227 protein-coding genes, 2 pseudogenes and 1 riboswitch (1 of these 230 only partly in view) are annotated in these 223,180 nt (G+C 58.0%); of the genes and pseudogenes, 105 read left to right on the top strand and 124 right to left on the bottom strand.

The genetic code is table 11. From position 1 onward, the window contains the following. Positions 1-254: 254 nt before the first annotated feature. A complete protein-coding gene (locus KOL70_RS17975; protein WP_104093361.1) occupies positions 255-833 on the bottom strand; it encodes a YceI family protein in 579 nt (192 codons plus the stop codon). A 281-nt stretch (positions 834-1,114) separates the two neighbouring features. Continuing rightward, on the bottom strand, positions 1,115-1,492 hold the full coding sequence (locus tag KOL70_RS17970; RefSeq protein ID WP_215481246.1) for a helix-turn-helix domain-containing protein: 378 nt from the start codon (positions 1,490-1,492) through the stop codon (positions 1,115-1,117). 101 nt (positions 1,493-1,593) lie between these two features. Here KOL70_RS17970 and KOL70_RS17965 point away from each other — a divergent pair, with 101 nt between their 5' ends. After that, positions 1,594-2,322: an SDR family NAD(P)-dependent oxidoreductase gene (locus KOL70_RS17965; RefSeq protein ID WP_031279994.1), complete on the top strand. Its 729-nt coding sequence runs from the start codon at positions 1,594-1,596 to the stop codon at positions 2,320-2,322. Positions 2,323-2,380: 58 nt separating this feature from the next. Here the strand turns inward: KOL70_RS17965 and KOL70_RS17960 are convergent, their stop codons facing one another. Further along, entirely contained in the window at positions 2,381-3,160 is a 780-nt protein-coding gene (locus KOL70_RS17960; protein WP_215481245.1) for a MipA/OmpV family protein, read from the bottom strand. Between the two features lie 125 nt (positions 3,161-3,285). On the opposite strand from KOL70_RS17960, the gene KOL70_RS17955 reads away from it, so the two are divergent. The 4 genes from KOL70_RS17955 (at position 3,286) to KOL70_RS17940 (ending at position 9,481) form a co-directional block, all read left to right on the top strand. After that, positions 3,286-3,981, top strand: coding sequence for a response regulator transcription factor (locus KOL70_RS17955; protein WP_215481244.1), 696 nt, complete (start codon positions 3,286-3,288; stop codon positions 3,979-3,981). Next, the gene (locus KOL70_RS17950; protein WP_211726858.1) at positions 3,978-5,150 is read left to right on the top strand and encodes a cell wall metabolism sensor histidine kinase WalK; all 1,173 of its coding nucleotides are present in this window, start codon (positions 3,978-3,980) and stop codon (positions 5,148-5,150) included. Before KOL70_RS17955 ends, KOL70_RS17950 begins: the two co-directional genes overlap by 4 nt. A 97-nt stretch (positions 5,151-5,247) precedes the next feature. Beyond that, on the top strand, positions 5,248-6,417 hold the full coding sequence (locus KOL70_RS17945) for an efflux RND transporter periplasmic adaptor subunit (RefSeq protein ID WP_215481243.1): 1,170 nt from the start codon (positions 5,248-5,250) through the stop codon (positions 6,415-6,417). Continuing rightward, positions 6,401-9,481 (top strand): efflux RND transporter permease subunit, encoded by a 3,081-nt coding sequence (locus tag KOL70_RS17940; protein ID WP_215481242.1) that lies wholly within the window; start codon positions 6,401-6,403, stop codon positions 9,479-9,481. Before KOL70_RS17945 ends, KOL70_RS17940 begins: the two co-directional genes overlap by 17 nt. Positions 9,482-9,612: 131 nt before the next feature. On the opposite strand, the gene KOL70_RS17935 is transcribed toward KOL70_RS17940, so the two are convergent. From KOL70_RS17935 to KOL70_RS17925, 3 genes are all read right to left on the bottom strand, one after another. Beyond that, positions 9,613-10,809, bottom strand: a complete 1,197-nt coding sequence (locus tag KOL70_RS17935) for a cupin domain-containing protein (protein WP_215481241.1) — start codon at positions 10,807-10,809, stop codon at positions 9,613-9,615. A gap of 344 nt (positions 10,810-11,153) precedes the next feature. Beyond that, positions 11,154-12,353, bottom strand: coding sequence for an FAD-dependent oxidoreductase (locus tag KOL70_RS17930; protein WP_215481240.1), 1,200 nt, complete (start codon positions 12,351-12,353; stop codon positions 11,154-11,156). Between the two features lie 90 nt (positions 12,354-12,443). Next, entirely contained in the window at positions 12,444-13,478 is a 1,035-nt protein-coding gene (locus KOL70_RS17925; protein ID WP_215481239.1) for an aldehyde reductase, read from the bottom strand. A 108-nt stretch (positions 13,479-13,586) separates the two neighbouring features. Between KOL70_RS17925 and KOL70_RS17920 the strand changes: the two genes are divergently transcribed. Then, complete coding sequence (locus KOL70_RS17920) at positions 13,587-14,519, top strand: AraC family transcriptional regulator (protein ID WP_254185878.1); 933 nt, start codon at positions 13,587-13,589, stop codon at positions 14,517-14,519. A 28-nt stretch (positions 14,520-14,547) separates the two neighbouring features. On the opposite strand, the gene mgrA is transcribed toward KOL70_RS17920, so the two are convergent. Continuing rightward, on the bottom strand, positions 14,548-15,582 hold the full coding sequence (mgrA, locus tag KOL70_RS17915; protein WP_215481237.1) for an L-glyceraldehyde 3-phosphate reductase: 1,035 nt from the start codon (positions 15,580-15,582) through the stop codon (positions 14,548-14,550). A gap of 169 nt (positions 15,583-15,751) precedes the next feature. Here mgrA and KOL70_RS17910 point away from each other — a divergent pair, with 169 nt between their 5' ends. Next, complete coding sequence (locus tag KOL70_RS17910) at positions 15,752-16,651, top strand: LysR family transcriptional regulator (protein WP_141495895.1); 900 nt, start codon at positions 15,752-15,754, stop codon at positions 16,649-16,651. 164 nt (positions 16,652-16,815) lie between these two features. Here the strand turns inward: KOL70_RS17910 and KOL70_RS17905 are convergent, their stop codons facing one another. Continuing rightward, positions 16,816-17,142, bottom strand: a complete 327-nt coding sequence (locus KOL70_RS17905) for a DNA-binding transcriptional regulator (protein WP_021508992.1) — start codon at positions 17,140-17,142, stop codon at positions 16,816-16,818. Then, positions 17,135-17,518 carry a type II toxin-antitoxin system RelE/ParE family toxin gene (locus KOL70_RS17900; RefSeq protein ID WP_021508991.1) on the bottom strand — a complete coding sequence of 128 codons (384 nt, stop codon included), beginning with the start codon at positions 17,516-17,518 and terminating at the stop codon, positions 17,135-17,137. The genes KOL70_RS17905 and KOL70_RS17900 overlap by 8 nt, the downstream gene beginning before the upstream one ends. A 305-nt stretch (positions 17,519-17,823) precedes the next feature. On the opposite strand from KOL70_RS17900, the gene KOL70_RS17895 reads away from it, so the two are divergent. Further along, a complete protein-coding gene (locus tag KOL70_RS17895; protein WP_215481236.1) occupies positions 17,824-18,114 on the top strand; it encodes a hypothetical protein in 291 nt (96 codons plus the stop codon). Positions 18,115-18,139: 25 nt separating this feature from the next. Here the strand turns inward: KOL70_RS17895 and KOL70_RS17890 are convergent. Beyond that, positions 18,140-19,565 (bottom strand): annotated as a pseudogene (locus tag KOL70_RS17890) (trehalose-6-phosphate synthase). 171 nt (positions 19,566-19,736) lie between these two features. Then, positions 19,737-20,600 carry a substrate-binding domain-containing protein gene (locus KOL70_RS17885; RefSeq protein ID WP_215481235.1) on the bottom strand — a complete coding sequence of 288 codons (864 nt, stop codon included), beginning with the start codon at positions 20,598-20,600 and terminating at the stop codon, positions 19,737-19,739. Positions 20,601-20,834: 234 nt separating this feature from the next. On the opposite strand from KOL70_RS17885, the gene KOL70_RS17880 reads away from it, so the two are divergent. Both KOL70_RS17880 and blc read left to right on the top strand, forming a co-directional pair. Continuing rightward, positions 20,835-21,530, top strand: a complete 696-nt coding sequence (locus KOL70_RS17880) for a hypothetical protein (protein ID WP_215481234.1) — start codon at positions 20,835-20,837, stop codon at positions 21,528-21,530. A gap of 98 nt (positions 21,531-21,628) precedes the next feature. Continuing rightward, positions 21,629-22,159: an outer membrane lipoprotein Blc gene (gene blc / locus KOL70_RS17875; RefSeq protein WP_132463167.1), complete on the top strand. Its 531-nt coding sequence runs from the start codon at positions 21,629-21,631 to the stop codon at positions 22,157-22,159. A gap of 862 nt (positions 22,160-23,021) precedes the next feature. Here blc and KOL70_RS17870 read toward each other — a convergent pair. Next, positions 23,022-24,242, bottom strand: a complete 1,221-nt coding sequence (locus KOL70_RS17870) for a Shedu immune nuclease family protein (RefSeq protein WP_215481233.1) — start codon at positions 24,240-24,242, stop codon at positions 23,022-23,024. A 207-nt stretch (positions 24,243-24,449) separates the two neighbouring features. After that, positions 24,450-25,376 carry a hypothetical protein gene (locus KOL70_RS17865; RefSeq protein WP_215481232.1) on the bottom strand — a complete coding sequence of 309 codons (927 nt, stop codon included), beginning with the start codon at positions 25,374-25,376 and terminating at the stop codon, positions 24,450-24,452. Between the two features lie 206 nt (positions 25,377-25,582). Between KOL70_RS17865 and KOL70_RS17860 the strand changes: the two are divergent. Then, positions 25,583-26,183: pseudogene (locus KOL70_RS17860) on the top strand (tyrosine-type recombinase/integrase). Between the two features lie 127 nt (positions 26,184-26,310). Continuing rightward, entirely contained in the window at positions 26,311-26,844 is a 534-nt protein-coding gene (locus KOL70_RS17855) for a GNAT family N-acetyltransferase (RefSeq protein ID WP_215481231.1), read from the top strand. Positions 26,845-26,961: 117 nt separating this feature from the next. On the opposite strand, the gene KOL70_RS17850 is transcribed toward KOL70_RS17855, so the two are convergent. Continuing rightward, positions 26,962-27,180, bottom strand: a complete 219-nt coding sequence (locus KOL70_RS17850; protein ID WP_058770285.1) for a hypothetical protein — start codon at positions 27,178-27,180, stop codon at positions 26,962-26,964. A gap of 331 nt (positions 27,181-27,511) precedes the next feature. Here KOL70_RS17850 and KOL70_RS17845 point away from each other — a divergent pair, with 331 nt between their 5' ends. From KOL70_RS17845 to KOL70_RS17830, 4 genes are all read left to right on the top strand, one after another. Further along, complete coding sequence (locus tag KOL70_RS17845; protein WP_215481230.1) at positions 27,512-29,224, top strand: ABC-F family ATP-binding cassette domain-containing protein; 1,713 nt, start codon at positions 27,512-27,514, stop codon at positions 29,222-29,224. A 143-nt stretch (positions 29,225-29,367) separates the two neighbouring features. Then, the gene (locus KOL70_RS17840; protein WP_141496116.1) at positions 29,368-30,543 is read left to right on the top strand and encodes an efflux RND transporter periplasmic adaptor subunit; all 1,176 of its coding nucleotides are present in this window, start codon (positions 29,368-29,370) and stop codon (positions 30,541-30,543) included. Further along, a complete protein-coding gene (locus KOL70_RS17835; protein ID WP_215481229.1) occupies positions 30,540-32,477 on the top strand; it encodes a MacB family efflux pump subunit in 1,938 nt (645 codons plus the stop codon). Before KOL70_RS17840 ends, KOL70_RS17835 begins: the two co-directional genes overlap by 4 nt. Positions 32,478-32,652: 175 nt before the next feature. Further along, positions 32,653-32,931 (top strand): hypothetical protein, encoded by a 279-nt coding sequence (locus tag KOL70_RS17830; RefSeq protein WP_021508976.1) that lies wholly within the window; start codon positions 32,653-32,655, stop codon positions 32,929-32,931. Positions 32,932-33,281: 350 nt separating this feature from the next. Here the strand turns inward: KOL70_RS17830 and KOL70_RS17825 are convergent, their stop codons facing one another. The 5 genes from KOL70_RS17825 to KOL70_RS17805 all read right to left on the bottom strand — a co-directional run bounded on the left by KOL70_RS17825 (position 33,282) and on the right by KOL70_RS17805 (position 36,776). Then, complete coding sequence (locus tag KOL70_RS17825) at positions 33,282-33,497, bottom strand: YdgH/BhsA/McbA-like domain containing protein (RefSeq protein WP_058759053.1); 216 nt, start codon at positions 33,495-33,497, stop codon at positions 33,282-33,284. A gap of 114 nt (positions 33,498-33,611) precedes the next feature. After that, complete coding sequence (locus tag KOL70_RS17820) at positions 33,612-33,770, bottom strand: hypothetical protein (protein ID WP_165899342.1); 159 nt, start codon at positions 33,768-33,770, stop codon at positions 33,612-33,614. A 141-nt stretch (positions 33,771-33,911) separates the two neighbouring features. Continuing rightward, positions 33,912-34,127 (bottom strand): YdgH/BhsA/McbA-like domain containing protein, encoded by a 216-nt coding sequence (locus tag KOL70_RS17815; RefSeq protein ID WP_059009207.1) that lies wholly within the window; start codon positions 34,125-34,127, stop codon positions 33,912-33,914. A 320-nt stretch (positions 34,128-34,447) separates the two neighbouring features. Beyond that, the gene (locus KOL70_RS17810) at positions 34,448-34,999 is read right to left on the bottom strand and encodes a C40 family peptidase (RefSeq protein ID WP_215481228.1); all 552 of its coding nucleotides are present in this window, start codon (positions 34,997-34,999) and stop codon (positions 34,448-34,450) included. 259 nt (positions 35,000-35,258) lie between these two features. Beyond that, positions 35,259-36,776 carry an MDR family MFS transporter gene (locus KOL70_RS17805; protein WP_215481227.1) on the bottom strand — a complete coding sequence of 506 codons (1,518 nt, stop codon included), beginning with the start codon at positions 36,774-36,776 and terminating at the stop codon, positions 35,259-35,261. A 78-nt stretch (positions 36,777-36,854) separates the two neighbouring features. Here KOL70_RS17805 and KOL70_RS17800 point away from each other — a divergent pair, with 78 nt between their 5' ends. Beyond that, positions 36,855-37,517, top strand: a complete 663-nt coding sequence (locus KOL70_RS17800; RefSeq protein ID WP_058770292.1) for a TetR/AcrR family transcriptional regulator — start codon at positions 36,855-36,857, stop codon at positions 37,515-37,517. A 1-nt stretch (position 37,518) separates the two neighbouring features. On the opposite strand, the gene KOL70_RS17795 is transcribed toward KOL70_RS17800, so the two are convergent. Beyond that, positions 37,519-37,674, bottom strand: coding sequence for a hypothetical protein (locus KOL70_RS17795; protein ID WP_021508969.1), 156 nt, complete (start codon positions 37,672-37,674; stop codon positions 37,519-37,521). Between the two features lie 183 nt (positions 37,675-37,857). On the opposite strand from KOL70_RS17795, the gene KOL70_RS17790 reads away from it, so the two are divergent. From KOL70_RS17790 to KOL70_RS17775, 4 genes are read left to right on the top strand one after another with little or no spacing between them, the layout of a single operon-like run. Next, entirely contained in the window at positions 37,858-38,424 is a 567-nt protein-coding gene (locus tag KOL70_RS17790; protein WP_215481226.1) for a peroxiredoxin, read from the top strand. Positions 38,425-38,438: 14 nt separating this feature from the next. Further along, the gene (locus KOL70_RS17785; RefSeq protein WP_104187502.1) at positions 38,439-39,668 is read left to right on the top strand and encodes a protein-disulfide reductase DsbD; all 1,230 of its coding nucleotides are present in this window, start codon (positions 38,439-38,441) and stop codon (positions 39,666-39,668) included. Positions 39,669-39,685: 17 nt separating this feature from the next. Then, positions 39,686-40,237, top strand: coding sequence for a sigma-70 family RNA polymerase sigma factor (locus KOL70_RS17780; RefSeq protein ID WP_215481225.1), 552 nt, complete (start codon positions 39,686-39,688; stop codon positions 40,235-40,237). Beyond that, on the top strand, positions 40,230-40,859 hold the full coding sequence (locus KOL70_RS17775) for an NrsF family protein (protein ID WP_104187505.1): 630 nt from the start codon (positions 40,230-40,232) through the stop codon (positions 40,857-40,859). The genes KOL70_RS17780 and KOL70_RS17775 overlap by 8 nt, the downstream gene beginning before the upstream one ends. A gap of 21 nt (positions 40,860-40,880) precedes the next feature. Here the strand turns inward: KOL70_RS17775 and KOL70_RS17770 are convergent, their stop codons facing one another. Then, positions 40,881-41,945 (bottom strand): SDR family oxidoreductase, encoded by a 1,065-nt coding sequence (locus KOL70_RS17770; protein WP_215481224.1) that lies wholly within the window; start codon positions 41,943-41,945, stop codon positions 40,881-40,883. 100 nt (positions 41,946-42,045) lie between these two features. On the opposite strand from KOL70_RS17770, the gene KOL70_RS17765 reads away from it, so the two are divergent. Beyond that, the gene (locus tag KOL70_RS17765; RefSeq protein WP_215481223.1) at positions 42,046-42,948 is read left to right on the top strand and encodes a LysR family transcriptional regulator; all 903 of its coding nucleotides are present in this window, start codon (positions 42,046-42,048) and stop codon (positions 42,946-42,948) included. A 7-nt stretch (positions 42,949-42,955) separates the two neighbouring features. On the opposite strand, the gene KOL70_RS17760 is transcribed toward KOL70_RS17765, so the two are convergent. The 7 genes from KOL70_RS17760 to KOL70_RS17730 all read right to left on the bottom strand — a co-directional run bounded on the left by KOL70_RS17760 (position 42,956) and on the right by KOL70_RS17730 (position 51,051). Next, positions 42,956-43,606 carry a methionine ABC transporter permease gene (locus KOL70_RS17760; RefSeq protein ID WP_021508962.1) on the bottom strand — a complete coding sequence of 217 codons (651 nt, stop codon included), beginning with the start codon at positions 43,604-43,606 and terminating at the stop codon, positions 42,956-42,958. Next, positions 43,590-44,687: a methionine ABC transporter ATP-binding protein gene (locus KOL70_RS17755; protein ID WP_215481222.1), complete on the bottom strand. Its 1,098-nt coding sequence runs from the start codon at positions 44,685-44,687 to the stop codon at positions 43,590-43,592. The genes KOL70_RS17760 and KOL70_RS17755 overlap by 17 nt, the downstream gene beginning before the upstream one ends. A gap of 2 nt (positions 44,688-44,689) precedes the next feature. Continuing rightward, positions 44,690-45,490, bottom strand: coding sequence for a MetQ/NlpA family ABC transporter substrate-binding protein (locus KOL70_RS17750; RefSeq protein WP_215481221.1), 801 nt, complete (start codon positions 45,488-45,490; stop codon positions 44,690-44,692). Between the two features lie 20 nt (positions 45,491-45,510). Continuing rightward, complete coding sequence (locus KOL70_RS17745) at positions 45,511-46,872, bottom strand: LLM class flavin-dependent oxidoreductase (RefSeq protein WP_215481220.1); 1,362 nt, start codon at positions 46,870-46,872, stop codon at positions 45,511-45,513. Then, complete coding sequence (locus KOL70_RS17740) at positions 46,869-48,071, bottom strand: SfnB family sulfur acquisition oxidoreductase (protein WP_215481416.1); 1,203 nt, start codon at positions 48,069-48,071, stop codon at positions 46,869-46,871. The genes KOL70_RS17745 and KOL70_RS17740 overlap by 4 nt, the downstream gene beginning before the upstream one ends. A gap of 9 nt (positions 48,072-48,080) precedes the next feature. Next, positions 48,081-49,286 carry an SfnB family sulfur acquisition oxidoreductase gene (locus KOL70_RS17735; RefSeq protein WP_215481219.1) on the bottom strand — a complete coding sequence of 402 codons (1,206 nt, stop codon included), beginning with the start codon at positions 49,284-49,286 and terminating at the stop codon, positions 48,081-48,083. 340 nt (positions 49,287-49,626) lie between these two features. Beyond that, positions 49,627-51,051, bottom strand: a complete 1,425-nt coding sequence (locus KOL70_RS17730) for a hypothetical protein (protein ID WP_215481218.1) — start codon at positions 51,049-51,051, stop codon at positions 49,627-49,629. Between the two features lie 184 nt (positions 51,052-51,235). On the opposite strand from KOL70_RS17730, the gene KOL70_RS17725 reads away from it, so the two are divergent. After that, complete coding sequence (locus KOL70_RS17725) at positions 51,236-52,123, top strand: alpha/beta hydrolase (protein ID WP_215481217.1); 888 nt, start codon at positions 51,236-51,238, stop codon at positions 52,121-52,123. An 8-nt stretch (positions 52,124-52,131) separates the two neighbouring features. Here the strand turns inward: KOL70_RS17725 and KOL70_RS17720 are convergent, their stop codons facing one another. Next, positions 52,132-53,241, bottom strand: coding sequence for a lactonase family protein (locus tag KOL70_RS17720; RefSeq protein ID WP_215481216.1), 1,110 nt, complete (start codon positions 53,239-53,241; stop codon positions 52,132-52,134). Positions 53,242-53,614: 373 nt separating this feature from the next. Here KOL70_RS17720 and KOL70_RS17715 point away from each other — a divergent pair, with 373 nt between their 5' ends. After that, positions 53,615-54,253: a LysE family translocator gene (locus KOL70_RS17715; protein WP_141495877.1), complete on the top strand. Its 639-nt coding sequence runs from the start codon at positions 53,615-53,617 to the stop codon at positions 54,251-54,253. Positions 54,254-54,366: 113 nt separating this feature from the next. Here the strand turns inward: KOL70_RS17715 and KOL70_RS17710 are convergent, their stop codons facing one another. The 4 genes from KOL70_RS17710 to KOL70_RS17695 all read right to left on the bottom strand — a co-directional run bounded on the left by KOL70_RS17710 (position 54,367) and on the right by KOL70_RS17695 (position 59,580). After that, positions 54,367-55,167 (bottom strand): inositol monophosphatase, encoded by an 801-nt coding sequence (locus KOL70_RS17710; RefSeq protein ID WP_021508951.1) that lies wholly within the window; start codon positions 55,165-55,167, stop codon positions 54,367-54,369. Positions 55,168-55,181: 14 nt separating this feature from the next. Beyond that, the gene (locus KOL70_RS17705) at positions 55,182-56,243 is read right to left on the bottom strand and encodes an ABC transporter ATP-binding protein (protein WP_021508950.1); all 1,062 of its coding nucleotides are present in this window, start codon (positions 56,241-56,243) and stop codon (positions 55,182-55,184) included. Continuing rightward, positions 56,240-58,462: an iron ABC transporter permease gene (locus KOL70_RS17700; RefSeq protein WP_215481215.1), complete on the bottom strand. Its 2,223-nt coding sequence runs from the start codon at positions 58,460-58,462 to the stop codon at positions 56,240-56,242. The genes KOL70_RS17705 and KOL70_RS17700 overlap by 4 nt, the downstream gene beginning before the upstream one ends. 89 nt (positions 58,463-58,551) lie before the next feature. After that, positions 58,552-59,580 (bottom strand): ABC transporter substrate-binding protein, encoded by a 1,029-nt coding sequence (locus KOL70_RS17695; RefSeq protein ID WP_021508948.1) that lies wholly within the window; start codon positions 59,578-59,580, stop codon positions 58,552-58,554. 217 nt (positions 59,581-59,797) lie between these two features. Between KOL70_RS17695 and KOL70_RS17690 the strand changes: the two genes are divergently transcribed. Beyond that, positions 59,798-60,832 carry a LacI family DNA-binding transcriptional regulator gene (locus KOL70_RS17690; protein WP_215481214.1) on the top strand — a complete coding sequence of 345 codons (1,035 nt, stop codon included), beginning with the start codon at positions 59,798-59,800 and terminating at the stop codon, positions 60,830-60,832. A 1-nt stretch (position 60,833) separates the two neighbouring features. On the opposite strand, the gene KOL70_RS17685 is transcribed toward KOL70_RS17690, so the two are convergent. Further along, positions 60,834-61,736, bottom strand: a complete 903-nt coding sequence (locus KOL70_RS17685) for a LysR family transcriptional regulator (RefSeq protein WP_215481213.1) — start codon at positions 61,734-61,736, stop codon at positions 60,834-60,836. 131 nt (positions 61,737-61,867) lie between these two features. Between KOL70_RS17685 and KOL70_RS17680 the strand changes: the two genes are divergently transcribed. Further along, positions 61,868-62,560, top strand: a complete 693-nt coding sequence (locus tag KOL70_RS17680; protein ID WP_058759032.1) for an SDR family NAD(P)-dependent oxidoreductase — start codon at positions 61,868-61,870, stop codon at positions 62,558-62,560. Between the two features lie 5 nt (positions 62,561-62,565). Here the strand turns inward: KOL70_RS17680 and KOL70_RS17675 are convergent, their stop codons facing one another. Beyond that, a complete protein-coding gene (locus KOL70_RS17675; protein WP_254185877.1) occupies positions 62,566-63,522 on the bottom strand; it encodes a LysR family transcriptional regulator in 957 nt (318 codons plus the stop codon). A 53-nt stretch (positions 63,523-63,575) separates the two neighbouring features. Between KOL70_RS17675 and KOL70_RS17670 the strand changes: the two genes are divergently transcribed. Further along, positions 63,576-64,397, top strand: coding sequence for an MBL fold metallo-hydrolase (locus tag KOL70_RS17670; protein WP_215481212.1), 822 nt, complete (start codon positions 63,576-63,578; stop codon positions 64,395-64,397). Positions 64,398-64,400: 3 nt separating this feature from the next. After that, positions 64,401-65,762 carry an amidase gene (locus tag KOL70_RS17665; protein WP_215481211.1) on the top strand — a complete coding sequence of 454 codons (1,362 nt, stop codon included), beginning with the start codon at positions 64,401-64,403 and terminating at the stop codon, positions 65,760-65,762. Here KOL70_RS17665 and KOL70_RS17660 read toward each other — a convergent pair. From KOL70_RS17660 to KOL70_RS17645, 4 genes are all read right to left on the bottom strand, one after another. Then, positions 65,737-66,144 (bottom strand): DUF2000 family protein, encoded by a 408-nt coding sequence (locus KOL70_RS17660; protein WP_215481210.1) that lies wholly within the window; start codon positions 66,142-66,144, stop codon positions 65,737-65,739. The two genes, KOL70_RS17665 and KOL70_RS17660, sit on opposite strands and share 26 nt — an antisense overlap. A gap of 35 nt (positions 66,145-66,179) precedes the next feature. After that, positions 66,180-67,037 (bottom strand): AraC family transcriptional regulator, encoded by an 858-nt coding sequence (locus KOL70_RS17655; protein ID WP_058759029.1) that lies wholly within the window; start codon positions 67,035-67,037, stop codon positions 66,180-66,182. Between the two features lie 27 nt (positions 67,038-67,064). Then, on the bottom strand, positions 67,065-68,360 hold the full coding sequence (locus KOL70_RS17650; RefSeq protein ID WP_215481209.1) for an SLC13 family permease: 1,296 nt from the start codon (positions 68,358-68,360) through the stop codon (positions 67,065-67,067). Between the two features lie 92 nt (positions 68,361-68,452). Continuing rightward, complete coding sequence (locus KOL70_RS17645; protein WP_215481208.1) at positions 68,453-69,352, bottom strand: LysR substrate-binding domain-containing protein; 900 nt, start codon at positions 69,350-69,352, stop codon at positions 68,453-68,455. 97 nt (positions 69,353-69,449) lie between these two features. Between KOL70_RS17645 and KOL70_RS17640 the strand changes: the two genes are divergently transcribed. Then, positions 69,450-70,220: a 2OG-Fe(II) oxygenase gene (locus tag KOL70_RS17640; RefSeq protein ID WP_058759026.1), complete on the top strand. Its 771-nt coding sequence runs from the start codon at positions 69,450-69,452 to the stop codon at positions 70,218-70,220. Here the strand turns inward: KOL70_RS17640 and KOL70_RS17635 are convergent. Further along, positions 70,205-71,287 carry a DUF2817 domain-containing protein gene (locus KOL70_RS17635; RefSeq protein ID WP_215481207.1) on the bottom strand — a complete coding sequence of 361 codons (1,083 nt, stop codon included), beginning with the start codon at positions 71,285-71,287 and terminating at the stop codon, positions 70,205-70,207. The two genes, KOL70_RS17640 and KOL70_RS17635, sit on opposite strands and share 16 nt — an antisense overlap. 38 nt (positions 71,288-71,325) lie before the next feature. Beyond that, on the bottom strand, positions 71,326-72,096 hold the full coding sequence (locus KOL70_RS17630; protein WP_215481206.1) for a transporter substrate-binding domain-containing protein: 771 nt from the start codon (positions 72,094-72,096) through the stop codon (positions 71,326-71,328). 267 nt (positions 72,097-72,363) lie between these two features. On the opposite strand from KOL70_RS17630, the gene KOL70_RS17625 reads away from it, so the two are divergent. Together KOL70_RS17625 and KOL70_RS17620 are read left to right on the top strand one after the other, a co-directional pair. After that, positions 72,364-73,038 carry a heavy metal response regulator transcription factor gene (locus KOL70_RS17625; protein WP_021508934.1) on the top strand — a complete coding sequence of 225 codons (675 nt, stop codon included), beginning with the start codon at positions 72,364-72,366 and terminating at the stop codon, positions 73,036-73,038. Beyond that, complete coding sequence (locus KOL70_RS17620; RefSeq protein WP_215481205.1) at positions 73,035-74,414, top strand: heavy metal sensor histidine kinase; 1,380 nt, start codon at positions 73,035-73,037, stop codon at positions 74,412-74,414. Before KOL70_RS17625 ends, KOL70_RS17620 begins: the two co-directional genes overlap by 4 nt. A 29-nt stretch (positions 74,415-74,443) precedes the next feature. Here KOL70_RS17620 and nfsB read toward each other — a convergent pair whose 3' ends face one another. Together nfsB and KOL70_RS17610 are read right to left on the bottom strand one after the other, a co-directional pair. Continuing rightward, entirely contained in the window at positions 74,444-75,097 is a 654-nt protein-coding gene (gene nfsB, locus KOL70_RS17615; RefSeq protein ID WP_058770319.1) for an oxygen-insensitive NAD(P)H nitroreductase, read from the bottom strand. Between the two features lie 104 nt (positions 75,098-75,201). Next, the gene (locus tag KOL70_RS17610; RefSeq protein WP_021508931.1) at positions 75,202-76,203 is read right to left on the bottom strand and encodes a zinc-binding alcohol dehydrogenase family protein; all 1,002 of its coding nucleotides are present in this window, start codon (positions 76,201-76,203) and stop codon (positions 75,202-75,204) included. A 136-nt stretch (positions 76,204-76,339) separates the two neighbouring features. Between KOL70_RS17610 and KOL70_RS17605 the strand changes: the two genes are divergently transcribed. The 3 genes from KOL70_RS17605 to KOL70_RS17595 all read left to right on the top strand — a co-directional run bounded on the left by KOL70_RS17605 (position 76,340) and on the right by KOL70_RS17595 (position 78,412). Further along, entirely contained in the window at positions 76,340-77,257 is a 918-nt protein-coding gene (locus KOL70_RS17605) for a LysR family transcriptional regulator (RefSeq protein WP_215481203.1), read from the top strand. Between the two features lie 500 nt (positions 77,258-77,757). Then, a complete protein-coding gene (locus tag KOL70_RS17600) occupies positions 77,758-78,129 on the top strand; it encodes a type II toxin-antitoxin system RelE/ParE family toxin (RefSeq protein WP_215481201.1) in 372 nt (123 codons plus the stop codon). Beyond that, entirely contained in the window at positions 78,113-78,412 is a 300-nt protein-coding gene (locus KOL70_RS17595; protein WP_021508926.1) for a helix-turn-helix domain-containing protein, read from the top strand. Before KOL70_RS17600 ends, KOL70_RS17595 begins: the two co-directional genes overlap by 17 nt. Before the next feature lie 77 nt (positions 78,413-78,489). Here the strand turns inward: KOL70_RS17595 and KOL70_RS17590 are convergent, their stop codons facing one another. The 8 genes from KOL70_RS17590 to KOL70_RS17555 form a co-directional block, all read right to left on the bottom strand. Beyond that, entirely contained in the window at positions 78,490-78,957 is a 468-nt protein-coding gene (locus KOL70_RS17590; protein WP_058759022.1) for a hypothetical protein, read from the bottom strand. A 185-nt stretch (positions 78,958-79,142) separates the two neighbouring features. Further along, positions 79,143-80,072, bottom strand: coding sequence for an ABC transporter substrate-binding protein (locus KOL70_RS17585; protein WP_215481199.1), 930 nt, complete (start codon positions 80,070-80,072; stop codon positions 79,143-79,145). A 9-nt stretch (positions 80,073-80,081) separates the two neighbouring features. Then, the gene (locus tag KOL70_RS17580; RefSeq protein WP_058776076.1) at positions 80,082-80,816 is read right to left on the bottom strand and encodes an ABC transporter permease; all 735 of its coding nucleotides are present in this window, start codon (positions 80,814-80,816) and stop codon (positions 80,082-80,084) included. Next, positions 80,800-81,516 (bottom strand): ABC transporter ATP-binding protein, encoded by a 717-nt coding sequence (locus tag KOL70_RS17575; protein WP_058776077.1) that lies wholly within the window; start codon positions 81,514-81,516, stop codon positions 80,800-80,802. The genes KOL70_RS17580 and KOL70_RS17575 overlap by 17 nt, the downstream gene beginning before the upstream one ends. After that, the gene (locus KOL70_RS17570) at positions 81,513-82,481 is read right to left on the bottom strand and encodes a HesA/MoeB/ThiF family protein (protein ID WP_215481197.1); all 969 of its coding nucleotides are present in this window, start codon (positions 82,479-82,481) and stop codon (positions 81,513-81,515) included. Before KOL70_RS17570 ends, KOL70_RS17575 begins: the two co-directional genes overlap by 4 nt. Positions 82,482-82,491: 10 nt before the next feature. Further along, positions 82,492-83,250: a thiazole synthase gene (locus KOL70_RS17565; RefSeq protein ID WP_215481195.1), complete on the bottom strand. Its 759-nt coding sequence runs from the start codon at positions 83,248-83,250 to the stop codon at positions 82,492-82,494. Between the two features lie 3 nt (positions 83,251-83,253). Further along, on the bottom strand, positions 83,254-83,451 hold the full coding sequence (thiS, locus tag KOL70_RS17560) for a sulfur carrier protein ThiS (protein WP_215481194.1): 198 nt from the start codon (positions 83,449-83,451) through the stop codon (positions 83,254-83,256). After that, positions 83,435-84,379 (bottom strand): FAD-dependent oxidoreductase, encoded by a 945-nt coding sequence (locus KOL70_RS17555; protein ID WP_021508919.1) that lies wholly within the window; start codon positions 84,377-84,379, stop codon positions 83,435-83,437. The genes thiS and KOL70_RS17555 overlap by 17 nt, the downstream gene beginning before the upstream one ends. Positions 84,380-84,506: 127 nt before the next feature. Beyond that, positions 84,507-84,626: riboswitch (TPP riboswitch) on the bottom strand. 165 nt (positions 84,627-84,791) lie between these two features. Here KOL70_RS17555 and KOL70_RS17550 point away from each other — a divergent pair. The 3 genes from KOL70_RS17550 (at position 84,792) to KOL70_RS17540 (ending at position 86,785) form a co-directional block, all read left to right on the top strand. Continuing rightward, positions 84,792-85,229, top strand: coding sequence for a 6,7-dimethyl-8-ribityllumazine synthase (locus KOL70_RS17550; protein ID WP_021508918.1), 438 nt, complete (start codon positions 84,792-84,794; stop codon positions 85,227-85,229). A gap of 178 nt (positions 85,230-85,407) precedes the next feature. Continuing rightward, positions 85,408-86,085 (top strand): hypothetical protein, encoded by a 678-nt coding sequence (locus KOL70_RS17545; protein ID WP_215481193.1) that lies wholly within the window; start codon positions 85,408-85,410, stop codon positions 86,083-86,085. Next, complete coding sequence (locus tag KOL70_RS17540; RefSeq protein ID WP_215481192.1) at positions 86,078-86,785, top strand: RES family NAD+ phosphorylase; 708 nt, start codon at positions 86,078-86,080, stop codon at positions 86,783-86,785. Before KOL70_RS17545 ends, KOL70_RS17540 begins: the two co-directional genes overlap by 8 nt. A gap of 119 nt (positions 86,786-86,904) precedes the next feature. Here the strand turns inward: KOL70_RS17540 and KOL70_RS17535 are convergent, their stop codons facing one another. After that, complete coding sequence (locus KOL70_RS17535) at positions 86,905-87,114, bottom strand: glycine zipper 2TM domain-containing protein (RefSeq protein ID WP_031279978.1); 210 nt, start codon at positions 87,112-87,114, stop codon at positions 86,905-86,907. Positions 87,115-87,367: 253 nt separating this feature from the next. After that, positions 87,368-88,093 carry a pirin family protein gene (locus KOL70_RS17530; RefSeq protein WP_215481191.1) on the bottom strand — a complete coding sequence of 242 codons (726 nt, stop codon included), beginning with the start codon at positions 88,091-88,093 and terminating at the stop codon, positions 87,368-87,370. A gap of 123 nt (positions 88,094-88,216) precedes the next feature. Here KOL70_RS17530 and KOL70_RS17525 point away from each other — a divergent pair, with 123 nt between their 5' ends. Then, the gene (locus tag KOL70_RS17525; protein WP_215481190.1) at positions 88,217-89,098 is read left to right on the top strand and encodes a LysR family transcriptional regulator; all 882 of its coding nucleotides are present in this window, start codon (positions 88,217-88,219) and stop codon (positions 89,096-89,098) included. A 1-nt stretch (position 89,099) separates the two neighbouring features. Here KOL70_RS17525 and KOL70_RS17520 read toward each other — a convergent pair whose 3' ends face one another. The 9 genes from KOL70_RS17520 to KOL70_RS17480 form a co-directional block, all read right to left on the bottom strand. Beyond that, positions 89,100-89,849: an anti-sigma factor gene (locus KOL70_RS17520; protein ID WP_021508915.1), complete on the bottom strand. Its 750-nt coding sequence runs from the start codon at positions 89,847-89,849 to the stop codon at positions 89,100-89,102. Next, complete coding sequence (locus KOL70_RS17515) at positions 89,846-90,349, bottom strand: sigma-70 family RNA polymerase sigma factor (protein ID WP_215481189.1); 504 nt, start codon at positions 90,347-90,349, stop codon at positions 89,846-89,848. The genes KOL70_RS17520 and KOL70_RS17515 overlap by 4 nt, the downstream gene beginning before the upstream one ends. Next, on the bottom strand, positions 90,349-90,903 hold the full coding sequence (locus tag KOL70_RS17510) for a cytochrome b (RefSeq protein ID WP_215481187.1): 555 nt from the start codon (positions 90,901-90,903) through the stop codon (positions 90,349-90,351). The genes KOL70_RS17515 and KOL70_RS17510 overlap by 1 nt, the downstream gene beginning before the upstream one ends. Next, entirely contained in the window at positions 90,900-91,949 is a 1,050-nt protein-coding gene (locus tag KOL70_RS17505; protein WP_215481185.1) for a catalase family peroxidase, read from the bottom strand. The genes KOL70_RS17510 and KOL70_RS17505 overlap by 4 nt, the downstream gene beginning before the upstream one ends. Before the next feature lie 71 nt (positions 91,950-92,020). After that, positions 92,021-93,244: an MFS transporter gene (locus KOL70_RS17500; RefSeq protein ID WP_215481183.1), complete on the bottom strand. Its 1,224-nt coding sequence runs from the start codon at positions 93,242-93,244 to the stop codon at positions 92,021-92,023. 186 nt (positions 93,245-93,430) lie between these two features. Continuing rightward, positions 93,431-94,378, bottom strand: coding sequence for an ROK family protein (locus KOL70_RS17495; RefSeq protein ID WP_088517400.1), 948 nt, complete (start codon positions 94,376-94,378; stop codon positions 93,431-93,433). Further along, on the bottom strand, positions 94,375-95,241 hold the full coding sequence (locus KOL70_RS17490) for an ABC transporter permease (protein WP_058776091.1): 867 nt from the start codon (positions 95,239-95,241) through the stop codon (positions 94,375-94,377). The genes KOL70_RS17495 and KOL70_RS17490 overlap by 4 nt, the downstream gene beginning before the upstream one ends. Continuing rightward, positions 95,241-96,161, bottom strand: a complete 921-nt coding sequence (locus tag KOL70_RS17485) for an ABC transporter permease (RefSeq protein ID WP_021508908.1) — start codon at positions 96,159-96,161, stop codon at positions 95,241-95,243. Before KOL70_RS17485 ends, KOL70_RS17490 begins: the two co-directional genes overlap by 1 nt. A gap of 18 nt (positions 96,162-96,179) precedes the next feature. Next, positions 96,180-97,715, bottom strand: a complete 1,536-nt coding sequence (locus tag KOL70_RS17480; protein WP_059009281.1) for an ABC transporter substrate-binding protein — start codon at positions 97,713-97,715, stop codon at positions 96,180-96,182. Positions 97,716-98,000: 285 nt separating this feature from the next. Here KOL70_RS17480 and KOL70_RS17475 point away from each other — a divergent pair, with 285 nt between their 5' ends. The 4 genes from KOL70_RS17475 (at position 98,001) to KOL70_RS17460 (ending at position 103,180) form a co-directional block, all read left to right on the top strand. Beyond that, complete coding sequence (locus KOL70_RS17475) at positions 98,001-99,134, top strand: ROK family transcriptional regulator (protein ID WP_215481181.1); 1,134 nt, start codon at positions 98,001-98,003, stop codon at positions 99,132-99,134. An 11-nt stretch (positions 99,135-99,145) separates the two neighbouring features. Beyond that, complete coding sequence (locus KOL70_RS17470) at positions 99,146-100,588, top strand: M81 family metallopeptidase (protein WP_215481180.1); 1,443 nt, start codon at positions 99,146-99,148, stop codon at positions 100,586-100,588. Next, positions 100,585-102,381: an ABC transporter ATP-binding protein gene (locus tag KOL70_RS17465; RefSeq protein ID WP_215481178.1), complete on the top strand. Its 1,797-nt coding sequence runs from the start codon at positions 100,585-100,587 to the stop codon at positions 102,379-102,381. Before KOL70_RS17470 ends, KOL70_RS17465 begins: the two co-directional genes overlap by 4 nt. Before the next feature lie 79 nt (positions 102,382-102,460). Beyond that, a complete protein-coding gene (locus KOL70_RS17460; RefSeq protein ID WP_215481176.1) occupies positions 102,461-103,180 on the top strand; it encodes a GNAT family N-acetyltransferase in 720 nt (239 codons plus the stop codon). On the opposite strand, the gene KOL70_RS17455 is transcribed toward KOL70_RS17460, so the two are convergent. Then, positions 103,149-104,318: an ROK family transcriptional regulator gene (locus KOL70_RS17455; RefSeq protein ID WP_215481174.1), complete on the bottom strand. Its 1,170-nt coding sequence runs from the start codon at positions 104,316-104,318 to the stop codon at positions 103,149-103,151. The genes KOL70_RS17460 and KOL70_RS17455 overlap by 32 nt on opposite strands. A 264-nt stretch (positions 104,319-104,582) precedes the next feature. Here KOL70_RS17455 and KOL70_RS17450 point away from each other — a divergent pair, with 264 nt between their 5' ends. From KOL70_RS17450 to KOL70_RS17430, 5 genes are read left to right on the top strand one after another with little or no spacing between them, the layout of a single operon-like run. After that, entirely contained in the window at positions 104,583-105,821 is a 1,239-nt protein-coding gene (locus KOL70_RS17450; RefSeq protein WP_058776097.1) for an extracellular solute-binding protein, read from the top strand. A gap of 9 nt (positions 105,822-105,830) precedes the next feature. Continuing rightward, the gene (locus KOL70_RS17445; RefSeq protein WP_058770340.1) at positions 105,831-106,742 is read left to right on the top strand and encodes a carbohydrate ABC transporter permease; all 912 of its coding nucleotides are present in this window, start codon (positions 105,831-105,833) and stop codon (positions 106,740-106,742) included. Continuing rightward, positions 106,732-107,571, top strand: coding sequence for a carbohydrate ABC transporter permease (locus KOL70_RS17440; RefSeq protein ID WP_021508900.1), 840 nt, complete (start codon positions 106,732-106,734; stop codon positions 107,569-107,571). Before KOL70_RS17445 ends, KOL70_RS17440 begins: the two co-directional genes overlap by 11 nt. Continuing rightward, on the top strand, positions 107,571-108,521 hold the full coding sequence (locus KOL70_RS17435; protein WP_058770386.1) for a carbohydrate kinase family protein: 951 nt from the start codon (positions 107,571-107,573) through the stop codon (positions 108,519-108,521). The genes KOL70_RS17440 and KOL70_RS17435 overlap by 1 nt, the downstream gene beginning before the upstream one ends. 3 nt (positions 108,522-108,524) lie before the next feature. Further along, a complete protein-coding gene (locus KOL70_RS17430; RefSeq protein ID WP_058770341.1) occupies positions 108,525-109,607 on the top strand; it encodes an ABC transporter ATP-binding protein in 1,083 nt (360 codons plus the stop codon). 119 nt (positions 109,608-109,726) lie between these two features. Here the strand turns inward: KOL70_RS17430 and KOL70_RS17425 are convergent, their stop codons facing one another. Then, entirely contained in the window at positions 109,727-111,136 is a 1,410-nt protein-coding gene (locus tag KOL70_RS17425) for an MFS transporter (protein ID WP_058781049.1), read from the bottom strand. Between the two features lie 115 nt (positions 111,137-111,251). Between KOL70_RS17425 and KOL70_RS17420 the strand changes: the two genes are divergently transcribed. From KOL70_RS17420 to KOL70_RS17400, 5 genes are all read left to right on the top strand, one after another. Continuing rightward, entirely contained in the window at positions 111,252-112,106 is an 855-nt protein-coding gene (locus KOL70_RS17420) for a helix-turn-helix transcriptional regulator (protein ID WP_058770343.1), read from the top strand. Between the two features lie 99 nt (positions 112,107-112,205). After that, entirely contained in the window at positions 112,206-112,451 is a 246-nt protein-coding gene (locus KOL70_RS17415) for an AbrB/MazE/SpoVT family DNA-binding domain-containing protein (protein ID WP_215481172.1), read from the top strand. Further along, positions 112,451-112,783, top strand: a complete 333-nt coding sequence (gene mazF / locus KOL70_RS17410; protein ID WP_215481170.1) for an endoribonuclease MazF — start codon at positions 112,451-112,453, stop codon at positions 112,781-112,783. Before KOL70_RS17415 ends, mazF begins: the two co-directional genes overlap by 1 nt. A 105-nt stretch (positions 112,784-112,888) precedes the next feature. Further along, complete coding sequence (locus KOL70_RS17405; protein ID WP_021508895.1) at positions 112,889-113,062, top strand: hypothetical protein; 174 nt, start codon at positions 112,889-112,891, stop codon at positions 113,060-113,062. A 29-nt stretch (positions 113,063-113,091) separates the two neighbouring features. Further along, positions 113,092-113,439 carry a hypothetical protein gene (locus KOL70_RS17400; protein ID WP_215481169.1) on the top strand — a complete coding sequence of 116 codons (348 nt, stop codon included), beginning with the start codon at positions 113,092-113,094 and terminating at the stop codon, positions 113,437-113,439. A 39-nt stretch (positions 113,440-113,478) separates the two neighbouring features. Here the strand turns inward: KOL70_RS17400 and KOL70_RS17395 are convergent, their stop codons facing one another. Then, positions 113,479-114,672 carry a zinc-dependent alcohol dehydrogenase gene (locus tag KOL70_RS17395; protein ID WP_021508893.1) on the bottom strand — a complete coding sequence of 398 codons (1,194 nt, stop codon included), beginning with the start codon at positions 114,670-114,672 and terminating at the stop codon, positions 113,479-113,481. A gap of 263 nt (positions 114,673-114,935) precedes the next feature. On the opposite strand from KOL70_RS17395, the gene KOL70_RS17390 reads away from it, so the two are divergent. Further along, positions 114,936-115,643 carry a phage antirepressor KilAC domain-containing protein gene (locus tag KOL70_RS17390; protein ID WP_021508892.1) on the top strand — a complete coding sequence of 236 codons (708 nt, stop codon included), beginning with the start codon at positions 114,936-114,938 and terminating at the stop codon, positions 115,641-115,643. Positions 115,644-115,677: 34 nt separating this feature from the next. On the opposite strand, the gene KOL70_RS17385 is transcribed toward KOL70_RS17390, so the two are convergent. Together KOL70_RS17385 and KOL70_RS17380 are read right to left on the bottom strand one after the other, a co-directional pair. Next, positions 115,678-115,893, bottom strand: coding sequence for a hypothetical protein (locus tag KOL70_RS17385; RefSeq protein WP_021508891.1), 216 nt, complete (start codon positions 115,891-115,893; stop codon positions 115,678-115,680). 141 nt (positions 115,894-116,034) lie between these two features. After that, a complete protein-coding gene (locus KOL70_RS17380) occupies positions 116,035-117,306 on the bottom strand; it encodes an NAD(P)/FAD-dependent oxidoreductase (protein ID WP_371824668.1) in 1,272 nt (423 codons plus the stop codon). Positions 117,307-117,423: 117 nt separating this feature from the next. Between KOL70_RS17380 and KOL70_RS17375 the strand changes: the two genes are divergently transcribed. Genes KOL70_RS17375 through crtB form a run of 5 tightly spaced genes read left to right on the top strand, consistent with a single transcriptional unit; the run spans position 117,424 to position 123,194 of the window. Beyond that, the gene (locus tag KOL70_RS17375; protein ID WP_215481165.1) at positions 117,424-118,329 is read left to right on the top strand and encodes a polyprenyl synthetase family protein; all 906 of its coding nucleotides are present in this window, start codon (positions 117,424-117,426) and stop codon (positions 118,327-118,329) included. A gap of 14 nt (positions 118,330-118,343) precedes the next feature. After that, positions 118,344-119,621 (top strand): glycosyltransferase, encoded by a 1,278-nt coding sequence (locus KOL70_RS17370; RefSeq protein WP_215481164.1) that lies wholly within the window; start codon positions 118,344-118,346, stop codon positions 119,619-119,621. Further along, a complete protein-coding gene (gene crtY, locus KOL70_RS17365) occupies positions 119,621-120,787 on the top strand; it encodes a lycopene beta-cyclase CrtY (protein ID WP_215481162.1) in 1,167 nt (388 codons plus the stop codon). The genes KOL70_RS17370 and crtY overlap by 1 nt, the downstream gene beginning before the upstream one ends. Next, on the top strand, positions 120,787-122,268 hold the full coding sequence (locus tag KOL70_RS17360) for a phytoene desaturase (protein WP_215481160.1): 1,482 nt from the start codon (positions 120,787-120,789) through the stop codon (positions 122,266-122,268). The genes crtY and KOL70_RS17360 overlap by 1 nt, the downstream gene beginning before the upstream one ends. After that, the gene (crtB, locus tag KOL70_RS17355) at positions 122,265-123,194 is read left to right on the top strand and encodes a 15-cis-phytoene synthase CrtB (RefSeq protein ID WP_125310190.1); all 930 of its coding nucleotides are present in this window, start codon (positions 122,265-122,267) and stop codon (positions 123,192-123,194) included. The genes KOL70_RS17360 and crtB overlap by 4 nt, the downstream gene beginning before the upstream one ends. Here the strand turns inward: crtB and KOL70_RS17350 are convergent. Then, positions 123,133-123,666 carry a sterol desaturase family protein gene (locus tag KOL70_RS17350; protein WP_022547228.1) on the bottom strand — a complete coding sequence of 178 codons (534 nt, stop codon included), beginning with the start codon at positions 123,664-123,666 and terminating at the stop codon, positions 123,133-123,135. The genes crtB and KOL70_RS17350 overlap by 62 nt on opposite strands. A gap of 308 nt (positions 123,667-123,974) precedes the next feature. Between KOL70_RS17350 and KOL70_RS17345 the strand changes: the two genes are divergently transcribed. After that, the gene (locus KOL70_RS17345; RefSeq protein WP_166710547.1) at positions 123,975-125,165 is read left to right on the top strand and encodes an MFS transporter; all 1,191 of its coding nucleotides are present in this window, start codon (positions 123,975-123,977) and stop codon (positions 125,163-125,165) included. Positions 125,166-125,167: 2 nt separating this feature from the next. Here KOL70_RS17345 and sfnG read toward each other — a convergent pair whose 3' ends face one another. Together sfnG and KOL70_RS17335 are read right to left on the bottom strand one after the other, a co-directional pair. Beyond that, complete coding sequence (gene sfnG / locus KOL70_RS17340; RefSeq protein WP_021508881.1) at positions 125,168-126,262, bottom strand: dimethylsulfone monooxygenase SfnG; 1,095 nt, start codon at positions 126,260-126,262, stop codon at positions 125,168-125,170. 220 nt (positions 126,263-126,482) lie between these two features. Further along, entirely contained in the window at positions 126,483-126,830 is a 348-nt protein-coding gene (locus KOL70_RS17335) for a helix-turn-helix transcriptional regulator (protein WP_104093428.1), read from the bottom strand. Positions 126,831-126,989: 159 nt separating this feature from the next. Between KOL70_RS17335 and KOL70_RS17330 the strand changes: the two genes are divergently transcribed. Beyond that, a complete protein-coding gene (locus tag KOL70_RS17330; protein WP_215481159.1) occupies positions 126,990-128,216 on the top strand; it encodes an MFS transporter in 1,227 nt (408 codons plus the stop codon). 209 nt (positions 128,217-128,425) lie between these two features. Then, entirely contained in the window at positions 128,426-128,704 is a 279-nt protein-coding gene (locus KOL70_RS17325; protein WP_088517418.1) for a helix-turn-helix transcriptional regulator, read from the top strand. Between the two features lie 73 nt (positions 128,705-128,777). On the opposite strand, the gene clcA is transcribed toward KOL70_RS17325, so the two are convergent. Further along, on the bottom strand, positions 128,778-130,181 hold the full coding sequence (gene clcA, locus KOL70_RS17320) for a H(+)/Cl(-) exchange transporter ClcA (RefSeq protein WP_215481157.1): 1,404 nt from the start codon (positions 130,179-130,181) through the stop codon (positions 128,778-128,780). Between the two features lie 297 nt (positions 130,182-130,478). On the opposite strand from clcA, the gene glsB reads away from it, so the two are divergent. From glsB to KOL70_RS17305, 3 genes are all read left to right on the top strand, one after another. Then, complete coding sequence (gene glsB / locus KOL70_RS17315) at positions 130,479-131,402, top strand: glutaminase B (RefSeq protein ID WP_058758986.1); 924 nt, start codon at positions 130,479-130,481, stop codon at positions 131,400-131,402. A gap of 578 nt (positions 131,403-131,980) precedes the next feature. Beyond that, positions 131,981-132,397: a DUF2946 domain-containing protein gene (locus KOL70_RS17310; protein ID WP_021508875.1), complete on the top strand. Its 417-nt coding sequence runs from the start codon at positions 131,981-131,983 to the stop codon at positions 132,395-132,397. Positions 132,398-132,462: 65 nt separating this feature from the next. Next, positions 132,463-134,202 carry a DUF2534 family protein gene (locus tag KOL70_RS17305; protein ID WP_215481155.1) on the top strand — a complete coding sequence of 580 codons (1,740 nt, stop codon included), beginning with the start codon at positions 132,463-132,465 and terminating at the stop codon, positions 134,200-134,202. A gap of 80 nt (positions 134,203-134,282) precedes the next feature. On the opposite strand, the gene KOL70_RS17300 is transcribed toward KOL70_RS17305, so the two are convergent. Together KOL70_RS17300 and KOL70_RS17295 are read right to left on the bottom strand one after the other, a co-directional pair. Further along, positions 134,283-135,299 carry an NAD(P)-dependent alcohol dehydrogenase gene (locus KOL70_RS17300; RefSeq protein WP_021508873.1) on the bottom strand — a complete coding sequence of 339 codons (1,017 nt, stop codon included), beginning with the start codon at positions 135,297-135,299 and terminating at the stop codon, positions 134,283-134,285. 123 nt (positions 135,300-135,422) lie between these two features. Continuing rightward, entirely contained in the window at positions 135,423-135,692 is a 270-nt protein-coding gene (locus KOL70_RS17295; protein WP_058776113.1) for a hypothetical protein, read from the bottom strand. A 330-nt stretch (positions 135,693-136,022) separates the two neighbouring features. On the opposite strand from KOL70_RS17295, the gene KOL70_RS17290 reads away from it, so the two are divergent. After that, the gene (locus tag KOL70_RS17290) at positions 136,023-136,919 is read left to right on the top strand and encodes an extracellular solute-binding protein (RefSeq protein ID WP_215481414.1); all 897 of its coding nucleotides are present in this window, start codon (positions 136,023-136,025) and stop codon (positions 136,917-136,919) included. Next, positions 136,916-137,695, top strand: a complete 780-nt coding sequence (locus KOL70_RS17285) for a molybdenum ABC transporter permease (RefSeq protein WP_215481153.1) — start codon at positions 136,916-136,918, stop codon at positions 137,693-137,695. The genes KOL70_RS17290 and KOL70_RS17285 overlap by 4 nt, the downstream gene beginning before the upstream one ends. Here the strand turns inward: KOL70_RS17285 and KOL70_RS17280 are convergent. The 7 genes from KOL70_RS17280 to KOL70_RS17250 form a co-directional block, all read right to left on the bottom strand. After that, positions 137,692-138,081, bottom strand: coding sequence for a response regulator transcription factor (locus KOL70_RS17280; RefSeq protein ID WP_215481151.1), 390 nt, complete (start codon positions 138,079-138,081; stop codon positions 137,692-137,694). The two genes, KOL70_RS17285 and KOL70_RS17280, sit on opposite strands and share 4 nt — an antisense overlap. A 208-nt stretch (positions 138,082-138,289) precedes the next feature. Beyond that, complete coding sequence (locus tag KOL70_RS17275) at positions 138,290-139,066, bottom strand: ABC transporter ATP-binding protein (RefSeq protein WP_215481150.1); 777 nt, start codon at positions 139,064-139,066, stop codon at positions 138,290-138,292. Further along, the gene (locus tag KOL70_RS17270) at positions 139,066-139,749 is read right to left on the bottom strand and encodes an ABC transporter permease (RefSeq protein WP_215481148.1); all 684 of its coding nucleotides are present in this window, start codon (positions 139,747-139,749) and stop codon (positions 139,066-139,068) included. The genes KOL70_RS17275 and KOL70_RS17270 overlap by 1 nt, the downstream gene beginning before the upstream one ends. Positions 139,750-139,758: 9 nt before the next feature. Next, a complete protein-coding gene (locus KOL70_RS17265; RefSeq protein WP_058758979.1) occupies positions 139,759-140,478 on the bottom strand; it encodes an ABC transporter permease in 720 nt (239 codons plus the stop codon). A gap of 12 nt (positions 140,479-140,490) precedes the next feature. Further along, positions 140,491-141,339, bottom strand: coding sequence for a transporter substrate-binding domain-containing protein (locus KOL70_RS17260; RefSeq protein WP_254185875.1), 849 nt, complete (start codon positions 141,337-141,339; stop codon positions 140,491-140,493). 15 nt (positions 141,340-141,354) lie between these two features. Next, positions 141,355-142,542 (bottom strand): M20 family metallopeptidase, encoded by a 1,188-nt coding sequence (locus KOL70_RS17255; protein ID WP_215481146.1) that lies wholly within the window; start codon positions 142,540-142,542, stop codon positions 141,355-141,357. Between the two features lie 271 nt (positions 142,543-142,813). Further along, positions 142,814-143,713, bottom strand: a complete 900-nt coding sequence (locus tag KOL70_RS17250; RefSeq protein ID WP_215481144.1) for a LysR substrate-binding domain-containing protein — start codon at positions 143,711-143,713, stop codon at positions 142,814-142,816. Positions 143,714-143,817: 104 nt separating this feature from the next. On the opposite strand from KOL70_RS17250, the gene KOL70_RS17245 reads away from it, so the two are divergent. The 3 genes from KOL70_RS17245 (at position 143,818) to KOL70_RS23755 (ending at position 145,023) form a co-directional block, all read left to right on the top strand. Beyond that, the gene (locus KOL70_RS17245) at positions 143,818-144,522 is read left to right on the top strand and encodes an SDR family oxidoreductase (protein ID WP_059009326.1); all 705 of its coding nucleotides are present in this window, start codon (positions 143,818-143,820) and stop codon (positions 144,520-144,522) included. A gap of 208 nt (positions 144,523-144,730) precedes the next feature. Continuing rightward, entirely contained in the window at positions 144,731-144,862 is a 132-nt protein-coding gene (locus tag KOL70_RS23760; protein ID WP_254919537.1) for a hypothetical protein, read from the top strand. Positions 144,863-144,891: 29 nt separating this feature from the next. Continuing rightward, positions 144,892-145,023, top strand: coding sequence for a hypothetical protein (locus KOL70_RS23755; RefSeq protein ID WP_255412114.1), 132 nt, complete (start codon positions 144,892-144,894; stop codon positions 145,021-145,023). 1 nt (position 145,024) lies between these two features. Here the strand turns inward: KOL70_RS23755 and KOL70_RS17240 are convergent, their stop codons facing one another. Next, a complete protein-coding gene (locus KOL70_RS17240) occupies positions 145,025-145,957 on the bottom strand; it encodes an AraC family transcriptional regulator (RefSeq protein WP_125311235.1) in 933 nt (310 codons plus the stop codon). Between the two features lie 160 nt (positions 145,958-146,117). Here KOL70_RS17240 and KOL70_RS17235 point away from each other — a divergent pair, with 160 nt between their 5' ends. Beyond that, the gene (locus KOL70_RS17235) at positions 146,118-146,852 is read left to right on the top strand and encodes an SDR family oxidoreductase (protein ID WP_058781030.1); all 735 of its coding nucleotides are present in this window, start codon (positions 146,118-146,120) and stop codon (positions 146,850-146,852) included. A 79-nt stretch (positions 146,853-146,931) separates the two neighbouring features. Here KOL70_RS17235 and corA read toward each other — a convergent pair whose 3' ends face one another. From corA to KOL70_RS17220, 3 genes are all read right to left on the bottom strand, one after another. Continuing rightward, complete coding sequence (gene corA, locus KOL70_RS17230) at positions 146,932-147,900, bottom strand: magnesium/cobalt transporter CorA (RefSeq protein WP_021508858.1); 969 nt, start codon at positions 147,898-147,900, stop codon at positions 146,932-146,934. A 96-nt stretch (positions 147,901-147,996) separates the two neighbouring features. After that, positions 147,997-148,317: an AzlD domain-containing protein gene (locus tag KOL70_RS17225; protein ID WP_215481142.1), complete on the bottom strand. Its 321-nt coding sequence runs from the start codon at positions 148,315-148,317 to the stop codon at positions 147,997-147,999. Further along, positions 148,307-148,981 carry an AzlC family ABC transporter permease gene (locus tag KOL70_RS17220; RefSeq protein WP_021508855.1) on the bottom strand — a complete coding sequence of 225 codons (675 nt, stop codon included), beginning with the start codon at positions 148,979-148,981 and terminating at the stop codon, positions 148,307-148,309. The genes KOL70_RS17225 and KOL70_RS17220 overlap by 11 nt, the downstream gene beginning before the upstream one ends. 102 nt (positions 148,982-149,083) lie before the next feature. Between KOL70_RS17220 and KOL70_RS17215 the strand changes: the two genes are divergently transcribed. Further along, entirely contained in the window at positions 149,084-149,632 is a 549-nt protein-coding gene (locus tag KOL70_RS17215; RefSeq protein ID WP_058758972.1) for a helix-turn-helix domain-containing protein, read from the top strand. A 128-nt stretch (positions 149,633-149,760) separates the two neighbouring features. Here the strand turns inward: KOL70_RS17215 and nadS are convergent, their stop codons facing one another. Together nadS and KOL70_RS17205 are read right to left on the bottom strand one after the other, a co-directional pair. Beyond that, positions 149,761-150,057, bottom strand: a complete 297-nt coding sequence (gene nadS / locus KOL70_RS17210; protein ID WP_104187608.1) for a NadS family protein — start codon at positions 150,055-150,057, stop codon at positions 149,761-149,763. A gap of 25 nt (positions 150,058-150,082) precedes the next feature. Next, complete coding sequence (locus tag KOL70_RS17205; protein WP_181444762.1) at positions 150,083-150,418, bottom strand: type II toxin-antitoxin system RelE/ParE family toxin; 336 nt, start codon at positions 150,416-150,418, stop codon at positions 150,083-150,085. A gap of 191 nt (positions 150,419-150,609) precedes the next feature. Between KOL70_RS17205 and KOL70_RS17200 the strand changes: the two genes are divergently transcribed. Further along, the gene (locus KOL70_RS17200) at positions 150,610-151,131 is read left to right on the top strand and encodes a GNAT family N-acetyltransferase (protein ID WP_058776198.1); all 522 of its coding nucleotides are present in this window, start codon (positions 150,610-150,612) and stop codon (positions 151,129-151,131) included. Here the strand turns inward: KOL70_RS17200 and KOL70_RS17195 are convergent. From KOL70_RS17195 to KOL70_RS17180, 4 genes are read right to left on the bottom strand one after another with little or no spacing between them, the layout of a single operon-like run. Continuing rightward, positions 151,128-152,528, bottom strand: a complete 1,401-nt coding sequence (locus tag KOL70_RS17195; protein ID WP_215481412.1) for an ABC transporter ATP-binding protein — start codon at positions 152,526-152,528, stop codon at positions 151,128-151,130. The two genes, KOL70_RS17200 and KOL70_RS17195, sit on opposite strands and share 4 nt — an antisense overlap. Then, on the bottom strand, positions 152,528-153,304 hold the full coding sequence (locus KOL70_RS17190) for an ABC transporter permease (RefSeq protein ID WP_215481411.1): 777 nt from the start codon (positions 153,302-153,304) through the stop codon (positions 152,528-152,530). The genes KOL70_RS17195 and KOL70_RS17190 overlap by 1 nt, the downstream gene beginning before the upstream one ends. 2 nt (positions 153,305-153,306) lie before the next feature. Then, positions 153,307-154,242: an ABC transporter permease gene (locus KOL70_RS17185; protein WP_058758969.1), complete on the bottom strand. Its 936-nt coding sequence runs from the start codon at positions 154,240-154,242 to the stop codon at positions 153,307-153,309. Beyond that, entirely contained in the window at positions 154,235-155,767 is a 1,533-nt protein-coding gene (locus KOL70_RS17180) for an ABC transporter substrate-binding protein (RefSeq protein WP_215481140.1), read from the bottom strand. Before KOL70_RS17180 ends, KOL70_RS17185 begins: the two co-directional genes overlap by 8 nt. Positions 155,768-155,967: 200 nt before the next feature. On the opposite strand from KOL70_RS17180, the gene KOL70_RS17175 reads away from it, so the two are divergent. Next, positions 155,968-156,153 carry a tautomerase family protein gene (locus KOL70_RS17175; protein WP_021508848.1) on the top strand — a complete coding sequence of 62 codons (186 nt, stop codon included), beginning with the start codon at positions 155,968-155,970 and terminating at the stop codon, positions 156,151-156,153. Positions 156,154-156,165: 12 nt separating this feature from the next. On the opposite strand, the gene KOL70_RS17170 is transcribed toward KOL70_RS17175, so the two are convergent. The 4 genes from KOL70_RS17170 to KOL70_RS17155 form a co-directional block, all read right to left on the bottom strand. Continuing rightward, entirely contained in the window at positions 156,166-156,924 is a 759-nt protein-coding gene (locus KOL70_RS17170; protein ID WP_215481138.1) for an ABC transporter ATP-binding protein, read from the bottom strand. Further along, positions 156,921-157,952 carry an iron ABC transporter permease gene (locus KOL70_RS17165; RefSeq protein WP_021508846.1) on the bottom strand — a complete coding sequence of 344 codons (1,032 nt, stop codon included), beginning with the start codon at positions 157,950-157,952 and terminating at the stop codon, positions 156,921-156,923. Before KOL70_RS17165 ends, KOL70_RS17170 begins: the two co-directional genes overlap by 4 nt. After that, the gene (locus KOL70_RS17160) at positions 157,949-158,965 is read right to left on the bottom strand and encodes an ABC transporter substrate-binding protein (RefSeq protein WP_031279962.1); all 1,017 of its coding nucleotides are present in this window, start codon (positions 158,963-158,965) and stop codon (positions 157,949-157,951) included. Before KOL70_RS17160 ends, KOL70_RS17165 begins: the two co-directional genes overlap by 4 nt. A gap of 242 nt (positions 158,966-159,207) precedes the next feature. Beyond that, the gene (locus KOL70_RS17155) at positions 159,208-160,017 is read right to left on the bottom strand and encodes an SDR family NAD(P)-dependent oxidoreductase (protein WP_215481137.1); all 810 of its coding nucleotides are present in this window, start codon (positions 160,015-160,017) and stop codon (positions 159,208-159,210) included. A 140-nt stretch (positions 160,018-160,157) separates the two neighbouring features. Between KOL70_RS17155 and KOL70_RS17150 the strand changes: the two genes are divergently transcribed. After that, on the top strand, positions 160,158-160,451 hold the full coding sequence (locus tag KOL70_RS17150) for a helix-turn-helix domain-containing protein (protein WP_215481135.1): 294 nt from the start codon (positions 160,158-160,160) through the stop codon (positions 160,449-160,451). 83 nt (positions 160,452-160,534) lie between these two features. On the opposite strand, the gene KOL70_RS17145 is transcribed toward KOL70_RS17150, so the two are convergent. Next, positions 160,535-160,942 (bottom strand): helix-turn-helix domain-containing protein, encoded by a 408-nt coding sequence (locus KOL70_RS17145; protein ID WP_021508842.1) that lies wholly within the window; start codon positions 160,940-160,942, stop codon positions 160,535-160,537. Between the two features lie 84 nt (positions 160,943-161,026). On the opposite strand from KOL70_RS17145, the gene KOL70_RS17140 reads away from it, so the two are divergent. Beyond that, positions 161,027-161,965, top strand: a complete 939-nt coding sequence (locus KOL70_RS17140; RefSeq protein ID WP_031279960.1) for an aromatic alcohol reductase — start codon at positions 161,027-161,029, stop codon at positions 161,963-161,965. A gap of 338 nt (positions 161,966-162,303) precedes the next feature. Then, positions 162,304-164,127, top strand: coding sequence for a methyl-accepting chemotaxis protein (locus KOL70_RS17135; protein ID WP_031279959.1), 1,824 nt, complete (start codon positions 162,304-162,306; stop codon positions 164,125-164,127). 75 nt (positions 164,128-164,202) lie between these two features. On the opposite strand, the gene KOL70_RS17130 is transcribed toward KOL70_RS17135, so the two are convergent. Further along, a complete protein-coding gene (locus KOL70_RS17130; RefSeq protein ID WP_021508839.1) occupies positions 164,203-165,093 on the bottom strand; it encodes an EamA family transporter in 891 nt (296 codons plus the stop codon). Beyond that, a complete protein-coding gene (locus KOL70_RS17125) occupies positions 165,090-166,301 on the bottom strand; it encodes an MFS transporter (protein WP_215481133.1) in 1,212 nt (403 codons plus the stop codon). The genes KOL70_RS17130 and KOL70_RS17125 overlap by 4 nt, the downstream gene beginning before the upstream one ends. A 127-nt stretch (positions 166,302-166,428) precedes the next feature. Between KOL70_RS17125 and KOL70_RS17120 the strand changes: the two genes are divergently transcribed. Then, positions 166,429-166,914, top strand: a complete 486-nt coding sequence (locus tag KOL70_RS17120; protein ID WP_215481131.1) for a helix-turn-helix domain-containing protein — start codon at positions 166,429-166,431, stop codon at positions 166,912-166,914. Between the two features lie 19 nt (positions 166,915-166,933). Here the strand turns inward: KOL70_RS17120 and KOL70_RS17115 are convergent, their stop codons facing one another. From KOL70_RS17115 to KOL70_RS17105, 3 genes are all read right to left on the bottom strand, one after another. Continuing rightward, on the bottom strand, positions 166,934-167,245 hold the full coding sequence (locus KOL70_RS17115; protein WP_058781017.1) for a hypothetical protein: 312 nt from the start codon (positions 167,243-167,245) through the stop codon (positions 166,934-166,936). A gap of 214 nt (positions 167,246-167,459) precedes the next feature. Then, on the bottom strand, positions 167,460-167,762 hold the full coding sequence (locus tag KOL70_RS17110) for an EthD family reductase (protein WP_021508836.1): 303 nt from the start codon (positions 167,760-167,762) through the stop codon (positions 167,460-167,462). Between the two features lie 12 nt (positions 167,763-167,774). Continuing rightward, positions 167,775-168,521, bottom strand: coding sequence for an SDR family NAD(P)-dependent oxidoreductase (locus KOL70_RS17105; protein ID WP_215481130.1), 747 nt, complete (start codon positions 168,519-168,521; stop codon positions 167,775-167,777). 118 nt (positions 168,522-168,639) lie between these two features. Between KOL70_RS17105 and KOL70_RS17100 the strand changes: the two genes are divergently transcribed. Next, positions 168,640-169,494, top strand: coding sequence for a LysR family transcriptional regulator (locus KOL70_RS17100; RefSeq protein ID WP_215481128.1), 855 nt, complete (start codon positions 168,640-168,642; stop codon positions 169,492-169,494). A gap of 25 nt (positions 169,495-169,519) precedes the next feature. On the opposite strand, the gene KOL70_RS17095 is transcribed toward KOL70_RS17100, so the two are convergent. Further along, positions 169,520-170,440 (bottom strand): LysR substrate-binding domain-containing protein, encoded by a 921-nt coding sequence (locus KOL70_RS17095; protein ID WP_371824675.1) that lies wholly within the window; start codon positions 170,438-170,440, stop codon positions 169,520-169,522. Between the two features lie 87 nt (positions 170,441-170,527). Between KOL70_RS17095 and KOL70_RS17090 the strand changes: the two genes are divergently transcribed. Together KOL70_RS17090 and KOL70_RS17085 are read left to right on the top strand one after the other, a co-directional pair. Then, complete coding sequence (locus KOL70_RS17090; protein ID WP_021508832.1) at positions 170,528-170,830, top strand: carboxymuconolactone decarboxylase family protein; 303 nt, start codon at positions 170,528-170,530, stop codon at positions 170,828-170,830. 5 nt (positions 170,831-170,835) lie between these two features. Beyond that, entirely contained in the window at positions 170,836-171,234 is a 399-nt protein-coding gene (locus tag KOL70_RS17085; RefSeq protein WP_021508831.1) for a tautomerase family protein, read from the top strand. A gap of 92 nt (positions 171,235-171,326) precedes the next feature. Here the strand turns inward: KOL70_RS17085 and KOL70_RS17080 are convergent, their stop codons facing one another. The 7 genes from KOL70_RS17080 to KOL70_RS17050 form a co-directional block, all read right to left on the bottom strand. Continuing rightward, complete coding sequence (locus tag KOL70_RS17080; RefSeq protein ID WP_215481124.1) at positions 171,327-172,349, bottom strand: C45 family peptidase; 1,023 nt, start codon at positions 172,347-172,349, stop codon at positions 171,327-171,329. A 19-nt stretch (positions 172,350-172,368) separates the two neighbouring features. Then, positions 172,369-173,091: a glutamine ABC transporter ATP-binding protein GlnQ gene (glnQ, locus tag KOL70_RS17075; RefSeq protein ID WP_058759243.1), complete on the bottom strand. Its 723-nt coding sequence runs from the start codon at positions 173,089-173,091 to the stop codon at positions 172,369-172,371. Positions 173,092-173,093: 2 nt separating this feature from the next. After that, the gene (gene glnP / locus KOL70_RS17070) at positions 173,094-173,750 is read right to left on the bottom strand and encodes a glutamine ABC transporter permease GlnP (protein ID WP_021508828.1); all 657 of its coding nucleotides are present in this window, start codon (positions 173,748-173,750) and stop codon (positions 173,094-173,096) included. Positions 173,751-173,801: 51 nt separating this feature from the next. Beyond that, positions 173,802-174,554 (bottom strand): glutamine ABC transporter substrate-binding protein GlnH, encoded by a 753-nt coding sequence (glnH, locus tag KOL70_RS17065; RefSeq protein WP_021508827.1) that lies wholly within the window; start codon positions 174,552-174,554, stop codon positions 173,802-173,804. A 127-nt stretch (positions 174,555-174,681) separates the two neighbouring features. Further along, positions 174,682-175,236 carry a carboxymuconolactone decarboxylase family protein gene (locus KOL70_RS17060; RefSeq protein WP_176428143.1) on the bottom strand — a complete coding sequence of 185 codons (555 nt, stop codon included), beginning with the start codon at positions 175,234-175,236 and terminating at the stop codon, positions 174,682-174,684. Next, positions 175,233-176,561 carry an aspartate aminotransferase family protein gene (locus KOL70_RS17055; protein ID WP_215481122.1) on the bottom strand — a complete coding sequence of 443 codons (1,329 nt, stop codon included), beginning with the start codon at positions 176,559-176,561 and terminating at the stop codon, positions 175,233-175,235. The genes KOL70_RS17060 and KOL70_RS17055 overlap by 4 nt, the downstream gene beginning before the upstream one ends. A gap of 127 nt (positions 176,562-176,688) precedes the next feature. Beyond that, complete coding sequence (locus tag KOL70_RS17050; protein WP_021508824.1) at positions 176,689-177,546, bottom strand: MurR/RpiR family transcriptional regulator; 858 nt, start codon at positions 177,544-177,546, stop codon at positions 176,689-176,691. Between the two features lie 212 nt (positions 177,547-177,758). Here KOL70_RS17050 and KOL70_RS23815 point away from each other — a divergent pair, with 212 nt between their 5' ends. Further along, positions 177,759-177,938, top strand: coding sequence for a transposase DNA-binding-containing protein (locus tag KOL70_RS23815; RefSeq protein WP_215481410.1), 180 nt, complete (start codon positions 177,759-177,761; stop codon positions 177,936-177,938). Here the strand turns inward: KOL70_RS23815 and KOL70_RS17040 are convergent. Beyond that, positions 177,925-178,869 carry an alpha/beta fold hydrolase gene (locus KOL70_RS17040; protein WP_254185873.1) on the bottom strand — a complete coding sequence of 315 codons (945 nt, stop codon included), beginning with the start codon at positions 178,867-178,869 and terminating at the stop codon, positions 177,925-177,927. The two genes, KOL70_RS23815 and KOL70_RS17040, sit on opposite strands and share 14 nt — an antisense overlap. Positions 178,870-178,933: 64 nt before the next feature. On the opposite strand from KOL70_RS17040, the gene KOL70_RS17035 reads away from it, so the two are divergent. Next, positions 178,934-179,848 (top strand): LysR substrate-binding domain-containing protein, encoded by a 915-nt coding sequence (locus KOL70_RS17035; RefSeq protein WP_215481120.1) that lies wholly within the window; start codon positions 178,934-178,936, stop codon positions 179,846-179,848. An 82-nt stretch (positions 179,849-179,930) separates the two neighbouring features. Here the strand turns inward: KOL70_RS17035 and gcvA are convergent, their stop codons facing one another. Further along, positions 179,931-180,815 (bottom strand): transcriptional regulator GcvA, encoded by an 885-nt coding sequence (gene gcvA, locus KOL70_RS17030; RefSeq protein WP_215481119.1) that lies wholly within the window; start codon positions 180,813-180,815, stop codon positions 179,931-179,933. 269 nt (positions 180,816-181,084) lie between these two features. On the opposite strand from gcvA, the gene KOL70_RS17025 reads away from it, so the two are divergent. The 4 genes from KOL70_RS17025 to KOL70_RS17010 are packed head-to-tail and all read left to right on the top strand — an operon-like array spanning position 181,085 to position 182,997. Further along, a complete protein-coding gene (locus tag KOL70_RS17025) occupies positions 181,085-181,525 on the top strand; it encodes a VOC family protein (protein ID WP_031279954.1) in 441 nt (146 codons plus the stop codon). A gap of 35 nt (positions 181,526-181,560) precedes the next feature. Beyond that, positions 181,561-182,091, top strand: coding sequence for a GNAT family N-acetyltransferase (locus KOL70_RS17020; RefSeq protein ID WP_215481408.1), 531 nt, complete (start codon positions 181,561-181,563; stop codon positions 182,089-182,091). A 47-nt stretch (positions 182,092-182,138) separates the two neighbouring features. Continuing rightward, the gene (locus KOL70_RS17015) at positions 182,139-182,576 is read left to right on the top strand and encodes an acetyltransferase (RefSeq protein ID WP_215481117.1); all 438 of its coding nucleotides are present in this window, start codon (positions 182,139-182,141) and stop codon (positions 182,574-182,576) included. A 25-nt stretch (positions 182,577-182,601) separates the two neighbouring features. Further along, positions 182,602-182,997 (top strand): GFA family protein, encoded by a 396-nt coding sequence (locus KOL70_RS17010; protein ID WP_215481116.1) that lies wholly within the window; start codon positions 182,602-182,604, stop codon positions 182,995-182,997. Here KOL70_RS17010 and KOL70_RS17005 read toward each other — a convergent pair. After that, positions 182,973-183,767: a metallophosphoesterase gene (locus KOL70_RS17005; RefSeq protein ID WP_371824667.1), complete on the bottom strand. Its 795-nt coding sequence runs from the start codon at positions 183,765-183,767 to the stop codon at positions 182,973-182,975. The two genes, KOL70_RS17010 and KOL70_RS17005, sit on opposite strands and share 25 nt — an antisense overlap. Before the next feature lie 97 nt (positions 183,768-183,864). Here KOL70_RS17005 and KOL70_RS17000 point away from each other — a divergent pair, with 97 nt between their 5' ends. Then, positions 183,865-184,605 carry a GntR family transcriptional regulator gene (locus tag KOL70_RS17000; protein WP_215481114.1) on the top strand — a complete coding sequence of 247 codons (741 nt, stop codon included), beginning with the start codon at positions 183,865-183,867 and terminating at the stop codon, positions 184,603-184,605. On the opposite strand, the gene KOL70_RS16995 is transcribed toward KOL70_RS17000, so the two are convergent. From KOL70_RS16995 to KOL70_RS16960, 8 genes are all read right to left on the bottom strand, one after another. Beyond that, positions 184,592-185,572, bottom strand: coding sequence for a PfkB family carbohydrate kinase (locus KOL70_RS16995; protein WP_166710594.1), 981 nt, complete (start codon positions 185,570-185,572; stop codon positions 184,592-184,594). The two genes, KOL70_RS17000 and KOL70_RS16995, sit on opposite strands and share 14 nt — an antisense overlap. Beyond that, the gene (locus KOL70_RS16990; protein ID WP_371824666.1) at positions 185,559-186,587 is read right to left on the bottom strand and encodes an ADP-ribosylglycohydrolase family protein; all 1,029 of its coding nucleotides are present in this window, start codon (positions 186,585-186,587) and stop codon (positions 185,559-185,561) included. The genes KOL70_RS16995 and KOL70_RS16990 overlap by 14 nt, the downstream gene beginning before the upstream one ends. 11 nt (positions 186,588-186,598) lie before the next feature. Next, positions 186,599-187,873, bottom strand: coding sequence for a nucleoside permease (locus tag KOL70_RS16985; protein WP_104093466.1), 1,275 nt, complete (start codon positions 187,871-187,873; stop codon positions 186,599-186,601). Positions 187,874-188,384: 511 nt separating this feature from the next. Continuing rightward, on the bottom strand, positions 188,385-189,695 hold the full coding sequence (locus tag KOL70_RS16980) for an MFS transporter (RefSeq protein ID WP_021508813.1): 1,311 nt from the start codon (positions 189,693-189,695) through the stop codon (positions 188,385-188,387). Positions 189,696-189,803: 108 nt separating this feature from the next. Beyond that, a complete protein-coding gene (locus tag KOL70_RS16975; RefSeq protein ID WP_215481112.1) occupies positions 189,804-190,442 on the bottom strand; it encodes an isochorismatase family protein in 639 nt (212 codons plus the stop codon). Between the two features lie 9 nt (positions 190,443-190,451). After that, entirely contained in the window at positions 190,452-191,153 is a 702-nt protein-coding gene (locus KOL70_RS16970) for an Asp/Glu racemase (protein ID WP_199188990.1), read from the bottom strand. Positions 191,154-191,200: 47 nt separating this feature from the next. After that, positions 191,201-192,022, bottom strand: coding sequence for an alpha/beta fold hydrolase (locus KOL70_RS16965; protein ID WP_215481111.1), 822 nt, complete (start codon positions 192,020-192,022; stop codon positions 191,201-191,203). Further along, entirely contained in the window at positions 192,019-193,167 is a 1,149-nt protein-coding gene (locus KOL70_RS16960) for an FAD-dependent monooxygenase (RefSeq protein WP_058780991.1), read from the bottom strand. The genes KOL70_RS16965 and KOL70_RS16960 overlap by 4 nt, the downstream gene beginning before the upstream one ends. Positions 193,168-193,489: 322 nt before the next feature. Here KOL70_RS16960 and KOL70_RS16955 point away from each other — a divergent pair, with 322 nt between their 5' ends. The 4 genes from KOL70_RS16955 to KOL70_RS16940 all read left to right on the top strand — a co-directional run bounded on the left by KOL70_RS16955 (position 193,490) and on the right by KOL70_RS16940 (position 199,216). Then, positions 193,490-194,542: a 2,5-dihydroxypyridine 5,6-dioxygenase gene (locus tag KOL70_RS16955; protein ID WP_215481109.1), complete on the top strand. Its 1,053-nt coding sequence runs from the start codon at positions 193,490-193,492 to the stop codon at positions 194,540-194,542. A gap of 78 nt (positions 194,543-194,620) precedes the next feature. Next, on the top strand, positions 194,621-195,082 hold the full coding sequence (locus KOL70_RS16950) for a MarR family winged helix-turn-helix transcriptional regulator (protein ID WP_021508807.1): 462 nt from the start codon (positions 194,621-194,623) through the stop codon (positions 195,080-195,082). 43 nt (positions 195,083-195,125) lie between these two features. Further along, a complete protein-coding gene (locus KOL70_RS16945; RefSeq protein ID WP_371824674.1) occupies positions 195,126-195,653 on the top strand; it encodes a (2Fe-2S)-binding protein in 528 nt (175 codons plus the stop codon). Continuing rightward, positions 195,650-199,216 (top strand): molybdopterin cofactor-binding domain-containing protein, encoded by a 3,567-nt coding sequence (locus KOL70_RS16940; RefSeq protein ID WP_215481107.1) that lies wholly within the window; start codon positions 195,650-195,652, stop codon positions 199,214-199,216. Before KOL70_RS16945 ends, KOL70_RS16940 begins: the two co-directional genes overlap by 4 nt. A 21-nt stretch (positions 199,217-199,237) precedes the next feature. Here KOL70_RS16940 and KOL70_RS16935 read toward each other — a convergent pair whose 3' ends face one another. Further along, positions 199,238-199,822 carry an NTP transferase domain-containing protein gene (locus KOL70_RS16935; protein WP_185749290.1) on the bottom strand — a complete coding sequence of 195 codons (585 nt, stop codon included), beginning with the start codon at positions 199,820-199,822 and terminating at the stop codon, positions 199,238-199,240. A gap of 53 nt (positions 199,823-199,875) precedes the next feature. Then, positions 199,876-201,252 carry an aldehyde dehydrogenase family protein gene (locus KOL70_RS16930; RefSeq protein ID WP_125311081.1) on the bottom strand — a complete coding sequence of 459 codons (1,377 nt, stop codon included), beginning with the start codon at positions 201,250-201,252 and terminating at the stop codon, positions 199,876-199,878. A gap of 480 nt (positions 201,253-201,732) precedes the next feature. On the opposite strand from KOL70_RS16930, the gene KOL70_RS16925 reads away from it, so the two are divergent. From KOL70_RS16925 to KOL70_RS16915, 3 genes are all read left to right on the top strand, one after another. Next, positions 201,733-202,662, top strand: coding sequence for a RepB family plasmid replication initiator protein (locus KOL70_RS16925; RefSeq protein ID WP_021508802.1), 930 nt, complete (start codon positions 201,733-201,735; stop codon positions 202,660-202,662). Between the two features lie 1,871 nt (positions 202,663-204,533). Beyond that, a complete protein-coding gene (locus tag KOL70_RS16920; protein ID WP_125311079.1) occupies positions 204,534-205,733 on the top strand; it encodes an AAA family ATPase in 1,200 nt (399 codons plus the stop codon). Between the two features lie 7 nt (positions 205,734-205,740). Next, on the top strand, positions 205,741-206,712 hold the full coding sequence (locus tag KOL70_RS16915; RefSeq protein WP_125311077.1) for a ParB family protein: 972 nt from the start codon (positions 205,741-205,743) through the stop codon (positions 206,710-206,712). 506 nt (positions 206,713-207,218) lie between these two features. On the opposite strand, the gene KOL70_RS16910 is transcribed toward KOL70_RS16915, so the two are convergent. Continuing rightward, positions 207,219-209,150, bottom strand: a complete 1,932-nt coding sequence (locus tag KOL70_RS16910; protein ID WP_125311075.1) for a sigma-54-dependent Fis family transcriptional regulator — start codon at positions 209,148-209,150, stop codon at positions 207,219-207,221. A gap of 272 nt (positions 209,151-209,422) precedes the next feature. Between KOL70_RS16910 and ssuD the strand changes: the two genes are divergently transcribed. The 8 genes from ssuD (at position 209,423) to KOL70_RS16870 (ending at position 218,897) form a co-directional block, all read left to right on the top strand. Further along, positions 209,423-210,598 carry an FMNH2-dependent alkanesulfonate monooxygenase gene (gene ssuD, locus KOL70_RS16905; protein ID WP_058758931.1) on the top strand — a complete coding sequence of 392 codons (1,176 nt, stop codon included), beginning with the start codon at positions 209,423-209,425 and terminating at the stop codon, positions 210,596-210,598. 14 nt (positions 210,599-210,612) lie between these two features. After that, positions 210,613-212,019: an FAD/NAD(P)-binding protein gene (locus tag KOL70_RS16900; protein ID WP_215481105.1), complete on the top strand. Its 1,407-nt coding sequence runs from the start codon at positions 210,613-210,615 to the stop codon at positions 212,017-212,019. A 74-nt stretch (positions 212,020-212,093) separates the two neighbouring features. Further along, a complete protein-coding gene (locus KOL70_RS16895) occupies positions 212,094-213,488 on the top strand; it encodes an LLM class flavin-dependent oxidoreductase (protein ID WP_058780980.1) in 1,395 nt (464 codons plus the stop codon). Continuing rightward, the gene (locus KOL70_RS16890) at positions 213,485-214,504 is read left to right on the top strand and encodes a methionine ABC transporter ATP-binding protein (protein WP_215481103.1); all 1,020 of its coding nucleotides are present in this window, start codon (positions 213,485-213,487) and stop codon (positions 214,502-214,504) included. The genes KOL70_RS16895 and KOL70_RS16890 overlap by 4 nt, the downstream gene beginning before the upstream one ends. Next, positions 214,501-215,199, top strand: a complete 699-nt coding sequence (locus KOL70_RS16885; protein ID WP_215481102.1) for a methionine ABC transporter permease — start codon at positions 214,501-214,503, stop codon at positions 215,197-215,199. The genes KOL70_RS16890 and KOL70_RS16885 overlap by 4 nt, the downstream gene beginning before the upstream one ends. Further along, complete coding sequence (locus KOL70_RS16880) at positions 215,196-216,071, top strand: MetQ/NlpA family ABC transporter substrate-binding protein (protein WP_215481100.1); 876 nt, start codon at positions 215,196-215,198, stop codon at positions 216,069-216,071. The genes KOL70_RS16885 and KOL70_RS16880 overlap by 4 nt, the downstream gene beginning before the upstream one ends. A gap of 174 nt (positions 216,072-216,245) precedes the next feature. After that, complete coding sequence (locus tag KOL70_RS16875) at positions 216,246-217,679, top strand: MFS transporter (protein WP_125311069.1); 1,434 nt, start codon at positions 216,246-216,248, stop codon at positions 217,677-217,679. Between the two features lie 3 nt (positions 217,680-217,682). Next, a complete protein-coding gene (locus KOL70_RS16870; protein ID WP_058776165.1) occupies positions 217,683-218,897 on the top strand; it encodes an acyl-CoA dehydrogenase family protein in 1,215 nt (404 codons plus the stop codon). An 89-nt stretch (positions 218,898-218,986) separates the two neighbouring features. Here KOL70_RS16870 and KOL70_RS16865 read toward each other — a convergent pair whose 3' ends face one another. Beyond that, positions 218,987-219,496, bottom strand: coding sequence for an ATP-binding protein (locus KOL70_RS16865; protein ID WP_215481098.1), 510 nt, complete (start codon positions 219,494-219,496; stop codon positions 218,987-218,989). 375 nt (positions 219,497-219,871) lie between these two features. On the opposite strand from KOL70_RS16865, the gene KOL70_RS16860 reads away from it, so the two are divergent. The 3 genes from KOL70_RS16860 to KOL70_RS16850 all read left to right on the top strand — a co-directional run bounded on the left by KOL70_RS16860 (position 219,872) and on the right by KOL70_RS16850 (position 222,650). Further along, entirely contained in the window at positions 219,872-220,405 is a 534-nt protein-coding gene (locus KOL70_RS16860) for a hypothetical protein (RefSeq protein WP_166710630.1), read from the top strand. A 372-nt stretch (positions 220,406-220,777) separates the two neighbouring features. Next, the gene (locus KOL70_RS16855; protein ID WP_215481096.1) at positions 220,778-221,911 is read left to right on the top strand and encodes a glutathione-independent formaldehyde dehydrogenase; all 1,134 of its coding nucleotides are present in this window, start codon (positions 220,778-220,780) and stop codon (positions 221,909-221,911) included. A 472-nt stretch (positions 221,912-222,383) separates the two neighbouring features. Beyond that, the gene (locus tag KOL70_RS16850; protein WP_072208583.1) at positions 222,384-222,650 is read left to right on the top strand and encodes a hypothetical protein; all 267 of its coding nucleotides are present in this window, start codon (positions 222,384-222,386) and stop codon (positions 222,648-222,650) included. 221 nt (positions 222,651-222,871) lie between these two features. Here the strand turns inward: KOL70_RS16850 and KOL70_RS16845 are convergent, their stop codons facing one another. After that, on the bottom strand, positions 222,872-223,180 hold the 3' portion of the coding sequence (locus KOL70_RS16845; protein ID WP_215481094.1) for an anti-virulence regulator CigR family protein. The gene runs 198 nt beyond the window's last position; 309 of the gene's 507 nt are visible here — the last part of the coding sequence; its start codon lies beyond the right edge, outside the window; its stop codon occupies positions 222,872-222,874.

Below are 223,180 nucleotides of genomic sequence, written 5' to 3'. Positions count from 1 at the left end.
TCAGGTGCAGTGCTGGCGGTCATCGCAAGGATTTGAATTGGTGGTTTTTTTCGGCTTTATTGCTAAAGGTCTGAAATTGCAGGCAGGTGATGAGGCGAGGCGTCAGAGGGTGCTGACGAGAAATGCGCTGACAGGCAGTGGTGCTGCACCCGGGGAAGAAGTACAGACAACCTGTTGCGCCAGCTCGCGCTGACCACGCGCATAGCGCAGCAGGTTGATGCAGAGAAAAAGCGCGCGATTAAGCGCGCAATGCATTATTTGGCATACGCCTCGGTAGAAAGCGTAATCGTCACTTCGTCGCCCACGGCCGGAACATATTTATCGATTTTAAAGTCCGAGCGTTTGATGACGCCGGTGGCATCAAAACCGATCGCCTGCTTTTTAACCATAGGATGCATATCCTGCTTGTTCAGCGTGGCATGCAGCACAACCGGCTTAGTGATACCTTTGATGGTTAAATTACCCTGCACATCATATTTATTATCGCCTTTGCTTTCCACATGGGTGCTGTGGAAGGTGGCCTGAGGATATTTTTTAACGTCAAAATACTCATTACCCAAAAACTCTTTGGTCAGCGCTGGCACATGCGTGTCAATCGTTTTTAACGGCAGGGTCACATTAACCTGTGACTTTTCCGGATTTTCTTTATCAAAAGCCAGCTGACCGGAAACATCAGAAATATCAGCAGTCGGATGAGAGAAACCAAAGTGATTCCATGCGATCACCACGGAAGTATGTTGCGGGTCAAGGTTATATTCCGTCGCCGCGGCATGTGACAGGGGAACATATAATGCCACCAGAGAAAGCAGCGCCGTTTTTTTCAATAATTTCATGGAAACATCCTCAAATAATCAAGTGCTAATACTGTAGCGCAAACCTGCTAAGGTGTTATTGAAATCATTTGCTTTACCCATTCAAAATTTTTAACCGTTTTCTACCGCAAGCAAATAATAACGCAGAGTGAATTTTACCGAAATGACGTAATTAAATTCCGGCGAGTAGAATTTAATAAGTTCATTTTTATGTGGGCTAATTTAGCGGCGAGGAGAAGAACGGCAAACCATGTTGAGCATGCGATTAACAGACCGCCTGAATAGCCGGCGGCCGCCACGCTTTAATCTTCACTGGCACGACGTTGATCATAGACAACCTGTGCCTTTTCAATCGCGTCGCCCTGCTCTCTGGCCCACTTCACCAGCGAAACAAACGGATCCTGCAACGTCTGGCCCAGCGGCGTAATGGCATATTCCACCGCCACCGGGGACGAGGCGATCACGCGGCGGCTGATCAGGCCGTTACGCTCCAGCCGGCGCAACGCCTCCGTCAGTGCCTTGTGGGTAATCGGATCAAGACGGCGCTTGATCGCGTTAAAGCGCGCGGGTTCAGTACACAGCACGGTCAGAATTAATACCGACCACTTATTGGCGACCTGTTCCAGGATTGGACGGGTGCTGTTGATCTCTGCCAGCAGCGCCGCGATATCAGTCGGCATAGGGTTTCCTTATGTATATCTAATGTAGATAAGGTGCGTAATTGACACTAAATATACGAAATGTATCATCAGCCGTCCACCCCTCTCATTCTGGAGCAGCCATAATGAAACTCGAAGGAAAAGTCGCGCTGGTGACCGGCGGCGGCAGTGGTATCGGCCTCGCCATCGCGCGCCGTTTTGTGCAGGAAGGTGCCCACGTTTTCATCACCGGGCGACGCGAAGCGCTGCTGGCCGAAGCCGTCACGCTGACTGGCGGCCGCATTGAGGCGATAGCAGGCGACCTCACCAGCGCAGACGATGTTGCCCGTCTGTTTGACACCGTGCAGGCCCGCGCCGGACGTCTCGATATTCTGGTGAACTCCTCTGGCGTGGCTGAACCCGCCAGCCTCGAAGAGACCAGCGCAGAGCACTTTGACCGCACGTTCGGCCTCAACGTGCGTGCCATGGTATTCACCGTACAGCATGCGGTGAAGCACATGACTGAAGGCGGTGCCATCGTGCTGGTGGGATCGATTGCGGGCAGCATGGCCAATCCTGGCTATGGCGCTTACTCGGCCAGCAAAGCCGCGGTGCGCGCCTATGCCCGCACCTGGAGCAGCGAACTGGCACCGCGCGGCATTCGCGTCAATACGCTCAGTCCCGGCCCGACGGACACGCCGATGTTTGACCAGGTCAGCGACGAGGTACGACAGACATTCAGCGCGCAGATACCGGCCAAACGCCTCGGCCATCCTGACGAAGTTGCGGCGGCCGCCCTGTTCCTCGCATCGGACGAAAGCGTTTATGTCACCGGCAGCGAACTGGTGATTGATGGCGGTATGTCCGCGTAATGGCTGTCGTGCTGCACAGCGCGCCGGCCGGGCGTTGTGCAGCCACCGAAAACGTTTCTCAGAAGGTATAGCTAAAGCCGACCGTGCCGGTGACCTGATCGCGCCGGGACACGATCGGGCTGTCCGCAGCGCGATCGCCCAGCCAGCTGTAACCCGCGCTGACCAGCGTGCCCCAGTGAGCATCAAACTGGTGGCTCCAGGTGAGCGTAGTCGCAACACCATAAAAGCCGCCGCCGGCATCGTAACGTGAAAACCGGCTGCGGCTGCTCTGGACATCGCTCACGCCATACCAGGTATTCATATAACGCGCATCGCCAAACAGCGCCGCCGTCTGCAGTGCAACGGTATCGCTGTCGCGCTGGAGAGGCACCAGCGTAACGGATGCCTGATAGTTCACGCCCTGATCATCGCTGAGCGGCAGCACCGCTTTGCCCTCTGCACTCAGCCACGGCGTAAGCTGCCAGCCCAGCGCCAGTGCAGTGTTCACCGTCGCATTGATGTTTCCCATGCCTTGCAGCCGGCTGGCGCCGTCCCGCCACGTCGAATCTTTATCGCTTCGACCAAGGCCATAACCCAGCGTGTGTTCCAGATAAACCCCGCTGTCGCTCTGCAGGTCGTACCCGATGCCTTTCTGGGCATCAGCAAAAAATGCGCCGTCTCTGGCCTGGAAAATCGGTACCGGCTGCACCCGTGTTTTATTCGATCCGCTGTAGCGTGGCGCGAATTGCGCCCCCGCGCCGAGCGTCAGGCTGGTCTGTGCGTCGCCATCCGCCCTGGCGGCAGCGGAAATCATGAGTAGCAGATGGGTCATGTACATCAGCGTTTTTCTGGTTATCATCGTGTCACCTCTTTATCGGTCCGTTTACCGCCCCTTGCCCGGGCAGCCGCAGCGCGAAGCCGAAGTATCCCGGGGCTGTGTCAACAAACACCCAGGGATTTATGAAGAAACTGTCAAGGTGAGTTATGCAGACCAAAAATATCCTGATTATTGAGGACGACGCTGACGCGGCTGAGGTGCTGGAGGCCTATCTGCTACGGGAAAATTATGCGGTGCGTGTTGCCGCGGATGGCCTGAGCGGACTTGAGCTGGCCCTGCGCTGGCAGCCCGATCTGATTTTGCTTGATGTGATGCTGCCCGGCCTGAACGGCACCGAGGTGCTGGCAAAACTCCGGCGCAGCAGCGAGGTGCCGGTGATTATGGTCACGGCCATGGGCGATACGCCCGATCGCATCGGTGCGCTGCGCTACGGCGCGGATGATTATGTGGTCAAGCCTTATCATCCCGGCGAAGTGGTGGCACGCGTGCAGGCAGTGCTGCGGCGCAGCGCAGTAAAAACGCCGCAGGAAGAGATCCTGCGCTGGCAGGGGCTGGAGGTGAACAGCGGCGCGATGACGGTTACCGTCACGCAGGCCTCCAGTAACGTGCTTTGCGTTGATACCACGCCAACCGAATTCACGCTGCTGGTCACGCTGATGCGCGCACCGGTGCGCGCGCTGAGCCGCCCGTTTTTGCTGGAGCAGTGTATGCCGGACAGCGACGCGCTGGAGCGGGTGATTGATACCCACGTATATAACCTGCGCAAAAAGCTGGAAGCGGCCGGTATGGCGGGCGTGCTGCTCAACGTGCGCGGCGTAGGCTACCGGTTCCGCCAGCCATGACAGAAAAATCCCCACAAACGCTCTGGCGCTGGCTTTGTCTGCGCATTCTGACGCTGGCTATCGGTACCGTGGTACTGATTGCTTTGTGCATGTGGCTGCGCTTCACGGTGCAGTACCTGTGGATCACGCACCATATGCCGCCGGCAGTTCTGCATGAATTTCTCGCCCTGCGTGCACATCCGGAACGCGATCCCGCGCGCTTTCACCAGATCATCGATAGCTGGTGGGGCATACGCTACTCCGACCCGTCCATTGCCTCCTCGGACTGGATCACTGTCGGCATCCTGGTGCTGGTGACCATTCCGTTTATTGCCTATTTCGGGCTGCGCCACGCGCGCCCGCTTTCTGCACAGTTCAGCCAGCTCAGACGAGCGGCAGACCAGGTGACCGCAGGCGATTTCGGTGCGCAGGCGGCGTTAACACCGGCAGCGCCCGCCGAACTGGCGCAGTTCGCGCACAACTTCAACGCGATGACGCGCCAGCTGGCGCGTTACGACAAAGAGCTGCGTACGTCGCATGTCGCCATGGCGCATGAGCTGCGGTCGCCGCTCAACGCCGCCATGGTGCGTCTGCAGGCGCTGCTTGATGGCGTGTTCAGCGCTGACTCACGTCAGCTCGCCCTGATCATGGCGCAGCTCAGTTGTCTGCACCGGCTGATCGATGAGCTGCATCTGCTGTCACTGGCGGATGCCGGCCAGCTCACGCTGGAGAAAGTCCGCTGCAACCCGGCCGATATCCTGCGCGAGCGCCTGCAGTGGATCAAACCGCAGCTGGATGAAGCGCGCATCAGCACCGGGGTAGCGCTGGCTGAGGAGACATTACTGCCGGTCGATCCGTTCCGTCTCGGGCAGGTTTTCACCATCCTGCTGGAAAACGCCCTGCGCTATGCCGGAAGCGGCAGCCAGCTGCAGCTGCGCACGCGCAACACCGTTGATCATTACGAAATCATCGTGCAGGACAACGGCCCGGGCGTTCCTGCGGCGTTTCTGGCGTTGATGTTTGAGCGCTTTGCGCGCGGTGAGGCGTCACGCGCCCGCCACTCGGGCGGCAGCGGGCTGGGTCTGTCGATTGCGCGGGCGATTTGCCAGGCGCACGGCGGCACGATTAATGCCACGCTGCCGGCAACGGGAGGCTTGCAGGTACAGATTTTGTTGCCGCGCAACGCCTGACGTTGTTGCCCTTCTTGACACGCTCTTGATGGAACATCGCCGGATTCTTGATAATCGCACGGTGTAATGGCGCAAATACTGATAAAGGAATTGCGCCATGACCGACGAGCTTCCCTGCCTGATCAAACAGGGTGTGCGCCACCTGCTTAATCCGCGCCACCTGGTTTCCCTGCTGCCGCTGTTGCCCTGTCTGTTGCTGACAGCCATGGTGCTGACCGGCTGTGACCGCAAGCGAACGCCCACGCCACCGCCACCGCGTCCGGTAAAGTTCATCACGGTTGGCCCGCCCACGCCCGCCGGGCAGCAAACCCTGACCGGCGAGATCCGCGCGCACGATGAAACCTCGCTCAGTTTCAGGCTGGAGGGGCGGATTCTGACGCGCAGCGCCGATGTCGGCAGCCGCTTCAGGCAGGGAGAGACGCTCGCCGTGCTCGACAGCCCCGGCGCGCTGAATCAGCTGGCGAGCGCACAGGCGGAGCTGAACAGCAGCCGCGCGGCCGAAAAGGTGGCGGCCCTCAATCTGCACCGCATGCGCCTGCTGATGCCGTCCGGGGCAATTGCCCGTGCTCAGCTCGATAGCGCCAGCGCCGACTGGCAGGCTGCGCTGGCGCGGCGGCAGAGCAGTGAAGCGGCATTGAAAAATGCGCAGGATAGCCTGCGCTGGACCCACCTTACCGCGCCTGAGGATGGCGTGGTGACGGGCGTCAGCGCCGCAGCCGGTCAGGTGGTCAGCGCCGGTCAGACGGTGTTTACCGTTGCGACCGGCACAGGCCGTGACGTGGTATTTGACGTTGCCACGCCTGAAACCCTCGATCGCCGGGCCAGTGCCCGTTTCCGCGTTGCGCTATTGCAGAATCCGTCCGTGATAGCCGAAGCGCACCTGCGTGACGTCAGTCCGCAGGCCGACGCCCAGACACGCAGCTGGCGGGTTCGCATCACACTGGACAATCCTCCTGCGGAGATGGTGCTGGGCGCCAGCGTCGCCGTCACCCTGCCGCTGGCCGACACAACGGCGGATGCGGTGATGGCGATTCCGGCCACCGCGCTTACCCGCCACGCAGGCCAGCCGGCGGTGTTTATTCTTGACCCGGTGAAAAACTGCGTTATCCGGCGCACGGTGGCGATTGCCGGCTACACGGCAGATGCGGTATGGATTCGCGCCGGCATCATGCCGGGCGATCGGGTGATCACGGCGGGCGTCAGAAGCCTGCGTGACGGTGAACGCGTTGCCGGCAGCCAGGAGGATCAGCATGAAACCGGCGTTTAATCTTTCTGCCTGGGCGCTGAAACAGCAGCAGCTGATGGCTTTTCTTATGCTGCTGATTGTGGCAGCAGGCATCGTCAGCTATGAAAAACTCTCGCGCAACGAAGATCCGGCGTTCACCATCAAAACTGCGGTGGTGTCTGCGCAGTGGCCAGGCGCCGACATCAACGATACGGTCAGACTGGTCACCGATCCGCTGGAAAAAAAGCTGCAGGAAATTCCCTGGCTGGATTATGTGCAGAGTGAAACGCACGCTGGCCGCACGGTCATTTTCGTCAATCTGCGTGACGACACCCCACCCGCGCAGGTGGCCGGCATCTGGTACCAGGTGCGTAAAAAAATGCAGGATGTGACCCCGGCTTTGCCGCAGGGCGTGCAGGGCCCGGCGGTCAACGATGAGTTTGACGATACCTTTGGCACGATTTACGGCTTCACCGCTGACGGTTTTTCTACGCGCGAGCTGCGGGACCGGGTGGACGACATTCGCCGCGATCTGATGAGTCTGCCAGATGTGGGTAAGATCCAGCTACTGGGCGAGCAGGAAGAGCAACTGGTGGTGGCCTTTTCCCCGCGCCAGCTGTCCGCCATGGGGCTGGATTTGCAGCAGGTAGCAGAGGCGCTACGGGCGCAGAACGTCGTCGAGCCGGCAGGCAGCGTGCGCACCGCCACCGATAACATCGCCCTGCGCGTGAGCGGCGCGTTCAACAGCGAGGCGAGCCTGCGGGCGGTTACGCTGCGCGTTAACGATCGCTATGTTCCGCTGACGGCGATCGCCACCATCACGCGCCGCCCCGCCGAGCCGCCTGCCCCGCTTTTTCGCGTTAACGGCCAGCCGGCCATCGGACTGGCCGTGTCGATGGCCGCCACCGGTAACATGCTGGATTTTGGCCAGGCACTGCGGGCGCGCATGGAGAGCGAAGCCAGCCAGCTGCCGCACGGCATTGAGATGACGCGCATCGCCGATCAGTCAGCGGTAGTACAACAGGCGGTCAGCGGATTTGTCGATGTGCTGGACGAGGCGGTTATCATCGTACTGGCGGTTTCGTTTGTCTCGCTGGGACTGCGCGCCGGCCTGGTGGTCGCGGCGGCGATCCCGCTGGTGCTCGCCATGACGTTTATCGGCATGCATCTGGCCGGTATCGGCCTGCAGCGCATCTCGCTGGGCGCACTGATCGTGGCGCTGGGCCTGCTGGTGGACGATGCAATGATCACGGTGGAAACCATGGTGGCGCGGCTGGAGGCCGGCGATTCCCGCACCGGCGCAGCGACCTGGGCGTTCAGTACCACCGCCTTTCCGATGCTGACCGGTACGCTGGTGATGATTGCCGGTTTTATTCCGGTCGGCTTTGCCGCATCCAGCGCGGGCGAATATTGCTATACCCTGTTTGCGGTGGTGCTGATGGCGCTCATCAGCTCATGGCTGGTGGCGGTGCTGTTTTCACCGCTGACCGGCAGCTGGCTGTTGCCGGCCACGCTAAAGCAGCACCGCGCCGGAAACGGGCGCCTCAGCCAGTTCTATCGCCGCCTGCTGAGCAGCGTGCTGCGCCACCGCATGCTGACACTGGCGATGGCGTTGCTGGCACTGTTGCTGGCCGGCGTCGGCACCACGTATATGCAGGGCGAGTTTTTCCCGGCCTCCGATCGGCCTGAGCTGCTGGTGAGTCTGGCGCTGCCGGCCAGTGCGTCGCAGCAGGCCACCCTGCGTCAGGTGCAACGCCTTGAGCGGATTGTCTCCGCCAGCCGGGATGTTGACCACTATTCGTCTTACGTCGGCACCGGTGCGATACGCTTCTACCTGCCCATGGATGTGCTGCTGGACGATGAAAACAGCGCTCAGCTGGTGGTCGTGGCCAAAAGCCTGGCCGCCCGTGAACGACTGCAGCGCTCGCTGGATGCGGTGCTTGCCCGGGATTTCAGCGACATCACCACGCGCGTCGCGCCGCTCGAGCTCGGTCCGCCGGTAGGCTGGCCGATTCGTTATCGCATCAGCGGTCCGGATTATCGCCAGGTGCAGCAGCTGGCAGAGCAGCTGGCCGCCGCACTCGGCAGCTCAGCGCTGACGCGTGACGTCAATCAAACCGCCGGTGAGCCCGAACGCGTTATCACCTTGCAGGTGAATCAGACGGCAGCGCGCGCAGCCGGCCTCTCTTCTGACCTGATTGCTCAGTATCTGCATACGCTCTGGTCAGGAACGCTGATCACCACGGTACGCGATCGCAACCGGCTGATTGATGTGGTGCTACAGGGCAACGCTGCGGCGCGCCATGACCTGAGCAGCCTGTCCGGATTGCTGCTAACCGCGCCGTCGGGCGCAAAAATTCCGCTGACGCAGGTCGCAACACCGCAGTGGGGGCTGGAGGATCCCGTTATCTGGCGACGCCAGCGCCTGCCGTTTATCACCGTTCAGACCGATACGGCGCCGGGTTTGCGCGCGGAAGCCGTCTCCGCCGCCCTCACGCCGCTGATTGCCGCATTCAGGGCCAGTTTGCCGGCCGGTTACCGCCTGAGCGAGGACGGGGCGGTAGCGGAGTCTGACAAGGGCAACCAGTCGGTGATCGCCATCCTGCCGGTCACGCTGCTGTGCATGCTGGTGCTGCTGATGTTACAACTGCGGCGGATTTCCCGCATGCTGCTGGCCCTGCTGATGGCGCCCTTTGGTCTGCCGGGCATTGTGCTGGCCATGCTGCCGACCGGCACACCGATGGGCTTTGTGGCGCTGCTGGGTGTTATTGCTCTGGCTGGCATGATCATCCGCAACGCGGTGATCCTGATCAGCGAGGCGGATAACAATGTTGATGCAGGTATGCCGCCGGACGCTGCCATTGCGGCTGCGGCAGAACACCGCGCACGGCCGATCGTGCTCACCGCCAGCGCCGCGATTCTCGGTATGATCCCCATCTCGCGTCAGGTTTTCTGGGGACCGATGGCGCTGGCGATTATCGGTGGGCTGTTAGTGGCGACGCTGGTGACGCTCACGGTTTTACCCGCGGCGATGAGTCTGGTGATGCAGGCAGCAGCCCGTCGTGACAAACTGAAATCGCTGCGCTGGCGGCCGTTCAGAAAATAACCGCCTGCTGGTCAGCCCTGCTGGCACGGGGCAACGAAAGGTTTATCCACAGGGTTCCGGGCGGGATATGCACGCCAGATGTGGACAGTATCAGGAGAGAACGCGCAGCACCGGCTGCGCGTGGCCACGGGCTATTTCACTACCGGATGCTTCTCCTGCTGTAGCGCATTCATAAAGGTGTCGCTGAGATGCAGATGCTGACGCACCAGCGCCGGTGGCGTGCTGGCCAGCCACTGGTTAAGCGAAATATCCGCGTAATAATCGCTTTTAAACAGTTCCAGAAAGCGCAGCGGCTTGTCACCCGTGTTTTCGATATAGTGACCCATGGCAAAGGGCACATAGCCGACATCACCGGCGCGGAAGTCAAACGTACGCGCCTGACCTGAGGAGGCAAACACGCCCATCCGCCCCTGACCTTCCAGATAGTATTGCCATTCGTCGTTATTGGGATGCCAGTGCAGTTCGCGCATCGCGCCGGGAGCCAGTTCCACCAGCGCGGCGGCGATGGTTTTCGATACCGTAAAATTACTGGAATCAGTAATGCGTACCGTGCCGCCCGGCAGCATCAACGGCTTCTGCGCCAGCATTTTATGCGAGAAGACCTGCTTCGATTTCACCCCGCCGCTCACCGCCGAAGCCGGCGCGCCGTCCGGTGCCTGTCCGGCAAAGATATACTCCTCTTCCGGCGAAGGCAGCGTGTTAAACACCTCAGCCGGCACGCCAAAGTTTTTTGCCAGCACTTCTGGCGGGATATGTTTGAACCAGTCGCTGAGCAGAAAGGTACTGTCTTCATCGAAATTGCCATTGTCGAAGGCCAGCAGGAATTCGCAGCCGTCCGGCCCGAGGCCCTGAATTGAGTGCGGCACGCCCGGCGGGAAATACCATAAATCGCCCACGCCGACGTCATCGACAAACCAGCCACCTGCGGTATCCAGCGCGGTGATGCGCGCATTGCCGTACAGCATGTAGGCCCACTCGCCCTCTTTATGCCAGTGCAGTTCGCGGATGCCCCCCTTATCCAGCCGCATATCGACGCCAGCAATGGTGGTGGAAATGCCCAGTTCGCGCTGCGTCACCTGGCGCGTCCAGCCGCCGCTGCCCTTGCGCACATGCGCATCGCTAAACGAAAAACGCAGGTTGGGTAATGTGCCGCTGTCGGTTGCTGGCGGATCGACCAGATCCGGATTCAGCGCTTCGCGCACCGGATCGTGCGGGCCAGGGTCGCGCGGATGGTTGGGATCATTCGCCGGATAAGTCGCCACCTTGCCGTCGTGGGCATGGACCTTGCCGGCGGCCAGCGCCACGGTGCCACCAGCCGCGAAGGCCATAAAGCTTCTGCGAGATAAGTTTTCCAGTTTCATACCTGCTGTCTTCCTCAGTTTCTTATGGTTTGTGTCATGCCCCTTAACCATAATCAAACTGTGGCTTTCGCCAACCTTGTGTCACCGCTGAAATCAATAGAAAACCTTTATCATCGCGTAATCCCGCTCTTCACCCGCCTCACGCCATTTGCGCTTCGTTGAGATCGCGTTGACGTTCAGGTTATATCAGCCGACAAATAAGGCACAAAGTGATTAAATCTCGCCTCCGATTAAGCAATTTTTTTAATGATAGCTCGCCGCAAAAGTTAATTTAATGTTACAAAAGCATCGCAATTGCAATAATTACCCGGCTACGTTTTTTCTCCGGCGAGACGTGGCCGTTCCGGGCGGAAGCCCATGCCAATCAATCGGCCAAACAGATGGCGTAAAAACGGATAGCGGCTGATGAGCTGCGGAACCTTACTGGGCGTGGTGCGCGGGCGCTTGCCGCTGCTCATTTTGATCTGCAGGAATTGCGTCGCCACCGTCGGAAACTGTCGCCGCCGCTGCACGTTCTCCAAATCGCGCAGCGTGAGCGTGCCGTTTTGCAACGGCCGCGTCAGATAATTGGCGCTGGCCACCGCGTCCTGAATCGCCAGGTTCACACCCACGCCGCCAATCGGTGACATCGCATGTGCGGCATCGCCAATGCACAGCACGCCGGGCTTCATCCATTTGTCCAGCCGATCGATACGGATGGATAACAGACTCAGCTGCTGCCAATCCTGCAGCTGCGCCATGCGCGCCACGCTGAACGGCGCAACCTCTGCCATGCGGTTTTTCAGCGCGTCGAGCCCGGCCTGCTTCAGCGCCTCGAATTCGCCTTTCTGAATGGTGAATCCACACTGCCAGTATTCGCCGCGGTCAATGACAATGAAGTTTTGCTTCGGCCCCTTGTGGCCCATCCCCAGCTCAGGGTCGTCCGGCTGTTTATCCAGCCGGAACCACACCACATCGCGTGGAGCACCGAAGCTTTTACCCACCAGCCCGGCTTTCTGCCGCACCGCCGAGCGACGGCCATCAGCGCCTATTACCAGCGGCGCGTGAATTTCGTGACCTTGTAACGTTTTCACGCCTGCGATTACGCCATCCTGATGAAGAAAATCGTCAAAACCGGTGGATTGCAGCAGCGTGAAACCGGGATAGTGCGCCGCCTGGGCGGCGAGGAACGTGAGGAAGTCCCACTGCGGCATGAAGGCAATAAAACGGCAGCGCAACGGCAGACGGGAGAAATCGGCCATGGTGATCTCCTGCCCGCCTACTTCCGCCTGTAACTTCTCCGCGCGCTGATGCGGCAGCGCCAGCAGCGCGTCGAGCAGACCCAGCTGGTGCATGATCTCCAGGGTTGAGGGATGAATGGTGTCGCCGCGAAAATCGCGCAGAAAATCGGCGTGCTTCTCAATCACGACCGCGCGCAGGCCGGCGCGCGTCAGTAAATAGGCCAGCATTAAGCCGGCCGGACCGCCGCCGACGATACAGCAGTCGGCGTTTATCACCTGTGGAGACGGCATGATGTCCTCATCAATCGCTATATATGATAATTGTTATCATTTATATAGCATCTGCGCGTCACCAGGGTGATGATAAATGCCGCAGTCAGACTAGTGGTTTGCTACCAGCCCCAGCGCAATCAGGCTGCGCGCGGTGGCAAGAATGGCCTCCTGCGGACTGCGCGGATGCCAGTTCAGCAGCCAGCCAGCTTTAGCGGCGCTGACGTTCATATCAACGCCCAGCAGTTTTACCATTCCCGTCATCAGCGGATTTTGCGCTGCCGCCGCCCGCACCATGGCGTCACTCATTGGCTGCAGCGAAACCTTCTCTGCTTCTGCTGCCAGATGGGTTTTGAGCGTGCGCGCCACCTCAATAAGCGGCAGGCTGTGCCCCGAACTGGCAAGGAAGCGCTGCCCCTGCGCGGCGGCGTGGGTCATCGCCAGCACGTGCAGACTGGCCACGTCACGCACATCAACAAAACATGAGTTGATGTCAGGACAGCCTGGCTGCCCCTCCAGTAGCTCCTTCACAATGCGAATCGAATGTGAATAGTCGGCACCCAGCACCGGTCCCAGCACCGACACCGGGTTCACCGTGGCCAGTTCCAGACCGTTACCCTGCTCAGCGATAAACTGCCAGGCGGCGCGTTCCGCCAGGGTTTTCGATTTCTGATACGGCCACACATCGCCGCTGACATCGCTCCAGTCGCGCTCGGTAAAGGGGCGCGGATAGTCCGCTGGATGTCCGATACCGACCGCGCCAAACGCCGAGGTCAGCACCACACGTTTAACGCCTGCATCGCGCGCGGCGCGCAATACGCGCAGATTTCCTTCAATCGCCGGATTCACCCAGTCAGCTTCGCTTACCTGGCTGCCGGTCGGGGTGGGTGAAGCGCCATGCAGCACGAAGCGACAGCCCGCCACCGCGTCTTCCCAGCCCGCGTCTGCCGTTAAATCGGCAACGACAAATTGCAGCGCCTCGCCTGCGGCCACCCCGGCCTGCAACAGATGCGCCCTGACTTCAGCTTCACGTTCGGCATCACGTAAGGTGGTTCGCACCTGATAGCCCTGCTGCAGCAGCGCAATAATGCAGTACTGAGCGATAAACCCGCTGCCGCCGGTAACCAGAACCTTTTCATTACTCATTTTTCTTCCTCATCACAATCATCGTTCATTCGACGCGCTCTACGTTAAGCGGCGGATGGCGGATTTTGAATGCTTGTAAATGCACTTTACTTGCGTGATAGTACAGAAATGAGCCTTGATCCCTTTTCCGACATTCTGCGATTCGTTCGCGCTGAATCACTGCTGACCGGTGGTTTTACCGCGGGCGGACGCTGGGCGATGCGTTTCCCAGCGCCAGACAAAATTAAATTCTTCGCCATTATCAAAGGCAGTTGCTGGGTCATACTGGAGGGCGAACCTGAACCGTTCCACTTTGCCACCGGCGACGTCGGCTTGCTGAGCGCTAAACGCGCCTTCGTGCTGGCCAGCCATCCGGACGAGCCGCCGGTTGACGCCATGAGCGTGTTTTATGGCGCAGGAAAAGGCCATGCGCCGATTGGCAGCGGTGATGATTTTGTCCATATCGGTGGCCATGTACTGCTTGATCCTGCCAGTGGTCGTTTACTGACCCACGTATTACCTCCCTGGATTCAGGTGCCGGCAGCGTCACCGCAGGCGGCGTCATTCCGCTGGGTGCTGGATCAACTGGTGCAGGAAGGCCAGCATGTCCAGCCGGGATCGCAGCTGGCAACGGCCCAGCTGGCACAACTACTGTTCATCCAGATTCTGCGCGCGCATTTGCAAACCAGCAGCACACTGCCCGCCAGCTGGCTGCGGGCGCTGAGCGATGCGCGATTGGCACCGGCGTTACAGCGGCTGCATGGCGATCCGGCGCGCAACTGGCATCTGGACGAACTGGCGCGTGCCTGTGCCATGTCGCGCACCCGTTTTGCCCAGTATTTTCGCCAGGTGGTTGGCATTACGCCGATAGCCTATCTGACGGCGTGGCGCATGCGGCTGGCAGAGCGTGCGTTGCAGGAGGAAAATGAGGCGGTGGCCGTGGTAGCGCAGACGCTGGGTTACGCCTCAGAGAGCGCCTTCAGTCATGCTTTTAAGCGTGAAACGGGTCAGTCACCCAATGCATTTCGCCGCGCCGTGCGGTTACAGCAGGCGCAGCGATAAAGCGCGCCGCGTTGCGCGGCGCCGGGCATTATTTAAGTTGCGAAGAGACGCGCCACATATCCACCCCGCCTTCGGTGGCGTAGCGATCAATGTCCGCCAGTTCCTGTGCCGTAAAGGTCAGGTTGTCCAGCGCGCGCAGGGAATCGCTTAACTGATCAACCGTGCGAGCACCAATCAGCGCAGAAGTGACCCGCTCATCACGCAGCGCCCAGGCGATCGCCATCTGCGCCAGCGTCTGACCGCGCGCTTCAGCAATCGCATTGAGCGCGCGAATTTTTGCCAGGTTCTCTTCGCTGAGCATGGCAGAAAGACGCGAATCGCTGCCGCCGGCGCGCGCGCCCTGCGGTACGCCGTTGAGATATTTATTGGTCAGCATGCCCTGTGCCAGCGGTGAAAAGGCGATGCAACCGCTGCCGAGCTCCGCCAGCGTATCGAGCAGCCCGTGCTCAATAGTGCGGTTTAGCATCGAGTAATTGGGCTGATGAATAAACAGCGGCACTTTCTCATCGGCCAGAATCGCAGCGGCCTGACGCGTCAGCTCTGGCGAATGGGAAGAGATGCCGACGTACAGCGCCTTGCCCTGACGATGCAGCTGTACCAGCGCGCCCATGGTTTCTTCCAGCGGCGTATTCGGATCAACGCGATGGCTGTAGAAGATATCGACATAATCCAGCCCCATGCGGCGCAGGCTGTTATCACAGCTGGCAATCAGATGTTTGCGAGTGCCGGTCGGGCCACCATACGGACCCGGCCACATATCCCAGCCCGCTTTGCTGGAGATAATCAGTTCATCACGATATGGGGCAAAATCCTGCGCCAGCCAGCGGCCAAAGTTCTCTTCAGCCGATCCCGCTGGCGGACCGTAGTTATTAGCCAGGTCGAAATGGGTAATGCCGTTATCAAACGCGTGGCGCAGGATAGCTCTGCCGGTCTCAAACACGTCAACGCCGCCAAAATTCTGCCATAGCCCCAGCGAGATCAGCGGCAGCACCAGGCCACTTTTGCCGGTTTTACGGTACTGCATGTTGGTCTGATAACGCGCTGGCGATGCAACATAACTCATAACAGATTCCTCTCATTAAATGCCGCCGTACAGGTGCACAGAAGACATTGTTCTGCCTTCCTGCAAAACCGCGCGGCTAACAGGCGATTGCCGGACAAATTTTTACCGCGTATCGTTAATCTGTAAAATTCATTATTGTGATTAAATTCATCTTTTATGGAGATAACTGATGGAATTGCGCCAGATGCGGCACTTTATCGCCGTGGCGGAACATGAAAATTTCACCCGCGCCGCACAGAGTATGCATATTGTGCAATCGGCCTTGTCCACCTCGATCAAACAGCTGGAGGAGGAACTGGGCACGCCGCTTTTTATCCGCTCCACTCGCCAGGTGCGCCTGACCATGGCCGGGAAAGTGTTTCTTGATTACGCCAGAACCATCGGCGCCTTTGTCGAAAAAGCGTCGCAGGAAGTGGCGGCGATCGTGGCGCTTAAGACCGGAACCCTGTCGATTGGCACGGTGCAAAGCGTGCCGCCATTTATCGATCTGCCGCAATTACTGGAAACCTTTATTCGTCGCTTTCCGGATTTTGACGTCAAGCTGTGTCAGGGATCATCGGCGAAGCTCAACGCAAAAGTGCACGATCAGCAGATCGATCTGGCGATTATGCCGGTGGAGGAAGTCTCCGACCGGCTGTCGTCGCGCATCATCGCCTGCGATGAAATCGTGGTAGCGTTTGCCGCCGATTATGCCGGGTTCACCGCGATGCAGCCGGACGTCACCATGGCACACCTGGCGCAGCAGTCGTTTATCGATTTCGAAGCCGGCCAGGGCACGCGCAAGGTGAATGACAACAGTTTTGCCCTGCAGGGGCTGAGCCGCAAAGTGACGTTTGAAGTCAGCGATCTGGAAACCCTGCTGAGTCTGGTTGAGCGCAATATGGGCATTGCCCTGCTGCCCGAACAGGTAGTGAAAGCGCGCAGCACGACGCTGCATTATTGCCGCATCAGCGACGTTGATATGTGCTGGGAATTGGCTGTGGCCTGGCTCAGCGATCGTCCCGGCAGTATGAACGTCTACGACCGGCCAGTGCAGGAGTTTATGGATATTCTGGGCAGCAGCGATTAGCGCCGGGGCGGGTAACGGCGGGATAGATACTAACAGGCAAAGATCTATGCCTGTTTTTCATCACTTCAGCCCGGCGTCACAGCGTGATTTTGGCTGCGGCGTCACGACAAATTCGTTGTGTCACGCAATGTCAGGCCACGTTATGCTGTGGCCGCAAAAAATGATTAACGCAATACCTCAAGACCCTTTCTATCAATGAGGTTAAGCAGGCGCAGCGCAGCGCCATTTGGCTTTTTCTCCTCGCGCTCCCATTTCACCACGGTGGCCGGAGACAGGCCAATATAGGCGGCTAACATGGCCTGACTCAGACCATGACGCTCACGTAACTGACGGATAGCCTCGCCTGACATCAGTTGTAAAACCGGCAGAGAAGTACGCAGCTCACGTAATCTGACACGTGAATCGATTTTTTCGGTAAGCTCATCGCTAATCACCCCCAGCGGGTTAAAATCATGCGCGATTTCCTGCAGATCTTTTAGATGATCAACCATCGCATATTACCTCTCGCATTTTTCTCGCCTTTATCGCTGCTCTTTCCTGCTCAGTCGTCATGGCAAACAGTTGACTGGCTACCTGCCTATAGAGATTAAGCTCATCCTCTTTAATCTCACGAATGCCACTCTTCGTGGTCGATTTAGCGTAACCGTTCACAAAAAACAGGTGTTTTTGCGATTTGAACGCGACAATGGCTCTGGCTCCGCCGCTTTTGCCGGCGCCGAGCGGAATACGTTTTTTATAAACACCACCCCCCAGGCTGGCCTCATACTGTCCGGCAATCAATTCGCGGGCAGCCAGACAGAGCTTGATGTCCGCAATCATGTCACCTTTGAAATTTCGGTCGAAGGGCTTCAATACATAAATGGCCATGCTGTTTCCCTGCTTTATGAAGAAGAGGACTGTCCTTGTCCTTGCCTGAACCACCTATGCTACTAAGTACAATAGCAACCTGCAACGCCAGCGCGCATTAAAGCGCTAAATAGTGAAAGGGATGACACTCCCGCCTGTACAGAAGCGCTTTTGTTGTATAAGTTTAAGGGTGCTGTCGGGGAAACATTTCGCTCAGCAGGTCACACATTTCCGACAGAGGAAGAGCGACACTATCAGTCGTTGATTAGGCTTTGGTTTACCTGCACCAGGCAATGCTAAACGCAACGCGGATACTGAGAGCTTTTATGTATAGAAGTGAAGATGAAAAACTGGCCGACATTGTCATGGGCGATGCCGTGCTGCAATTGTTAAAACAAGCCGGACCCGTAACCACTCTCGAGCTGCTGGAAAAACTGCGCGCGATGGCGGCCTCAGAAACCGATCCGGCACGCCAGCGCGCGTTTCGCTATGCGATTGCTGAAGTGCAGAACAGCAAAAGTGCGCCACAGGGCGAAGCGGTGGCGTTAAAAGGTAGCGATAACGTGACCCATATTTTTCGCAACCGTGATAATACGGGTAAGAACACCCGACATTAGCCCCGCTCTGCCCCCTGTCTGCTTATCAATAACGTAACCGCCCGCTTATGCCTGCGCCCGACAGGTGACGGCTACACAGCTGCACACTCTCCGGCTGCGGCTCATCCATTAACAGGGCGAGGAAGCTGTCGGCCCACCAGTGACAATCGTAGCGGTGCAGGTTATTCAGCAATCGCGCATGACGGTTCTGACGGTCGCTGAGTGGCAGCCGCAATGCCGTATGGATGGCATCCGCCATTGCATCAGGATCGTAAGGATTAACGATCAGCGCGCCATCCATCTGTTCGGCCGCACCCGCGAACTGTGACAGAATCAGCACGCCGGGATTCGCCGGATCCTGCAGCGCAGCATACATTTTCGCCATCAGGCTCATGCCCGCCATCAATGGCGTCACCAGTGCCACCCGCGCCGCACGATACAGTCCGGCCAGCTCTTCACGTCGATAATCGTGGTTGAGATAGCTGACCGGATACCAGTTGAGCATACCGTGCACGCCATTGACCTCACCGCACAGATTTTCCAGATTGTGGCTGATCGCCTGCTGCCGGTGCGGGTGTCCGCTGGCAGCAGAAGCCAGCTGCAATAACATCATGTTGCCCGCATAGTCGGGATGATGGCGCAGCAGCACTTCCAGCGCGCTGATGCGATACGGCAGACCTGCGCTGTCGTCGAGATGACCGCCGCTCAGCACCGTGTTGGCCGGTAAATGTTCGCGGCTCTGCTGTTCCATGTACTGGCAGCTGTTGCTCTCAAGTAACGCCTGAACCTCAGCCAGATCGATCCCGACCGGAAACACGCCAGTGGTGATAATGTGACCGTGCACGCGCAGACGGTTCCTGCCTAAGCGTTCAGCGCGAAATTCGCTCTCCAGCCACAGCAGAAAGTTATTCATATCCTGCCCGGTCTGGAAGCCAATCAGGTCACAGCACAGCAGCGAGTCTGCCAGGCTGCGCCAGTCAGGGATCGCTTCAAACAGCTGACCGGACGGAAACGGCTGATGTAAAAACAAACCGATGCGGTTAGTTAAGCCGGTATCACGCAGCATTTTCACCGTTGGGATGAAGTGATAATCCTGCAGCCAGACAACATCGTCCGGCATGGCATATTCGGCGATGGCGTGGGCATAAGCCGCATTCAGCTGGCGATAGGCCTGGAAGCTGGCGCTGGTGAAACGTGCCAGGTCCGGACGCTGGTGAAACACCGGCCACAAGCCCTGATGGACGTAGCCGTGATAGCCCTCTTCGTATTCTGCGCGCGTCAGCGCAAACTGCAACCTGTCGTATTCATTACCCTGCTGAAAGCTAAGCGTGCGCCGCTTCCTGCGCAGCGACGGTACGTTGTCCATCCCAGCAGACCCAGAGGCCACCGCGTCGCGCCATCAGGCGATCGTAAATGGCTGCCAGCGTGGAAGACTGATGCTGATTATGTGTGACCAGAATAGTGCCGGGCATGATATTTCCCTTTGAGGTTAAGGCGCGCCACAGTGCCGCCTGCTGCGCTGATTTAACCGCCGGCAATATAAAAAAGGCGTAAAGAAAACCTGCGCGGATATAAAAATCCGGCAAAGATCAGCGCCAGTGTGTGGAAATCAGCCCGGCGCCCAGGGGGAAGGCTTGCAGCGATCAGTGACGGATGGCGCAGCCGCACTGCGACATTTCGCCAGGCACATATTTGCCGTGATGCGAATGGCGCACCTGCAACTCACCCTGCTGCCAGGCGCGGCTGTGGTCCGGACGCTGATCCAGCAGCCGGTTCAGGGCTTCCGTCACCAGTAAATCACGGCGCGGTGCCCAGCTGCTCAGGTGCCATGTGGAGCCGCGCGCCTCGTCAGCATCATCAAAGCCCACTACGGCGATATGCGCGCCCTGACCGAAGTCGCGCACGGCCTGCAGTGCGCCAAAGGCCAGCTCATCGTATTCGCACATCAATGCATTGATGCGTTCTGCCGCACGGGTTCTCTTCAGATAAGCCATCATCGCCTGATAAGCCTGCTCACGGTGAAGGGCACCGGCGTGCAGTGCTGCGTGCAGCGTCTTATCTTCCGCCTGCAGGCTGGCAATAAACCCCTGCACCTGGCGCGGCGGCGTGTCACTTGCCTGCACCTGCATAGCGCCCAAACGCTGGTGTCCCTGCGACAGCAGCAGTGCGCCAAGCTGCTGCCCGGCGTGATACGCATCGGCAACCACCACATCAGCGCCCGCGCTGTCGCTCGGGCACAGATGCACCGTGCGCAGCGATGGCAGCAGGTGCGCGGCGATCTCCTGCGCATCCCGACACGGCGAGCTCAGGAACAGCAGCCCACCCAGCGGCAGCGACGCCGCGTTGCGCAGCGCGGCCTGAAAATCCTCGCGCGTGGCGGCGCACAGCAGCACCGGCAGCCGATCACGCGCACTGAGCTGACGCGTGACTTCTTTGAGCATGTGCATACTGTGCGGATGACTGACATCATCGCTGACGATGCCGATGAGCGGCGAATGGACGGACATAACTGACCTCTCCTGTTACGTAGGGTACGGGAATAATTTTGACGTATTAGTATGAAATTCCACGTTACCCGAATAATCAGATATCGCCAATCGGTGGATGCGAAGGATTGCTGCTCTCCCCCTTCACCCGGTGCGTGTTGACGGCGGCAAAATGCGCAGCCGCTGCACCGGACGCCCGGTTAGCTTCGTTTTACGTTACACTGACGCCACGAATATTTTGCTAGCGGAAAACTTATGCGCATCACCCTCGATCAGGCCGATCAGCCTTTTATTCACCGCTTACTGGGCGAGGAGATCGCCAGTATTGATTCCACGTCTGACGAACAACTGCGCCTGCGACAGGCGTTGCAGGATGCGCGGTTACAGAAAAATCATGAAGCAGAGCTCGACTGGAAACGCAACGCGCTCTATCTGCTGCTGTTTGTGTTCCTGTATGGCGCACTGGGCTGCTCGCTGACGCTGGATTTGAGCGCGGTCGCGCAAGCGTCGAGCCATAAAAGCATTGCCTATGCGCTGGAAGCGGTACCGGTCCTGATCGCCTTTTCTGGTCTGTTCCTGTCGCTGCTGTTTCTGTTCGCCGCGCGCGGCAGCGCACGCCGCCTGCACAACTGGGATCACACTATCGCGCTGCTGGAAAAATACAGCGGCTGCAACCTGAGTCTGCAGATTAATGAGATGGGGGCACGCACCACGCACTACTCGCAGTCGGCGATTACCGTGGCGCTGGCGATGTTTATCTGCCTCACCTGGGTGGTGATGTATAACTACTTCACCTTTACCACCAGCGGCGTGATTGGCAGTGTCATCTCGCTGTTTATTACCACTATGACCTACGTGATTCTGGATATTCAGCTGCTGAAATCCGGCAAATCGATCGCTATCGATGAGCCGCTGATTCCGCCAGAAGATGAGGTTGAGAAACGCCGTTAATCGACAGACCGGTAGCGACGTAAGGTTTTGCGCCGCGCCGGTTTCGCTATCCTTATCTATACTTCAGACAGGATTTTGAGAGATATAAAGGAGTTGCGATGAAAATCTGGCCGTTAGTCGCCATTACGGCGCTGTCTGTTACTCTGGTCGCCTGTAAATCCCCGACGCCACCTAAAGGCGTGCAGCCCATCACCCACTTCAATGCCGATCGCTATCTCGGCACCTGGTATGAAATTGCCCGCCTCGATCACCGTTTCGAACGCGGTAAAGATCATGTGACCGCCACCTACGGCAAACGCAGCGACGGCGGTATCAGCGTGCTGAATCGCGGTTACGATCCTGAGAAAAAAGCGTGGAGCGAGAGCGAAGGCAAAGCTTACTTCACCGGCAAACCTGACGTCGCCGCGCTGAAGGTCTCGTTCTTCGGGCCTTTTTACGGCGGTTATAACGTGATTGCGCTGGATGAAGATTATCAGTATGCACTGGTCGCCGGGCCGAACCGGGGGTATCTGTGGATTCTGTCGCGCCAGCCCACCCTTCCGGCTGAAGTCAAACAACGCTATCTCGCCTATGCCCGGCAACTGGGCTTCGCAACCGATCAACTGATTTGGGTTAATCAGTCACGATAAGAGGGTGCAGCGCCACTGACGCCCGCGCGGGCGTCAGTTATTACCCTGGCAGTAATCAGAGTAAGGTCAGTAGCAGGCACTGCGTAAATTGACGGCCTTAGTTTTTACTAAAAAACGGGTGTTGATGATCTGTTAAGTCAGCAGAGATAAAACGGATGTTAGTGTATCTCTTCGTGAGTATAACCCGCCGCGGCAGCCTGAGCTGCCCGTTACGAATCGAGAGGCTAACCAATGAGTAAGTATTTTCTGGCCTGCTTTTTGGCACTGTTCGCATGCTCTGTCAGCGCTGGACAGGGAGGAGCCGGAGGTCAGGGAGGAAACGGCGGCTATGCGGGAGAATCCGGCGCTGACGGTGGAAACGGCTCAGATGGGGGTAATACTGATGGCTCTGCCGGCAGGCCGGGATGTCCCGGCGGCACCGATCCTGATGCGGACGGAAAATTTTATCTTCCTGGTACCACCCAGGAGTGCAATCCAGGCAAGCATGATTCGATGAAGGTACATCAGCCGACGGTAACCGGCGCTTAATTCGCTAGCGTGTTGCCAGGTTAAGTGCATGTTCGGGCCAGGGTGTCAGTTACTTCCCCGTCATGTACGGTTTAAGTCACTCTCTAAGCGTCAGCAGCAGGCTGGCGCCGCCAAAGGCCAGTAGCAAACCTATTCTCTAATGCGCCGCCGCCGGTAATTATGCTCAACCAGAGCGTTTCGATATGCGGAATACAGTGGACTGGCTGCGCTCTGCTCGTTAGTCTTAGCCTCTGGATATGTAGAGTTGCTGTAAATGCCTGCTTTGTGTCAGAAGCGGACGTTTATAATTCTACATTGACGTGCAGAAGCAGGGCATTCCTTTATAATAAGTTTATTAGTTTTTAAGTGCTGATATTGTGCGGTTAAGCCGCCTCAAGATATCATCGTAAGTAATGATATCCATCATATTGGTATACTTTCTCTTAATAATCTCGAAGTCAAGGTTTTGATTTGCTGTCATGTTACCATTGTCAATCTGGTCACGCCCAACAATGATAATAGCCTTGGGGTTCGAAATATGAATGCTCACCCCAGAAGGGAGTGTATGTTTATATGTTTTGGTAAGTTTATCCTCTCCTTTTATTCCCCATTTTGATAAATGGAAAAGATATTTTTCAGCTTGCATTATTCCACCACTTAGCTCTGATGTAGGTATGCTATTCCCTCTATACTCTGTCCTGCGCAAGATCTTATTATCAAATGGCTTTTTAACTTCAATAATGTCTAGATTTCCATTTGAATCAACTAATCCTATATCTATGAATCGAGACGTTTTCTTACCTGGGGTGCTGTAGTAATCAGGAATTGTTATATTTTCAATAACAAGAATATACTTTGGAAATAAAAGAAGCAGGAACTTCACCATCATTTGCTGCCAATCTTTTTCGGACCAATGCTGTTTATTATTTAAAGCTTTCTCAATGGCGCCTCTAATTAAAGTGTATTTTTCTATTTCTAACTCGTTGATAACGTTTAAATTGAAATCGTTTTTTATCTTTGGTGCTATTCTATTGAGATATGTTTCGTAGAGTCCTCTGGCATCCTTCATGCCCTCCAGATACTGCTCAAGAATAATATGCACTCTAGCATCAGCATATCTATCCACTTCGTATGAATTTGGGAACTTCCTTAACAATTCACTGAAAATATCTGAAGGTATTGCCTCCGAATTCTCCCCACCAATAAAAATTGGATTACTGTGATTCAATACACGCGAAAGTCGACCAAAAATAGAAATGTTACGCTCAGCGGCAAAGATACTCCTGCTAAGTGCTATGTCTTTACTTATATATAAATCATTTGTGATATTTAAAATATAACTTGGTATGACAACATAACCACCACTAAAACTTCCAAATTGAAACTCATAAATATAATTATCAAAATCTTGATTGGTAGTCGGAGGAGTGAGCAACATGCTAATGTCAAAATAAAAAACTTTAGAGATTATCACAGTTGAATAAGTTTGTAATTCGCTCCAGACCCAAGATCTATCTATTGCTTCTGGATCATATTTAAATACAACCCCTGTATTGGTGGTTATAAAATCAATCATTCCCCTCTCCATAACCGAAATAAAACATAATTCAAATTCATAATAAATATCAAGTAGTACTGGCTAAAGCCATTTTCTGTAATTTTCATCTCCATGTAAAGATTTCTTCCGCTTTTCGCTCACAGCGGACCTTAAACTTCATTATGTTAAGAAGGTGACTGAACTCACTCTGCCTCGTAAGGAGCATGAATAACGCCGTCGTAATTCCTATGTTTCTCGTTGCCGTTCCGCGAGTGCATGTTTTGCTGCGCGTGATGCCCATTCATCAGATTGGTCCAGGTGTTCAATCTCGGCTTCTGCTATCGGCGTGACACGGATCAGCGGAACTGAGCCAAAAGGTAAATTATCAATCCTGCGGTCATCAAGGCTGAGAATGATTCGGGTCAATGGGTGATATTCGTCTGTAAGCGTACAAAACAGGATTGCGCCATATTTTTCAACATCGTCAGTAACCTGATACCCATCTGTAACGAGATCGCCCAGACTAATCAAGAGAGAAGCCCAGCCATCCATCGGGTGGCTGATGGTAGTAGAATCGTCTAATTCCATGAAGAGTTCGCAGCCTACGCCATTTACCGGGTCAGCAATGCCGGCCCAGGGCGTCGAGAGGCCATCGGTGGCAAGCGTAAATGTCGTTTTGCTCTTAATGTTGAGCACTCGACGATGGGGCCCGAACCAGTTCGTCTGGTTGTGTACGCTTGCGTCATCTCGTTCAGCTATCAATTCATCTGAGACACTGCCATACCTTTCCCAAAAGGCTCGTCTTGCTATAGAGGCGGCCTCATAAATCGGGTCTTGGGGACCGCGCGGCACGATTGTCTTATCGAATAGTGTATCAACTGTAACGCGCCCGCTTATTAACGGTATTTTAGATCTTGTCCAGCGAACGATGACCTTATTAAAAGGCTGTAAATGTGATGCTTTAAGTTTCTCGACAACCTCCCGGACCGTTCGAAGGACGTGTTTCCCCTCTGCAATGTGACTCCCATCTGCATACATGTAGCCTCCAGTTAGTGAGGAGACGTCAGCCTGTTCGGTTATAAAGAACCATTCTCCATTCACAGCGCCAACGGGTGCCTTGTCTAAGGCCGAGCGTAAGTCTCTTGCCGCATCAGCGTTTGAATATGCTGTCATGTCTGTCCTTTAGCTTCACGTCTTAGCTATCTTTTGTAGTTTACATTCCAAGCCCTGAGTGCCAAAGTGGCGCGCAGGTAGTCGAGAACATGAATGAATGGCGACTGTTTATAAAAATACTCTCGTGGATGCAAAAGTACCCACGTCCGATTCTCGCTCATATGGGACAACCATAATCACATCTCCTAACCCTAAGGAGATTGAGCATGACAACATCCCCCTGGAACAAGGGCCGTATTATTGGCCAGAAACGGCCTCTTCAGATCTCTCATATCTGGGGAATCCGTATCAGACTTGAGCTGGAAGGAAAGTACGCGATTTAGCACTGTTTAACATGGCTCTGGTCAGTAAACTTCGGGGCTGTGATCTGGTTAAGCTAAAAGTTTCTGATGTGGCCTATGGGCACTCTGTTTCGGGCAGAGCGACAGTGCTGCAGCAAAAAACGGGAAGCCCCGTTCAGTTTGAACTGACTAAGGTAACCAGAGAGGCTGTAGCAGCGTGGATCAAAATGGCTCATCTACGTAGTAGCGACTATCTGTTCCAGTCCCGCGTCGGTTCTTCACGACATATTTCAACCAGGCAATATAACCGTATTTTTCATGGATGGATTGATAAGCTGGGTCTCGACGAGACTCTGTACAGTACGCATTCTATGCGAAGAACCAAGCCATATCTGATCTATAAAAAACGAAGAATCTTCGAGTGTTCCAGCTACTGTTAGGTCACAAATACCTCGAAAGTACAGTCCGTTATCTCGGTATTGAAGTGGAAGATGCTCTGGAGATAGCTGAGTCTATTGAAGTTTAATTTGTGAGGGCTGCAACAGCAACCCTGTGCCAGAAGTGGACGTTACGAATGTTGGTAAGGTTCTTGAAATCCAGCTCATGAAATCTTTAAATCTAACGGAACATAAAGAAAAATATGGAGAATGCCAATGCATTATGTTCCCTCTGCCGGACTTAATTATCGCTGTCTCAGCCACACTGACTGGCCATTTTATCTGGCATTAAATCAGGACCGCCATGTTATGCATTTCATTAGCGATTCACGAACGGAAGAGGAAATCAGAATCCACTCCTTTGAGAAGCGTTTGCAACCGTGGCAAAAAGGCAGTGAACACTGGCTGTGTCTCGTTATCAGTCAAAAGAATACACATTTACCCATTGGAGTAACTGGCTTTATTGAGCGTAGTGAGGGCATTGCGGAAGTAGGGTTCATACTTGCTTCGGAATTTCATGGCAAAGGTTTTGGCAGCGAGTCCTTAAAAGATATTGCTCGTTTTGCATTTAACACACATGGATATCACAAGCTAACAGCGACAGTTACCTCGGGTAATGAAGCCTCACGCAGGACATTGCTTAAGGTAGGATTTCAACATGAGGGCACATTAAGGCAAAACTATTTTCTTCAGGATCGCTGGCAGGATGACTGGGTTTTTGGATTGTTAAAAGACGAATTCAGTCATTAAGAATGCTTTAGCTGGGATAGACATCAATTATCGAAGTCAGCTACTCGCTCAAAGCGGACATACACTTGTTCACACTCCGCTTTAAGCCAAAGGCAAACATCTCAACATAACCAGGTTTTATTCGATGCGTTTCACATCGGGATGATGCTCAGTTGCAGCTTCATGAAAGATATCACCCAGCCAGCCTGCAATTTCGTCTTCTGGCATATCATCTGGAATAGCGATATCAAACATTCGCGAAAATTTTCTTTCTGTCACGTCGGCGCGAAATACCTGCCAGCCATCCTCCTTGCGCAGAACGCCAATGTGCCGGCCAAAAACGTCATAAATCAACATATTCACTCTCCTGTGACATCAATCAGACTCTGACGCCATACTATACCAACGCCGATACAAATCGCTGGAAAAAGCCGCACTCCGCCACTATTATCGGCTCACTTATTCACCCGCTGATAACTAAGGAGGATCTCTATGCCGTCGTGTGAACTGTTTGTTTACTCACACTTCTATGGTGACTGGACCCGCTCAGGTTTTACCGCACTCGTGCTGCGATAATCCGCCTGAGCGAAGTTCTGACAATCTAATCCCTTCTCTCCGGCTTACCGGGTTGTCGTCAGCGAAATTCTGACGTAAGGCTTTTTTGCGCCTGCAACTTGAGAGTAAGTAGATGAGCACACTCCTTTCCGCACATGCCGTCGGCTTCGACAATGCCTTTGGCCCGCTTTTCCATTCCCTGGATTTCAGCCTGAAAAAAGGCGACCGCATCGGCCTGATTGGCGACAACGGCAGCGGTAAAAGTACCCTGCTGAAAATTCTCAGCGGTGAACTGGCCGCCAGTCACGGCAGCGTTACACCAGCCAGCCACTGTCTGCTGGCGCGCATCGAACAACACCTGCCGGAAACGTTATTCGGGGCCTCATTGCTGGATGGCGTGATCGCCCGGCTGCCCGCAGCACAGCGCAACAGCGAGCGCTGGCGTGCCGAGGCGCTGCTGCATACGCTGGGTTTCAGCACAGCGCAGCAGTCACAAACCGCGGCGACGCTGAGCGGCGGACAGCATATGCGGCTGTTGCTGGCGCGCGCGCTGATTCTGCAGCCCGATTTACTGTTGCTGGACGAACCGGGTAACCATCTCGACCTGCCGACCCTACTGTGGCTGGAGAATTTTCTGATCGGCTGGCAGGGCAGCTTTGTGCTGGTGTCCCACGACAGCGCGCTGCTGGACCGCGTCACCAACTGCAGCGCAATCCTGCGCGATCGCACGCTGCATGTTTTCCGTCTGCCCTGCACGGCCGCCCGCGAGGCGCTGGCGCAGCAGGATGAAGCCGATGCGCAGCGCCACCAGGCACAGCAGCAGGAGATCGCCCGGGTTGAGAGCAGCGCAAAACGGCTGGCGATCTGGGGCCGGACCTATGACAACGAAGGTCTGGCGCGTAAAGCAAAACAGATGGAGAAGCGCATCGACTGGCTGAAAGCCGCGCAGACCACGCTCAGCGCCGGCAGTCCGTGGCAGCTGCAGTTACAGGGCGAAGCGCTGCAGGCGGATCGCGTGCTGGCGCTGTCGCCGATGTCGATTCAGCCTGCTGCCGGGGCGCCGACCCTTTTTTCCCTGCCCGCGCTGCAGGTGAAAAGTGGCGATCGCATCGCGATTGTCGGCCACAACGGCTGCGGCAAATCCTCACTGCTGCGCCAGCTGTGGCACAGCTGGCAGCAAGGCGACAGCCCGCTGTTTCATCCGCGCGCCCGCGTCGGCTATTACGATCAGAGCCTGCAACAGTTGCGTGACGACCAGACGTTAAGCGCGGCGCTACACGGTTTCGCTGCGCTGAGCGATGAGCAGTGCAAAATGGCGCTGATTAGCGCAGGCTTTCCCTGGCTGCGACATCAGCAGAAGGTTGCCTCACTCAGCGGTGGTGAGCGCTCGCGCCTGCTGTTTGTTGGCCTGACGCTGGCGCGCTACTCGCTACTACTGCTGGATGAACCGACCAACCATCTGGATATGGCAGGCAAAGAGGAGCTGGCGCAGGCGCTGCAGCAGTTCGCCGGCGCGGTGCTGCTGGTGTCTCACGACCGCAGCCTGATCGCCAGCAGCTGCAATCGCTTCTGGCTGATTGAACAGCAGCAGCTGAGCGAGTGGCACGACTGGCCGCAGGTGACCGCCAGGCTGGCCACCGCCCATGTGCCAGTCGATTACCCGCTTGCCGCTGCCGCCGTCGATGACCGCCCGGGCGATGAAGATGCGCTGTTGCAGGCGCTGCTGGTGCTGGAAGAAAAGCTGCAGCAGGACGAAGCGCGTAAGGCAAAGCATCAGAAACCGGCGCAGCAGCAGCAGTGGCGCAGGGAGATTGCGCAGCTGAAGCAACAGCTGAATCTGCTCTGAACGGATTGACTGACGGGGTATCGCTAACCCACAACCTGCGCCAGGGATGGCGCACTCCCCTGCGGCTGACAAAATTCCGCAGAATTTTTCTCCAGTTTGTCCCGCTTAGTGATTATTATTCTCGCTAAATTTAAGGGACGATGATGCACACAATGACGAAAAAATGGCTGTTTGCCGCGCTGACCGCGCTGGTGATGATTCTGGTTCTCTGGGCATATTCGGCGTCACGCAGTAAACCCAATCCGCTGATGACTGCCGCGGTGCGTCAGGGCGACATCGAAAACGTGATTGCCGCCACCGGCAAAATGGACGCGATTGAGCGCGTTAACGTCGGTGCGCAGGTCTCCGGTCAGGTGAAAAAGCTGTATATCAAAGCCGGCGACAACGTGCGTAAGGGCCAGCTGATCGCGGAGATCGATGATCAGCCGCAGCGCAGCGATTTGCGTAATGCGCAGGCGGCACTGAGCGTGGCGCAGGCGGATTTACAGACCCGTCAGGCTACGCTGGTACGCCAGCAGGCGCAGTTTCAGCGCCTGCAGCAGATGGTCAAAACCAACGCCGTTTCCCGCCAGGATTTTGATACCGCCGCCGAAGCGTGGCGCATCGCCCAGGCAGAGCTGACGGCGCAGCAGGCGCGGGTGATTCAGGCGCAGATCGAAGTGGATAAAAAGCAACTTGATCTCGGCTACACGCGCATCATGGCACCGATTGACGGCACGGTGGTGGCGATCGTCACGAAGCAGGGCCAGACCGTAAACGCCGTACAGAGCGCCCCGACCATCGCCAAACTGGCGCAGCTCGGCACCATGACCATCAAAGTGCAAATCTCCGAGGCGGACATTACCAATATTCAGCCCGGCCAGCAGGCGTGGTTTACCACCTTCGCCAATCCGGATAAACGTTATAACGCCACGCTGCGCAGCATCGAACTGGCTCCTGAGTCGGTGATGAAAGATGATGCGCTGATGGGCAACAGCGAAAGCAATACCGTGAGCAGCACGAACGCGGCGGTCTATTACAACGCCCTGCTTGATGTGCCGAACCCGGATAATGCGCTGCGCATCTCCATGACGGCGCAGGTTAATCTGCTGCGTGACCAGGCGAAAAACGCGCTGCTGGTGCCGGTGCAGGCCACGAAAAAGGCCAGCGATGGTCGTACTTACGTCGAAATCGCGGATCAAAATAATCAGCCTGAGAAGCGCTACATCACCACCGGCATCAGCGACAGCGTTGACATCCAGGTGCTAAGCGGGCTGCGCTTAGGGGAAAAAGTGATCCTTGCCACGCAGCAGCCGGGCGCGGACAAGGTGGTGATGTGAATATCATCGAACTGCACAACATTCAGCGCAGCTACGTCAATGGTTCGCAATCCCTGCAGGTGCTGAAAAACATTAATCTGCAAATTGCCAGCGGCGAAATGGTGGCGATCATCGGCCCCTCGGGCTCAGGCAAATCCACGTTGCTGAACATTCTTGGCTGCCTTGATGCGCCGGACAGCGGTGATTACCTGATTGGCGGCAAAAATACCGCCACGCTCTCGCCCGATGCGCTGGCGCAAGTGCGGCGCGAGCACATCGGCTTTATCTTTCAGCGCTATCACCTGATGCCTGATCTCAGCGCGCTGAGCAACGTTGAAATACCGGCGATTTACGCTAACTTATCCGGCAACGCACGCCGTCAGCGCGCCGCACAACTGCTGGCACGGCTCGGATTACAGGGGCGCGAACAGCATAAGCCGGGCGAGCTGTCAGGCGGCCAGCAGCAGCGTGTCAGTATTGCGCGTGCACTAATCAACGGTGCCGAAATTATCCTCGCCGATGAGCCCACCGGCGCGCTCGATTCGCACTCCGGTGAAGAAGTGCTGCGCATCCTCAGCGAACTGAACCGCGAAGGTCACACGGTGATTATCGTTACCCACGATATGAAAGTGGCGCAGCACGCGGAACGCATCATCGAAATTCAGGACGGCGAGATTTTTGCCGACAGCGGCAGCGCTGCCACGGCCGCAAAAACGCGCTTTACGCCAGCGCCACGCAAGCGGCAAAGCAGATTCCGCGGTCTGCTTGACCGGCTGCGCGAATCATTGCGCATGGCGCTGAATGCCATGAACGCCCACCGCCTGCGCACCGCACTGACTATGACCGGCATTATCTTTGGCATTGCCGCCGTTGTCACCGTGGTGGCGCTGGGCCAGGGCGCGCGGGAAAAAACGCTGGAGAGCATTTCCGGACTGGGTACCAATGTGGTTTCTATTTATGCCGGCGGCGATTATGTCGAGGATGAGGCGCATCCGGTACAAACCCTGGTGATGGCCGATGCCGATGTGATTGCGCGCCAGCAGTTTGTCGCCGCCGTCAGTCCGGAAATCATCGCCACGCAGCCCATTCGCTACCTGGCCAACGCCTCCAAAACTTCAGTTTCCGGCGTAGGCGTCGACTATTTTCGCATTCAGGGCATTAAGCTGGTGGAAGGCAGCAACTTCAGCGATGAGCGGCACGCGCGCCAGGAAGTCATTATTGATATCAACACACGCAATAAATTATTTGGCGAACAGGGCCCGAGCCCGATTGGCAAAATGATTGTGCTGGGATCGGTGCCGGTGCGGGTTATTGGCGTGGCCAACAATGAAGATGGGCTTTCGCCCAACCGTCTCAGCGTCTGGCTGCCGTGGAGCACGGTGATGTATCGCATCAGCGGTCAGACCGCGCTCACCAGCATAAGCATCAAACTTAAAGATGATGTGGTGAGCGGTGCGGCGGTGGAATCGCTCACCCAGCTGCTGACGGCGCGCCACGGCACCAAAGATTTCCTGATGTTCAACCGGGACAAGTATCGTAAAGCGATAGAAGGTGCGGCGGCCACGCTGACGCTGCTGATTTTACTGGTGGCTTCGATTGCGCTCATGATCGGCAGTATTGGCGTAATGAACATCATGCTGGTGTCGGTGACCGAACGCACCCATGAGATTGGTGTGCGCATGGCGGTGGGTGCGCGACGCGGCGACATTATGCAGCAATTTATGATTGAAGCCGTGCTGGTGTGCCTGGTGGGCGGATCGCTCGGTGTGGCGCTGTCTCTGGTGATAGGTCCGGTCATTTCACTGCTGGCTGGCGGCGTGCTGACCGCCATCTACTCATGGCAATCGGCTGGCGCAGCGTTTGCCTGCTCAACCATTATCGGCATGATATTTGGTTATCTGCCCGCGCGCAAAGCCGCACGAATGGATCCGGTCGCCGCGCTCGCCAGCGAATAAATCAACAACCGGACCGGCACATTATTCATGCTGGTCCGGCCATTTCAGGTCTAATCCGAAAGTCATTAAATCAATTAGCCCCGCAGGTCATCATCGGCGTAGACTGAACGCGTCTCTAATTTAGACACATCACCGATTATCTATTCGATGGCTATCACTCGCCCGAGAGTAAGTTATGTTAGAACCGCACTATTTTTATTTATGTCACGATCCGGACGCCGGCTGGGTATTGCATAAAAAAGGCTGTTACGTACTGGAATTTGAGGAAGAGAAGCGCTTTATCGGCTCTTTGTATACTGTGCATCAGGCGCTGACGGTAGCGCGTATCCACCATCCGCAAATAGCCTGTTGCCGCGACTGCCTGCTGGACAAAGGCCGGTCGAAAAGAACGCCGGTTAATAAAGAGAAAAATCTGATTCCCTCTCGCCATTTTGACGACGACCAGAAAAAATAACGGTGCAGATTACGCAAACGTAATGTGTTTTGAAATGGTGAAATAAAGTCACCCGCTTCGCGTTTATTTAGCCGCAACCGGATTCATTTCTGAAAAATAACCGACGGGTAAGTCGGGAAATCCACTCAGCGTTTGTCGCCTGACGGTTTGATATTAAAGCAGTTATCCACAACTGACGTGCAAAGAGGCTGGCTTATCCTGTGGATAAACGCCTGGGCTCCGCCTGTTGCGCCCGCTGAGCAGGATTGGTCAAATTTCGAACGCCAGCCTGCTGCTTTTGTTCGTTTCAAGCCTTCCGGAAACAGCAAAGCCGCCCGAGGGCGGCCTTAACGCAGTGAACCAGTCTGAACTTAGTTATACAGTTCAGCCGTCATGTGCACGCGGTTGTTGGTGTTGGCTTCAGTAATTTTATACTGAGCGCCCTGCTCTTGCGCCTGCGCGGCGATTTTAGCTTCTGCACCGTCCAGTGTAGAGGAAGTCACGGTTACGCTCTGGGCAAAGCTGGCAGCTGACATCAGTGAAAGAGCGGCAACAGCGGCGAGTGACATAGCTTTAATGGTTTTCATGGTCTTATTCCTTAATGGTTGTGGCTGAAGGCTGTGTGCCTTCGATGGAACTAATAATAACTCAGGTTACTATACTGCAATTGATAATTAGTGCGGTTATCGTGATCGTGCTAATTATTTCTGATCGCCCGGTTGCGCCAGCTCAGCGCGCACCGTCGCGATAAATTGCGGCCAGTGTGCAAAACGAATCACCGGAACGTGAGCATGGCGTTGCGTGCGTAATGCATCTGCAAAAGCCAGCGCCTGCCGGTTGATATCCACGTTGTTCAGCATATTGCGTTCTCCTGCCAGACAGTCTGCGCTGCAAATTCAGCAATATCGCCAGAATGATTGATACGCTGCGAGCCTGACTGCACGACAAAAAAGGCCGCCCGTCAGGCGACCCGTTCTGGCACATCCCTGTGCAACCATCCGTTATTTGTAGAGTTCAGCGGTCATGTGCACCAGGTTGTTGGTGCTGGCTTCCAGAATTTTATATTGCGCACCCTGCTGCTGAGCCTGAGCGGCAATTTTCGCTTCGGCACCATCCAGTGTGGTGGAGGTGGCTGAAACGGTTTGCGCGAAGCTGGCAGCAGACATCAGGGAAAGCGCGGCGGCGGCGGCAATGGTCAGTGTTTTGATAGCTTTCATGGTCATATTCCTTAGCGTTTGATGAGAAGGCGCTGCGCCTTCGATGGGGATAATAATAACCATGATTACTATTACAAAATTGATAATTAGTGCGAATACTATGATCGCACTAATTGTTAATGCATGATATTTAAATTATTTATTTATAATCAATAGTTTGATTAGATCTCAATGCCCATAAAGCGGCACAGAGCGTTAAAGCAGCCATCATGTTGAAGGCGAATTGCCACTGAAACAGGAGACGGATGGTTGACGGCAGGATGGGTCTGAGCACGGGCGCGAAAACGTCGCGCCGCGGCTTTGTGGAGGGGTGTCTGACCTCAGACTTTATTTTTATAATTGAAACTGATCTGCGAATTTTGCTCGCGCGGAAGTCGTCTGGCTTCTAAATATACCAATTTCCAGTACGGATTATTCAGTGACGAGCGCATCACGCCCTGGCTGACTGAGGCGTGCAGGAACTGGCGATCGGTGTCGTAAAAGCCGACGTGCAGCTCATGCTTAATGCGGAAGAACACTAAGTCGCCAGGCTGTAAATGCGCCTGATCAACCGGCTTACCCATGGCAATCAGTTCACGCGTTGTGACGCGATCCATGGGAATATTGAAACGATCTTTTAAGGTGCGCCAGACAAATCCGGAACAGTCAACGCCGGATAATTGCGTCCCGCCCCACTGATATTTGGTGCCTTCCCACGAATGCATTTGATCGTGCAAAGCGGCTATTACCGGAATTAAATCGGGCTGTTTACCACCGTCCTGCGAGGTATCAACACTTTCCTGCTCCGGTGCTGGCGAGGAGTGAGACGAGCAGCCAGCCAGGGTTAATAGCATCAGGCAGGCAATCAGGTTGCGGGCCGCAGTAGCAATCATAGGGTGACGTTTCACAGTGGATAACAGGGATAGCAGATTTATACCGTAAAGAAGTTGCAGAAATAAAGCGTCTCCGCCCGAATTCTCGCTGTCTTCACTATTTTTACCTAAGTTTACAGAAAGGTAACGCTATGTATTTAGGATAAAAATCTATATCTTTTGCTGCTTTGCGCCGACAGCGCATATTTATCCGGCAAATTGCGTTTAAATTTTATTCCGCAGCCTGACCGACGGACCTGCTGCGAAATAACCGGAAAGCTTATTTGCGCACGTTATCGCGCAGCGGCGACTCCGGCAGCAACAGCGAAAGTATAAACGCCAGCAGCATAACGCCGGCGGCCATCTGAAATGCGGCATGCACCGCATCACTGAACACCAGCAAATAAGCCTGACGCAGCGCTGCAGGCAAATGGTTCACGGCGACCGGATCCAGCGAGGGCGGCAGCACGTTACCCTGCTCTACCAATCGGGTCGCTCCGGATTTCAGTACGTGACTGAACACAGCGCCAAACAGCGCAACGCCGATCGAACCGCCCACCGAGCGAAACAGCGTAACCGATGAGGTCGCTACGCCGATGCGGCCGGGCGTCACCGCATTTTGCACCGCCAGCACCAGCACCTGCATAGTCATGCCCATTCCCATGCCGAGCACGCTGGAGAACAGATAAATGTGCCAGAGCGGCGCATCCAGCGTCAGCGTGGTCATCAGCGCCATCCCGGTTGTGGCCAGTAGCGTCCCGGCGATGGGGAACAAACGGTATTTCCCGCTGCGGCTAATCATGCGACCACTAATGATCGAGGTGACCAGCAGCCCGCCCATCAGCGGTAACAGCTGTAACCCGGCCTCGGTGGGCGTGGCGTTTTTTACCACCTGCAGATAAAGCGGCAAAAACGTCACGCTGCCAAACAGCGCCATGCCGATAATAAACGCCATCAGACTGGCAAGGGAAAAACTGCGATTGCGGAACAGATCCAGCGGAATGATCGGTTCCCACGCGCGTCGCTCCTCATAGATAAATCCCAATACGCCAACCAGCCCCATGGCCAGAATGCACCATAGCTGGGGATCTGACCATTCGCGCAGCGTGCCGCCTTCACTGGTAAACAGCGTCACGCCCACCAGCGCCAGGCTGAGAAACACCGCACCCGGATAATCGATTTCATGGGGTTTGCGTCGGCTATCCGCTTTAAACACTGCATTAATGATCAGCAGCGCCAGCAGGCCGAGCGGCAGGTTAATGTAGAAAATCCAGCGCCAGGACATGTGCTGCACGATAAAACCGCCCAGCAGCGGCCCAATCACCGTCGCCAGACCAAACACGCCGCCAAACAGGCCCTGGTACCGGCCGCGATCGGCGGGCGGAATGACATCCGCGACCGCCGCCATGCTCACCACCATCAATCCGCCGCCGCCCAGTCCCTGCAGCGCGCGGGTAAAAATCAGCTGCGGCATGTTTTGCGCCAGCCCGCACAGCGCCGAGCCCAGTAAAAACAGCACCACCGAGATTTGCAGCACCGTTCTGCGGCCAAACAGATCGCCAAATTTGCCGTACAGCGGCACAACCAGGGTTGAGGCCAGCATGTAAGCAGTGACGATCCACGACAGGCGATCCAGCCCGCCCAGTTCGCCGACGATAGTCGGCAGCGCGGTCGAGACGATGGTCTGATCAAGCGCGGACAGCAGCATCACCAGCATCAGCGCGCCCATCAGCAGGCGAATGGAAGGCGGGCTGGTTGCCCCGCTGTCGCGCTGCGATGTGATAGATTGAGGTTTCATAACGACACCGTTTGAAATTAATTAAATGCACAATTAATATTAACCGAATTCTGACACGAAACCCGTGAGTACGTAAAGATGACCGCACAAAAAGTGATGGAGAGCGAGACAGCGCCTTCTGATAAACCCCGCCGGCCGGGCCGTCCACGCGGCGGCGCAATCAATGCCCAGCAGCGCGAGCATCTGCTCGACATTACGCTCGCGCTGTATGCGCAAAACGGCATCGCGGAAACCTCGCTCAACGCCATAGCCCGTAAAGCCGGCGTCAGCCCGGCCATGCTGAATTACTATTTTCAGTCGCGCGAGTCACTGCTGGATACCGTAGTCGCAGAACGCTTTGTGCCTTTACGGCAACGGCTGGAAGCGCATTTTGTCGAAGAGAGTAGTGACCCTGTCGCTGCGATCAGCGGATTCATTAAAGAGTTTGCGGATATCGTGCTGAGTCATGACTGGTTCGCACCGCTGTGGCTGCAGGAAGTCGCCAGTGGTCAGGGGCTGGGCGGCACGCTGAAACAGCGTCACGGTCATGCCGGACGCGAACGGATTCGCGCGTTGCTGATTCAGTGGCAGCAGCAGGGATTACTGAATAACCAGCTGAATGTCGATGTGCTGATGACCTCAATTCTCAGCATGGTGCTGGTGCCCTTTACCCGCTTTGCCCACGAGCCGGGCTTTGATACCGAAATGATTCTGCAGCACACCCTCAGCATGGTGTGCCACGGTATACAGCCGCGCAACTGAGTCAGGCGTCGTCGCCGTGGGTCAGCGTCTCCAGCTGCTGCCAGAAATCTTCCGGCACCGGCTGCACGCGAGGTGGCGGCTCGGCAATGTGCTGTTCAAGGGAGGCCAGCAGCTGCTGGGTTTCACTGTTCTGTTTATCGCAAGACGTTGAAGACATATCTAAAACCTAAAAAAACATCAGGCGATTATTGTAAGGATTTCACGCAAAGAATAAATAAACGAGACGGGAAAAAGGGATCTGCCCTGCTTTTTTTTGCCCTCCGCGCAACTTTTTACCGACTGCGGCGAACTGTCTGGCTGAACACCCCTAACCGGACCTCTTTCACCGCAGGAGCAGATCATGACAACTATCAGGCATCTCATCGCTACCCTCACCCTCGGCACCACGCTGAGCCTCGCCGCCTTCGCTGCCAGCGCGGCACTGCCCGTCGGGGCCAAAGCACCTGACTTTGAACTTCAGGGCGCGCTGGCCGGTAAGCCGCTCACCTTCTCGCTGCAGCAGGCGCTGCAAAAAGGGCCGGTGGTGCTCTACTTCTTCCCGGCGGCCTTCAGCGCGGGTTGTACCATCGAGGCGCACGACTTCGCCGAAGCCACGGATGATTTCAAAAAAATGGGCGCCACGGTGATTGGCGTCACTGCCGGTAACACCGAGCAGATCAGCGATTTTTCTAAGCTGGAGTGTCGTGACAAATTCGCCGTGGCTGCCGATCCGGGTGCCAAAGTGGCCGCCGAATATAAAACGCTGATGCAGATAAAAGGCAAAACGCTGTCTGACCGCACCTCTTATGTGATTGCCCCCAACGGCAATATTCTGCTGAGCTATACCGACAGAAACCCGGACACCCATATCGAAAAAGCGCTGGCGACGGTGAAAGAGTATGACGCTGCGCATCCGCAAGCGCAGTAAGTGAGAGGCCAGACATGTTAACCGCGATGCTGGCCGCCTTTTTGGGCGGCATCATCCTCAACCTCATGCCGTGCGTCTTTCCGGTGATTTCGCTGAAAGCGCTTGGCCTGCTACGCCATCAAAGCCAGGCTGCCAGCGCGCGGCGGGAAGGCCTCGGTTTCCTGCTCGGCGTGCTGGTGACCATGATGGCGCTGGCTGGCATTCTGCTGGCCGCACGCGCGGGTGGCGCCGCGGTCGGCTGGGGCTTTCAGCTGCAGTCACCGCTGGTGATCGCCCTGCTGTCGCTGGTGATGCTGGCTGCCGCGCTTAACCTGCTTGGCGTCTTTGAGGTGGGACTAACGGTGCAGCGCGTCGGGGCCATCGACATTCAGCGCGGCGCTTTTTTGCGTTCCGCGCTGACCGGTGCACTGGCGATCATCGTAGCCACACCCTGCGCCGCGCCCTTTATGGCCAGCGCCATCGGCTACGCGCTGGTGCAGCCCCCTGCGGTTGCGCTGGTTATTTTCTTTGCGCTGGCGCTCGGCTTTGCCGCGCCGTTTACCCTGCTGTCGCTTTTCCCACCGCTGGCGCGATTTTTACCGCGCCCTGGCGTCTGGATGGATATCCTTAAGCGCGGGCTGGCCTTTCCCATGCTCGGTGCCTGGGCCTGGCTGGTGTGGATTCTGGCCCAGCAGGCGGGCAGCAGCGCGCTGGCTGTTGTGCTGGCCGCCTCGGTGGTGCTGGCGTTTGCCGGCTGGCTGTATGGCATGGCGCAGCAGCGCCGCTTTGCCGGAAAAGGGCACAAAGCGCTGTTCAGCGTCACGGCGATATTGCTGATTGCGGTGATCGCGCCGCTGCCGGGGCTGATCAAGCCAGGCGCGGCGCTGCAAGGCGATATACAGGCGCAAGTCAGCAAACAGACGTGGACGCCGCAGGCGGTGGCCGCTCAGCGCGGGCATGGCAAAGCAATTTTTGTCGATTTTACCGCATCATGGTGCATCACCTGTCAGGTGAACGAGAAGACCTCGCTGTCGACCCAGGCGGTGAAAACCGCACTGGCGAAAACCGGTACGCTGTACATGGTGGCAGACTCGACTAAATTTAACCCGGACGTTGATGACGTGATGAGTGAGTTTGGTCAGGGCGGTTTACCAATGTACCTGGTGTATCCGGCTGATGGCGGACCACCGAAAGTACTGCCGCAGGTGCTGACACCCGGCATCGTAGTGGATGCGTTAAACCAGGCGGCAGCGAAGAAGACGTAACGGCAACAAGGCAGCGTATGCACACAGGCGATAGCGCACGTGAAAACTGGCCCGGACTGATGGAACGCGCGCAGGCCGGGGATCAGTGTGCCTATACCCGGCTGCTGCGGGCGCTGGTGCCGGTGATACGCGCACAGGTGCGGCGCAGGCTGAGCGATGAAGCCTTAACGGAAGATGTGATTCAGGATGTGCTGCTCACGCTGCATCGCGTGCGCCATACCTACGATCCCGCTTACCCTTTTCTGCCCTGGCTGACGGCGATAGTCTCGGCGCGCGCGATTGATGCCCTGCGCCGCCGCGGCCGCCAGCAGCACTGTACGCTTGACGACGCTCAGGCCGCCGATCCCGCCAGCACGGCAGAACAGCAGCAGCTGGACACCCGGCAGGAGCTGGCGGGCTATCTCAGCCAGCTGCCGCTGCGTCAGCGTGAAATCGTTGAGCATGTTCATTTGCATGAAATGAGCCTGAACGAGGCGGCGGCACACCATAATCTGAGCGTATCGGCGGTGAAATCGCTGTTGCACCGCGCGCTCATCAATCTGCGCCGCTTTGGAGCAAACCATGACTGACCATCATTTGCTGATTGAAAAACTGGGGCGCGATCTGCGCCCGGTGAAACGCCCGCCGGCGACCGGAAAACGCGTGCTGGGCTGGCTGGCGCTGGCGCTACCGGCCGGCATCGCGGCCAGTTTGCTGGTGCCGCGCACCCTGACCGACTGGTCGCAGGCCGGCGCGATGCAGGCCGCGCTGCAACTGATGCTGGCTTTTATCCTCGGGCTGCTGGCGATGCGCAGCGCCTTTGAACTCAGCATTGCCGGCCGGCGCGGCATCAGCGCAAAGCTGCTGTTGCCGCCGGGCCTGCTGTGGCTGGGATTGAGCGCCAGCAGTCTGCTGCAGACGGCCGCGCCGCTGCAGCAGCACGACACGCTGCCGTGCTTTGTTTTCCTGCTGGTGGTGAGTCTGCCGATGCTGCTGCTGACCATCATCAGTCTGCGCCGGACGCGGACGCTCTATCCGTCCCGCAGTCTGGCCATGGCGGGCCTGGGCGTCGCCTGCATGGCGGTAAGCCTGCTGGCGTTCTGTCATCCGGTGCACCTGCATGCGCTGGATTTGCTGCAGCACCTGGCGGCCATCGTGAGCATCATCGTGCTGACCGTATTGCTTGGCCGGCGCTGGGTGCAGATCGCCTGACGACGCCGGCCAGTGACGCTATCAGGGAATGATGCGCTCCGCCCGCAGCCGGTCGAACAGCTGGGTGAAGGAATCCAGCGTGGCGCGATAGCCGGTAAAGCCGGCTTTACGGCTCTTGCTCATATCGGTAAACGCCTCCATCGGCCGTCCCAAATCCGCATCGGTGTGCCACCACGACGCCAGTTTATCGATGTCCGCTTCACGCAGCTGATAGCGCGCAGCGATTTCACGCCAGGCCGCTGCGGCTTCCTGCATGCGTCCTTCCAGCGGCATCATCTGCGCCGGATAGTCTGCAGCTTCAATACCGAAATAGTCTGCCAGACGCGGCCACAGCCAGTTCCAGCGAAACACATCGCCGTTCACCGCGTTGAAATCCTGATTGGCAGCCCCTTCAGCACGGGTCGCCCACAGCAGCTGTTCCGCCAGTAAACCGGCTTCGGTGACATCGGCCAGACCGTTCCACTGCTCCGGCGAGCCGGGAAAGATGAACGGCCAGCCTTTTTCACGGCACAGCGTGGCGTAAACGGCCAGCGTCTGCCCCATGTTCATAGCGTTACCCAATGCATAACCGATGATGGTGTGCGGACGGTGCACGCTCCAGCTGTAGCCATATTGCTCTGCGCCTGCAAACACTTCATCTTCCTGCGCATAGTAAAAGTTATCGACCGGCTGACGTCCCTGCTCTTCGCGGAACGGCGTCACCGGCACCGCGCCCTTGCCATACGCTTCGAATGGACCGAGGTAGTGCTTCAGCCCGGTCACCAGTGCCACATGCGCACCGTTCAGCCGCTCGCCGAGCGCGGCAATGACGTTATGCACCATGCCGCCGTTGACGCGAATGTTCTCTTTTTCATTCGCCTGGCGTGACCAGACGCTAAAGAACAGCGCATCCGGTTTTTCCTGCGCCAGCGCATTGCGCACCGCATCTGCATCGGTCAGATCGGCCGTCAGACTGCGGCAGCCCTCGGGAATGGCACCGCGTCCACGCGACAAACCGGTTACCTGCCAGCCCTCGCTTTGCAGCCTTTCCGCCAGCGCACGACCAATAACCCCGCTGATCCCCACGATTAACGCCTGTTTTTGCATGTCGAATCTCCTCTATTGCAGTTATCCTTAGCGTAATAGAGAATTAAATTCTTAGCCGTGGCATTAATTCACATCATTCCTGAACTGGATTCACCAATACATGCACGATCAGCGTCTGAAAGACATCGTTCCTTTTGTCGCCAGTGTTGAAAGCGGCAGTTTTGCCGCTGCTGCTGAGCGTCTGCACCTGACCGGTTCCGCCATCAGCAAAAGCGTGACGCGGCTGGAAGCGCGGCTCGGCTCTCGCCTGCTGGAGCGCACCACCCGCAGCCTGACGCTCACCGACGCCGGCAGCGCCTATTATCAGACCTGCCTGCGCATTATGGAGGAGCTGGCGGAAGCCGAAGCGGTACTGGCGGCGCAGCGCACCATTCCTTCCGGGCGATTGCGGCTGGCAGTGCCGAATACCTATGGCCGCCTCGGCGTGATGCCGCTGCTGATTCCGTTCTGTCAGCAGCATCCGGATGTGGAACTCAGCCTGACTTTCTCGGATCGCTTTATTGATCTGTTTGATGAGGGCATTGATGTCGCGGTGCGCATCGGCGGTTCGCCGGATCTGCCCGCCTCGCTCGGCTGCCGGGCGATGGGCCGCGAGCGTATGGTGTTTTGCGCCTCGCCGGACTATCTGGCGCGCGCAGGCAGACCGACCAGCGAGAGTGAGTTGCTGCAGCATCGGGCGATTCTGTACGAGCGCGTTGACGGCAGCACCAAGCCGTGGCTGTTCACCACGGCGGATGGACATCCGCACTGGCGTCAGGTGCCGTCTCGCATGGCGCTGGGCGACGTGGATGCCCAAATGCAGGCGCTGTGCGCTGGCCTTGGGGTGGCGCAGATGCCGTCATGGCTGGTGCGTGACGCGCTGGCGAGCGGCGCGCTGGAAGTGATTGTGCCGCAGCAGCAGCCGGACGGTCTGCCGCTGTCGGTGATTTGGCCGCGGCGCAAACAGCTGCTGCCGAAGGTCGACGCGTTGCTGGCGGCGCTTGACGGCCTGCAGATCAGGTGAAACGCCTTTAGCGATGGTTCAGCCGGCGCGACAGCCGGTCGCCACACAGCTGCAGCAGCGTGACCAGTGCCACCAGCACCACGATCACCGTGAGCATGACCTGCATATCGAAACGCTGGTAGCCGTAACGATAAGCCAGATCGCCCAGCCCGCCGGCGCCAATCGCACCGGCCATCGCCGAGGCATTAATCATCGTCACCAGCGTAATGGTAAAACCGCTAACGATGCCAGGCCGCGCTTCCGGTAGCAGCACGTGCCAGACAATATGCCAGCGCTGAAAGCCCATCGCCTGCGCCGCTTCCGTCAGCCCTTTATCCACTTCGCGCAGACTCACCTCCGCGATGCGAGCAAAAAACGGCGTCGCCGCCAGCGTCAGCGGCACCACGGCCGCCCAGACGCCGTAGGTAGTGCCGACAATCCAGCGGGTAAACGGGATCAGCGCCACCATCAGAATCAAAAACGGAATCGAGCGGAACAGGTTCACCAGCCAGCCCAGCAGCCGGTTGAGCAGCGGATTGGGGAATAGATCACCACGCCCGGTCACCACCAGAATCACCGCCATCGGTAACCCAATCAGCAGCGCCAGCAGCGATGACACGCCGACCATCAGCAGCGTATCCAGCAACCCCTGCCATAAACGATCAATAGCCAGTGACATAACCTGCAACCTCCAGTTGGTCCGCCAGCAGATGAAGCGCGGTAAGGGCTGCCGGCGCGTCGTGACGCGCATCCAGCAGCAGCAACAGCTGGCCGGTGGGTTTGCGATCCACCCACTCAACTGCGCTGTACAGCAGCGTCAGCTCGCCGCTGACCTGTGCGCTGATCGCCGCCAGATCCGGTTGCGCACCCTGCCCGCTGTAGCGCAGCCGCACCAGCAAACGCGAGTCCACGTCCTGACGTTGCGGCGTCAGCAGCGGCTGGATGGCCTCCGGCAGCGCGCCGAATTGCGGATTAAGCAACTGCCGCGTCGTCTCATGCTGCGGATCGCTGTACACCTGCCACACCGGACCGCGCTCAATGATTTCACCCTGATCGATCACCGCCACCTGGTGACACAGGTCGTGCACCACGTCCATCTCATGGGTGATCAGCACAATAGTGATATGACGCTGCTGATTGATTTTTTTCAGCAGCGCGAGGATGGCGCGCGTGGTTTCCGGATCCAGCGCCGAGGTTGCCTCGTCGCACAGCAGCAGTTCCGGATCGTGCACCAGCGCGCGCGCAATGCCGACGCGCTGCTTCTGCCCGCCAGAGAGTTGCGCCGGCCAGGCATGCTGGCGCGCCTCCAGCCCAACCAGCGCCAGCAGCTCATCCACTTTTTGCCGCCGTTGCGCCGCCGGTATGCCGGCCACCTTCATCGGCAGTTCAATGTTTTGCCGCACCGTTTTAGCGGACAGTAAATTGAAGTGCTGAAAAATCATGCCGGTGCGGCGCCGCCACTGCACCAGCTGGCTGGCGCTCAGTGAACTGAGATCGATACCGTCAATCACCACCGCACCCTGCGTCGGATTTTCCAGCCGGTTCAGACAGCGGATCAGCGTCGATTTGCCCGCGCCGCTGCGGCCAATGATGCCAAAAATTTCGCCGCGTTTAACCTGCAGGTCGATGTGCTTCAGCGCATCCTGCGACTGGCCGTCATAGCGTTTACTCAGCCCGCGGATCTGCACATGCGCACGGCCCGCGACCGGAGGCGTGGTGTGCAGCGCCGCCTGCTCGCCAGGAAGAGTCAGGCTGACCATGATTACTGGCTCCAGCCCGGCTGATACAGCTTGCCGTAGAACTCATCCAGCTTCGCACGCACCACCGGCGAGTGCTGATAGATATCTACAAACTTTTTGAGACGCGGATCGTCCTGATGTCCGTCACGAATCACGAACTGAATCACATATTCCGGATGCTCAAGGCCATCAAATAACAGGGCCTTGTTGGGGTCGATGGTCTTCGACAAACGCAGATAGTGCGGATATCCCTGCGCCAGGTCGACCTCATCCAGCGAGCGCGACAGCTGCACCGCCTCCACTTCGATGATTTTCAGGTGTTTTGGATTGCTGGCGATATCATCCACGGTGGATTTCAGCCCGCTGCCCGGTTTTAACGTAATCAGCTGCGCTTTTTGCAACAGCAGCAATCCGCGCGCACCGTTAATTGGGTCATTGGCAATCGCCACCGTGCCGCCATCCGGAATCTGTTCGATTGCCGTGTGCTTCTTCGAATAGAGCCCGATGTTATTGATGATGGCGGGCGCATACGGCACCAGATGGAAACCGCCCTCGCGGTTGGCATTGTCAAGAAACGGCTTGTGCTGGAACAGGTTGACGTCAATGTCGCCATTTTCCACGCTCACGTTCGGCGCAGTCCAGTCGGTGAACTCCACCAGCTCGACCTGCAGTCCCTGCTTTTTCGCTTCAGCCACGGCGGTTTCCAGCGGCGGCGCGAAAGCCGCCGTGGTACCGACTTTGAGGGCGCCGCTGTAGTCACCGGCGGCAAACGCGCTGGCGGTAAATATTGCGGCGCTCAGCGCCACTAATGAGGCAAATTTCATCCTGATTTCCTGAGGTTAAATTAACGAACGTCAGCCACAGGCCGCCAGCGCGCGGCCGGGTGGCGCGCGGGCAGACGATCCTGCTGCTGAAAAATTTTTTGCCGGAGCGATCCCGGCTGATAGGCGGTTTTGAAGCGGCCGCGCTGCTGAAGTTCCGGCACCACCAGCTCAATAAAATCGCGGTAGCTTTGCGGATTCAGGATGCGCGTCAGATTGAAGCCGTCGATGTCACCTTCATCAATCCAGCGGATCAACTGGTCGGCGACCTGAGACGGGTTGCCGACAATCACCGGGTAGCGGCTGCCAAGCGCGTGCTGCTCCAGCAGCTGGCGGCGCGTCCAGCCGTTATAGGCTTTGCTCACTGATTCAATGGCGCGCGTGTCGCCGCTGTGAATCGGTTCATCGAGGCCAAACGCGGCGAGATCGACGCCAATTGAGCTGGAGAAGTGCGCAATGCCGGCTTCAGCACTGGCGAATTCCAGATAGCTGCGGTGCTTCTCCTGCGCTTCGCGTTCGCTGGCAGCGACGATCACGCTGACGCCCATAAAGATGCGTAAGTCGTCCGCCTGACGACCCGCCGCCACCGCCGCGTGGCGCAGACGCTGCGCCTGCTCGCGCAGCGCCGCCGGCGAGCTGGCATTCACGAAACTGCATTCGGCGTGCCGCGCAGCAAACGCCACGCCGCGTGCGGATGAGCCTGCCTGGAACAGCAGCGGCGTGCGCTGCGGCGAAGGGCTGCTCAGGTGATAGCCCTGCACCTGATAAAATTCACCCTGATGATTGATCGCGTGAATCTTCTGCGCGTCGGCATACAGCCGGCGCTGTTTGTCGGCCAGCAACGCATCGTCCTGCCAGCTGCCTTCCCACAGCTGATAAGTGACATCGAGAAATTCATCGGCCTGGTCGTAGCGCCGATCGTGCGCCAGCAGTTGCTGCTGCCCCATGGCGCGCGCCGCGCTGTCGAGATAGCCGGTCACGATATTCCAGCCGATGCGGCCGTTGGTCAGATGGTCGAGCGTCGACAGGCGGCGGGCAAAAGGATAAGGGGCTTCGTAGCTGAGATTGGCGGTCACGCCAAAGCCCAGGTGCTGCGTCACGCTGGCCATGCCGGAAATCAGCATCAGCGGATCGTTCACCGGCAGCTGAATGGACTCGCGCGCCGTCAGGCCGATACCCTGCTGATACACATCGTAAACGCCGAGAATATCGGCAATGAACAGTCCGTCGAACAGGCCGCGCTCCAGCAGACGCGCTAAATCCAGCCAGTACGCCAGCGAATTGAACTCCACCGAGCGGTCCTGCGGATGGGTCCACATGCCATGGTGAATATGCCCCACGCAGTTCATGTTAAAAGCATTGAGCAGAATCTGTTTGCGGCTCATAGCGTTCCCCGTCGCGGTGGCAGCACGCCGTTAAGCAGATAGTTGCCGATGACCGGATATTTCCAGCGTACCGGGTCATGCAGCGTGTGGGTACGCGCGTTGCGCCAGTGGCGATCGAGGTTGTGCTCGCGCAGGCTGGCGCGCGATCCGCCCAGCTCAAACAGCAGGTTGCCGGCTTCCAGCGCCACCTCAGTGGTCCAGGCACGCGCTTTCGCCACTTCAACCGATGCCAGCGCGACGTGCTCAGCACTCGGGTTGCGTTGGGCGATATCGACCGCCTCCCCGGCGACATCCAGCAACGCATCACCGGCGCTGAGTCGTGCGGCGAGCCGCCCGGTGCGATCCAGCGTCAGCGGATCGTCACAGGCTCGCTCGACGCCGCTGTCCGGCCACGGCCGCGCGCGCTGCTGCACAAAAGCCAGCATGTCGTTGAAGGCCGCGCGGGCAATGCCCTGGTCGATGGCCGCATGCATAATCTGGGCAAACGGTCCGACGGTGGTCGGCCGCTCAAACGCGCTGTGAAACGGCACCACATCGTCCGGCGCGATCGCCACATCACGAAACTGCACGCTGCCGCTGCCGGTGGTGCGCTGGCCGAAACCGCTCCAGTCATCAATCACCGTCACGCCCGGCTGATGGCGCGGCACAAACACCAGCTGTTCTTTGCCGTCATCGGCGATGGCCAGCGTTGGGATGCGGTCGGCAAACAGCGCCCCGGTGCAGTAAAATTTGTCGCCGTTGAGGCGTAGCCCGCTGGCGGTCTGGCTGAAGGCGGTGGTGCGCTGATGCGCCGCCGCAGAGCCGAACTCCGCCAGCGCGTTGCCATAGTGAACGCCCGCCAGCACTTCGTTGTACAGCCGCTGCTGCTGGGCATCGCTGCCGTTAACGCGCAGCACTTCCAGCGCGTAGAAGTGGTTTTGTGGCACCTGACCGATCGATGCATCGGCAGCGCTGAGAATGACAAAAATCTGCGCCAGTTCTGCGCTGGAAATCTCAATGCCGCCCCACGCACGCGGCACGGTAATGGCGCCCAGGCCGGACTGGAAATAGTGCTGAAGTTCAGCTTGTGGCAGCTCACGCTGCCGATCGCGCTGCGCTGCGCCGCTGCGAAAGCGTTCAGCCAGCTCTTCTGCCACCTGCAGGGCCTGCTGCGCGCTGCGGATACGTGCTGCCGGCTGTTTAGCGAAAACCTGCGTCATCATCGCTCCTTAAATCCACGCATGACGCGCGGGCAGAACATCATTGAGGTAATAGTTGCCGATGGCGTGCGTTTTCCAGCGCACCGGATCGTGCAGCGTATGGGTGCGCGCGTTGCGCCAGTGGCGATCCAGCCCATGCTTCAGCAATGTGCCGCGGCTGCCGCTCCACTCCAGCAGCTTTTCGCTGGCTTTCAGTGCAATTTCGGTGGTCAGCACTTTGGCTTCTGCAACCACGATGGAGGCGCGCGCGCAGTGCGCAGCGGTAAGCGCGTGCGGGTCAATGCTGTCCAGTACGCGCGCCGCACGCACCAGCAGCGCGTTGGCGGCGCTCAGTTCGGTGCTGATACGCCCGACATCGGCGAGAATGTAAGGATCGTCTGCGTTGCGGCTCACGCCCGCGTCCACCCACGGACGCGAGCTGCTGTGAATAAACGCCAGCGCCTCATCCAGCGCGCCCTGGGCGATCCCGGCGTCAATCGCGGCCTGGATCAGCTGCGATACGGCACCGCGCAGCGTTGGCTTATCGGGGGACGGTAGCGCGATGGTCAAACCGGCATCGACCGCCACCTGCTGGAGCTTCACCGTGCCGCTGGCGGTGGTGCGCTGACCGATACCCGACCAGTCATCGATAATCTCCACCCCTGCCGCCGGCAGCGGAATGAACGCCATCACCGGCTGGCCCTCCTGCTGCGCGGTGGTCACCAGAATGTCGGCAAACAGTGCACCGGTTGAATAGAACTTTTCACCGCTGAGCCGTAACCCCTCCGGGCCTGACACCAGCTGCGCCTGCACATCACGCGTGTGCTTGCTGTTCTTTTCCGGACCGCCGTTGCCGAGCCGCTGGCCCTGTACCACCGCGCTGAGCAGGCGCTGCTGCTGTTGCGCGCTGCCTTCCCCCAGGATGAACTGAATCAGCCCGAAGTGGTTTTGCGGAATCTGGCCAAGCGACGGATCGCTGGCGGAGATCAGGCGGAACACCTCCGCCACGGTAGCAAAAGACAAACCGCCGCCGCCAAACTGGCGCGGCACGCTGATACTGCCCAGCCCCAGCTGGGTGAACTGATCGAGCAGTTCACGCGGATAGATACGCTGTTGGTCGCGTTCGGCTGCCCCGGCTTTCGCCTGTTCCGCCAGATGGCGGGCGGCATCGATTGCCGCCGCGTCAGACGTGATCACCGCCGCGCGCTGAAGTTGTTGAGCCCTGAATTGCGTCATCGCTGGATTCACTTTTTATTTTGCTGTGATTCACAGGCTCATTCTGCCAGGGCAGAGAGCCGTAATTTAATAACAGATTGGGCGCGATGATAATCAGCGGGAATAACAGCGGTAAAGAGCGCGGTTATGCTATATCCGGCAAACGGCATGCAGAAAGAGAATAAAGAATTTATCAGGGATAAGAAGGCGTTAGCAGGCGCGGAGATACAGGGTTATTACGCTGAGTGACACGGGCGAATTATCTTAAGTATTAATTCCGCTATCGATAGTGATAAATGACATTATGGTTTTATTGCGCCATGGGCTGGCGCAATAAAGTGGGCATTACGTTATCCTGGTATTACGCCTGCGCCAGATACATCGCCGGGGAATAGTGGCGCGTCGATTCACTCTTCTCACTGTGCGGTGTGCTGGTGCTGTCAATCAACTTCGCCAGCTGATAGGTCTTCACCGTTTCCTGCTGCGTCAGCTGCTGGGCAAAACGGGCGGTGAGATTACCCTGCGCATCCTGCGTCACCTCAGTGGTGCTGCGCGTTTCATCGTGAATCTGGTGGTAGTGATAGTTTTGTGACTCTTTGGTTTCATTGAGCGCCAGCGGCGAACTGGCGCTCAGCGCGGTATGAAAACTGGCGTTCAGCTTAAACAGGGTTTCCTGCGTCATGCGCTGCGTATCGCCGTTCTTCTGCTGGCTGCTGCGCTGCGCCACATCCAGAGCGAAAGTATCTTCTTCTTCCGGCTTCAGCGGATTGCTGGAGCGCGCCGTCTGGTGATAGCTGGCCGAGAAATCCGCCAGGCCGCTGATGGCACCGGCCTGCGCCGCATGCGCGCCTACGGTGATCGCCTGCGGGGTGCGCATCGCCACGCCGGCCGCCGCGCTGGTGCTGTTTAAGCTCTCGAAACCCTGCTTAAACAGTGCCAGCGCCGCGCGATCGCCGTGACCGCGCGAAGCGGCCTGATCAAATTTCGCGCTCCACTGCGCCAGGGCGCTCTGCTGCTGACCGGCGTTGCTGGCCTGCGCCAGGCTGCGCATGTCCGTCGTCAGTTTGAAACTGGCGTCAGCATTATGGAAACCCAGCCAGCGTGAACCCGGGTCGGCATGCAGATTCAGCGACTGCATCACTTCGCCGCTGCGACGCAGGTCGGTTTTCAGATCAACGCTGGCCAGCTGGTTACTGTCAAAACTGAGCAGGTCACCGACATCCAGTTTACCGTTGCCGTTATCCAGCCCGCTCAGGGTTTTCTCCAGCGCGCCGGAAAGTTTGGCAATTGCCGCAGCTTCGTCATCGTTCAGCTTACCGTGAGTGGTTTTCAGCGCCACCGCTACGCCATCCTGCTGCCGCGTCATCTGCAGGGTGAGGCTAACGCCGGACTGAGTGGTAATCTCCAGCGCCACCGCGCTCTGCGTGTCAGTTTGCGCGCCGCCGCTGGCCGGTACGCTGATGGTGACATCGTCACGCTGCTGCGTCAGTGCGCTCAGCAACGCGCTGCCAATGCCGTTCATGCTGACGCCCGAGCTTCGCACCGCCCCCATCGCCTGCGTCTGCATATCAGGCGAAAGAGGCGTGCTGGCGGTGACGCGCGCCGGCGTCATCTGGTACACCGCAGAGATGGCGTCGGTGGCTTCGCTAAAGGTGACTTTTGCTGAGGCGTCTGCCGTCAGACTATTTTGCCGGGTCGCATTGCTTGCCGTACTGCTGGTCACGCGTGCGCTGGCGCTGCTGAGATAGAGCTGTGAGAAACTACCCGGTCCGATACCGTTAATCATCCTGACTATCCTCGCTGGTATTATACCGCTACGTTATCGGCGATCCTGACGAAATCTTTACACTTCCGCACGGCGCATGACGGTGCAAAATGGTTGTTGAAATTAATAATCATTATCACTAATCTGTCTGGCGCTTTCGCTGTGACACGGAAGTAATTGACTCGCCAGCTAGTAAGGAAGCGCCATGATTTATCGCCTTATCATTCCGCTGTTCACCCTGCTGAGCCTGCTGCTCGGCCCCGCTGTCGGTTTCGCCCGGCCTGATATGACGCCGCTCGGACCCAACATTGCCGACAAAGGCTCTGCCTGGTATCGCTTCACTGTTAACACGTTTGATTCCGCTGACGGCCAGCGCCACTACAAAGTGTGGACGGCGGTGCCACGTAAACCCGCACCGGCCGCAGGTTACGCGGCGCTGTATATGCTGGATGGCAACGCCGTGATGAACCATCTCAGCGAAGCGCTGTTGCAGAAGCTGGCGGCAGGCAACCCGCCGGTGCTGGTGGCGGTAGGCTATCAGACCCCGCTGCCGTTCGATCTCGCTGCGCGCACGCTGGATTACACCCCGCCACAACAGGTGCAGGATCGTCGCGGCCGGCCAGCCGGCGGCAGCGCCGCATTCCGCCAGTTGCTGGAACAGACTATCGCGCCGCGTGCCGAACAGCATCTGCCGATCAATGCGCAGCAGCGTGCGCTGTGGGGCCACTCTTACGGTGGGCTGTTTGTGCTGGACAGCTATTTGACCTCCGGATTTTTCCAGCGCTATTTTGCCGCCAGTCCTTCCCTGCGCGGCGACGCAACGCTGTTGCAGCAGATGGCGGCGGTGACGCCCGCATCGTTTAAGCAGAAGCAGCTGGTGCTGATGGAAGGCAACGGCGAATCCCGTCCCGGCGTCAGCGATGTGCTGAGCCGGATTCGCACCACCCTCGACGGCATGCAGGAGAACGGCCTGGCGGCTCGCTTCCAGCTGTTTCCCGGGCTCAGTCACGGCCAGATGTTTCCGGCCTCGCTGGAAAGCGCGCTGTCGGCCATGGCGGAAGACGGTGCGCCGTCACGCGCACCGGATGAGTGAAAGGGCAGTTAGTTAAAGAATTTGATGTCGGTTGGCGTTGCCAGCTTCGCCGCCACACCGCGCGCGCTCAGCTTGCCGCTGTGCGCATCAAAATCAAACAGCGTAATGGTGTTGGTAAACACGTTGGTGACATAGAGATGTTTACCGCTGTTATCAAACGCCAGCGCGCGCGGCTCAATACCGTCGGCGGCATAGCGCTGTGGATCTATCAGGCTGCCATCGGCGGCAATCTTAAACACCAGCAGATGATTGTCAGATCCGCGGTTAGCGGCAATCAGGAATTTACCCTGCGGGCTGAGAATGATGCCGCCACCGCTTTTATAGGCGGCGCTGCTGTTTTGCGTATTCAGCGCCACCTGTGCCTGCCGTTCCAGCCGGTCATCAGTGACGCGGAACACCACGATTTCGCCCGCCATTTCAGTAATCACATAAGCATGTTTACCGTCGGCGGAGAACACCATGTGGCGCGGACCCGCACCTGGCGCAAAGCTTACATCACGGCTGGTATCCGCCTGCAGCGGCTCTCGCCGATCCGCGTGGTAGCGATAGGCGTGCAGTTTGTCGTCACCGAGATCGGCCGCATACAGATAGCGGCCATCATGGGTAAAGGTAGTGGAGTGCGCATGGCCGCCATCCTGCCGATCTTTTACCACGCCGCTGCCTTCGCTGAACGCGAAATGCTGGACCTGTTCGCCCAGCTTGCCGTCCGACGCAATCGGGAACACCGTCACCCCTGCTCCGCCTTTCGCCACCGAATAGTTGGCGACAAACAGGAATTTGCCGTCCGGGCTGAGAGTGGCGTGCGTCGGCTGCTCGCCGTGGCTGTCGACCTGATTCAGCACCTGCACTGCGCCCTGTTTATCGATCGCCAGCGCGGTAACGGCACCGGCATTTTCCTCATTGGTGGTATAAGCAAACCGCCCGTCGCGTGATTTAACGATCCACGACGGGCTTTTCATCCTGATCACCTCCAGCGGCTTGAGCGTCCCGTCGCTGTTGACCTGCATGCGATACAAACCTTCACTGGGTCGATCCGGCTTTTGTACCGCAGGGGCATCCGGAATACTGGTCCAGGTGCCGACTAATGCTGTTTGATGATGTTCCGTGTTCTGCGCCATAGCACTCCCCGCCAGCGTCAATAGAGCCAGTGATATTGCCACGGTTAAGTTTGTTGCTAAACCGCCAGTTGCCGGTTTTGGGTATCCACTCATTGTCTTTCCACCATAATCGGAATTTTCACGGGCCTGCGCCCAAACCAGGTTGATTTTTTTGTATTGAAACGGACGTTGTTAACGTCTCGTTAACGACTATAGTGGCATTCCCTGCGCGCAAAGCTGCGCAGGCCGATCGGCTTCACAAATCGGTTTATTTAATTGTGCCTTTGCTAATAGGTCATAGCGTTTGGTTATGGATGGCAGGAAGCAGTGTAAAAAGCCCCGGCACGCATGCTTTAATCTTTCCTTTACCGAACTCAGGGATGGTCACGACGTTATGCTGCCGTTTTCTAATGGTTTTTTATTGAGTTTATCGCTGTGTCTTGATATCGGACTCGCCAACATCGCCATGCTGACGCTGGCGATGCAGCGCGGTTATCTGCACGGTTTCTGGCTGGGCATGGGCACCTGCGTGGGCGATTTAATTTACGCCTTGCTGGCGATGGCTGGCATGGCGGTGGTACTGCAGTTTACGCCGGTGCGCTGGTTGCTATGGATTGGCGGCGGCATCTTGCTGCTGTGGTTTGCCGCTAAAATGCTTTACGCCGCGCTGGCCAAAAAAATCGATATTCCCACGGCTGAAACCCAGCCTTATCGTTCACTGCTGCGCGAATTTCGGCGCGGCATCGTGCTGGCGATGTCGTCACCGACGGCGATTCTGTGGTTCGCCAGCGTGGGCGGCGCGCTGATAGCCCGCATCGGCCACAGTGATGCCGCTGCAACCTCATGGTTTCTCAGCGGTTTTTTCCTCGCCGGGGTGGTGTGGACCTGTGTGATCTGCCTGATCGGCAGCATGGGCGGAAAGCTATTAGGCGAGCGCCTGCTGAAATATTCGTATCTCGCCTCAGCGCTGATTTTCTGTTATTTCGCGGTGTATGTGATTTGGTCGGGATACCGCGAGTTCGTGGCGGTTTAAGTCACCACGTAATCGTTAAAAATCAGCGATTATCCAGTTACGACAGCGCAAGCGTTGTAAGGTCGCCATGGATGGCGACCCGGAAAACGTCGCGCGGCAGCGAAATGCACCACTTAAACGCCGGCAATCCGCCTCAGCTCCGCCTGCGCGCCCGGCGCCACCGCCAGCACCTGCGCGCCTTTTAACAGCCGGTCGCCCTCGGTGTTAAACGGGTGATACCAGCCGCCGGCCTCTTTCACCAGACAGTAACCGGCCAGGCAATCCCACGCGTGCATGTAGGGTTCGAAATAGCCCACCACGCGTCCGGCTGCCACCCACGCCAGCATCAGCGCACCAGATCCGATACGGATAAAGTTGCCCCCCGCTGCCAGCAGCGACGCCAGCAGGCGGCCCACCTCTTCCGGGCTGACATAGCTATTAGCGCCAAAGCCGGTCACGTGATTTTGCAGCGTACGTGACGGATCTACCTGTAAACGGCGGCCATTCAGCGTTGCGCCCTGGCCGAGCGCGGCGACGTAGCACTCCTGATAGGTCGGCGCAAAGATCACGCCAATCACCGGTACGCCGTCATGCAGCACTGCAACGGAAACACACCAGTTTGGCATACCGTTGAGGAACGGGCTGGTGCCGTCAATCGGATCGACCACCCAGGTATAGCCTGACGTGCCCGGCTGCAGGCCGTACTCCTCGCCAAGAAAACCGTCGTCCGGGAAGCTGGCGCGAATCTGCTGGTCGATCATCTGCTCCACCTCGCGGTCAGCTCGTGATACCACATCCTGCAGGTCGTGCTTGGTTTCGACCACCAGCGTGTCACGCTGATTGAAGTAGGCCAGCGCCTTCTCCCCGCCCGCCCGCGCGACGCGTTCGGCCAGCAGCAGACGCGATTGCAGCGCGTCATTTTTCGTATCACTCATGCGTTATCCTTAAATTAACCGGCAATCAGGGCCAGACCCTGAGGTTTAAAATCAATCGCCACCCGTGCGGCCAGCGGCAGCTGCTGCTCCATCTGCGCATCGACGATAAACAGCGAGCCCAGTTCCGTGTTGACCTCGTATTCGATGTGATCGCCCAGCCAGGTGGCGTGTGTCACCTCGCCGCGCAGTGCGCCTTCAGCACCGCTGTGCAGGGTAATGAACTGCGGTCTGACCGACAGCTGCGCGGAGCCGGTCGCGACGCCGTTACCGCGCACGCGATAGCGCTGCCTGCCGAGTCGCACCAGCGCTTCGCTGCCTTCTACCTGTTCGACTTCGCACGGCAGAATATTGGCTTCGCCCATAAAGTCAGCGATGAACACCGAATTGGGCGCGTGATACAGGCTTTCCGGCGCGCCCTGCTGAGCAATATCGCCCTCTTTCATGACAATAATTTTATCCGACACCGCCAGCGCCTCTTCCTGGTCGTGCGTGACATACACCGCCGTGAAGCCCAGCCGCTGCTGCAAATCACGAATATCGGTGCGCACCCGGCGGCGCAGGCGCTCGTCGAGATTGGAGAGCGGCTCATCCAGCAGCAGTACCTGCGGCTCCAGCACCAGCGCGCGCGCCACCGCAATGCGCTGCTGCTGCCCACCGGAAAGTTCGGACGGCAGCCGCTGCCCCTGACTCTCCAGCCCGACCAGTTTCAGCCCTTCGCGCGCACGATCCTGCGCTTCCTTTTTGCTCATGCCGGACGATTGCAGGCCGTACATGATGTTGTCGAGCGCACTCATGTGCGGAAACAGCGCGTAGGATTGAAACACCATCGCCACGTCGCGCTCGTTGGCTGGCAGATGCGTCACGTCTTTACCACCAATCAAAATGCGCCCCGAAGTCGGATGCTCCAGGCCGGCCAGCAGGCGCAGCGTGGTGGTTTTGCCGCAGCCGGAAGGCCCCAGTAGTGTCACCAGCGTACCCGGCTCCACCGTCAGCGATAAATCCGGCAGCGCGGTAAAACCGGCAAAGCGTTTTTCGACGTGTTCAAACACCACGGAACCAGCAGTAATCGCGGTCATACGGCACTCTCCTGAGTTAACGAAGGGGAAGCAGGTGGCGCGGCGACGTCCACCGGGCGCGCCACGCGGCGCAGGCGACGTTCGCCCACCAGCCACTGGAACACGCCAATGATCAGCAGCATCACCACAATCAGTACTGTCGAATAAGCAATGGCGACGCCGTATTCGCCATTCTCTACCAGCCCGACGATGTAGGACGTCGCCATGTTGTACTGGGCGCTGACAAGGAAGATCACCGCGCTGATCGAGGTAATGGCGCGGACAAAGGCATACACCAGCGCCGCGCTGATCGCCGGTTTCAGCAGTGGCAGCACCACTTTGCGCAGCGTGCGGAAACTGCTGGCGCCCAGCGTCAGTGACGCTTCATCAAGGCTTTTATCCAGCTGGCTCATCGCCGCGATACCGCCGCGCACGCCGACTGGCATATTGCGGAACACAAAGCAGGCAATCAGGATCATTGCCGTGCCGGTAATCTCCAGCGGCGGCAGGTTATAGGCCATCACATAACTGACGCCGATCACCGTGCCGGGAATGGCAAAGCTCAGCATCAGCAGGAACTCAAACGTCTGACGACCGGCAAATTTCTGCCGCACGATGAGCCAGGCGGTCAGCAGGCCCACCACGGCGGTGAGCGGTGCGGCAATCAGGGCTATTTCCAGCGTGGTCCAGAACGAGTTCCACGCCACGCCGCTCCACAGCAGATGACCGTCACTGACGCTGACGCGGAAAGCGCGCACGTAGTGTTCGATGGTCAGCGCATCGTTCAGGCCCCACGACTGCACAAAGCCGCCCACCACAATCATGCCGTAGATCACCAGGGTAAACAGACCCCACGGAATCACCATGCCGTACACGCCGTAGCGCAGCAGACGCGGCAGCTGACCATGTTTGCCGCCGTCGCCCTTGCCGGTCACCGTGGCGAAGTTTTTGCCACCCAGCCACAGCCGCTGCAGCACAAAGGCGGCCAGCGTGAAGCACAGCAAAATCATCGCCAGCACCGCGGCGCGACTCGGATCGTTTTGCGCGCCTACCACCGAGAAGAAAATTTCGGTAGAGAGCACGCCGTGACTGCCGCCCAGCACCATCGGATTACCAAAATCGGCCATGCTTTCGATGAAGCTGATTAAAAAGGCATTAGCCAGACCTGGCGCCATCAGTGGCAGCGAAACGCGGCTGAAGGTGCGCCAGCGGTTAGCGCGCAGCGTTTGCGACGCCTCTTCCAGCGACGGACTGACGCCCTCCACCACGCCAATCAGCACCAGAAAGGCAATCGGCGTGAACGACAGCACCTGGGCAATCCAGATACCGGTCAGGCCATATAGCCAGCGGCCGGGCTCGATGCCAAACAGCGCCGCCAGATGCTCCGTCACTACGCCCGAGCGACCGAACAGCAAAATCAGCGCCAGACCAATCACGAACGGTGGCGTGATGATTGGCAGAATGGTCAGCATGCGCAGCGCTTTCTTGCAGGGCAGCGGCGTGCGCGTGGCCGCCAGGGCAAAGGCCAGACCCAGCAGCGTCGAACCACTGGCGGTCATCAGCGCCAGCCACAGCGTGCGCCACGCGGTGCCGCAGGTGCCGCCTTTCAGACAGGCAAGGCTCCAGATTGACGGATCCTGCAGATTGCTGATCAAACCGTCCGGTTTGAAACTGCCGTCAACGTCCTGCACCGACACCACAAACATGCTGAGCACCGGATAGAGTACGAAGATGCTGACCAGCGCAGTCAGCAGCACCAGCGACGCCACCACAAAGGCATCGCCTTTCAGCACGCCGCGTTCGGCCAGCGCAAACGAGAACAGCAGCAAAAACACGGTCAGCAGCAGAAGCGCGCCAGCGCCCATCGCTGGCTGTCCCTGCGGCAGCGCGCCGAAGCGATTTTCCAGCCACAGCCAGCTCCAGCCGCTGTAGCCAACCGCGTGCCCTTCCACAATCAGGAAGATCACGCCCAGCGCGCTGAACAGCAGCAGCAACCGGCTGCGCGCGCTGCCGGGCAGTAAACCGCAGGCGGCGCAAAGCGCCAGCAGCGCCACGGCGAGCGCCAGCCATGGATGGCTGCCGATCTGCCACAGCGCCGGCGCGCTGGCTTCATCACGCCACAGGTTAAGCAGCCAGCCGCTATCGAAAAAGCCTGCTTCCAGGCTGTACCACGGCAGCAGCAACAGCGCGACGGCGCCCAGCAGCAGCGCGCCTGTCAGACGGCGATTATTTGCGTTCATGTGTTACCTCAATGCGGGATCATCGCGCCATCCTTAGCGCTGTCGGAACCGGCAAGCCGCCGTCAGCGGCAGCGTCCGGCGATGCGGCATTACTGCGCGCTGGCGCCGATCTCTTTATCCCAGCGGCTCAGCAGCGCTTTACGTTTGGCGGAATCGCCGTAGGTTTTGAAGTCATAATCGATCAGTTTGATGTTCTCGAAGCGCGGCGCGTATTCGGAGATCTCTGCGTTGCGGTTTGACGGCAGCTGGAAGGATTTGGCCTCTTTCATGTGCGACTGCGCTTCGGCGCTAAGCGCCCAGTCGTACCACACTTTGGCATTGGCCAGATTGCGTGCCCCTTTGACGATCGACATTGAGCCAATCTCATAGCCAGTGCCTTCACAGGGCGCGACGGTTTTGATCGGGAAGCCGTCGACTTCCATCGCCACCGCGTCGTGCATAAACACGATGCCCACGGTGGTTTCGCCGCGCGCCGCCGCCTTCACCGGTGCCGAGCCGGATTTGGTGTACTGGGAAATGTTGGCGTTGAGCTTTTTCAGGTAATCGAACGCTTTGTCCTCGCCCATGATCTGCACCAGCGTCGCCAGGGTGTTATAGGCGGTGCCAGACGAGTTCGGATTGGCAATCTGAATTTCGCCTTTGAAGGCCGGATCGAGCAAATCAGCCCAGCAGGCTGGCGCTTTGAGCTTTTTATCCGCCAGCAGTTTGGTGTTGTAGCCCCAGCCGAGCGCACCGGCATAAATCCCTACCGTACGGTAACCTGAGTTTTCCGCCTGCTTCTGCGCCCAGTCCTGCTGCTGGTCGAGCAGCGGCGATTTATACGGCTGCGTCAGCCCCTCTTCCGCCGCCTGCATATGCGGATCGCCGGTGCCGGCCCACCAGATGTCGGTGCGCGGGTTACGCGCTTCGCTGCGCAGGCGGGCATAGGCTTCACCCGCTGACAGGCGCACCATGCTGACTTTAATATCCGGATGTGCCTGGCTGAAAATGCGCGTCATGTGTTCGCACACCACCACGTCCGCCGAGCAGACCATATTGAGATTGCCAGCGGCCGTCGCGGCAAACGGCAGCGCAGTACAACTGAGGGACAGCGCGATGGCCAGTGAGGTGTAGCGCATGATGTTCTCCTTGGTTGGCAGGGTTCCGTGCTTAACAGAGGTTTTTATTTGCACGTGTGTGCAAATTAGTAATGAACAGAAAATAGCCTGTCAAATAGCGCAATCTGCAATTGACAGGCTGTGTCACAAAAATGCAACAAATGTGATCGCAGACAAATTGCACAGCTTTGCAATTTACGGCAGACTGCTTTTCAGCCGTAATTGTGAGGAGTTGAAGATGCAGAATGACAAAGCCGGGGTGAGCGCACAGGATGTGGCCGATCGCGCGGGTGTGTCGCGTTCGGCGGTGTCGCGCGCCTTTACGCCCGGTGCCAGCGTTTCTGCAGCCACGCGTGCCCGGGTGATGAAAGCGGCGCAGGAGCTGGGCTATCACGTTAACCACCTGGCGCGCGGGCTGGTGCGCAACCGCAGCGGCATCGTCTGCCTGATTGTCTCTGAAATCGCCACGCCTTACCGCGCCACGCTGGTGCGCTGGCTGACCCAGTTTTTACAGGAAGCGGGCAAAGTGGCGATGCTGATTAATACCGATCGTTCCGACAACAGCGTCTCCGCCGCGCTGCTGCAGGCGATCAATTTTCGCGCCGACGCCTCCATCATCCTTTCCGGCATGCCGGATCGCACCATCACCCGCCAGTGCTATCAGCACGGTCAGCGCATCATCCTGATCAACCGCGACGAAGCGCTGCCGGGCTCGCTCAGCATCAACCTCGACGCGCAGGCGGCGGCCGAAACGGCGGTGATGGCGTTTCAGCGCGCCGGCTGCCGTCAGCTGGCGTTCGCCAATTCGCTGGCCGGTACGCCGAGCCTGATCAAACGCGAAGCGGCGTTTATCGCCGTGGCGGAGCGCGCCGGACTGACGGTCAGCGTGGAGCGGTTCGGCACCACCTCGTATGAGAGCGGTCAGATTCTGGCGCATCGCCTGCTAACATGCCATCAGCGCCCGGACGCAGTGTTCTGCGTCACCGACCTGATGGCCTGCGGTTTCATGGATGAAGCGCGCCACCGTTTCCAGCTGCGCGTACCGGAGGATTTGTGCCTGATTGGCTACGACAATATCGCGCAGGCTGGCTGGTCATCTTACAATCTCACCACCTTCGCCCAGCCGGTGGAGCGCTTTGCCCGCGACGCCATCGCCTGGCTGACGCAGACCGAGCAGGCGGAAAGTGGTTTTACGCCGCAGAGTGAGCAGCAGCACGACATGCTACTGTATCAGGCTGATGTGGTATGGCGCGGATCGGTGCGTGGCGGCTGATCTAAGCGCGGCATACCTGCCGTACCGTGTCACGCAACCAGCGGTGTGCGGCATCCTGCTCCAGCCGCGGATGCCATAGCTGTGACACCGTCACCTCTGGCGTGGCAAACGGTAATTCAAACATCGCAAACGCCGGATTATCTTTGATTAGCGGATGGTGCAGGCACAGCGTATGCGGCACCAGCGCCAGCCAGTCGCTGTGCAGCGTGAGCGCGACGGCAGTGGAAAAAGCGGGTACCACGGCCGCCACCTGGCGGGTAAAACCGGCGGCGAGCAGCGCCTCATGCACCGGCCCGCCCAGCTCACCGCGCCTTGACGCCACGATGTGACCATATGCGGCCAGCTGCGCCAACGTCACGTCCGCGAGTAACGGATGCCCGGCGCGCACCACGCCGACGAAGCGATCGCGAAACAGCGCCTGCAGCCGAATCTCCGGTCCCATATTGCCCAGTACGCCAATCTCCAGATCAACGTCGCCGCTGCGCAGCGGTCGATCATTTTTCTCTGCTTTCGGCATGAAGCGCAGCTGCACGCCGGGCGCCTGTGCGCGGACTGCGGCGATCAGCGCGCTGCCAAACGCTTCGACAAAACCTTCGTTGGTACGCAGCGTGAAGTGGCGCTGCAGCTCGGCGGCAGCAAAGCGTTGCGCGGGTGGACTCAGCAGCGCCTGCGTGTCCTGCAAAGTGGCATGCACCTGGCCGCGCAGCGCTTCGGCGTGTGGCGTCAGCACCATCACGCGCCCGGCGCGCACCAGCAGCGCATCGCCGGTGGCAGCACGCAGTCGCCCCAGCGTGCGGCTCATCGCTGACTCGCTCAGCCCCAGACGACGCGCAGCGCCCACTACGCTGCCTTCACTGAGCAGCGCGTCCAGCGCAGGGAGTAAATTCAAATCGACGCTATTCATCGCATTATCCTTATTGATTGAGCGCCATCTGGCAAGGCGTTTGCTGCAGGTTATCTATGCAGATGCTGCGCGTTCCGCCTGTTGTCATGCAAGGGTAGACTTTTCACTCACCCCAAAACCAGGAGAGGGTCATGAACAAGGCTTCCCGTGCTTTATTGATTGGTGCTTCACGCGGCATCGGCTTCGCGCTGGCGGAGAATATGCTGCAGCGTGGCTATCAGGTGGTGGCGACCGGCCGCCAGCACTCCCTTCACGCGCTGCAACAGCTGGCGCAGCGCTACCCGCAGCAGCTGACGGTGGAGAGCGTGGACATCACCGTGCCAGCAGAGGTCAACGCCCTGCATCTGCGGCTAAGCGGCCAGCAGTTCGATCTGCTGCTGGTCAACGCCGGCGTGAAAAATGACGATCGCGAAACCCTTGCCGATGTGTCGACGGAAGAGTTTATTCGCGTAATGGTAACCAACGCGCTGAGCCCGCTGCGCGTGCTGGAAACCTTCAGAAACAACGTCAGCGCGCATGGCACGCTGGCGGTGATGTCCTCCGGCCAGGGCAGTCTCACCAACAACACCCATGGCAACTACGAGGTGTATCGCGGCAGTAAAGCGGCGCTGAATATGTTTATGCGCAGCTTTGCCGCGCGTCACGACGATGCACGCACGCTACTGCTGCTGGCCCCAGGCTGGGTGCGCACCGACATGGGTGGCGCCGGGGCGCGACTGAGCATTGAGGAGAGCATCCCGAATCTGCTCAACACGGTGGAAAGCCAGACCGGACGCGGCGGCCTGCACTATCTCGATTACCTCGGCCGCGTAGTGCCGTGGTAAGCATTTCACGCCAGCTTGCGTTCGATCAGCTGACGCAGCGTGGCGCGCAGCCAGCGGTGCGCCGGGTCTTCGGCCCGGGCGTTATGCCACAGCAGCGAAAGCGCATAATCCGGCATGCCGATCGGCACCGCCGCCGTACTCAGCGCATAGCGCTGTTGCCATGCCTGCACCAGTCCCTGCGGAACGGTCGCGAACAGCGGCAGACGCTGCAACATTAGCGGTAACACCGAGAAGTGCGGCGTGACATAGCGCACGCGGCGCGTCAGCCCCTCGCGGGCTAACGCGGCGTCCAGCGCACTTTCACTCACGCCGCGATAGGAGACCAGCGCATGCTGATACTGCACGAACTGCGCCAGAGTCAGCGGTGGTGCAAGGTCAATTTGTCCGCGATGCCATACCGTGCGGAAGCCGGCGCGCGCAATGTGCTCCCGCGTGAGATCGCGGCTGGTTTCCTCTCCGACGGTCACCACCACGTCAGCCTGCTGCTGCTCCATCAGCGGAATGGCCTGCCACGGATCGGCAGCCACCACCCGGATATCAATATTCGGGGCCGAGTCGGCCAGCTGCAGCAGTAAATCGGGCATCAGCCAGTGCTCGAGCCAGTCGCTCATGCCGAGCGTAAAACTGCGGCTATCGTGCGCGGCATCAAAGCGATCGGCAGTGAAAATAACGCGATGGACGCTCTGCAGCAGCGGTGCGATCTGCCGCACCAGCTGATCTGCGCGCGGCGTGGGCGTCATGCCTTGCGAGGAACGCACGAACAGCGCATCGTCAAACATTGCCCGCAATCTTTTTAATGCCGCGCTGACCGCCGGCTGCCCCAGATAAAGCCGGTTTGCCGCCTGAGTTACGCTACGCACGTCATACATCACCAGCAGCACAATCAATAAGTTAAGATCGATTTTGCTGAAATCATTTTCATTGATGTTTTTCATGATTTTAATCGATTTAAATAATGACATAGCCCTCAGTATAGTGACCTGCAGTAACAGGCACCACGCTTTAAGGAGGCAATATGACCCTGCACATAGGTGAATGCAGCATTGATAAAGTGATCGAGCAGACCAGCTCACTCCCATTCGCTGCGCTGTTTCCGGCACACCGCGAGACGATGAGCGACACGCTGGCACAGCAGCCGGCAGAGATATCCATCCATAGCTGGCTGGTGCGCACCGCTCGCGACACCATCGTGATTGATACCGCAACGGGCAATGGCCGCAACCGCGATAACAAGCCGCTGTTTCACCAGCTGCAAACCGCGTGGCCGCAACGTCTGGCCGAAGCGGGCGTCGACCCTGATGAAGTGACGCTGGTGCTGATGACGCATATCCACACCGATCACGTCGGCTGGAATACCTGCTGGCGCGCTGGCCGCTGGCAGCCGATGTTTCGTCATGCGCGTTACATCTGTTCAGCGCGTGAACTGGCACAGTGCCGCAGCACGCCGTCAATGCAGGTGTTGTATCACGACAGCCTTGCGCCGCTGCTGGCGAGCGGCCAGCTGGAAACCATTGATGTGCAGCACTCCCCGCTGTTTGCCGGTGTGCTGCGCTATATGCCGACGCCGGGTCACAGCGTCGATCACGCTTCAATTGTGCTGCAAAGCGCCGGTGCCCACGCGGTATTTAGCGGTGATGTGATGCATCATCCAGTTCAGTTTGCACATCCGCAATGGAACTCAGTTTTTTGTGAGGATTTACCACGCGCCGTAACGTCACGTCAGTTACTGATAGACTGGTGCATCAGCCATCAGGCACTCTGGTGCAGCTCACACTTTGCCGGCAGTTCGTGCGGCCGGGTTTCGCCAGAGCGGCAATGGATTCCTGTGGAGGCCTGAACCATGCAATACGCTGATTACCTCACCGCGTCGCTGGGGGATATGCAACAGGCGCTGGCCCAGCGCCGGGTGAGCGCACGCCAGCTCACCACATTTGCGCTGCAGCGCATTGCTGACGTGGATCAGCCGCGCTACAACGCCATCAGCTGGCTGTCTGCCGATGACGCGCTGGCTGCGGCCGCTGCCAGCGATGCCGCACGGCAGCAGAATGCGCCAGTTGGCCCACTGGCCGGTATTCCGCTGCTGATTAAAGACAACATTGAAGTCAAAGGCTGGCCGACCAGTGCCGGTTCGGCGCTGCTCCGCGATGTGATTGCCAGCGAGGATGCACCGCTGGTTACTGTTCTGCGTCAGGCTGGCGCAATCCTCATCGGCAAAACCACCATGCATGAACTGGCGGCAGGCATCACCGGCGCGTCGTCGCTGAGCGGCTTCACCCATAATGCCTGGCAGCAAGGCCGTTCTCCGGGAGGTTCAAGCAGCGGTTCAGCCGTGGCGGTGGCCGCAGGCTTCGTGCCGCTGGCGATAGGCAGTGATACCGCTGGTTCGGTGCGCATTCCGGCCGCATTCAATGGCCTGTTCGGCTTACGTATGACGCGCGGTGCACTGAGCAGTGCTGGCATCGTGCCGCTGTCGCCTACCCAGGATATCCCAGGACCGCTGGTGCGCTACGCGGCCGATTTGCGGCTGATCAGTGAAATACTCACGGGCCAGCGTTTTTCCCGTCCCGACCGGCCGTTGCGCATCGGTATCTGGCAGGAAGGATTTGCCGCAGAGGAAACGGAGATCAACCAGGCGGTGCAGGATGCTGTGGCACCATTTCAGCCGCGCATGCTGAGCTGGCCGCAGCTGGAGACGCTGGCCACGGAAGCCAATATTATTGCCTATGAATTTGCCGACGCGCTGGCCGCCTGGCTGGCGGATAAACCGCAGGCACCGCTGCGCACGCTGGCGGCGATTGCCGCGTCAGGGCGTTATCATCCCCAGTTGGAGGCTACCGTCAAAACCCGCGCGCAGCATCCCGGCATGCAGAGTGACGGCTATCGCGAGGTGCAACTGCGCCAGCAGAGGCTGTATCAGCAACTGGCGCAGTTTTTTCAGCAGCAGCAGATCGACCTGCTCGCTTATCCGGTCGTCCGCCATCCCCCGGTGAAGCATGGCGAGTTGCAGCCTGGCAGCAACGCGCTGATCTCAGCCGTCACCGGCGCACCGGCAATCAGCATTCCGGTCGGCCTAAGTACGGAGGGGTTACCCATCGGCCTGGAGCTTCTGGCGCTGCGCGACCGGGAAGACGTGCTGTTAATGGCGGCAGAACAGATTGAACAGGCGACCCCGCCGTTCAACCGTGCAGCGCCAGCCCTTTGATGGCTTTATCCACCGCCTTTTTCGGGCCGCGCAGCGCGATGCCCACCAGGTTGAGATTATCGGCGTCTTCGGCCAGAAACACCGCGCGGTTGGCGGCATCGTGGCCGGTGGAAAACATCGCTTCGACGTAAGGAATCAGCGTTAACTCACGCTCTACGCCCTGGCGATGCGCCCGTTGCAGGCCGGCTAAATCGGCGGCAAACACCAGCATCGGCTGGCCGGCCATGTTGCCGTACTGACGACCGAGCGCGTCGACGTAAGGTCCACCCATCATCTCCGGCGCGGCCGCCGCAATGCCGGTCGCCAGAAAAGCCACCACATTCAGGCGCTGCCAGGTGGCTAAATCATCGCGTACGATCAGGGCAATTTTGGTATCAAACATCTGTCAGAACTCTCCGGTGAGGATTAAAAATCCCATCATCGGATAGCCGGCAGAGAGCGGTATAGAACGTTTGTGCACTGGCGCTGATAGGCGGCGGGTGTCAGACGATAAGCGCGCTGGAACCAGCGGCCAAGATGGCTTTGGTCGGCAAAGCCCACCTGCGCTGCAACCTGCACTGGCTCAACGCCCTGTGCCAGCAGCGCACGCGCGCTACGCAGCCGCAGCCGCACCAGATAAGCGTGCGGCGACTGACCAAACGCCTGCTTAAACTGGCGCGTCAGGCGGAAACGATCGATGCCGGACAGGCGCGACAGATCGTCCAGCCCGATATCCTGCGCCATAAAATCGTGCAGATAGTCACGCAGCAGATGCATCTGCCGCTGAGCGTCACTGAGCTGCACGCCGGGTTTATTTTCCAGATGCCGGGATAGCAGCGTGAGCAGATGATCCAGGCTCTGATCGCGCGCCAGCCGCCCTTCCCGCTGATGCACCGCAAACCATGCCTGCTGAATCGCACTGGCCAGCTGCGCATCATCGGTGAGCGTGGAGCGAAATGCCCCCTGAATATTCGCCACATCACCCAGCCCGCGGCGCTGCATCATCTCCGCCACCCAGGGTTGCGGCAGATAAAGCATCACATAGGTAAAACCGGCGGCATCGGGCGCGTGACCATCGTGTACCGCACCCGGCTCAATCAGAATAGCGCGGCCCGGCGTGCTGGTGTGCAGCGCGCGGTGGCAGTTAAAGCGCTGCAGCCCCTGCTGCGTCACGCCGACCAGCAATTCGTCGTGGTCGTGCGGATCGTAAGCGTGGCCGCAGAAGTGCGCGTTAACACTTTCGATGCCCGTCTCCTCATCACGACGGAAATCTACCCAATCGTTAGTAGCTGACATAGCGAATTCGTGACCTCTGACGGCGTATCAGGCATAGCCTAGCAGCCGGAACCACAGATAATCCAGCGGTAACAGCAGCAGCGCGCTCAGCACAAACACCAGCAGGCACAGCTGCAGACCGGCTCTGGCAGGCACATTCCCCAACCCCATTGCCACCACGATGGGCGACGCCTGATATGGCAGCAGCGGTGTGGCGTAGGCAAAAACCTGCAACATCACCACGCTCAGTAGCGGAAAGCCCGAAGCGGCAGCCAGCTCCTGCGCCATCGGCGTGACCATCGCCGGCACGCCGTTGGCGGTGAGCACAAAATTCAGCAGCGTCACCAGCGCATTGAGCACGGCAAAATTACTGAATGACGGCGAGTCATGCAGCGGCAGCAGGTGAAGCAGTGCATTGGCGATGAGCCGCCCCAGGCCAGAGTCCACCACCACCGTGGCGACGCCGAGAATGCCGGCGATATAGATGCAGGTGCGGAAATTGACGCCGCTGGCAAAATCGTCGCCCGAAAGAAAGCCCACGCGCGGTAACAAACACAGACACGCCGCGGCCAGCCCGACCCACGCAGCGGATAAGCCGTGCAGGCTGTCGGTCATCCACAACAGTAGAGTGACGGCCAGTAGAGCAATCAGCCGCCATTCGCGCCCGCTGAGCGCCGGCAATGCTTCCCGCGTTGCCACCGGCTGCGGCTGAGCGCGGAACAGCAGCGTAATGCAGGCAACCAGCAGAATACCTTTGCCCAGCCCCACCACCGGCATGTGCAGCAGCCACCACGGCAGCCATTGCAAATGCAGCTGGTACGCGCTTTCCGCCGCGCCGCTCAGCACCAGGTTTAATACGTTGGCGGGCAGAATACTGGCAGAGAGTTGAAAGGTGCCGAAGCCCACCGCCAGCGCCAGCCCAATGCTGCCGCGACTGCCCGGCCGGATACCGGCCCGCTCGCCCAGCGCCAGCACCACCGGCATCAGCAGCGCGATGCGTCCCATGTTCGACGGCATCACCAGCGCCAGCAGATAACTCAGCAGCACCGTGCCCGCCACCATCCGCGGCCAGCTCTGGCTGAACGGCACCACCAGCCAGTTGGCCCAGCGTTGGGCAAGGCCCACTTTGCGGATCGCCGCGCCCAGCACAAAACCGCTCAGCACCAGCCAGAACGCTGAGGAGGCAAAACCGCTGAATACGCTGCTGGCTGGCGCTATCGACAGCAGCATCGCCGCCGCAAAAAACAGCAGCGCGGTAAGGTATTCCGGCAACCGCGCCAGCGCCCACAGCAAAATTGTGATGCTGACCACCAGCGTGGTCAGCCAGAATGAGGACTCGATCATCGTGCCTGAACTCCCTTTCTTCGCAACTGCGCACAAAGCGCATCAGCATAGGGCAATTGCTGGCGCAGAACGCTGCGGCAGTTAACAGTTTGTTAACTCGCCAGCTGCGTCAGCCACTGTATCAGCGCCTCGCTGCCGGGCTGACTGCGGGAGCGCTGTGGCCAGGCGAGGAAATAGGGTTTGCTCAGCGGCAGGCTGAGCGGATCCACCACCCGTAGCGCGCCGCGCACCAGTTCGCCGGCAATCAGGCGACGCTGCCCCAGCAGCACACCGGCCCCGGCTACCGCCGCGTCGATGGCCAGGGAGGTGAGGTTAAAGCTGAATGCCGGCTGGGCCGCTGGCTCCATGCTGCCTTTGGCCTGAAACCAGCTGCGCCAGTCGGGCAGAAAGCGCCCTTCATTGCCCCAGTCCAGATGGATCAACGGCGCCTGGCTGAGCAACGACTCGCCCGGGTAACGCTGTATCAGCGCCGGGCTGGCGACCGGCAGCACCTCGTCACAGAACAGCCGTTGCTTGTCGAGTTGCGGGTAGCGATCCTCACCAAAGCAGATGACGAAATCTGCCGGTGTGGCGCTGAAATCCACCGGCGCATGAGTGCCGTGCAGGCTGAGATCGCAGCCCGTGCAGTGAGCCCGCCAGGCGGTGATATTCGGCAGCAGCCATTTCGATGCCAGCGCCGGCAGTGAATAGAGCGTCAGCTTTGGCATGCTGGCCGCATGGCGCAAATTTTGCTGCCCCAGATGCAGAATGTCGAACGCTTCACTGACGTAGCGCAGATACTCTTTGCCGGTTTCCGTCAGCATCACGCCGCTCTGGGTACGCACAAACAGTGCGCTGCCCAGCTGCGCTTCCAGCTGACGAATTTGCTGGCTGACGGCAGCCGGCGTCAGCGCCAGCTGTGCGGCGGCTTTCGCCAGGCTACCAAGTTCCGCCGCCACTTTGAACGACTGAATCACGCTGATTTTCGGCAAACGCGACGCGGGTGCAGGCATTAAGGTTTCCTTGGCAAGGCGTTAAATATTTATCGTTAGGCATCAACATATCAGGCCGTTACAGTCTCTACACCTGCCAACTCAGAGAACCACCGCGATGTCTGCTTTGATTCGATTTGATTTGCACCCACTGGCCGACGCCGACTGGCGTCGGCACTGTCGCCAGCAGCTGGAGCAACACGGCGCGCTGGTGCTGCGTCAGTTTTTGCAACCGGCTGCGCTGCAGGCGATCGTGGCTGACGGGCTGGCCCAGCGCCATCTGGCTTACCACACCGTCAGCAAGCACAACGTCTATCTGCTGAAGCCGGATGAGGCGTACCGTGCCGATCATCCGCGCAATCGTGACGTAATCAGCACCAAAGGCTGCATCACCGACGATGTGATTGCAGCGGAATCGCCGCTGCGTCAGCTGTACAATGACGAACTGTTTAAACGCTTTCTGTGTGATGTGCTGGACGAGGAGGCGCTATATCCGTATGCAGACCCGCTGTCGTCCATCAATCTGCATTACGCACCTGACGGCCAGGAACTCGGCTGGCATTTTGACAACTCCTCTTTCGCCATCACGCTGCTGGTGCAAAAACCGCGCGGCGGCGGTGTATTCGAGTATGTGAAAGATTTGCGCGATGCGGATGCCGGCGAGATGAACTACGACGGCGTCGCCGCCGTACTCGATCAGCGCCAGCCGGTCGAGGCGCTGGAGATTGATGCCGGTGACCTGGTGCTGTTTCGCGGGCGCAATTCGCTGCACCGCGTGACGCCCACCGAAGGCGATGTCACGCGTATGCTGGCGGTGCTGGCCTACAACACCCAGCCCGGTATCGCGCTGTCCGAAACCGCGCGCATGACCTTTTACGGCCGGTTGTAAGCCACCAGAGCGCGCCAGCCGCGCAGGAAAATCTGCCGGGTACGAAACGCAGTTAAGGCGCGCCAGTCTTCATCGGCGGGCCAGAACCCCTCCACCAGCTGCTGCTTCAGCGCGCGTCCGGCGTGGCTTGCCGGATCGCCCTGCAGATGCAGCCAGTGATCGTCGCGCACCCGGCGATGCATCTCTTCGCCCGGATAAGTGCCGCACTCCACCACCAATGGCAGCAGCTGCGTGTCAGGCAGCGACGTCAGCAGAAACTGCGAGACATAGCCCGTTGCCGTGGCGGTCACGCCGGTGTCGCTGTCGCGCCCGGCGCCGGTAAACAGCAGCGTCAGCCACTCATCGTATAACGTTTTGCCCCAGTCATGCGCCGGATAGCGCTGTTCAGCAATCGCCAGCAGCATCGGATGGCCCCACGCGCCGGCACCGGTGTGCAGGTCGAAACTCAGGATGACCTGCGCCTGACGCAGATGCTGTTCGACGATGGCGTGCAGCGTGCGGTGCGACCAGGCCGGCTGCTGCCCGCCATAAAACAGGCCATCTGCTGCCTGATATTGGCCCGCTTCCACTACCCGTTTTAGCGCCGGCCAGCCTGACTGCTGCAGTGTCTCCGCCAGCAGCCGATCGGCATGTGCGCGGTCGCCGTGGTACAGATCGTGCCATAGCGCATAGTGCGGATTAGCGGGTGCGGGCTGGCTGAAATCGATGAAATTCCGGTTGAGATCGATATTGTCTTCATTGACGCGCCGCAGATGCGCAGCGCCCCATGGATTTAGCAGATGGACCAGCACAAGGGCGCAGTCGGGCGGTAACGCGGCGACATCAAGGCTATCAAGCCAGGCGATCTGGCTGTCTGAACCGTAATAGCCCTCCACACCATGTGTGCCGGAGAGAATCAGCATGCGTTTGGGAGCCGCCGGATCGCCGATCACCGCGACGTCGGTGTACAGCGCGGCCCCGTCGGGCGCGGTCAGCGGATGGCGATAGGCAGTCAGCGCGCCGTGCTGGCGCGTGACGGCGGCCAGGAATCGCGCCCGCTGCTGGGTATAATCAGGGAGTAACGACATGATTTTCCTGTGCGTAATGAACGCAAATCGCCCTGCGATTAGGGATAAACCTTAACCTTAAAGTACTTCTGCGCCAGCCGGTCATAGGTGCCGTTGCTGTGCAGCGCGGCCAGCGCATTGTTTATTAAAGTAAGATTGGCCGTATCGCCTTTACGCAGCCCGATACCCACGCCGTTGCCCAATAATGCTTTATCCACCAGCGTGGCTTTATTGACATAGCCCTTGCCTTCCGGCGTGTTGAGAAAGCCCTGCTCGGCCGAAACCGCATTCGCCAGGCTGGCATCGAGTCGACCCGCTACCAGATCCGGGTAGATCTCCATCTGATTCGGATACGAGACCACGTTGACGCCCTGCGGTGCCCACTTCGTTTTGGCGTAGGTTTCCTGAATGGTGCCCTGCGCGACGCCGATATTCTTCCCGCGCAGCGTGCTGATGTCCCCCGTCAGCGTGCTATTGGCAGGTGTCAGCAGCGCGCTGGGCGTGATATACAGCATATCGCTGAACGCCACCTGCTCGCGGCGCTTCTCCGTCATCGACATCGCCGACAGAATGGCGTCAAATTTCTTCGCCTGCAGCGCCGGAATGCTGCCGTCAAAGCCAATCTGCACCCACTGACATTTCACTTTGGCCTGCGCACAGATGGCATTGCCCAGATCAATATCAAAACCCTGCAGCGAGCCATCGCTGGCTTTGGATTCGAACGGTGGAAAAGTGGGATCGACGCCAAAACGCAGCGTCTGCTGCGCCGCAGCCAGTTGGCTAAGGGCGCTGAGTGACAACAGTAAGGCATAAGACCAACGCTTTTTCATGATGCTCTCCGGCAGGCTATCTCACAGGTTTTAACCTTGTAATAACACGATGCCGCTGACGCCACCATCAAAAGCGCGCAAAAATGCAGAGCAAATTCTTATATATGTTAATGAGTTAGCGAAATTTGTCGCGCCATTAAGTTTTACTTAACGCTCTGTCATGATTTTGTCATCCGGGGCTCATGCCGCTGTCAGCCTCGGTTTTCTATGCTAACCCGCGTTATACTGCCCGCCATCAGCAAGCGGCCGCCACTGCCGGGAGATCGCATGAAAATATTGGTGATAGAAGATGAAGCCGGGGCGCGTGATTACATGCGCAAAGGATTGACCGAGGCCGGTTTTATCGTCGACGTGGCGGAAAACGGTCAGGATGGCCTGTTTTATGCGCAGGAGCACCATTACGATCTGATTCTGCTGGATGTGATGATGCCCGGCATCAATGGCTGGGAGGTGATGGCGCAGCTGGATAAGCAATTGCAAACGCCGGTGATTTTCCTCACCGCCAAAGGCACGGTGGAAGATCGCATCAAAGGGCTGGAACTGGGTGCCGATGACTATCTGGTCAAGCCCTTCTCCTTCGCCGAACTGCTGGCGCGCGTGCGCACTCAATTGCGGCGCGGTAGCCAGCAAAAGCTGCCAGACATCCTGACGCTGGCCGATCTGCAGCTGGATATTGCCCGTCGCCGGGTCGAGCGCGCCGGACAGCGCATCGACCTGACCAACAAAGAGTTCAATCTGCTGCATCTGTTTCTGCTGCATCCCGGCGAGGTACTGACGCGCACGGTGATTGCGTCGCGCGTCTGGGATATGAATTTTGACAGCGACACCAACGTGGTGGATGTGGCGGTAAAACGGCTGCGGCAGAAAATTGACGGCCCTTTTACCCGACCATTAATTCATACCGTGCACGGTGTCGGTTATCGCTGCGAAGCTGAAACATGAAACCCCGCTCGCTCGCCGTCCGCCTTTCGCTACTGCTCAGTGCAACGGTGGTGGTCATTTTTACACTTAGCGGCATGGCGCTGTATCACGCACTGGCGAAGCAGATCGGCGTGCGCGATGACGCAGCCCTGCTGACGCGCATCGATCAAATGCGCACGCTGCTGCGCGATGAAGATGCGCTGACGCTGATTCAGCAGAAGCCGCGGCTGTTCGCCAACATGCTGGGCAATACCGAATCGTTGCTGGTGCTGCGCTTTCCCGGCCAGCCGCCGCTGATCGTGATCAATCCCGGCGGGCGTCAGGTGCCAGCCATTACGCCGGTCGCCGCCGATCAGCCGTTAACCCTGCAATCGGTCCACCATCAGCAGGCGACGGACGGCACGCCGTTTATTGCCGCCGCCGCGTTAACACCAACGCGCGATGGCAGCGGCCAGATCGAAATCATCACCGGTCGCCTGATGAGCGACCGCACGCAGACCCTCACCGGCTATCGCCACCAGATTATCCTGTGCACCGCGCTGGCGGCGCTGCTGGTCGCCGCGATCAGTGTGCTGCTGGTGCGCCGCGGCCTGACGCCGCTGCGCCGGCTGGCAGCGGAAGCCGGGGTGATCGACGTGCGGCGGCTGTCGCATCGCATTGAACTGACCAGTGCGCCAGGCGAGCTGCAACCGCTGCTGGCGGCGCTCAACCAGATGCTGAGCCGGCTGGAGCAAGGTTATCAGCAACTTAGCCAGGTCTCAGCGGACATGGCACACGATCTGCGCACGCCGATTGGCACGCTGCTTGGCCAGACGGAAGTGGCGCTGAACCAGCCGCGCAGCGTCAGCGAGTATCAAACGCTGCTGGGTTCCAATTATGCGGAGCTGGAGCGGCTGGCGAAGATGATTGATAACATGCTGTTTCTCGCCAAAGCCGCAGACGCCAGCCAGGCGCTGGACAGGCAACGCATCGATCTGACACCGCTGGGTGAGCGGTTGAGTGACTATTTTGAGGGCATGGCGGAAGAGCATGGCATGCAGCTTGTCATCTCGCTTCACGGCGAGTTGCACGCCGATCCACAGTTGTTACAGCGCGCGCTGGCGAATCTGATCGCTAACGCGCTGCATTACGGCACGCGCGACGGCACCATTCACGTCTCCAGCATTCCGCAGCCAGACGCCATGCTTTTGGTGGTGGAGAATCAGGGGCCGACGCTAAGTCAGGCGCAGCAGGCACGCCTGTTTGACCGCTTCTGGCGCGCCGATGCGTCACGCCAGCAGGGCGGCAGCGGACTGGGTCTGTCGATCGTGCGCGGGATCATGCAACTGCATCAGGGCAGTTGCACGGTGAGCAGCGAACACGGCATCACCCGTTTCTGCCTGCGGTTCCCACGTTGAGCGCGCAGGTGCGCACCTGGTTAAGTCCCTTAGATAAAGGTGAAAATTTCGTCCTGCGGCAGACGCGATTTCGGCAGCGTAGCGTTGAAATCTTCCTCACTGCGATAGCCAAGCGAAACCAGCACCACGCTGGTAAAGCCCTGTTCACGCAGGCCCAGCGCCTGGTCAAGTGCGCGCGCATCAAAGCCTTCCATCGGGGTGGCATCAATGCCGAGCATCGCGGCACCCAGTAACAGTCCGCCCAGCGCCAGATAGACCTGTTTCTCCATCCACTGCGGCACGTCGCGCAGCTCATAACGGTGCATATCCACGTAGCTGCGGCGGCTTTTATCCTGCCCGGCTTTGGCTTCGGGTTTGGCAAAACGCCCGTCTTTCTCTTCCTGCGCCAGCACATTTTGCAGGTGCGCTTCATCCAGATCGGTGCGCATGCACAGCGCAATCACGTGTGAGGCGTTCAGCACCTTAGGGTTGTTGTAAATGAACGCGCCGCTGGTGGATTGCGCCATCTTTTCCCGCCCTTCCGCAGTCGACGCGACAACAAAGTGCCACGGCTGCGAGTTAACCGATGACGGGCTGTTGCGCAGCAGGTTAAGCAGCGTGTCGATCTCCTGCTGCGGCAGCGTTTTGCCCGCAGAGAAAGCTTTTACGGTGTGACGGCGGGCAACCGCATCATTAAGGGTCATGAGAGTCTCCTGATTGAAGATTGCGCCAGAGCGCAGATAAATAGCAAAGTCGCTACCATAACCGCCCGGGCTGACGGACGGTTAACCTTACGTGTTTTAATGACTTAAAAGCCGCTGAGGACAATCTTGCCGCGTGCGCGACCGCTTTCAATCAGCGCATGCGCTTTACGCAGGTTGGCCGCGCTGATGCTGCCGTGATGCTCGCCAGCGGTGGTCTGCAGGGTTTGATCGTCAATCAGCTGACTCACCTGCTGCAGAATCTGATGCTGGCGCTGCATATCGGCGGTATGGAACAGCGAGCGGGTAAACATCAGTTCCCAGTGCAACGAGATGGCTTTGCGCTTCAGCGGTACCGCATCCAGTGTTTCCGGATCGTCAATCAGCGCCAGTTTGCCCTGCGGAGCCAGCACATCGATCAACTGCGGATAGTAGCTGTCGGTATGGGTCAGTGAGGCCACGTAGCGCACCTCTTTATGGCCAATCGCTGCCAGCTGCTCACCCAGCGGACGCTGGTGATCGATAACATGATGGGCACCCAGCGAGCGCACCCAGTCGGCGGTTTCCGGGCGAGAGGCGGTACCAATGACCGTCAGTCGGGTCAGTTTGCGCGCCAGCTGCGTCAGCATCGAACCCACGCCGCCGCCCGCGCCGATGATCAGCAATGTGCCTTCGTCGGCAGCATCAATTTCCAGGCGATCAAACAGCAGTTCCCACGCGGTAAGTGACGTCAGCGGCAGCGCGGCGGCATCGGCGTCGCTCAGCGTGCGCGGCTTGAGTCCGGCGATGCGTTCATCCACCAGTCCGTACTCGGCATAGCTGCCAGCGCGTGTGATGTCGCCGGCATAGTAAACTTCATCGCCGGGCTGAAACAGTGTGACATCGCTGCCCACCGCCTCGACCACGCCCACCGCATCCCAGCCGAGAATGCGCGGCGTGTCTGTCGGGGCGCCAGCACGCACTTTGGTATCAACCGGGTTAACCGCAATCGCGCTGATTTTTACCAGCAGATCGCGTGCGCCTGGCTGCGGTTTCGCCACGTCCAGTTCATATAACGCATTTTCATCTGAAATCGGTAAACCGTTTTGGCTATAAACAATCGCTTTCATGCAACAGGCTCCAGGTGAGTGAATATTTTCAGGGTGTTGACAGCAGCATAGCCAGACATCGCGCCGGGAAAAATGCCTGTTGCAGGACAACACTTTCACTCGTAGAGTGAAAATCAAAATAATGGCGAGAACGTCGATGATTCGTTTAGAAGATGTCACCCTGTTTGTGCGCTCTGCCGCGCTGGGCAGCTTTTCCCGCGCAGCGCGCGAAGCCAACCTGCTGCCCGGTCAGGTCAGCGCCGCCATCCAGCGGCTGGAGCGCGATCTCGATCGCCGCCTGTTTGCGCGATCGACGCGCAGCCTGCGTTTAACGGCGGAAGGCGAAAAGTATCTGCCGTTCGCGCAAGAGATACTGGCATTGATGCACGCCGGTGCAGAAAGCCTGCAAAGCCACGACGATGCCCTGAGCGGAGAGCTGAAAATCGCTCTGCCGTCTGACATCGGCCGCCATATTATTCTGCCGCTGCTGACAGAATTTTGCCGGGCGCATCCGGCGCTCGGGCTGCGTCTCTCGTTTTCCGATCAGGTGAGTGACGTGTTCCGCGATCCGGTGGATATCGCCATTCGCTACGGTAAGCTGGAGGACAGCAGCTATGTCGCGCTACCGCTGGCGGAAGAAAACCGCCGTGTGATGGTCGCCGCACCCGATTATCTCGATCGACATGGCCGTCCGGAAAAACTCGAGGATCTGGCACAGCATCACTGTCTGCCGTTTGTCATGGGCGGTCACGTGTATGATAAATGGACTTTTCCGCAGGAAGGGATGCGGCGACAGATTACGGTGAAAAGCCGGCTGCTGTGCGACGACGCTGAAGTGGCGCGCCGCTGGGCGATTGCCGGGATGGGGATTGCTTATAAATCCTGGCTTGATGTCTGCGACGATATCAGACACGGCCGGCTGGAACGGGTGCTGCCGCAGCTGCCAGGCGAAAGCACGCCGCTGCATTTAATCTGCCCGCATCGCAAACAATTCTCGCCGGCGATTCGCGCTTTACATCAATTACTGCGTGAACATTTACGCACTCTGACGGCGCAAATCTTACCGGCGATTTAATCTCACCGCTGCGCCTCGACGCCATCAGCCACGCAATCCGGGCCAGCCATCAGGCGAATCCCTCTGCGATTTATCTTTAAAATTAAGGACGCACGACCGCAAGCGGATGAAATGCTGCGCCTTCTGAATCCGCGCATGAGAACGCAGCCGTCCGGCACCTCTGATAACCGTGGCACAGCATAGTAATCTTATTCTTAACAGGTAATATTTAACGTTACTTCACTGTATTCACGTTAATTATTCAGGACTGATGATGTCTCAACCCAAAGCGATGTCCGTTAATGCTCTCACCCACATTATCCTGTTCTTCCTGGTCATCAACGCCATTGATGTCGTGTATGCGTTGATGCACTGATGGCTTAATGCGCTGCGCTTTACCGCTGTTTTTTACGAGCCAGACTCGAAAGATGAGATAAATTCCCCGTCACGGATTTTTTAATCCGCGAGCCTTGATAGACTGCAGACGATAAAATAGACTACAGACTATCAAGGATGGTATCGTGTGGCAGGTTGAAGCAACAGATCGGTTTTGGAAATGGTTGCAGGCTCAGGATGAAGCGTTGCGTCTCGACGTGCTTGCCGCCCTGAAGCTTCTGGCGCAGGACGGTCCGCATCTTGGCCGCCCTTTCGTTGATACCCTGATGTTATCCCGGGTGCCCAATATGAAAGAGCTTCGCGTGCAAAGTAAAGGTCGTCCCATCCGTAGCTTTTTTGTTTTCGATCCGCGCCGCCATGCGATTGTGCTGTGTGCCGGCAACAAACAGGGTAAAAATCAAAAGCGTTTCTATCAGCGGATGCTTCGCATTGCCGAAACCGAATACCATCATCATCTGAAAGCAATCGGGGAAACACATAATGAAAACCTTGGATGAGATGCTGGCGGCGCTGACGCCCGAACAGCAACATCAGGTCGATGAACGCGTCAGCCAGATGCGTCTGGAATACCAGCTTTATCAATTACGTGAGCAGATGCAGCGGACTCAGCGTCAGCAAGCGCAGGCCATGCACATTGCCCAGTCATCTGTGGCGGCGATGGAAGCGCGTGGCGCAGAGTTAAAAATTTCCACGCTGAAGCGCTACATTGAGGCGCTGGGTGGAGAGCTGACGCTGGGTGTAAAGATGCCGGGTGGTCAGCATGTCGACTTAATTATCTGACCGTTCAGGCAGAGCGCATAACGCCCTGCCCCGGACTCCGATCAACGGTGCCGACATCTGGCCCGCACCACAGTCAATCAGGAGTTGTTTGGCGTGGCAGCGCTTTCGCTGAACTGCGGTTTTTGCCGCGTAACGGAATAGACCACGTTTTTCGGGCCATTGGTGTCTGTGGTGACATCGACCGCAGGAATGGTCACTTTGCCAAAACCAAACAGTGTTTGTACGTAGCCGCCAATCTGGTGTTTACCGGCCGGAACGCGGAGCTCTTTACTCTCGCCCTTTTGCAGCAGTCCGGCTTCCTGGCCATCCACCGTCACGTACACGGATGAGCCATCGTCGGTGCGCGTCACCAGATGGGAGACATTGATGACGGTCGGTCCGCTGGCAAACGGCGAAGCGCTATCGTTGTTTTCGACCGGAGCGGAAGCGGTAGCCGGGGCTTCTGCGGCGGCAGCATCAGCGCTGCTGTCGCTGGCAGCATGACGCGCGCAGCCGGTGAGCAGGAGTGTGGCCGTTAACGTGGCCAGTGTGAAACGCGAAAACATCGTGACGAAAAACCTTCTGCTAAATGAGAAGTATTTATTTTAGCGTTACCCGCGCAGTGATAACAGTCACTGAAATCCAGTATTTTCCGAAAACCGGGGATGCGGGTCTTCGTTTGTCCCCCGGCCGCACGCAATGTCAATGCGCGCCGTTCTCCCGGCCCGGGAAAACGGCGCAAGCGGATGGATTATAGTGAATAGCGCGCCAGCGGCGCCACGGTGGTGATCAGCCCGTTGGCTTTCATATATTCACCAAATGCCTGATAACGCGCCTGATTGAATTCCGCACTGTGCGTTGCAAAATAAGGCAGCGTCGCCTGCCAGGCCTGATGATTGAGCGGCGTATCCAGTTCAGGGTAACGCTTAATGAACGCCTGCCATGCCTGTTGCGGATGAGCGCGCAGCCAGGCGATGCCCGCATCCAGCCCACGCAGAAATGCCGGGATGCGAGGATCGTTTGCCGCTGTGTTGCTGTTGGCCAGAATGATCAACTCATCGTAGGCCGGCACGCCGTAATCTTCCGGTTTAAACGACACCGGCTTTGCGCCTTTGTCCTGCAAATCCAGCAGCTCGTAGTTACGGAAGATGGTCAGCGCGCCGTCAATTTTATGCGTCAGCAGCGCGGAGACGGCGTCCATATTCAGATTTACCAGCTTCACGCTGTTAACGTCGACGCCCTGCGATTTCAGCATGTTGCGGATAGCCACATCTTCCGCGCCGGGAATCGCATAGCCAATCGATTTACCGGCGAAGTCTTTAATACTGTGGATATCGCCCGATACGGCTGTCAGGGTGTTCAGCGGCTGGTTAATCAGCGTGCCAACCCGGATCACCGGCACTTGCTTGTCCACCAGCGTATAGAGTTGAGGCTGATAGCTAATCGCCAGATCCGCTTTGCCTGCCGCCAGCAACAGCGGTACCGACGCGGAATCCGCCGGTGCGATCATCTCGACATCCAGCCCCTGCTGTTTAAACGCCCCGCTGTACTGAGCGGCAAAGATCGCCGCGTGGTTAGGGTTAATGAACCAGTCGAGCAGCAGTCGCACCTTTTCGGCTGCCTGTGCGTTGATGGCGGCCAGCAGCAGTAACGAAGCGATGGCACGAAGAAGTCTTTTCACTCAAGTTCCTTAGTATGATTGCCAGAGAAATTTTTTACGCACCAGCGCCACGGCCGCTGAGAGCAGCAGCGCCAGGCTCATTAACAGCAGCAGTGCGGCAAAACTGGTGGCCGTTTCCAGCCGCGCGTTGGATTGCATCATCAGGTAGCCCAACCCTTCGCTGGCACCAACCCACTCGCCGATCACCACCCCAATGGGTGCCAGCACCACCGCCATCTGCAGGCCGGCGAAAAACTGCGGCAGCGCAGCAGGCCAGCGCACGCGCCAGAAAATTCGCCAGCGCGAGGGATACAGAGTTTGCGCCAGCTCCAGCCAGCCGGCAGGCGTACGACATAAACCGTCGAACAGCGACAGGCACAGCGGGAAAAACAAAATCAGCGCCGCCACCACCACTTTTGACGCGATGCCAAAACCCAGCCACAGCACCAGCAGCGGGGCCAGCGCAAATACCGGGATGGTCTGGCTGGCCGTCACCAACGGAAACAGCACCCGACGCAGTAGCGGGCTGGAGGCCATCAGCACCGCCAGCACCACGCCACCCCCGACGCCCAGCAGCAGCGCCAGCACAATTTCCGCCAGCGTGAACATTGCGTGATGCGCGAGCAGCTGCCGCTTTTGCCACAGAGCCTCCAGCACCGCCTGCGGTGCCGGCAGCAGAAATGCCGGTACGCCGTTGTGGCGCGCCAGCAGCCACACGCCCAGCACCACCGCGATCAGGTAGATACCACTACTCAGCTTTTTCATAGGAATTCAGTCGGGAAAAGAGTTCGGCCTGCGCCTGCAGCAGTCCGGCATCATTGAGCGCGCGCGGCACCGTACCTGCCGGCACAGCCCAGTGCGTCACCTGCAGCGGCTGGCCGTGCAACAGCAGAATGTCATCGGCCATACGACAGGCTTCCAGCGGATCGTGGGTCACCAGCAGCACCGTTTTGCCGCGCAGCAGCGTCGCGGTCAGCGTTTGCAGTTGGTGTTTAGTCATAACATCCAGCGTGGCGAACGGCTCATCCATCAGCACCAGCTCGCGCTGCGCATACAGCGTGCGCGCCAGCGCGACCCGCTGCCGCATACCACCTGAGAGCTGTGAGGGCGCGGCTTGTGCCTCGTCTTCCAGTCCCACCTGCGCCAGCAAATGGTGCGCCCGCACGCGGTCCGGCTTCGCACCGCTCAGACGCGCCGTCAGCATCACGTTTTCCAGCACCGTCAGCCACGGATAGAGCAGATCCTGCTGCCCCATCCATGCCACGTGCTGCGCAATACCGCTCAGGCTGCCCTGCTGCGGCTGCACCAGGCCGGCCACCAGACGCAGCAGCGTACTTTTACCAATGCCGCTACAGCCCAGCAGCACCGTGGTTTTGCCGCCGCGCAGTTGCAGATTGAGCCGATCGCACAGCTGTTTTTCGCCCCAGGCAAAGCTCACCTGGTCAAAGCGGATGTCCTGCGTCATGGCCGCCGCGCCGCCAGAATTGCCAGGTGGCTAAAGCCGCGCTGCGCCAGTGCGCTGGCCGCCTGCGCTGCCCGGATGCCGCTGGCGCAGACCAGTACGATGCGGCGATCCGCCGGTGGCTGCCAGGCGTCCAGTTCGTGCGGCAATACGCGCTCAACCCGATCGGCCACGCTGGCGGGCGCCTCTTCGCAGCTGCGCAGCTCCACAATACAGTCTCCGGGTTGTAACAGGTGAGCATCAATAAACGGCACGCCGGGCTGGGCCGGTTCCTGTGCCGCATCAAAGCGGAACGAACGAAAGTGCCAGCTGACGAAGTCACAGTTGACCATGCAGCCGAGCGGTGAGGGTTGCAGCCCGAGCAGTACGCTGAGCGCCATCTGCGCCTGCATCGCCCCCAGCGCCGCCACGGCCGGGCCCATCACGCCAGCGGTGTTGCAGTTAGCTGCGGAGGCAGGCAGCTGCGGAAACAGCGCACGATAACTCGGTGCGCCGCCGCAAAAACCGCCAGCATAGCCCTGACGACCCAGCACCGAGGCGCTGATCAGCGGTATGCCTGCCTGAAAGCAGGCATCAGACAGTTGGTAAGTCACCGCGAAGTTATCGGCGGCATCAATTACCAGATCGCACCCCGTCAGCGCCTGCACGATATTGCTGGCGCTCAGCGCCTCGGGCACCGCTTCGATTTGCACCTCAGGATTACGCTGCTGCAAAGCCTGCTGCGCCGCCACAGCTTTGCTGCGCCCCACATCCTGCAGGGTGAACAGCGTCTGGCGATGCAGGTTATGCAGCGCGACCTGATCGTCATCGTACAGACACAGCTGACCGACGCCCGCGCCCGTCAGTTGAGGCAGCAGCGTGGCGGCCAGCCCACCGGCACCGGCTACCAGTACGCGGGCGCGAGCCAGTTTCTGCTGCCCGACGACGCCAATTTCCGGCAGCATCATCTGGCGTTGGTAGCGTTCCATTGCGCGCTCCTTAGTTCAGGTTAGCGAGGCCGAAGATCGGCGTTGAGGCCACGGCCATATCACGCTTCTCCATCAGCCCGGCCTTTCGCGCGCCCTGCCCGGCAGCGATCGCCTGGCTGAACGCGCGCGCCATCGCCACCGGATCGCCCGCTTTCGCCACGGCGGTATTGAGCAGGATGGCATCGAAGCCCATCTCCATCGCCTGCGCTGCCTGTGACGGCGCGCCGATGCCGGCATCAATGATCAGTGGAATATCGCTGAACCAGGCTCGCATCGCCCGCAGCCCGTCAATATTTCGCAATCCCTGGCCGGAGCCGATGGGCGCGCCCCACGGCATCAGCAGTTCACAGCCGGCGGCCAGCAGTTTTTCACCGACAATCAGATCTTCCGTGGTGTAGGGAAACACCTGGAAGCCGTCGGCGCACAAAATGCGTGCCGCTTCGACCAGCGCGAACGGATCGGGCTGCAGCGTATCGGCATGACCAATCACTTCCAGCTTGATCCATGGCGTGTTAAACAACTCGCGCGCCATGTGCGCGGTGGTGACGGCCTCTTTGACCGTGTGGCAGCCAGCAGTATTGGGCAGCACGCGCACATTCAGGCCCGTCAGCAGCTCGCGAAAAGCCGCGCCCGCCGTGCCTTCGCGGCGCAGGCTGACAGTGATAATTTCACTGCCGGATGTGGCGATCGCCTGCTGCAAAATCGCCGGTGAAGGGTAGCCTGCGGTGCCGAGCAGCAAGCGTGACTGCGGCGTAAAATCGTAAAACATCGCTCAGCCTCCCTGCATCGGTGACAGGACTTCCAGCTGCCAGCCTTCCTGTAACTGCAGGCTGGCATACTGACCTTTCGGCACAAAATTGCCATTGCAGGCGGTGGCAACACAGGCCGCGTCGATTTGCTGTTCGATCAGCAATTCGCTGAGGCTGGTGGCCTCAGTGCTGATGATGCGGCCGTTAAGCTGAATATTCATGGCTAACCTCCCCGGACAGGCGCTGCATCAGCTGTTCTGCCATCATTGGTGCCAGCAGAAAACCATGACGATACATGCCGTTAAGATAAAAAATACCGTTGTGATAGTGGATTTCCGGCAGATTAGCCGGCCATGCCGGACGCAGACCGCTTCCGCTTTCGATGACGCGCGCTTCCGCCAGCGCCGGGTGCAGGGTGTAGGCCGCGCTGAGCAGTTCCATCATGGCGCGCGCGCTGATAGCGCTGGCATCGTCGCTTTCGATCATGGTGGCGCCGAGCATGAAGTGGCCGTCGCGACGCGGCACCAGATAACAGGGAAAACGCGGATGGAGCAGACGAATCGGCCGGGAAAATGTCACCTCATGACTCTGCAGGATCAGCATTTCCCCGCGCACCGCGCGCAGGCCGGAGAGTTGCGCTCTGGCATGGATACCGCGACAGTCGATGATCTGGCCCGATGGCTGGCGCGCATCAAAGCGGACGCCGCGCTGCAGCAGTTTGTCACGCAGCTCAGCCAGCGCGCGGCGCGGATCAAGATGTGCTTCGCGCGGGAAAAACAGTCCGCGCGCAAACCGGTTTTCCAGCGCCGGTTCGAGCGACGCCGGATCAACCCATTGATGCGCCGTCGTCATGCGCGCGAAGCGGTTTAACTCCGGGTTATCACGCGGCGGTGCCAGCACTAACGTGCCCTGATGCACCACGCTGCTGACGCGCGTTTGCCACCATGCCGCAGCATGCTGGCCGAGGGTAATTACGTCGGCTGGCGCGCTTTCTGCTTCACACCACGGCGCCAGCATGCCACCGGCAAACCACGAGGCAGGCTGACGTGCTTCATCGTCAATGACCTCGACGGTTTCGCCGCGCTCAGCCAGCAGCGTGGCGACACAAAGCCCGGACACGCCGCTACCGAGCACGCTCCAGCGGCTCATGAACAACGTTCCGGTAAATAATCTGGGGAATTCACATCGGCCTCTCAGTGATAACTGAGACCCGCAGATACAGGTGAAGGGAATCGACGCCAGCGATCGGGCTCGCCTTTGCGTCAGACGGCTTTGCACATCAAACCGTCAGTCTTCCTACGCCAGTATCAACTGGGTCAGGTTCAAAGGGTCGCTAAGCCGCGCAGTGCGCTATTAGCCTCTCAGTCTCTCAGGCGAGACTCCCCCGACGCGTCTATTTGTATTGCAGGCGCTGGCTGGCGTCAAGCAGCACGTTAACCGCACTGCCCGCGTTGTGGATCAAAATTGCAACATATGGTATACCAGACGGATAGCGGGCAGATGATAAAAAAGACTTTTTTATTATTCACTTATAAATTTTTCAGCTAATCATGGAAGCATTATGAATAAGTTTCGTGTGGCTTTTATCAAAGCAGGATGGCATCAGGCGATCGTGAACAACGCGCTGGTGGGATTTGAGCAGGAACTGACCGAACAAGGCGTCGAAAATACATTAAAAAGCTACGATGTACCCGGCGCGTTTGAAATGCCGCTGCTGGCCAAACGCCTGGCCGAAACCGGCAAATTTGATGCGATTGTCTGCGCCGCGCTGGTGGTCGACGGTGGCATCTATCGCCATGACTTTGTCGCGCAGGCCGTCGTCGATGGCCTGATGAATGTGCAGCTCACCACCAATGTTCCGGTGTTTTCGGTATCACTCACTCCGCACAATTTTCAGCCGGTCGATGCGATTGAAGCGTTTTATACCGAACATTTTATTAAAAAAGGCAAAGAAGCCGCCCGCGCCGCTCTGATGATTCATCAGCTACAGATCGACTGAACCTCAAACGGATTGTTAGCTTTTCCCACTTTTAACAATCCGTTTCCTGCAGTGTGCTCCCTCTTACCTCTCACCTCTCGCCTCTTGATTACTTAAAGCAGCACCATTGATGCCATTGCAAGTTATTCGGGATATCATTAAAATAAGATAACCTAAATAACCTTGCGGGAGTTAACTGATGGTTAGCGATAAAGATCACACCGGAGTTTCTGCACTGACAGGTACCCCGCAGGAGATTCAGGGTCGGCTGTCAAAATCACATGCCAGTCACGTTGTTGCCATTACTTTCGACCATCCAGGCGATGCGCTGACGCTGCGCAACCTGTCAGAAAATCTTTCCGCAATCGCTTCATCCATGTTTGCAATTTTTCAGCAGCGGCAGCGGCAGGAATCGCTGGAGCAACTTGCCAGTGCGATGTTACCGCGCGTGCCAGCTTCGCCTCATTTACTCAAAGAAGCGGCGATGTTACTAGAGGCGCGCAATGCCGTGCTGGAGAGCGGAAACTGGCTCAGCGCCGCAGAAGTGGCGCAACTGGCAGGGTTGAGTTCCACAAATCCGAGCGCTCAGCCGAATAAATGGAAAAAAAGCGGCCAGATATTTGCCATCAATCACAATGGGATAGATTATTTCCCCGATTATGGCCTGGATCGCGACACGCACTTTCGCCCGGTTAAACCACTGGCTCAAATACTCAGGATTTTTGCCGGACGCAAAGACAGTTGGGCTATTGCGTTGTGGTTTCTGTCTAATAACAGTTTCCTTGCGGGCAAACGACCACAGGATCTACTGCTAACCGAAGCGCAACGCGTCATCGACGCCGCTCTGGATGAAATGGAAGGAATAACGCATGGATAAGCGCAGCACTGCGGCGCAACCTGATGATTTATCAACTCTGCCTGTTATTACTGCCGAAGAAGGTGCGCCATTGCCAGGCGCTTTACTTCAGCTGTCATTTATTACGCTTTCAGCAGGAAGCATTCTGCACCGGGTCCATCTGTCGCATTATGCCGCCAACCAGTTTAATCCTGGAGTGAAAGGGAATGCCCGCTTCAGTCCGATAAAAACCAGACATGGGCAGCCAATACCGACTCTATACGGCGGTTCAACCAGAGATTGCGCATTAATGGAAACGGTATTTCATGACGTGCCTTTCGCACCCGGTCTTAAGACGCTGGATAAGAATAAATTACATTATCAACTTTACTCCTGTCTTAAAGTTAATGAAGATATGCTGCTGATCGACCTGAGCAGCATCGCATTGCGCAAGTTAGGTATCACGCGTAAGCAGCTTATCGATACAGAAAAACATCACTATCCCCTCACCCGACGCTGGGCAGCCGCTCTGCATCATCAGAGTGAATCAGCGCAGGGCCTTTCATGGATATCCCGTCAGGATGATTCAGCGCGGGCAGTGATGTTATTTGGCGATCGAATTTCACCTGGCATGCTGACGCCACTTAATAAATCATTAAGCCTGATTGATGATTCCGATACTTATGGCGAGGTTTTACATCTCGCATCGCGATTAGGTGTGTTTATCATTGCAGCCAAATAAAACACGATGCTATCCCGCAATGGATAAAAGAGAAAAGTGGGCGAATTAGGATTTAAAAAATGAAATGGTTTAAAATTTCGCCAGCATTCCTGCTGGCGAAATCCTGAGTACCGGTAAAATTAACGGCTGACTTCGTGACCAATCAGGCCGCCGATAGCCGCGCCGCCGAGGGTACCGAAGGTGCTGCCACCGGTCAGAACAGCGCCGCCCACCGCACCCACACCGGCGCCAATGGCGGTGTTGCGGCCACGATGAGACATGCCACAAGCCGTTACAGAAAAGGCTAGAACCAATACCACTGCGATATTAAAGCTGCGTTTTAAAACCATCAAAATCCTCATTACCATTAATTCTAATGGAATGTAATAGTGTTAACTTTGTTTGTTGTTTAGCCGCCAAATACCTGGCGTAGCGTGCTTATCCTGGAGGCAAATTTAAGGGGCTTTGCATTTTTGTGGAAGGTAAAAATTCCTATTTTATGCCGGACCTGTCAGGTGCTGGTTATTATTCGTACCTTAAGCCAAATAAAAAGGCATGGCGTGAAGGTTCACGCCATGCCTCGCTGACTTACCGCGCAATGAATTAACGCTGCGGATGATTAACTTCTACTGGTCGTAAATCAAACACCAGCACTTCAGCGTTGTTACCGTTAGCGAACTGCAGCGCCGTCTCATTGCGTACGCGCGCGCCATCGCCGGCTTTAAAGCTCACGCCATTCACTTCAATGCTGCCGCGCGCCACATGAATGTAAGCATAGCGATCGTTAGCCAGTTCCAGCGTCTGCTGCTCGGCACCGTCAAACAGTCCCGCGTAAATACGCATATCCTGACGTACGCGCAGCGAGCCGTTGTCGCCTTGTGGCGAAACAATCAGGCGCAGCTGACCGCGTTTGTCGGCCTCTGCCACTGACACCTGCTGGTAACCTGGCTCGGTACCGCGTTCTGCCGGCACAATCCAGATCTGCAGGAAGTGCACATTATCATGTTTCGAGTGGTTAAACTCGCTGTGCGTCACGCCGCTGCCAGCGCTCATCAGCTGCACGTCACCGGGCACGATAACCGAACCGGTACCCATGGAATCTTTATGCTCCAGCGCGCCTTCCAGCACGTAAGAGATAATCTCCATGTTGTTGTGCGGATGCGCACCGAAACCGCGACCCGGTGCTACCTGATCATCGTTAATCACCAGCAGATCGGAGAAACCGGTCTGTTGTGGGTCCCAGTAGCTGGCAAACGAAAAGGTATGGCGTGAATGCAGCCAGCCGTGATCGCCTAAGCCACGTTGTTCGGACAGTCGTTGTTCAATCATGGTCTGCTCCTTAAATTTTTAGCTGGAGGGCGAAGGCCCTTCCCGTTGCTGACCAGTATACGTAAACTGATTTGCCCAACAATGCGCCTTTATGACAATGACTGTCACAGATAAGTGGACAATATGCAGATTGAAGATCTCCGGATTTACGTCGCCGTAATCAAAGCGGGCAATTTTACCGCTGCGGCTGAACAGCTGATGCTCTCTAAGCAATACGTCAGCCGGCGCATCGCCGCGCTGGAAGAGTCGCTCGGGGCGCGTTTGCTGAATCGCAATACGCGCAAACTGTCTGTCACCGACAACGGCCAGCTGTTTGCCCAGCATGCGCAGCGCATTCTGGATGATGTGCAGGAAGCCGAACTTGCGGTGTCCGGTCGTCGTCAGGTGCTGCGCGGCAGTTTCCGTCTCAGCGTGCCGATGTCGTTCGGCATCAGCCATCTTTCCCCTTTTATCGCCGAATTCCTGAGCCAGCATCCCGGTATCCAGTTCCAGGTGGAACTGGCCGATCGGCATGTGGATATGGTGGGTGAAGGTTTTGATATGGCGATTCGCATCGGCACGCTGCCGGACTCCAGCCTGATCGCCAAACGGCTGGGGGAATTCCGCCGCGTGATCTGCGCCAGCCCGGCCTACCTGCAGGGCGCCGGCGCACCGCGTGAGCCGGAGGATCTGCTGCACCATCTCTGTCTGCGCTATGGACGTGAAAGCCAGACCGGCTGGGAGCTGTTTCAGGGCGACACGCGTAAAGTGCTGGCGGTCCAGGGACCGATGGTCAGCAATAACGGAGAAATGTTGCGTGATGCGGCCGTCGCCGGGCTGGGGATGATCCTGCTGCCGGAGTTTATCGTGGCTCCGGCGCTGGCGCGAGGTGAGCTGGTGACGGTACTGGATGACTGGCATCCGGCCTCGCTGCACCTGAATGCGCTGTATCCGCAGCATCGCCAGCGCAGCGAGATCAATCGGGTATTTATGACGTTCCTGCAGGCCAAGCTGGCAGGCAAATGAATTAGCCCACTTCGCTGCCTATCGCAGCACGCAGCGCCGGTGCGGCTTCGCCGCTCATCGGGCTCACCAGCGCATAGTTATAGTGGCGATCGCTCCAGTATTGCGCCACCAGGTTGTCCGCCTGGCGCGATCCCTTTTCCAGCCGCACGGTCTGCGGGCGGATGTACCAGCCAACGCGCGTGCCGCTGGCGGTCTGATACAGCACCAGCGCCGAGGCGCCATGCTCATTCGCCATCAGGCGCGCGCCGATGAGCTGATAGCCAAAGCGCTCCAGATTGGGCGGCAGCGTACCGTTGATAAAATAGCGGCCCAGCCAGCTGGCCAGCTGTGTTGTCTGGTGGGTGCTAATGTCCATCGTCGCCTGCTGCGCGCCATCGCCGAATAACCGGTAAGCCTGTACCGCATCCTCCATCGGTAACGGATGATTCTGTAAGCGTTCAGTCATCTGCCAGCCGGACAGGCTGCCGATCCCCAACGCCAGCACCAGCGAGCAGGCCAGCGCCAGCCGCTGATAACGCTGCCGCGCACGCCGCTGGCGCAGCTGTGCCGGCTGCAGTGGCGTAAAGGTGGTTCGCGCCATATTGCGCTGCAGGCTTTGTTGCAAGCGCAGCTTGTCCTGACGCCAGCCCTCAACCTGGGCGGCGATGTCAGGATGCTGCACCAACCAGTCGCTGACGGCCTGATGGCTGGCACTATCCAGTTCACCATCCAGCCAGGCGTGCAGCTGGTTCTCATCGGGCGGGATATTCATTTTAATCTCCTCAACGTCACCGGGGCCGGCAGGCCTTCGGTCATGTGCTGCAACTGTTTTCTCGCCCGCGACAACCGTGACATCACGGTGCCCAGCGGAATGTCCAGCGTGTCAGCTGCTTCCTGATAACGCATGCCTTCCACGTTAACCAGGAGCAGCAATGCGCGACTGTCAGCCGGCAGACGGGCGAACAGCGCCAGCATCTCATCGGCGATGGCGTGATGCTCAGCCGACTCGGCAAAGGGCTCGGCGCGGCTGAACAGCGTCATAATCGCCTGCCAACGCTTGCGGCGGCGTTCGCCATCAATAAACTGATGCCAGAGAATGGAAAACAGCCAGGCACGCAGACTGCGCGTGTCATCGCGCGCCGCGTCCAGTGCTTTGACCAGCGTGTTTTGTACCAAATCCTCAGCGGCCATGCGCTCACGCGTCAGCCCCAGCGCAAAACGCTGCAAATGCGGCAGTAATGTGCGGATTTCGTCATCGCTCAATGCAGACATTATTTTTGCTCTCGCACCCGGCGCAGGCCGGTCATGCTACTCAGCACGCCATCACGTAAAATCAGACCATGCAGCAGCGCGGCAGCCAGATGGGCCAGGATCAGCGCGAACAGACTAAACGCCAGCAGCGAGTGTAACGGGCGCAGCACGGCATAACTTTCCACGCTAACCGGCAGCAGCGGCGGCAGCACCAGACCTTCGCCAATCGTCACCGGAAACCCGCCTGCCGACAGCATCGCCCAGCCTACCAGCGGTTGCGCCAGCATCAGTAAATAGAGCGCCAGATGGGTCAAATGAGCCACCGTTTGCTGCCAGCCCGGCACCGACGCGGGCATGGCGGGCACACCATAGTAACGCCGCAGCCCGATACGCACGACCACCAGCAACGCGATCGCCACGCCGAGTGGTTTGTGTATCGCCAGCAGCAGTGAATGGGCAGCCGAGATATCCGCCACCATCGCCACACCGATAAATAGCATGGTCAGCACGGCCAGCGCCATCAACCAGTGTACGATGCGCAGCAGCGGATCAAACAGGGTTGTCGGGTGACTCATGATTTTTTCTCCTGCTGGCGCGCCTGTTCAGCCGTGCGCAGATTGAAAGATTTCGCGTAAGCGGCGGAGCGCGCGTTGAGCAGCGGATCGTCAGAACCGCTGATGCCCTGCGGCAGAATCAGCGGATCGTAATTGATGTCATTGCAGCTGCCGCCCTGTTGCGGGCTGCTGTCGCGCAGCGTCAGCGTACCGGCGACAACCTGCTGCCGATCGGCTGGCCACACCTTGCTGGCATCGTTCACCGCATCGCCGGGCTGGGCCACGCTGATCACCAGATCCCACTTCAGCGGTGCGGTCGCCAGGCGGTCGTGCAGGTCGCTCTGCAGATAATCCGGCTGCTGCTGCTGAGCGGCACTGATCGGCTGCCATGGCGTACGCGGCACCAGACTCCAGCGCACAAAGCGCGTTTCCCCCTGCGCATTGGTAAAGCGGAAGGCATTCAGGCTGTTGTACTGCTCCTGTGCCCAGCTGGCGGCCAGTACGTGGGTTTTTACCCAGGCAAAGAAAGGTTTAACTTCGGGATGGGCAACGGTAAACGCCATCAGCTTTTGCGCATCAGGTTTGCCGGTCTGCGGCAGCGGTCGACTGGCCTGCTGCTGATCGTAAAAAGCCTGCGGCGTACTGACCGGGAAAAACGGCAGTGCGTTCATGCCGGTACGCCACTGCTCGCCGTGCGCCAGCTGAAATTCCAGCGCCAGGCTGCGCACCGGCATGCCATAGTCCGGCGCGTGCGGATTACCGCCGGCAATGGCAAAGCGGCCAATCACCGGCACCGTACCCGGCTGGAAAACGCTGGCCCGTGACAGAAACGCCGCGTTGCCGCTGGAGGTAAAATCACCGGTAACGCACACGCCCTTGGCATGATTGCGCCGGTATCCCGGATGCACACCGCTGTTTTGCTGCAGCGACTGCACCAGACTTTGCGCACTGAGGCGCTGCGGCGTCAGCCAACCGCCTGCAGCAAGAAACAGCACCAGCAGTAATCCGGGAATAATGACCACCAGCAGTAACAACGGCAGATGTCTGACCGTAGGTTTAAAGTTCATCTTAGCCAACTCAGTAAGGGAAAGTGGGCATAAGACGAACCAGCGCGGCGTTTATTCCCGCGCGGTAAAAATTATTTTATGGCGAGCGCCGGCGTCCGGCGCGCATCGCGCACCGCAATGGCATGAATCATCAGCCCCAGCACGGACAGAATGGCCCCAACCCAGCCGGTGGACTGCCAGCCCAGCCCGGCGGAAATGGTGATGCCGCCGAGCCACGCCCCCAGCGCGTTGGCAATGTTAAACGCTGAGTGATTAAGCGCGGCCGCCAGGGTTTGTGCATCACCGGCCACGTCCATCAGGCGGATCTGTAGCACGCTTCCCAGCGCCACCATGGTACCGACCAGCATCACGTTAAGCGCGCCCGCCAGCGCATAATGCGCGGCAAAGACAAACGCGCTCAATACCAGCAGCGACCACACCAGTATAATGCGGATGGTTTTCTCCAGCCCGCGATCGGCCAGACGTCCCCCGACAAGGTTGCCGATAATCATGCCAAGACCAAACAGCGCCAGTATCGCCGGTACCAGATTCTCCGGCAGGTGGGCCAGTTCCATCATTGTGGGTTTAACGTAACTGAATACCGAGAACATGCCGCCGCTGCCAATCGCGCCAATAGCCAGCGTCAGCAGAACCTGCTTGCGCGTCAGCGCCGAGAGCTCGCGCAGTGGGCTGGCCTGCTTGTCACCGGCCACATTGGGAACCCAAAGCCACACCAGTAGCAGCGTCAGCAGCGCCAGTCCGCCGACGATGGCAAACGCATCACGCCAGCCAAACCACTGGCCGATGGCGGTAACGGCAGGTACGCCAATCAGGTTGGCGATGGTTAATCCCAGCAGCACCATCGACACCGCCTGCGCGCGCCGTGCGCGCTCCACCAGTCCTGCCGCCACCAGCGCCGCAACGCCAAAGAAAGTACCATGCGGAAAGCCCGCCAGAAAGCGGGCCACCAGCATCGCAGGGTAGCCCGGCACGACAGCGCTTAGCAGATTACCCAGCGCAAACAGGCCCATCAGCGTCATCAGGAAATTACGCCGTGAAGCCCGCGCGCCGAGAATAGCCAGCAGCGGCGCGCCAATCACTACGCCGAGGGCATAAATGCTGATGAGATGGCCGGCCTCAGGAATGGTGACGTTCAGGCCTTTCGCCGCATCGGGCAGCAGGCCCATGATGACAAATTCACCGGTGCCGATGGCAAATCCACCGGTGCCCAGCGCGAACAGCGCTTTTGGCACGCTGTGACGCGGCAGCGAGGCCTCGTCCGGAAGCTGAGAAAGTTGAGGTTGTACTGATGACATGTTTTTTTCCGTACCGCAGGTGAAAAAAACAGCAAAGAGGCTGGCGACAGTGTCTGTTCACCAGCCTCTTTGCTGCGGGTTTTAGCGCGTCAAGCTTAGCGCATTTAAGGTTGAATCGGGTTCAACGAAGTCTTGAGCGCAACACGGTAACCGAAAAGCACCAGCAACGGGCGAAAGGGCAAAAGCTCAGGACGCGCTGAGCGCCTGCCGCGCCAGCAGCGCCGCGCCCACCATGCCGCCCTGGTGGGCAAACTCGCCCGGCACCACCAGCGCATGCGCTGTGCTGCGCAACACGCAGCGCTGCACCGCATCATTAAGCGCAGCAATCAGCGGGGTGACCGAAGCCAGTCCGCCGCCTACCGCCACCCGTGACGCGCCGGTAATGTTAATGGTGTAGGCGAGCGGCTCACTCACCAGTTGCAGCCAGGCTTCTATCGTCTGCTGCGCCCGCGCTTCTGCCTGCTGCCAGCGGGCAATGATTTCCACGCTGCTGGCGCTTTCAGCGTGCAGCACCTGATGCAGCGTTTCCAGTCCGCGTGCGCCGCCGTAGGTGTCCAGACACCCTGTCTGGCCGCACGGACACGCCTGGCGCGGCACGCGCACGCGACCATGCGCCAGCGTCACTTCCGTGAGGGTGATCGGCCCGTGGCCCCATTCGCCGGTCAGGCCGTTTTGTCCGGTGATAATGCGACCGTCCGCCACCAGACCACCGCCCACGCCGGAACCGAGAATCGCGCCAAACACCACTTTGTGCCCTTTGCCGCTGCCGGCCAGCGCCTCGGCCAGGGCAAAGCAGTCGGCGTCGTTGTGCGCGATCACCGGCCGCTGCAGCACCTCACCCAGTTCCCGCGCCAGATTACGCCGGTGAAAAGCCGGGATGTTGCTGGCAAACATTTCGCCGGTTTGCGGTGCCACAATGCCCGCCGTAGAGATGGCGACAGCCGCCTGGCTGCTGAAATGGTTATGCTGCCCGGCGATCATCTCGCTGACTCTGGCGCAAAATGCCTGCCAGTCCGTCGCCGGGATTTTTTGCTGATCGAGCAGGGTTAGCCGATCCTGTGCATCCATCACGCCAAGCTTGATAAAGGAGCCGCCCAAATCGAGGCAGATCACGGTTGAGTGCGGGTGAGTCATAAACGTTTATCCATTACATCGCGCAGGCCGTCGCCCAGCACATTAAAACCGAGCACGGTAATCAAAATCGCCAGTCCGGGAAATAGGGAGACGTAAATATTTAGCCCGAGAAAGTTGCGGCCATCGCTCATCATGGTGCCCCACTCCGGCATCGGCGGCTGCACGCCGAGCCCGAGAAACGACAGACTGGCGGCAGAAAGCACCACCGCACCAGCCGTCAGCGTCGACTGTACAATCAGCGGGCCAATGGCGTTGCGCAGAATATAGTGCGTGATAATGCGCGGGTATCGCACGCCAAGCATATGCGCCGCTTCGATATACTCCATATTTTTCAGTCCCAGCGTCAGGTTGCGACTCAGACGTGCATACACCGGGATCGAGAACAACGAAATGGCGATCAGCATGTTTGTCAGCCCCTCGCCGAGCACGCTGACAATCAGAATCGCCAGTACGATGCCGGGAAAGGCGAAAATAATATCCATCAGCCACATGATCAGCGCATCAATTTTGCGTCCGGCCAGCCCCGAGATGATGCCCAGAGGAATGCCGATCGCCATCGAGATGGCTACGCTGAGGCTGACTTCAAACAGCGTGATGCGCGCGCCATAAATGACGCGGGCAAAAATATCGCGGCCGTAATCATCGGTGCCGAACCAGTGGGCAGCGGAAGGTGCCTGCAACGTGTTCAACAGATCCTGCTCGATGGGATCCCAGTGAGTGATCAGCGGTGCGAAAAGGGCAGCCAGCACCACCAGCAGCACCAGCCCGCCTCCGGTCGTGATTGAAGGGTTGCCAAGTAAAAACCTCACGATCTGGCGGCGGCGCGCGGGCGGCGGCTGGAGAGACGTGTCGAAACTGTTCATCAGTCGAACCTTATTTTCGGGTTGAGCAGGCCAATCACTATCTCACCGACCAGATTCATCAACACCACGCCGGTTACCGCCACTAACGTCACGCCCTGAATCACCGGATAATCGCGGTATTTCACCGAATCCACCAGCAGGCGGCCAATACCCGGCCAGTTAAACACCGACTCAGTGACCACTGCACCCCCGATCAGGCTGCCAAAATTCAGTGCGACGATGGTGACAATCGGTATCAACGCATTGCGCAGCGCGTGTTTCCAGTTAACGCTGGCCGATGATAACCCTTTGGCTCTGGCGGTACGGATGTAGTCCTGACTGAGCACATCCAGCATGCTGGAGCGCGTCATCCGCGCGATCATCGCCATCGGCAGAATCGCCAGCGTCACGGTCGGCATCACATAGTTGCGCCACGAATCAGCGCCGAGTAGCGGCAGCCAGCCGAGCTGTACCGCAAAGTAGTTCATCGCCAGCAACGCCAGCCAGAAGTTCGCAATCGAGGCACCGGCAATGGTCAGTACCATGACGATCTGATCGGGAATGCGCTGCCGGTAAATGGCCCCGGTCATGCCCGCCGGCACGCCGATGGCAATCGCCAGCAGGTACGCCAGCGCCGCCAGCGACAGCGTGTAGGGCAGGCGTTCGCTGATTTCGGTCATCACCGGACGCTGCGACTGCAGCGACAGCCCGAGATTGCCATGTAGCGCTTCACCGGCAAACCTGACGTATTGCAGCGGCAAAGGCTGATCCAGACCGAGCCGCACGCGCATACTGTCCACTGCTTCCTGCGGCGCTTCCGGGCCGGCCATCAAGCGTGCCGGATCGCCCGGCAGCGCGCGGATGGCGATAAACACGATGATCGACACACCGAAGATAATCAACGGCAGCGAGAGCACCTTTTTTGCGACATACGCTTTCATATCAATCAGCCATCAACACTATTTTTTCACGGCATCACGGACCACAATCTGGCCGCCCGGTTGCATCGTCACGCCACTGATATTTTTGCGCGTCGCATACAGATCGTCCTGATAGTAGAGCAGCACCTGCGGCGCGAGTCCGCTGATCCGCTGCTGTGCTTGGAAATAGAGCGCTTTGCGCTGGGCATCATCGAGCGTGGAGGCGGCGCTATCGATTAGCTCATCGGTACGTTTGTCGCTGAAGAAGCCGAGGTTAGCCCCGCCGGGCGCAAAGCTGCTGCTGTGATACAGCGGACGCAACTGCAGATCCGAGCCGTACAGCCCCGAAGACCAGGACGCCAGCACCGCGTCCGTACCCTGCGCGGCTTTCTCTTTGGCATCGGCAAACGCCGCTTTGGCCCACACGCCGCTCTCCATCTGGCGCACGCTGAGCTTGACGCCTATTTTGCTCCACATACCCTGCAGAACCTGCGCGGTACGTGCGTCGGGTGCCTGCACGGCAATCGACATGGCGAAGCCGTCGGCATAGCCCGCTGCCTTAAGCAGGTCTTTGGCTTTCTGCACATCGTACGGATAGTCATGCAACGCTTTGTCGTAGTTGGCATCGACCGGCGCCAGCGGGGAATTGGCTGGCTGCGCATAACCAAACATTACCGCTTTCACCAGTGCCTGCTGGTCGGTCGCGAAGTTCAGCGCCTGGCGTACTCTGACATCGCTGAGGGCTTTACTCTGCGTATTGAGATCGATCCAGAATACCGCCGCGCCCGGCGACTGTTTTAACTGCACGCCGGGATTATTTTTTAACATGCCGGCAAATTGCGGCGGCACCGGGTTAATAATATCGACCTGACCGGATTGCAGCGCCATATTCATGACTGACGGCTCACTGCTCCATGTCCATTTTATTTCGTCCGGCCCGGCAGACTTGCCCCAATAGTCCGGGTTCTTCTGCTCCAGGACAAATTCACCGGATTTATACTGCGCCAGTTTATAGGGTCCGGTACCGTCGGCTTTATTATTGATCGTGCCGGCTTTGTCAGCTTGTGGACTCACCATTAATCCCGGACCGGAGGCCAGCACGGTTAAAAACGCCGGATTAATTTTCTTCAGTGTAAAGGTGACGGTTAAGTCATCTTTTTTCTGCACGTCCTGAATAAAGGTGCGAATTTTCCCACTTCCGGCGAGACCGCGCTTCGTATCCAGATGACGCTGAAAGTTTTCAACGACCGCATCGGCATTAAATGGCGTGCCATCGTGGAATTTAACGTTGGGACGCAGCGTAAATTCCCAGTGCAGTCCGCTGTCGTCGGCATGCCAGGAGAGCGCAAGGGCCGGCATGATTTTGCCATCGTCACCGAGCCGCGTCAGGCCTTCATACATCGGGTCCAGCACCGTGCCAGTAAAGGTCGCGGTCTGATTGCCCGGGTCCATGCTGCGCGGCGGTTCGTTTTGCATAATGACCAGCTGAGCAGCCAAAACTGATGCGCTGGAAAACGACGCCAGAATACCCGCGGCAAGTGTCAGTACCCTGAAATGCTTGAGTGTGCTTTGCATGAAGGCCTCAGTGAATCAGTGACAAAGAGTGAAGAGTCATTGCCCGGCAGGCAGCTGACCGTCAATGCACGCCATCGCCTGCCATACGCTTTGGTCATGTTAACGGCAGCAGAAGAACGGGCTCGACGCTATATAAGGCACACTCTGCAAACAAAAGCCAAGATGTCAGTTCATATATTTTACTTATAATTCGATCTGCATTCAGAAAATAAACTAAATACGCTTGAATTTGTTTTCACTGCTGATTATTGTCGGCCAAATACAGCCTGTGCCGTGAGAACTCTGATGCTTAATGCTCATCAGCAACAAATTCTGCGTTTATTAATTGCTTCGCATGGCATGAGCCGCACGGCAATTGCGGAAAAAATGAAGCTGAGTAAAGCCGCAATCAGCACATTAATCAAAGAGATGCTTAGCGCAGGACTGCTTGAAGAGAGCATTCCGGAAAGTAACGGTCAGGGTCGGCCTTCGGTGTTATTAAAAATGCGTGCCGACAGTGCCTATTTTCTCGGTGCGTCGTTGCTCGGTGACGATGTGTATCTGGTGCTGACGGATATGCACGGCCGCATCCTGGCCAGTACCCACATGCCGCTGAATCCCGATCCTGCGCTGCTGGCTGGTGCGCTGGCCGCCGCCATCCCCGGCCTGCTTGCACAAAAAGGCATCTCCGCCGATCAGCTTATCGGGCTGGGCGTCACGCTTTCCGGCTTTGTGGATGAAAACCAGGCGGTGTGCGTCCAGTCTGCCCTGCTGGGCTGGAAAAACGTCCCGCTGGCGGCACTGCTTAACGCGCAAACCGGTCTGGAGGTGTCACTGGAAAACGATGCCAAAGCTCTGGCGGTCAGCGAAAAGATTTTCGGCGTGGCGAAAAAGGCACAGAATTTCACCCTGATTTCCCACGGCGACGGCATTGGCTCCGCGCACTTCTTTCAGGGGCAGCTGCACCGCGGCGCGCACGGTGGGGCCGGTGAAATTGCTCACTGTACCGTAGAGCCAGGCGGGCGTCCGTGCCGCTGCGGCAAACGCGGCTGCCTTGATACGCTGGCGTCGCTCACTGCAATGCGTGAAAGCATGCGTGACAAACAGCTGCCCTGCACCAGCGTTGCCGAACTGGAAGCGCTGGCGGTAAAAGGCAATAGCGCCGCGATCGCCATTCTGCACCAGGCAGGTGACGCACTTGGCCTCGCCATCGCCAATATCATTCAGATGAACGATCCGGAGATGATTGTCATCGCCCATCAGCCGGATGCGTTCGACGGCCTGCTCAGAACCGTGGTGATGCAGGCGGTAGATAGTCACGTGTTGCCTTCAATCATGGGCAAGACGCCCATCGCCAGCATGGCGATTGATCAGTTGAGCTGGGCCCGCGCCGCAGCCAGTGTGGCGGCTTACCGTTTTATCGTTCACTTACCCGACTAGCGGAGTCTGTTATGCGCATTGCCTATGGTGGAATTCATACTGAATGCAGTACCTGGAATCCGGTGCTCAATTACGCCGACGATTTCCGCATCGTGCGGGGTGAAGCGATGACGACCAATCCCTATTTCGCCTTTCTGCAGGATTACGCAGCTGAATTTCTGCCGACCTTTCACGCCCGCGCCATTGCCGGTGGGCCGGTGGCACGTGTGACCTATGATGCCTTCAAACAGGAGTTTCTCCGTCGGCTCGAAGCGTATTTGCCCGTGGATGGCGTTTACCTGGCGATGCACGGCGCGGTCTATGTCGAAGGAATGGAAGATGCGGAAGGCGACTGGATTAGCGCGACGCGCGAGCTGGTCGGGCCCGATTGTCCGATTAGCGTCAGCTACGATCTGCACGGCAATGTCTCGCAGCGCATCATCGACGCGATCGATATGTTTTCAACCTACCGCACGGCACCGCATATCGATGTGGAAGAGACCATGCGCCGATCCGTCTCAATGCTGGTCAATAGCCTGCAAAGCGGCATCCGACCGGGTGTGGTGTGGGCACCGATCCCTGTGGTGCTGCCAGGCGAGCGCACCAGCACGGAAGATGAACCGGCCAAAAGCCTTTACGCCAGCCTGCCCGGGATTAACGCACTTGAACATATCTGGGATGCTTCGCTGATGGTTGGCTATGTCTGGGCGGATGAGCCACGCGCCACGGCGGCCGCCATCATGACCGGTACCGATGCCGATGTGCTGTCTGAGCAGGCGGCCAAACTGGCGCTGGCTTACTGGCAGGCGCGTGAGCAATTTGTGTTTGGCTGCGTGACCGGCAGTACTGAAGAGTGCGTACGCATGGCGATTTCCAGCCCTGGCGGACCGGTGATTCTCGCCGACTCCGGTGATAACCCGACCGGCGGCGGCGTGGGCGATCGGGCCGATGTACTGGCCGAACTGCTGCGGCAAAATGCGCAGGATGTCATCGTTGCCGGCATTACCGATAAACCGGCCACGGAGGCGGCCTTCGCCGCGGGCGTCGGTGCCCGGCTCTCCCTGACTATCGGTGCCACGCTGGATCCTGCTGGCGGCAAAGTCAGTGGCGTGTTTGACGTGCTACTGCTGAGTGATGATGCCCGTTCGGTTGCCCGTCAGGCGCTGCTGAAGATTGCAGGCATTACCGTGGTGGTTGCCGATCGGCGTCGTCCTTATCACAACCTGGCGGATTTCGCCCTGCTTGGACTCGATCCGCGCCAGGCAAAAATTGTGGTGGTAAAGTCCGGTTACCTGTCGCCCGAGCTGGCGCCGATTGCCAATCCCAACCTGATGGCGCTGTCGGAAGGGGTGGTCGATCAGTATGTTGAACGGCTGGTGCGCAAGCGCAAGCTGCAGCCGGCTTATCCGTTCGATACCAATTTTACCTTTGTGCCGGTCAGCACCCGCTCGGCGCGCTTTGTGGCGGCACAATGAATCGCGCTGACCCGCCGGTGTTGAGCATCGAAAATCTCACCGTCGCGTTTCGCAGCGATGACCGCTGGCGTGAGGTGGTGAAAAACGTCTCTTTTACCCTCGGGGCCGGTGAAACGCTGGCGATCGTCGGTGAGTCGGGCTCAGGCAAAAGCGTTACCTCGATGGCGATCATGCGTCTGCTGAATAGCCGTCACGCACATATCAGCGGCAAAGTGCTGCTGAACGGCGTGGACTTGCTCACGCTGAGCGAACGTGCAATGCGCGACATCCGCGGCAATGCCATCGCGATGATATTCCAGGAGCCGATGACCAGCCTTAATCCGTCGTTCACTATCGGTCACCAGATTGCTGAGGCGCTGATCGCGCACCGCAAAATCAGCGCACGCGCCGCCCGCGAGGAGACCATCCGGCTGCTGGAGAAAGTGCGTATTCCCAACGCGGCCAAACGCTTCAGTGATTACCCGCACCACTTTTCCGGCGGCATGCGTCAGCGCGTGATGATCGCCATGGCGCTGGCGCTGCGTCCAAAATTGCTGATTGCCGACGAGCCAACCACGGCGCTCGACGTCACGATTCAGGGTCAAATCCTTGACCTGATCAAGACCCTGCAGGAGGAGGAAGGCACCGCCGTGCTGTTCATCACCCACGATATGGGCGTGGTGGCAGAAGTCGCCGACCGCACGCTGGTGATGAACCAGGGCGCGATGGTGGAAAGCGGCAGCACCGCCGCGATTTTTTCAGCCCCGGCAGCAGAGTATACCCGCACGCTGATTGCAACCGTGCCGCAGCTGGGTGCCATGCGCGGCATTGATGGACCGCGTAAGTTTGCGCTCAACGGCGAAGCGCCGATGGCGCAGGCGCGGCAGGCGCCGCAAGGGCAAACGCCGCTGCTGTCGGTGAAGAACCTCAGCACGCGCTTCAGCATTCATGAAGGGCTGTTCAGCCGTAAAACCGGTGCGGTGCACGCCGTGGAGAATATCTCGTTTGATCTGCTGCCGGGTGAAACCTTGTCGCTGGTCGGCGAATCCGGCTGTGGTAAATCCACCACCGGCCGCTCGCTGACGCGGCTGGTGCAGCCGACCTCCGGGCAGATTGCTTTTGATGGCAGCGACGTGCTGACCCTCTCCCGGCAAGAACTGCGCAAGCTGCGTTGCGCCATGCAGATGATTTTTCAGGATCCGTTTGCCAGCCTTAACCCGCGCATGTCGGTCCTTGAAGCCCTCACCGAACCTTTTTTACAGCATCGGCTGGGCAGTAAGGCCGCCGCACAGAACAAAGCGGCCGAACTGATGACGCGCGTTGGCCTGCCCGCAACCATGCTGAAACGCTATCCACACGAATTTTCCGGCGGCCAGCGTCAGCGCATCTGCATTGCCCGTGCGCTGATGCTCGATCCGAAAATGATCATTGCCGACGAGTCGGTGTCCGCCCTTGATGTCACCGTGAAAGCGCAGATCATCAATCTGCTGCTCGATCTGCAACACAGCCTGAATCTGTCGTATCTGTTTATCTCACACGATATGGCGGTAGTAGAGCGTATCAGCCATCGTGTGGCGGTGATGCTGCTGGGAGAGATTGTTGAGATTGGACCGCGCGCGGCTATTTTTGAGAATCCGCAGCACCCTTACACACAAAAACTGCTCGCGTCGGTGCCGGTGCCCGATCCGGCGCGCCGCCATTTAAAACGGCACGTGGACGTCAGCGAGCTGAAGAGCCCGGTGCGCGCCAATGGATTTGTGCCGGAAACACGGCATTATCAGGAAGTGAGCGCCGGACACTGGGTGATGCGGTAAAACGCTGGTATAAGTGCCGATGATATTCTGGTTTCATTTACCGGACATCATGCGCGACGCCACGGCTAAGGAAATCAACGTGACACGTCATAATCATTATGGTCAGCCCATCGGTTTTACCTTGCCGGACTGGCAACCTGCCAGCTATCCGCCAGCAGAAAATCTGTCAGGGCGCTTTTGTCAGCTTGCGCCATTGCAGTTGAGCCACAGCCAGGCGCTGTTTATGGCATTTTCACTCGCCCCAGACGATCGCGACTGGACCTGGCTGGGCGCCAGCCGGCCACAGTCATTGATGGAGATGGAGAGCTGGATTGAGCATAAAATCAGCGATCGCCAGCTGGTGTGTTATGCCGTCATGGACGGGCATCAGCGTGCCGTGGGCGTGGTTTGTTTTGCCAGTATTGATATGCAGAACGGCGCGATAGAAATCGGTCACGTCACCTGGTCACCGCTGATGCAGCGTAACGTCATGGGTACGGAAGCCTTGTTCCTGTTGCTGCGCCAGGCATTTGCGCTGGGCTATCGTCGCGTTGCATGGCGCTGTGATTCGTTAAACCTGGCTTCACGCCGGGCTGCCGAGCGCATTGGTTTTACCTTTGAAGGACGCTTTCGCCAGGCCATGACGCGTAAACAGCGCAATCGCGATACCGACTGGCTCTCAATGATTGATGGTGAATGGCCTATTGTTCAGCAGGCACTTACAGCCTGGCTGGCACCAGACAATATGGATGATAACGGGTGCCAGCGGCGGACGCTGGCCGCGTTTTTCACTTCATCAGCACCTGGAACTGCGGATTAAACTCATCAAAAATTGGCAAAGCCGCTGCGCCGAGGGCGGCGGTGTCACTGCCGGTCATGCCGGTCTTGAGTCGCGTGCCGGTCAGATAGCGGCCGCGCACCGATTGGTAGAGCGGCGGCAGGCGCTGGATAATTTTATCCAGCAACACCGCTGGCATCATGCCGCCGATAATCACGCTCTCGGCATCAAAGATACACTCCAGCATGTTTATACCCTGTCGCAGCGGCGTAAGCACGGTACCAATCCAGCGATCAAACAGCGCCGGATCAACCTGCAGTAAATCTTCCGGCAGCGCGCTCATCGGGTCGAGCCCGCAGAATTCGTAAGCGGCCTGCAGCGAAACATAACGCTCCAGGCAGCCATGATTGCCGCAGTAACACTCACGTCCACCGGGTTCAACCACTACATGCCCTACTTCACCGGCGTTGTGCGCATGGCCGCTGTACACATGGCCATCCATGATGATGCCCGCGCCCAGGCCCGTGCCAATGTACAGATAAATAAAGGAATTAAGATGACGCGCCACACCGTGAAAGCGTTCGCCAATCGCCGCGACTGTGGCATCATTCTCCAGCGTGACCGGCAGTCCGCTCATCTCAGCGAGACGCGCGGCGATATCGACATCCTCCCAGCCGTGCAGCGTGGTCGGCCCCATTGACGAGATACCCTCCACACCAAACGGCCCCGGCATCACCACGCCAATACCCAGCACTTTTTGCCAGCGCGGCCCGGTCTGCTGTTTGATCTCCGCCAGCACCCCGGCAATGCGCGCTAATGTGGCATCCGGCTGCGGTTTTTGCACCATAATAAGGCGGCGAAAATGGATTTCACCGGTCAGGTCCACCAGCACAATCAGTAGCGTCTGATGGTCGAGATGGATGCCGATGGAAAACGCACTGGCCGGATTCAGGGTGACCGGAATCGCCGGCTGACCGCGGCCCTGCTTACGCGGCTGACGGCTGGTGAGCAACTCCGCCTGCTCCAGTTCAGCGACGATATTCGAGACGGTTTGCGGCGTTAGCGCGGTCAGTCGCGCCAGCTCGGCACGGGTCAACTCACCGTGCAGGCGTATCGCTTCGATAATCACCCGGCGATTGTGCGCGCGCGCATGTTCCAGATTGGTTCCCGACGTTTTCATCCTGCTCGCTTCCCTCTTTTAACCACCGCTGCGGACCGCCGCCTCAATATCTATGATCGGCCACACATTTTACAACCTGTTTACCTGACAGCGGCAAAAATCTGTGCAAAGTAGTGTCGGATGGCAGCGTTGTTTTCTGCCCTGGCACGTCCCTTGCTTTAGCTCACTGCTGTCAGCCACTGCGCGCTGGCAATCTGTGCGCGATATTAAATCAATCAAATTGATTTAATTAAACACCCTCCACTGCATGAAGGCGAGAACGCAATGAAAAATCAGATGAAAGGTTGTTTTGCCGCCGTACTGTTCGCCTGCGCGGGCAGCGCGGCAGCGGCTACCACTACGCTTAACGCCCTGTTTATGACCCAGGCGGCCTACAGTGAAAACGATATCCGCGCCATGACGCAGGCGTTTCAGACAGCGCACCCGGACGTGCAGGTCAATCTCGAGTTTGTTCCTTACGAAGCGCTGCACGATAAGATCGTCGCGGCACGCGGCGCGGGCGGCAATGGTTACGATGTGGTGCTGTTTGATGCCATCTGGCCGGCGGAATTCAGCAAGTTCGACCTGTTGCAGGATGTCAGCAGCCGTATCAGCGCAGATGAAAAAGAGAAAATCTTCCCCGGCGCAATGAACACCGTGGTGTTCAAAGGCAAAACACTAGGCATGCCGTGGATCCTCGACACCAAATATCTCTACTACAACAAAGCGATGCTGGAAAAAGCCGGCATCAAAGATCTGCCGCAAACCTGGCAGCAGGTGCTGGATGATGCGCGCATCATTAAGCAGAAAAATATCGTTAAATATCCGCTGGTATGGAGCTGGTCACAGGCGGAAGCGCTGGTGTGTGACTACACCACGCTGGTCTCCGGCTTCGGCGGCAAATTCTATAACAACGGTAAGCTCGATTTCTCTACGCCAGCCTCGCTGCAGGCGGTGAAGCTGATGAAAAGCTCGCTTGATGAGGGCCTGACCAACCCGGCTTCGCGCGAATATCTGGAAGAGGACGTGCGCAAAGCCTTCTCCAACGGCGATGCGGCTTTCGCTCTCAACTGGACCTACATGTACAACATGGCCAACGATGCCAAACAGAGTAAAGTCGCCGGCCAGGTTGGCATCATGCCGGCACCTGGCGATGCGCCCAATCGTTTCGGCGCGGTCAACGGTTCGATGGGTCTGGGCATTGCCAAAGGCAGCAGCCATCCGGAGCAGGCGTGGCAGTACATCAGTTACATGACTTCGCAGCCGGTACAGAATAAATACGCCACGCTCAGTCTGCCGATCTGGAAAAGCTCCTACCAGGATCCCGCGGTCAGTAAGAATCAGGAGAGCCTGATCGCTGCTGCCGACAAATCGCTGAATGTCATGCTGTCGCGTCCGGAAACCGCTGATTACTCACGTCTCTCCAATACCCTGCAGCAGCAACTGCAACAGGTGCTGGTCGGCAGCGCGACACCGGAAGCAGCCATGCAGGCGGTAGACAAAAGTGCGGCGCGTCTGCGTTAAGGGGTCAGTATGCTGAGTTTGCGTCAACGCGAACAACGGCAGGCATGGGTGCTGCTGGCACCCATGCTACTGGTGATGCTGTTGCTCACCGCCTGGCCGCTGCTGCGCACTATCTGGCTGAGTTTTACCGATGCCGCGCTGATTGGCAGCGGCGGTGAAGCGCCGCAATGGATTGGCCTGGAGAACTATCTCTACGCCATTACCGATGCGGATTTTCAAACCTCGCTGTGGCGCACGCTCTACTTCACCGTGGTGTCGGTAGCGATTGAAGGCGTCATCGGCGTGCTGGTTGCGCTGCTGCTCAACCAGAAATTCGCCGGACGTAACGTGTTGCGCGTGCTGGTGATTCTGCCGTGGGCGCTGCCAACCATTGTGAACGCCATGATGTGGCGCCTCAATTTCAATCCGGACTACGGCAGTATCAACGCCCTGCTGACGCAACTCGGTTTCATTGATGGCTACCGCAGCTGGCTGGGGTCGCCGGCTTCCGCGCTCAACGCGGTAATGTTCGCCGACATCTGGAAAAACTATCCGCTGGTGACGCTGCTGGTGCTGGCAGCGCTGCAGTCGGTGCCGGAGGATCTCTACGAAGCGGCGCGGCTGGATGGCGCATCGGCATGGCGGCGTTTTCGTGCCATCACCTTTCCGGCGATTGTCGGTTCGCTCAGCGTGGCGCTGGTGTTACGCACCATCGACGCCTTTAAGATCTTCGACATCATCTATGTGATGACGCGCGGCGGTCCGGTCGACAGCACCAAAACGCTGAGCTTTTACGTCTATCAGGAATCCTTCAGCTACCTGCGCGCCGGCAGCGGTGCGGCTTATGCCATGTTAATGACGCTGCTGTGCGCAGTGCTGATCACCCTTTACATGCTATTACTGTGGCGGCAGCGCCGTCGGGGAAGTGCCTATGAAGGTTAAACTGCGTACCTGCGCTAAATACGCGGCGGCGCTGCTGGTGGCGCTCTCCGTCGTTGCACCGATGGGCTGGCTGTTTCTGATGAGCGTCAGCGCCACCAGCGATCTGACACGCGTGCCGCTGGAGTGGCTGCCACGCCAGTGGGATTTCAGCCGCTACGGCAGGCTGATCTCGCTGGAACCCGGCCAGCCCGGCGCGCTGTTTCTGCATGCGCTGGGTAATAGCCTGCTGGTGGCAACCGGCGCGACGCTGGTGTGCCTGCTGCTGGCGATTCCGGCGGCGTTCAGCTTCTCGCGCTATCGCGGCCGTGACGGTTGGCTGTTCGCGTCTCTGGCCATCTATATGGTGCCGCCGGTGGCGTTTGTGCTGCCGCTCTACTTTCTGCTGCAGCAGTTCGATCTGCTCAACACCCGACCCGGTTTGATCATCGTGTACTGCTCGCTGATTCTGCCGTTTCTCACCTGGATGCTGAAAAACCAGTTTGATGCCCTGCCACAGGATATCGAACAGGCCGCGCGTCTTGATGGGCTGCGCGTCTGGCAGGTGCTGCTGCGCATTACGCTGCCGCTGGCGAAACCGGTGCTGGGCGCGGCGGCGCTGTTTGGCTGGCTGCTGGCGTGGGATGAATTTTTCTATGCCCTGCTGTTCACCAGTAATATCGCCGCGCAAACCCTGCCGGTCACCATTGCCGGCTTTACCGCAGGCCGCGCCACAGACGATGGGCTGATTGCCGCCGTCGGTATTCTGGCGTCGGTTCCTCCTCTCTTTATCGCTATCTGGCTGCAAAAAACGCTGGTCAGCGGCCTTGCCAGTGGCGGGAGCAAAGGATGATGAGCAATAAGGAAGCCCGCGCCACGCTCTACGTGGTGGGCAATATCAATGTCGATGTCATCATGGGTACGCTGGACAGCTGGCCGCAGCGCGGCACCGAAGTGATGCTGCAGCACAGTGAGCTGCGTCCGGGCGGTTCGGCGGGCAACTGCGCGCTGGCGCTGGAAGCGATGCAGGTGCGCCATCGCGCCGTCGCTAATCAGGGTGATGACGGCCTCAGCGCATGGCTGGCGAGCCATTTTCCGCACAGCGCGGCGCACTGGACACGCTACCCCTGCGAAACCTCGCTCACCGTTGGCGTTACGCACTCCGATCACGAGCGATCGTTCCTCAGCAATCTCGGTCACATTGTGCGGCTCAGCGCGCAGGACGTGCTGAGCCAGCTCCCGGCGCAAGCCAGCAGCGGCGATATCGTGCTGTTGTGCGGCACGTTTCTCTGCCTGCAACTGTATGACGACTATCCGCAGTTGCTGGCCGAACTGCATCAGCGCGGGTTTATCACCGCCGTCGATACCGGCTGGCCGCCGCAGGGCTGGAGCGATGAGGTACGCGTGCAGATCGCCCGCTGGCTGCCGCAGTGCGACTGGCTGCTGCTCAATGAAGTCGAAACGCTCGGGCTGAGTGGCGCAGATGATCTGCACACCGGTGCGCACCAGCTGGCGCAACGGCTCAGCGGGCGCGGCGGCTGCGTGGTGAAATGCGGTGCGCAGGGCGCGGGCTGCTGGCAACGTCAGCACAGCCTGCAACAGCCTGGTCGCGCGGTCGCGGTGGTCGACACCATCGGTGCCGGCGACAGCTTTAACGCCGGCTTTCTCACCGCGCTGCTGCATCAGCAGGATCTTGCCACCGCGCTGCAATGGGGCATTGCGGTGGCCTCACTGGCAATCAGCACGCAGCCACGTCGCTATCCCGACTGGCAACAACTGCAACTATGCGCACAGGAGTTTTAAATTATGGCCGGTGTTGAACTCGTTAAAGTGGCCAAGCGCTACGGTAAACAGTCGGTGCTGCATCCGCTCGACCTGACCATTCCCGACGGCAGCTTTACCGTGCTGGTTGGCCCGTCCGGCTGCGGCAAGTCGACGCTGCTGCGCCTGCTCGCCGGACTGGAGAGCCTGTCCGACGGCGCGATTCTGATGGATAAGGTGCAGATTAACGATCGCGATCCCGCCGATCGCGACATTGCGATGGTGTTTCAGAGTTATGCGCTCTATCCGCATCTGACGGTGGCCGAAAACCTGGCGTTTCACATGCAGGTGAAGAAGGTACGCCGCGATGAGCAGCAGCAGAAAATCGCGCGCATCGCCGCGATTCTTGGCATTGATAAGCTGCTGCAACGCTACCCGCGCGCGCTATCGGGTGGGCAGCGTCAGCGCGTGGCGATGGGCCGCGCCATGGTGCGTAATCCGCAGGTGTTTCTGTTTGACGAACCGCTCTCTAACCTTGATGCCCAGCTGCGCATGGAGCTGCGCGCCGAGATCAAATCGCTGCATCAGCGTTTCAAAACCACCATGGTGTATGTCACGCACGATCAGGTAGAAGCGATGACGCTGGCCGATCAGATTGTGGTGATGAAAGAGGGACGCATCGTGCAACAGGGCGCACCGCTGGCGATCTACGATCGTCCGGCAGATACCTTTGTGGCGCGTTTTATTGGTTCGCCGCCCATGAACCTGTTACCGGCACAATTGCTGACGCACGATGGCGTGACGGGCGTGCAGTGTCAGGACTGGTGGCAACCGCTGCCCGCGCAGTGGCAGGCGGTGGCGCGGGAACGTGAAGGCGCTGCCGTGACGCTGGGGGTGCGCCCGCACGATCTGTGCGAAGTGCAGGACGGCGCGCCTGCGGGGGTGAATGTGGTGGAGATTACCGGGGAATCAACTCTGCTGCACCTTGACTGGCACGGTCATGCGCTGCATATGCAGATGGCCGGACGGCATGCGGCCAGCAGTGGCGCGACGCTGCGCATCGGTTTCAATCCGCAAAAAATTCATCTGTTCGATGCCGAAAGTGGTTTACGCCTGGCGGAAAAGTAAGCGCGGCGCGGTTTTCAGGTGCCGGGGCGCATCAATGCGCACCCGGCCCAAAAACCTGTTATTACCTTGCAGGGTCACGGTCTACGGTGACCAGACGGGCTGACTTTTTCCCTCCGGCGTCAGCCTTCAGCCGTCGCCGGCTGGAACGTCCGGCGGTTGACGCTGGTCAGCACCACCAGCAGTGCCATCATCAGCAACTCCACCGCCAGCGTACCGCTGATGGCTGCCAGATGATTACCATGCTGATTGATCTGGGTGAACACGCCGCCGAGCAGCATCGGTCCCAGTCCCAGCGCCGATTGCTGCACGGTAGACAGCACCGCACTGCCTGCGCCGGCCTGATGATGCGGCACCCCGCTCATGCCAATCCGGTAGAAGGTGCTGACAATAAACGACTGGCCAAAGCCAATCAGCGCGGTAGCCGGAATCAACGTAGCAATGCCCACCTGCGGCCACTTCAGCTGCAGCGTCGCGATCAGCGCCACCAGCCCGACCATCTGAATCGCACAGCCAGACAGTAACGTGGCACGTTTACCATAGCGCTCAACCATGCGGGTAGTACGCATTGAGCCGATAAAATAGGCCGCCCCCAGGGCAATAAACGCATTGCCGGACTGGAAAGCGGTCATGCCGATGCCGGATTGCAGCGTCAGCGCCACCGCGAACATAAAGCCGCTCCAGCAGGAGAAGAACAGCACCGCCAGCGTCAGACCAAAACGCACGCTGGAAAGACGCAGCAGCGAGGGCGGCAGCAGCGGCGATCCGCCAGCGGCTTCCAGTCGCAGCGCGCTGTGGCGCAGCCGATGCAGAAACAACGGAAACAGCGCCAGCAGTAACAGGCACGGCCACGACCAGTGCAGCAGCGGCCCCAGCGCGAGTGCCAGCATCAGACAGCCGATCGCGCCAGCCAGCAGCAGCGTACCGCTCACATCCACCGGCACCCGCTTGAGGTTATGCGTTTCCGGTACGAAGCGGCGCGCGGTCAGCAGGACGAACAGGCAGATCGGCAGGTTGATGAGAAACACGCTGCGCCAGCCGTAGCCGCCAATATCGGCTTTGATCAAAAAACCGCCCAGCACCTGGCCAACAATAAAAGCCAGCCCGCCGATACCGCCGTACAGGCCAATCGCCCGCGCATGCGCCCTGCCCTGCAGCGTAACGTGCAGCGTGGCGAGAATCTGCGGCACCATAAAAGCGGCACCGACGCCCTGCAGCGCGCGCGCAAACATCAGCATGCCGACGCTGTTAGCGATGCCGCACAATAATGACGCAATGCCAAAGATCCAGACGCCAGCCAGAAACACGCGACGGCGGCCAAAGTTATCACCCAGGCGTCCGCCCATCGCCAGACAAATAGCAAAAGCGATACCGTACACCGCCACGATCAGCGCCAGCGCGATCGGCGAGGCACGCAGCGATTGCGCCATCGCATCCAGCGCGACGTTGACTATGGAAAAGTCGATCATCGGCAATAGCTGCCCGGCCAGCAGGACCACCAGTCCTGCACGTTGAAGTTGCGATGTCTGCATAGCGTTAACCTTGTTTTTAGTTTCACTACGGCATAGCATCACCTAACCATTAAACGGGTACCAGTTCTTGATTATCATGGTATAAATTCTACCCGTCTCGTCTGGAGAGCTGCTGATGAGCACCGCGCAAACCCTTACCCCCGCTGAGCTGAACAACCGTAAATTACTCGGTACCTTTTTACGTACGCGCCGTGAGAGCCTGGATCCTAACCGCCTCGGTTTACCGCGCATGCGTCAGCGCCGCACGCCGGGTTTACGCCGTGAAGAGGTAGCGCAGCTGGCGGATGTCGGCGTCACCTGGTACACCTGGCTGGAACAGGGGCGCGATATCAAAGCCTCCACCAAAACGCTGACGGCCATCGCCAGCGCCCTGCAATGCAATGATGTTGAGACGCAGCATCTTTTCTCGCTGGCCGGACACACCCTGCCATCGACGCGCGTCGCCGCTGCCTGCTGCAAACTCGCCGGACATAATCAGCAAATGCTGGATGCCATTCAGCTACCGGCGATCATCGAAACGCCGCGCTTCGATATCCTCGGCTATAACCAGGCGTGGTGTGCACTGATGGGCGTCGATTTAGCCCAGATCGCGCCGGAAGATCGCAACTGTATCTGGCTGGCGTTCAACCATGCCGGCTGGCGCAACGTGATGACCGACTGGGACGAAGTAATGCCACAGATGGTGGCGATGTTTCGCGGTCAGATGGGCGAGCATCTGGGCGATCCGCACTGGGAGAGCTTCCTGGCGCGATTGCTGAACAGTTCCGATGAGTTCGCGCACACCTGGCAGCGCTACGAACTGGGCAAGGTAGAAAACCGCGTGAAACGCTTTTACCGTGCCGAAGTGGGCGAAATGACGCTACGCCAGAACAACTGGTGGTCGGCGTCACGCAACGGCGACCGCCTGCTGGTGTATGTGCCGGATGATGCCGCCAGCGCAGCGGCGCTGCAGCAGTTAACGGCGCGCTGAATCCTGCCGCTTTCTTAGCATGTCAGGCTGAAGGTGTTTATACGTTGTATCGACATCATCACGGCTATACAATGTATACACATCCTTCGGAGGCCTGTTATGACGACCGTCACCTTAAAGAAATGGGGCAACAGTCCCTCGATTCGCATCCCATCCAGCGTGATGCAATCCGCGTCGCTCAGCGTGAACGATAAACTGGAACTCAGCGTTGAAGATGGCAAGCTGATCCTTGTGCCGCTCAGGGAAAAGGTGTATTCACTGGACGCTCTGCTGGACGAGATCACCGACGATAACGTCCATGATAAAATTGATTTTGGACCTTCAGTGGGCAAGGAAAGAATCTGATGGTGTCACGTTTTGTTCCCGATGCAGGCGATCTCATCTGGCTGGATTTTGATCCCACCCTTGGCCATGAACAGGGCGGCCATCGTCCTGCGGTTGTGCTGAGTCCCTTTGCCTATAACAACAAGGTCGGCATGTTGTTGTGCGTCCCGTGTACCACCCAGGTCAAAGGCTATCCTTTCGAAGTTTCCCTTGTCGGTAGCCGTGAAAGTGTGGCGCTGGCCGATCAGGTCACCTCCATCGACTGGCGCGCCAGAAAAGTGGTGAAAAAAAGCCATGTGACCGCCGACGAACTGAGTGAGATTCGCGCTAAAGCTAAAGCGCTGATTGGCTGACGTCCGTTATCTTTGCCATCGCCACCGATAAGAATGTCCTGCGCTATCCCCAACCTTATTTATCCTGACTATGCTTATCAGACGATAATAAATTCAGGAGAGCGCATGAAACTACTTTATTTCGTTTCGCTTATTGCTGCAGCCGGTTATTTACTGGCTTTCTTACCTAAACTGCGCACCCGTCGCGAGCCTGTGGCTTATTGGGGGTGCTGGGCTTATTTAGGTCTGAACGCGGTATATTGGGCAGTATTTGCGTTTCGCTATTATTTTCTGCGCTAACCGTGGTAACGTCATGAAGGAGTTATGTTATGTCAGAAAACAATCGCGATCGGATGCCCTATTTACTCTATTTTTCCCGTCAGCGTTTACTGGTGGAAAATATCGACGGCCATATCGTTGATATTGGCGGTGCGGAAAGAGTGGGCGATCGTTATCGCTGGCAGCTGGACGGTAAAGATGCCGGGGGAGAAACGGAGCAGGAAGTGGACGAATTACTGGCCGAGGTGGAAAAACACCTGAGCTTTTTGTTCGTCGATGGCCAGTTTACCAGCCTGCCCGATGTCAGTGCTGATTATGGCGATCGGCTGGATAACGCGCCCTCACGGCAAATTGCACTACCCGAGTTCAACGACCGCGATGAAGATATCGTGCGTTAAGCCACAGAAGCAGGCTGCCGTCAGGCAGCCTGTCAGCACTCAGGCCGCCGGTGTGGTACTGGCCATACCGGGCACCAGAATCACTTTGCGGCAATCCTCTTTGCGTTTTTCAAAGATTTCATAGCCGCGCGCGGCCTCTTCCAGCGGCATATGGTGCGTCACAATCTCTTCCGGCGTCAGCAGCCCTTGTTCAATCAGCGACAGCAGGCGCGGTAAATAGGCCTGCACATGCGTCTGGCCCATTTTAAACGTCAGTCCTTTATCGAATGCATCGCCAAACAGGAAGCCGTGGATAAAGCCGGCATACACGCCCGGCACGCTGACCACACCGCCACGGCGCACTGCCGCAATACACTGCCGCAGGGCCTTCCCGCTGCTGCCCTCCAGCTTCAGATTACTCATCACTGTTTCCGTCAGGCTGCCCTTGGCTTCAAAACCTACCGCATCGATTACCGCATCAACGCCCCGGTGGCCCTGGGTATGATCAATGATCCAGCCAGCAGGATCGTCGATTTCGTCAAAATTGATCGGCGTAACTCCATAACGCTGGCGGGCAAATTCCAGTCGATAAGCGTTGTGGTCAATCATAAAGATCTCTTCCGCCCCTGCCAGGCGCGCGCAGGCGGCGCTCAGTAACCCGACCGGGCCGGCGCCAAAAATGGCGACGCTGGAGCCTTTATCCAGTCCGGCATTTTGCACTGCCTGCCAGGCGGTGGGCAGGATATCGGAGAGAAACAGTACTTTTTCATCCGGTAGCGCCAGCGGCACTTTAAACGGCCCGACATTGGCTTTTGGTACCCGCACATATTCCGCCTGGCCGCCCGGCACGCCGCCGTACAGTTTGCTGTAGCCAAATAACGCTGCAGGCGGGGTAATATTTTTCTTGTTTAAAATAGCACCGCGCCCGCTATTGGTATTTTCACAGGCCGCATACTGATGCAGATGACAAAAGAAACAGTCGCCACAGGCAATAACAAAGGGCACCACAACGCGATCGCCAATTTTCACATTGGTAACCTCACTCCCCGCTTCCACCACTTCACCCATAAATTCGTGACCAAATATATCACCGTGATCGGTACCGGGAATTTTCCCGCGATAAAGATGTAAGTCGGAGCCGCAAATTGCCGTCGCGGTGACGCGTAAAATAATGTCGTCCGGCTGCTCTAAAATCGGGTCAGGAACAGTTTCAACGCGCACCCGATGTGGGCCATGATAAGTTAACGCTTTCATAATCAGCTCCTCATAAATAAGCGTAACGAAAGGCTGTCTTTATTTAACCTGAATCGCTTAAGCCTGGTAGTAATAGTCGAATAGGCAAGCGTATCGGTATCGGGTGCAGAGCGGGGTCCGGCGCAGTTGCGCTTTGTGCGATATCTCGCAGAGAGGCATTTCTTACAGTAACGGCTAAAAATAATACTGGATATGCAAACAGTATATTGTATACTTATCCAGCAGTCTGATGGACTGTTCCACGTTTGTAAGAGGTGATACTGATGATGATCTCAACGGAAAGTCTTGCTGCTCTCAACGCAACTCTGCTGATGAGCAGCCGTGAAATTGCCAGAATAACCGGCATCACGCATGGCGAAGTGAAGCGCCTGATTAAAAGCCTGGAAACCGCGCAGCGCCTTTCCCAGCCTGTCACGGTGAATCATTACGAGCATGAAGGTGAGACACGTCAGGAGTTCCAGCTGAATAAACGTGACTCGCTGCTGGCGGTTGCTCGTCTTTCCCCTGGCTTTACCGCCGAACTGCTGGACCGCTGGCAGGAGCGGGAAAAATTCACCCATCTGCCCGACTTCACCAATCCGGCGGAAGCGGCACGTGCCTGGGCAGAACAGTTTGAGCAACGCCGTGCGGCGGAACAGCAACTGGCGCTGACGGCCCCAAAGGCAGAATTCTTTGATCGCTTTGTTGATGTGCATGAGTCGCTGGGTTTTCGCCAGTTGTGCAAAATGCTCAAGGTGAAAGAGCCAGAGTTTCGGCAGTTTCTGCTTGAGCGCAACATTATGTACCGTGACAAAGGTGCGCTGACGCCACAGCAGCACCATCTGCAGGCTGGCTATTTTGCACTGCGCAGCGGAATGGGTGAAAACCAGCATGCTTTTTCGCAGGCACGGTTTACCGCGAAAGGCGTGAAGTGGGTTGCCAGCCTGTGGGCCGGTCATGTCGCTGCACGGCCGAATGGTGTCGCTGCCTGATATTCAGCCGGTCAGGACGACCGGCTGGATTCGCTTAGCGCTGATGGCGGCGGCGCTGGAGCCGATGGCGAAACTGCCTGACCTCTTCGCGTGACCAGCAGCGAGAGGAGAGCGGCAGGCTGTCATCAACCGCCGCCGGCAGCGGCAATTTTTCCAGCGTGCCACGATTACACATAGCACGCGCCAGCGTGGTACAGGGGATATCAAGGTAATGCGCCATCTGCGGCAGCGTCATCAGAGTGGTACGCATACTCACCTCCATTTGGCTTATGTTTCGCCTTTCATGGTTGAGCAGCCCGGCAGATGTTTTTTTGATCGCGATCAGCCTACGCCTTAATTCAGGTTAAAAATTAATCAACCCGCTACCCTGTGGTCTGCGCCATCGCTTCGCTCACTGTGCCGCCGGAAAGTTTCGCTGAATCGGTGCAAACGCGCTGGCGGTTTTGCCGATCAGCCGTTGTGGCCGGAACTCTTTCAGCAGGTCGCTGGGACTGTCGCCGATCAGCTCTTGCGCCACCAGCCGGCCAATCAACGGTGACAGCGTGATGCCACTGTGCGTCACCGCGACATACACGCGCTGATGCGGGGTGACAAAGCCCAGCGCCGGCAAACCATCAGCCGGACGCGCCCGCTGCCCGACGACAATCTGCTCGATCTGCAACGCACCAGCCGTGGCAAACAGCGCACGGTAGCGCTCACGAAACTGATCGGCGATGGCACTATGAGTCGACGGCGGCGCGCCCGGATCGGCCAGGTGATCGAGATCCAGCGCCTGTAACAGTAACCGCCCGCCGCCGTCCGGGCGCACGTTCAGCTGCGGAGAAATCAGGTTGGTGCCAAGCGATAACGGCTGTGGTGCGGTGCGCGCCAGAAAGCTGCAGGCCACCGCATCAGGCTTGCTGGTGTCAATCAGCGCCAGTTCCAGACCAAGCGTATGCAGCAGCTGATTGGCCCAGCGTCCGGTCGCCAGCACCAGACGATCACCCTGCCACTGCTCACCCTGCTCCAGCTGCACCGTCACGCCTTCCGCATTTTCACTGATGTGCTGAATCGCCTGATGCTGATGCAGTACCGCGCCGTGCGCCTGCGCCTCTGACCACAGCCGTGCCAGATACAGCGCTGGATAGAGCACCGATTCCGTTGGAAAATGCCAGATGCTACCGTGCACCGCAGACGCACGCAGTTCAGGAATTTCCTGCTGCAGCTCGGCCAGCGTCCTTTGCCGTGCCGCATAGCCAGCGGCCTGCAAGGCGGTGGCACGCTGCTGCAGTTGCTGTTCGGCTTCACCCGCGCCGGCCCACTCCCAGGTGCCACAAGGTTCCAGCCAGCGCACGCCATTGGTCTGCGTCAGCTGCAGCCGGATATGCTCCTCCATCGCCAGCGCATTGAGGCGGTGGTAGCTGGCAGGCTGTTTGCCGTTGGAGTTCACCCAGGCAAATGTGGTGCTGCTGGTGCCCGCGCCCATGTGTTGCCGGTCAAAGAGGGTCACCTGCACGCCCTGCCGCGCCAGCGCCCACGCCACGGCGAGGCCGATCACACCCGCACCGATTACCGCCACTTTTTGCGTCGTCATAGCTGTCTCCTCTGATTGCCCGTCATCATAGCAGTCACCGCAGCGAAAACTGGCCTGAGGGTCATAGGAATTACTTCTCAGATTATTCAATAAATAAAAAAAGCGTGACGGTGCGTTAAAGTCGCTTCGCTCGCTGGCGCACTCCCCTTACCGGGTCTACGGTTAATTGAAAAAGCACAAGAATTTAACTAACCATGGAAAGCCGCTATGACCGCCCATGTCGATACCACAGCAAGCCAGGAAAGCGATCTCCTTCAGTTGCATCACGCATTGCTGGCTCATCTTGAACATTTATTGCCTGCCGGGCAGCAGGCCGATCGCGTTCGGGCCGCCATGCGTGCCGGCACGCTGGCACCGGGCAAACGTATTCGTCCGCTCTTGCTGCTGCTGGCAGCACGCGATATGGGCTGTGACGTGGCGCAGCAGGGCATCCTTGATCTTGCCTGTGCAGTCGAAATGGTGCACGCCGCCTCACTGATCCTTGACGACATTCCATCAATGGATAACGCCCGGATGCGACGTGGACGCCCGGCAATCCACTGTGAATATGGGGAAAACGTGGCGATCCTGGCGGCGGTCGCGCTACTCAGCCGCGCCTTTGAGGTGATTGCACTCGCGCCGGGTCTGCCGGCAACGCACAAAGCCGAAGCCATTGCCGAGCTCTCCTCTGCCGTGGGCCTGCAGGGACTGGTTCAGGGTCAATTCCAGGATCTGCATGACGGCGCGCACAGCCGCAGTCCGGAAGCCATTACCCTGACCAATGAACTGAAAACCAGCGTCCTGTTTCGCGCCACGCTGCAGATGGCGGCGATTGTGGCCGATGCGTCAGTGCAGGTGCGTCAGCGTTTAAGCTATTTTGCGCAGGATTTAGGTCAGGCATTCCAGTTACTGGACGACCTGGCAGATGGCTCTAAGCACACCGGCAAGGACTGTCATCAGGATCAGGGCAAATCCACTCTGGTGCAGATGCTGGGCCCGGAAGGGGCTGAACGTCGTCTGCGCGACCATCTAAGCAGCGCCGATGCACACCTTGCCTGCGCCTGCCATCGCGGTGTCGCCACCCGTCAATATATGCACGCCCTGTTTAATCAACAGCTGGCGATGTTTAACTGAAGCCGGTCATACCTATGGGGCATTTTGCCGTTATTGCGCCACCGCTCTACAGCCACTTTCACGCATTGCAGGCGCTGGCGCAAACGCTGCTGGCGCGCGGACACCGCATCACCTTTATTCAGCAAAGCGATGCACGCGCCTTGCTGAGCGACGAGCGTATTGCCTTTGTGGCCGTCGGCGAGCGCACGCATCCTGCCGGATCGCTCTCCAGCGAACTCAGGCGGCTGGCGGCACCGGGCGGGCTGTCGCTGTTTCGCGTGATTCACGATCTGGCCAGCACCACCGATATGCTGTGCCGCGAACTGCCCGCGGTGCTGAAACGGCTACAGGTCGATGGTGTGATTGCCGACCAAATGGAAGCGGCTGGCGGTCTGGTGGCAGAGGCGTTACAGCTGCCATTCGTGTCGGTGGCCTGCGCGCTGCCGGTCAATCGTGAAGCGGCCATTCCGCTGGCGGTAATGCCCTTTCGCTTTGCTCAGGATGAGAAAGCGCTGCAGCGCTATCAGGCCAGCAGCGACATCTACGACCGCATCATGCGTCGTCATGGCGCTGTCATCGCTCGTCATGCGCGCGCCTTCGGCCTGCCCGAACGCCATGGCTTACATCAGTGTCTGTCGCCGCTGGCGCAAATCAGTCAGCTGGTGCCCGCTTTTGATTTTCCGCGTCAGCAACTGCCAGCCTGCTATCACAGCGTGGGCCCGCTGCGGACTCCAGTCGCTAGCGGCGCGCTCGCCGCACCCTGGGCAGCGCTGCGCCAGCCGGTGGTGTATGCCTCGCTGGGCACGCTACAGGGACATCGCTTTCGCCTGTTTCTGCACCTGGCCCAGGCCTGCCGCAATCAGCAGCTGTCGCTGGTGGTGGCACACTGTGGCGGGTTGACCGCCAGCCAGGCACATCAGCTCAGACTGGCCGGTGCTGCGTGGGTGACCGATTTTGTGGATCAGCGGGCGGCGCTGCAGCATGCGCAACTGTTTATCACCCATGCCGGTCTGAACAGTGCGCTGGAAGCGCTGGAGTGTGGCACGCCGATGCTGGCGCTGCCGATCGCCTTCGATCAGCCCGGCGTGGCGGCACGTATTGAGTGGCACGGCGTCGGCCGGCGCGCCTCACGTTTCGGCCGCGTCGCGCAGCTGGAGCACCACCTGCAACAGTTGCTGAGTGACGATCGCTATCGTCTGCGCATGTCAGCCATTCAGGCGCAGCTGCAGCGGGCCGGTGGCTGTACGCGCGCGGCGGATATTGTCGAGCAGGCGCTGTGTCAGCAGCAAATCGTGCTGGCGGAGGCCACCTGATGCGCGCACCTTATGATGTCATTCTGGTCGGTGCCGGCCTGGCTAACGGGCTGATTGCGCTGCGTTTACGCCAGCTGCAGCCCGCACTTAAGGTTTTGCTGCTGGAGAGTCAGGCGCAGCCGGCCGGCAATCATACCTGGTCGTTCCATCGCGAAGACGTCAGCGAAGCGCAGTTCCGCTGGCTCGAGCCGCTGCTTTCGGCGCGCTGGCCCGGTTATCAGGTACGCTTCCCCACCCTGCGTCGCCAGCTGGATGGAGAATATTGCTCGATTGCCTCGGAGGATTTTGCCCGGCACTTACAGCAGGTGCTCGGTGCCGCGCTACGCACCGCAGCGCCGGTCAGCGAGGTCTCGCCCACCGGGGTCAGACTGGCGGATGGCGGGATGTTACAGGCGCAGGCGGTGATTGACGGACGCGGACTGCAGCCGACACCGCATCTGCAGCTCGGCTATCAGGCATTTGTCGGTCAGGAGTGGCAGCTGGCCGCGCCGCATGGCCTGCAGCAGCCAATATTGATGGACGCCAGCGTCGATCAACAGCAGGGTTATCGCTTTGTTTACACCCTGCCGCTCAGTGCCAGCCGTTTACTGATTGAAGATACCCACTACATCAACCATGCCACGCTCGATGCCGCACAGGCGCGCCGGCACATTGCGGACTATGCCCACCAGCGCGGCTGGAATCTGAGCCAGCTGCTGCGCGAGGAGCACGGCTCGCTGCCGATCACGCTCAGCGGCGATATCGATCAGTTCTGGCAACAACAGCACGGACAACCGTGCAGCGGGCTGCGCGCAGGACTGTTTCACGCCACCACCGGTTACTCGCTGCCCGCCGCAGTGGCGCTGGCGGAGAAGATTGCCAGCACGCTGCCCGCCGATGCCCATACGCTGAGCCACTGCATCGAATCCTTTGCCCGTCAGCACTGGCGCGAGCAGCGCTTTTTCCGTCTGTTGAATCGCATGTTGTTTCTTGCCGGACGGCCTGAACAGCGCTGGCGCGTGATGCAGCGTTTTTACCGGCTTGACGCCGGATTGATTAGCCGCTTTTACGCCGGGCAACTGCGCTTCGGCGATAAAGCACGCATTCTGTGCGGCAAACCGCCGGTCCCTCTCGGCGAAGCGCTGCGCGCATTGATGATGACCTCTCCGTTACCAGGGAAGAAATAATGAAACGCACCTATGTGATTGGCGCAGGCTTCGGTGGCCTGGCGCTGGCGATTCGTCTGCAAGCGGCCGGCGTGCCGGTCACGCTGCTGGAGCAGCGCGATAAGCCTGGCGGGCGCGCCTATGTTTATCAGGATCAGGGTTTTACCTTTGATGCCGGTCCGACGGTGATTACCGATCCCAGTGCTATCGAGGCGCTGTTTACGCTGGCAGGCAAGCAACTCAGTGATTATGTCGACCTGATGCCGGTGACGCCGTTTTATCGCCTGTGCTGGGAAGACGGCAGGCAGCTGGACTACGACAACAATCAGGCGCAGCTGGAGCAGCAGATTGCTACTTTTAACCCGCAGGATGTCGCCGGTTACCGCCAGTTTCTGGCCTATTCACAGGATGTGTTTCGTGAGGGCTATCTGAAACTGGGCACCGTGCCTTTTCTGCATTTCCGCGACATGCTGCGTGCCGGGCCACAGTTAGGTCGGCTGCAGGCCTGGCGCAGTGTCTACAGCATGGTGGCGAAATTTATTCAGGACGATCATCTGCGCCAGGCTTTTTCCTTTCACTCGTTGCTGGTCGGCGGTAATCCTTTTGCAACGTCTTCGATCTATACCTTAATTCACGCACTGGAGCGCGAATGGGGCGTGTGGTTTCCGCGCGGCGGTACCGGTGCGCTGGTTGATGGCATGGCGCGTCTGTTTCGCGATTTGGGCGGTGAACTGCTGCTCAACGCCGAAGTCAGCCAGCTGGAGACCGAGGGTAACCGCATCAGCGGTGTCCAGCTGAAGGATGGGCGCCGTTTTGCCGCCGCCGCCGTTGCGTCAAATGCTGACGTGGTGCATACCTACGATCGCCTGTTGAGCCAGCATCCTGCGGCGCGTAAACGCGCGGCGACGCTGAAGCGCAAGCGGATGAGTAACTCGCTGTTTGTGCTCTATTTTGGTCTTAATCATGCCCATCCGCAGCTGGCGCATCACACGGTGTGCTTTGGTCCGCGCTATCGTGAATTGATCGATGAGATCTTCAATAGCAGCCAGCTGGCGGAAGATTTCTCGCTGTATCTGCACGCGCCCTGCTCCAGCGATCCGTCGCTGGCACCGGCGAGCTGCGGCAGTTTTTACGTGCTGGCACCGGTGCCGCATCTCGGCACCGCCGCAATTGACTGGCAACAGGAAGGACCGCGCTTGCGCGATCGCATTTTTGCTTATCTGGAGGAGCACTATATGCCGGGTCTGCGACAGCAGTTAGTAACACACCGTATGTTTACGCCGTTTGATTTTCGCGACACGCTGCACGCGCATCAGGGCTCAGCGTTTTCGCTCGAACCCATTTTGACGCAAAGCGCCTGGTTCCGGCCGCATAACCGCGATGCCGACATTACTAACTTTTATCTGGTGGGGGCTGGCACGCATCCCGGTGCCGGTGTGCCAGGCGTGATCGGCTCCGCGAAAGCCACCGCCCAGCTGATGGTGGAGGATCTGACCGGATGAACCAACCGCCGCTGATTGAGCAGGTCACGCAAACCATGGCGCAGGGCTCCAAAAGTTTCGCCAGCGCTACCCGACTGTTTGATCCTCCAACGCGCCGCAGTACGCTGATGCTGTACGCCTGGTGTCGTCACTGTGACGATGTGATAGATGGTCAGACGCTGGGCGAAGGCGGCACGCAGCACGCGGTGGCAGATGCCCAGGCACGGATGCGCCACCTGCAAATCGAAACCCGCCGCGCCTACAGCGGTGCCCACATGGATGAACCGGCGTTTCGTGCCTTTCAGGAAGTGGCGCTGACGCATCAGCTTCCCCAGCAGCTGGCGTTTGATCATCTGGAAGGGTTTGCGATGGATGCGCGTGAAGAACGTTACGCGTGTTTCGGGGACACGATGCGTTACTGCTATCACGTGGCCGGCGTGGTGGGGTTAATGATGGCGCGCGTGATGGGCGTACGTGATGAGCGCGTACTCGATCACGCCTGTGATTTGGGTCTGGCGTTTCAGCTGACCAATATCGCACGGGATATCGTTGAGGACGCGGAGAATGGCCGTTGCTATCTGCCACAAAGCTGGCTGGATGAGGCCGGACTGAGCGCCGCCCAGCTCGCCGATCCGCAACATCGCGCAGCGCTGGCCCCGCTGGCGGCGCGTCTGGTGCGCGAGGCTGAACCTTACTATCAGTCAGCGCGCAGCGGGCTGCCCGGACTGCCGCTCCGTTCGGCATGGGCGATCGCCACCGCGCGCGGCGTTTACCGTGAAATTGGCGTAAAGGTGCAGCACGCCGGCGCCCGGGCGTGGGATGCGCGCCAGCGCACCAGTAAAGGCGAAAAGCTGGCGCTGCTGGTGAAAGGTGCCGGCGTCGCGCTTACTTCGCGCCTTGCTCATCCCCAGGCGCGTCCTGCCGGTCTGTGGCAGCGTCCGCGTTGACACGACGCCCATGGCGCTGGCGCAGCGTCGCCTGCAGCTTGTGCAGCGGCGGGGCGTAAAGAAAGCCAAAGGAAACGCAGCCCTCCCGTCCCCGCACCGCATGATGCATGCGGTGCGCCATATACAACCGCTTCAGATAGCCTTTGCGCGGAATGTAGCGGAACGGCCAGCGCTGATGGACCAGGCCGTCATGCACCATAAAATAGAGCGCGCCATAGGTCGTCATGCCAGCGCCAATCCATTGCAGCGGCCAGACACCGTTGACACCCAGCCAAATCAGGCCAATCGACAGCAGCGCAAACACCACGGCATACAGGTCGTTGAGCTCAAATTTGCTCTCATGCGGTTCATGATGCGACAAATGCCAGCCCCATCCCCAGCCATGCATAATGTATTTATGCGACAGCGCCGCGACGATCTCCATCAGTATCACGGTAGCCAGCAGGATAAGCGCATTCCATAACCAGAGCATCATTGGTCCATTTGCGAAGAGTGAGAGTATAAAGGTGGACGTGGATAGCGAAAGGCGCAAGTCCCCGGCAAAAAAACGCACCGGCAGCGTACATACCAGCCAGGTCACAGATGCGTGCTGTCACTGTCAGACAAGCAAAGCGGCAAGGAGGTTATCCTGAATGGCGGCCGGGTGGGTCTGCTTTACATCGATTTAACAGCTGGTTAGTATAGCCAGCGGTTCAGCGGTCCAGGCTGCTGCGTACGCGTTAACGTCAATCAACGCACCATATGCAGAGACTTTCTGCCTCATTTCTATGGTGCGCAAACATGTCCCATACCGCTTTATCTGCTGATTCTGCCCTGCGTCGTTCCGGCTTTTTCCTGCTGCTGCTGTTACTCACCGCCGCCAACTTACGCACGCCCATCACCGCCACCGGGCCGGTGCTGGAAAATATTCGCCTGACATTTGGCCTGAGCGCCAGCGCTGCCGGCGTGATTAACTTTTTACCGCTGCTGATGTTCGCCACGCTGGCTCCTCCAGCCGCCTGGTTTGGCAATCGCTTTGGCCTGGAGCGCAGTCTGTGGGGGGCGTTACTCCTGATCGTCCTGGGTTCACTGCTGCGAATCAGCGGCAGCGAAACGGCACTGTGGCTGGGTACGCTGATTCTCAGCAGCGGGATCGCGGCGGCCAACGTCCTGCTGCCGCCGCTGATTAAGCGGGATTACACCGCGCACACCGCGCGTTATATCGGGCTGTATGCCATGACCATGGGCATCACCGCCAGCATCGCTTCCGGCGTGGCCGTGCCGCTGGCCGAACTCAGCAGCGCCGGCTGGCGTCTGTCGCTGGCGGTCTGGCTGATTCCGGCGCTGGTCGCGCTGCTGGCGTGGCTGCCGCAGCTGAAAAATCCCGCGACGCGTGAGCAGCGCGCGACAGAGGTCACCGTAACGCGTTCGCCGTGGCGTTCCGCGATCGGCTGGCAGGTGTCGTTGTTCATGGCCAGCCAGTCGCTGCTGTTTTATACCCTGATTGGCTGGTTTACCCCGTTCGCACAGGATAATGGCATCAGTCAGCTGCAGGCGGGCGGCATGTTGTTCGTCTATCAAATTGTGGCGATCGCCTCCAATCTGGCCTGTATGCGGGCGCTGAAGCAGCTGCGCGATCAGCGTCTGATCGGGCTACTGGCCTCGCTGTCGATCTTCCTCGCGGTGACCGGCCTGCTACTGGCACCCGCATGGTCGCTATTGTGGCTGATTCTGGCAGGCCTCGGTGCGGGCGCCTCGCTGCTGATCAGCCTGTCACTGTTTAATTTACGCACCCGGGACCATCGCCAGGCCTCGAAACTCTCCGGCATGGCGCAGTGCGTGGGGTACGGGCTGGCGGCGCTGGGACCGCTGTGCTTCGGCATGCTGCATGATGTCAGCGGTAGCTGGCAGCTCCCGCTGCTGATGCTGTTGGCGGTAAGCGCGCTGCAAATGGCGATGGCGCTGCTGGCCGGACGCGACCGCGCTATCTGACCTCAGACCGTGACGGCGTTAAGCGCCTCCTGCCGTTCCAGTTCGCGCACGCGTGGGATCACTTCACGCCCAAAGAACTCCACCTCTTCATGGAAATGCAGAAACGCCAGCAGCAGTAAATCCACGCCAGCGCGTTTCTGCTCCATGATGCGCTCAGCAATTTGCTGCGGCGTGCCAATCAGATTGGTTTTGAAACCGTCGTTGTATTGCACCAGATCCTCGAAGGAGGATTTGGCCCAGTTGCCCTCGCCTTCCGGCGACGCGCTGCCGGCATTTTTCACCTCATGCTGGAAGCCTTTCACTGCATCCGGATTGGCTTTGGCGATGATCTCCTGCAGCACCGCCTGGGCTTCCTGTTCGCTCTCGCGGGCGATGACAAAACCATTCAGGCCGATTTTAACGGCGTGCTGATTGACGGCGGCTTTGGCGCGGATATCGTCTACCTGCTGGCGTACGCCCTGAGGCGTGTTGCCGTTGGTGAAGTACCAGTCAGACACCCGTGACGCCATGTCGCGCGCGGCGCGCGAGCTGCCGCCCTGAAAAATTTCCGGTAGAGGATCGAGTGGTTTAGGCTTGAGCGCGTAGTCGCGGAAGCGATAAAAATCCCCGGCGAAGCTGAAGCTGCTTTCACGCCAGATGCCGCGCAGGCAGCGAATGAACTCTTCCGAACGCAGATAGCGCTCTTCGTGATCGAGCCAGGGTTCACCAATCGCTTTGAACTCGCCGCGAAACCAGCCGCTGACAATGTTCACCGCGATGCGCGGACCGTACAGATGGCTGATGGTAGCGATCTGCTTCGCCGCCAGCGTCGGATTCCACGGCCCCGGCAGCAGCGCGGCAATCACTTTGAGTTTTGTGGTGTGGCTCAGCAGATCCTGAGAGAAGGTGACTGATTCGTGCTGATTATCCGCGCCATAGCCGGCGGTGAAACGAATCTGCGTCAGGGCATAATCGAAGCCGGCGCGTTCAGCGATTTTCGCCAGTTCACGGTTGTACTCCGCGTCCCAGCGCGTGCGCTGCTCGATCTGACTGATGACTAAACCCCCTGAAACATTAGGCACCCAGTAAGCAAACTGCAGCGGTTTTACCTGTGACATAGGTTTCTCCTGAGACTTCTTATAGCTGGATTAACGTAAAATTATCTTCATTAATGTTTTTGGCTATAAGAGGCTATGCAGTGAGCGTGCCAGTTCCTGGCAGAGATTAAACGCCTGATTTGCGGGCTAACTGAATGAGAGGATGAGGAATGTCTGTTGCGGATGCAGCAGCCGCTGTCGCCAGGCTGTTGCAATTGCAGCCGCTCCGGCGAAAAGGGCGCTACTCCGCGTGCTGAAAAGCCTGCAGCGCGCTTCGGGTGGCGGCATCGTCAACGGCGGCACTGAGCAGCGCATCAAGCAGACCAGGAAAGCGCGCGTCCAGATCGTCGCGCCGCAGTGACAGCAGATTCTCGCGGCCAGAGGGTTTTTGCCAGATTACGCCGCTGTCACGCAGTACCCGCCAGTGGTGGGTTAAGGTTGATTTGGATACGCCTTGCAGCAGCGAACCGCAGCTGCGCTCCTCCCCCTGTGCCAGCAGCGCGACGACCGCCATGCGCATCGGATTGCCCAGCGCGGCCAGCACATTCTCCAGCCTGATGGCGTCGCGCGACGGATGATTTTCCAGCATTGCTTATCTCTTTAAGGGCGTAAAATAGCAAATTATCCGTGAGTCGGCGGGCGATGTATAGCGCAGTACGAGCGGTGCGCCAATCGCGCTGCGCTAATTTACGATGTCACATTGCTGCTCTATGCTTGTCACCATCCTCCACTCTTTCTTCATCACAACATGAATGCAAATCCGATAGCGCATCCCGCTGCTTTGCGGTCTCTTCAGGCATTGTGCCTGGTCAATTTTTTCATGGCCGACGTGCGGGATGGACTCGGCCCTTTCCTGGGGATCTTTCTTACTGAACATGGCTGGAGAGCGGATGATATTGGCTGGGCGATGACTGCCGGCGGTTTAGCCGGTCTGCTGGCTACGCTGCCGGCGGGTCTGGCAACCGATGCCACGCACCATAAAAAAGGGCTGCTGATTCTGGCCTCACTGCTCATTACGCTGGCCACCCTGATGCTGTGGTGGTTTCCTTACGGTGGAGTGGTGGTTGGCTCGCAGGTGGTTACCGGTCTCGCGGCCGCGCTTATTGCCCCGTTACTGACCGGCGTCACCCTCGGCCTGACCGGCTCTCAGGGGTTCAGCCAGCAGATGGGTAGAAACGAGGCGTTCAATCATGGCGGCAATATGACTGCCGCGCTGTTTGCCGGGTTTGCCGTCTGGCTGTGGGGCACCGATGCGGTTTTTATCCTGATGACCGCGATGGCACTGTGCGCATGTTTTGCCGTGGCCGCCATTCAGCGTAACGCGATCGATGACCGCGCGGCGCGCGGCGGTGCCGGACAGCAGGCCGCAGAGCCTCCTGGTTTCTCTGCCCTGCTGCGCAATCCGGTGCTGCTGATTACCGGCCTGACGCTGCTGCTGTTTCACCTCGGCAACGCCGCGCTGTTGCCGATGCTGGGCATTCGCGCGGCGGCAACGCACAGCGGACAGCTCAGCCCCGGTGTTTATACCGCTGCAACCGTGGTGATTTCGCAATGCGTGATGATTCCCGTGGCGTTATTCGCCGCCCGAAACGCCAGCCGCCTCGGTTTTCCATTGCTGATTACCCTCGCGCTGGTGGTGCTGCCGGTGCGTGCCGGCATCGCCTCCCTGTTCGATGGCACCTATGCGATGGTACCGGTACAGATTCTTGATGGTCTGGCCGCCGGGTTGCTGGGCGTGGCAGTACCGGGCTACATCGTCAGCGTGCTTGACGGCAGCGGACACACCAATGCCGGCCAGAGTTTCGTCATGCTGATGCAGGGCGTGGGCGCGGCATGCAGCCCGGCACTGACCGGCAGCATCGCCGCCGCCTGGTCTTATCAGGTCGCTTTCGCCGTGCTCGGCAGCATTGCCCTCGCCGCACTGATGCTCTGGAGCCTCAGCCAGCGCATCCGATGGGTTAAAAGCCGGGCGTGAGGTGATATCAACACGCCCGATCGAATCAAAACTTTCATAGACCAGCGCCTGAAGCTTTGATCGCATCGGGCGTCTCAATCTCTCTGAGTTAATATACTCCTGCAGACCTGGCCCGCCACGATATATGTGGCAGCTTTTCATTTAGAAAAGTCAAAAAACCCCGGAAGCTGAGATTCAAAAAGCGTTACGTTGTCTGGAGGAGATGCTCAATGAAATATAAAACCCATAATCAGCTACATGAAGAAATGCTTCAGGATCCTGAATACCGCGCAGCCTGGGAAGCAGAGGAACGAAAAGACCGTATGCAAGCCTTGCTCAAAGCGTGGCGGCAGCATGCCGGATTGACCAGTGCACAAGTGGCTGAGCGGATGGGGGTAAAACCGCCCACGGTTTCGCGCATGGAAAAGAATATTACCTCTGCCAGCTTTGAAACCATTGCGCGTTACGCCAAAGCCTGCGGGATCGATTCTGCCACCGTTGAGTTTTAACAGCACGATAAGGACGGAGAGTGAAGCCGATAGTGTTAACCGGCTTCAACTGTCATGGCCGCCGGAAAAACGCCTAATCCGTCCGGGCGCTGGCGCGGTTAGTGAGCTGTGCTTTGGCCAGGGTGCGTGCCAGGATTGAGGAATAGAGCGGTTTGCCACCAAAGAACTGCGCTGCCAGCGTCGCGCCCAGGCAGGTGATGATCATCGGCAGAATCAGTTGATAGTTATTGGTCATCTCCAGCACCAGCACGATGCCGGTAAGCGGCGCGCGCACCGAGGCGGCGAACAGCGCGCCCATCCCGGCGACGGCAAAGGTGGCGGCTTCCAGCTGATAATGCGGGAACCAGTCGGCGCTCAGCTGACCAAAGCAGGTGCCCAGCAGCGTGCCCAGCGTCAGCATGGGCGCAAAAATGCCGCCCGGCGCGCCTGAAGAGAAGCAGCAAATGGTGACCAGCGTGCGCAGCGCGAAGAGAGCAAACAGCGCCAGCGCGCCATAGTGTCCGGTAGCGAAATCCGGAATCAGCGTCGTTCCGCCGCTCACCGCCTGCGGCAGCAGTAAACCCAGCACGCCGCACAGTCCGGCCAGCAGGCTACCGAACAGCACCCAGTGCCCGGTACGTCCGAGATGCAGGCGCTGAAACTGGTCCTGTGCGAGAAATATCAGCCGGTTGAACGCCACGCCGCAGCCGCCAAACAGCACACCCAGCACCAGATAGAGCCACAGCGTCTCGGTGGGCGCGTCACGCAGCTGACCGATATTAATGATGGCTTCATTACCGTTGAGCACGCGAAAGACAATGCTCGACATGATCACGCCAACAAACACCGCTTTTATCGATATCAGGCTATAGCGAAACTGCGGGCGCATCTCTTCGATAATGAACAAAATGCCGGCCAGCGGCGCGTTGAACGCCGCCGAAAGCCCCGCCGCGGCACCGGTCGCCAGCAGCGTATGACGCGATTCGGAATCGCGCACGCGAAACAGATCGAGGCACATACCGCCGATGTTGCCGCCAATCTGTACCGTGGGTCCTTCGCGCCCCAGCACCATGCCAGAACCCAGCGCACCCATGCCGCCGATAAATTTAACCGGCAGCACGCGCCACCAGCGCACCGGACGCAGCTCTTCCAGCGCGCCCTCGATTTCCGGAATGCCCGAGCCTCCCGCCTCTGGCGCGAAGCGGCGCACCAGAAAATAGCCGATGCCGCCCAGCAGCGCCGAAATAAAAAACGCGCTCAGCAACGCCATGGCCAGGTTATCCGCCCGCTCTGTCAGCCAGCCGATCCGCAGGTGGAGAATAAAATTGACCGCGCGATCGAAAGCCACCCCCACCAGCCCGGTGAGGATACCGACCAGCGCGGCCAGTAGCAGCAATGCCAGCGGGGTTTTATCGCGTCGCAGCAGTTTTTGCAGCAGCATAAAGCGCCCGGCGCGCATCGTATTGGCAGGTTCGGAGGCATCAGGTAAGGCAGACATCGTCATCCTCAATTACAACAGTTGAGCGCATTGGCAGCGCCGGAAAGAGTTTGGGCTTAGCATAACCAAAATTGCCTGATCGGTAACTCAATCATTCGCAACATAATTTTACCTCAGGCCGCGCAATGTGGCGTAGGCGCCAGGCTGGGTTGCGATCGGGCGCAACAAACCGGGCAGAAAATCCGCAATGCGGTGCAGGCTTGCTGCAGCATGCTCACAGAATTTTGCGCGGTGGATTGACGCGCCGACGGCAAATCACCATGATCGCGCCAGGATTAGTCACCCCGGAGCCACAAGGTGTCGGAACTCAGTAATGCATTGCTTGAAGAGATTATCACGGACGTACGCCCCCTCACCCGTCAGGGCAAAGTGGCAGATTATATCCCGGCGCTGGCCGGCGTGGATGCCGATCAACTGGGCATCGCCATTGCCACCGCCGATGGACGCAGCTACCAGGCCGGCGATGCGGGCACGCGCTTTTCAATCCAGTCCATCTCCAAAGTCCTGTCGCTTACCGTCGCGCTGACGCTGTACGAGGACGCCGAGATCTGGCAGCGCGTAGGCAAAGAGCCATCCGGCCAGGCATTCAATTCTCTGGTGCAGCTTGAACTGGAACAGGGAAAGCCGCGCAATCCATTCATTAACGCCGGCGCGCTGGTGATGTGCGATTTGCTGGAAAGCCGGCTCACCGCGCCACGCCAGCGCATGCTCGAGTTTGTGCGTCGTCTGGCACAGCAGCCGGACATTCAGTATGACCGTGTGGTCGCGCGTTCAGAGTATGAGCACTCGGCGCGTAACGCCGCCATTGCCTGGCTGATGAAGTCGTTTGGCAACTTTCATAATGACGTCAGTAAAGTAATGGAAACCTACTTTCACTACTGCTCGCTGGCGATGAGCTGCAGCGAACTGGCGCGCACGTTTCTCTATCTCGCCAATCACGGTCGCACGCTGGATGATGAGTGGGCGGTGATCTCTGCACGCCAGGCGCGGCAGGTGAACGCACTGATGATGACCAGCGGCATGTACGACGGCGCCGGAGAGTTTGCCTGGCGCGTGGGCATGCCGGCTAAATCCGGCGTCGGCGGCGGGATTGTCGCAGTGATTCCCGGTGAGATGAGTATTGCCGTCTGGTCGCCGGCGCTGGATCATTCCGGTAACTCGCTGGCCGGCACCGCCATGCTGGAGAAACTCACGGAGCGGCTGGGGCGATCGATATTTTAAGGCCCGGCTCATACTGAGAGGCTTCCGTGTAAATGAAAAGAATTAAACAATGAGCCGCCCGTTTATATCGGTGCGCATAAATGCGCACCCTACGAAAATCGTGTAATTCCTTGCTGATTGCGATCGATGCCGTTATGCCTTGCAATTAAGTTGAAAATGACCTGATTAGAACAGTGCGTATCAATGCGCCGTCATGTGTAAATCGTGCAACTGCCTACAGGCCGCAGTAAATGACGTGACACCTTGCAATAAAGTTGCAAGTGACTGTTTATATCGGTGCGGATCAATGCGCACCCTGTGCAAATAGTGCCAATACCTTGTAGGGTCGCCATTAATGGCGACCACAAATTCTGAGCGATGACAGGTTATGCCATCAGACACCGCTCATCCTTCAGCAATGAGAAATAGTGTTTCTCTAATGTACTCATCAGGTTGCAATTAAGTTAACAAACGCACCACGTTAAGTGACCCTTTTCAAAAGGTGCGAATTTTGTCGCTCCCAGCCTCACTTTTATTAACCCTTGTGCGGCAATCGCGTTACACTTCGGCCTCATTTGTTGAAGCACTCAGTATTTGCCATGACGTTTTCCTATCACTTTCGCCAGCGCCTGACCGCCTGCGTCGCCATTGTGGCGGTGCTGCTGCTGTTCGTCGCGCCGATTGTGTCGAAAACGCTGCTGGAGCGGCAAACGCGCATTGACCCCGTGGCGTCGCACAGCCCTTCATCTGCCATGCCAATGCACCATCACGATATGCCGATGGAGATGGCGATGCCGGGCATGATGCATCACAACATGGACGACGGCGAATTTGCCTGCGGCTATTGTGATTTGCTGGTGCATGTTCCGCTGATGATGTGGGTGTTTATCCCGTTCATCTGGCTGATGCTGGTGATCTCGCGCGCCCCACCTCTGCCGCCGCTGGTGGCACCCCGGCCGCGCCGCTTTAGCGGTACCCATCGTCCGCGCGCGCCACCGGTTTTTCTTTCCTGCTGAATCTCATTAATCGGTACAACGCCTGCGCTGTGCCCTGACATTCTCTTATCGGAAGGAAGACGGCTTTGTCTGCTGTTCACTCTGCAGCACCGCGCGGCGCGGTGCTTAATCTGCTACGTCGCTTACATTTTTACATTGGCCTGTTTGTCGCGCCGTTCATCTTCGTGGCGGCGCTCAGCGGCACGCTGTATGTGCTGACGCCGCAGCTGGAAAATCTGATCTACGCTGATGCGCTCACCGCGCAGCCGCAGGGCAATGCGCAACCGCTCTCGGCGCAGATCGCCGCGGCACGCGCCTATGCGGGTGAAAATCAGCACATTTATGCGGTTCGACCTGCCCCCGCCGCGCGCGATACCACGCGCGTACAGTTCAGCGATGCCACACTCGGTCCGTCGCAGTCGCGCGCGGTGTTTATCGATCCCTACAGCCTCAAAGTAACCGGCGACATGACGGTGTACGGCACCAGTGGCGTGTTGCCGCTGCGCACCACGCTCGATCTGCTGCACAGCAGCCTGTTACTCGGTGACTTTGGTCGCAACTACAGCGAACTGGCGGCGAGCTGGCTGTGGGTGGCCGCGCTCGGCGGCGTGCTGCTGTGGCTGGGCACGCGACCAAAACGCCGGCTGAAAACCGTGCGAAAGGGGTTTGCCTTCACCCGGCACTGGCACATCACGCTGGGGCTGACGCTGCTTCTCGGGCTGCTGTTCTTCTCCGTTACCGGCCTCACCTGGTCACAATGGGCAGGTAGCAATATCGATAAGATGCGCACCGAGCTTAACTGGCTGACGCCACAGGTGAATACGTCGCTCAGCGGTGATGCGCCCGCCGCGCCGGCGGATCCTCACGCCGATCACCGCAGTATGCCGGACATGGACATGACCAGCATGCCGATGTCGTCGATGGCGAAACCGGCGACGCAGCCAGCGAAGTCACTGCCGGCAAATGCCGCCGACGCTGACTGGGATCGCGTGCTGGCGGCGGCGCGTCAGGATGGCATCCGCGCGGCTAAAGTGGAGTTGCGCCAGCCGAAAAGCGAGGGCAAAGCCTGGACGGTGAGTGAGATTGATCGCAGCTGGCCCACACAGGTGGATGCAGTGTCCGTGAATCCGCAAAGCTTCGCGATTGTCGATCACGTCTGGTTTGATCGCTTCCCGCTGGTGGCAAAACTGACGCGCTGGGGCGTCGATGCGCACATGGGCGTGCTGTTTGGCTGGCCTAATCAGCTGTTGCTGGCGCTGTTTGGCCTGGGTTTGTGCAGCATGATTGTGCTGGGTTATCGTATGTGGTGGCTGCGCCGCCCGGCGCTGGATCAGGCCAGCCCGGCGCAAACCCTGAGCGCAAGCTGGCTGGCGCTGCCGCACTATGCCAAAGGGGTCTGCCTGATGCTGGCGCTGGCGCTCGGTTATGCCCTGCCGGTGATGGGCGTCAGCCTGCTGGCCTTCGTGCTGGTGGACGTACTGCGCTGGCGCAGACAACAGCGTGCGCCGATGAGCGAAGCGGAAATTCTCGCCGCGCAGCAGTCGCCGCTCGGTATCGTGCGGGCGCGTTTCAAGGTGAAACGCAAGGAGATGCGTTACTACCTGCGTGGGCTGTTTATTCTGGCGCTGATTGTCGGTACGGTGATGAGCAATGCGATTATCGGCGGCGTGATCGATCAATACGGCATCCCGTTCAGCCACTGGACGCTGACCATGTATCTGACGCAGGGCTTTATGATCGCGCTTTACACCACGGTGTTCACCGCACTGATGTCGATTCCGCTGTGGTACTTCTTCCTCGGCGAAAAGGATGATTCGCAGGGATAAGGCGTAAAAAACGGCGGATGATCCCCCATCCGCCGTTTTGCCTGACAAACGTCAGCGTATTATCCGCCTCAGATTCCGACTCAGAAATCGGCCTTCAGCACCACGCGGTAATTGGCTTTACCGGCGCGTACGTGATCCAGCGCTTCATTGATTTTTGACATCGGGAACTCTTCCACCTGCGGTGCCACATCGGCGCGTGACGCCAGACGCATCAGCTTACGCAGCTGGCCCGGTGAACCGGTAGAAGAACCTGTTACCGCGCGATCGCCCAGAATCAGACTGAACGCTGGCACCTCAAATGGCTTCATTACCGCGCCCACGGTGTGGAACTTACCGTGCGGAGCCAGCGCCTGGAAGTACGGCTGCCAGTCCAGATCGACGGCTACGGTGCTGATAATCAAATCAAATTGCCCGGCCAGCGCGTTCAGCGCCTGCGGATCGCGGCTGTTGACCACACGATCGGCGCCCATGGCTTTGATGGATTCGGTTTTGCTGGCATTCGAACTGAACGCCGTAACTTCAGCACCCATGGCGCGCAGCAGTTTGATCGCCATATGGCCGAGGCCGCCAATACCGATAACGCCGACGCGGCTGGTGGCCGTTACATGGTGCATCAGCAGCGGTTTAAACACGGTAATCCCGCCGCACAGCAGCGGACCGGCAGAGGTAATGTCCATGGATTCCGGCAGCGGAATCACCCACTGCCAGTCGGCGCGCAGATGGCTGGCGAAACCGCCTTTGTTCATGATGGTGGGCACTGAACCGTTCTCACAGTTGACCTGCTCGCCATTGATGCAGGCATCACAGTGCTGGCAGCTTTTCGCGGTCCAGCCGATACCCACGCGCTGGCCGACCTTCAATCCTTTGTCCTGCGCCGCATCGCCGAGTGCGCTGATGCGACCAATCACTTCGTGACCGGCAATGACCGGATAAGAGGAAATGCCCCACTCGTTATCAATCATCGACAAATCAGAATGGCACACACCGCAGTAATCGACCTCAACCAGCACTTCTTCCGCCGCCAGCGGACCGGTTTCGTACTCGTACGGTACCAGCGCATCACCGGCGTTGTGTGCGGCATAACTTTTGATTTTCATTACTGTCCTCTGTTTTCAGCGTTGTTAACCCAGGAAGTCTAGCAGAGCGTATTGCCTGATTATGATTAAATTTCAGCCAATTAGAGTCTGTTAAGCGCAACGGGGAAAGAAAAGCATTTCGCGTTAAAGCGAATCGTGACTGGGCGGACTGCGGAACGCATGGCGCGCCTCTTCTATCAGCTGGCTGGCGGTGACGGTGGGCGGCAAACGCGTCAGCACTTTGCTGGCCTGCCAGTAACACAGCACCATCTCCTCGTTAGTTTCGTTCTCCGCCATTTCCCTCAAGCGCCTGCGCAGGCTCAGCACGTCCAGCGTTTGCTGTTCATCCACCATCTCAGCGATGGTTTGGTTGATGACCTGATGAATAATTTTCCAGGAAAGATCGGCTAACACGTTAAACCTCGTGACGTAGTAACGGGCTCCAGGTAAATGAGGAAAAGGTGCACGCCCAGCGGCATGCAAAATAATCCAACTGGGATAACTATAGCCGCTTATTTAACCAGCAGACGGCTGGCCGCCTGTGTTTGTGGTAGCTCACGGATCGGTAAATGAATTTTTTCTCTCAGCGCGATGAACTGGCACTAAAACCCGGCGCTGGCGCGCGACCGCAGGATTTCGCAACAGATTTTACCTTGCGCTAAAACGGAGAATTCCGATAATCGTTATCTACTCATTTATATAGCGAAAAGGAATCTCCGCGTGAAGACGCTTACCCTGCTGTTAATGACTGCCGCCGGCGGATTGAGTTTACCGGCGCAGGCCGCCATGGATATCCGCGTGACGTATGCCGGTTCGATGGGAAAAGTGATGGATCAGGCACTGGGCCCGGCATTTGCACAACAGCATGACGGTAAGTATGAAGGTCAGGGCCAGGGGGCTTACGGCATGGCGCGCCTGCTGGCGAGCAAAAAAATCACTGCTGACGTGTTCGTGTCTATTACTCCCGGTCCGATGCAGATCCTGAAAGACGCCGGACTGATCGACAACGCAGTACCGGTAGCCAGCACCAGCATGGTGATCGCCTATAACCCGAAGGGGCCGTTTGCGCCGCAGTTTGCCGCAGCCAAAGGCAATGATGGCAGCTGGCTTCAGCTGCTGGCAGCGCCGGGACTGAAATTTGGTCGGACCGATCCGGTAAACGATCCTAAAGGCCAGAACATCATTTTCACCCTGCTACTGGCGCAGAAGTATTACCGGCAGCCCGGCATCGCTGACCACATTCTCGGCGGTTACCAGAATCCCGCACAAACCCATCTGGAAGGTGGCTTGCTGACGCGGCTCGAGAGCGGTCAGGTGGATGCAGCTGCGGGCTATGAAAGCGAAGTGATTTCTGCCCATCTGCCTTACATCGCGCTGCCCGATGAAATCAACCTCAGCAATCCGGCGATGGCGACTAAGTGGTACAACACGGTCAGCTTTAGCGTCAAAGACAGCCAGGGTAAAGATAAAGTGCTGCACACCCAGCCACTGGTCTACTACGCGGCGGTGCTCAGGAATGCGCCGCACGGTACGGCCGCTGGCAAAGCCTTTGTAGATTTCATGCTGAGTCCGTCAGGACAGGCGCTGTTTAAACAGCAAGGCTATGCCGCACCGAAGGGCGATGGGCTTTATACGCCATGAAAATCCGCCATGCTGGCGCGCTGTGGCTGTCGCTGCCCGCCCTGGTGCTGCTGGCCGTACCGTTTATCACCCTGACGGACGTTACACACTGGCAACACCTGCGGCTGGCGTGGGGTGACGGCGCGGCGATTACCACTTCGCTCAGTCTGGGAGCGATCGCGCTGGTGCTGATTTTTCTGACCGGCTTACCGCTGGCCTGGTGGCTGTCGCAGGCGCGGGGAAAAATACGCTGGCTGGTGGAAACGCTGGTGATGATCCCGCTGCTGACGCCGCCGCTGGCGATGGGAATCCTGCTGGTCAGCGCTTACGGTCCGTACAGTTTACCCGGCCAGTTGCTGAGCAAGCTGGGCTGGACGCTGGTGAACAATCCCGCCGCCTTTATTCTGGCGCAGTGGTATGGCGCGCTGCCCTACTTTGTCACCAGCGCACGCTCGGCGTTTATCGCGGTGCCGCAGGAGATCCTTGAAGCGGGTCGGACGCTGGGTGCCGCGCCGTGGCCGCGCTTCTGGCGGCTGGCGCTGCCCCTGGCCGCACCGGGCCTGGCGTCGGCTACGGCACTGGCGTGGGTGCGGGCGATGGGCGAATTCGGCATTGTGATGATTTTCGCCTGGTTTCCCCACGGAATACCGGCGCAGCTGTATAACAATCTGCAAAACGACGGCGTGGATGCGGTGTATGTGCTGTTGTGGCTGTTACTGCTGTTTACCCTGCCGGTACCGCTGCTGTGTGCGCTGGCTTCCCGGCGCAGTCTTCCCGGCAACACGGCGCTGCATTAAAGGCGGGCGCGCTGCTCACTTTCACGCATTGCCAGCTGAATCGTCTGCAGCAGTGATTCAATGTCCAGCGGCCGGGTGAAGAAGGCAAAGGCGCCCCCGGCGAACATGTGGCGACAGGCCTCCAGCGTGTCATGCCCGGTCATGATGATTACCGGCAACAGCGGATGGCGTGCGCCCTGCTGCGCCAGCCAGCTCTGGTTACTGTTGTCCGGCTGACGCACGTCCAGCAGCAGACAGCCGCTTATCGCCTGCTGCCCGGCGGCAGCCGTTTCGAACGATGCCAGGTCGGCAAAGTCGGCGACATCATAATCTACAGTCCGCAGCAGAAATCCCAGTGACTCGCGCACGGACACATCATCATCCACTAACCATACTTTCGCGCCCATCGCGTACTCCGCATGTTGAAAATCAGGAAAATTTCGGCTCTGCCGCGGCGATGTCGCGCAACAGCAGCCAGGCCTGACGGTAGCTGGTTATCGATGGACGTGAAGTGCGCGGCAACGAGCACTCTCCCTGCGCCGATAAAAAAGCCCTCCGTTGAGGGAGGGCGATTTTTCCATAATTTGGCTTAGAACACCATTGGCACAAATCTGGTTAGCTGTTGCGTTGCAGGTGGCTGCTGACAAAAGCGCGACAGCGCGCAGAAATCGGTTCGCTAAACACCTGCTGCGGCGTTCCTGACTCCTCAATTTTACCCTGATGCAGAAACACCGCTTTGCTGGACACGTCCCGCGCGAAACCCATTTCATGCGTGACGATAATCATGGTGCGTCCCTCTTCCGCCAGGCTGCGAATCACGCGCAGCACTTCGCCCACCAGCTCCGGATCAAGTGCGGAAGTCGGTTCATCAAACAGTATCGCTTTCGGCTGCTGCGCCAGCGCCCGGGCAATTGCCACGCGCTGTTGCTGACCACCGGAGAGCTGTGACGGCCACGCGTTGCGTTTCTCATATAACCCGACTTTATGCAGCAGCGCTTCGGCTTCGGCGACGGCCTCCTGATGGCTGCGCTTCTGCACATGGATCGGCGCCTCAATGATGTTCTGTAGCACGGTTTTGTGCGGCCACAAATTGAACCCCTGAAACACAAAGCCGAGCTGCATCCGCATCAGCTTGATGCGGCGGCGCTGTTCGCGGCTCAGCTTCTCGTCCGGATTATCAATGGTGACCACTTCATCACCCACGGTAATTTCACCGGCCTGTGGCACTTCGAGAAACGGAATACAGCGCAGCAGCGTGCTTTTACCGGAGCCGCTGGCGCCGATCAGCGAAATAACGTCGCCATCCTGCGCCGTCAGGCTGATGTCATGCAGCACTTCATGCCCGCTATAACTTTTTCTGAGATGGCTCAGGGCAATAGTGGGTTTATTCATTAACGTGCTCCAGCATGATAAGGGGACAAACGACGCTCCAGCAGCGCCACCGCTTTGCTCACCAGCACGGTCAGCAGCAGATAGATAATCGCCGCGCTGATAAACACCTCCAGCGCGCGGAAGGTTTCTGACACGATGGAATCGGCGATGCCGGTCATCTCCATCAGGCTGATGGTGCTCACCAGCGATGTGGATTTGATCATCGAGATGATCTCATTACTGTAGGCCGGCAGCGCCTGACGCACCGCCAGCGGCAGCGTAATGCGCCGCAGCGTGGTGAAGCGTGACATGCCGCTGACTTTCGCCGCCTCCAGCGACTGCACGCTAACCGCATTCAGCCCGCCACGCAGGATTTCAGCGGTGTAAGCGGCATCGTTGAGAATCAGCGCGATCAAACCGCACCAGTAGGGTTCACGCAGCAGCGGCCACAGCACGCTTTCGCGCACCGCCGGCAGGCTGCCGAGGCCGTAGTAAATCATGAAGATCTGAATCAGCAGCGGCGTACCGCGAAACAGCCAGACGTAAAAACGCGTGACGTAACTGCCGAGGCGATGCTGGCGCAGCAGATTCAGCAGCAGCGCCAGTACCCCGCCGCCCAGCAGCGACAAGACCGCCAGATTGAGCGTCAGCGGCAGCCCGCGCAGCAGTGCCGCCAGCGTGTGCTGTAAAAAGGTGAAATCCATCGTGGCTCCTTACAACCGCGCGCGTTGTTGCCCGCGCATGGCCACTTTTTCCACATAGCGGAAGAAAAAATCCGAACAGGTGGTGATGATCAGATAAATCACGGCGCCCACGCTGTAGAAGAAAAACGGCATCTGGGTGGAATTCGACGCGGTGGAAATCTGGTTCATGGTCTCCACCAGCCCGGTCACTGACACCAGCGCTGACTCTTTGATCACCGATTGCCACTGATTGCCCATGCCAGGCAGCGCGGTGCGCAGCGCCTGCGGCACAATCATGCGGCGGAACAGCATAAAGCGGCCCATGCCGGTCACCGTAGCGGCTTCCAGCGTGCCAGCGGGAATGGCGTAAAACGCGCCGCGAAATACGCTGCTCTGGTAAGCGCCGGAAATCAGCCCGATAGCGATGGCGCCGGCGACAAAGCCGTTGACGTCAAACGGTCCCTGCAGGCCAATGGCTTCACCGATAAACCCGACCACCTGCCGCCCACCAAAGTAGAACAGGTAGATCACCAGCAGCTCCGGCACGCCGCGAAACAGCGTGATGTAACCGCTGGCAACACGCTGCTGCCAGCGGCCGCCACCAATCTGCATCCAGCACAGCAGGCTGCCGAGCATCGCGCCCAGCAGCCACGCACACAGCGAGACCGTTACCGTGACGGTAGCGGCGTCCAGCAGCACGCCGCCCCAGCCTTCGTCACCAAACCCTAACAGTTGCCAGTCAATAGTCATAAGCGCTCAGCATTACTCCGCAGGCGCGACGTTCTCGCCGAACCATTTCTCTGACAGTTGCTTCAGCGTGCCGTCTTTGATCATTGACAGCAGCGCCTGGTCCAGCGCGGCCTTCAGCTCCGGATTGTTTTTGCGAATCGCAATCGCTGAACCCTGGCCCAGCACGCCGCCCACAAAGCCATAACCGGTGCTGTTGACCGTGTCCGCATGTTTTTTCACATAGGCATTGAGGTTGGTGCGCGATGCCATGACCGCATCAACCCGGCCATTGAGCAGATCGGCGAAGGTTTCCGGGCCGGCCTGATAGGTACGGATAGTCGCGACATCACCGAGGTATTTGTTGAGGAAATCGGCCTGAATGGTAGCGACCTGCACCGCAATGGTTTTGCCTTTGAACTTCGCCTTCAGCGCGTCGATGGCTTTGTTCATACCGGCTTCATCGGTCGCCTGTACCACTTCACCGTTGCCCGGCAGGGTATCCACTGCGCTGCCCTTCAGCGTGACGAAGCCCGAAACGCTCACGGTGTACTGATGGGTAAAATCCACCACTTCTTGACGTTTTGGCGTCACGGTGACGGCATCGACCACTGCATCATATTTGCCATCAGCGAGGCCGGGGATCAGTCCGGACCACTTTTGCGCGACGATTTCATATTTGAACCCCGCGCGCTTCGCCAGTTCGGCCACCATATCGGGCTCGTAGCCGACAATTTTGCCGCTCGGCGTGGACTGGTTAAACGGCGGATAGGCCGCTTCGGTAGCGAATTTTAACGTGCCGAAATCTTTGGCCTGAACCACAGCGGCAGCAGCCAGCAGCAACATGCCCGCGGAGGCGGAGAACAGCCCTTTACGCATCATCATAAAACCTCATTATTATCAGGAGAGTAAGTCGATCGCTATACGGGCCAGAGCCTGTGTGCCAGCGTGAATGCTGCGTTCGTCCGGCTGATAGTCGGAGTTGTGCAGATGGTCATCGCGCCCCGGCGCGCCAGAGCCGATATGGATCTGACAGCCCGGCACACGCTCGGTAAACAGCGAGAAATCTTCCGCGCCAAAGCTGCTGCTGGGTTTTGCCACTACCGGCTTGCCGAACTGATGCGACAGAATCGGCTCCAGTGCATCAATCAGCGCATCATCATTCATCAGCGGCGGTACGCCTCGCTGATAATTGACCTCAATCCGCGTATTGAGCGACAGCGCGACACCGGCACAGATGCGGCGGAAAGCGTCTTCCATGTGAGCGCGCGCCTGCGGTGATTTAGCGCGGATGGTGCCCTGAATCAGGCAGCTGTCGGAGATGATGTTATGGGTGGTGCCGCCGTGGATATGGCCAATCGTCAGCACAGCAGAGTTCGCCGGATCGAGCTCGCGCGACACAATGGTCTGCAGCTGAGTCACCAGACTGGCGGCGGCAATGATCGGATCGGTACCCATGTGCGGCCGGGCGGCGTGGGTGGATTTGCCGTGAATCACAAGATCGAATTCATCGCTGGAAGCGGTGCTGGCACCGCGCGTCAGGGCGATTTCCCCTGCGGCCAGCTCTGGCTTATTGTGCAGCGTGATTGCCACATCAATGCCGTCCGCTGCGCCGGCAGCAATCATGGCTTGCGCGCCGCTCTCTGGCGTCTCTTCCGCCGGCTGAAAAATCAGCCGCACCGTGCCGTGCAGCTGGCTGCGCAGGTCCGTGAGGATCGCCGCGACACCGAGCAGCGTAGCCGTGTGGATATCGTGGCCGCAGGCGTGCATTTTACCCGGCCAGATGCTGCTAAACGGCAGGCCGGTTTGCTCATGAATCGGCAGCGCATCCATATCGGCGCGAAGCAGCACGGTTTTGCCCGGCTGCGCGCCGGTAATGTCTACCATCACGCCAGTGCGGCCCACGCCGGTTTGCGGCGTCAGCCCGAGGCGCAGCAACTCCTGCTCCACGATGGCTGCGGTGCGGACGGTATCGAAACCAAGTTCCGGATGTGCGTGAATATCGCGCCGGATGGCGATGAGGTGCGCCTGCATGCTTTCACTTCTGGCGCTGATATCCCTGGCTAAAAGAATTTTATGATCGGTCATGGTGGTAATACGGTTATGCAGGCTGTCGCCTGGCCGTTATGGCATTTTTATGAAATTTAGCGTTTTATTTATTCACAGCCACAGTCATATTGCAACGCACAAATCCTTTCCTTAATTGCTGAATTTGCGTGATATTTTCCTAAAATCCTGCCTGTGCAGGATAAACCTTATAAAATGCATGCTCAGTCAGTTATAACATTCATAATTCGCAGACTATCATCAGTTTTACTGATTTTGTTATTGAACATAAAAGCATCGCGTTGCTCAGCCATCAATCTTTGCTCTGCTCCGCCTGACTGAGTAGCCACGCACGAACCGCACTCACCGTTGCCTGCTCACGCGGACGACGCGGAGCCACCAGATACCAGCCGGCATCAAAGGGCATCTCACGCTGCCAGGCGGGAACCAGCCGACCGCTGGCCAGATCGTTCTGCACAAAATGCGGGCTGGTCAGTGCGATACCCTGACCACTCAGTGCCGCTTCCAGCGCCAGCGCGGTCTGGTTGAAGCGCAGATGATGCTGATGCTGCAGCGACTGGCCAGGGAACATAAACGCCAGGAACGCTGGCCACAGGTGATGGCCATCATGCAGCAGCGGATAGCGCAGGCAATTTTCTGGCTGCGCTGCATCACCGTGTTGTGCCAGCAGCGCCGGGCTGACCACCGCCAGCACCGTCTGGCTAAACAACAGCGTGGCCTCGAGCCCGCTACCAAACGGCGGCCGGCCATAGCGCACCGCCAGATCGACGCCTTCATGGTGAAACTGCACCAGCCGTTCAGAGGCCAGCACGCGCAGGTCGATATCCGGCCAGGCCGCGGTAAATGCCGGTAAACGCGGCAGCATCCAGCGGCTGGCAAAGGTCGGCGTTACGCTCAGCGTCAGGCGATCCGGCTCCGGGCGCAGCGTGCGCGTCGCCTCATCAATCAGCTCAAATGCCTGGCGAATGTGCACCGCATAGCCTGCACCGGCAGCGGTCAGCGCCAGCGAACGCGGCAACCGATCGAACAGTTTCAGGCCAAGGCTGGCCTCCAGGCCGCGAATATGCTGCGCCACCGCACCCTGCGTCACGCCGAGCTCTTCAGCGGCGAGGCGAAAATTAAGGTGCCGCGTCACGGCTTCAAATACCCGTAGCGCATTCAGCGACGGTAATGCCTGAAAGCCCTGATTCATCCTGTAGTTTTCCTATCGTCAATTGCCAGCTGAGCTGACTCTCTGCGGCATCTCCCGGCCATTATACTGGCATGACAGGATATTTAATTGATGAGGTTACTCACATGACAGTAGAAAAAGTTGCGGTGATTGTCGCAGGTGGCAGCGGTATGGGCGCAGCGGCAGCGGAGAAGCTGGCCAGCGAGGGTTTCAGGGTCGCGATTCTTTCCTCCTCCGGCAAAGGCGAGGCACTGGCAAATCGTCTGGGCGGGCTCGGCATTACCGGTTCGAATCAGTCAGTAGACGATTTGCAGCAATTGATTGATGCCACACTGGCGCGCTGGGGACGTATCGACGTGCTGGTTAACAGTGCCGGTCACGGTCCGCGCGCGCCGATCCTTGAATTAAGCGATGATGCGTGGCAGCAGGGAATGGAAACCTACTTCCTCAACGTGGTGCGCGCTGTACGTCTGGTCACGCCGATCATGCAGCAGCAGGGTGGCGGCAGTATCATTAATATCTCATCGGCATGGACGTTTGAACCCACCGACATGTTCCCGACCTCGGCCGTGTTCCGTGCCGGTCTGGCTTCTTTCAGTAAAATCTTTGCCGACACCTACGCAGCTGAGAATATTCGTATCAATAACGTCCTGCCAGGCTGGATTGATAGCCTGCCGAAAACGGATGAACGGCGCGACAGCGTGCCCATGCAGCGCTATGGCACGGCTGCAGAAGTGGCGGCTACCATTGCGTTTCTTGCTTCGCCCGGCGCGGCTTATATCACCGGGCAAAATATTCGCGTGGACGGCGGCGTCACGCGCAGCGTGTAACCGGCTTTGCTGTGCCTGATGGTCACAGCGGCATCTGATATCCGCTGTGGCTATTGCCTGCCTGCTAAGGAATTTCTCAGCCTGTTTTCAAGACTGGTCTTGTCGTTTCGCGGCCTTATAACACGTCAGAATGTTCTTATTCGCTGACAGAATTTTCTGTTCTCAGCTGCCGGATATTCCCTATAAAACTTTCTGATTTGAGGTCGCTATGCCACTGCTTCTTCGTATGCGTCTGCACACGCTGCTGACTCCCGAACGCCATCTTGTCTGGCGTTTTCTGCTGACAGGTTGTGCATTTTTCTGGATTCTGCTGGTGGTTGCCGTGATGGGGCTGCGCTGATCGGTTGCTGGCTGTTGTGAGGGATGATTATGGTATTAATGTTATCGCCGCGCCTCAGTGCGCTGCTGAGTTTTTCCCGCCGGTTACTGTGCCAGCTGGCACTGGCTGCCAGCCTGCTGTTCTGGATTGGCGTGGTGGTGGCAATCGTTATCGCGTACTGACCTAATGTGCCTGCAGCCGCGCGGATAACTGTTCCGGCGGCAGCAGCGCAAATGCGCGTTTCATCACCCGCGCCTCGTCAGCCGGGGTGCGACCAAACATCCGCTTAAACTCCCGGTTAAACTGTGAATCACTTTCGTAACCGACGCGTGCGGCGGCACCGGCGGCAGTGAGATTATCGCGAATCATCATCAAACGCGCCTGATGCAGCCGCAGCGACTTGAGATACTGAATCGGCGAGGTCTGTGTCACGCTTTTGAAATGCAGATGGAAGCGCGGAACGCTCATGCCCGCTTCGCTGGCCAGATGCGGCACATCCAGCGGCTGCTGCCAGTCAGCATGAATGCGCTGCAGCGCCCGCGCGATGCGGCCAAAGTGCCCCTGATAGGTCAGCGCTGCGCGCACCGCACCGCCCTGCTCACCCAGCAACACACGAAAGCAAATCTCTTCTACCCGTGCCGGACCTAAAACCTGCGCTTCCAGCGGATCGCTCAGCGCCTGCAACAGGCGCAGCGTGCTATCCGCCAGCGTCTCATTTACCGGCGTCGAAATAATGCTGGCTGGTGTCTCCGCCAGCGGAATGTCTGCCGCTGCGACCTGCGTCACCAGTCGTGCCAGCGTGGCCGCATCCAGACGGATAGCCAGCCCCAGCAACGGTTCAGCCGAGGTCGCTTCAGTCTCAGCGGAGAATGGCAGCGGCACCGACAACACCAGATAGTGCTGTGCGTCGTAGCGATACATTTTGTCGGCAAGAAACGCCCGCTTCGAGCCCTGGCAGATAATGATGATGCTCGGCTCATAAAGAACCGGCGTGCGCGCCCACTGCCGGTCGGCACGCATAAAGCGCACGCCGTCGAGCAGTGAAGCGGTGTAACCTTCCTGCGGTGCCAGCTGGCGCAGCAGCGCGCAGGTCTGCTGTTGTACGGTTTGCGACATAACGGGTTTCCGGTGAGAGGTTCAGGCAAAGCATAGCCAGGTTTCTTCCTTACTCACAACCGTGACGAGAGAATCAGGCAATGATGCGCCACAATCCGGTCTGTTCGCTTTAGCCGGCGTTTTCCACAATAGCCTCGTCAACCAACACGAGGAAACCATCATGGCTCATTCCAATGCGAAAGTGATTATTCTGACCGGCGCCAGCAGCGGCATCGGCGAAGCGATAGCGCGTCTGCTGGCCAGTCAGGGGCATAAACTGGTGCTGGGCGCGCGCCGTACCGATCGGCTGGCAATACTGTGTGATGAACTGCGTGCCAGCGGCGCGCAACTGGATTATCTGGCCACCGACGTGACGCAGCGAGCCGATACGCAGCAGCTGGCCGATTTTGCCCGCGATAAATATGGTCGGGTTGATGTAATGATCAACAATGCCGGCGTCATGCCGCTGTCGCCGCTCAGTTCGCTGAAGGTGGATGAATGGGACCGTATGCTCGACGTCAACGTGCGTGGCGTACTGTACGGCATCGCTGCCGTACTGCCGCTTATGGAATCGCAGCAAAGCGGCCATATCATCAATATCGCCTCGATTGGTGCGCTGGCGGTATCGCCGACGGCAGCGGTGTATTGCGCCACAAAATTCGCCGTTCGCGCCATTTCGGATGGCCTGCGTCAGGAATCGCGCCAGCTGCGGGTGACGGTCATTAATCCCGGCGTAGTGGAATCGGAACTGGCGGACACCATCACTGACGAGACCGCACGCGTGGCCATGCAGAGCTATCGTCAGATTGCGTTAAAACCCGAAGCCATTGCGCAGGCGGTGAGCTGGGCCATTAATCAGCCTGGCGAAGTTGATGTCAATGAGATCACGGTGCGCCCTACTGCCAGCGCGCATTGAGGCAGATTGGGCCTGGCGATTTCAGGCTGAAATCGCCCTGGCCTGCGCGTCTGGTGACAGCGCGCGCAGGCCATCACGCTTACAGCCAGCCCGCTTTTTTCAGCCGCCACCACATAACGAAACAGATCACCAGCGTGACCGCCAGCGCCGCTGGATAGCCAAAGTGGCTGTGCAGCTCGGGCATATCAGAGAAGTTCATACCGTACATACTAAAGATGATGGTCGGCACAATCAGAATCGCCCCCCAGCCGGCCAGCTTTTTGTTCACCTCACTCTGCTGCACTGACACCAGCGCCAGATTCACCTGCATGGCGCTGGCCAGCGTTTCGCGCATATCCTCGGCATCAATCATGACGTGGTGCGCGTGATCCTGCACGTCGCGCAGATAGGCGCGCAGATTTTTCGGGATGATATCTTCATGGAAGCGCACCAGCTGCGGGCAGATCTCTGTCACCGGCATCGCCGCATTGCGCAACGACAGCAGCTGACGCCGCAAGTGGTAGACATTCTCCAGCGTGACGCTGTCAAAGCGGGTGGTGAACATGCCGTCTTCCAGATCAGCAATACGTTCACTCAGCGATTCGGTGATCTTACTGTAGTTGTCGACGATAAAATCGAGAATGCAGTAGAGCGCATAGCCGGGTCCCTGGCACAGCATGGCATGGTTTTTCTCGGCTTTAGCGCGAATCGCTTTATAGCCCTCAACCGAACCGTGCCGCACGGTAATCAGAAAATTTTTGCCGAGGAAAAAGTGGGTTTCGCCAAAGCTGATGCGCTGGCGATCTTCCATGTGTGCGGTTTTCACCACGATAAATACCGATTCGCCGTACTGCTCAATCTTGGGCCGCTGATGCGCCACCAGCGCATCCTCAATCGCCAGCTCATGCAGGCTAAACTCTTCCTGCAGCGTTTGCATGAACGCCGGATCGGGTTGATACAGGCCAAGCCAGACGAACGATTTTTCCTCTTTCAGCACTTCGCTGATTTGATCGACTTCGACATGCTCTTCGCGTTTGCCGTGGCGATACACCACGCAGTTAATCACCATTTTCGCGTTGTCCTTGTTGTACTCACTATCCCTAATCATAGCTGCAAAGCAGGTGCCAGTGCGCCGTCATCTTTGCGCCGGTCGTCTCGCCGCCGCTTACGGCACGCCAAAATAGCGCAGCAGCGCCGTCATCACAGCCGCACCGATGATTACCAGTATCAATGGCGCGCGACGCCAGGCGAGAAATACCGCGAACAACACGCCGGTCAGTCGCGCGACGCCGGCGAAATCGGTGCCCTCAAACAGCGCGGTGGTGACAGCGACAGCCAGCAGCAGCACCGTTGCCGCGTCGGACAGCATGTTGCGCACACGTTCCGACATGTGCATCCGGCTGCCCAGCCGGTAACCGGCAAAGCGAATCGCATACGTCCCTGCAGCCAGCAGCGCGATGCCGACAATCACTAAACTATTTTGCATCTTTGCGCTCCCGCCAGCTCAGCAAACCGAGTAAAGAAAACAGCACTGGCATACCGGCTGGCACAAAAGGCGTTGCCAGCACGGACAACAGTGCACCGAGGGTGGCCGGAATGCGCGTGCGACGCTGGCGCAGCGCCGGGAAAATCAGCGCGATCAGGATGGCCGGAAACACCGCGTCCAGGCCAATCGCCGACACATCAGGAATAAAGCGTCCAATCACCGCACCGGCAATCACCGTAAGCGGCCAGATGGCAAAAATACCCAGTCCGCAAATCCAGTAAGCCGCCCGACGCTGCGCCAGCTTTGGCTGTGAAATACCGAACACCACGCTCTCGTCATTCATGATATGGCACCCCAGCAGGCTGCGTCCGCCCTGCCCGACCAGGTCTTTCACCGCAATGCCAAACGGCAGATGACGTGCGTTGACCAGTAAACCGGCAGCGGCAGCGGTTAGCGGACTGCCGCCGCCTGCCACTATGCCAATAAACAAAAACTCGGACGCCCCCGCCAGCACCAGCGTCGAGAGCGCAATCGGCACCCAGAGCGGAAAACCGTCGGCAGCGGCAAGAGAACCATAGGAAAGGCCAACGATGCCGTCGGCCAGACAAACAAGGAAGATCGCTTTCAATACGCCGCGATCAAGCGGTACGGCACCCAGACGCATCACAATTTGATCTCATAACGAACAAGAAAGCCGTTATAATGAACGCGCCGTACTTGTTTTACAAGATGAACAAATCGTTCGATATAAAGAACAGGAGTAATTGTGACCCCGCCCATTGCTATCATTGCCGCCGGACTGGTGCGCGAACGCCAGCGCGCCGGACTTTCGCTGACAGAAGTGGCGCGCCGCGCTGGCATCGCCAAGTCAACGCTGTCGCAGCTGGAGGCAGGCAACGGTAACCCCAGCATTGAGACGTTATGGTCACTGTGTGTGGCGCTGAATATTCCGTTTGCACGGCTGATGGAGCCGGAAGTGAAAAAGATGCAGGTGATTCGGCGTGGCGAAGGCATGGTGGTGTCAGCAGAGTTAGCGGACTTTCAGGCCGCGCTACTGGCCAGCTGCCCGCCGGGCGGCCGCCGCGACCTGTATCTGATCACCAGCCAGCCCGGCGCACCGCGCGCGTCAAAACCGCATCCACCGGGTTCCGTCGAACACATCATCCTGGCTCGCGGCCGCGCGCGGGTTGGCCTGATGGAAGCGCCGGTCGAACTGTTCCCCGGTGATTATATTTGTTATCCCGCCGATGAACCGCACATCTTCGAGGCGCTCGAAGCCGATACCATGGCGGTACAGTTGTCAGAGCAGAATTAGGCGTAAAGCCAGCAAATATGGACTCGCTCACAGCAAAAGTTTGTGAGCTCAATCCGTTTAGTGGTTACTGAAGGCTCCGCAAAAGACAATCTGCCGTGCCGGGATAATAATCGGTGGCACAACAAGAATTACAGCGCCTGTAAAGCATTGATGAGTAATGGCTGCTGCTGAATCAGATAAAGCATTTTCAATGCTGGACCGGTAGGGTTGCGTCTGTGCTGCTCCCAGCTACGAATAAGATCCACGCTAACGCCCATCGCATGGGCAAATTCAACTTGTTTTAGCCCAGCATTCTTTCTGATCAGCTTTACATCCGGCAGTTCATGACGGTGGACGCGGTTCATATCCGGTGATTCATGACCCTGCTCAATGGCGACCATTTCCTGTACGCTTTCCAGCAGGTCATTAAATAGCTGTTTTTCCATAATTTAATCTTCGCAGGTCTATGGCTTAGAGGTTCATTTGTTGGGTAAAGACTTTTAGCAACGCTTTTTCTGCTTCATTTAAATCATCCTTCACATTTTTGGGATAGATGAGTAACAGATAAATTCTGCCTGAGCTCAGGCGGGTGTAATAAATAATCCTTGTTCCACCACGTTTACCCATTCCGGCCCGGCTCCAGCGAATCTTTTTGCATCCTCCGGTCTGACTAATGGTGTCACCTAACTCATGATGCTCAAGCAAAAAAATTTGCAGTTCCTGAAATTCTTGATCGTCTGCCAGCAGACTCTGACGAGCTTTTGAAAACACGCGCGTTTCGATAAATTCCAGATAATTACCCGTCACTTTAGTCGTACCCCGTACTGATTTCCAGCTATTTTTGGTACAGGGTACGGCTTTAGGATTTTGAGCGAGATACGCATCGTCTTAAAACCCATTAGCAAAACCACTATCACAATTTCCTATGACTAATGCGGATGATTGCGCTGCAGCGCGGTGGCATGCTGTCAGCATCATTGGCAGAACAGCAGGAACATATGGACATTATTCCCGCGCAGCCGCATCACGCGGCGGCGATACAGAAGATTTACGCCTGGCACGTGCTGCACGGCACCGCAACCTTCGAAACGGAACCGCCGGCGGAGAGTGAAATGCTGCGGCGTATCAATGACGTGCATGAGCGCGGCGGTTACTGGCTGGTGGCTGAAGAGCAGGATCAGGTGCTGGGTTACTGCTATCTCGCGCCGTATCGTCCGCGTTACGCCTACCGCTTCACGCTGGAAGACTCTATCTATCTCGACCCGCAGCAAACCGGACGCGGTATCGGTAAAGCGCTGCTGCAAAAAGCGGTGGCGCTGGCCGAAGCCGCTGGCTTTCGCCAGATCATCGCGATTATCGGTGACAGCGCCAACCAGGGCTCGCTGGGAGTACACCGGGCGCTCGGTTTTGAGCACACCGGCGTGATGAAATCGGTGGGTTACAAACATGGCCGCTGGCTGGACACCGTGGTAATGCAGCGGAGTCTCGGGCCCGGTGACAGCCAGCCGCCCGATCGCTAAGCCGCTTCCATGGCGATCACCCGATGCGTGCCTTTCTCCAGCAGATCGCGGTCATGACTCACCAGCAGCACCGCGCACTGCTGCTCGCGCGCCAGTTCCGCGATCAACTGCCATGTTTGCTGCTGCACCAGCGGATCGAGGCGTGACGTCGGCTCATCGGCAAACAGAAATACCGGCCGCAGCAGCATCACCCGCAGCAGCGCGAAGCGCTGCAGTTCGCCGCCGGAGAGCGCCTCTGGTCGCCGCGTCAGCAGCGCGGGATGCAAAGCCAGCCGCGTCATGAGCGCATCGCGCTGTGCCGGCGGGAGAGCGTGACGCCGCAGCACATCGTTGATGCTTTGCCCCAGCGTGCGCTGCGGCGGAAACAGCGCGGAAGGATCCTGATAGATTTTCTGATATTTCAGCGCATCCGCATCAGCGTGGTGCGTTACGCGGCCCTGCTGCGGCACGAGCAACCCCAACAGCACGTCGCCGAAGCTGCTTTTGCCGCTGCCGCTGGCACCGTGCAGGCCAACGATTTCACCGGCGTGCAGCGTGAAATCGCGTGGCACACCCAGCCTTTTGCCCCCGCGCGCCAGCATAATGTCCTGGGCGCTGATCACCGGCCTGGCACCGATCACCGTTTGCTGTCGGGCGGGCCAGACGGCCGGATCGGCAGCCAGCAGCGCGCGCGTGTAAGGCTGCTGCGGTGACTGCAACACCTGCTGCGCCGGGCCCTGTTCAATCACGCTGCCTTTATGTATCACCAGCACGTCGCCGCCCAGCTGGCGTGCCAGGGCGATGTCGTGGGTGATGGTCAACAGCATGCCGCCGTCGGCCACTTCGCGCTGTAACAGCTGGCTGACTTCGTCGCGGCGCGCCACATCCAGCCCTTTGGTCGGCTCATCGGCAATCAGAATCTGCGCGCCACCGGCACGGGCTGCCGCAAACGCGGCGCGCTGTGCCATGCCGCCGGAAAGCTGCCACGGATAACGCCGTGCCGCCGCGGCCAGACCAAGCTGCTGCAGATCCCGCTGCGCCGCTGCAGCGCTGGCGGCGGGCGGCAAACCGCGCACGAAGCGATGCCCTTCCGCCACCTGTTGCTGAATCGCCATGGTCGGATCGAGCGACAGCCACGGCTCCTGCGGCAGCGAAGCCAGCGTATTGCCCCACAGCCGACGCAGCTGCGCCGTATCCTGCGGCAGCTGAAAGCGCCTGCCGTTGATCTTCAACTCACCGCTGGCCAGCAGCGACGGCGGCAATATTCCCATGATCGCCTGCGCCAGCAGACTTTTCCCCGATCCGGTTTCGCCGAGCAGCGTCAGCGGCTGACCGGGTTGTAGCCGCACATCCACCGGCTCAACCAGTGTTTCAGTCGCTGTGGCAACGCTCAGCCCGGTGATCTGTAATCCCTTCATCATCGCTCCTTTTTCATCAGCAGATTGAGGCTGATCAACAGTAAAAACAGTGCGGCTACCGGCTGCATCAGCAGCCACGGCGCTTCCCACGCAAACGGCAGCAGTTCGGTCATCATCAGGCCCAGCTCCGGCGTAGGCGGACGCACGCCAACGCTGATAAACCCGAGCGCCGACACCGCCATGATGGCGCTGCTGAAAGAGAACAAGGTTAGCGTCAGCAGCACCGGTGCCAGCTCAGGCCACAGATGATGACGAAAACGATACCAGGCAGAGAACCCGAGCAGTTTGCTGGCCTGCATACCGGGCGCCTGCACAATTGGCCGCAGCGTGGCACGCGTGACGCGGAAAAATTCCACCCACAGCACCAGGGAAATGCCCAGCCACAGCATCTGCGGCGCGTCTGGCGCAATGGCGGCCAGCAGCAGCACCAGCAGCAATCCCGGCAGCGCGAGGCACATATCGCCGACGATGCTCAGTAATCGCTCCGGCCAGCCACCGTATAGCGCACTGAGCACACCGGTGAACACGCCCGCTATCAGCGCACTGATCACGCACAGGGCTGCCAGCCCGAGTGACAGGCGCAGCGCGGCGCTGAGGCGCGTTAACATATCGCGACCGAGATGGTCGAAACCGAGCAAATGGCTGCGGTTCGGCGTCTGCAACATCTGCAGCAAATCCTGCTGGAGCGGATCGCCGTGCTGAATCAGCGGCAGCACAAACGCGTAAGCCAGCAGCGCTGCCAGCAGTACCAGACCCACCCAGCGTGAAAGCGTCATCTTCATGCGCGCGCCCCCCGGGGATCGAGCAGATGACAACCGGCATCCACCAGCATGTTCAGCAGGACAAACAGCAGGCCGAGCGTCATGGCGCTGGCCTGAATCACCGGCACGTCACGCGCAAAAATGGCGTGCACCAGAGCGTGACCGATTCCCGGCCATGCAAACAGGGTTTCCACCACCACCACGCCTTCCACCAGCCAGACAAACTGCATGCCAAACCACGTCAGCACCGGCGCGCTCAGATTACGCAGGCCATGACGCAGCAGCAGGCGCGCGGGTGCCAGTCCCTTTTGCGCTCCCCAGCGATAGTAGCCGGACGACACCACCTGCCAGGTGGCTTCGCGCACCACGCGCACGCCGACAGCCGTCAGCGACAATGCCAGCGTCAGTGCCGGCAACAGGAAATGGCGCAGCTCGCCGTGACCGGCGCTCGGCAGCCAGTCGAGTTGCAGCGCGAACAGCAGGATCAGCAGCATGCCGAGTGCAAAATGCGGCACCGATTTCAGCAAGGCGGTCAGCCAGAACAGCGCACGGTCAAGCCGGCCGTTGGCGTGGCAACCGGCCCAGATGCCGAGCGGCAGCGTCAGCAGTAACGCCAGCAGCAGCGAAACGCCCGCCAGCGCCAGCGTCTGGCCCAGCTGCCAGCGCAGCTCATCCATCACCGGCTCACCGGAAACCAGCGAGCGGCCAAAGTTAAACTGCAGCAGATCGAAGAGCCAGTGCAGCAGCGCACTGCCGCCGCTAAGCGCTCCATCCAGCTCCTGCTGTACCCGCGCCACCGCGTCGGCATCGACGCGATCGTAACCATAGCGCCCCGAGGCGATGCGCCACGCCATGTCGCCCGGCAGCGCCTGCACCAGCAGCCAGGTCAGTAATCCTACCGCCAGCACCACGAACAGCGCCTGCGCCATGCGCCAGCTGAGTTGTTTAATCATGGCTCCCCCAGTGCATCTGGCGCAGGCCGAAGTGGCGTTCAAACGGATCGAGTTTGACGCCCTGCAGCTGGCTATTAACCGCCGCCGACTGCTGATACCAGGCCAGCGGAATCACCGGCAGATCCTGTTGCAGCGCACGGGTGATGACGCTGCGCGCCCCGGCGCGGGCTGCGCCATCGGTGGATTGCGTCAGCGTGTGGAGCGCCGCGTCGAAGCCTGCCGCATGCCAGTTCATCGCCCCCCAGTCACCGCCGTGGGTGCCATAATCCTGCAGCAGCGTTCCGGTCGGATCGGGCGTCAGGGCAAAGTTGCGCGCAAACAGCGCCAGCTGCAGACGGTTGTTGTGGTGCTGCGCCGGGATCTCGCTGGCGTTGGTTGCGTTGATTCGCACATCTATGCCGACCTGACGCAGCTGCTGCTGAATCACCATCGCCATCAGCGGCAGCTCAGGGCGATCGGGATAGGTCAGCAGCGTCAGGCTAAAGCGCTGGCCGTTGCGCGTCAGTACGCCATCCGCGCCGCGTTGCCAGCCGGCCGACTGTAATAACTGAGCAGCCTGCTGCGGCTGATAGTGCAGCGGCGTGAGTGCCGGGTTGTGCCACTCTGCCATGTTAGGGGGAAACAGCTGGCTGGCTGCGCCCGGATAACGCAGCACCGCCTGCGCCAGCGCGTTACGATCGATCGCCATGCTAATCGCCTCACGTACCGGCAGTTCCGCCAGCAGCGGATCGGCCAGATTAAGCTTCAGCATCAACGTGCGCGGCACCGGAATCGCCGGGATGTGCAGCGACGCTTTGCGTGCCAGGCGCTGCCGGCTGGCGGCATCAAGGTTAAACACGTAATCTGCATCACCGCTTTCTGCCAGTAGCGCACGGGTTTCCGCGCGGCCGGTCGCCAGATAGCTGGCGGCGGCAATCGCCGGTTTCTCGCCCCAGTAATCCGCGAAGCGCGCCACCGTCAGCGACTGCGGCGGCTGGAAGGAAGTGAGCGTAAACGGCCCGCTGCCAATAATGCGCGTGATGTTGCCCTGCGCATCCCAGCTGGCCAGTGCGAGGATTTGCGAGCGGCTTTCCGCCAGGACTGACAGCAGCGGCGTGAAGGGTTCACGCAGCGTGATGGTGACAAGCTGCCCTGCCCCGCTGATGTCGGCGATTGGCGTTTTGTCCAGTAAGCCCGCTTTGCCGCGTGCGGTGTTGAGTGATTTCACCACGGCAACCGCATCCAGCAGCGAGCCATCGTGAAAATGCACGCCGTCGCGCAGCTGGAACTGCCAGCGCAGCCCATCGTCAGAGACCTGCCAGCGCTGCGCCAGCGCCGCCACCGGCTCACCGCGTTCGTTCACTTCTACCAGCGTTTCAACCACATCCATGCGCAACAGAATGTCGCCGGAGAGCGCCGGATCGCTGCATTTAATTTCAAACGGTGCGGCAATCCGCACCGGTTTTTCGGGTGTGCTCGCCGCCACAACGGCGCAGGAAGCCAGGCCGAGCGCCGCAGCGATCAGCAAATTTTGCATTGATTTCATTAAATTTTCCGAATAAAACGTTACACTATCATCGAATAAATTACGTTATAACATAACAATTCACACTTTAACACACGGTGATTGCAGGGAATTCGTCAGGCGCTTGTTGCCTTTTAACCGTCGCGACAGGTTAACGCTGCGCGCGGCAGCCTGGCTGAGGTATGCTTGAGAAGAACTCTAACCCGTGAGGAAACGCCGTTATGCCAGAGATTGTCGTTTATGCTGCGGAAGGCCGTAGCGTTGAGCAGAAGAAAAAGTTACTTAAAGCCATCACCCAAGCGGTGGTGGATTCGTTTGAGATTGATGCTGATGTGGTCACCGTGTCGATTATCGAAACGCCGAAGCATCATAAATCCAAAGGCGGCGTGCCGTTCGACGAACGTTAAGATCAGCCCGGTTCAGGCGTACTGAATATTCATGATGCCGCGCTCGCTGCGGTTGACGATGGCCTCGACCTGCCACGTCCGCTGAATCAGAGCAGGCGTCAGCACGGCGGCGGGCTCACCGCTCGCCACCACTTGCCCGTGCTGCAGCACCACCAGATGCTGGCAAAATTTTGCCGCCAGATTCAGGTCGTGCAGGGCCACAATCACCGTGACCGGCAGTGCGGCAATCAGCCGCATCAGCTCGAGCTGAAACTGAATATCCAGATGGTTAATCGGCTCATCCAGCAACAGGATATCCGGCTGCTGCGCGAGCGCACGTGCGATCTGGCAGCGCTGGCGTTCGCCACCGGACAGCCGCTGCCACGACCGCCCGGCCAGCGCATCCAGTTTCATCAGCGACAGCGCGTGCTGCACTGCCGTTTCATCTGCCGTCCGCCACGGGCTGAACGCGTTGCGATGCGGCGCCCGCCCCAGACGCACGATGTCGCTAACGCACATCTCAGCTTCCATTTCGGCATGCTGCGGCACGAAGGCCAGCGTACGGGCACGCTGCCGCCGGCTGAGTTGGTTCAGCCGCGTGCCGCCCATCTCCAGCCCGTTATAAGCACAAGGCTGAACGCCCGCCAGCGCACGGATGAGCGTCGATTTGCCCGAGCCATTAGGGCCGAGCAACCCGACCGTTTGTCCCCGCTGCGCCGCAAAACTGATGTCAGATAACACGCTGCGCGCCTGTAGCGTCACGCTCAGTTTATCCACCGCGACATACTTCATGATTTCTCCCGGTTGCGATACAGAATCAGGGCGAACACCGGAGCGCCGACTAGCGCCGTCACTACGCCTATCGGCAGCACCTGATGGGTGATTAACGTGCGCGATACCAGGTCGGCAATCACCATGAAATGGCAGCCGCCCAGGAATGCGAGCGGGATCGTCACCAGATGACGCGGCCCGGCAATCATGCGGGTGATATGCGGGATCACCAGCCCGACAAAACCGACCGCGCCAATCGCGCTGACGATTACCGCCGTCACTAACGCAGTGGTCAGCAGTAATACGATGCGCACCGCTGAAACCTGCGTGCCCAGCGTCGCGGAAACTTCCGCGCCAAACGAGAAGGTATCCAGCGCGCGCGCATGGTAGAGCACAGTCAGCAGACCGGCGAGGGTTACGGCAAAACACAGTAATGCATCTGCCCAGCGCACGCCGCTCAGGCTGCCGAGCAGCCAGAACATCACGCCGCGCGACTGCTCAGCATTGGCCGCCGTGCTGACAATGTAAGCGGTCAGCGCATTAAATAATTGCGTCCCGGCAATACCGGCCAGAATGATGCGCGCGGTGTTTTCCCGCATGCCGCCGGAGAGCAGAACAATCAGCATAAATGCAAGACAGGCACCGCCAAACGCGCCGGCACCGGTGGTGATGGCCTCGCCGCCGATGCCAAGCAGCATCACGCACACCGCGCCGGTTGATGCACCGGCGGAAATCCCCAGCAGATAAGGGTCGGCCAGCGAATTGCGCAGCAACGACTGCAACACCATCCCACACAGTGCCAGGCCGCCGCCGCTGCTCGCCGCCATCAGCGCGCGGCTCATGCGGTATTGCCAGACGATGCCGGCTTCCAGCGCCGGCAGGTCGTAATGGGTGATGCCAAGACCATTGGTGATGGCCTGCGCGGTCAGGGTAAAGCTGATCGCGACATCGCCGGTTGCCGCGGCCAGCGTCATCATCACCGGCAGGCTGAGCGCGCCCGCAGCAATCAGCAGGCCGGTGCGCCAGTAACAGACAGCGTGAGCGCTCATCGGGCAGGTGCGAAAGCAGCGATCTGCTGACCGATCAGCTCCACGGCCTCTACGTTGCGCAACGAGGGATTCAGTGACATGGCCGGTACCACCACGATGTGGCCGTTTTTCACCGCTGGCATTTCACGCGTCACCGGATCGCTTTGCAGAAAGTGTTTTTTAACCGCGACGTCATCGGCGGGATAGAGCCGCCGCGCCATGCTGGCAATAACGATGATGTCCGGCTGCGCGGAGACAATGTGCTCCCACGTGACCGCCGGCCACTCTTCGTCTGAATCGATAATGTTAGTCAGACCGAGCGTCTGGCTGATCCAGCCCGGCGCCCCTTTATTGCCGGCGACCCAGGGATCGCCTTTCAGGCGCGGGCTGGAAAACCAGTAAACCACCTTCAGAGGCGCTGACGGCGATTTGTGCAGCTGTTGCTGAACCTGTGCTATACGAGCGGCCAGTTGCTGTTTGAGCGCTTCGCCACGCGCCGGCACATCAAAAATGCGCGCCAGCGCGCTGATTTCCGCAAAGATCACCTCGATCCCATACGGTGTGGTGCGTGCACCGTCGCTATTGGACGTGGTGGTGACGGCTTTGCCGATGCAGTCGGCAGGCGAAATCCAGGTTCGGATGCCGAGCTGTTCAAACTGTTCACGCGTGGCGACTTCACCCTGCGGCCCGACGTGCCAGCTGTACTGCGCCAGCACCAGCTCCGGGCGCTGCGCCACCACCGCTTCAAAGCCTGGGGCGTTATCGGCCAGCCGTTTAAGCTGGCTGCCCTGCCCTTGCAAATCGGCGGGCAGCGCGCCAAACCACACCGAGGTTGCGGCAATTTTATCTGCCAGACCGAGCGCCAGCAGCAGTTCCGTTTCATGCTGGCCAACGGTGACGACGCGCGCAGGCGGATGAGCGAAGGTTTCCTGGACACCGCAGTTATCAACGGTGAGCGGATAGTTACTGGCATTAGCATTGAATACAGGAAGCGACAGCAGCGCCGCAATAATCAGGGAGAGCGAGTTTTTCATCATGGTACTTTCATTGTTACGTTATAACATAACAATATGCATGACCAGGCGTGGACTGTCAATAATCAGGATTGGGCATACCGACCGGGACTGCGCGCATCATGAAGAGGATGACGTTAGGGTATAAGCAGGGCTGCAACAGCAGCCCGCCCAGTTCTGATAATTAAATCGGCTGTGATGATGTCATCGAATGAAGTAGTAGCTGAAACAGAGATTTTATTCAGGATATTGTGCGGCTGGCTTTAAAGTCCGGGCCACATACCGCCATCAAGCCTTAAATTAGAACCCGTTATGTAACCCGACAACGGGCTGGCCAGAAAGGTGATGGCGTCCGCTATTTCTTTGAGCGTACCAACGCGCGCCATGGGCACATTGGCATACAGGGGCAATACGGCCTGTTCAATATCTTCCCAGGGCGCGTCAGCTGAAAGCCCTGCATCTTTGGCCGTTTGACGAAACGCTTTTTCCAGGCTTGCACTATGAATAGTACCCGGTGAGAGAGTATTTACGGTTACGCCATCGTGTGCGACCGCTTTTGCCAGCGATGAGGTCATGGCAATAATCCCTGCTTTAGCAGCAGCATAATCCGGACGCCTGGCGGGAGGCATCAACGCTGCCAGGCTCGAAATATTAATGATTCTGCCCCATTTTTGTTCACGCATCCCAGGAAGAAAAAGATTAATGACACGTAAGGCTGAAAGGACATTTTTATCATACCCAGCCGCCCAGGTTTCTGGCAAAGAAGACGTCCAGTCCTCTGTGGGGCCGGAGCCACCCGCATTATTAACAACAATATCAACGGATTGTACAAGCAAACAGACTTGCTGATAAAGCAGTTGAATATCTGCCTCACGGGTTAAATCTCCCGTTACTGCGTACGCTTGTCCACCTTGCTTTATGATATCGCTGGCGATATTTTCAGCTTTAGCCGCATCCCGGCCATGTATAATAACGCGGGTGCCTTCAGCGGCAAGCCCTCTGGCTACCGCTTCTCCAATACCTTTGGTGCTACCCGTTATCAGAGCAATTTTGCCGTCGAGTTTCAGATCCATTACTGTTCTCCAGAATACGTGAAAAATCTATTGGAAAATAAACTGATGAATGAATCAATTACGCACCTGAAAGTGCCTGTAGGCGATGATGAGAAAACACGTTGTCTCGGACCAGAAGGTTCGGTCGCTTATGTCACGCAATGTTTAACTATTATTTCCGGCAGATGGACACTACAGATTTTATTCAGATTATTTCGGAGCCTGTGATGCGTCACTCGCAATTCATGAAGAGTATGCCGGAGATATCGCATAAAGTCCTGACTCAACATCTGCGCAAGCTTGAAAGTGATGGGCTGATAACCCGCACTGATTTTGGTGAACAGCCCCCACGTGTTGAATACGCACTCACGCATGCAGGTCATAATCTGATGCCCGTGCTGCTCTCAATGCGTGAATTCTCAAGAGACAACCTGTCAAAACCGGGACAGGATTAATAGTGCAAAAAATTTTGCACTATTGGCAGCAGGGAAATAATCACGCATCCTCAGCAAGGTCGTCATCACGCAATTTAATGCCATTACTGATCAGGAGTATCAAACGTAATTCTGCTTTGCTTAAAATAGTCGGCCGACGAAATAATCCACGCCCAGAGCGGCATCATTTTCATCATCATTTCTTCGCCCGCGTCCGTGGCCGTATAGACGACACGCGGTACTTTTTCCTGATAATCACAACGGGATATAAGGCCGTCACGCTCAAGCGTTCGCAGTGTGCGCGTCAGCATTCGTTGTGTGACACCATGCAGTAAACGACCCATTTCTGCATGGCGCAACGGTCCATGGGTGACCAGAATATGCAATATACCCAGCGACCAGCGATTGCCGGCGTGTGAAAGAATTTCACGCTTCAATGTTTCATCATCGTGACTCAACGCCTCACAAAATTGTCTGGAAAACTGCAGCAGGGCTTCGCGATTGGGTTCCATCTCTCCTCCGGTATCACGGGTGTACCTGATTGAATCAGGGTTTGTCCGCTGTCAGGATGACGGATATAACCTAAGGAGACAAGCATGCTACCCGTTGATCAACATGTCGAAAATATTCTTATCCTCGGCGCAGGAGAATTAGGCATGGCGGTGTTAAACGCCATGGCTAAAAAAGCGCAGCAGCATCCTCTGATTAAAATAAGTGTATTACTCAGAAGCGAGGCTGCACATGTCACGTCCGGCCCACTTAAAACCCGGCTGGATGCGCTGCAAAAGCTAAATATCACTGTGGTGGAAGGCGACCTGCAGAAAAATAGCCTGAGCGAACTCTCAGCATTATTTCGCACTTATGATGCCATCATTAATTGCAGTGGTTTTGTCGGCGGGCCGGGAACGCAGCTCAGAATCACTCAGGCCGTGCTGAAGGCGGGTGTCGCCCGCTATTTTCCCTGGCAGTTTGGCGTGGATTATGACGTTATCGGCAAAGAGAGTGGGCAACCGGTATGGGATGAGCAGCTTGAAGTGCGCCATCTGCTGCGCGCCCAAAGCAACACTGACTGGGTAATTGTTTCGACCGGTATTTTTACCAGCTATCTGTTTGAACCCGATTTTGGCGTGATCGATGCCGGGAATAAAACGGTTTATGCCCTCGGCGACTGGAACTATGCCCTGACACTCACCACGCCAGACGATATCGGGCAGCTGACAGCCGATATCTTCTTTCATCAGCCCGCTTTTCAGAACGCCATTGTTTATATCGCTGGCGATACGCTGACTTATGCAGAGCTGGCTGACCTGATGCAATCTCACTGGAAAAGCGCAGCCAGGCGAGTATTACTTAGCCGGGAAAGGCTAAGGGAAGATGCAGAGCGTCATCCCCATGACACTGGCGCGGCCTATCGGCTGGCCTTTGCCCGTCCGGACGGTGTGGCATGGCCTAAACAGGAAACGTTTAATTACCGCGAACACATTGCCACCACCAGCGCCGCTCAGTGGCTGACGAATCAGCCAGCGGAGTCCTGAGGATTTCAGGCGTAGCGGAATGTCCTCAGGCGCAACGCCTGGCCTGAGGGCTATCGGGCCCTTCGCCTGAAATCCCGGCGCTTTGACAAACCGGCAGGTTGCGTCAATACTTTCCCCCGCACCGCTATCCGCCAAAATCAGTACCAATCTAAAACAGAAAACCCGAGCTCCACGCCTGCCCTACCGTTGCAGCCCTTCCCCAAGCATAGCTCATCTAATAAATTTAGGTGATTATATGTTTTTTAATTATTTTAATTGAAATTAACCGTCTCCCTGCCGATAACGCCATTGCCATCAGGCAAAAGCGTGGACAACAACAACCAGGGAGATTCACCTTAATGAAAAAAATACGTGTTTTTTTGGAAGATATCAGAGTCAGCAGAAAACTCATGCTCGGGTTTGGTGTGCTGCTTATCCTCAGCATTGCTGTAGCTTCCTGTGGCATCAAAAATCTGCACGACATCGCGGAACGTGCGGAAAAACTCAGCCAGTTGAAAGGCATCAACGATCAGTTCGCGCAGGCTAAAGATGCCCGCCTGCAATACGTAAAAACCCACGATGAAAAATTCATTGCCGACAACGAATCGCGACTGCAGGCGATTGAGGGCAGTATCAACCAGCTGAAAACCTGGCGATGGGATAGCGCGCAGACCGCGCTGATTGCCTCTCTGCCGGCTGCGATGAACCTTTATCGTCAGCATCGTGCAGAAACGGTGAACGAAGTGCATAAGCGCCAGAGCATTCTACAGGCGCTGCGCTTCAGTGACGAAACCACGGCGGTTGCCGCGCTGGCCAGAAACTACGTCAGCACACAGCAGGATACGGCAACCGCGCTCACTGAAATCGCTAAATATCTGAACGGTATTAGTATTCGCGTAAAGCTGATGGCGCTGGACAACAGCGATGAAAATCGTCTGGCTTTGTCAGGCTTTATAGCTGAAACGATTCAACTCATTGACCAGGCACGACCACGCCTGAGTGCTGATGACAGCAACGCGCTGGATAAAATTGCCGTAACGCTGGCGGCCAGACGCGACAGCGTGCAGGACTACAACGCCTCCGCGGAAGAAGAAGTGGAAGCGACCCGCCAGCTTGCCATCGCGGGCCTGCATCTGACTAATACCAGTAATCAATTATTTACCCAGCAGCTGGCCGCCACGCACCAGGATATCGCCCGGGCAATCCTGTGGATGTCGCTGATCCTGGCGGCGGCTGTGGTAATCAGCATTCTGATTGCGGTGTTTATCACCCGGCAGATTACCCGTCCTTTAGCGGTAACACTGAACGTCGCGCGGCAGATTGCGCAGGGAGACTTGAGCGTACAGCTGCACACTTCGCGTAAGGACGAACTGGGCGAGCTGATGCAGGCGGTCGGTGAGATGAGCAACGATCTGCGCGGCATCATTGGTAACATTCGCAGCGGCGTGATGCAGGTCAGCCACGCTTCCGCAGAAATTGCTGCAGGCAATAACGATCTTTCCGCCCGCACCGAGGAGCAGGCGGCCGCGCTGGAGCAGACGGCAGCCAGCATGGAGCAGTTGACCGCTACCGTGAAGCAGAACGTGGAAAACATTCATCACTCCAGCGAACTGGCGCGTGCCACTTCGGAGAAGGCCAATCAGGGCGGCTCGCTGGTCAAAGGCGTGGTTGAAACCATGGACCAGATCAGCGCCAGCTCCGGCAAAATCGCCGAAATCACCACCGTCATTAACAGCATTGCTTTCCAGACCAATATCCTGGCGTTAAACGCAGCAGTAGAAGCAGCGCGCGCCGGTGAGCAGGGACGCGGCTTTGCCGTGGTCGCCAGCGAGGTGCGCAGTCTGGCGCAGCGCAGCGCTCAGGCGGCCAAAGAGATCGAAACCCTGATTGGCGAATCGGTGGCGCGTATCAGCAGTGGTTCACAGCTGGTGGGTCAGGCCGGTAAAACCATGGATGAAATTGTGCATTCCGTTGGCAACGTAACCAGCATCCTCGCCGAAATCGCGCAGGCATCCGATGAGCAGAATCGCGGCATTTCGCAGGTTGGCGTCGCTATCGTTCAGATGGACAGCGTGACGCAGCAGAACGCCGCGCTGGTGCAGGAATCATCGGCCGCCGCCAGCGCACTGCGCGATCAGGCGTCGACACTGGAAGGCTCAGTCGCGCGTTTCGTGGTGCAGTAAGCGGATTTTCACTGACAGAGAGAGCGGGCGGGATGCCTGCTCTTGTCGGATCACGGCTCGTCAGCGGGCTGCCGATCACAGCGAATCCGACTGCGGAATGAAATAACGTTTGATGCGTTGTCCATACAACCCAACCGCCAGCCCGGTAATAATCAGTACCAGCGCCAGGATTTTCATCGGAGAAATAACTTCACCAAATATCATCATCGAACCGAGAATGCCGAATACCGGCACCAGCAGCGATAATGGCGCGACGGTGGTGACAGGATACTGCTTAAGCAATGAATTCCAGATCCAGTAGCCTAATAACGTATTGGGGTAGACCTGAAACAGAATGGACAATATCGCACGGGTATCCATATGGCTGATTAATGCGCTGTAGCCCGCACTGCCATTAATTAATCCGTCCAGCAGAAAAAGCGGAAGCGGCGAAAAGGCGCTCGACCAGACCAGAAACGCGAATACCTGCTTCGTGCCGGCTTTTTTCATGATGATATTGGCAATACTCCAGGCTATGGCGCCTGCCAGCACCAGCAGCAACCCGGCAAACGTCACCGAGCCGTCGGTAATAAACACAATGCTCATCAATCCACTGCACGCCAGCACAAAGCCGACGATCTGATAGCGGCTGAGCTGTTCTTTAAACACATAACTGCCGAGCAGCAGAGTGAAAAAGGCACTGAACTGCAGCACCAGCGAGGCGATCCCCGCCGACAGCCCGGTTTTTATTCCCAGATTGACCAGGCCCCACAAGCCAATGCCGAACACCAGTCCGTAGCCAATCAGGTAGCGCCACGGGACGTCAGGTTTTTTAATAAAGAAGAGCGCCGGGATGGCACACAGCGTAAAGCGCAGCCCTGCCAGAATAAACGGATCGATGGCGTGCAGCCCTAATTTAATCACCGAAAAATTAATGCCCCAGATGGCGGTAATACCGATGGCCAGCAGCAGGTGTGATAATTTCATGATTGACGTGTTCCATACCAGAGAATAAGTGCGCAGGCACTGACCAGTGCCCCGCCGCCGCACACGGCATACCATCCCCAGTGCGCATAGAGTTGAGTGGCAGTAATAGCGCCCAGCGCGCTGCCTGTCGCATAAAAACACATATAGGCACCGATAAGCCGGCTGGTGATAGCGGGTTTGCCAGCAATCAGCATGCTCTGGTTGATGACATGCACCGTCTGTACGGCGAAATCCAGCATGATCACGCCGATAACCAGCAACAATAAAGAGGTCTGCGCGAAGGCGATCGGGAGCCACGAGAGCGTTAATAAAACCAGTGCGCATCCGCTGGCGCGCTGGCCGATTCCCCTGTCAGCCCAGGTGCCACTTCTGGAAGCCGCCAGCGCTCCGGCTATCCCGGCCAGACTAAACAGCCCTGTTTGCGTATGGGAAAGCGACATGGCCGTGAGCGGCAAAACCATGGAACTCCACAACATGCTGAACGCGGCAAAAATCAGCAGAGCCAGCGCGCCGCGCTGACGCAACAAGGGCTCGGTGACGAAAAGACGCGGGACAGACCCCAGCAGCCCGGCCACGGAAGTGGCTGTGTTCTGCGGACCGGCAGCAGGTATCACTTTCATCAGCAGCACGGTAATCAGCAGCATCAGCGCGGCTGAGGTCATATACACCGCCCGCCAGCCGGCGATATCGGCGATGATGCCAGAGACCAGCCGCGCCAGCAGTATGCCCATGACGATGCCACTGGTGACGCTGCCTACCACCTTGCCACGCTGAGCCGGTGCCGACAGGATAGCGGCCCACGCCACCACGGTTTGCGTCACCACCGCCATCAGCCCCACCAGCAGCATCGCCACCAGCAGCGCCAGAAAACTCTTTGCTAACGCCGCCGCGATCAGTGCCAGCACCGAAAACAGCAGGTGCGTGACCACCAGCTTTTTGCGATCAAAGCGATCGCCGAGCGGCACCAGTAAGAACAATCCCATGGCATAACCCGCCTGTGTTGCCGTGATAGCCAGGCCGATGGTGCCGGGCGAAACCTGCAGCGTTGCGGAGATGGATTCCAGCAATGGCTGGGCAGAATAGACATTGCCGACAGCCAGCGCGCAGGTCAGTGAGAACAGAAAAATGATGTGAGGCGACAGCACTGAGGACGTCGCCGGCGAAAGAGGCACCTCAGAGGTTGCAGGGGTGTCACTGGTGCAAGTCATGTTGCATTCCTATGTGGTTTTTTTTTGAAACCGATTTATTCTATAAGTAGCAGCGGTGGTTTTTTTTTGCAACTTGTTTTGCTGAAGGCTAAGCTGCCGTCAGTAAATCAGCAGAGTGAGAGAGAAGATGGCCAAACAGGAAGCGCTCAGAACCAGCGAATGCCCGGTCGCCCGGACCGTGGAGGTGATTGGCGAACGCTGGTGTCTGATGATTATCCGTGAAGCGTTTGATGATGTGCGCCGCTTCAGTGATTTCCAGAAAAACCTTGGGCTGGCAAAAAATATCCTGGCGTCACGGCTGAAACTGCTGGTCGAAGTCGGCGTGCTTGAGAGTTGTCCGGCGTCAGATGGCAGCGCCTACAAGGAATATGTGCTGACCGAACGGGGACGAGACGTCTTCCCAATCGTCGTGGCGATGCGCCAGTGGGGAGAGCGTTATCTGTTTGAAAAAGGCGAGACACACTCGGTTTTGCTGGATAACGCTAACGGTGAGCCGTTACCTGAACTGGCCGTGTATTCTGCCCGGGGAGAACGACTCGATCCCGCCAACTGTCATCGCCGGCGCGTCATAGCCGGTAATCGCGCTGATCAGGCTTCGTCGATCGTGAAATAACCGGGGTTGAGGCGTCGCATCAAACCGATCCCGCTTGTTCAATCACCAGCACCCGGGCTACGCCCTGCGGATGTGCGACGTGTTCAGTGCCTTCGCTGGCATAAAAAATATCACCGGCGGTTAATCGTTGGGTTCTCACTTCGCCCGCTTGTTTGTAGAACATGTCAACGCAACCATCCATAACGGCAAACACCTCTTGTCCATCATTGATATGCCATTTATAGGGTTGATCGGTCCAGTGCAGTTTAACGCTGGTGTTATCGAAGCTGGCAATATGCTGAGACTCCCAGGCTTTGGAACCCGTAAATTCTCTGCTGCTGTAAAAATTCATGTTTGCGTCCTGTGTGCTGCTGCGTTGATAGCTCACACATGAAATAGCAAAAGGCAGCGCCACGTACCAGATTCAGGGATTGGTTTGTCCTGATTTGGCACCAGCGCGTCCCGTTTTTGCTGCCGGGATGCTTGCTTAATGCACAATACGTTCATTAAGCAGGCTATCAAACCGGTGAATGGAGGGCATAACCGCGCGGCGGCGTCGCTGCCGTTCAGAAGGGAATGAAATGGCTGCGAATCACCGTGGTGGCGTCGGTAAAATGCACCACATCTGCCATCACCCTTTTGGTTTGTTCGGACTCCAGCGCCCGGTTGACATCCTGCTGACAGGCAAACGTGTAAACACCGATGGAGAGCCAGCCGCTGCGGTCTGAAGCGGGATAGAACGCTTCCGCCGAAATGAGCCCATAATCCTGCCAGCACGCCAGCGCCAGCGGCAGGTGCGTGTGGGTATAATAGTCGCGGTCAAAGCGATGGGTTTCATCGCCGACGCACACCACCATCATCTGATGCATCCTTTTCTCCCGTTAACGCATGCCGCCTGACGCCATCATCACCTCGCCCGTCACCCATCCGGCATCGTCGGAAGCGAGATAAGCCACAATCGGCGCAATATCCTGCACCTGGCCAATACGGCCAAGCGGCATCTGGCTTTCGTTCCAGCGCTGAAACTCCGATCCCATCGCGCCGGTGCTGTGCGTGCCTTCGGTTTCGATTAACCCCGGATTGACCGCGTTGACGCGGATGCCGCGCGGACCGAGTTCGCGCGCCAGCACGCCGGTAATGGCATCAATCGCGCCTTTGCTGCCGCTGTAGATAGCGCTCCCCGCCAGAAATACCCGCGTCACAAATGAGCTGATATTGATAATGCTGCTGCCCTTGCCCAGATGTGGCACCGCGGCGCCTGTCACCAGCAGCGGGCCGAGCACATTGATGTCAAACTGCTTGCGATACAGCGCTTCGCTGCTCTCTTCAATCTTCGCAAACTGATACACACCGGCATTGTTCACCACGATGTCCAGCCGGCCAAACTGCGCGAGGGTAGATTGAATGAGTGCCTCAACCTGCGGCTGATCGGTGACATCCGCTGCCAGCGCCACCGCCGTGCCACCGGCGGCCTCAATAGCGGCGACCACCTTATCCGCCCCGTTTTTATCCGCGGCATAGTTGACGACGATCTCTGCGCCGTCGGCGGCCAGCTGGCGGGCAATTGCCGCGCCAATGCCTTTAGATGCGCCGGTTACGAGGGCGACTTTGTCCTGAAGCTTCTTCATGTTCTGCAATCCTCAATCAGTTCAGTCTGGATGATGCCGTTATGGTGATAGCTACAAAGTTGTTTGAGAACTGCCATTTTTGTATATTCGACGTTCATTTTTGAACGGGGCGAGCGCAATGGAATGGAGCGATGTACGGATCTTTCTGGCAGTGATGCGCAGCGGATCCTATGGCGAGGCCGCGCGCCGGCTCGGCGTCAGCCATCCGACCGTGGGTCGTCGCATTAAGGTGCTGGAAGCGCAGGCCCATCAGGCGCTGTTTCGCCGCACGCCGGATGGCCTGGTGTTAACTGATGCCGGTGACGCCGTGCTGGGCCTGGCGGAAAGCATGGAAAATGCTGCGCTGGCGATGGAGAGACGGCTTGCGGGCAATCACCCGCGACTGGAAGGTATTTTACGCATCTCCTGTGCCGAGTGGTTTGCCACCGCCGTGCTGGCGCCGGTACTGAGCGAGCTGACACAGCGCCATCCCGCTATCGTGCCGGAAATCATCGCCAGCTACCGTTTGCTCAATCTGTCGCGGCGCGACGCCGACGTGGCTTTTCGCATTGTGCCTTTTACCGAGCCGGATATCGTCCAGCGGCGCCTGATGAGCATGACCTATGCGTTATACGGCACGCCTGAAAATGCCCGCGCATTGCAACACGATCCCGCCTCAGTGGGGCTGATCCTGATGAATACCGCGCAAGCGCATTTTCCGGACGTCGTCTGGCTGCTCGATCAATTTCCACAGTCACGGCGGGCTTTTACCAGCACCAGCCGGGCGGTGCAGGCGCAGATGTGCCGGCGCGGCATGGGCGTGGCGGTGTTACCCCAGCCGCTGGGCGATGCCACCAATGGACTGCAGCGGATTCCCACCCCGCAGCCGCCGCCTTCGCGCGATATCTGGGTAGGCTATCATCAGGATCTGCGGCACATGGATCGCCTGCGCGCCATGCTGGAAATCGCCGATGCGCTGCTGATTGCGAAGTAACTGTCGCAGGGATTAGCGCAGCAATTCAGGCGGGCCTCAGACCCGGTAACGGCTCTATGCTGCGCAGCGCATTTTCCATCAGTCTGGCCAGCAGGTTTTGCGCATTCGGTTCAGTCTGGCTGCCACTTTTTTGTTCCAGCGTAACGCCCAGCGCGCCCAGTGGCGGCAAAACATTGCCGGCGCTCACCAGGTTAGCGGGCATGCCGACCCGCGTGCGCACGGTGATCCCCAGACCGGCCCGCACCGCCGCCCAGATGCCGCTCAGGCTATGGCTGACAAACACGATTCGCCATGCAATGCCCGCCCGGTCCAGACTGTCGATGGCGCGCGAGCGCATCAGGCATGGATTATCAAACATCACCAGCGGCAGCGGTTCGCCCTGGCTTATCATCGCGCTGACGTCGCAGTCGGGGTGGGCGATCCACTCCAGCGGGAACTGGCCGATCAACACGCCTTTACGCTGCAGCGGTTGTGCCTGCCACAGCAGCGCCATATCAAGAGCATCGCTGTCCAGCGCTGCAAGCAGCTCCTGATTACGCGCCACGCGGGCGATAATCCGCAGCCCGGGATGGTGACGTGTAAATTCGCCCAGAATACCGGGCATCAGGGTGTCACCAAAATCTTCCTGCATGCCCAGGCGCACTTCCCCCTGCAGCCCTGCACCGCTGAAGGTGCACAGTGCTTCGTCGTTCAATGCCAGCAGACGGCGGGCATAACCCATCATCACTTCCCCCTCACGGGTTAACGCCAGATGACGCCCGCTTTTCACCACCAGCTTGCTGCCACATTGCTGCTCCAGCTTTTTCAGCTGGGCGCTGACCGCCGAAGTGGATCGACAGAGCCGCACGGCGGCCTGCGCAAAACTGCCACACTCCATGCCGGTAACAAAACTGCGCAGCGCATCCAGATCCAGCGTCTGAGCTAACTTTTGCATAATCGTCCTGATTTATGGGATGAATGACGGTGTTTTATTTGATTTTCAGGATGGTTATGTTTCGCCACAATCGCGGCTGAGTCAATACGGAGAAACATCATGGCAAAAACACTCGATAGTAAAACGCTGGCGCGCATCGCGCCAAAGCTGGCGGAACTCAGTCAGCAGGTTCTTTTCGATGACATCTGGCAACGAGACGCGCTTACGCCGCGCGAACGCAGCCTGATTACGCTGGCCGCGCTGACGGCGCTGGGGCGAGTGCAACAGCTGCCGTGGCATATCGAATTCGCGCAACAAAATGGCCTGGCACGAGAAGAGATCGTCGAAGTGTTCACCCATCTGGCCTTTTATGCCGGCTGGCCGGCGGCGGTGTCAGCGCTAAGCTGTCTGGAAGAGGCGTAACCCTCATGCCTTTTACCCGCATCATACTGCGTCAGGGTTACAGCGACGCGCAATTAACGCAGATTTCCGACATCCTGCAACAGAGTCTGGAGGACGAATTTGCCGTTCCACCCGGCGACCGCTTTCAGGTATTTGAAGAACTGCCGGCACGGCTAAGGGTGTTTGATCGCCACTATAAAAGCCGCGGGCGTTCAGAGAATTTTGTTCAGTTCATGATTACTGCGGGCAAGCCGCGCAGCCGCGAACAGAAGCACAAGCTGTGTCGCAGATTGTGTCAGCAACTCTCGCAATCGCTGGATATCGATCCGCAGGATGTGATGGTGATTATTCAGTTTAACACCGTCGATGACTGGAGTTTCAGCGACGGATGTCTGATGTCCGAAGAAGCGCGTTTCCACGAGTAACATAGTCAGTATTGCTGGCAGCGCGGGTTAGCGCGCTGCCAGCAATCACTGTCCGGCTTCAGTGATGGGCGGTGGAGATTAAAAATACCACCTCATTGACGACCAGCAGATTGCAAAGCGGCGCGCTGGCGGTCGCGCGTGAAGATCTGCCACGTCACCGCGTCGTCACTCAGGGTAAAAACAGCCGTGGCGAGGGTATTTTCCTCATCCGGATCCTGCGGCGACAGGCGGTAAATCGGCAACGCTGCATCCTGCTGATCCGATAAAATCGCCTTAGCCACCGCGCCATCTACCGCCGTTTGCGTGGTCAGCCATGTCTCCAGACGCTGCTGGCGCGAGCCGGAACTGGCGGTGACCACCTGTTCGACGGCGACAAGCTGCGGGTGAACAAGATGGTTAGCGTGCCCGAAAGGTGCGTTCAGTGAGATCATTGAACAGCCTGAGCCTGTCGCTTCAATACTGATCAGGCGGCTATCGCCCTGCTGCCCCAGCGTATGGTGAAACGCGCCGGCGCGCGGCGTGGCGCTAAGTATGGCGATCGCTTCATCCAGCGTGGTCGCATTCAGCGACGCGCGGGCGATAATCTGGCGCGGTATGCCATCCGGACGATGCTGTGCGCGAATGTTATTGACGGTGTTGACGATGCCCTTCTCATTAACGGCAAAAGTGTGACCGCAAATGGATGCCGGATAGGCGAAGCTGGTGAACGCGAGGCCGTCATCGGGGGTCACGGTGACCAGCGCACAGTCCTCGAGCAGCTGGGGGAAACCATCTTCGTTGTGCGCAATGATCAACTCCCCGCTGGCACTTTTTCCCGCCACCGTGGTGCAGCCATCCGAAGTTGAACGCACCAGATCGCCCCGGCAGTTCCACGCAAACACCTCGTCAATCGGTGCCTGTAATCCTGCAGCCAGCCCTTCCAGCTCCTGCCAGATCAGCGGAAACTGGTGCTGGACCCGCGCGCGCATACTGCGGGCTTGCTGCGCATCTTTCATGGCGGTGACCGTTTGCCAGAGACGGGTATGCCTGAGTTTGTTATGCCAGGCATCACGGCCAAAGTCACCGAGTTGCTGACCAATAACAAAAGCCGAACCACGGAAGTCGAGTTTTTTCATAGCGTTATTTCACTTCATTTCAGGATACATGTTGCAGAAATTCTTTCAGACGCGGATTACGGCTGGCAGTCAGCAGCATATCAGGTGGCCCATCTTCGGCAATGGTACCGCCATCAATAAAGATCAGCCGCGAAGCCACATCGCGGGCAAAGCCAATCTCATGCGTCACAATCACCATGGTCATGCCCTCTTCAGCCAGCGAGCGCATCACTTTCAGCACTTCATGACGTAACTCCGGATCCAGCGCGGAGGTTGGCTCATCGAACAGCATCATTTTCGGCCTGACGGCCAGTGCCCGGGCAATCGCCACGCGCTGCTGCTGGCCCCCTGAAAGTTCAGACGGATAATGGCTGGCGCGATCGCGCAAGCCAACGCGCTCCAGCAGCGCCAGCGCCTGCTCGCGCGCCGCGGCTTTCGTTTGATGACGCACGCGAATCGGGCCGAACATCACGTTTTCCAGCGCAGTCAGATGCGGGAACAGGTGGAACTGCTGAAACACCATGCCGGCTTCGCGGCGGATATCACATTCATTCGCATGCGGATCGGTGATATGCATTCCGGCGACCAGCAGCGTTCCGGATGAGATCTCTTCCAGTTTGTTGATGCAGCGTAACAGCGTTGATTTACCCGAGCCTGAAGGGCCAATAATCACCACCACCTCGCCGGACTCAATTTTTAAATTGATATTATGCAGGACCTGCGTGGCACCGAAATTTTTCGACACTGCGTTAAATTCAACCATGCTCATAAAATATGGATCCTTTTTTCCAGCTGCTTCAGTAAAAAGCTCAGGCATAACGTCACCAGCAGATAAATCATGGCCACCGCCGTCCACACTTCCAGCGCACGGAAATTACCCGCAATGATCTCCTGCCCCTGACGCGTCAGTTCTGCCACGCCAATCACAATAAACAGTGAAGTATCTTTAATACTGATAATCCACTGGTTACCCAAAGCCGGAATCATGCGGCGTAACGCTAAAGGCATAATGACATACCACAGCGTACTGCGCTGCGATAAGCCCATCGCCAGACTCGCTTCTTTAAAGCCTTTATTGATTGAGAGGATCGCGCCCCGGGTAATTTCAGCAATGTAGGCACCGGAGTTAATCACAATAGTCACGATCGCGGCGGTGACGGGATCAATTCTTATCGGCAACACCATCGGCAGTGCAAAATAGATAAACATTACCTGCACCATGATGGGCGTACCGCGAATAAGCTCGACAAAAATAAGTGACAGCGTTTTGGCGATTTTTCCGCCCAGAGCACGGCAGGTTCCCGCCAGTAAGCCAATAATAAAACCGCCCAGCAGACCTGACAGCGAAATAATCAAGGTCAGCTGCAGACCCTGCAGCAGTAGCGGCAGAGATTCCCAAATATATTTACTGTCAAAATTCATAATTTAACCTATAAACGCTAAACAAGGCCGGAGGGCTCCGGCCTGGCAGGATTATTTCGGCTGCTTAGCAAACCATTTCACGTAGATTTTGCTGTAAGTCCCATCCGCGCGCAGGGCCTGCAGCGCGGCGTTGATCTTAGGCGTCAGGCTGCTGTTTTTCTGCATGGCAAAGCCATACTGCTGCGGCAGAATCGTGTCGTTTTCACCGCTGGCTTTGACTTTGCCATCGCCCGCCGTTTTCACGTAGTACAGCACATTGGGCGAGTCGTGGACCACCGCATCAAGGTTGCCGGCCTGCAAATCCAGATAGGCGTTGTCGATATTAGGAAACTCAACATAATTTGCCTTGTATTTACTTTTCATAAAGCTGGCTGCGGCCGTGCCCTGTTTCAGGCCCACTTTCTTGCCGGTTAAATCGCTGAATTTCTTAATGCTGTTATCATCGCTTTTGACAGCCATTAATAAGTCGGCGTCATAATAACCGTTGCTGAAATCCACCACCTGCTTACGCGCATCGGTAATGGTAATACCTGCCATCGCGACATCCAGATTCCGTGATTGCAGCCCCGGAATCAGGCCGCCAAAGTCCATTGGGTGTAATTCATAGCTGACATGCATTTTCTTCGCGATGGCATCCCATAAATCAATGTCAAAACCGACGTATTTATCACCTTGCTTAAATTCAAAAGGAACAAAAGCCGTATCAACCCCGACGGTTAATTTATCCTGCGCCGCAGCGATAAAACTGGCGGAACAGGCAACCAATGCCAGTGTAACCTTTAATTTATTTAAAAATGCAGACATAATAACCCTCAGCGTCAGTAATGTAGCGTGCAATGATTGTCATCCAGCGAAATAACCCGGCGGACATGGTCAAAGAAGGTGGTTAATATAATGGGCGTATCAGGTACGCCCGGAGTAATGCGACAACTTATGCAGGAAGCAAGTGATCCTGCGTAAAGGGTACCGGCGTCTGTGCGCCGTTCATGATCATCGAGAGAAAACTGTAATAGCCGTTAATGCCTATCAAATCCACCACGCCCTTCTCGCCCCATAATTCGATGGCTTGCTGCCAGGTGGCATCACTGATTTTCTGTTGCTGATGTAACTGCTGGCAAAACTGATAAATCACCCACTCATCAGGCTGCAAATCCGCGGGCTGACGTTTTTCATTGATGGCCTGCACCGCTGCAGCAGAAATCCCCTTTTCGCGCGCTATCGGCGCATGGATTGCCCACTCTACCGGCTGTGACCAGTGCCTTGCCGTCATTAAAATCGCCAGTTCCGATAACCGCTGGCCCAGCGCACTGCGATAGCGCAGATATTCCCCCATACGCTGTGCATGTGCCATTAACTCGGGGCTGCGCAGCAGCGGCTCAAACGGGGGCAGCAGCGCGCCGCGCGGCCCGTTGATAATCTCTTCCGCGAGCGGACGTTGCTGCTCATCCCAGTCCTGCTCTGCCAGCGGCGGTAATCGGTTAATCATAATTTGCCGGTCTCTTCACGTATCACGGTGTTCAGCGTATCCACGACAAAATCCAGTTGTTGCGGGGTGACGATAAACGGTGGGGCAATTAAAATATGGTCGCCATATTGCCCGTCCAGCGTGCCGCCCATCGGATAGACCAGCAAACCGCGCGCCATACAGTTGGCCTTGATGGCTGCGTGAAGTTTCATCGCCGGATCGAACGGGGTTTTTGTGGCTTTATCACGCACCAGCTCCACACCGGCAAACAGGCCGCGGCCGCGCGTATCACCCACGTGCGGTAACTCCCCCAGCACGTCGCGTAGCGCCTTATGCAGATAAGCGCCCTGCTGCTGAACCGCCTCCAGCAGATGGTCGCGCTCAATCACCTGCTGAACTGCTAACGCCGCCGCAGCGGCTGTCGCATGACAAATATAAGTGTGTCCATGCTGGAACAGACCGCTGCCAGCCTGCAGCGCAGACACGACCTTCTCACTGGCCAGCACCGCGCCAATGGGTTGATAACCGCCACCCAGTCCTTTGGCGATGGTGACCAAATCAGGTACCACGCCATCCTGTTCGAACGCGTGCAGTGTGCCGGTACGCCCCATTCCGCACATCACCTCATCGGCGATAAACAAAATGTCGTACTTTTCGCACAGGCGACGTACACCCTGCAGATAGCCCGGCGTCGGCGGCGTGGCACCGCTGGTCGCACCGACCACCGTCTCCGCGCAGAAGCCAATAATCGTTTCCGGGCCCGCATCGACAATCGCCTGCTCCAGCTCGCTCAATAGCCGCTGGGTATACTGCTGCTGGGTTTCATCGGCACGGCGATCGCGATACTCATTGCAGGCGGAAACGCGAATCACGTCGATTAACAGGGGTGCGAACTGACGCCGGCGCCATTCGTTGCCACCCACCGCCAGCGCGCCCAGCGTATTGCCGTGGTAGCTCTGTTTGCGGGCGATGAAACGGGTACGCGCGGGCTGTCCGATCTCAACAAAGTATTGCCGGGCCAGTTTCAGCGCGGTTTCCACCGCCTCAGAACCGCCCGATACGAAATAGGCATAGTTAAGATCGCCCGGTGCGGTGCGCGTTAACTGTTCGGCGAGCTGTTCAACGGTATCGCTGGTGAAGAAACTGGTATGCGCATAAGCCAGTTGATCGATTTGACGATGCATAGCTGCGAGGACGTCAGGATGGGCGTGGCCCAGGCAGGAAACGGCGGCGCCACCGCAGGCATCAAGATACTGCTTTCCCTGTGCATCAAAAATGTAGGCCCCGTGTGCGCGCGTGGCCACGGCGGGCACGCTGCGCAGACTGCGGTGAATGATACGGCTCATGCTGGTCCTGCTCCTGAATACGCTTCGTTGTTGAAACGTATCTTGCAGGATCCATTTGAATCACGTCAACGCAATAATGATTCAATCGCATTCAATATTCTTATGACAGATACAAATGAATCATCTGTCAGGATTTGCCGGCATGCACGTAAGCGCCGGAATCGATTAAATAGCGTTCGGCATTTTCAATTTTACTGACCGCATCACGTCCATGACGGGCCACCAGCATCGCCAGCAGACACTCTGCCAGGCCCATGCCAGAGACGACAGACGGGAAGAACGATGGGCTGTCCAGTGAAAACCGGAGCGAGCAATCAGCGGCCTGCGCCAGCGGCGAGACCGGTGAGTCGGTGATGGCGATGATCTTTGCACCCGCCTGCTGCGCTGCGCGCAGTACATCAAGTGATTCGCGTGAATAAGGGGCAAAGCTGGTAAGCAACAGGCAATCCGCGGCGGTCAGTTCACGCGTGAAAACTTCGATGTTGCTCGCCAGACCATCCACCAGTGACACCTGACGATTGAACAACCGATACACATAAAATAATGACCAGGCGATCGGAAAGCTGGCGCGGAAGCCGCAGATGTAAACATTGTCAGCCGCATCGAGTAAGGTCACGGCCTGTTCCATTGCCTGGCGGTTTTCCTCCTGCGTAAAGGCCAGGTTGGTCTGGTGGGCCTGGAACATCGCATCATACAGCTGCGGCTGCGTGCCGGCGGCCACAAGCTTTTCCGCTTTCGAGACATAGGTATCATTGCGCAGGCCGATATCATCGATGAATGCGTCTTTGAGTTCACTCCAGCCGTTATAGCCCAGCCGTTTCGCCAGACGTAGCAACGTTGCCGGTTTCACCCCGGCCTGCTGCGCAAAGGTGCGCATGGATTGCACCACCAGTTGATTGGCATTCTGCAGTGAGAATTCGGCAGCCCTCTGTAGTTCTGGCGATAATTCACTGAACTCGCGGACGATAGTTTCCTTTAGATTCATGGCAACGATTCACAGGCTTTGACGTTCAGGTATCTAAACACATTTGAGATCAAGACTCTAGGCGCGGATATCACACCGGAGTGACGGCCTGAAGCAGGGCGCGCTGCGTCGCGCCGCGACAATCAGGCTGCTCATGGTGGTTTACTTAACTAATGTGCATGTCGCAATGACTGCGGGCCTGGTCGGCGATTTCGTGAACTCATGGAGAATTTCTGGAAAATACAGGAAGCAAAATCCCGTTTGTCAGTCAGGGCAGTGCTGGCACTAAAGCCGCTTACCGGTTTCATTCGAATCCTCATGTTGATGAATCAGGATTTCAGCATTGGTTCCCGCGCTATATGGCCGGCAACGTGGTGTTGCCAACCACCAGGCGCAAATTCAACGCGAGTTAATGAAATTTAGAATGTATCGTGCCACAAGCAGTGGCGCCTCTCTCTGGGGAAAATGGCCAATGTTGTCCAGTACAGTTCTGCTATACCTTCCGCTGAAGAAAGTCTCTTTTCCTTTAGAGCTGTCCGGGTGGTTGCAGGTATCGGCTTCGCCATGGATGACTAGCGTGTCAACATTCAGTTCTGGAGCAGGGATTAACGCCAGTTCATCCGGAGCATATCGCGCATCACCCTCTACAAATCCCCAGCGATGGCGATAGGAATGCAGGACCACTTCAGCCCAGTCTTCACCCTGAAATGCTTTGCTGGCGGTTTCGAAGTCCTCTTCACTGAACCAGTTGCCTGGTGCCCATGTTTCCCACATTGTGCGGGTAAACGCTTCACGCTGTTGTTCAACGACGGCTTTGCCTCGTGGCGTTGCCATGAACCAGTGATACCAGTAATTTTTCGCCTGCCTGAAGCTAACCGCCTGATTGGGATAGTTCGTTCCGTACCCCACAGAAAGCATCACGAGATGCGAAGCGATGCCCGGTCGTAGTCCACAGGCATTGGCCACGGCTCGTGCGCCCCAGTCATGCCCGACAAGCACGGGCTGTTTTATATCCAGTGCATCAATAAACTCGATTAAATCTCGCGCCAGCGCAGAAAGTTGGCCGCTGCGGGGAGTCTCGGGGGACAGGAAGCGGGTCGGGAGAAAGCCCCTCAAAGCCGGGGCTAAAACACGATATCCGCTGACGACAAGTTCCTGAGCCACCTGCGACCAGCCTTCAGGGCTGTCTGGCCAGCCATGTACCAGAATTGCCGTCTTGTCAGCTGCCGGATTCCATTCCAGATATCCCACTTCCAGTAAGTCTGTTTGAATAAATTGATAAACCTGCATTTTTATCCTCTGTTTATTTATAAGTGGCAGGTCGATACTAATTGACATAAACATTTCAATTCATGATGAATGGGCTACAATTAAACAGATTTTGTGTTGAATGACCTGAGCAAAAATTATGTCCTCTTTTTCTGGTTCTCATCCTTTTGACATTACGTTACTCAGAACTTTTATCGTGGTCGTCGAATGTGAAAGCTTTGCCGATGCCTCAGAGCGCCTGGCGATCACGCCATCCGCGGTCAGCGGGCATATCAAACGTCTGGAAACTGCGGCAGAGACAACCCTTTTTAAGCGGACCACCCGGAGGATGACGTTAACTGCTCAGGGGGAAGTGCTTTACACCTACGCCCGCAACATTGTTGAACTAGAACGTGAGGCGCGGGCACGAATGCACCACATGCCGCTTAAACGCCATCTCCGCGTCGGAGCATCCGAAGATTTTGCCGGCACATGGCTCCCGATACTGTTACAAAAATTTTCGCAATGGCACCCCGGGATCACTGTCGAGCTTAAAGTCGGCATCACTACAAGCTTGTTAAAGGAAAAAAATGACGGTGGTGTGGATATCGTGTTTGGCAAGTATTGCCAGCGCGTTCATGAGCCCGGTTTTTTACTTTGGGAAGAACCCCTGGTCTGGGCATGCGGTAGCGCCGCAAACTTTAGCCAGCAGGAACGATTGCCGCTGGCACTTTTTCCTGAGCCATGCGTTTATCGGGAATCCGCCATTAATGCATTAAGTCACGCCGAAATACCGTGGAGGCTGGCATTTGAAAGTGTCAGTATGGCGGGCTGCATTTCGGCCGCGAAGGCAGGTTTTGCAGTCACGCCACTGGCAAAAAGTCAGCTGCGGCATGGCCTGAAATGGCTCAGTGAAAAAGAGGGATTCCCCGCATTGCCCCACGTCCGGTTCTACGCCTTTTTCCGTGAGAATATGCCCGACATTAACGCGCTGACTGCGCTGGTGAAAGAAATGGGACAATGGCAGGCATTCAACGAACAGTCAGAGACAACCGCCATCACGCCACTCTCTTAAGCTCGATAATCCCGCGGCCACGCTAACCGATAATCCTTGCAATTACCCATAAATTGCTTTGCGATAATTCCCGGACGCTGTTCTATTCTGTGGACTGCTGCATGAGCCAGGCTCTTACTTTTACCACGGCAGAACGCAGCAGCGCTTCGTGAGGCGTAATAAGCCAGTACGCGTGTCCGGTATTCAGCGTATTTGGAAACGGGGCCACCACTTCACCGGATGCCAGGTTTGCCTGAACAAACCGCCTGCGCATCAGCGCTACGCCCATGCCAGCAAGCATCGCCAGCCACGCCCCGCTGCCATCGCTATACAAAGGCCCTTTGCCGGAATCAATATGCCCGACGCCGGCTTCAGCGAGCCAGCGCTGCCAGTCTTCCCGGTGCATATCATGCAGTAACGTGACGCGACCGAGTGCGGCAAGTGCCGGCGGTTCTCCCAGCTGCTGCACCACAGCAGGAATGCAGACTGCAAGGTAGTCGTCGTCGATCAGCTTCTCACTCACGCAACCCTCACAGAAACCGTTGCCATGCCGTACGGCCAGGTCGATACCATCCGTGGCGAAAGACTGGATGCGGGAAGTGGCACTGATGCGCAGATCGATCTCCGGACAGGCACGTTCAAAATCAGCCAGTCGCGGCAGTAACCAGTGAGTCGCAAATCCGGTGGTGCAGGCCAGCGTGATGGTATTTTTTTGTGTCTCCTGCACCAGCGTTTCAGTGGCTTCACGCATCAGGCTGAAAGCTGAAGCAATCGAGTAGTAATAGCCCTGACCGGATGCCGTCAGCGCCAGCTTGCGTCCATTTCGCTGAAACAGGGGCAGGCCCAGTTGCCGTTCCAGTTCCCTGATGTGCAGGCTGATCGCGCCGGGCGTGACGTGTAACTCCTGGCCTGCAAGGGTCATGCTGAGGTGCCGGGCAACGGATTCGAACGCCTTCAGGGCGTTAAGAGAAGGCAGGCTGTTTCGCATCGTTTAGTTTTCCTAAAAAACAGGCGGAAATTAAATCGTTTTTATTTCCGCTCCGTCAACGTTATTAATAGGCATATAGCACGCGATGCCGTGTCGCTTTTATTCCAAAACTGTTGAGTTATATTGAAATTTTAAGAGAAAGTACCGTTTCACGCACCACACCTCCACACGAAAAAATGATCAGCTACCACGCCCTTTATGGCGATTAACCTCTATCAGGCTTGAGTTTTTATCGTGTCGGGGAGGCAACAAATGGAGACAGGATGCAGATGAAGGATATCGATGTGGGATTTACCCACGTTGCGTTTATGGTGAGGGATCTGGAGAAGAGCATGGATTTCTACCGTCGCTATGCAGGAATGAAGGTGATACACACCCGTGAACCTGACGTCCCGGCTGCCCGCAAGGTGGCATGGTTGAGCGATCATACCCGCCCTTTCGCGCTGGTTCTGGTGCAGGCGGATGACGTGTCAGATACGCCACTGGGTAAATTTGGACACTTAGGCATTGCCTGTGCGTCACGCGAAGAGATCGATCGTAAAACAGCGATGGCCGTCGCCGAAGGCGTGTTACGCAAAGCCCCCGAAGAGGCTGGCGAACCGGTGGGATATTACGTTTTTTTTGCCGATCCTGATGGCAATACGCTGGAGCTGTCTTTCGGGCAACGCGTCGGGCTTGAAGCGATACGCACCGCTCCCGGTTTACTTTAACTCGCCTGCACGCAGGCAGCGGAGAACATATGGCACTGACGTTGCCGATTTATACTCAACGCCTGGTGTTGCGCAAGCTGACAGTGGCTGATTTGCCGCATCTGTCGCGCTATCGCAATCTGCCAGACGTTGCTCGTTATCAGAGCTGGGAAGAATTTACCTGGCAGGACGCTGAGAAATTATATGCGCAGCAGGATGCGCTGCCATTCAACAGCGATAACACCTGGTTTCAGCTTGCCGTAGCACACCAGGAAGACGACCGGCTAATAGGGGACATCGGAATTCATTTTTTTGATGAAGGAAGACAAGCTGAACTCGGCATGACATTTGATGCCGGATTTCAGAAACAGGGTTTTGCGCTTGAAGCAATGAGTGCCATCGTTACCCTGCTTTTCAAGCAGTTTGCAAAACACCGGCTCATTGCCGTGGTAGACACACGTAATACTCGCGCTATAAACCTGCTGGAAAAGCTGAATTTTCGCCGTGAAGCGCACTACCGGCAGAATATTTTTTTCAAAGGGATGTGGGGCGATGAATATCTTTATGCGCGGCTGGCCAGCGATTAGCGCAGGCATTGCGTTAAGCCATCGCGTTGGCATGTTAAGGAGGCATAGTGACAATTAGCGAAGTAAGCAAGGAAGAGTATCACTTTCTGATTCAGGTCTGGGAGGCTGCCGTCCGGGCAACGCATCATTTCCTGAATGAACAGGATATCCTGCGGCTCAGACAGCTTATTCTGGAAAATTATTTTGATGCCGTTGATTTGAGAAAGGTGACCGATGAAAACCATGACATTGTCGGATTCATCGGCGTGCAGGATGAGAATATCGAGATGCTTTTCGTCTCGCCCGCTCATCACAAAAAAGGGGTCGGTGCACGGTTAGTCCACTACGCAATCCGTTATCTTTCAGCGAAAAAAGTGGACGTTAACGAACAAAATACCGCTGCGCTCGGGTTTTATCAGCATCTGGGCTTTCAGGTGACTGGACGGTCTTCCGTTGATGGTGAGGGGAAACCGTTTCCCCTCCTCCATCTGAAGCTGATGCAATAATTCGGCACAGGAATCAGGAGAAAAAATGAACGGAAGTTGTCTCTGTAAACGTGTGCGCTACGAATGCGATCGCCTGGCGGGCAGCATTACGCATTGCTGCTGTCATACCTGCAGGAAAGCGCACGCCGCCGCTTATACCTCCACAGCGCGCGTGCGGCGTGAGGATTTCAGGTGGACCCAGGGAGAAAAATTTCTGACGGCATTTAATTCTTCCCCGGATAAGTTGCGTTATTTCTGTTCAGTCTGCGGATCTCATCTGATGGCTGAAAGACCTCATCAGAGCCACGTGATTCTGCGTGTGGCCACGCTGGACGACGATCCCGCTCAGACGCCGGTTTCCTATATCTGGTGCTCGCACACCGTGCCGTGGCTAACAGAACGCGACCATGTGCCTCATTATGAGCAGGATAAAGAGACATGATGACTGGTCAAAACGCCGCTGGCGAAACGGTGCACCATCAGTGCCGGTGGATCATTCACCGGAGGAACCCGCTGGCTGCCAAACCACAGCGGGTTCGCCGGGCAAATTGAGCCACAAATATAAGCCGGAACCCCTGCAAACATGCCTGCTGCGGGCCGGTGCACATGCCCGGCTGCAATAGCCAGTATTCTGACCCGGCTGCGTCTGAGGGTCGACTCAAGCTTATCAAGCCCGCGACACATTGATTCATCCAGCGTCGGTATGCCCGATGCGATAACCGGATGATGCAGAAAAAGCAGCGCTGGCAGCGCAGGCGTATTGCTGAGTTGTCTTTCCAGCCATTCCAGATGATCCCCGACGCTGCCAAAATTCTGTTTATTCACCGTGGAGTCCAGCCCCAGCATACGCAAACCGCCCATATCCTGAACAAAATGCAGCGCGTCTGCCGGGGTGTTTTTCGCCCAGTGATTTTCATGCCATGTCGTTTGCATGAGTCGTCGATCATCGGCGTTGCCCGGCAATATAAATGCAGGGTAATGCTGCTGGCGCAGTTGCTCAGCTATCTGCCAGTAACCCTGCAGCCACTCGCCATCAACAAGATCGCCCGTTAACACCAGCACATCCGGTTTCACATGAGTGAGCCACGCCAGCGCCCGCGCCAGGCGCAGCAGGTGATCATTGTCCGGTGCGGCATGGATGTCTGAAATCTGAGCGATTAACATAATGTCTCCGGAAATAAACAAGCGAACCACCAAGCCTTCAGGCAGCATAGCACCCGCACCGTCACACGACGCTGGCTGCGCGCCGCATTAAAATTCAGTATTATAGCGGTTCCTGCCGCTGACCCGAGTGAGTGCCCTGCCCGCTATGACTGACCACAATGCGCTGTTGGCGCGGTTGACCACCACGCTGGCGGCAGAGAGCCGCACGCCGCTGTACAAACGCTTTGCCAGTGCGATTAAAGAGGCGGTGCGCGATGGTACGCTGGTGCACGAAGAGATCCTGCCGGGCGAGCGCGAGTTCAGCCAGTCGCTGAACATCTCACGCATCACCGTGCGTAAAGCCATGGACGAGCTGGAAAAAGAGGGCGTCGTGTTTCGTTCCCGCGGCTACGGCACGCAGATCTGCAGCCAGTTTGAATATTCACTCAAAGAACCAAAAGGATTGTCGCAGCAGGCGGTGCTGCGCGGTAAAACGCCGGACACCGTGTGGATCAATAAAAGCAAAATTGCCTGCAGCGCAGAGATCGCCGAGAAGCTGGGGCTGAGCACGGGCAGCGATGTCTATCTGCTGAAACGTATTCGCTATGTTGACCGCCAGGCGGTCTCGGTTGAAGAGTCATGGGTGCCGGCGCGCTACATTGCCGATGCCGATGAGATTGGTATTTCGCTGTATGACTATTTTCATCGCCAGCAGATCCTGCCGGTGAAATCCCAGAGCCGGGTCAGTGCGCGTATGCCGGACGAAGCCCTGCAGCAGCAAATTGCCCTGCCCGCCAATGTGCCGGTGCTGGTGATTAAGCAGCTGGCATTCGACGCACAGGGCAATCCGCTGGAGTACAGCATCAGCTACTGCCGCAGCGATATGTACGTGTTTATTGCTGAGTAAGGCGTTGCTGCCAGTAAGCGCGCAGTGTGGCGCGATCGGGCGCACAGTCGCCACCGCGCCGGGAAACCACATATGACGCCACTGCGTTGCCCAGCGCAACGCTCTCCGCCAGTGACCAGCCGGACGCTAATCCCGCCAGTAATCCGCCAGCATGGCTGTCGCCCGCGCCGATAGTATCGACCACCGTTGTCGCCAGTGCGGGCACCCAGCCCTGCGCCTCAGCGTCGATGTATCCGGCACCTTCGCTGTCCAGCCTTAACACCATTGCGCCGCCAAACTGCTGCTGCCAGCGCGCCATCAGCTGATGGGCGTCGAAAGGTTCAGATGCGCGCAGACGCTCATGCCACAGCAGCTCCGCTTCCTGCCTGTTCACTGTAATCAGTGGCTGCAGCGCCATGATACGCGCAAACTGCGCCTCGCCGATGTCCGCCAGCCGCGGGCCAAAATCCACCAGCAGCTGATACGGCTGTGCCTGCTGCTCCAGCCAGTCGATCAGCACTTCGCCGCTTTTGCTGGTGAGCTGATAACCGGAGAGATAGATCCAGCGCTGCGCCGGCTGCGGCAATGTGCGCAACAGCGCGGCGTCCCACTGGTTTTCCACGCCACTAACGGAAAGAAAGGTGCGCTCGCCATCCGGCTCGACCAGCGCCAGACACCAGCCATTATCACCGTGCGCATTTTCCAGTACGCTCTGCACACCGTATTCCGCCAGCTTTTGTCGCACGATACTGGCCCAGATACCGTTCCCCAGCGGCAGCGCGTTGATAGAAGGAATGCCGAGACGATGCAGCGCAATGGCGACGTTAAGCGCACAGCCGCCAACGTTCACGCCCTGCTGATGCAGTTCGATGTCGCTGCCGCGATACGGCAAAGTCCAGGCATCGGCAATCACATCTACTACCGCCGCCCCCACCACGCACACTGGCAACCGGCCCGCCAGTCGGGACAGATCGTCAGGCGTCAGCATAGGCGGCCTCGCGCTGCTGGCGGAAACGGACAAACGCGCGGCTGTAATGGGTGAAATCCAGCGCGTTAGCGGCATCCAGCTCCGCTTTTAGCTGCGCATCGATCGCGTCGATACCGTGCAGCGCGCCACAGATAGCAACCGCCATCGCGCCGATGGTGTCCGTATCGCCGCCGAGATTGGCGCACAGAATGGCGCAGCGATTGGGATCGGTGGCTGCCAGTTCGACCATGGCGATCGCTGCTGGTACCGATTCAATGGTGCTGGTGCCGGTACCGACCAGATCGTAGATCTGCTGCATGGTCGACTCGGTGCCCCTGCCCTGCGCCACCACCTGCAACGCCAGTTCGATGCGGGCCGCCATCGCCGCACTGAAAGTGGTGACGCGCCGCTCCTGCGCCGCGCGGGCAATCGCCGGCAGTTCGTCACGAATTGTTGCCCAGTCGCTACCGTCAATCGCGCGGGAGATTGCCCAGGCGATCGCGGTGGCACCGGCAATCGCCACGTCGGATTTGTGTGTCGGGCTGGAGGCCAGCGCGACAGCGTCAATAAAAGCCGGCAGGTCACACGCTGGCAGCAGACAGCCCAGCGGTGACACGCGCATCGCCGCGCCGTTGGTCAGGCCGTTATTTTCCAGCTGCGCCACCGGCGTACCGTTTTTCAGCGCGTTAAGCGCGATTTTGGAGGTCGGCCCGAGCACATTTTTGTTAAAGGCATCAAACGCTTCCGCCCAGCGCAGAATATTGGCGCCGATGGTTTCCGCATCAATTTCGCCGTCGTGGCTGATAATGGCATCGGCCAGCGCCAGCGCCATTGAGGTGTCATCAGTAAAAGCCGCCCGGCCAAAGTAGCAGGCAGCATTGTTTTCTGCCGGGCCGGGCAGGAAGCGATCGATCCAGCCGAAGTGCTGTTTCACGCGACTGCGCGGCCACAGTTCCGATGGCATGCCCATCGCATCGCCCAATGCCTGGCCGTAAAATGCGCCCAAAATCCGTTTTTCCTGGTGTGTCATCGTCATGGTTACATCTCTTATTTATGGCTGTCAGCGGTTGCTGAGTGTTCAAAAGCGGTTAATTCATCACTGCGTTTTTTGCCGTCGCGGAACAGAACGATAAAGGCGATGGTGATGATGACTATCATCACGCTGCCAAACATCCACATTCCCGCCCAGTTGAAGGTCTGACCGTTGCGCGGCTGGTCATACGCGAACATCTCCTGCATCAGATAGCCGCCCAGGCGGTAACCCAGCAGGCTGCCGATGCCCTGACAGGCCAGGGTGATCAGGCCCTGCGCAGCGTTACGCATCGCCACCGGCGCTTTCTTATCCACATAAATGTAGGCGGTGATGAAGTAGAAGTCGTAGCTGACGCCGTGCAGCAGAATGCCCATAAACAGCAGGCCGAAGGTCAGCAGGTTTTGATCGCCGCCGAACACAAAGAACACGTAGCGCAGCGCGGCGGTGACCAGGCCGAGCAGCAGCACTTTGCCGATGCCGAAGCGTTTAATGAAGAACGGCAGCGCCAGCAGGAAGAAGATTTCTGATACCTGGCCGAGCGTCATCCAGCCGGTGGCGTGGGGCAGACCGACTTCGGTCAGATATCCCTCAGCGAAGATGTAGTAGAACGCCAGCGGCATACTGAACAGGAATGAACAGACGAAAAATACGAGGAAGCTGCGATCTTTCAGCAGATGCAGTGCGTCGAGGCCGAGCGCCACGCGCAGGCTGAACTTGCCGGTGCTTTTGGGTTCGGTGGCTGGCAGGGTCAGGGCGAACAGGCCAAGCAGCAGCGAACTGGCCGCGGTGATCAGCAACGGTACATTGCTGGCGGAGATATCGCCAAAACCGAGCAGCGGCGGCAGGAAACCGCAGGCGATGCCGGAGGCGATCCAACCGATAGTGCCCATCACGCGGATGCGCGGATAGTCGCGCTCCACGTCACCGACGTGAGAGAACGCGATACTGTTGGTCAGCGCAATGGTCGGCATATACGTGAGCGCATACAGCAGCAGCAGCGGAAAGAAGCTGCTGAAGTGCGTCTGCTGTGCGGCAAAGAACATCAGAATCGCGCCGGCGATGGTCAGCAGCGATAACACTTTCTGTGCCTGGAAGAAACGGTCAGCCAGCGAGCCGACCAGAATCGGTGACAGGATGGCAGCGATGGAGGTACAGGCGTAGCACCAGGCGATCTCAACTGGCGAAAAGCCGTTTTTGCTGAGAAACGCCCACAGCGGCACGAACCATGCCCCCCAGATAAACCACTCTAAGAACATCATGAACGACAGCTTTGGAATTGTAGTTTTCATCGAAATAGACTCCCCGGTGTTGGTAGAACCAATCTAGCACCAGAATAGATACCTTTATAATACCTTTAGCTGATAGTTTGAGCTATCCCACAAGATTTTTACCTTATGGATAACCGATTAGCGAGGAGGATTGGGTGCGGATGGGCGTGACGGTCTGGCGGGGTGTGGAGCTGCATCCTGCGGCTGTGAGGCGGTCGCCATGAATGGCGACCCTACGGCGATAATTGCAACGAATTCGCACTGTTTTGTAGGGTGCGCATTAATGCGCGCCTGGTTATGCAGATTATGCAACCAGGTCGCCATGAATGGCGACCCTACGGCGATAATTACAACGAATTCGCACTGTTTTGTAGGGTGCGCATTGATGCGCGCCTGGTTGTGCAGATTATGCAACCGGGTCGCCATGAATGGCGGCCCTGCGCCGATAATTACAACGAATTCGCACTGTTTTGTAGGGTGCGCATTGATGCGCACCAGGGAATTATAAGTGCTTCTAACGCGAAGGTATCTTCTACCGGTTCACCAGCTTCGCTGGCAGCGCGACCACCAACAGCGAGCTGAGCAGCAGACACACGGCGAAGAACCACAGCGCGCCGTTGCTGCTGCCGGTGAGGTCCAGCGCCACGCCCATCACGGAATTACTCACCAGTCCGGCGATATTGGCGATCGAACAGGCCAGTGCAAAACCCGCTGCCGCTGCCGTGCCTTTCAGGAACGTAGCGGGCAGACTGAAAAACACCGGCACCGCCCCGATAATCATCGCCTGCGCAATTGAGAACAGCAGCACGGTCATCGCTACGTTATGAGCAAAGAAGGTGCTGGTGCCCATCGCTGCCGCGCCAATAATAAACGGAACAATGATGTGCCAGCGGCGTTCACGCAGGCGGTCTGAGCTGGCACCGATCGCCAGCATGCCAATCAACGCCGCCAGACTGGGGATCGCCGTCAGATAGCCAATCGTGGTGATATCGGTGGTGCCGGCATTCTTAATAAAGGTCGGCATCCAGAAACCCATGGCGTAAGCGCTGAGCAGAATCGAGAAGTCGATGCCGCCGAGCATCACCACGCGGATATTCAGCAGACCATCGCGCAGGCTGTGTTTCAGCCCTTTGGCGTCACCTTCGTCGCGCGCCAGTTCGCGCAGCACCGCCTGCTTCTCACTGCTGCTGAGCCAGCTGGCGCTCTCGACGCTGTTCGGCAGCAGCCAGAACGTCAGCACACCCAGTAATACGCTGGGCAGGCCTTCCAGCAGAAACAGCCACTGCCAGCCGCGCATGCCGTAAACCTCATGAAAATGCCCCATGATCCAGCCGGAAAGCGGTCCGCCAATCAGGCTGGAGAGCGGCAGGCCAATCATAAACAGCGCAATAATGCGGCTGCGGCGCCACGAGGGAAACCATTTGGTGAGATAGAACAGCACGCCAGGCAGAAAACCGGCTTCGGCCGCGCCGAGGAAAAAGCGGATGATGTAGAACTGGGTCGGCGTTTGTACCAGCAGCGTGGCGGTCGAGAGCAGGCCCCAGGTAATCATAATGCGCGCGATCCAGATCTTCGCGCCGACCCGCTGCAGGATCAGGTTGCTCGGCACTTCAAACAGGATATAGCCGACAAAAAACAGCCCGGCACCCAGACCAAACGCGGTCTCGCTCAGCGCCAGATCGCTCGCCATCTGTAGCTTAGCCAGGCCGATATTGATGCGATCAAGGTAGGCCGCGAGATAACACAGGCAGAGAAACGGAATCAGCTTCCAGGTGATTTTGCGATAAATCGAAGCGGTGTCTTCGGCTGCCAGCGCAGCAGGACGGGTTGAAACGTCAGTCATGGTGTTCTCCGGGCGCAATAACCCCGTCGTCGGGGAGATGTTGTTATGCGTCTCAGCCGCAGCCGAAACGGACTGTTTGTGCGCACTCCGTGCAGGTGAAACGCGCCCTTAACGGGCGCTGAACTTCCCGAGATACTCCAGCGCCGCGGCTTTACTTACCACGTCGCCATATTTACTGTCGATATCAAACAAATTGGCCTGATGCGGTGCATCATGGCGATCGCCCACGCATTCGCGCACCACCATGGCGCGAAAACCGTATTGCAACGCATCCACTGCGCTGGCGCGGATGCAGCCGCTGGTAGAGCAGCCGGCGATCAGCAGCGTATCAATGCCCTGCGCCACCAGCATCGATGCCAGAGACGTGCCAAAAAACGCGCTGGCATACTGTTTGGTGATCACCACTTCTGCGGCAAGCGGCTGCACCGCCGGACAAAACTCAGCCAGCGGATTGCCTTCCACCATGTCACGCATTACCGGAGCTTTCTGCACCCAGATCCCGCCGTCCTGCTGATGCTGCGGGTGGTAGCGAATCTGCGTATGGATCACCGGAATCGCGCACTGGCGCGCCGCCGCCAGCAGGCCCTGTGCAGCGGCCACTGCCTCTACCACGCCCGGGGCAAATAGCGCGGCGCCCGGCGTGGTGTAGCCCTGCAGAAAGTCGATCATCAGCAGCGCCGGACGCTGACCAAAACCGATGCGGTTGCCCCAGACACCGGCGTAGTTATCACTGACACTCTGGCTCATGGTTTCTCCTTACCACGCACCGGACAGCAGTGCGCCCGCGCCCGGCACCACCGGCTCCAGCTCCAGCGCCTTCAGCAGAGCGTACGTGGTGGCAATGGCGGCCGTAATTACCGGCTTGCCGGTCTGCGCCTCCACTTTTGCCACCGCCGGCAGCGATGGCATCTGCACGCAGGCCGACAGCACCACCACATCAACATCCGTCAGCGTCATGTCCGCCACGATGCCGGGTAAATTGGCCGGGTCGTGGCGGGCGACGGCGAGGTTATCGGCAATTTCCAGCGCGCGCCACTGCTTTACCTCTATCCCTTCGCGCTGGATGTAATCCACCACCAGCTCGGTCAGCGGCTTCATGTAGGGGGCCACCAGCGCGATCTTCTTCGCGCCCATAATATGCAGCGCGTCGACCAGCGCGCCGGCACTGGTGATCACCGGTGCCAGCGCCTCGTTGTCGCGCGTGACCTGCGTCAGGCGCTGCTGGGACTGGCGATGATAGCCCGGGCCCATCGCCATGATCGCTACCAGACAGGCATAGCCAAGCACGTCAACGCGCGCGTCGGACAGCTCCAGCGCACAGCGGTCAGACTCTTTATCCATCGCCGCCAGTTCATCTTTATTGACATGCTTCATACGCATACGGCTGGAGTGGAAGGTAAACCGCTCCGGGCGAATCAGCTGGCGCGCCTGCAGCATGGCGGGAATTTCGGTTTCCATGGTGATGTTGGAACTCGGCACAATCTGGCCGATACGATACGAACGCGTCATGGCTGCGTCTCCGGAGTCAGTGAGGGGCCAAGGAAGGTGCCAAAGGCATTAAAGAAGCCGTGAAAATCATCCCACGGGATCATGTGACCGGCGCCAGCTACCCGGCTGATCTCAATGGTCGGCAGCAGCTCGCGGATTTCGGCTTCATCTTCCGCCTGAATGACGCCGCCCTTGCCTGCCACCATCAGCAGGGTTTTTGCCGGCAGCTGAGGGAAATATTGATGGATATCGAGCTGGTGAAAATCGTCGTAGGCGCGACGGATGGCCGGCGTATAGCAGGTGTGCAGCCACTCGGCGCGCAGCTGGCGCTGGTCATCGCTCCAGGCCGGGCAATATTGCTTCATGGCTTCAGCATCCATGCCGCGCTGCGCGTCGCGAATGGAATCTTCATACCACGGCCACTGTCCAGGATAGAGACGCCGGCCCGGTCCGGAAACCGGCGGATCTATCAGCGACAGCGACAGCACGCCGGCCGGCTGTTTCACCGCCGCACGCATGATGAAGCGCGCGCCCATCGAATGGCCAACCAGGTGATAGCGCGTCAGCCCCAGCGCATCCGCGAAGGCGTTGATGTCATCGGCGCAGCTCTCCATACCGTAATCCAGCCCTTCACCGCCACTCGAGAGCCCGCGACCGCGCACGTCCAGTACCCAGGTATCAAAATGCTGCGCAAAAACTTCCGCCACAAAACCCCAGGTGATCGCCGGGCTGGTGATGCCCGGTACAAGGATCAGCGCGGGCCCGCTGCCGCCGTAGCGCAGATAGTGCTGGCGAATGCCGTTGGCCTGTACCTGACCGCCGTGCATAAAACGGCTCATGAGGTCACCTCGCTTTTCAGCGGCGCGGCAAACACGTCGTAGCCGTACACCCAGGCCGGATCTTCCTGGGTACGCAGGAAAGTATTGGCGTTAGAGACGGCCTGCACGCGCGACGCACGTTCTTTGCGGTTGGCTTCATACAGGCGGAATGCGGTGCGATAATCATCAAGACCGGTTTCCGTCAGGCAGCGCGACAGCATGGCGGCATCTTCGATGGCCATCGCAGCGCCCTGCGCCATGTGCGGTTTCATCGGATGGCAGGCATCACCCAGCAGCACAATGCGCCCTTCGCTCCATACCGGCAACGGCTGGCGGTTGAGCAGCGGCCATTTGGTGACCGATTCGCTGCACTCGATCAGCGCCTGTACCACCGGATGGTAGTGACCAAAGGTTTCCAGCATCTCCTGCTGACTACTTTCAACGAAGCTGCCTTTGATATCCCACGCCGGGTGCGGCACACCGGAGACGTAATAATATTCGTCGCGCGCTTTGGTGGTGTAATAGACCATCAGATGACGATCTTCAGACCACCACTTGACGCAATCTTCAAAGCTGAGGTTGTATTTGCGCAGTTGTTCGCCGCGGATCAGCGCACGGTGCGCCACCCAGCCGCTGTAAGTGGGCGCTTCCACTCCCAGCAGATGCTCACGCAGCTTTGAGTTGATGCCATCCGCGCCAATCACGATATCCGCGCGCGCTTCGCTGCCATCCTGAAAACGCAGCACCACATCGCTGCCGCTGTCCTCGACGCTGCTCAGGCACTTGCCGAACTGGACGCTGCCCGGCTGCAGACTGGTCATCTGCATGGCCTGCAAATCGCCCCGATGCACCGTGACATAAGCCGCACCGTACTCTTTGCGCGCATAAGCGCCCAGCGGAATGCGTGACAAATACTCCCCGGTCTCACCGTCGCGGCTGAACCAGAAATCGGGATGCGAAGCCAGATCCTCCAGCTGCTGTTCGATACCCATGCGGCGAAACACCTTGAGCACGTTCGGCCCCATGTGGATGCCAGCACCCAGACGGGAGAAAGCCGGGCTTTGTTCGTAGACCGTGACATGAAATCCCGCTTTCTGTAACAGCGAGCCGGCGGCAAGCCCGCCCAGCCCGGCGCCGATTACCGCGATGCGTTTCATATTGCTCATATTTTCCTCTCACACTGACGCTGATTTGAAGGTATGCACACGGATAAACGATCAAACCCGACGCTGAATTTATAGTGCACACACTTTAATTATTGAGGTTATGACACTGTTAAAAGCAACCGTATTTACAGTGAAAACTCGATAACATGATGTTAATCACAGCCTGATGATAAGGTTAAATAGGCTTTTCTTATGTCAAAAAGAAATGCTTGCACTGTTCTTCGCAACACGTCTATAACAAACACATAAAGCGTGTTCGCTATAAATAGCTGAAGTTTTGCGCAGCAAATTGTCTGACATCTAACCCTGAGAGGAAACCGCTATGGCAGTAAATCAGAGCCAGTTAGGCCAGATGTTCGAGCAGGTTTTACGGCTGTCGAAAGTCGACGCCAGCCAGAGTGTCGCCATCCTGAAAAGTCACTATTCCGATGCACGCACCGTGCAGGCCGCCACTGATGCTGCACTACGATTGGGCGCGAAGGTGTACTGCATTGAGCTGCCGGCCTTCAATCACCCGACGGCAATGGGTAACGACATGACCGCCTACTGTGGTGATACCGCGCTTACCGGCAACATTGCCGCACAGCGCGCGCTGGAAGCGGCGGACCTGATCGTCGATACCATGATGCTGCTGCATTCGCCGGAGCAGGAGCAAATCCTGAAAACCGGGACGCGAATTTTGCTGGCGGTTGAGCCGCCGGAAGTATTGGCACGAATGTTGCCCACTGAAGAGGACAAGTCGCGCGTGCTGGCCGCGGCGGCAGTGCTGGAAAAAGCGCGCATGATGACGGTGAAGTCGCCGGCCGGCAGTGATTTTCGCGCCCCGCTCGGCCAGTACCCCACGGTAACAGAATATGGCTACGCGGATGAGCCGGGCCGCTGGGATCACTGGCCGAGCGGCTTCCTGTTCACCTGGCCGAATGAAGATCAGGCTGAAGGCGTGCTGGTGCTGGACGTCGGTGACATCCTGCTGCCGTTTAAATCTTACGCGCGTGAACGTATTACGCTGGAGATTGAGCAGGGCTTTGTCACCCGCATCCACGGCGGCTTTGAGGCTGAGTATCTGCGCGATTACATGCGCTACTTCAACGATCCGGAAGTGTACGGTATTTCCCACATCGGCTGGGGACTGCAGCCGCGCGCGCAGTGGACGGCGATGGGGTTACACGACAAAAACGACGGCATGTGTATGGATGCGCGCGCCTTTTACGGCAACTTCCTGTTTTCGACCGGACCGAACACCGAAGTGGGCGGTAAGCGCAAAACGCCGTGCCATATGGACATTGCTCTGCGCCGCTGCGACATCAAAGTGGACGATTTGCTGGTGGTGGCGGAAGGTGAAGTGGTGGCACCGGAGGCCTCACGCGCGCGTTAATCGTGCGCAGGGAACGGCTGTCAGCGCAGTGACAATGCATTACACTGCCTGACAGTTTCCGGGAAAAAGGATAAAGGCATGTCGCACCAGCAGGATCCGCGCGCAGACCAGCGCTATGACTATACCGAGCAGGTTGGCCATCTGTTGCGCAAGGTGTATCAACGCCATGCGGCGATTTTTCAGCAACACGTCGGTGATTCACAGATCACCGCCGTGCAATTTATTACCCTCTGTGCGTTGCGCGATCGCGGTCCGAGCGCACAGAACGATTTAGTGCGCTATACCGCCGTCGATCAGGCCACCATTCGCGGTGTGGTTGAGCGTCTTAAGGCGCGCGATCTGGTCAGTCTGGGTCCCGATCCCACCGACAAACGCAAAGTGATTGTCATGCTGACCGATGCAGGCCACCGCCTGATTGACAGCACGACAGACAACGCGATGCGCATCACCGAAATGACTTACGGGCAGCTGAATCCGGCCGAACGGGTCGCGCTGATTTATCTGCTGAAGAAAATGCTGGACGATACGAGCCAGCCCTAACCCGGGGCGCTTAGCCGCCTCGCTAAGGCGGTTAATAATGAAAATGCTGGCACATCAGACTGCCACACCAGTTTCACCTGCATCCACGTGCCATTACGCCCTTGAGGTGAACGGCGCGACTCACCCCATCAGCAGCTACCGCGATACCTCGCTGCTGCTGGTGCTGCGTAATCACCTCCAGCTTAACGGCCCCAAATATGGCTGCGGCCTGGGCGAATGCGGCGCCTGCACCGTGCTGATCGATGGCGTTGCCGCGCGCGCCTGCGTGATCCCGGCGTATGGCGTGCGTCAGCGCGCTATCACCACGCTGGAAGGGCTGGGCAACCGCGAAGCACTGCACCCGGTGCAGCAGGCGTTTATCGAGGCGCAGGCCGCACAATGCGGTTACTGCCTTAACGGCATGATCATGACCACCGCCGCGCTGCTGCGCGCTCAGCCCTGCCCTGATGACCGGCAGATACGTGCGGCGCTGAGCGGTAACCTGTGCCGCTGTGGCACCCATCAGGAGATCCTGTGCGCGGTGAAGCGCGCCATCACCTTATGCCTGCAGCAGGCGGAGGCGGCATCATGAGTACGGCTAACGTCCCCACGCAGCAGCAGTTGCTGGCAGCCAGCGACATCCTGTTGATTGTCGATGAGATTCAGCCGCCGCCAGGGCTGGTGCCCAAAGGTCAGACGCCGACGCTGAAAGCCAAAGAGCGCGCACTGTTTCTGGCTATTGACGGTTCTGGCCGCGTCTGGGCCTTCAATGGCCATGTTGATCTCGGCACCGGGGTGAAAACCGCGCTGACGCAAATCGTCGCCGAAGAGCTCAATCTGCGCATGGATCAGGTGCAAATGGTGCTGGGCGATACGCTGCGCGTGCCCAACCAGGGCGCCACCATCGCCAGCGCCACCTTGCAAATTTCTGCCGTACCACTACGTAAAGCGGCTGCAACGGCGCGCCAGTGGCTGTTACAACAGGCCGCCGCGCGCTGGCAGCTGCCGGTGGAGAGCATCACGCTGGACAGCGGTTTCCTGCAGCACCCCGGCGGTGAGCAATTGTCATTTGCCGAACTGGTGCAGCAGCAGCGCAGCATCGTGCCAATTGATCATCAGGTAACACTCAAGCCCGCCAGTGAATATCGCTTAGTTGGTACCAGCTCGGCGCGGGTAGATATTCCCGCCAAAGCCACCGGCGAACTGACGTGGGTGCATGACCTGCGCGTGCCCGGTATGCTGCACGGCCGGGTCATCCGTCCACCGTATGCGGGCTATGACACCGGCAGCTTTGTCGGCACCTCATTGCTCAGCATTGACGAAAGCTCGATCGCGCATCTTGAAGGCATCGTGAAAGTGGTGCAGATCGCGGATTTTGTCGGCGTGGTGGCCGAGCGCGAGGAGCAGGCCATCGCCGCGATGGACGCGTTACAGGTGCGCTGGAAGCCGTGGGAACACAGCCTGCCAGACCTGCGCGATATTGAACAGGCTATTCGTGATAATCCCCGCACCTCGCGCGTGGTGCATGACAGCGGTGAGGTGGATGCCGCGCTGGCGAATGTCGCGCAGCGTTTTACCCGCAGCTATGTCTGGCCGTATCAGCTGCATGCGTCGATTGGCCCTTCCTGCGCGGTGGCCGACTATCGGCCTGATTCGCTGCAGGTGTGGAGCGGCACGCAGAATCCGCACCTGCTGCGCGCCGATTTGGCATGGCTGCTGGAGAGGCCGGAAGAGACCATTGAAGTGAACCGCATGGAAGCCGCCGGTTGCTATGGTCGCAACTGCGCCGATGACGTGGCCGCCGATGCGGCGCTGTTGTCGCGCGCGGTGGGCCAGCCGGTGCGGGTACAGCTGACGCGCGCCCAGGAACACGTGTGGGAACCGAAAGGCACTGCACAGCTGATGGAGGTGGACGGCGGGCTGGACGCGCAGGGCAATCCGCAGGTGTATGATTTCACTACGTCTTATCCGTCCAACGGCGCACCCACCCTTGCGCTGCTGCTGACCGGTCGCGTCGATCCGGTGGCGCTGGCGTATGAAATGGGCGATCGCACCTCCATTCCACCTTACGATTTTCCCCATCTGCGCGTCACCATTGAGGACATGGCGCCGATTGTGCGCGCCTCGTGGATGCGCGGCGTTTCGGCCCTGCCCAACACCTTTGCCCATGAATCCTATATGGATGAGCTGGCCCACGCGGCAGGCGTCGATCCGGTGGAGTACCGGCTGCGCTACATTCAGGACGAGCGCGCCGCCGAGCTAATGCGCTCTACCGCTACGCGTGCAGACTGGACGCCGCGCACCGCCATTCAGCAGACCGCCAGCGAACCCGGCATTTTGCGCGGACGCGGTTTTGCCTACGCACGCTACATTCACAGCAAATTTCCAGGCTTCGGTGCCGCCTGGGCTGCCTGGGTCGCGGATGTCGCGATTGATAAGCAGAGCGGCGAGATCGCCGTTACGCGCATCACCGTGGGCCATGATGCCGGCATGATGATCAACCCGGAAGGGGTCAAGCATCAGATTCACGGCAATGTCATTCAGTCCACCAGCCGGGTGCTCAAAGAACAGGTGACGATTGAAAGCAACCTGATCGCCAGCCAGGAATGGGGCAGCTACCCGATCCTGACGTTTCCGGAAGTGCCGGATATCGACGTGATGATGGTGCCGCGCCCGCACGAACCGCCGCTGGGCGCGGGGGAATCCGCGTCGGTGCCCAGCGCCGCGGCCATCGCTAACGCGGTGTTTGATGCCACCGGTATCCGTTTTCGCGAATTGCCCATTACCGCTGACAAACTGCGTCAGGCGCTGAACGGCCCCGATCCGCAGCCGGAGCCACAGCTGGCCGCACCGGCCCAAACCGCCCGCCGCCGCAGCCGAAAATGGGCACTGGGTGGCGTAACAGGATTGCTCGGCCTCGCCGCTGGCGTGGCGATTAACGCGCTGCCGTGGCGCGCACCGATTGCGCCCGTGACCCCCCCGGCCGCCGGAAGCTGGTCGGCAGAGATGCTGGAACGTGGCCGTCAGGTGGCCGCCGCCGGTGACTGCGCGGTATGCCATACCACGGAAGGCGGCGCGACCAATGCTGGCGGCCTGAAGATGGAGACACCGTTTGGCACGCTGTACACCACCAACATCACGCCGGATAAGCAGACCGGCATCGGCAGCTGGTCATTTAACGCCTTCGATCGCGCCATGCGCCAGGGCATCAGCCGCGACGGCCATCATCTCTATCCGGCGTTTCCCTACACCAGCTTTCGCCAGCTGAGCGAAGGCGATATGCAGGCGCTGTACGCCTGGCTGATGTCGCAGCCGGCGGTACAGCAGGCACCAGCAGAAAACCAGATGCGCTTTCCCTATAACCTGCGCTTCCTGATGGCGGGCTGGAACGCGCTCTACCTCGGGCGCGGCGAATACCAGCCTGACCCCCGCAAAAGCGCCGAATGGAATCGCGGTGCCTATCTGGTGAACGGAGCCGGACACTGCGGTGCCTGCCACTCGCCGCGTAATCTGCTGGGCGCGGAAAAACGCGGGGACAATTTCCTCGCCGGTGGCTGGGTGGACGGCTGGGAAGCGCCCGCTCTCAATCAGCTGAATAAAGCCCCGCAGCCGTGGACCGCGCAGTCGCTGTATAACTACCTGCGTAGTGGTTACGATGCGCAGCACGGCGTTGCCGCCGGACCGATGGCACCGGTAGTAAGCCATCTCGCCACCCTGCCGGAAGCCGATGTGCGCGCCATGGCCAGTTATCTGGCGGATATCAATGGTCAGGCAGCGCGCCCTGTCGCTGCGCCGGCGGCAAAACCGGCATGGAACACTGCCGCAGGGGAACGGCTGTTTAAAGGCGCCTGTCAGGCCTGCCACAGCGCCAGCGAGGGCGGACCGCAGTTGTTTGGCGTCAGCCCATCGATGGCCAACAGCAGCAGCATAACCAGCGCGACGGCGGATAATCTGTTACAGGTGGTGCTGCACGGTATCGACAAACCGGCAACCGATGCGCTCGGTTATATGCCCGGCTTTGCCGCCAGTTTGTCGGATAAGCAGGTTGCGGATATTGCTGCCTGGCTGCGCCAGCGCTACGCACCTGACCAACCGGCGTGGCAGAATCTGAGCGAAAAAGTGGCGCAGGTGCGCGCTAATCCCGGCAGCCACTGACCCATTCAGGCGCGCTGCAGGTCAGCGGCTTGCCCCGGATCGCGGCAGATCCGCGTCGCGGATCGTGCCCTGATGGGCCGGCAGAGTGATGAGAATAGACGGGTCGAGCAGCGCGCGGGCACCGCTGTCGCCCTGCAGTTGAGCGAGCGCCGCGCCATAGTGCGCGGCAAATCCCACCGGGTGGCCCGGCTGGTTTTGCCAGCTGAGCCGTACCTGCGGCGCACCGTTGCGCAGCGCCTGCGCCACGCATTGATGATCCTCCGCCCTCACCCACGCCATATCACCGGGTACGATCAGCCAGCCATGCCAGTGGGCGGTGGCCCGCACGCCAGCGGCAATGCTTTCACCGCTGCCGGCGCTGGCAATAGTGCAGGTCGCGACGCCGCACTGCTGTGCCAGCTGTTGAATGGCGCGATCTTCCGGCCGGATAATGAGGAGAAGCGGCAAACCGCTGCGCTGCGCCTGCTGCAGCGTCAGCTTCAGCAGCGGCTGAGGCACGCCATTATCGTCAGGATACGGTGCCAGTAGTTTGTGCCCGGTACCGCCGGCCTGACGAAAGCGGCTGCCGAGACCGGCAGCAAGAATGAGGATGCCTGGCGTCTGCATACAAGGATTGCTTCCGTAAGTTGGGGCGCACAGTATGGCGCGCCCCGGCCGGGTTAGCGACGGTTTTTCCATACCGTCTGGATGTTACAGAACTCATGGACACCGAAGCTGGAGAGTTCGCGGCCATAACCACTCTTTTTCACGCCACCAATAGCGACGCGCGGATCGGAGGCGCCGTTGCCGTTGATAAACACTGCGCCGGTTTCCAGCTGCTCTGCCAGTTCCTGCGCCAGCGCTTCATTGCCGCTCCACACGGTGGCGCTCAGGCCAAACTCGCTGTCATTCGCCAGCTGCAGTGCATGTTGCGCATCGCGCGCGACGGTGATCGCCGCCACCGGCCCGAAGATCTCCTGACGAAAAGCGGTCATCGCGGGCGTGACGTCGGCAAGAATGGTTGGCGCATAATAGTTGCCGACGCCCTCGATCTTGTGGCCGCCAAGCACCAGACGTGCACCCTGGTGCAGGGTTTCCTGCACCTGATGATCCAGTTCATCACGCAGATCGTAGCGTGCCATCGGACCGATATAAGTCTCTTCCTGCAGCGGATCGCCCACTTTCAGTGCCTGCACGGCTGCGCTGAAACGCGCCTCAAACGCTTCTGCGATGCTCTCTTCAATGATGAAGCGTTTGGCTGCCATACACACCTGCCCGCTGTTCTGGTAGCGTCCTGTGACCGCTGAGGCCACTGCTGCATCCAGATCGGCATCCGCCAGCACGATAAAAGGATCGGCGCCGCCTAACTCCAGCACGGTTTTTTTCAGTACCGCACCGGCCTGAGCGGCGATAGCCCCACCAGCACGAACGCTTCCGGTCACGGCGATGGCCGCGACGCGCGGATCTTTAATGGCGGCAGAGACACCGTCGTTATCGACGTTGATCACGTTGAATGCACCACGCGGCAAATCGGTTGCGGCAAACAGTTCCTGCATCAGCCAGGCGCAGCCCATGACGCTTGGAGCGTGTTTCAGCAGGTAGGTGTTGCCCGCCAGCAGCATGCTGACCGCGCCGCGCAGGACCTGCCAGTAAGGAAAATTCCACGGCATCACCGCCAGGATCACACCGAGTGGACGAAACGATTGCCAGGCCTGCTGGTTTTCCACCAGCGTGGGCTGATCGGCCAGCATTGCCGGTCCGTGTTCAGCATACCAGTCACACAGGCTGGCGCATTTCAGGACTTCGGCACGCGCCTGCGCAATGGGTTTACCCATTTCCAGCGTAGCGAGCGTAGCCAGTTGCTCCTGACGCTGGCGCAGCTGCTCACCCAGCTGACGCAGTACCTTCACGCGCTGTGCCATCTCTGTGTTACGCCACTGCGCAAAGGCGCTGGCGCTTTGCTGTAAAGCCGTTTCCAGCTCGGCTGCACTCTGCAGGGGATAAGTGGCAATGATTTCGCCGCTGGTGGGATTACGTGAAATAACGTGATCAGTCATAGGATGCCTTCGTCAGATAATCGGGTTGATCAGAGTGAGGTCTACCTTACGCCAGCCATCAGGTGATGAAAAATGAATAGATGAGAGCAAGTTGTTCACCTGAAATGAATTGAGAGGCAGCGCAGGCCTGAAGATTTTCACTTTCCACCCTCACAGGGTGATTTAAAGACGTAAGCGAATATTCTGCAGGTTACGCTTATCAGCATCAGTCGCCTCAACGGGTTATCCACTTATACAGTGACTAGATCTTAAAGAAAGATCATAAAGAGATCTAAAAGAGATCCTAAGAGATCCCCGATCGCGGCAGGCCGCACCCGACAAGGGCTGAGAAGGTGATCGTGTTCACTATAATCAGTAAAGTATCCACTATAGTCAGTACTTTATTCACTATAGACAGTAGAATGTTCACTATAAACAGTGTTAATGTTCACTGTAATCAGATACCGATCCTTTTCATCCACAGAATGAAGATCTCAGGCTATGGCAGATAAAGAGAGTGAAAACAAGGCGTTACTTGAACCTTTTCTGTCGGTGACGAAAAACAGTGGTGAAGTTATTCAGCTTCATCCCAATAAAAATAACACCGTACAACCGGTCGCACTGATGCGCCTGGGTCTGTTTGTTCCTACCCTGAAGTCAACGGCGCGCGGGAAATCCGGCGCGATGGCTTCAACCGATGCCACCAAAGAGCTCAAAAACCTGTCGCTGGTGAAAGCGGAAGGCTATGAAAAGATTACCATCACCGGCGCACGGCTGGATATGGATAATGATTTCAAAACCTGGGCCGGCATCATTCAGTCTTTTTCGCGTTATCCGTCGAAGGGCGACACCGTCACGCTGCCGTTTATCGACTTCGTCAAGATGTGCGGTATTCCCTCAGCCAACTCGTCCGCGGCGCTGCGTAAGCGTCTTGACGCCTCGCTGCGACGCATCGCAACCAATACCCTGTCGTTTGAGGGGAATGGTAAAGCCTATCACACGCACCTGGTGCAGTCGGCTTACTACGATCGTGAGAAAGATCTGGTGCGCATTCAGGCCGATCCTAAGCTGTTTGAGCTGTATAACTTCGACCACAAGGTGCTGCTGCAACTGCGAGCTATCTCGCGCCTCAAGCGTAAGGAGTCGGCGCAGGCGCTGTATACTTACCTGGAAAGCCTGCCCACTAATCCGGCGCCTATCTCCCTGGCGCGCTTACGCATGCGTCTTAATCTCGGCTCAAAAACCACCACGCAAAACCATGTGGTGCGGCGCGCCATGGAGCAGCTGAAAGAGATTGGCTACCTCGACTATTCCGAAGTGAAACGCGGCCGTTCGGTGTTTTTCATCATCCACAGTCGCACGCCGAAACTCGATGGCATCAGCAATCTGGAAAGTATCGATTCGCTGGAAGACCTCGATTTCGAAGACTGACTTCATCCATTCACTATAATCAGTTCACCCTCTTTCCGCAGTGTCACTGAGCCTAAAAGTGACACTGCCGCTTTCCCCTCATTCACTGTAATCAGCACATCCTGATCTGTTCACTGTAATCGGTAGCATTCACTGTAATCAGTGGTCGCTGCCGGTATCGCCTGTTCCGTAAAAATCGTCAAACCTTCCTTTTCATGCAGAACAGCGCTTTTATTGATAGTGGGTACTTACCAGGTGGGTCGACTGACATCTTGTCTGTGCCTTAAGAGCCAGTCTGGCTGATTACAGTGAATGTCTGGTCTGCCGGGCGATTCTGCTGACCACAGTGAACACGTAAGCCTACGAGCTCACTGATTACAGTGAACGATTTATCGTATCTGACTGAAAATCAAAGTTAATAATCGATATACTGCAATATATTCACTGTATTCAGCAATTGTGCTGTAAAAGTAACCAGTAAAAGTGACAGGGTTGGTCACTATCACTGATTACAGTGAATCGTGGGAGGGATTACCGATTATAGTGAACGTCATTTCATGACGAAATGGCCCTCTGCGTCGTCTGACTTTTACTGATTGCAGTGAACGTTCTCAACGCTCCCCTACCCTCAGCGTGGCCGCTGCCCTGTAAGAAAGAGAAAGCCAGTTACTGACTACAGTGAACGTTATCGGGCTGAGGCTAAGCGGGCATGCACTGATTACAGTGAACGTGTTCGTCAGGTACTGCTGCTTCAAAGCGCAGCGCGCGCGAACCCGGCTACTGATTACAGTGAATGTTGTTAGCTGAGTGCCCTTCCCTGTGCCGCACGACCCTCCCTCGACCTGGCGCGATAAAGATGATCGGGTTTACTGATTACAGTGAATACTCAGTCAGGCAGGTCAGTAGTTCAGGCTTAAACACGCTTTTCCTTTTACTGACTACAGTGAATGCGCCGCAGCGATCAGGTTATGAATATCTGATAACGGTCACATTACTGATTACAGTGAACATTGACGAAAAGGCGTTCATAGTTTACTGACTACAGTGAATGCCGCTGGCATCGACGTCGCAGTTTACTGATTACAGTGAATCTTATACCTGCATCAATCGATGCGCTGGCAGATTGCCGCAAGGAAGGCGGCCCTGAACATCGCACTGCACTGCACTGCACTGTACGGCGCTCGCCGCGACGCAGCCCAATCTTCCTGCAGGCGATGCTCGCCAGCCCGCAATCGCAAACCGCGTAATTTTCATCATGTGCAGCTTCTCCCCTTCTCCCCTTCTCACTGGCTGGCAGCACCCCCTCACACCGTGCATTGCAGGCAGTCAGTGAGGGAAGAATGTAGTGGGCTTGTGCTGACTACAGTGAATCCTGACCATTGCGTGAGCGGATGATGCGCGGAACCACTGACTACAGTGAACATTTACTTTTGCGCACTGGCTCACCCTGGCGCCGGTAGCACTGTCCCTGCGCTAAGAATCACTGATTACAGTGAATCTTACGGCAGGGTTACTGATTGCAGTGAATGTTCTGCCGAGTACAGTGAACGCAGTTCATTCCTTTTCGCCACCCGCTGATTACAGTGAACGTGCGGGCTGCTCTGTCAGGTAACGGCGCGCCGTATTTCACCGTAATCGCCCGCTTCTGCCACACATGTCGGTTACTGATTACAGTGAACAGTGGCAGAGTGCCGCCCTTACGCCGAGCACATTTTCATCAATTGATGGGTAAACAATCAACGCGCACTACTGACTGCAGTGAACGTCTGGTTTAACCCCCTATTGCAAAAGGTCTTTTTACAACGCGAGCCGATGATGAACAGATGAGATAGATTTGCCTCATGTGCAGGATTTCGGTATAAAGTCATAAATCCTACATGTGTGGAGCAAGTATGGCTAACGATGAGAAGCAGGTTCTGAAAGTCGCTCAACGCTCAGAAAGAATGCTGATGAGCCTGACGGAGCAGATTCAGGCGCAAAAAGAAGAGTTACACGAGAATACTTTTTACCAGGTTTATGCCAAAGCGGCGTTAGCCAAGTTGCCCAGGCTGACGCGCGCCAGTGTCGATTACGCGGTTAACGAGATGGAAGAAAACGGCTATCCGTTTGATAAGCGCGCGGCCGGCAGTTCCACCAAGTACGCGATGTCGATCCAAAATATTATCGACATCTACCATCATCGCGGCGTCCCGAAATACCGCGATCGCCATCCTGAAGCGTTTACGCTGTTTGTCGGTAACCTGAAAGGCGGCGTGTCTAAAACCGTTTCCACGGTATCGCTGGCGCACGCGCTGCGCGCGCATCCGCACCTGCTGTTCGAAGATTTACGCATCCTGGTTATCGATCTCGATCCTCAGTCTTCGGCCACCATGTTCCTGAATCATGAACGTTCGGTCGGTTTGGTTGAAGCCACCGCAGCTCAGGCGATGCTGCAAAACGTCAGCCGCGACGAGCTGAAAAGCGAATTTATTGTGCCGTCGATTATTCCAGGCGTTGACGTACTGCCTGCCTCTATCGATGACGCTTTCATTGCCTCACGCTGGGAAGAGCTGTGTGCAGAGCATCTGCCGCAGCAAAACGTGCATGCGGTGCTGTATGAAAACGTGGTGGCTAAGCTGAAAAAAGATTACGACTTCATCTTTATTGACAGCGGCCCACATCTGGATGCCTTCCTGAAAAACGCCATTGCCGCTTCCGATTTGCTGATGACGCCGGTGCCGCCGGCACAGGTTGATTTCCACTCCACGCTGAAGTATCTGACGCGCCTGCCCGAGCTTATCGACATCATCGAAGAGTCGGGAGCCACCTGCCGGTTGCAGGGCAACATTGGCTTTATGTCCAAGCTGTCGAATAAAGCGGACCACAAGATGTGTCACAGCCTGGCGAAAGAGATATTTGGCGGCGATATGCTGGATGCGGCGCTACCTCGGCTGGATGGCTTTGAACGCTGCGGTGAATCGTTCGATACGGTTATCTCCGCTAACCCATCTACCTATGTCGGCAGCAGCGAAGCCCTGAAAAACGCGCGTTCGGCGGCAGAAGACTTTGCCAAAGCCGTTTTTGACCGTATTGAATTTATCCGCCTGAACTGAGGTTATTATGAGCGCAAAAAGAATCACTATTGGCCGCACCTTCAGCCAGAGCCCGTTACAAAATGAACCCAGCGAGGATGGCCACTCCCAGACGTTTATCCTTTCCACCGGTAAACGCGCCCTGTTCACCCTGGAACACATCACGGCTAAAGAGATAGAAGAACGTACGTACGTGGTGATGGAAACCAACGGCCGTGACCAGTCCGGTCTCACGCCAGAGTCACTGCGCGATATCATCCGTACCATTAAACTGCAGCAGTTCTTCCCGGCCATCGGCGTGAAGCGTGGCGATCGGATTGAAATCCTCGATGGTTCGCGTCGTCGGGCGGCCGCGCTGCACTGTAAAACCGGGCTGGATGTGCTGGTTACCGACGTTGCCATCTCTGCCGAAGAAGCCCGTCGTCTGGCGCAGGATATCCAGACCGCGCGTGAGCATAATCTGCGTGAAGTCGGCATGCGTTTGCTGTCACTGAAAGACAGCGGCCTGTCGCAAAAAGAGATTGCGCAAACTGAAGGGCTGTCACAGGCAAAAGTGACCCGCGCGCTGCAGGCTGCCAGTGTGCCGCTGGAGCTGGTCACCCTGTTCCCGAACCATTCAGAATTGACCTATCCTGACTACAAAACGCTGTTGCAGGCCTACGAAAAACTGCAGGAAACCGGTCAGACTGTTGATGCTCTGATCGAAACCATCGGTATGGATGTGGACAGCGTCTGTGCGCGTGAAGGCCTGGCGGAAGATGAAGTCAAGAATGGCATCCTGAGGCTGGTCCGTAACGGTAGCCAGACGCTGGTGCAGGCGCCGGCTAAAGATAAAGTGGTGGCGACACCGCTGTGGACCTTCGCGGATAAAGACCGTTACGCCCGCAAGAAAACGCGCGGACGCATGTTTAGCTATGAGTTTAACCGCCAGTCCAGAGAATTACAGGAAGAGCTGGATCGTGTTATCACCGAGACGCTGAATAAGTATCTCAATCAGTAATAGCGCTTCACCTCTGATGATAAGCAATCTGTAGCAGAACAATCCCGTACACCCTGTACCGTGCCGCTACAGATTGTTACCTCACCCACCTGATTCCCCCCCCAAAATTTCATCCTTCGCCAGCGTGATTTCAGCGCTAAGTGCATGAAATCAAATCAACCTTAGCCGGAATTTCAGGCTGAAATCGCCAATCCCTCAATATAATACGGTGAAACCGCGCCCTCGCCGTCTTAGTCTTTGAAAATAGCCAGCTTTGCTGGATGCGAAAGCAACAGTGAAACCAGCAGGGAGAATCCTTAACGGAATTTGCCGGAATCAGGCGACATTCGCCATGACGATTTCACCTCTAACTGACTGAAAACAGGGTTTTTATTAGCAGGATTTCAGGCTGAAATCGCCCGAATTTCACAGTAAATCCTTATGCTGCCGTGAGAATAACGGGGATTTAGCCAGACGATATTCAATGTGTTATCCACAGAAAACGTGGATAACTTTTACTGTAGCCGCTATGCCATAAGCGCCGTCTGGCTGGGCGACTGCCACACTGCATCACGCACGCGCACCGGTTTATGAATCAAACCGAGCGCATAAAAGCGGTCAGCGATAGTTTGCTGTTCTTTGATGACGTGGAAAACCATGGCCCGCGTCTGGTGGCTGCGACGGGATAAGGCACGTTCCACGGCTGCGAACTCCAGCCCCAGTTCCTGCGCCAGCATAGTGGCAGCTTCATGGCGATGATTATCGATAAAGGTCCCGGTTTGCTGCAGGCTCGTCACCAGCTGCTGCACGATATCGTCATGCTGCTGCACATAATCATGGCGCGCCAGATAAAACTGGTGATTGCGCACCCGGCCTTCGCCCTTCTCCAGCACGCGCAAATCGGCGTTGCTTTCTGCGGCACTCAGCAGCGGATCCCACATCATCCAGGCATCGACGGCCAGGTAATCGCTGGCTGTAAGCGGATACTTAGGTGGCGTGTACACCACTTTAATTTCATCCAGACCGATGCCGGCTTCCTCCAGCAGCTGCAACAGCAGCCAGTGAACATTCGATCCTTTATTGACCGAAATACGCTTACCCCGCAAATCTGCCAGGCTGTGGATAGTACTGTCGCGTGGCACCACAATCCCGACGCTGCCCGGTGCCGGTGGCTCCCAGGCGATATAAGTCACGGCGTTACCGCTGGCCTGAGCGAAGATAGGTGGCACTTCACCGGTGGTACCAAAATCAATCTCATCATTATGCAGCGCATATAACAGTTGCGGACCGGCAGGAAACTCACTCCACACCACGCTGATACCCTGCTGGTTAAAGCACTGTTCCAGCGTCTGGCGCGCTTTCAACACGCCGAGATTGCCAAATTTCTGAAAGCCAATGCGCAACTCGCGTTCAGGGCGCGCGGCCCCGCTGGCGTGCGCGAAGGCCATGACGGCGGACTTGCGCCGCCCTTTTATGACGCCCATCTGTGCCAGATGCGTGCGCAGCGTGTGCCGGCTAATGCCCAGCAGCGTGGCGGCCTGCGTCTGATTGTTGTCCGCTATTTCCAGTGCGTTACTGATCAGACTCTGAATCACCCGATCAAACAGCTGTTGCGGTTCGCGTGTAATCTGCTGGCGCAGAAAACTATCCAGCGTCGAATTGTCTGTTTCGCTGTATCCACGTTCACTGTAACCTGCCAGCCGCAGCTGCGTCGGCGTTAATGTCTCATCGCGACTGAGCAGCACCGCATTGTGCAGCGTATTCTCCAGCTCACGAATATTGCCGGGCCAGCTGTAGTCGCGCAGGGCTTCCAGCGCGTCAGGCGACAGGCGACGCGCCGGACGGCCAAGGCGGCGTGCGTACAGGGAGAGGAAATGCTGTGCCAGCAGCGGGATGTCCTCGCGACGCTGGCGCAGCGGTGGCAGGGGAACAACGGCGATATTCAGGCGATAAAACAGATCTTCACGAAAACGCCGTTCGCGAATTGCCTGGGCCAGATCGACATGGGTTGCGGCGATAACGCGCACGTCTATTTTAATGGCCTTGCGTGATCCGACGCGTGTGATCTCACGCTCCTGAAGGACGCGCAGCAGTTTAACCTGCAGCGGCAGGCTCAGTTCGCCGATCTCATCCAGCAGCAGCGTGCCGCCCTGCGCCGCTTCAAACCAGCCAGGGTGCGCCTGAGTCGCGCCGGTGAAGGCACCTTTCTCATGTCCAAATAATTCAGCTTCTGCCAGACTTTCCGTCAGGGCGCCGCAGTTGACGGCCAGAAACGGGGCATGCCGGCGTGGACTGTGATGATGCAGATACCGGGCGACCACTTCTTTGCCGGTGCCGGTTTCGCCCACAATCAGCACCGTGGCGTCGGTGGGTGCGAATTTATCCAGCAGCGACTGGAAAGCCAGCGATGCCGGGTCGACCAGGCGAGGTGAATCCGGTTGATTGTAAGGTGTCAGCATGAGGGTGGCTCCTGTAAAGGTCTGCCATCACGCTAAACCCGGCAAGTGGCAATGAACAGCAGGAAAAAAGCATAAGCAGTTGCATATGCAGCAAATGCTGTTGGCGTTGCGTTGCAATTGCAACAGACATGACGCGCTCTGATGACCTAACTGACTGAAAATGCACAATCTCTGTTTCGTTAAAAGCTGGCATGCTTTTCGCTTACGCCTATATAACCAAATAGAAAGTTAAGAATGAACGTTTTCTCATAAAGTTATATAGGATAAGCATAATGGCCGATTCTGCGCACGAGAGCATAAATGTCTTCTGGTTCCTGCCGACGCACGGCGATGGCCGTTACCTGGGTACAACAGAAGGCGGACGCCCGGTTGATTTAGCCTATTTACAGCAGGTCGCGCTGGCCGCCGACAATCTGGGCTTCTACGGCGTCCTCATTCCGACAGGGAAAAGCTGTGAGGATTCCTGGCTGGTGGCCTCCGCGCTGGCACCCATGACGCGCCGGCTGCGCTATCTGGTCGCCGTCCGTCCGGGATTACAGCCACCCACGCTGGCAGCGCGCATGGCTACCACACTGGATCGTCTGTCGGAAGGCCGTCTGCTAATTAACGTGGTCACCGGCGGCGATCCGGTGGAGAACAAAGGCGACGGCATCTTCCTCAACCACAGTGAACGTTATGAAGTGACTCGCGAGTTTCTGGATGTGTATAGCCGGCTGATGCGCGGCGAAAAAGTGGATTATCAGGGCGAGCATATTCAGGTTGAAGGCGCTGAAGTGCTTTTTCCACCGGTGCAGGAAAACGGTCCACCGCTTTACTTTGGTGGCTCATCGGAGGCAGCGATCGACGTGGCGGCGCAGCAGATTGACACCTATCTCACCTGGGGAGAGCCACCGGCGCAGGTAGCAGAAAAACTGGCGGTCGTGCGTGAGCGCGCTGAGTCACGCGGCCGGAAACTCGAATACGGTATCCGCCTGCATGTGATTGTGCGTGAAACCGAAGAAGAAGCCCGAGCGGCGGCGGATAAACTGATTGCCCATCTGGATGACGACACTATCGCTCAGGCGCAGAAGATTTTTGCCCGCATGGATTCCGCCGGTCAGGCGCGCATGAGTGCGCTGCACAACGGTTCGCGTGATAACCTCTACATTGCGCCGAATCTGTGGGCAGGCGTCGGACTGGTGCGCGGCGGTGCCGGCACCGCGCTGGTGGGCAGCCCGCAGCAGGTCGCTGAACGCATTCGGGAATACCAGGCGCTCGGCGTGACTAACTTCATTCTTTCGGGCTATCCGCATCTGGAAGAGGCCCATCGCGTGGCTGAATTGCTGCTGCCGCTGTTACCGCTGGCCCACGGTCAGCAGCAGCGCGCCCGTACCATTAACACTGGCCCGTTTGGTGAAACCATCGGCGGCGATAAGCGCCCATCGGCGAAACAGACGAGCGCCAGCTGATGCAGGAGAAGGCGATGGCAACAGCGCACATCATTATTGTCGGCGGGGGCTTCAGCGGCACAGCGCTGGCGATTCACCTCGCCCGCACGTCGCTCGCGCCGCTACTGATTACAGTGGTCGAACCGCGCGCCAGCCTCGGCGCCGGTGTTGCCTATTCCACGCCGGAACCGGCACACCGCATCAATGTGCCGGCTGCGCGTATGCAGCTCAGCGGAGAAGAGCAGGGCGCCTTTGATCGCTGGTATCGTCAGCAACCGGAATGTTCACTGGATTCAGCAGCACACTGTGCCGATGGCGCGGTGTATCCGCAGCGCGCGCTGTTTGGCCGTTATCTGGCTCAGCAGTTTGTCGCCGCCGCTGAGGCGCATCCGCATGTCACTCTGCGGCACGTTCAGGCGCGTGCGCTGGCGTGGGAAAGGCAACAACTGCTGTTGAGTAACGGTGAAACCCTGACTGGCGACATCCTGGCACTGGCGATCAGCCATCCGCCGCCGTCGCTGCCACGCATGCTACAGCCGTTTACCGACCATCCGGCGCTGATTGCCAACCCGTGGCAGCCAGGCGTGCTGGATAACATTGAGCCTGATGCATCGGTGGCGATTGTCGGCACCGGCCTGAGCATGGCTGACGTGGTGGCTTCGCTGGCGACGCGTCAGCATCAGGGGCCGCTGCTGGCGTTCTCACGGCGCGGACAACTGTCACGCGCCAATCTCAGCGGCGAATGGCCGGAGTGGACGCTGGCCGCGCAACCTCAGCCCAGCGCGCGTCACTGGCTGCGGCATATTCGTGATGAAGTCGCTCGCGCCGCCGCGCAGCAGCTGCCGTGGCAGCGTGTGCTTGATGAGGTGCGTGTGCAGGGGCAAGCCATCTGGCAGTCACTTCCGCTGCCTGAACAGCGACGCTTTGCGCGTCATCTGCGTTCATGGTGGGATGTGCATCGCTATCGCATTGCCCCGCAGGTCGCCGCCATCATCGCCCGGCGACAGCAGCAAGGTAGCCTGCAGGTGTTGGCCGCTCGCCTCGTGGCGATTCACACTCACCCGCAGCAGCTGGAAATCACCCTGCGTCAGCGCGATGGCACCCGGCAAAATCATGTGCTGGATAAACTGATTGTCACGACCGGACCGGGACATGAAGCGCTGACGTCCAGCCAGCCGCTGCTACAATCGCTCAGCGAGCAGGGCCTGATCCGCGCCGATGTGCTCGGCTTCGGCATTGATGTGGATGATCGCTCGCGCACCCTCAACCGGTCCGGTCAGCCCAACGCACGCCTGTTTGTCGTGGGCCCGGCGGCGCGCGCCCGCTTTGGCGAGCTGATGGGGTTGCCGCAGGTGGCCGATCACGCGGCCGCCGTAGCGGATGAAATTCTTAAAGTATTGCCTGTCGCTCACGCTGAGCGATGTTCCCCTTCCGCCTCCTGAACACTCAACATCCTGAAAATTAACTGACGAACGCCGGGTCGCTGCACGATCACGGCCTCGCTATGGAGATTGCTATGCCATCGCAACGAGAAATACGCCTGAATGCCTTTGATATGAACTGTGTCGGTCACCAGTCGCCCGGACTCTGGGCCCATCCCCGTGACCGCTCCTGGCAGTATAAAGATCTGGAATACTGGGTTGATTTGGCGCGCCTGCTGGAGCGCGGCAAGTTTGACGGCCTGTTCATTGCCGATGTGCTCGGCATTTACGATGTGCTGAACGGCAACGGTGACGCGGCGATACGTCAGGCCACTCAGGTGCCGGTGAACGATCCACTGGCGTTGATTACGCCGATGGCGCTGGTCACAGAGCACCTCGGTTTTGGCTTAACCGCCTCGCTGTCGTTTGAGCATCCTTATCCGTTCGCGCGCCGTTTGTCGACGCTGGACCATCTGACCAAAGGCCGCATTGGCTGGAACATCGTTACCTCCTATCTGGAGAGCGGCGCGCGCAACATTGGTCATAAAGCGCAAACCGATCATGACAGCCGGTATGACTATGCCGATGAGTACCTGCAGGTGGTCTATAAACTGCTGGAAGGCAGCTGGGAGCAGGATGCGGTGCTGCGCGATCGTCAGCGTCGCATTTTCAGCGATCCCAGCAAAATCCATCCGATTAACCATCAGGGTACGTTCTTTAACGTACCGGGCATCCATCTGTGTGAACCCTCGCCGCAGCGCACGCCGGTGCTGTATCAGGCCGGTGCATCGAGCCGCGGCAAACAGTTTGCGGCTGAGCACGCAGAATGTGTGTTTGTCGCCGCGCCGTCCAAAGTGCTGTTAAAGAAAACCGTGGCCGACATCCGGCGTCGTGCAGCCGAAGCCGGTCGCGATCCGCGCAGTATTTTGATCTTCAACCTGCAGACGGTGATTGTCGGTGAAACCGATCGGGCGGCGCAGGCGAAGTGGCAGGAGTATAAAAACTGGGTCAGCTACGAAGGCGCGCTGGCGCTGGTCTCTGGCTGGACCGGCATCGACTTTGGACAATATCAGCCGGACCAGGTGCTGAAATACCTGCACACCAACGCCATTCAGTCGGCGGTTGAAACTTTCTCTACTGCCGATCCCGATCGTCAATGGACGGTGAAAGCGCTGGCTGACTGGGTGGGCATCGGCGGTTTTGGCCCGCTGCTGGTGGGCAGTGCGGCAACGGTGGCGGATGAGTTGCAGAGCTGGGTAGAGGAGACCGACGTGGATGGTTTCAACCTGGCGTATGCGCTGACCCATGAAACCTTTGAGGATGTGGTCGAGCTGCTGATTCCGGAGCTGCAAAAACGCGGCGTTTACAAACAGGATTACGCCGCGGGCACGCTACGCGAAAAGCTGTTTGCCGCCGGGCCGCAGCTCAGCGCGCCGCATCCGGGTGCTGGCTATCGCGTACGCAGCGCGCAGCAGCAGGAGGTCATATGATCGAAATCGAGCGCCTGAGTAAACACTACCGTGCGCCGGACGGTCGCGTCACCGACGTGTTGAAAAACATCACGCTGCAGGTGCCGGAAGCCAGCATCACCGCGGTGGTCGGACCGAGCGGTGCCGGAAAATCTACGCTGGCGAAATGCATCAGCCTGCTGGAGCAGCCGAGCGGCGGCAGCATCCGGGTTAACGGCAGCGATTTATCCCGGCTGGATGGCGAAGCGCTGCGCCGCGCGCGTCGCGCTATCGGCACGGTATTTCAGTCTTCCGCGCTGCTGCAGCGTAAAAGTGCCTGGGAAAATATCGCGCTGCCGCTGCGCTATCTCGGTGTGGTCGAGCGCGATATCCGCGCCCGCGTCGGCGAGCTGCTGGAGAGTGTCGGACTGAGCCACAAAGCCAGCGCCTTTCCCGCCCAGCTCTCCGGTGGGCAGCGGCAGCGCATCGGTATTGCCCGCGCACTGGCGCTGCGTCCGTCTGTACTGCTGGCCGACGAAGCCACCTCCGGCCTCGATCCGGAAGCGACGGTCACCATCCTTGAGCTGCTGAAAAAATTGCGTGACGACTACCGGCTGGCAATCGTGCTGATCACCCATGAGATGGATGCCGTACGTCAGGCGGCGGATGCGGTTGCCGAGATTCGCGATGGAGAGATAGTGCAGTATGGCACCGTCAGTGCGCTGCTGGCACAGCCGGACAGCGCGCTCGGCCAGCGGCTGCTGCCGCTGACGGCACAAACCAGTGATGCCGGACTGGTGCTGCAGCTTAGCTACCGTACCGATGTCGCGGTGGCCAGCGACTGGATTTCGCGCATCAGCCAGCAGTTCGCTTTAAAGGTGGATCTGCTGGGGGCGCATGTCGAGCGGGTCAATGGCGTCCAGGCCGGACGGTTGCAGGTGGGCATTCATTTTCAGCAGGAGCAGGTGCCGCTGGCACGGTTGCTGACGCAGCTGGAGCAGTATGGCCTGGCGGCCAGCGTTGCTGTCAGCATGCCGCCCTTGCGGGAGGCGGTATGAGCGTATCCGTGATAAGCCAGGACACGCCCTGGCCTGAAATTCCGGCACTGATGCTGCCAGCGCTGGGTGAAACCGCGCTGATGGTTGCCATTGTGATGCTGTTTGTGGTGAGCCTCGGTGGCGTGGTTGGCGTGGTGCTGTTTAACACCTCGCCGCGCGGCCTGTTTCCACAGCGCGGCGTGCATCGGGTGCTGAGCTGGATCGTCAATATGGGGCGCTCGTTACCGTTTCTGGTGCTGATGGCGGCCATCATTCCGTTTACCTTCTGGCTCACCGGCACCACCATCGGCATTCCGGCGGCGGTGGTACCGATGATCGCCGCCGGTATTCCTTTCTTTGGCCGCCTGGTCGACAACGCATTACGTGAGCTGCCTGGTGAAGTTACTGCCGTGGGGCTGGTGTGCGGCGGTTCGCGCTGGCAGATCATCCGCTCCGCCCAGCTGAGTGAAGCGCTGCCGGCGATTGTCGCAGCTATCACGCTCAACCTGATCTCCATGATTGAGTACTCGGCCATCGCCGGCACCATTGGCGCTGGCGGCATTGGCTACCTGGCGGTGGTGTATGGCTATCAGCGGTTCGATAACCACATCATGATCGCCACCATCATAGTGTTAATTGCACTGATTCAGACCATTCAATTTTTCGGCGACCGGCTGGTTGCGGCCTTGCGCCATCCTCAGGGGACATCGTTATGACAACACAAGAATTTGAGTTACGTAAAACACGCCGCTGGCCGTGGCTGCTGCTGATTATAGTGGTCATTTTGCTGGCCGTCGCTGGCTGGTTGTGGCGCAGCCAGCAGCCGCAGGCGGTGGTGTTTGGCACCACGCTGAAAGTGCATTATGAGCCGGCAATGGCCGGGGAACAGAAGCTGATTGACTATGTGGGTGAGCATATCGCGCCGGACTACGGCCTGAAGCTGGAGGCGGTCGGTGTGCAGGATCCGGTGCAGGCGGACCGTGCGGTAGCAGAAGGGCAGTATGCTGCGACGGTCTATCAGCATCAGTGGTGGCTGAAGCAGGTGGTCGATGCTAACGGCTTCCAGCTCACTTCCAGCCTGCCTCTGTTCCAGTGGGCCTTTGGTATTTACTCCGATCGCTACCGCTCGGTGGCGGATTTACCGCAGGGCGCAACCATTGTAGTGCCTGACGATGGGGCGAATCAGGGCCAGGCGCTCTGGCTGCTGGCGCGTCAGGGATTGATCACCCTCGATCCGACGGTAGAACCACGCACCGCCAAACTGAAAAACATTGTCGGTAATCCGCACGGTTTCGTGTTTAAAGAGCTGGATCTGCTGACCATGCCGCGGGCGCTCAATTCGGTCGATGCGGCGATTGGTTATGTGTCGCAGTTTGACGCCGGTAAAGTCCCGCGTGACAAAGGCATTCTGTTCCCGCCCGCGCCGCGCACCTTTTCCTCGCAGCTGGTGATCGGTACGCCTTACCTGGAGCAGGAGAACATCGTCAAACTCAGGCAGGCTTTTGCCGATCCGCGCGTACAGCAGTGGCTAAAAACCACCGATGACCCGCTGGTCAAAGGCGTACTGGTGCCGGTTTCTGCTGAATAACACTACTGCCGAATACGCTACCCGGACCCGCACTGCGCGTCCGGGTTTTAGTGTTGGTGTCTTTATTATCTTATTGATTATATTGTAATTAATAGCAAATATTGTTGCTTTGGTTCCCTGCATAAAGCGCTTATAACCACCTCACCTGCACAACAAAAACAGACGTGAGGCGTTATGAGTACTCTTCCTTTAGAAAACACCTTGCCGGCTTCGCAACCGGTACGTTCGGTCAGTGATGTGGCAAGGCTGATCAACACCCGCAGTAGCAAAAACAACTATGCGCGCATGATTGTGTTTCTCGCGTTGGGTGGCGTGTTTCTCGACGCCTACGACCTGACTACACTGTCGTACGGCATCGATGACGTGGTGCGCGAGTTCCAGCTATCGCCGTTCACCACCGGGCTGGTCACTTCATCCATCATGGTCGGCACCATCGTCGGCAACCTGATTGGTGGCTGGCTGACGGATAAGTACGGCCGCTATTCGGTGTTCATGGCCGACATGCTGTTTTTTGTCGTATCGGCGATAGCGGCGGGCTTAGCACCCAACGTCTGGGTGCTGATTGGCGCGCGTTTCCTGATGGGCATTGGCGTGGGCATCGATCTGCCGGTGGCGATGTCTTATCTGGCGGAATTTTCTAAATTTGCCGGCAAAGGCAACAAAGCCGCACGGCTCGCGGCCTGGTGCCCGATGTGGTATGCGGCTTCCACTGTGTGTTTCCTGCTGATTTTTGGCCTCTATTTTCTGCTGCCTAAAGATCATCTCGACTGGCTGTGGCGCGCCTCGCTGCTGTTTGGCGCGGTACCTGCGCTGTTGATCATCGCGGTGCGCAGTAAGTTCATGAATGAATCACCGTTGTGGGCCGCGAATCAGGGCGATCTGACCTCGGCGGTGCGTATCCTGCGTGATTCGTACGGTATTCATGCTCACGAAGCAGAACCGGAAACGCCACCCGCGGCGGCGGCGCCGAAGGTGAGTTTTCGCGTACTGTTCCAGAAGCCGTGGCGTGAACGCACCCTCGTTGCCGGCGTAATGAATATCTGTATTTCGTTTGAGTACACCGCCATCGCCTTCTTCCTGCCGTCGATACTGGCGCAATTTCTCGGTGCCGGTGTGTTCGAGACCATCTCAGCTTCGCTGGGGCTGAACGCGCTGTTTGCCTTTACCGGCGGGCTGCTGGGGATGCGCCTGGCGTGGAAATATCCGTCACGCCACGTGGCGATCGCTGGCTTTGCGCTGCAGTTTTTTGCTCTGGTGGCGCTGGCGTTGATTGGCCACCCGCAGGCGCTGGTGGGCATCGTGTTTGCGGTGCTGATGCTCGGACTGTGGCTGTTTGCCGAAGGATTCGGGCCGGGCGCACAGCTGATGGTCTATCCGGCGCTCTCGTATCCCACCTCGATTCGCGCGACCGGCGTCGGCTTTAGCCGTGCGCTGTCGGGCATCGGCAGTGCGCTGGCGCTGTTCATTCTGCCGATTCTGCAGGCGGCGCTCGGCACCAACATGTTCTGGGTGGTATCGCTGGCCGCCATCATTCCGATCTTTTTCCTGCTGGCGGTGCGTCACGAACCGACCCGCCACGACATCGACGACCTTTCCCCTCAGGAGTAAAACATGAGCATTCTCTCTACCGGTACTGACTATGACACGCTGGCGGCGCACTTCCGACCGCTGTTTGCCCGCATCGCGGCGGGCGCGGCGGAACGCGAGCGTACGCGTACCTTGCCTTATGAACCACTGCAGTGGCTGAAGGAGGCCGGCTTTGGCACGGTGCGTATTCCACAGCAAAAAGGTGGCTGGGGCGCCTCGCTGCCGCAGCTGTTTCAGCTGTTGATTGAACTGGCGGAAGCGGATTCCAACCTGCCGCAGGCGCTGCGCGCGCACTTTGCTTTTGTCGAGGACCGGCTCAACCAGCCGGACAATGCGGAGCGCGACGCGTGGTTTCGCCGCTTTGTTGATGGCGAGCTGGTGGGCAGCGGCTGGACGGAGATTGGCAACGTCAGGCTGGGCGACGTGATCACCCGCGTTACGCCTGCCGCCAATGGCTGGACGCTGAATGGCGAGAAGTTTTACAGTACCGGTGCGCTGTTCGCCGACTGGATAGATGTTTATGCGCGTCGCGATGACAATCAGGGTGACGTGATCGCGCTGGTGAATACGCATCAGCCGGGCGTTACGCGCGAAGATGACTGGGACGGATTTGGCCAGCGCCTGACCGGCAGCGGCACAACACGCTTCGAGCACGCGCATGTGGAGACGCAGCACGTGTATGATTTTGCCACGCGCTTCCGTTATCAGACCGCGTATTACCAGCACGTGTTGCTGGCGACGCTGGCGGGCATTGCGCGCGCGGTCGCGCGGGACGGCGCGGCAGCCGTTGCCGCACGCAACCGCGTTTACAGTCACGGCAACGGAGCGGCCTCGCGGCAGGATGCGCAGGTGCTGCAGGTGGTAGGCGAGATCACCAGTCTGGCATTTGCCGTCGAAGCCACGGTGATTCGCGCTACCCATTCACTGCAATCAGCGTATGAAGCGCACGTCAGTGCCGATGAAGCGGCCATCGCCGCCATCAACAACCTGGCGGAAGCCGAGGCCGGACAGGCGCAGGTGATCGCCAGCGAGCTGGTACCGCGTGCTGCCACCGAATTGTTTAATGCGCTTGGCGCGTCGGATACGCGCGTCAGCAAAGCGCTGGATCGTCACTGGCGCAATGCGCGCACCGTCTCGTCGCATAACCCGGTGATCTACAAAGCGCGCGACATCGGTGACTGGAAAGTCAACGGCACGCCGCCAACCGGCATCTGGCAAATCGGCAGGGGAGAGGGGTAACCAGCCTTGATGAGCAAACGGCGCCGTTTTATGGCGCAGAATCCGGCTGCGTCATGGAATTAGCACCTCATAAGCCGCAACCCGGCGGCTTAAGAGCGGTATTCAATAATATTGAAACCTTCATCAGCCGCTGGTGCTGAGAAATGACGGCTTATGATTTCAAACTGATCATCTGAAGCGGCAAAATCGTGGGTGCCGGCTGCGTTACGGGCACGTAATCGGCTCTTACACACCTCATAAGGGACGTTAAGGAAATGCAGGTGGTTAGCAGCACCTGATGCTTTAATGATACTCAGCATCCATTCACGACTGGCTGGTGTATTAGCCGGAAAATCCAGGACTACCGACATCCCCGCGTTAAGTAATGATACCAGATGCGGTTTCATGGCATATCTGAGCTGAGAAGAATACTGCAAGTAATCCGCGACCGAGTGCATTTCATCGGCATAGAGCGCTGCAAGCCAGCGATCTTCACTGATAATGATAGTGCGCGGTGCAGCGCCTAATTTTGCGCATAACGTAGATTTACCCGACGCAATTTTTCCACATAACAGGTGAACCGTGGCTTTTTCAGGTGATGCGACATCGGTGGTGTTCATGGCTGACCTCACTGGTTGATTACCGGTAAGGCCCGCCTTACCGGCGGGAAAATGGCAAACGTTATCCCACCTGAACGTGCAAGGTGATAATAATGATTGCGGAAGACAGGGCTGAGCAAGTTTTCATCGTTTTAAACTAACAGGTTAAGTCTCAATAATCACCTGATGCTTTGCTTTAGCTGTGATGTCAGCGTGGTATTGATAGCGGAGTGCGCAGGGGGGAGGGCCGTTTGGTGCCGGGAGCGGACATTGTTCAGGTGTCAGGCAGGTATCTCAGGGACAGATTATCCCCGGATGGCTGGCTTAATATCTGTTAAAGGTTTCACACCCACAGGCCGATAAAAACAGGAGCGACAGAAACGTAAGGAGATGCGCATGTATGGAAAACTGGTCATTACGGGAATAATAGTAACGTTGTTAAGTGGATGTTCGGCTGGGTTTAGGCCTTCTCTGGAAGACTATAAAGGTTCAGATGCAGCCAGGGTTCGTGCTGCATCTGAGGGCAATACAGCCCTGCAATTTTACGAAAAACAGCCGAGTGGCTGTTATAAAAAAGTTTTAGAGCGCCGGGTTACGGCTGGTCTGGCTATTCTCGGTATTCCTGTGTCAGGAAATAAAAAAATCGGAATGCCAGAATCAAGTAACAATAAGGGGGCTTTCATAAATGAATTTACGATCAAGCCGGGGCAACTGATAAGTATAATTCATTACTGGACTCAGCCGGGCTACTACCAAAATACAGAACGATCTGTCTCCACCAGATTCATTCCTCAGCCAAATCATGATTACGATATCGTCGTCACTGGCTCAGAATTTGGCGGGGATAGCGTATCGGTGAGAGATCTGGATCCAGGCGCTAAGATAGTTGGATGGGAAGGCAATTTCTGCCCCTCCGGTATATTTGATTAATTGCATGACGCTGGTCACCGTGTGTACGCTTAAGCCCACCCTGGAGTGGGCTTTTTTATGTGGTATTCAAACCAGGCAGAGGTTGAGGACAATAGCTGTTACGGGATTCAGCACAAGGCTAAGTCAGCGTAGCGGTGTGGTGCGCCAGGGGGCTGGGAGAAGGCGGAGACAAAAGACGTTTAGCGAAACGGTGCTTACAATTCATAGAGTTACATAATATTAATACTCCCGGGTGACTTCATGCGCTGTTCTACACTTACACATTCAATCAAGCCTTTTGATTGAAAAAGCAGCATCACTGAGAGGGAGGCGACCGCAAAGCGTCACGCAGCCGCAGCCTTCATAACTGATCATGCACGTGAGGAGAACATCATGAAAGCAGTTGTCTATAACGGACCTTTTGACGTTTCAGTCAAAGAGGTTCCGGATCCCAAAATCGTTCGCCCTACCGATGTGCTTGTCCGTATTACCACCACCAATATCTGCGGTTCGGATCTGCATATGTACGAAGGACGAACCAGCTTCGAACAGGGTCGCATCTTTGGCCATGAAAATCTGGGGCAGGTCATTGAAATCGGCAGCGCGGTTGAGCGGGTGAAAGTTGGCGATTATGTCTGCCTGCCCTTTAATGTCGGCTGCGGATTCTGTGAAAATTGCGAGAAAGGGTTAACCGGCTACTGCCTGACGGCAAATCCGGGTACGGCCGGGGCCGCCTATGGCTTTGCTGAAATGGGCGAGTGGGATGGCGGCCAGGCGGAGTTACTGCGTGTGCCCTATGCTGACTTTAACTGTCTGGTGCTGCCGCCGGATGCGGTAGAAAAAGAGGAGGACTACGTTTTACTTTCCGACATCTTCCCCACCGGCTGGCATGCCACTGAACTGGCAGGATTGCGCCCCGGAGAAAATGTGGCGATTTATGGTGCAGGCCCGGTCGGCCTGATGGCGGCTCACTCGGCCATGATTAAAGGCGCATCGCAGGTGTTTGTGGTTGATACCCATCCGGACAGACTGGCGCTGGCCGAACAGCTGGGCGCAGTAGCGATCAATGGGGTGGGCGATGAGGCTGTAAACAAAATTCTCGAGTTAACCGACGGGCGCGGCACGGATTGCGGTTGTGAGTGTGTGGGGTATCAATGTTGCAATAAGTATGGCCACGAGGATAACTCTGCCACGCTTAACAGTCTTGTCGCGTCAACTAAGGCCACGGGCGGCATCGGTGCGGTCGGCGTTTTTGTTCCGCAGGATCCCGGAGGCGCGACCGACCTGGCCAAAGAGGGTAAAGTGCCATTCGATTTTGGGAATTTCTGGTTCAAAGGTCAGTCAATCAAGACCGGTCAGTGTAATGTCAAAGCGTACAACCGCCAGCTCGCAAGGCTTATCCATCAGGGCAGAGCCAATCCGGCGCAGATCATCTCGCATCGACTTGCTCTGGCAGACGCTGCCGAAGGCTATAAGCATTTTGATGATCGTGATAATGGCTGGACAAAAGTCATTCTGAAACCCTGAAATTCAGGTAACTCAGAAGAGCTAAGACACATTCAGGCGGTGGGAAGAGGGAGAACGAAAACTGCCTGTCTGTGGCTGGCTATATCTGGCATGACCACATTAATGACATATCAGCGTAAATCCGGCAGAAATTTGCCCACTGCTTATCCAGTTTGATGCACATGCGCAGCCTCTGTTCCTCAGGGCACGAAGCCGCACAGTGATTACATGCCGCAACAAAGATAACAAGCTTCGAGGCATTTCTGGTCTTCGTCTGACATCATTCCTCCTCAGCTAAAGTTATTTATCAGGCATGAAAGAGATAACGGATTATTCAACTTTGTAATAACTAATTTTTTAATTATCATTTTTCATGATTTGCTAATGCCCGCGATGAGCGAGAAGGGGACACAACATTAATGTGATAATCGTGCGAGGGAGCTAAACGCCTGGTATTATAGCCATATGAATGATCATGACGGAGAAAAGGCTAATGAAAATTACACTTAAAAAAGAAAATGGAACATCCGAAACACAGGATGTTGCATCTTTGATTATCACATTAAGTAATGGTGAAACCGTTGAAATTAGTGACGAAAGCCAGCAGCGCCCGTCGCATCTTTCGGAAGGAATTACGGTGTGGGGAGGAAGCATGCCGAAAGAAGGTGCCTCCATTGATGACCTCAGGGCTTCAACGCGATCATTAGGTATTTATCCCCTTGCCGCTAATTTGATTCACCTTTTCCCACTCAGTAAATAGCCGCTAAATACAGCACTATGTGAGTTTCGTCTGGGGGCATTTGAGTCGGATAATCGTAAACATCGGCTTTTGCCATAGAACGAATTGACGAACAGACCGATGTCCGCTTTGAGCGAAAAGCGGACATCATCCGTTTAATTTGCAAGCAATTCGGGAAACAGGTTGTTTGCGTATACATGACTTTGCCGGCGATCTCTTTTTGCCGGGCTTGCAGTCTGTGGTTAGTTGAACACACCGTTAATCACGGCGGTCACAACTGCTGTGCTCAACGCAATAAGCACTAAATCATCTCCCACCGCGCGCCACTCGTAGCCGGGGTAGTAAGGTAGCGCATTGATCATCGATGCTGGCAAATTTTTCTTAGCAATACCCGGTGGCAATGCTTTCCCACGCGCCACTTTCTTAGCGATTCCCGGCGGCAGAGACTGATAGCCTACCAGGCCATAGTTGACGGCGAGCGCTCGTGCCTGAGAGAAGCTGATATCAGATTGAACATGATCGGGGTGCCGGGCGTTCTTGCGATGTCCATG

The sequence above is a fragment of the Pantoea sp. B270 genome (assembly GCF_018726825.1).
GTDB lineage: Bacteria > Pseudomonadota > Gammaproteobacteria > Enterobacterales > Enterobacteriaceae > Pantoea > Pantoea dispersa.
Note: the sequence above shows the minus strand (reverse complement) of the source record. Positions and strands in the feature narration are given on the sequence as shown.

Excerpts from the sequence above, each read along its gene's own strand:
- KOL70_RS17975 (WP_104093361.1), bottom strand. The coding sequence starts at position 833 with ATGAAATTATTGAAAAAAACGGCGCTGCTTTCTCTGGTGGCATTATAT.
- KOL70_RS17970 (WP_215481246.1), bottom strand. The coding sequence starts at position 1,492 with ATGCCGACTGATATCGCGGCGCTGCTGGCAGAGATCAACAGCACCCGT.
- KOL70_RS17960 (WP_215481245.1), bottom strand. The coding sequence starts at position 3,160 with ATGATAACCAGAAAAACGCTGATGTACATGACCCATCTGCTACTCATG.
- KOL70_RS17955 (WP_215481244.1), top strand. The coding sequence starts at position 3,286 with ATGCAGACCAAAAATATCCTGATTATTGAGGACGACGCTGACGCGGCT.
- KOL70_RS17950 (WP_211726858.1), top strand. The coding sequence starts at position 3,978 with ATGACAGAAAAATCCCCACAAACGCTCTGGCGCTGGCTTTGTCTGCGC.
- KOL70_RS17945 (WP_215481243.1), top strand. The coding sequence starts at position 5,248 with ATGACCGACGAGCTTCCCTGCCTGATCAAACAGGGTGTGCGCCACCTG.
- KOL70_RS17940 (WP_215481242.1), top strand. The coding sequence starts at position 6,401 with ATGAAACCGGCGTTTAATCTTTCTGCCTGGGCGCTGAAACAGCAGCAG.
- KOL70_RS17935 (WP_215481241.1), bottom strand. The coding sequence starts at position 10,809 with ATGGCCTTCGCGGCTGGTGGCACCGTGGCGCTGGCCGCCGGCAAGGTC.
- KOL70_RS17930 (WP_215481240.1), bottom strand. The coding sequence starts at position 12,353 with ATGCCGTCTCCACAGGTGATAAACGCCGACTGCTGTATCGTCGGCGGC.
- KOL70_RS17925 (WP_215481239.1), bottom strand. The coding sequence starts at position 13,478 with ATGAGTAATGAAAAGGTTCTGGTTACCGGCGGCAGCGGGTTTATCGCT.
- KOL70_RS17920 (WP_254185878.1), top strand. The coding sequence starts at position 13,587 with ATGAGCCTTGATCCCTTTTCCGACATTCTGCGATTCGTTCGCGCTGAA.
- mgrA (WP_215481237.1), bottom strand. The coding sequence starts at position 15,582 with ATGAGTTATGTTGCATCGCCAGCGCGTTATCAGACCAACATGCAGTAC.
- KOL70_RS17910 (WP_141495895.1), top strand. The coding sequence starts at position 15,752 with ATGGAATTGCGCCAGATGCGGCACTTTATCGCCGTGGCGGAACATGAA.
- KOL70_RS17905 (WP_021508992.1), bottom strand. The coding sequence starts at position 17,142 with ATGGTTGATCATCTAAAAGATCTGCAGGAAATCGCGCATGATTTTAAC.
- KOL70_RS17900 (WP_021508991.1), bottom strand. The coding sequence starts at position 17,518 with ATGGCCATTTATGTATTGAAGCCCTTCGACCGAAATTTCAAAGGTGAC.
- KOL70_RS17895 (WP_215481236.1), top strand. The coding sequence starts at position 17,824 with ATGTATAGAAGTGAAGATGAAAAACTGGCCGACATTGTCATGGGCGAT.
- KOL70_RS17885 (WP_215481235.1), bottom strand. The coding sequence starts at position 20,600 with ATGTCCGTCCATTCGCCGCTCATCGGCATCGTCAGCGATGATGTCAGT.
- KOL70_RS17880 (WP_215481234.1), top strand. The coding sequence starts at position 20,835 with ATGCGCATCACCCTCGATCAGGCCGATCAGCCTTTTATTCACCGCTTA.
- blc (WP_132463167.1), top strand. The coding sequence starts at position 21,629 with ATGAAAATCTGGCCGTTAGTCGCCATTACGGCGCTGTCTGTTACTCTG.
- KOL70_RS17870 (WP_215481233.1), bottom strand. The coding sequence starts at position 24,242 with ATGATTGATTTTATAACCACCAATACAGGGGTTGTATTTAAATATGAT.
- KOL70_RS17865 (WP_215481232.1), bottom strand. The coding sequence starts at position 25,376 with ATGACAGCATATTCAAACGCTGATGCGGCAAGAGACTTACGCTCGGCC.
- KOL70_RS17855 (WP_215481231.1), top strand. The coding sequence starts at position 26,311 with ATGCATTATGTTCCCTCTGCCGGACTTAATTATCGCTGTCTCAGCCAC.
- KOL70_RS17850 (WP_058770285.1), bottom strand. The coding sequence starts at position 27,180 with ATGTTGATTTATGACGTTTTTGGCCGGCACATTGGCGTTCTGCGCAAG.
- KOL70_RS17845 (WP_215481230.1), top strand. The coding sequence starts at position 27,512 with ATGAGCACACTCCTTTCCGCACATGCCGTCGGCTTCGACAATGCCTTT.
- KOL70_RS17840 (WP_141496116.1), top strand. The coding sequence starts at position 29,368 with ATGCACACAATGACGAAAAAATGGCTGTTTGCCGCGCTGACCGCGCTG.
- KOL70_RS17830 (WP_021508976.1), top strand. The coding sequence starts at position 32,653 with ATGTTAGAACCGCACTATTTTTATTTATGTCACGATCCGGACGCCGGC.
- KOL70_RS17825 (WP_058759053.1), bottom strand. The coding sequence starts at position 33,497 with ATGAAAACCATTAAAGCTATGTCACTCGCCGCTGTTGCCGCTCTTTCA.
- KOL70_RS17820 (WP_165899342.1), bottom strand. The coding sequence starts at position 33,770 with ATGCTGAACAACGTGGATATCAACCGGCAGGCGCTGGCTTTTGCAGAT.
- KOL70_RS17815 (WP_059009207.1), bottom strand. The coding sequence starts at position 34,127 with ATGAAAGCTATCAAAACACTGACCATTGCCGCCGCCGCCGCGCTTTCC.
- KOL70_RS17810 (WP_215481228.1), bottom strand. The coding sequence starts at position 34,999 with ATGATTGCTACTGCGGCCCGCAACCTGATTGCCTGCCTGATGCTATTA.
- KOL70_RS17805 (WP_215481227.1), bottom strand. The coding sequence starts at position 36,776 with ATGAAACCTCAATCTATCACATCGCAGCGCGACAGCGGGGCAACCAGC.
- KOL70_RS17800 (WP_058770292.1), top strand. The coding sequence starts at position 36,855 with ATGACCGCACAAAAAGTGATGGAGAGCGAGACAGCGCCTTCTGATAAA.
- KOL70_RS17795 (WP_021508969.1), bottom strand. The coding sequence starts at position 37,674 with ATGTCTTCAACGTCTTGCGATAAACAGAACAGTGAAACCCAGCAGCTG.
- KOL70_RS17790 (WP_215481226.1), top strand. The coding sequence starts at position 37,858 with ATGACAACTATCAGGCATCTCATCGCTACCCTCACCCTCGGCACCACG.
- KOL70_RS17785 (WP_104187502.1), top strand. The coding sequence starts at position 38,439 with ATGTTAACCGCGATGCTGGCCGCCTTTTTGGGCGGCATCATCCTCAAC.
- KOL70_RS17780 (WP_215481225.1), top strand. The coding sequence starts at position 39,686 with ATGCACACAGGCGATAGCGCACGTGAAAACTGGCCCGGACTGATGGAA.
- KOL70_RS17775 (WP_104187505.1), top strand. The coding sequence starts at position 40,230 with ATGACTGACCATCATTTGCTGATTGAAAAACTGGGGCGCGATCTGCGC.
- KOL70_RS17770 (WP_215481224.1), bottom strand. The coding sequence starts at position 41,945 with ATGCAAAAACAGGCGTTAATCGTGGGGATCAGCGGGGTTATTGGTCGT.
- KOL70_RS17765 (WP_215481223.1), top strand. The coding sequence starts at position 42,046 with ATGCACGATCAGCGTCTGAAAGACATCGTTCCTTTTGTCGCCAGTGTT.
- KOL70_RS17760 (WP_021508962.1), bottom strand. The coding sequence starts at position 43,606 with ATGTCACTGGCTATTGATCGTTTATGGCAGGGGTTGCTGGATACGCTG.
- KOL70_RS17755 (WP_215481222.1), bottom strand. The coding sequence starts at position 44,687 with ATGGTCAGCCTGACTCTTCCTGGCGAGCAGGCGGCGCTGCACACCACG.
- KOL70_RS17750 (WP_215481221.1), bottom strand. The coding sequence starts at position 45,490 with ATGAAATTTGCCTCATTAGTGGCGCTGAGCGCCGCAATATTTACCGCC.
- KOL70_RS17745 (WP_215481220.1), bottom strand. The coding sequence starts at position 46,872 with ATGAGCCGCAAACAGATTCTGCTCAATGCTTTTAACATGAACTGCGTG.
- KOL70_RS17740 (WP_215481416.1), bottom strand. The coding sequence starts at position 48,071 with ATGACGCAGGTTTTCGCTAAACAGCCGGCAGCACGTATCCGCAGCGCG.
- KOL70_RS17735 (WP_215481219.1), bottom strand. The coding sequence starts at position 49,286 with ATGACGCAATTCAGGGCTCAACAACTTCAGCGCGCGGCGGTGATCACG.
- KOL70_RS17730 (WP_215481218.1), bottom strand. The coding sequence starts at position 51,051 with ATGATTAACGGTATCGGACCGGGTAGTTTCTCACAGCTCTATCTCAGC.
- KOL70_RS17725 (WP_215481217.1), top strand. The coding sequence starts at position 51,236 with ATGATTTATCGCCTTATCATTCCGCTGTTCACCCTGCTGAGCCTGCTG.
- KOL70_RS17720 (WP_215481216.1), bottom strand. The coding sequence starts at position 53,241 with ATGGCGCAGAACACGGAACATCATCAAACAGCATTAGTCGGCACCTGG.
- KOL70_RS17715 (WP_141495877.1), top strand. The coding sequence starts at position 53,615 with ATGCTGCCGTTTTCTAATGGTTTTTTATTGAGTTTATCGCTGTGTCTT.
- KOL70_RS17710 (WP_021508951.1), bottom strand. The coding sequence starts at position 55,167 with ATGAGTGATACGAAAAATGACGCGCTGCAATCGCGTCTGCTGCTGGCC.
- KOL70_RS17705 (WP_021508950.1), bottom strand. The coding sequence starts at position 56,243 with ATGACCGCGATTACTGCTGGTTCCGTGGTGTTTGAACACGTCGAAAAA.
- KOL70_RS17700 (WP_215481215.1), bottom strand. The coding sequence starts at position 58,462 with ATGAACGCAAATAATCGCCGTCTGACAGGCGCGCTGCTGCTGGGCGCC.
- KOL70_RS17695 (WP_021508948.1), bottom strand. The coding sequence starts at position 59,580 with ATGCGCTACACCTCACTGGCCATCGCGCTGTCCCTCAGTTGTACTGCG.
- KOL70_RS17690 (WP_215481214.1), top strand. The coding sequence starts at position 59,798 with ATGCAGAATGACAAAGCCGGGGTGAGCGCACAGGATGTGGCCGATCGC.
- KOL70_RS17685 (WP_215481213.1), bottom strand. The coding sequence starts at position 61,736 with ATGAATAGCGTCGATTTGAATTTACTCCCTGCGCTGGACGCGCTGCTC.
- KOL70_RS17680 (WP_058759032.1), top strand. The coding sequence starts at position 61,868 with ATGAACAAGGCTTCCCGTGCTTTATTGATTGGTGCTTCACGCGGCATC.
- KOL70_RS17675 (WP_254185877.1), bottom strand. The coding sequence starts at position 63,522 with ATGTCATTATTTAAATCGATTAAAATCATGAAAAACATCAATGAAAAT.
- KOL70_RS17670 (WP_215481212.1), top strand. The coding sequence starts at position 63,576 with ATGACCCTGCACATAGGTGAATGCAGCATTGATAAAGTGATCGAGCAG.
- KOL70_RS17665 (WP_215481211.1), top strand. The coding sequence starts at position 64,401 with ATGCAATACGCTGATTACCTCACCGCGTCGCTGGGGGATATGCAACAG.
- KOL70_RS17660 (WP_215481210.1), bottom strand. The coding sequence starts at position 66,144 with ATGTTTGATACCAAAATTGCCCTGATCGTACGCGATGATTTAGCCACC.
- KOL70_RS17655 (WP_058759029.1), bottom strand. The coding sequence starts at position 67,037 with ATGTCAGCTACTAACGATTGGGTAGATTTCCGTCGTGATGAGGAGACG.
- KOL70_RS17650 (WP_215481209.1), bottom strand. The coding sequence starts at position 68,360 with ATGATCGAGTCCTCATTCTGGCTGACCACGCTGGTGGTCAGCATCACA.
- KOL70_RS17645 (WP_215481208.1), bottom strand. The coding sequence starts at position 69,352 with ATGCCTGCACCCGCGTCGCGTTTGCCGAAAATCAGCGTGATTCAGTCG.
- KOL70_RS17640 (WP_058759026.1), top strand. The coding sequence starts at position 69,450 with ATGTCTGCTTTGATTCGATTTGATTTGCACCCACTGGCCGACGCCGAC.
- KOL70_RS17635 (WP_215481207.1), bottom strand. The coding sequence starts at position 71,287 with ATGTCGTTACTCCCTGATTATACCCAGCAGCGGGCGCGATTCCTGGCC.
- KOL70_RS17630 (WP_215481206.1), bottom strand. The coding sequence starts at position 72,096 with ATGAAAAAGCGTTGGTCTTATGCCTTACTGTTGTCACTCAGCGCCCTT.
- KOL70_RS17625 (WP_021508934.1), top strand. The coding sequence starts at position 72,364 with ATGAAAATATTGGTGATAGAAGATGAAGCCGGGGCGCGTGATTACATG.
- KOL70_RS17620 (WP_215481205.1), top strand. The coding sequence starts at position 73,035 with ATGAAACCCCGCTCGCTCGCCGTCCGCCTTTCGCTACTGCTCAGTGCA.
- nfsB (WP_058770319.1), bottom strand. The coding sequence starts at position 75,097 with ATGACCCTTAATGATGCGGTTGCCCGCCGTCACACCGTAAAAGCTTTC.
- KOL70_RS17610 (WP_021508931.1), bottom strand. The coding sequence starts at position 76,203 with ATGAAAGCGATTGTTTATAGCCAAAACGGTTTACCGATTTCAGATGAA.
- KOL70_RS17605 (WP_215481203.1), top strand. The coding sequence starts at position 76,340 with ATGATTCGTTTAGAAGATGTCACCCTGTTTGTGCGCTCTGCCGCGCTG.
- KOL70_RS17595 (WP_021508926.1), top strand. The coding sequence starts at position 78,113 with ATGAAAACCTTGGATGAGATGCTGGCGGCGCTGACGCCCGAACAGCAA.
- KOL70_RS17590 (WP_058759022.1), bottom strand. The coding sequence starts at position 78,957 with ATGTTTTCGCGTTTCACACTGGCCACGTTAACGGCCACACTCCTGCTC.
- KOL70_RS17580 (WP_058776076.1), bottom strand. The coding sequence starts at position 80,816 with ATGAAAAAGCTGAGTAGTGGTATCTACCTGATCGCGGTGGTGCTGGGC.
- KOL70_RS17575 (WP_058776077.1), bottom strand. The coding sequence starts at position 81,516 with ATGACGCAGGACATCCGCTTTGACCAGGTGAGCTTTGCCTGGGGCGAA.
- KOL70_RS17570 (WP_215481197.1), bottom strand. The coding sequence starts at position 82,481 with ATGGAACGCTACCAACGCCAGATGATGCTGCCGGAAATTGGCGTCGTC.
- KOL70_RS17565 (WP_215481195.1), bottom strand. The coding sequence starts at position 83,250 with ATGTTTTACGATTTTACGCCGCAGTCACGCTTGCTGCTCGGCACCGCA.
- thiS (WP_215481194.1), bottom strand. The coding sequence starts at position 83,451 with ATGAATATTCAGCTTAACGGCCGCATCATCAGCACTGAGGCCACCAGC.
- KOL70_RS17555 (WP_021508919.1), bottom strand. The coding sequence starts at position 84,379 with ATGAGCCGCTGGAGCGTGCTCGGTAGCGGCGTGTCCGGGCTTTGTGTC.
- KOL70_RS17550 (WP_021508918.1), top strand. The coding sequence starts at position 84,792 with ATGAATAAGTTTCGTGTGGCTTTTATCAAAGCAGGATGGCATCAGGCG.
- KOL70_RS17545 (WP_215481193.1), top strand. The coding sequence starts at position 85,408 with ATGGTTAGCGATAAAGATCACACCGGAGTTTCTGCACTGACAGGTACC.
- KOL70_RS17540 (WP_215481192.1), top strand. The coding sequence starts at position 86,078 with ATGGATAAGCGCAGCACTGCGGCGCAACCTGATGATTTATCAACTCTG.
- KOL70_RS17535 (WP_031279978.1), bottom strand. The coding sequence starts at position 87,114 with ATGGTTTTAAAACGCAGCTTTAATATCGCAGTGGTATTGGTTCTAGCC.
- KOL70_RS17530 (WP_215481191.1), bottom strand. The coding sequence starts at position 88,093 with ATGATTGAACAACGACTGTCCGAACAACGTGGCTTAGGCGATCACGGC.
- KOL70_RS17525 (WP_215481190.1), top strand. The coding sequence starts at position 88,217 with ATGCAGATTGAAGATCTCCGGATTTACGTCGCCGTAATCAAAGCGGGC.
- KOL70_RS17520 (WP_021508915.1), bottom strand. The coding sequence starts at position 89,849 with ATGAATATCCCGCCCGATGAGAACCAGCTGCACGCCTGGCTGGATGGT.
- KOL70_RS17515 (WP_215481189.1), bottom strand. The coding sequence starts at position 90,349 with ATGTCTGCATTGAGCGATGACGAAATCCGCACATTACTGCCGCATTTG.
- KOL70_RS17510 (WP_215481187.1), bottom strand. The coding sequence starts at position 90,903 with ATGAGTCACCCGACAACCCTGTTTGATCCGCTGCTGCGCATCGTACAC.
- KOL70_RS17505 (WP_215481185.1), bottom strand. The coding sequence starts at position 91,949 with ATGAACTTTAAACCTACGGTCAGACATCTGCCGTTGTTACTGCTGGTG.
- KOL70_RS17500 (WP_215481183.1), bottom strand. The coding sequence starts at position 93,244 with ATGTCATCAGTACAACCTCAACTTTCTCAGCTTCCGGACGAGGCCTCG.
- KOL70_RS17495 (WP_088517400.1), bottom strand. The coding sequence starts at position 94,378 with ATGACTCACCCGCACTCAACCGTGATCTGCCTCGATTTGGGCGGCTCC.
- KOL70_RS17490 (WP_058776091.1), bottom strand. The coding sequence starts at position 95,241 with ATGAACAGTTTCGACACGTCTCTCCAGCCGCCGCCCGCGCGCCGCCGC.
- KOL70_RS17485 (WP_021508908.1), bottom strand. The coding sequence starts at position 96,161 with ATGAAAGCGTATGTCGCAAAAAAGGTGCTCTCGCTGCCGTTGATTATC.
- KOL70_RS17480 (WP_059009281.1), bottom strand. The coding sequence starts at position 97,715 with ATGCAAAGCACACTCAAGCATTTCAGGGTACTGACACTTGCCGCGGGT.
- KOL70_RS17475 (WP_215481181.1), top strand. The coding sequence starts at position 98,001 with ATGCTTAATGCTCATCAGCAACAAATTCTGCGTTTATTAATTGCTTCG.
- KOL70_RS17470 (WP_215481180.1), top strand. The coding sequence starts at position 99,146 with ATGCGCATTGCCTATGGTGGAATTCATACTGAATGCAGTACCTGGAAT.
- KOL70_RS17465 (WP_215481178.1), top strand. The coding sequence starts at position 100,585 with ATGAATCGCGCTGACCCGCCGGTGTTGAGCATCGAAAATCTCACCGTC.
- KOL70_RS17455 (WP_215481174.1), bottom strand. The coding sequence starts at position 104,318 with ATGAAAACGTCGGGAACCAATCTGGAACATGCGCGCGCGCACAATCGC.
- KOL70_RS17450 (WP_058776097.1), top strand. The coding sequence starts at position 104,583 with ATGAAAAATCAGATGAAAGGTTGTTTTGCCGCCGTACTGTTCGCCTGC.
- KOL70_RS17445 (WP_058770340.1), top strand. The coding sequence starts at position 105,831 with ATGCTGAGTTTGCGTCAACGCGAACAACGGCAGGCATGGGTGCTGCTG.
- KOL70_RS17440 (WP_021508900.1), top strand. The coding sequence starts at position 106,732 with ATGAAGGTTAAACTGCGTACCTGCGCTAAATACGCGGCGGCGCTGCTG.
- KOL70_RS17435 (WP_058770386.1), top strand. The coding sequence starts at position 107,571 with ATGAGCAATAAGGAAGCCCGCGCCACGCTCTACGTGGTGGGCAATATC.
- KOL70_RS17430 (WP_058770341.1), top strand. The coding sequence starts at position 108,525 with ATGGCCGGTGTTGAACTCGTTAAAGTGGCCAAGCGCTACGGTAAACAG.
- KOL70_RS17425 (WP_058781049.1), bottom strand. The coding sequence starts at position 111,136 with ATGCAGACATCGCAACTTCAACGTGCAGGACTGGTGGTCCTGCTGGCC.
- KOL70_RS17420 (WP_058770343.1), top strand. The coding sequence starts at position 111,252 with ATGAGCACCGCGCAAACCCTTACCCCCGCTGAGCTGAACAACCGTAAA.
- KOL70_RS17415 (WP_215481172.1), top strand. The coding sequence starts at position 112,206 with ATGACGACCGTCACCTTAAAGAAATGGGGCAACAGTCCCTCGATTCGC.
- mazF (WP_215481170.1), top strand. The coding sequence starts at position 112,451 with ATGGTGTCACGTTTTGTTCCCGATGCAGGCGATCTCATCTGGCTGGAT.
- KOL70_RS17405 (WP_021508895.1), top strand. The coding sequence starts at position 112,889 with ATGAAACTACTTTATTTCGTTTCGCTTATTGCTGCAGCCGGTTATTTA.
- KOL70_RS17400 (WP_215481169.1), top strand. The coding sequence starts at position 113,092 with ATGTCAGAAAACAATCGCGATCGGATGCCCTATTTACTCTATTTTTCC.
- KOL70_RS17395 (WP_021508893.1), bottom strand. The coding sequence starts at position 114,672 with ATGAAAGCGTTAACTTATCATGGCCCACATCGGGTGCGCGTTGAAACT.
- KOL70_RS17390 (WP_021508892.1), top strand. The coding sequence starts at position 114,936 with ATGATGATCTCAACGGAAAGTCTTGCTGCTCTCAACGCAACTCTGCTG.
- KOL70_RS17385 (WP_021508891.1), bottom strand. The coding sequence starts at position 115,893 with ATGCGTACCACTCTGATGACGCTGCCGCAGATGGCGCATTACCTTGAT.
- KOL70_RS17375 (WP_215481165.1), top strand. The coding sequence starts at position 117,424 with ATGACCGCCCATGTCGATACCACAGCAAGCCAGGAAAGCGATCTCCTT.
- KOL70_RS17370 (WP_215481164.1), top strand. The coding sequence starts at position 118,344 with ATGGGGCATTTTGCCGTTATTGCGCCACCGCTCTACAGCCACTTTCAC.
- crtY (WP_215481162.1), top strand. The coding sequence starts at position 119,621 with ATGCGCGCACCTTATGATGTCATTCTGGTCGGTGCCGGCCTGGCTAAC.
- KOL70_RS17360 (WP_215481160.1), top strand. The coding sequence starts at position 120,787 with ATGAAACGCACCTATGTGATTGGCGCAGGCTTCGGTGGCCTGGCGCTG.
- crtB (WP_125310190.1), top strand. The coding sequence starts at position 122,265 with ATGAACCAACCGCCGCTGATTGAGCAGGTCACGCAAACCATGGCGCAG.
- KOL70_RS17350 (WP_022547228.1), bottom strand. The coding sequence starts at position 123,666 with ATGCTCTGGTTATGGAATGCGCTTATCCTGCTGGCTACCGTGATACTG.
- KOL70_RS17345 (WP_166710547.1), top strand. The coding sequence starts at position 123,975 with ATGTCCCATACCGCTTTATCTGCTGATTCTGCCCTGCGTCGTTCCGGC.
- sfnG (WP_021508881.1), bottom strand. The coding sequence starts at position 126,262 with ATGTCACAGGTAAAACCGCTGCAGTTTGCTTACTGGGTGCCTAATGTT.
- KOL70_RS17335 (WP_104093428.1), bottom strand. The coding sequence starts at position 126,830 with ATGCTGGAAAATCATCCGTCGCGCGACGCCATCAGGCTGGAGAATGTG.
- KOL70_RS17330 (WP_215481159.1), top strand. The coding sequence starts at position 126,990 with ATGAATGCAAATCCGATAGCGCATCCCGCTGCTTTGCGGTCTCTTCAG.
- KOL70_RS17325 (WP_088517418.1), top strand. The coding sequence starts at position 128,426 with ATGAAATATAAAACCCATAATCAGCTACATGAAGAAATGCTTCAGGAT.
- clcA (WP_215481157.1), bottom strand. The coding sequence starts at position 130,181 with ATGTCTGCCTTACCTGATGCCTCCGAACCTGCCAATACGATGCGCGCC.
- KOL70_RS17310 (WP_021508875.1), top strand. The coding sequence starts at position 131,981 with ATGACGTTTTCCTATCACTTTCGCCAGCGCCTGACCGCCTGCGTCGCC.
- KOL70_RS17300 (WP_021508873.1), bottom strand. The coding sequence starts at position 135,299 with ATGAAAATCAAAAGTTATGCCGCACACAACGCCGGTGATGCGCTGGTA.
- KOL70_RS17290 (WP_215481414.1), top strand. The coding sequence starts at position 136,023 with ATGACTGCCGCCGGCGGATTGAGTTTACCGGCGCAGGCCGCCATGGAT.
- KOL70_RS17285 (WP_215481153.1), top strand. The coding sequence starts at position 136,916 with ATGAAAATCCGCCATGCTGGCGCGCTGTGGCTGTCGCTGCCCGCCCTG.
- KOL70_RS17280 (WP_215481151.1), bottom strand. The coding sequence starts at position 138,081 with ATGGGCGCGAAAGTATGGTTAGTGGATGATGATGTGTCCGTGCGCGAG.
- KOL70_RS17275 (WP_215481150.1), bottom strand. The coding sequence starts at position 139,066 with ATGAATAAACCCACTATTGCCCTGAGCCATCTCAGAAAAAGTTATAGC.
- KOL70_RS17270 (WP_215481148.1), bottom strand. The coding sequence starts at position 139,749 with ATGGATTTCACCTTTTTACAGCACACGCTGGCGGCACTGCTGCGCGGG.
- KOL70_RS17265 (WP_058758979.1), bottom strand. The coding sequence starts at position 140,478 with ATGACTATTGACTGGCAACTGTTAGGGTTTGGTGACGAAGGCTGGGGC.
- KOL70_RS17260 (WP_254185875.1), bottom strand. The coding sequence starts at position 141,339 with ATGATGATGCGTAAAGGGCTGTTCTCCGCCTCCGCGGGCATGTTGCTG.
- KOL70_RS17255 (WP_215481146.1), bottom strand. The coding sequence starts at position 142,542 with ATGACCGATCATAAAATTCTTTTAGCCAGGGATATCAGCGCCAGAAGT.
- KOL70_RS17250 (WP_215481144.1), bottom strand. The coding sequence starts at position 143,713 with ATGAATCAGGGCTTTCAGGCATTACCGTCGCTGAATGCGCTACGGGTA.
- KOL70_RS17245 (WP_059009326.1), top strand. The coding sequence starts at position 143,818 with ATGACAGTAGAAAAAGTTGCGGTGATTGTCGCAGGTGGCAGCGGTATG.
- KOL70_RS23760 (WP_254919537.1), top strand. The coding sequence starts at position 144,731 with ATGCCACTGCTTCTTCGTATGCGTCTGCACACGCTGCTGACTCCCGAA.
- KOL70_RS23755 (WP_255412114.1), top strand. The coding sequence starts at position 144,892 with ATGGTATTAATGTTATCGCCGCGCCTCAGTGCGCTGCTGAGTTTTTCC.
- KOL70_RS17240 (WP_125311235.1), bottom strand. The coding sequence starts at position 145,957 with ATGTCGCAAACCGTACAACAGCAGACCTGCGCGCTGCTGCGCCAGCTG.
- KOL70_RS17235 (WP_058781030.1), top strand. The coding sequence starts at position 146,118 with ATGGCTCATTCCAATGCGAAAGTGATTATTCTGACCGGCGCCAGCAGC.
- corA (WP_021508858.1), bottom strand. The coding sequence starts at position 147,900 with ATGGTGATTAACTGCGTGGTGTATCGCCACGGCAAACGCGAAGAGCAT.
- KOL70_RS17225 (WP_215481142.1), bottom strand. The coding sequence starts at position 148,317 with ATGCAAAATAGTTTAGTGATTGTCGGCATCGCGCTGCTGGCTGCAGGG.
- KOL70_RS17220 (WP_021508855.1), bottom strand. The coding sequence starts at position 148,981 with ATGCGTCTGGGTGCCGTACCGCTTGATCGCGGCGTATTGAAAGCGATC.
- nadS (WP_104187608.1), bottom strand. The coding sequence starts at position 150,057 with ATGGAAAAACAGCTATTTAATGACCTGCTGGAAAGCGTACAGGAAATG.
- KOL70_RS17200 (WP_058776198.1), top strand. The coding sequence starts at position 150,610 with ATGGACATTATTCCCGCGCAGCCGCATCACGCGGCGGCGATACAGAAG.
- KOL70_RS17195 (WP_215481412.1), bottom strand. The coding sequence starts at position 152,528 with ATGAAGGGATTACAGATCACCGGGCTGAGCGTTGCCACAGCGACTGAA.
- KOL70_RS17190 (WP_215481411.1), bottom strand. The coding sequence starts at position 153,304 with ATGACGCTTTCACGCTGGGTGGGTCTGGTACTGCTGGCAGCGCTGCTG.
- KOL70_RS17185 (WP_058758969.1), bottom strand. The coding sequence starts at position 154,242 with ATGATTAAACAACTCAGCTGGCGCATGGCGCAGGCGCTGTTCGTGGTG.
- KOL70_RS17180 (WP_215481140.1), bottom strand. The coding sequence starts at position 155,767 with ATGAAATCAATGCAAAATTTGCTGATCGCTGCGGCGCTCGGCCTGGCT.
- KOL70_RS17175 (WP_021508848.1), top strand. The coding sequence starts at position 155,968 with ATGCCAGAGATTGTCGTTTATGCTGCGGAAGGCCGTAGCGTTGAGCAG.
- KOL70_RS17170 (WP_215481138.1), bottom strand. The coding sequence starts at position 156,924 with ATGAAGTATGTCGCGGTGGATAAACTGAGCGTGACGCTACAGGCGCGC.
- KOL70_RS17165 (WP_021508846.1), bottom strand. The coding sequence starts at position 157,952 with ATGAGCGCTCACGCTGTCTGTTACTGGCGCACCGGCCTGCTGATTGCT.
- KOL70_RS17160 (WP_031279962.1), bottom strand. The coding sequence starts at position 158,965 with ATGAAAAACTCGCTCTCCCTGATTATTGCGGCGCTGCTGTCGCTTCCT.
- KOL70_RS17155 (WP_215481137.1), bottom strand. The coding sequence starts at position 160,017 with ATGGATCTGAAACTCGACGGCAAAATTGCTCTGATAACGGGTAGCACC.
- KOL70_RS17150 (WP_215481135.1), top strand. The coding sequence starts at position 160,158 with ATGTTTAACTATTATTTCCGGCAGATGGACACTACAGATTTTATTCAG.
- KOL70_RS17145 (WP_021508842.1), bottom strand. The coding sequence starts at position 160,942 with ATGGAACCCAATCGCGAAGCCCTGCTGCAGTTTTCCAGACAATTTTGT.
- KOL70_RS17140 (WP_031279960.1), top strand. The coding sequence starts at position 161,027 with ATGCTACCCGTTGATCAACATGTCGAAAATATTCTTATCCTCGGCGCA.
- KOL70_RS17135 (WP_031279959.1), top strand. The coding sequence starts at position 162,304 with ATGAAAAAAATACGTGTTTTTTTGGAAGATATCAGAGTCAGCAGAAAA.
- KOL70_RS17130 (WP_021508839.1), bottom strand. The coding sequence starts at position 165,093 with ATGAAATTATCACACCTGCTGCTGGCCATCGGTATTACCGCCATCTGG.
- KOL70_RS17125 (WP_215481133.1), bottom strand. The coding sequence starts at position 166,301 with ATGACTTGCACCAGTGACACCCCTGCAACCTCTGAGGTGCCTCTTTCG.
- KOL70_RS17120 (WP_215481131.1), top strand. The coding sequence starts at position 166,429 with ATGGCCAAACAGGAAGCGCTCAGAACCAGCGAATGCCCGGTCGCCCGG.
- KOL70_RS17115 (WP_058781017.1), bottom strand. The coding sequence starts at position 167,245 with ATGAATTTTTACAGCAGCAGAGAATTTACGGGTTCCAAAGCCTGGGAG.
- KOL70_RS17110 (WP_021508836.1), bottom strand. The coding sequence starts at position 167,762 with ATGCATCAGATGATGGTGGTGTGCGTCGGCGATGAAACCCATCGCTTT.
- KOL70_RS17105 (WP_215481130.1), bottom strand. The coding sequence starts at position 168,521 with ATGAAGAAGCTTCAGGACAAAGTCGCCCTCGTAACCGGCGCATCTAAA.
- KOL70_RS17100 (WP_215481128.1), top strand. The coding sequence starts at position 168,640 with ATGGAATGGAGCGATGTACGGATCTTTCTGGCAGTGATGCGCAGCGGA.
- KOL70_RS17090 (WP_021508832.1), top strand. The coding sequence starts at position 170,528 with ATGGCAAAAACACTCGATAGTAAAACGCTGGCGCGCATCGCGCCAAAG.
- KOL70_RS17085 (WP_021508831.1), top strand. The coding sequence starts at position 170,836 with ATGCCTTTTACCCGCATCATACTGCGTCAGGGTTACAGCGACGCGCAA.
- KOL70_RS17080 (WP_215481124.1), bottom strand. The coding sequence starts at position 172,349 with ATGAAAAAACTCGACTTCCGTGGTTCGGCTTTTGTTATTGGTCAGCAA.
- glnQ (WP_058759243.1), bottom strand. The coding sequence starts at position 173,091 with ATGGTTGAATTTAACGCAGTGTCGAAAAATTTCGGTGCCACGCAGGTC.
- glnP (WP_021508828.1), bottom strand. The coding sequence starts at position 173,750 with ATGAATTTTGACAGTAAATATATTTGGGAATCTCTGCCGCTACTGCTG.
- glnH (WP_021508827.1), bottom strand. The coding sequence starts at position 174,554 with ATGTCTGCATTTTTAAATAAATTAAAGGTTACACTGGCATTGGTTGCC.
- KOL70_RS17060 (WP_176428143.1), bottom strand. The coding sequence starts at position 175,236 with ATGATTAACCGATTACCGCCGCTGGCAGAGCAGGACTGGGATGAGCAG.
- KOL70_RS17055 (WP_215481122.1), bottom strand. The coding sequence starts at position 176,561 with ATGAGCCGTATCATTCACCGCAGTCTGCGCAGCGTGCCCGCCGTGGCC.
- KOL70_RS17050 (WP_021508824.1), bottom strand. The coding sequence starts at position 177,546 with ATGAATCTAAAGGAAACTATCGTCCGCGAGTTCAGTGAATTATCGCCA.
- KOL70_RS17040 (WP_254185873.1), bottom strand. The coding sequence starts at position 178,869 with ATGTTTATGTCAATTAGTATCGACCTGCCACTTATAAATAAACAGAGG.
- KOL70_RS17035 (WP_215481120.1), top strand. The coding sequence starts at position 178,934 with ATGTCCTCTTTTTCTGGTTCTCATCCTTTTGACATTACGTTACTCAGA.
- gcvA (WP_215481119.1), bottom strand. The coding sequence starts at position 180,815 with ATGCGAAACAGCCTGCCTTCTCTTAACGCCCTGAAGGCGTTCGAATCC.
- KOL70_RS17025 (WP_031279954.1), top strand. The coding sequence starts at position 181,085 with ATGAAGGATATCGATGTGGGATTTACCCACGTTGCGTTTATGGTGAGG.
- KOL70_RS17010 (WP_215481116.1), top strand. The coding sequence starts at position 182,602 with ATGAACGGAAGTTGTCTCTGTAAACGTGTGCGCTACGAATGCGATCGC.
- KOL70_RS17005 (WP_371824667.1), bottom strand. The coding sequence starts at position 183,767 with ATGCTGCCTGAAGGCTTGGTGGTTCGCTTGTTTATTTCCGGAGACATT.
- KOL70_RS17000 (WP_215481114.1), top strand. The coding sequence starts at position 183,865 with ATGACTGACCACAATGCGCTGTTGGCGCGGTTGACCACCACGCTGGCG.
- KOL70_RS16995 (WP_166710594.1), bottom strand. The coding sequence starts at position 185,572 with ATGCTGACGCCTGACGATCTGTCCCGACTGGCGGGCCGGTTGCCAGTG.
- KOL70_RS16990 (WP_371824666.1), bottom strand. The coding sequence starts at position 186,587 with ATGACGATGACACACCAGGAAAAACGGATTTTGGGCGCATTTTACGGC.
- KOL70_RS16985 (WP_104093466.1), bottom strand. The coding sequence starts at position 187,873 with ATGAAAACTACAATTCCAAAGCTGTCGTTCATGATGTTCTTAGAGTGG.
- KOL70_RS16980 (WP_021508813.1), bottom strand. The coding sequence starts at position 189,695 with ATGACTGACGTTTCAACCCGTCCTGCTGCGCTGGCAGCCGAAGACACC.
- KOL70_RS16975 (WP_215481112.1), bottom strand. The coding sequence starts at position 190,442 with ATGAGCCAGAGTGTCAGTGATAACTACGCCGGTGTCTGGGGCAACCGC.
- KOL70_RS16970 (WP_199188990.1), bottom strand. The coding sequence starts at position 191,153 with ATGGAAACCGAAATTCCCGCCATGCTGCAGGCGCGCCAGCTGATTCGC.
- KOL70_RS16965 (WP_215481111.1), bottom strand. The coding sequence starts at position 192,022 with ATGAGCCGTTTTATGCACGGCGGTCAGGTACAGGCCAACGGCATTCGC.
- KOL70_RS16960 (WP_058780991.1), bottom strand. The coding sequence starts at position 193,167 with ATGAGCAATATGAAACGCATCGCGGTAATCGGCGCCGGGCTGGGCGGG.
- KOL70_RS16955 (WP_215481109.1), top strand. The coding sequence starts at position 193,490 with ATGGCAGTAAATCAGAGCCAGTTAGGCCAGATGTTCGAGCAGGTTTTA.
- KOL70_RS16950 (WP_021508807.1), top strand. The coding sequence starts at position 194,621 with ATGTCGCACCAGCAGGATCCGCGCGCAGACCAGCGCTATGACTATACC.
- KOL70_RS16945 (WP_371824674.1), top strand. The coding sequence starts at position 195,126 with ATGCTGGCACATCAGACTGCCACACCAGTTTCACCTGCATCCACGTGC.
- KOL70_RS16940 (WP_215481107.1), top strand. The coding sequence starts at position 195,650 with ATGAGTACGGCTAACGTCCCCACGCAGCAGCAGTTGCTGGCAGCCAGC.
- KOL70_RS16935 (WP_185749290.1), bottom strand. The coding sequence starts at position 199,822 with ATGCAGACGCCAGGCATCCTCATTCTTGCTGCCGGTCTCGGCAGCCGC.
- KOL70_RS16930 (WP_125311081.1), bottom strand. The coding sequence starts at position 201,252 with ATGACTGATCACGTTATTTCACGTAATCCCACCAGCGGCGAAATCATT.
- KOL70_RS16925 (WP_021508802.1), top strand. The coding sequence starts at position 201,733 with ATGGCAGATAAAGAGAGTGAAAACAAGGCGTTACTTGAACCTTTTCTG.
- KOL70_RS16920 (WP_125311079.1), top strand. The coding sequence starts at position 204,534 with ATGGCTAACGATGAGAAGCAGGTTCTGAAAGTCGCTCAACGCTCAGAA.
- KOL70_RS16915 (WP_125311077.1), top strand. The coding sequence starts at position 205,741 with ATGAGCGCAAAAAGAATCACTATTGGCCGCACCTTCAGCCAGAGCCCG.
- KOL70_RS16910 (WP_125311075.1), bottom strand. The coding sequence starts at position 209,150 with ATGCTGACACCTTACAATCAACCGGATTCACCTCGCCTGGTCGACCCG.
- ssuD (WP_058758931.1), top strand. The coding sequence starts at position 209,423 with ATGGCCGATTCTGCGCACGAGAGCATAAATGTCTTCTGGTTCCTGCCG.
- KOL70_RS16900 (WP_215481105.1), top strand. The coding sequence starts at position 210,613 with ATGGCAACAGCGCACATCATTATTGTCGGCGGGGGCTTCAGCGGCACA.
- KOL70_RS16895 (WP_058780980.1), top strand. The coding sequence starts at position 212,094 with ATGCCATCGCAACGAGAAATACGCCTGAATGCCTTTGATATGAACTGT.
- KOL70_RS16890 (WP_215481103.1), top strand. The coding sequence starts at position 213,485 with ATGATCGAAATCGAGCGCCTGAGTAAACACTACCGTGCGCCGGACGGT.
- KOL70_RS16885 (WP_215481102.1), top strand. The coding sequence starts at position 214,501 with ATGAGCGTATCCGTGATAAGCCAGGACACGCCCTGGCCTGAAATTCCG.
- KOL70_RS16880 (WP_215481100.1), top strand. The coding sequence starts at position 215,196 with ATGACAACACAAGAATTTGAGTTACGTAAAACACGCCGCTGGCCGTGG.
- KOL70_RS16875 (WP_125311069.1), top strand. The coding sequence starts at position 216,246 with ATGAGTACTCTTCCTTTAGAAAACACCTTGCCGGCTTCGCAACCGGTA.
- KOL70_RS16870 (WP_058776165.1), top strand. The coding sequence starts at position 217,683 with ATGAGCATTCTCTCTACCGGTACTGACTATGACACGCTGGCGGCGCAC.
- KOL70_RS16865 (WP_215481098.1), bottom strand. The coding sequence starts at position 219,496 with ATGAACACCACCGATGTCGCATCACCTGAAAAAGCCACGGTTCACCTG.
- KOL70_RS16860 (WP_166710630.1), top strand. The coding sequence starts at position 219,872 with ATGTATGGAAAACTGGTCATTACGGGAATAATAGTAACGTTGTTAAGT.
- KOL70_RS16855 (WP_215481096.1), top strand. The coding sequence starts at position 220,778 with ATGAAAGCAGTTGTCTATAACGGACCTTTTGACGTTTCAGTCAAAGAG.
- KOL70_RS16850 (WP_072208583.1), top strand. The coding sequence starts at position 222,384 with ATGAAAATTACACTTAAAAAAGAAAATGGAACATCCGAAACACAGGAT.